This is a genomic window from Marinobacter sp. F4218, assembly GCF_019443085.1.
Classification (GTDB): Bacteria; Pseudomonadota; Gammaproteobacteria; order Pseudomonadales; family Oleiphilaceae; genus Marinobacter; species Marinobacter albus.
In genome coordinates this window covers 1,017,891-1,246,739 of the sequence record NZ_JAHZIL010000003.1, presented here as the reverse complement: position 1 = coordinate 1,246,739, position 228,849 = coordinate 1,017,891, and the positions used below count along the sequence as shown (strand labels likewise).

Sequence of the window (228,849 nt, the reverse complement as noted above, 5' to 3'; positions counted from 1 at the left end):
TTTTTGTCTTTTTTACAGGATCGCCGAAAATAACAGCACGTTCTCATAATGGTGCGTGCTTGTTTCAATCAGATCAACACTTTTTGACAATCATCCATGTTGGCCATTGGTCGTAAAAAGACGGCTTCTGCATCGAAAAGGAAGCTTTCCATTGATGACAATCATTGTCGTCAACAGATGCCGCAAGCGCTATACGACGTTGGTTTCATACTAACGAAGGCGAACCGGCAGGCTCGACCCAACCGGGGTGGCCTTGCGGCGGGGGGTGGGATTGCCGGAGCTGACCTATTCCGAGGACGTGGTGACGCAGTTCCGGCCGGCGTTCTTGGAGTCGTAGAGGGCGCGATCGGCCCGTTCACAGAGGGCCTGTGACGACTCGCCCTGCCAGGCGGCGACGCCGCAGCTGAAGGTTACATTGAATTCCCGGTCACCCGCGGGCTGGTGCAGTTCGCAGAACCGCTCGCGAATCTCGTTCAGGACATTCCGGGCGTCGCTGGGGCGCGTGTTGGGCAGAATGATGGCGAATTCCTCGCCGCCGTAGCGTCCGATGTGGTCGGTCTTGCGCAGCCGCTGTTTCAGGAACATCGAGAGGCTTCTCAGTACCCGGTCGCCAATCGGGTGACCGAAGGTATCGTTCACCTTCTTGAAGTAATCGATGTCGATCATCGCGAAACTCAGCGGCTGGTCTTTCTGACGTGCCCGGACAATTTCCTGATCCAGCAGGTGCAGTGTGTGAGTGTGGTTGTAGAGCCCGGTCAGGCTGTCTCGAATCATCAGGGCCAATAGCGAGCGTGCCCGGCGCCCCCGGTTGTGGATGGTGGCCACGAGGTGCTTGGGGTCGATCGGCTTGGTCAGGAAGTCGTCGCCGCCCAGGCTCATGGCGTGCAGCTGTTTGCTCACATCCTCTTCGGCGGACAGGTAAATGATGGGCACACTGTGGAACCGATCCTGCTGGCGGATCACCCGCGCGATTTCCATGCCGGTGCAGCCGGGCATGTACATGTCGAGAATGATGATCTCGGGGGAGAACTCCTCGAGCGCGTGAATGATCTGCATGGGATCGGTGATGATGTGCGCGGTCATGCCGGCCTTTTTCAGCACCGTTTCCATGTACTTGGCCTGGGCCCGGGAATCGTCAAGCACCAGTACCTTGTAGGGTTCAACCGTGTTGCCGTGGGTGTAGGTCTCGATTTTTTCTATCAGTTGTCCCGGGTCGACGGCCGGATAGAAGAATTCCTCGCCGCCACACCGGGAAGCCCGCAGGCGGGTCTCGATGGAGCCGTCCTCGTCGCTCATGAAGATGATTGGGATCGGGGTGTCGTGACGTTCCTGCAGTTGCTCAATGGTGGCGAGGCCGGCATTTACCGCGTCGCCGAAATTTACATCCATGAGGATGGTTTCGGGTTTGTGCAGGGCGCAGGCCTCAATCAGTTCCTCGGCCGAGCTGAAGGCGGACGCCCGGAAGCCGAAGAATTCCAGTTGGCGGATCAGACGGCCCGCCATTTCCTGATTGGCCAGAGCAATGTACACCGGGGTGCGGCGGAACTGGTGCGGCGCCTCGGTGTTGTCGAGGTCGGTGCGCCGGAGGGTGCTGCGGGACAGCGCCTCAATGGCATCCTGAATCTGTCGCGCCAGTGCATCTTCCAGAGGAGTGTCCGCAGGCCAGTCGGCCAGTAATCCGAGGATTTTCTTGCCGGCATCGGCGTGGCCGGCCATTTCAAAGCGCTGTGCGTAGCGCACCAGCTTGTCGGTGGCGGCGACAAATTCGCCGTGGTGGGCGCCGGAAAGACTTTTGTCTTCATGAATTTTCTGCCAGGTATCCAGAACAACTCGGGCCTGGGTTGTTACACGTCGGGCGAAATGCTGCCTGAGTTTTTCTTTCTGGCTTTCGTCGTTCATGGTGCTCTGGCCTGTCTCTTTTCGTTATAGGTCGCCCGTCCCGATCTGGACGATTTTCCACCTCAGTTCTTTACCAGAGTCTATAGTGTTTAGTGTTGTCGGCGTAGGTTGCTCCATGTAAATGTTTGTCAACTCTGCGGTGCAAGTCACAATCCACCGACCGGCTGGCGTGCAGTCAATCGGAGAAACCTTCCATGGCACGGAAGCATACCTGCATTCATCGAACCCAGTGCGGCGCGGCCACGCTGCGCACGATTCTGCTGTTGTTCACCGGCTCCCTGCTGGTTCTTGTTCTGGTGGTCGGATTCGTGACCAGCTACGGCTACTTTCGCACTTACGTGTCAGAGCAACTGGCCGGACACGCGAGGGATGGTGCGACCGCGGTCGGATTGTCCCTGTCCAATGCCATCGATGCCCGGGATCCGGTTGCCGCGGCCTCGCTGATCGATGCCGTGTTCGACAGCGGGCGTTATTTGTCCGTGCGTTACCTCAACCATCAGGGGCGCGAGGTGGCGGGGCGTGCGATGACGTTGTCCGACAGTGGGGTGCCGTCATGGTTTCGTGCGTTTGCGGATCTTGAGCTGACGGTGGCGGAAGCGGAAGTCGTCCGGGGCTGGAGCCGGTTGGGCAAGGTGGAGGTCGTGAGTAATCCGGGTCGGGCTTACACGGACCTGTGGCGAATTACGATTGGTCTTGTTGCCAGCACAGCGATCATCGGCGGCGTTGGCCTGTTTGCGTTGTTTCTGCTGCTGAAGCGAACCCTTCGGCCCCTGCGGGCCCTGGAGCGACAGGCCCAGGCACTCGGAAACCGGGATTTCCGTCAGCGGGTGACCGTCAAGTCCACCCGTGAGGTAAACCAGGTCACGGCTGCCATGAATCAGATGGCCGACGATCTTGGCCAGCTTTTCGAGGGGCAGGCAAAGCTGATTCAGCATCTGCGTCGGGTAAATAACGAGGACCCGGTCACCGGACTGGCGAGCCGAAGTGCGTTTGATCAGCGTCTGAAAGTTGAGGTGGAATCCGAGGAAAAGGCGGCCCCTGGCGCCTTGATTCTGGTGCAGCTTTGGGACTTTTCCGCCTACAATCAGACCTACGGCCGAAGCGAGGCGGACCGGCTTTTGCTGCGGGCAGCCGTGGTGGTCAACGGGTTTGTCGCTGCCCACATGGGATCGTTTGCCGGGCGCCGCAATGGTGCCGAATTCTGTATCTATGTGCCCGGGGCGATGCCGGCGGATGCGGGCATCTGGTGCCAGGATCTGGTGGCCGAGCTGGACGGGGTCTACGCTGACCTTGCGGCGCCACTGGAAACCGCCGTTCATGCCGGCGTGGCACGTACCGGAGAAGGTCGCGGCATACGCGAGTTGCTGGCGGCGGCCGATGAAGCCCTGCGGCTGGCCCAGGCCAACGAAGAGACCGGTTGCCACCTTGCGGAAACGGAAAAGGAGGGGCATCACAACCTTGAGACCTGGCGGGTGATTATCAGCCAGGCCATCCGCGAGCAGAACCTGTCACTCTGGTTGCAGCCGATGGTCAGTGAGCACCAGTCCCAGCCGGTCTACCATCAGGTATTTTCCCGCATCGACGGACCGGAAGGCCCCCTCAAGGCAGGCGCTTTCATTCCCATGGCCGAGCGCTTTGGTCTGATCTCGGACATTGACCGGCTGTTGATGCAAAGGGTTCTGAAGCGGCTGGCCGAACGCCCGGACGAACCGCTGGCGGTGTCACTGAGCAGTGCGTCCGTAGCCAGTGAGTCTTTCCGCAAGGAGATGCTTGCCATGCTGGAGGAGGCCGGTTCGCCCGCGGAAAATCTCTGGATTGGCATATCGGAACACACCATCCACCACCACCGGACCGCGGTAGGTCTGCTGGTCAAGGCCCTGGTTCGCCTCGGGGTGCCCGTGCTGGTGGATCGCTTCGGCGTGGGTGGGGTGCCCTTCAGCTACCTGAGGAATCTGAGCGTCCAGGCATTGCGTATTGATAACTCATTCATCCACGATATAGACACTCACGATGACAACCGCTTTTATCTGGAATCCGTGGTGTCCATTGCACACAGCCGGGGGGTGAAGGTGTTCGCGACCGGTGTGGAAACGTCAGCGGAGTACTCGGTGGTCACCAAACTGGGTATTGACGGGGCCATGGGGTACCATCTTGGTCGACCATTTGCTGCTGAACACTAATCGACAGGGGAATAAGAGTCTATGCCAGGCAAACTCAGACAGTATTTCAGGGACAAGAAAGACGACGTTCAGGATTATGCCGGCGGCCGCGGTATGATTGGGAAATTCATTCTGATCGTGTTGGTGGTGTACCTGTTGGTGACCATCGTCCTTGGCATGTACTGGAGTAGCGAGCCGGAAGAATTCTCGGTAAGGGAGCATACCCGTTCGGTGGCTAAAGAGATGCAGCGGGAGCCGATCACCGGGTTTGCAACAACGGTGACCATGATCCGCATTGCCGAGACACTTCTGGACAAGCCGGGTGGCTACATTTCTAACGATATTTTTCCGCCGGGCCTGTGGTTGGACAACACGCCGAACTGGGAGTACGGCGTGCTGGTCCAGCTGCGGGATCTGTCCCGGGCCATGCGCAAGGACATTAGCCGGTCCCAGAGCCAATCCGCCGAGGATCGGGACCTCACCATTGCCGAGCCACAGTTCCATTTTGACAGCAACAGCTGGGCGATTCCGTCGACCGAAGCCGAGTACCGTCGCGGAATCCGGGGGCTCAAGCGCTATCTCAACCGCCTGTCGGATCCGGAGCAGCCTGATGCCCAGTTTTTTGCCCGTGCCGATAACCTGAGCAACTGGCTGGCTGACCTGGAGACCCGTCTGGGCAGTCTGTCCCGGACTCTCGGGGAAAGCGTTGGTAAAGCGTCGGTATCCGATGCGGTCGCCAACGTTAACCAGGACGATCCGCTGGACGAGGAAACCGGTTCCATTGATGTGAAAACGCCCTGGACACGGATCGACGACGTGTTTTACGAGGCTCGCGGCAGTTCCTGGGCCCTGCTGCACATCTTCCGCGCCATTGAAGTTGATTTTCGCAAGGTGCTGCAGGACAAGAATGCCATGGCCAGCGTGAAGCAGGTCATTATCGAACTCGAAGGGGCGCAGGGTTCGATGTGGAGCCCGGTGGTGCTCAACGGCAATGGTTTCGGGGTGCTGGCCAATCACTCCCTCACCATGGCGGCCTATCTGTCCCGGGCCAACGCAGCGATCAGCGACATGCGGGATCTGCTCTCCCGTGGCTAGTTAAGGGGGCCACGAAAACAAAAAAACCGGGCTTCTGCCCGGTTTTTTGTGCGTCAAAAGCGGGTTGATCAGCCCTTGTAGGCCTTGATCGACTCTTCGATGGCTTTCTTGGCGGCAGCGGCGTTATCCCAACCCTGTACCTTGACCCACTTGCCGGGTTCGAGCGTCTTGTAGTTCTCGAAGAAGTGCTTGATCTGGTCGCGCAGCAGCTCGGGCAGGTCGTCGATTTCCTTGACGCCATGGTACGTGGTGGTCAGTTTGTCGTGGGGTACCGCCACCAGCTTGGCGTCACCGCCGGCTTCGTCTTCCATGTTCAGCACACCCACCGGGCGGCAGCGGATAACCGAACCGGCCTGGACCGGGTACGGGGTCACGACCAGTACGTCCAGTGGATCGCCGTCGTCGGCCAGAGTGTGCGGGATGAACCCGTAGTTGGCCGGGTAGAACATTGGCGTCGCCATGAAACGGTCGACCAGCAGGGCACCCATGTCCTTGTCCAGTTCGTACTTGACCGGTGAGCTGTTGGCCGGGATTTCGATGGCAACGTAGATGTCTTCAGGCGGATTCTTGCCTGAGGGAATGTTCGAGAATTGCATAGTCGATCCTTCCAGGGTGCGTTTAGATAGTGTGTTTAACTGCGGCTAAAAAGTGGGCGCAATTATACGGAAGTATCCTGCAGTTCGAAACTAAACGTTGGTCTTGCCCGGCGAACTAGAATTTGAGCTGTTTGCTGATCAGCTCCTTCATGATCTCGGTGGTGCCGCCGCCGATGGACAGGATCTTGCCGTCACGGTACAGACGTTCGACCACCGACTCCCGCATGTAGCCCATGCCCCCGAAGATCTGCACCGCCTCCCGGGTGACCTTTTCGCACACATCCACCGAAAAGTTTTTCGCCATGGCGACCTTTTTCACCGGGTTCTTGCCGGCCTGCATCAGATCGGCACAGCGGTAGGTGTATTCCCGGGCAACGTCGATCTGGGTAGCCATGTCCACCAGTTTATGGCGGGTAACCTGAAAGCCGGTGAGGTTGCGACCGAAGGCCTCGCGCTGGTTGGCATACTCCAGGGCAGCTTCGTACGCCAGTTGGGCGGTCATGTACGCCATGATCGACAGGCTCAGCCGTTCTGCCAAGAAATTACTCATGATGGCGATGAAACCGGCGTTCTCGGCGCCGATCAGGCGGTCGGCGGGCACCCGACAATCCTCGAAAAACAGCTCCGCGGTGTCGCTTGCCCACCAGCCCATCTTGCGCAGCTTCCTGCCGGTCGAAAAGCCTGGCATGTCCCGGTCGACCAGCAGCAGGCTGATGCCGCTGTGACCCTCGCCGCCGGTGCGCACCGCCACCGTGTAGTGATCGGCGCGCAGCCCGCTCGTAATGAAGGTCTTGCTGCCGTTGACGATGTAATGGTCGCCGTCCCGGACCGCACGGGTTTTCAGGTGAGCGACGTCGGAGCCGCCCCCGGGCTCGGTGACCGCCAGGGCGGCAATTTTTTCGCCCCGCAGGACCGGTGGCACGATCTGTTCCCGGATTTCCGGGCGCGCCCACTTGGCCACTGGGGGCAGGCCGATGTCGAGAGAGCCGAGGCTGGCCACTAGGCCGCCGGAGGTGGATCGCATAAGCTCTTCCGAAACGGCCACGCGCAGGAAAATGTCGCCTTCGCCGGTGCCGCCGAGTTCCTCCGGGAAGCCGATGCCCAGTAGGCCCGCGTCGCCCGCCAGCCGGTACAGCTCCCGCGGGAATTCGCCGGCTTCTTCCCAGTCGTCGATATGGGGCAGGACGTGGGCACTGATGAATTTCCGGGCGCTCAGGCGCGCCTGTTCATGGACGTCGTCGAAGTAATCGGACACGGTAAGGCTCCCTGTGATCTGGAATCATGGGATGCAGTGTTGCGCACTTTCGGCTACCAAGCAAGCGCTTGGTTATGGTTGATCGGGACAATAAAAAAGCTGGCCCGGAGGCCAGCTTCAGCTCGAATTCGCGCGCGTTGCCGGTCAGGTACCCGGGCGGGAAATGCTGTTCACCCCGGTGCTTGTGCCCAGCAGGAGGAGATCCGCAGGGCGGCGGGCAAACAGCCCGTTGGTTACCACACCAACGATGTTGTTCAGTTTTTCTTCCACGTCGATCGGGCGCGAGATGTCGAGGTTGTGGACGTCAATAATGATGTTGCCGTTGTCGGTGACCACGCCCTCCCGGTAAACCGGATCACCACCCAGTTTCACGATTTCGCGGCCCACATGGCTGCGCGCCATCGGAATGACCTCCACTGGCAACGGGAAGCCACCCAGCACGCCCACCATCTTCGATTCGTCGGCAATGCAGACAAAGGTCTCCGCGACCGCGGCCACAATCTTCTCGCGGGTTAACGCAGCGCCCCCGCCTTTGATCAGCTCCAGACGCTCGTTGGCTTCATCGGCGCCGTCAACATAGAATTCCAGCGAGCCGGCACTGTTCAGATCATACACCGGAATGCCGTGGCTTTTCAGACGTTCGGCAGTCGCCTCGGAGCTGGCAACGGCACCGTCAAACTCGTTTTTCAGATCTGCCAGCATGTCGATGAAGAAGTTGGCGGTGCTTCCAGTCCCCACGCCAATGATGCTGTCGCTGTCGAGGCGAGGTGCGATGTAGTCGACGGCGGCTTTTGCCACGGCTTTTTTGAGTTCGTCCTGGGTCATGGAGGGGCTCCGGGTGCAATTCTGGATGAGTTTCGCATCATTATAGCGCTTCCGGGCGGTCTGCTTATAGACGGCTGCCGTGCAAACTTTCTACACTGTTGGTTTTTCCCAGCCAACCACCAACGACCGGAACCGCTATGCCGCAACGCTACATCAAGAAGATTCTCGATGCGCGCGTCTATGACGTGGCCATCGAAACACCTCTGACTGAAGCCCGCAGTCTGTCCAAGCGTTTTGGCAATAACATTCTGCTCAAGCGCGAAGACCTTCAGCCGGTGTTTTCTTTCAAGATTCGCGGTGCGTACAACCGGATTGCGCAACTGTCGGAAGAACAGAAGGCCAAAGGTGTGATTTGTGCCTCGGCCGGCAACCATGCCCAGGGCGTGGCGCTGGCGGCCAAAAAACTGGGGATCAAGGCGGTGATCGTCATGCCGCAGACCACGCCGGAGATCAAGGTGCGCTCGGTGCGGGACCATGGCGCCCGGGTGGTGCTCAGGGGCGACGCCTTTGACGAAGCCGCGGCCCATGCGCAGGAACTGATCCAGAAGCATGGCTACACCTACATTCCCCCGTTTGACGATCCTGACGTGATCGCGGGGCAGGGCACCGTGGCCATGGAAATCATGTGGCAGTTCAGTCAGCCCATCCACGCCATCTTCATCTGTGTTGGCGGCGGTGGCCTTATTGCCGGCATGGCGGCCTACATCAAGTACCTGCGCCCCGAGATCAAGGTCATTGGAGTCGAGCCCGAAGACTCCAACTGCCTGCAGGCTGCCATGAAGGCGGGCAAGCGGGTGGTTCTGGATGAGGTGGGCATTTTTGCCGACGGCGTGGCGGTCAAGCAGATTGGCAAATACCCCTGGGAAATCTGCAAGGATCATGTTGACGAGGTGATCACCGTATCCACAGACGAAATCTGCGCCGCCATCAAGGATGTGTTCGAGGATACCCGGTCGATTGCTGAGCCTGCGGGGGCGCTGGGTGTTGCCGGCATCAAGAAATACATCCAGCGAGAGCAGATCGAAGGCGAAAACATGGTGGCCACCCTGAGTGGTGCCAACATGAACTTCGACCGGCTGCGTTACGTGTCTGAGCGCACGGAAATCGGTGAGCAGCGAGAAGCGATTCTCGCCGTGACCATTCCGGAGAAACCCGGGGCGTTCAAGACGTTTATCAACGCCCTGCACAAACGCAGTATCACGGAATTCAACTACCGTTTCGCCGATCGCGAAGAGGCGACGATTTTCGTTGGTATCCAGATTCAGGCCGGTGGCCACGGCCGTGAGGACTTGGTGCAGGACCTCCGGGAGTCCGGCTACGGTGTGATTGACCTGACCGACAGCGACCTCGCCAAGCAGCATATCCGCCACATGGTCGGCGGCCATGCGCCGAGCATCACCAATGAAAAGGTCTTCCAGTTCGAGTTTCCCGAGCGTCCGGGTGCGCTCCTGAAATTCCTGATGTCCCTCGGTACCCGCTGGAATATTTCAATGTTCCATTACCGCAACCACGGTGCGGCCTACAGCCGGGTTCTGCTGGGAGCCCAAGTGGATGACGGGGAAGTAAAAGACTTCGAGAAGATGCTCGACAAAGTCGGTTTCCGGTATGAGAACATGACCGACAACGAGGCGTACCAGCTGTTCCTTGGCGCCGGCAACAGTCAGGGCGGGTAGCCCAGGCCACGGTCCGACCGGTCAGAGGCGGGCCGGTTGTTGTATTCCGGAAATATTACAAAACAGTAACCTGTCAAAAATTGTAAAAAGCGGGATGCATGTTAATCTTTCGATTAATTCTTGGAAACAGAAATAGCTACCTGATTTCAAACATTTTAATAACCAACTTTGAAGGAAGCGAAAACCATGGGCGGCAAGCCTGACATTATCAAAGCCGTTGTGCTGATATTTGCTGTCGGCCTTGTCATCACCGGGTTCACGTCGATTCACGCTTCCGAAGATCAACCCCGCATCGAGGCTGGTGTCACCGTTGGAGCGCTTCAGGTCGCTGAAGGTCGCCTGAACCGGTAACACCTCCGGTCGGTTACCACACCGTGCAGCGGTACGTCCCACGGCTCAGTGGGTAACTGTCGCACCCTCTGGAAATCGTGGGCAAGCCCGATCAATTTGGGGGCCAGCCTCGGCCGAAGCCGGCAGAAGGCGAAGGTCCGGTCATAAAATCCTCCCCCCATGCCCAGTCGTCCCCCGTCTTCATCAAATCCCACCAGCGGAAACAGTACCGCATCCAATGCCCAGGCCGGGCGCCTGAGTCCGTCGCTGAATGCAGGCTCCGGTATGCCAAAGCGGTTGGGGCGTAACTCGACGTCGTCGGAGTAAGGGCTGAAGGCCAGTCTTCCCGGATGAATCGGGTGGAGAACCGGCAGATAGAACCGGATACCTTTGCGTCGACCCAGATCCATATACAGTCGTGGGTCAATCTCGCCGTCATTCGGCAAGTAGATGGCAATGTGTCGGGCCCGGTGCAGATCGGGGTTATTCAGCAGATTCAGGGCGAGGTGTTCGGATGCCTGTTGCTGTTGTTCGTACGACAGGGAGCGGCGCTGCTGGCGCAAGTGCTTGCGGAGTTCGCTGCGCGAAAACGTATCGGACTGGGAATCGAAAGGTTGGGGATCGATAAACTGGCTCAAAATAAAGCTTCCCGGGCTGCCGTTATCGGATGTTGCCCTTGAACCCAAAGTTCAAGGTCGGTGGCCGCTGTGACATATTAGGCTTTCCCCTGTCGGGGACGTGCTCACAATGCCCTGAAGTAGCCACCTGGGTAATGCGCATCGGCTCGAGGACGTATCCGACTATCGCGAACAGCCCAGGAAGTTGACTTCATTATACGGGCACAGCCGGGGCCGATTGCAACACCGATTCTGTAACCCTTGCCGAGAGTTAAGAATGCCTACTGGCCGGAGGGCTCGCCCAGGGCGTTGTCCAGCTTGCTTCCCATGGCCTGCAGAAGTGAGCTGGTGGCATCAGACATGGTGTCCCGTTCCAGCAGTTCATGTGTGATGTTGAGGGCGGCCATGACCGCTATACGCTCGGTGCCGAATACCTTGCCGCTGGAGCGGATTTCACGCATCTTGTCGTCCAGATGCCGGGCCGCGCGCAACAGGGCTTCGCGTTCCTCCTCCGGGCAGGCGACCAGGTATTCCTTGTCGAGAATCTTCACCTCTACGGTGGTGGATTGCTGAGACATCAGTGGTGCTCCAGCGCCCTCAGGCGGCCAATCATGGCTTCGATCTTGTTTTTGGCAAGATCATTCTTGTGCATCAACTGGGCCCGCTCACGGTTCCAGTCATCCTGCAGGTCCCGCAAGGTAGCGTTATCCCGCTCCAGTTTTTCACAGTGCTCGATCAGCTTATCCAGCTTGTCCGCTAATGCCTGTACTTCGGACTGTTCCATCACGTGCCCAACATCGGTTGTTGTGGTTGCAATCAACTATAAGTCTGGACGCTAAGTTGGTCAATTTACAGGGTTGTCATTACGGTGCCCGCGTGACGCCTGTCACTCCTCGCCACTGTCGCCCAGTCCCAGGGCACGACTCTTGCGCCAGGCGCTGGCCGCGGGCAGCAGTGCAACCAGGAGAGCGGCCAGTGGCACGGCCCCAAGCAGGCTCCATTCAACGGTATTGAGGGGCCGCAGGCGGGTTTGCAGGCCGTAGGCTTCCTGAAGCCATGGACTGAGAGCAGAAACCGCGACAGCACCGAGGGCCACCGCCAGGAGGCAGGCCACCAGGGCCAAGGCCACACATTCGATCAGGTACAGGGCGGCTATCAGGCCGGGAGACGCGCCGGTAGCCCGAAGGATCGAAATTTCGTGGGTGCGTTGGGCCTGCAGGGTCAGCAGAACCGCAATCAGACCGATCAGGCTGGTAACGACCACAAATCCCGTGATGCCCAGCAGGGCGCGTTCAAACTGGCTCATGAGACGCCACAGTTCGCTGAGGGCGACACCGGGCAGAATGGCCGAAAGGGGCTCCCCGGCGTACTGATTTAGTTCGCGCTGGACCCGGAAGGTCAAAAGCTTGCGCTTGAGGCCGGCGAAGGCGGCGGTGATGGCGTCCGGGGTGAAGTCCCGACCCTCGGCCTGTTCGGGCGTCAGTGTCCGGCCGGGAATGGCGACCCCGGATTCCCAGCCGACGTGCATCGCTTCAATGCCTGCCAAGCTGATATAGACCGCCCGGTCAACCGGGGTGCCGGTGTTTGCGAGGACCCCCGTAACGCGAAAGGGCGTGTCGTCATGATTGGAGAAACTGGTGCGGCCGCCGCCGTGGGACAGCACGATACTGTCACCCACACCGTGTCCCTGTTCGCGGGCGACACCGGCGCCGAGGACGACGTCAAACACCTTATCGAACCAGCGGCCATCGGCCAGTTCCAGGGGCTGACCCTGGCCAAAGCGGAAATGCTCCAGAAAGGCGTCGTCGGTGCCTACAACCCGAAAGCCCCGATAGCTGTCCCCCAGCGAAATCGGTATCAGCCAGTCAATGCGAGCGTCCTTGCGCAGCTCCTGAAAGGTCGACCAGCGGATGTTGTTGGTGGCATCGCCCATGTGGAACACCGTGTAGAGCAGGAGGTTCAGCTGGCCACTCCGGGCGCCAATGATGAGGTCGGTGTCGCTGATGGTGCTGGTGAACGAGTGTTTGACCTCGGTACGGAAATACTGGATGCCAAGCAACAGGGTAACGCTGAGGGTCAGGGTCAGGCAGACCAGTCCGAGGACCCGCCGTCGATACCAGAGGCTGGCGGCGGCGAGGGAGAATGCCAGCTGCGCTCTCATAGCTCCGGCTCCGTCAGTCGGACCTGGTGGGTGAAGTGCTGTGCCAGGCTGCGATCGTGGCTGACAAACAGTACGGATGTGTTTCGTTCTTCGGCCAGGGTAAGCAGGAGATCGAGGAAACGGTCGCGGTTGTCGCTGTCCAGCGCAGACGTGGGCTCGTCCGCCAGAATGATTTCCGGGCCGCCGATCAGGGCCCTGGCGGCGGCAATACGTTGTTGCTGGCCAATGCTCAGGCGGGTGACGCTGCGTGGCCAGCAGTCCTTCGGAATCGCGAGCGCTGTCAGTAACCGGTGTGCTTCCCGGGTCGGATCCGGGTCGGTGGCGTCACGCCTTGACGCCGATAGCCGGCATGGCAAGGTGACGTTAGCCTCGGCGCTCAGGTAGGGCACCAGATTGAACTGCTGGAAAATGACGCCGATGTGGTCTGCTCTGAATCGGTCCCGGTCACCGGCATTGAGCTGATGTATCGGGGTGCCAAGGATCCCGATGCCACCAGTCGAGGGTGATAGCATCCCGGACAGCAGGCTCAGGAACGTACTCTTGCCACTGCCGCTGGGGCCATGGAGAAACAGGTGCTCACCGGCAGGTAGGGTCAGGTCCGGAAAGGTAATCGGTGAGTGCTCGCTGTCCCAGCAATGGCTCAGGCCAGTAGTTTCGATCGCAGGGGCGGGGCCCGGGGCGCGGTGAGGCGCAGATTCTGTCGTGGGGGTCATGTTGATTGCTATTTGTCCGGTGTATGATTGCCGAAAATCAGATTCCTCGATCCAATGGAGAACCCGTGCTGATGTCCCATTCTGTTTTTGGCCTGCAAGTGCCATGGCTCCTGTCGGCTTTGCTGACGCTCACGCTGGGGCATTCGCTGTCGGCCTATGCCGAACCCCGGGAAATCGACTGGCTGGAACTTATGCCGGCTGAAGATCTGGCACTGTTGGAAAATATGCCAGAAGTTGTGCACGAGGGCGATGGTGCGCCCCTGCTGCCTGACGAAATCATGACCGGCCGAGTGGTGTCGGACATGGGCAATGTCCAAGGCCGGATTCCCGGCTTCGTAGTCCCCCTGAAAACCACTCAGGACATGCGGATTCTGGAGTTCTTTCTGGTGCCATACTACGGCGCCTGTATCCACGTGCCTCCACCACCGCCCAACCAGATTATCCACGTGAAATACCGCGAAGGGTTCAAGCTGGAAGCGCTCTACGATCCGGTCTGGATCGAGGGGACGCTGATTATCGAACGGACCGAAAGCGATCTCGGCACATCCTCCTACTCCATGGTTGCGGACGCCGTGTCGCCTTATCAGGAGTAGATTCAGGGCCGAAGACTGAATCGGTTGCCGTCCCCCTCAAGTACGACGGCGCCCTGGCCATCCGGCCCGGTCCAGGCAACGTCGAGGTGTTCCAGTCCGGGGAAGCGTTCGGTCAGCGGTGTGGTCAACGCTTCCGCACTTTGGAGGTCGGGGCAATCCAGCAGCTGGCTGATCTCGAAATCGGCGTGCTGGCCGTGTTCGGGCTTGCTGGTGTTACCGGCAAATTCGGATTCAATGGCGACGCTTTCGAGAATGCAAGTGATTGAGGAGGTGTTAATCAGCGGCGTCTCGCTGAGCCATTCGACCACCGAATCGATCGTTTCCTGCTGGTCCGGGGTGTGGGCTCGGTGCTCGAATCCGAGCAGGTTCTGAGCCGGCGACTGGAAGTGCAGGTCTACCTTCTGCCCGGAAATGGCCAGTTGCAGTTCTGCGTGACCGTGCTGGTGAGAGCCAGGGTTATCGGCTGCGACAGTGACCCCCGTGATGACCAATGGGGCAACCAGAAGGGGCAGGCATCGGCCTGAAATCATGATCAAGTCCCGAGATTGAAAGTGATATGTTATAACATTTTCCGGTTTTGCTGCCTGAAAAGCAACCGGGTCGTGTCTTGAAAGCGCCTGAATGCTAGGATAGAAGCTCCATTCAATAACACAGGAATGTCCTGGTTCATGTCCGAGACCGACACAACCGGAGCTGCCCGAGCCGCTGAATTCGAGCGCTGGGCCAACGTTTTTACTGCCCACAAGGCGTTTAGCCACCCCTCCGAATTGCACGGAGTTCTTTGTGGTCGATTGGCCGCCGGCTCCCGTATTGAAGAGCCGGAATGGCTGGATATGGTCTGTGAGCACATGGGATTGCCCGAAAGTGCGGCCGAGGAGTCCGGCGATCTGGCGCCGTTCATGAATAAGGCGTATGAACAGACCCTGGCGCTCTTGAAATCGGCCGACATGAGTTTCCATCCTTTATTGCCGGATGATGACTATGCCATCGAGCAGCGTCTGGAGGCCCTGGTGGCCTGGGTGCGCGGCTTTCTCGAAGGCATGGCGCTGTCGGCCGGTGAATCGCTCGGGCAGGCGCCCGATGAGATCCGCGAACTGATCGAAGACCTGGTGGCAATCAGTCAGCTTTCGGCCGATGAAGAAGCCGATGACGAGAGCGAGCAGCAGTTACTGGAAATCACCGAATACGTCCGGCTGGGGGCACTGGCGGTCTTTACCGAGTTTAACGCCCCGGAGAAGCCGGCTTCTCAATCCCCGACCCTGCACTGAGCAAGGTCGACACTGCGGGAGAGTTTATGTCGTCCATGATACCCGTTAAGGAATTCGCCGAGCGCCGTCGAAAGCTGATGGAGCGCATGGCGCCCGACAGCATTGCCATTATCCCGGCGGCGCCGGAACGCGTGCGCAACCGTGACGTGCTGCACCCGTTCCGTCAGGACAGCGATTTTCAGTACCTGAGTGGTTTTGGTGAGCCCGAGGCGGTGCTGGCACTGATTCCGGGCCGCGAACACGGCGAATCCGTGCTGTTCTGCAAGGAACGCAATCCTGAAAAAGAACTCTGGGACGGTTTCCTGGTCGGGCCTGAAGGCGCCATTGAACGCTTCGGTCTCGACGACGCTTTCCCGATCTCCGACATCGACGACATCCTGCCCGGCATGATCGAGGGCCGCAGTCGGGTGTACTACCCCCTGGGCAAGGATCAGCAGTTCGACAGCAAGGTGATGGGCTGGGTCAAGACCATCCGCAGCAAGGTGCGGACCGGCGCTCACCCCCCCGGAGAATTTGTCTCGCTGGAGCACTTCCTGCACGACCTGCGTCTGTTCAAGAGTGCCAACGAGATCAAGGTCATGGCGAAGGCGGGCGAGATCAGCGCCGAGGCCCATTGTCGGGCCATGAAGCGCGCGCGCAAGGGTGGCAGCGAATACAACCTGGAGGCCGAACTGATCCACACCTTCATGGATCACGGTGCCCGGTCGACGGCCTATCCATCGATCGTGGGTGGTGGTGCCAATGGCTGCATCCTGCATTACATCGAGAACAGTGCGCCGTTGAAAGACGGCGACCTGGTCCTGATCGACGCCGGCTGCGAATACGAATGTTACGCGTCGGATATCACCCGGACCTTCCCGGTGAGCGGCAAATTCAGCCCTGAGCAGCGGGCGCTCTATGAGGTTGTGCTGTCGGCCCAATACGCGGCCATTGATGCGGTGCGGCCGGGCAACCATTGGAACCACCCCCACGAGGCGGCGCTGCGGGTGCTTACACAGGGTCTGATTGATCTCGGCCTGCTGTCGGGAACCGTGGAGGACGCCATCGCCAACGAAGCCTACAAGCCCTTCTTCATGCACCGGACCGGCCACTGGCTGGGCCTGGATGTCCATGACGTCGGCGACTACAAGGTCGGCGATGCTTGGCGCCTGCTGGAGCCGGGCATGGCGCTGACCGTGGAACCGGGCCTGTACATTGCCCTCGACAATACCAGCGTCGATGAAAAGTGGCGCGGTATCGGTATCCGCATCGAGGACGATGTGGTCGTGACCAAAGAGGGGTGCCGGGTACTGACCGATGGTGTGCCCAAGACCATCCCAGACATCGAAGCGTTGATGGCGGACTGACCCCGTGAACCGCTTCGATACCGATCTGATCATTGCCGGTGGCGGCCTGGCAGGAGCCACGCTGGCGCTGGCCCTCGCCCGCGTGGTGCCTTCCCTGCGGGTCACGGTGGTCGAGACCTTCCCCCTGTCGGCGGATGCCCTCCCGGAACACTACCAGCCCAGTTATGACGCCCGCTCGACCGCGCTGGCCTGGGGCTCGCGGCTGATTTTTGAGGAGCTGGGGTTGTGGCCAAGATTGTCGGAACACGCCACGCCGATCCGCCAGATTCACGTATCGGATCGGGGGCATTTCGGCGCCACTCGTCTGAACGCCGGGGACCATGGTCAAGAGGCCCTTGGTTACGTGGCAGACAACCGCTGGATGGGTCTCTGCCTGATGCGGGAACTGCTGGAAACCGGGGTGCAGTGGCAGGCGCCGGCGGAGGTCGTCGATATGACCCCCGAGACCGAAGGCGTCCGCGTCGCCCTGAAACGCGGAACCGAAACCTGGAGCCTGAGCGCCCAGTGTCTGGTTGTTGCTGACGGTGGCCGGTCCGGACTGCGGGAGGCACTCGGATTCCAGACCCGCAACCACAGCTACGGTCAGAACGCGCTGATCGCGAATGTCTCGACCGGCGAGAGCCACCGATTCACAGCGTTTGAACGGTTCACTGACGCCGGCCCCATGGCCCTTCTTCCCCACGGCACGACAACCCGGGCCGGTCATCAATCGGCGCTGGTCTGGACCTTGACCGACGAGGCCCTCGACGAGGTGCTTGCGTTATCCGACCCACAGAAGTGCCAGCGTCTGCAGGAGCGGTTTGGCTGGCGGCTCGGTCGCTTCACGCGTATTGGCGAATGCAGTCACTACCCGCTGAAACTGACCACCGTGGATGAGGCCGTTCGGCCGGGCGTGGCATTGGTCGGCAACGCTGCCCATGCCCTGCACCCGGTGGCTGGCCAGGGTTTCAACCTGGCACTGCGGGGGCTGATGACTCTGGTGGAACAGCTCCGGCAGGCGGTCGAGCAGGGGCAGTCGCTGGGTGATCTTCAGGTTCTGGGCCGTTATCAACGTCTGCATCGCCAGGACTGGCAGCAGACCGTGCAGTTCTCCGACTCCCTGATCCGCATATTCGGCGATGCTCCGGCACCCGTAGCGGCGGCCCGCGATGCCGGACTGGTCGGGCTGGATTTGCTGCCCGGGGCAAAACGCTGGTTTGCCCGCAAAGCCATGGGCCTTGGCGGGCGCCGGGCGGTCATCAGCAAGCCAGGGGTTGCACGCAGGGAGCCGGCAGGGCATGAGTAAGATCGGGACGTTCGATGTTCTGGTGGTAGGCGGTGGCATGATCGGGGCCGCCCTTGCTCTGGGGCTGTCCCGGCAGGGCTGGCGGGTCGGTCTGGTTGAGGGCAGTGATCGTGCGCCACTGGTCAGTCGAATGCCCCCGGCCGACGGAGTGGCGGATTTTGAACCACGGGTCAGTGCCATCTCCGTCGCCAGCCAGCAGTTGCTGCAGGAGCTGGGCGTCTGGCAGGAGGTGGTTGCCGGCCGCCATTGCCCCTACCAGAAAATGACCGTCTGGGATGGGGATGGCACCGGTCGCATTCACTTTGACGCCGCCGAGCTGCAGGCAGGGGCCTTAGGTACGATCGTGGAAAACCGTGCAATAGTCCGGGCCCTGTTTGAGGCGCTGGAAGTCAGTGAGGTCGAGCTGATTGACGGAGTCAAAGTGACGGGCTGGTGGCAGGATGGCGACCAACAAGGCATTGAACTGGCGGATGGCCACAGCCTGGGTGCCCGACTGGTCGTGGCCGCCGATGGTGCGAACTCGCGCCTGCGTCAGTGGGTGGGCCTGCCGACCCGGGAATGGGATTACGATCAGCAGGCGATTGTCTGCACCGTACAGACTGCCCAGAGTCACCGATTTACGGCCTGGCAGCGGTTTTCACTGACTGGCCCACTGGCGTTTCTTCCGCTGCTCTCGGAATCGGGCGACGAGCATTTCTGTTCCATTGTCTGGTCCCAGGACACTGAAGAGGCCAGGCGCCTGATGGCGCTGGATGAAGCCCGATTTGTCGCCGAACTGGAGGCGGCCATCGAACGGGAAATGGGCGCCGTGGTGTCCGTCTCCCGCCGCTTTGCCTTCCCGCTGCGCCAGCGCCATGCCAAGGACTATGTTGCGCGCGGTTTTGCGCTGGTGGGGGACGCGGCACACACGATACACCCGTTGGCGGGCCAGGGCGCGAACCTCGGTTATGGGGATGTCCGGGCCTTACTGGATGAACTGTCCCGGGCCCGAGGCGCAGGCCTGAGCCCGGCCGAGCCGCTGGTTCTGGCCCGTTACCAGCGCCGCCGAAAGGCCGAGAATCTGGCCATGATGGCGGCAATGGAGGGGTTCAAACAGCTGTTCGCGCGGGATGAATTGCCGCTGCGATGGTTGAGAAATACCGGCATGAGATGGCTCGATGGCCTCGGCCCGGTCAAGCATCGGCTTGCCGCTGAAGCCATGGGTCTGAACCGCTGAAGGCCGATGCTCCCATTCACACATTAAGGAAACCAGACCATGGCTGGAAGTAGCCTGCTCGCCCTCATCGATGACATCGCCACCATTCTCGACGATGTCTCGCTGATGACGAAAACCGCCACCAAGAAAACCGCAGGCGTACTGGGAGACGATCTTGCCCTCAACGCCCAGCAGGTCACCGGGGTAAAGCCTGCCCGGGAACTTCCGGTGGTGTGGGCGGTGGCCAAGGGGTCACTGCTGAACAAGGCGATTCTGGTTCCGGCTGCCCTGGCCATCAGTTTCTTCGTGCCCTGGCTGGTCACCCCGCTGCTCATGCTGGGCGGTGCCTTTCTGTGTTTCGAGGGCTTTGAGAAGCTGGTTCACAAGTTCCTGCACCGGCAGGAGGATGAGGCCCACAAGAGCGAACTGCACGAGGCTCTGAAGAATCCCGACGTCGATATGAAGGCGCTGGAGAAGGAAAAGATCAAGGGCGCCATTCGGACCGACTTTATCCTGTCGGCGGAGATCATCGCCATTACCCTGGGCACCGTGACCGACCAGAGCATTGGAATGCAGTTCCTGGTGCTCACCGTGGTGGCGATCATGATTACCGTGGGTGTTTATGGCCTCGTTGCCGGCATTGTAAAACTGGACGACGGTGGCCTGTACCTGAGCCAGAGGGACAGCGAGGTGTCACAGAAGATCGGGCGGGGGATACTCTGGCTCGCGCCCTACATGATGAAAACCCTGTCAATTCTCGGCACCATCGCCATGTTCCTGGTTGGCGGTGGCATTCTTACCCACGGCCTGCCCCCGATCTATGATGCCATTCATCACTTTGCCGAGGGCTTCGGTGGTGTTGGCCTCGCCGAGGCGCTTATCCCGACCCTGGCGAACGGATTGTTTGGCGTGGTGGCTGGAGCTGTCCTGGTCGCGGTCATCACACCCTTGCAGAAGCTCTGGGCGGCGCGCTCGGCCTGACTCAGAGGCAGGCGTCAAAGAGACGGCTGACCAGAACCGGGACGGCCGTCTCCACTCGCAGGATACGTGCCCCCAGGTGCACGGCGCCGCAGCCGGCTTCTTCAAGCTTGCCAACCTCATACGGGGTAAACCCTCCCTCGGGTCCGATACACAGGGCAGTGGGTTGGTTCAGGTGCGTGGGGCAGGGGGTGTCGGTACCGGGGTGGGCCACCAGGGCTCGCTTGCCCGCCAGCAGGGCCGGCAGCTCATCTTCCACAAACGGCTTGAACAGCTTGCGGATATGGACCCTCGGCATCACCGTGTCCCGGGCCTGTTCCAACCCCAGGGTCAGGTTTTCCCGCAGACTTTCCTCAGACAGCCAAGGCGTTTGCCAGAAGCTCTTCTCGACCTTGTAGCTGTTGATCAGCCAGATGTCCTTGACACCCAGCGTCGCGCAGGTTTGCAGTACCCGGCGGAGCATCTTGGGCCGGGGCATCGCGAGTATCAGGGTCAGTGGCAGAGCGGCAGGTGGTGGCAGGTGGAACGACACGCGCAATTCGGCTTCGGTATCGGTCAGGTGCAGTACCTCAGCGGTGCCTATATCGCCGTCGACGCGGCCGACGGGGATGCGATCGCCAGTGCTGACCCGGATCACCGAGTGGAGGTGGGCCAGGCGTCGACCGGTCAGTCGCACCCGGTCGCCACCGATAAAGTCTTCCTCGAACAGGAGCGCCAGATTCATTCGCCGGCAGACTCGTCGGCGTCCGGTTCGGCGGTTTCCCGCTTGGCGAGGCGCCCGAAGATGATCCCGAACTCAAACAGGATCCACATGGGCACGGCCAGCAGTGTCTGGGAAATGATGTCCGGAGGTGTCAGCAGCATGCCAATGATGAAGCAGGCGACCACCACATAGGGGCGTTTGGCTGCCAGATCCTGCGGGGTGGTGGCACCGGTAAGGATCAGCAGCACCGTGGCAATGGGAATCTCGAAGGCCACGCCAAAGGCAAAGAACATTTTCAGCACGAAATTCAGGTAGCTGCTGATGTCCGGCAGCTCCACGATGCCTTCCGGCCCGATGGCGGTGAAGAAGCCAAACACCAGCGGGAAGACCACGTAGTAGGCAAAGGCGGCACCGGCGTAGAACAGCAGGACCGAGGTGAACAGCAGGGGAAACGCCAGCCGTTTTTCATGGGTATAGAGGCCGGGTGCGACAAAGCTCCAGAGCTGGTACAGGATCACCGGTATGGCCACGAACACGGAGAGTACGAGGGCCAGCTTCAGGGGCGCAAAGAAGGGCGACGTGACGTCGGTGGCGATCATGGTCTGTCCGACCGGCAGCAGTGAACGGATTGGCTCGGACAGCCACAGGTACAGCTCATTGGCAAACGGATAGATGGCGGCGAAGCAGATGACTACGGCCAGAACCATCTTCAACAGACGGTTGCGCAGTTCCAGCAAATGCTCAATCAGGGGCATTTCCTGCTGATCCGGGGGAATGTGGTTGCCGTCTGGCTTTGAAGTCATGAACGGTTATCCGACGGGCCTTGCTCTGAGCCGGGCTGTCCCTTGCCTGCGGACTCGGTGCTGTTCGTTGATTCGGGCGCCGGGTCAGCGGGCTCCGGGGGTGCATCAGGGCTGCTGTTCGTTGAGTCGCCGGTGTCCTGGCCCGCGACACGGCGGGTTGCGGGCGCGGGGCGTGAACGGCGGTCGGCGCTGTCGGGCAGGATCATGTGCTCATAGCGCTTGGCTTCATCCAGCGCCCCGCGCACGGTCTTCTGGACGTCATCAAGCCCGACGTCGCCGGCCTTGCGCAGTTCTTCCCGGAGCTCTTCGGCCTTGAGCTGGCGGTCCAGTTCCGACGTGAACTGGCCCACCATGCGCCGGGCACCACCAATCCAACGCCCGGCAGCGCGGGCGGCAGTAGGGAGGCGCTCGGGGCCGAGCACCAGCAATGCAATGACGCCGCAGATCAGCAGCTCAAGAAAGCCAATATCGAACATTCAGCCAGCTCTCAGCTGTGGGACTTGTCCCGTGGCTTTTCTTCGGTTTCGGCCTGTTGGCTCTGCGCGTCGTTTTTTTCCTGCAGAGACTCCTGATCGGCGGCCTTGCTGTCTTCATCGCTCATGGACTTCTTGAAGCCACGAATGGCGCCGCCCAGATCGCTGCCGATGTTGCGCAGTTTCTTGGTTCCGAATAACAGAATCACAATGCCGAGTACGATTAGGAGTTGCCAGATACTTATACCCATCACGGGATCCTCGTTTTAATGTTGTTGCTTTGTTGTAGTGTACGTTAACCAACGGGCCGGGCGGTAATCCTCCAACGGGGTAGGTGCCGGCTATTTGTTCCGCGAAGCTTTTTCTTCCAGTCCGGACAGGTCAAATCGACGCGCCAGCTCATCAATCACTTCGCCCGGGCCAAGGCCCAGTCGGGATAACATGACCATGCTGTGAAACCAGAGGTCGGCGGTCTCGTAAATCACATCCCGGGTGTCGCCCGAGTGTTCCGCATCCTTGGCGGCCAGCAGGGTTTCGGTGCACTCCTCGCCGACCTTCTCGAGAATCTTGTTCAGACCTTTGGCATGCAGGCTGGCAACATAGGAGCTGTCCGGATCGGCCTGTTTGCGCTCTTCCAGTACCTGTGCCAGCTGGTTCAGTACGTCACTCACCTTGGGTACTCCTCAGTTCGCCATAGATGGCATCGGGGTCCTTGAGGACCGGTTCCACGCTGGCCCACTGACCGTCTTTCAGGGTCCGGTAGAAGCAGCTGCGCCGGCCGGTGTGGCAGGCGATGCCACCTTTCTGCTCAACCTTCAGCAGGATCACATCTTCGTCGCAATCCAGGCGGATGTCTTTCACCACCTGTTGGTGTCCGGAGGTTTCACCTTTACGCCAGAGTGTGCCTCGGGAGCGGGACCAATACACTGCGTGGCCCTCTTCGGCCGTCAGGCGCAGCGACTCCCGGTTCATCCAGGCCATCATCAGGATGTCACCGGTAGCGGCATCCTGGGCAATGGCGGGAACCAGACCGTCGGCGGTCCAGCGGATGGCGTCCAGCCAGTCAGGGTTGTCGACGTTATCGGATGAGTCTTTCATTTCTGTGAATCCTGAATTCGTAATCGGTTACCGGCTGCCGCGCAGCACCAGACCGCCGGCTGCAGCCAGCAGTGCCCAGCTCCAGGCGGGCACGTTTTCGAGCCAGGCCTGGGCCTCGGGTCGGGTGCCGATAACGGCTGCCGCAACCAGAATGATGACCACCAGCCCACGCCGCCAGCGACGATCCGAGCGAACCTGCTGTTCCCGCAGCAGCTCCAGTGTAGCCTGATTCTGTTGCTCGGTGGGACCGGCCTCGCGCAGTTGCATGAGTGCGTCATGCACCAGCTGCGGCATTTCGGGCGATTGCTCCAGCCAGGAGGGCAGGTGGGTCTGCAGCGATTTTAACAGGCCCGAAGGGCCAATGCGTCTGCGCATCCAGCTTTCCAGGAATGGCTGGGCTGTGCTCCAAAGGTCCAGCTCCGGGTACAGCTGGCGCCCGAGGCCTTCGACGTTCAGCAGGGTTTTCTGCAGCAGTACCAGTTGCGGCTGCACCTCCATGTTGAAACGGCGGGCGGTCTGAAACAGGCGTAATAGGAAGTGGCCGAAGGAGATGTCCTTCAGCGGTTTCTCGAAGATGGGCTCACAGACGGTACGGATTGCAGCCTCGAATTCGTTCACCCGGGTATCCGGCGGGACCCAGCCTGACTGAATGTGCAGCTGGGCGACCTGCCGGTAATCCCGGCGGAAGAACGCCAGCAGGTTGCGGGCCAGATAGCTCTGGTCGTCCGGGGCCAGGGTGCCGACGATACCGAAATCGATGGCAATGTACTTCGGATCGGCCGGGTTGGAGACATCGACAAAAATATTGCCCGGATGCATGTCGGCGTGGAAAAAGCTGTCCCGGAACACCTGGGTGAAGAAGATCTCCACCCCCTTTTCGGCCAGCACCTTCATATTGACGCCGGCGGCCTGCAGGGCGGGTACATCGGCAATGGGAATGCCGTGAATGCGCTCCATGACCAGTACCGACTTGCGGGTGTAGTCCCAATCGATAAAGGGGATGTAGATCAGTGACGAGTTCTCGAAATTGCGGCGCAGCTGACTGGCGTTGGCGGCCTCCCGCTGCAGGTCCAGCTCGTCGTGGATGGTGGAGTCGTAGTCTGCCACCACCTCGACCGGGTGCAGGCGCTTGCCCTCGGACCAGTACCTTTCCAGCAGTCCTGCCATCAGGTACATCAGCGAAAGATCCTGCCGGATGACCCGTTCGATCCCGGGGCGCAACACTTTTACCACCACCTGCTGACCGTTGCGCAGGGTGGCCGCATGCACCTGGGCAACCGATGCCGAGGCCATGGGGTCCGGTGTGAACTCCTTGAACAACTCGGCCACCGGCGCGCCCAGGGAAGATTCAATGATCTCCCGGGCCAGATGGCTGGAAAAGGGCGGTACCCGGTCCTGGAGGTTTTTCAGGGACTCGGCCATATCGTCCGGTAACAGGTCGCGACGGGTCGACAGGATCTGGCCAAACTTGACGAATACCGGCCCCAGCTCTTCCAGGGCCAGCCTCAGCCGATCCCCCCGGCTCAGCTTGGGTTTCGGGAACAGGTGCCAGGGGGCCAGCAGGAAGAACACCTTGAGAGGCGCAGGCAGTTCCGCCAGGGGCAAAAACGTGTCCAGCCGGTAACGGCAGAATACCCAGGCAATTCGGAACAGGCGTTGTAGGCGGGTCACGGATTCTCCCGTTCGTCAGGTGTGGCCTGGTTATCCAGACGGGCTATACGCGCTTCCAGGCGTTCGGTCCGGAGGCTGACGTCGTCGATGTCCTCAAAGGTTGCTTCCAGTTCCCGGCGCCCGGGAAGGGTTCGGCTTTCCTCGTGCACATACTCTTCGACGTTGGCGTTCAGGGAATGGAAGGCCTGGCGGCTCCACTTTACGGCGCCGCGGATGCGTTGGCCCAGGAAGTGGGCGGGCACGTCGCCGATGTGGCGGGCCATGGCAGCTTCCCAGTCCGGGTCAAGCTGATTCAGCGCCCGTTGCAGCTGGTGGGCGAGGGCGGTGTCGCCCGCGACCGTCAGCCTGCCGTCGCTGAATACCCGGTCATCACCGGTGGCCAGAGCGGCAAAGGCCACGGGTTTGCCGCTGATTTCAAGGGCAGGGCCGTCCGCAGGCTGGCTACTGACCCGGACCCGGTCACCGGCGCCATGCAGCGAGTAGGTGAGCGGCAGCGGCGCGATCAGGCTGATCTGTACCGGGCCCTCCAATGCTTCCATCAGGGCCCGCCGGCCCGCCGGATCCAACTCGAGGGCGTGGTTCAGCGCACCCTCGATGATGGCGGTAACGGCAGCAAGCAGCGTCGGACCCGGGAACATCAGGGCTTGATTCCCACGTGCAGGGCGACGATGCCGCCGGTCATGTTGTAGTACTTGCAGTTCACCAGGCCGGCGTTTTCCATCATTGCCTTCAGGGTGTCCTGATCCGGGTGCATGCGAATGGACTCGGCCAGGTATTTGTAGCTTTCGCTGTCGCCGGCGATCAGTTGTCCCATCAGCGGCAGCGCGGTAAACGAGTAGGTGTCGTAGGCCTTGCTGAGCAGAGGGTTGGTGGGCTTGGAGAACTCCAGCACCATCAACTTGCCGCCGGGCTTGAGGGTCCGGGTCATGTCACGCAGGGCCTGGTCCTTGTCGGTGACATTGCGCAGGCCAAAGGCGATTGAAACGGCATTGAAGTTGTTGTCCGGGAACGGCAGGTGTTCGGCGTCGGCCTGAACGTACTCGATATTGCCGGCATAGCCACGGTCAATCAGGCGTCCGCGACCGACCTGCAGCATGGAGGCGTTGATATCGGCCAGGACCACCTTGCCCGACGGCCCGACCAGGTCAGAGAACTTCATGGTGAGGTCGCCGGTGCCGCCGGCGATGTCGAGCACCTGATGGCCCGGGCGCACTCCCGACAGTTCAATGGTGAACCGTTTCCACAGGCGGTGGATGCCCATGGACATCAGATCGTTCATGAGGTCGTATTTGCCGGCCACGCTGTGGAACACCTCGGCCACCTGGCTCGCCTTCTGGCTCTTGGGCACGTCGCGAAAGCCGAAATGGGTGACGTCATCCGGGCCCTGGCTGGTCTGGGCCTGATTGGCCGACGGTTGCTGCTCGCTCATGAGAGAAATCCTGTCTGAATCTGAACCCCGTATTCTAACGGCTGGCGGGGTTGCTACAAGGGTGGCGACAAGTTTAATACCACCCTAAACTATAAAACGGTCATTTTTTGAGAGAAAGCTGATATATGTCTGTCATTGACGTACACCGTCCGCACAGTCTGGACAAAGAGCACGCCCGCGAAGCCGCCGAAATCCTGGCGAAAGACCTGTCACAGCAGTTCGACGTGAACTATCAATGGGAAGGGGATGTGCTCCGCTTCAAGCGCAGCGGTGTCAAAGGCCAGCTGAACCTCAGTCATGCCGACCTGCACATTCACCTGGAGCTGGGCATGATGCTCCGGCCTTTCAAATCCCGAATCGAGCAGGAAATCCATTCCCAGCTGGATCAGATCATCAAGGCCTGATCCGGTCCGCCCAGGGGGTCAAAGATCGCCCGGGAGCCGAAACGGCTCCGGGTGTCCGCGCACAATGTTTTCCATGACCTGGCGTTCCCGGGTGACCAGCCGGTCAATCAGGAGTTCGACGTCATCCATCTTTCGAAAGGCACTGAACCCCCGGTGCAGGAAGCTGTGAAGATCGGTCAGACCGGCCATTTCCGCCGGTGTTCGGGTCATGGATAACAGCCAGCCCAGGGTGCGGTTACGTACGTACCGGTCCAGTTGCAGGCCAACCTCGGCCACCAGGCCAATCTGACGCTCCCGCAACGCCAGCTGTTCGCTTTCGCGAAACGCCAGACAATAGTCGTCCACCGTCAGTGCGTCCGCCGCGACCTGATAGCGGTGGATCCGCTCGGTCAGTTCCAGATCGAGTCGCTGGGTGATCAGGTTCAGCTCCACCAGACCGGCAAGGGTGCCCAGCAGGTGGTCCGGGAGCCATTTCACCATTTTCGGAAAGACCCGGTCGATGTTGTCGTCCCGGTGCGTCATGGCCGTCGGCGCATACAGGTCAGTTAACAGGAATTCGAGGCCGGTGTGGTAACCGGGATGGTCATACAGGTCCCGGTGAGTGGCTTTCAGCCGCTCGGCCTGCCAGTCGGCGACCCGGAAAGTGTCGTCTAGCAGCGGGTGCGCGGCCTTGTGCTGTCGGAAATCGTGGTACTCCAGCAGCAAACGCTTAAGCCGGCGGGCACTGTCGGACGAGACCTCGGTGGCGACAAGGCGCTCACGGTACATGATGATTGGCTCCGTTAAACCTGTGGGGCAGGGCCCGTTGAGAGACCCGGTAGTTTAACGGAGGTTGGCTGGCAGAACACTAGCCTTGGGCGGCGGCCGGCAGGGTTTCAAAGCCGGGTACCCATTCCTTGCTGTCGAGGGTGATGAAGTGGCTGGGTGCCTCGGTTTCGACAATGCGCATGGTGGTCGGGCTCTGGCGGGCGCTGGCCAGCATGGCGGTCCGGTCGAGAATGCGGTCCACCGCCGGGATCAGGAAGGTGCCGTGGCGGATGTTGTTGTACACGCTGGTATCCGTGCGTGCCATCCAGTCCATGATGTTCTCGATGTTACGGACGATGGTCAGGTGGTCCTTGGTGGCCGAGAACAGTTTGCTGAGCAGCTGTTTCTTGCGCGGATTCATCTTGCCAAAGAAGGTCTGGCCATAAGCCGAGGACGGGGCGGTGTTGATCAGGCGAATCAGCCAGGGCCACATGCCGTGACTGACCGGCTCCAGCAGCGTTGTCACCAGGGCGTGGAGTTTCGCCTGGGGCAGTACCGGAGCTTCCAGCACCACTTCCACGTCCTCGTAGAGTTCCGGCCACTGTTGCATCGCTTCCAGGATCACTGCACCACCGCGGGAGTGGCCATGAACCCGGATGTTCCGGGTGCTGGGCAGGTTCGACAGTGCCTGGTTCAGGATACAGGCGTCGTACTCGATGGTGCCTTCCAGATGCTTGATCGGCACCTCCCAGTACGGTGTTTCGGGGGTCACACCGTTGACCGGAATGTGGTAGTTGCTGCAGGTGAGCAGGATCAGTTCGGTGGTTGGTCCTTCGTAGGCCTGGGTAAAGTAGCAGTGGTTTTCCAGAAAGCCATGCACGCCCACAACGGTCTGCTCCGCCTCGCCGCTGTGATTTCGAACCGAAACGGCACCTTTGCCGACACGGTATACCCGACCGGAGAACATCTCCGAGTAGGCATTCTCGATGGGCTTGATCAGTTTGCGAACGTGGCTCGCTTTCATTTTGGCTCTCCTAACCAGCGCTGCAATGGCCTGTTGTTGAAGTTGGAACCTGCTGGTAACCCTTTTCTACCCCAAACCGGTCAGAAAGTTATTGGCGCTGACATCTTTATTTACGCTGAATCAGGGCCAATCGATGACAGTTCAAGGGCCGTGCTAACCATTGCATCAAGGCTTACTGGGAGTATAGATCTGAACAGTTGTTCACAAGTAACTTTTTGTAATGCTGTGCACAGGCACCTTATATGGAGACCATGCGGGTTGTCTGGCACAATGCGGAGTTCGGTTTTTACGTATCTTCACCATCCACCCGGGGACGTTCAGGTTTGAGTCACGAGCAATCGCATCTCCTGCTGCCTGCGGATTCAGCCTGGCTGGCCCTGGAAAGACCCGAAAACCCGATGACCATCACGGTCATGCTGCGGGTTGAGGGGCTGACTGCGCCCCGCTTCCGGGAGTTTCTGCGAGTGTACTGGATGGCCTGGGAACGCTTCCGGTTCCTGCCAGTGAAGCGGGCCCCGGCCTGGTGGTGGGAACCGGACCCGGTGTTTGATCTCAAGCACCATCTGGATGTGGTGATCGACCGTTTCACTCCGGATGAGCTGCAGGAGTGGGTTTCGGCCCGCCTGAATCAGCCCCTTGCCCTTTACCGCCCGCGCTGGAAATTCTGGCTGGCGCCCAATGCCGAGGGCGGTGCGGCACTGCTACTGCGAATGCACCACTGCTACGCGGACGGTCTGTCCCTGCTCGGCATCTTCGAACGGCTCTGTCCACCCTCGCCGCAGCAGCATCCTGCCATCTACGGTGCGGCGGAGACCGCCGAACTGTCGCGCTGGACCGACGCGGCCAGGGTCTGGCTGGAACAGCTGGTTTCGACTGAGATGGCACGGGAAGGTTCGGTCGGGGAAGCCGGTCCGGGGCCTGCCGGCCAGGGCCAGTCGACGGGCTGGTGGCTGGAGCGGGCGGCCCAGAACAGTCTCAGGCTGGTTCATGAAGTCAGCGAGTTTCTGGTCGAGCCGGAAGACAGCCCCTCCAACCTGACACGTCCGCTGCTGGGGCGGCGGCAATGTCGCTGGTCCCGGCCGGTGGCACTGGACCTTTTCCGGTCGGTCGCAAAGGCTACCAACGTCACCATCAATGACGTCTTGCTCAGTTGTGTCGCCGCCGCCGTGCGTTCCCGGCTCGGGATGGTTGGCGATGCGTTGGAGGATGCGGTGTTGCATGCGGCTGTGCCCGTGGACATCCGCGCCCGGCTCCCGGACGAACTCCAGCCGGAGCCCGGAACCCTGGGCAACTACTTCGGGACGGTGTTCGTGCCCCTGCCGGTTGACGGTGAAAGCCCGCTCGAGCGCCTGTATCGCATCAAGCATGAAACCCGGCGCCTGAAAAAGAGCTGGCAGCCGGGCATTGCCTGGGGGCTGGCGGCGACCGCCTCGGCCATTCCCGAACCCTGGCGGCAGCCGGTGGCCGATGTGTTCTACCGCAAGGCCAGTGCCGTGGTTTCAAACGTGCCGGGTACGCCCGAGGCCCGATACATCGCCGGATGCCGGATCACCGAGCAGATGTTCTGGGTACCCCAGGCCGGAGACATTGGTCTGGGCGTCAGTATCGTCAGCTATGCCGGCCAGATTCAGTTCGGCGTGGTGGCGGATGAGGCCATCATGGTCGACCCGGCGGATTTTCTTGCTGACTGCCTGCAGGAACTGCAACGCTTCCCGGGCTGGTCGTAATCCCAAAGTTCTGTTTCTGATGCCTCCCAATTGAGCAGGAAACCTGCTCCCTTGGCGCATTTCCCCGCACTTTCCCTTAACCGACCATGGAATTCAGGCGACAGACCACGCCTGGGGCTGCCGGATATCCCGGTACCCCGATCCCAGATTTCCAAAAACAACCGGGGGAAGTATGAACAACAACAATTTCAGAAAGTCAGGCCTCGCGATTGCGATGGCCGCGACCATGGGGGCCAGCGCTGGAGCCCACGCGGCGGTTGAAGTCTACAACCAGGACGGCACGTCCTTTTCCGTGGACGGCTACTTCAACGCCTTCTATGTGAATCGTGATGACAAGCTGGCCGATACCCGCAACTCCGACGTCAAAATGGGGTTCCTGCCCAACACCATCGGCTTTAACTTCAGCAAGGAAATCGGCGATCTGACCATGGGCGGCCGTTCCTCGTTCTGGTCGACCATCAACGACAGCCTGCAATCGCCCACCGACACCGCGATCGATGTTCGTCAGCTCTACGCCACGGTTGACGGCTCCTTCGGTCAGGTATTGATCGGTAAGGATTTCGGCCTGTACGCCCGCTCCAACATCTTCCTGGATGAGATCCTGATGGGCTTTGGCTCTCCGGGTGCGCCGACGGGGGTTTCCTTCGGGAACATCCGCACGGGCTACCCCTACCCGAACCCTTCCGCACAGATCACCTACCGGACGCCGGATATGGGTGGCCTGAAGGTCGCGGCAGGTATCTTCGAGCCTGCCAACACAACCCCTGGCGCCCAGTCCGAACAGTCTGCGCCGCGGCTCGAGGCCGAGGTAACCTACAGTGCCGACCTGAGTGGCGTGGCGCTGACCGGTTGGGTCAATGGTCGTTCCCAGAAGTCCGAGAACGCAACCACCTCGGTCGATTCGACCGGACTTGGCTACGGTGTCCGTGCCGCCATCGCCGGTTTCTCCCTGACCGCCTCCGGCTTCACGTCTGAAGGCGATGTGCCGGTGCTGATCAGTGACACGGCCGCGCCGCTGGCGGAAGAGGATGCCGACGGCTATCTGGTTCAGGGCTCGTACACACTGGGCGCCAACCGGTTCGTGCTGTCCTACGGCGAAACGGATTCCGACCAGGCGGACTTCGAGACCGAAAACACCTCCGTGGCGGTGTTCCATGACGTCAACAGCAACTTCAAGCTGGTCGCGGAATACAACATGTTCGAGCAGACCACCAAGTCAACCGGCGCTGATGCGGCCGAGATCGACACCATTGCACTGGGTGCCGTCGTCACTTTCTGAACCGGAGCGTGACGACGATCGGATGCCGATGCCGGGGCTCTTCTGCCCGGCATCGCAACCCCTGACTAGGACTAAAGTGCCGGTTTGCCGGAAAGAAAACCTGTAGCGCCACCCTGCATTGATTCGGGAGGTATTTAAATCAATGGCTTACGATCACTTTGGCGCGCCAATTAAAAGCACTGAAGTCGCATTGGCTGCTTTCACGGATGCCGTAGAATCGAAAAGGATTCATTCATTTCCGAAGCCGGCCTTTATGAAACCAGTGACGACACTGCCCGCGGCGCGGGTGGCCAGTTCCAGCGTACGGGATCCGATGCTGGCAGCCACCAACCTCGCCAGCCAGCTCAGACACGAGCACCTGGGTTGTGTGCTTTTCTTCTGTTCTGCGGAGTACGATCTCGGTCGCCTGGGTATTGCCCTTGAGCACGAGTTTCGTCACGTTCGCGTGTGTGGCTGTACCTCGGCCGGGGAGATTACCCCGGAGGGCTATGGCCGTGGCTGTATTACCGCTATCGGTTTCGACCGTCGCTATTTTGCCATCGACTGCGCCCTGATTCGGGAGTTGGATCAATTCACGCTGCAGGATGCGCAGGGAGTGATCGACGGACTTCTGGCCACCTGCCGGGATGCGCGGCTGGCGCCGATCAAGGGCAACACCTTCGCCATCACGTTGCTTGACGGTCTGTCCGCTCGGGAAGAACTGGTCCTGGCAACCCTTAACGCGGCGCTGGGTACGATACCGCAGTTCGGTGGTTCTGCCGGCGACGATGAACGGCTGGCCAATACCCACGTGTTCTTTGATGGCCAGTTCCACACCGGTGCGGCCACCGTGTTGCTGGTCAACACCCCGCTGGATTTCCGCGTGTTCTCGACCCATCACATGGTTGAACGCAACCAGAAGCTGGTGGTAACCGACGCCTGTGCCGAGAGCCGCACGGTGTTTGAGCTGAATGCCGAGCCCGCGGCCGAGGCCTATGCCCGGGCAGTTGGCGTCGAGGTGGATGATCTCGATCGCAAGGTGTTTGCGCTTCGGCCCATGGGCGTGAAGATTGGTGGGCACTACTTCGTGCGATCCGTCCAGCGCGTAAACCCCGACAGGAGTCTGACGTTCTACTGTGCCGTTGAAACCGGCATCGTGATGACTGCGATGGAGCCCGAGTCGCTGCTGGACAGTGTTCGTACCCAGATCGAGGCGTCCGAACGGGTGGTGGGGCCGCCGTTGGTGACCATTGGCTGCGACTGTTTCCTGCGTCGCCTGGAGGCAGAGCTGACCGGAGAGGTGGATGCCGTCTCGGAATTCCTGCGCCACCACAAGGTGATCGGCTTCAACACCTATGGCGAACAGTTTGACGGCATGCACATCAACCAGACCTTCACGGGGGTTGTCATTGGCGCACCTGATGTCCATTCCGAACCACGCTGAGCCCCTCTCCGACGCGCGCCGGGACGACCGCATCGCGGCGCTGGAAGCGGAGAACGAGCGCCTGCGAAAGATCCGGGATGCCCTGATCGAGCGGGTGGAGTCGGGCTCGGCCCACAAACCCGAGCCCTACGCCGCGTTTGAGCACTCGGTGGTGCTGGCGGAACAGGTGCGCGAGCGCACCGACGCCCTGAACCAGGCGATGGAGGAGCTCAAGGGCAGCAACAAGGCGCTCAATCGGGCACGGGAGGAGGCGGAAACCACCCGTCAGCGCCTGAGTGATGCCATTGAAAGCATTGCCGACGGCTTTGTGCTGTTTGACCATCAGCATCGGCTCATCCAGAGCAACAGCCGGTTCCGCAGCTATTGGCGCCAGGCCGGCCTGGCGCCGCCCGTTGCCGGGACTTCGATCGTCGATGTGAAGGCCCAGGCCCTGACCTCGGGACTGATCCAGGAGGAACATAGCCACCCGGATTCCGAGGGCGTGGTGTTTCTGTTGGCCAACGACCGCTGGGTCCAGATGACCGAACGGCCAACCCGGGAAGGCGGGCTGGTGGTGCTCTACTCCGACATTACCGACGTCAAGAACAGCGAAATGGCACGCCGGATCAAGGCGCTTGAGGAAAGCGAACGCTGGATTCGAGTGGTTACCGACCATGTCCCGGCATTGATAGCCTATGTTGGCGCCGATATGACGGTGCAGTTCTGCAACAAGGTCTACGAGTCCTGGTACGGCCGTAACGGGGAATCGCCGTTAGGCAAGCGGCTGGACGAGGTCCATGCCCCGGACCTGTACCAGCGCCTGCTGCCACAGGTCCGGCAGGCCCTGGACGGCAAAAGCATCACCTTCGAGTTCGAGGAAACCGGTGAGCAGGGGGACGTCCGGTACATGCTGCGCTCCTACGTGCCCAATCATGACGCCGACAACGTCATTACCGGCTTTTTCGTGCTGATTCGCGATATTACCGACCGACGCAAGACCGCCTTGGCACTGGAGCAGGCCTACGATCACCTGGAGCGGCGAGTCAAGGAACGGACGGCGGCGTTGACAGGCCTGAACAACCAGTTGCGCCAGGAAATAGACGAGCGCGCGGCGGTGGAGGCGCGGTTGCGGGATGCCAAACTGGAGGCGGAGCGGGCGAACCTGTCCAAGACCAAGTTCCTGGCGGCGGTCAGTCACGACCTGCTGCAACCGCTGAACGCCGCACGGCTGTTCACCAGTGCGCTGCTGGAGCAGTCCTTCGGACCCAAGGCGGAAAGCCTGGTGCGCTCGGTCAGCACCTCGCTTGATGACGTCGAGAACCTGCTCGGCACCCTGGTGGACATTTCCAAACTGGATGCCGGTGTGATCAAGCCGGATGTCACCGCCTTCGACCTGCGGGATTTGCTCAATAACATTGCCCGGGAGTTCCGCCAGATGGCGGTCGCCGAAGGCCTGGAACTGGACTTCGTGCCGTCATCGGCGGTGGTGGAGTCGGATTCCCAGCTGCTGGCCCGGATTCTGCGTAACTTCCTGACCAACGCCATTCGATACACCGGCTCCGGGCGCATCCTTCTGGGCTGCCGTCGCCGTGGTGATCATGTTCTGTTGCAGGTCTGGGATACCGGCCCCGGGATTCCCGAAGACAAGCTCACGGAGATCTTCCAGGAGTTCAAGCGCATTCGTCCATCCGGGTCCCAGGCGGATAAGGGGCTGGGGCTCGGGCTGGCGATTGTCGATAAAATCTCCCGGATGCTGGGCCATGAGGTTCGGGTATCGTCGGTTGAGGGGCGGGGATCGGTGTTCAGCGTCCGGGTTCCGCTGGGCCGGCTACTGCCACGGCGACCGTCCGGCGATGACAGCCTTATCGCCGTGCCGGACACCGGTCTGGGCGGCGCCCGTATCTGGGTGATCGACAACGATCATGCAATTTGCGAGGGCATGCAGACCCTGCTTGAAAATTGGGATTGCCAGGTCATCACGGCGGTGTCGCTGGTGGATCTTGAGCGCCAGCTCGACCCGGCCACCAGTCCCGTGGATCTGATCCTGGCGGATTATCACCTGGATAATGAGGAGACGGGGGTCGATGTGGTGGCGAGTATCAACGGGCGTCGGGCCCGCCCTGCGCCGGTGGTCATGATCACAGCCAACTACACCAACGAGCTGAAACAGCACATTCGCGGGCTGGGTCACCTACTCATGAACAAACCGGTGAAGCCGCTCAAGCTCCGCAGCACCCTCAATCATCTCATCAGCGCTTCAGGTACTGGCTGAAGTCCACATCGCTGGCGGACAGGATGGCCTGAACCCGGTTGTGCACGCCCAGTTTCCGGAGTATCGCCGAGACATGGGCTTTGACCGTGGTTTCGGCAATGTTGAGGTTGTACGCAATCTGCTTGTTGGATTCGCCCTTGGACATGCGTTCCAACACCAGAAGTTGGCGTCGCGTCAGGGAATTCAGCAGCTCCGGTGATATCGGGTTGTCGTCGTTGCGGTGACGGCGGCTACTGCTTTCCTTGCCGGTCCGGATGATGTCCGACGGCAGGTACACATTGCCGTTGAGAATCTGCTGGATGGCCTCGGTCATCTGGGCCCGGGGCGATGATTTGGTGATGAAACCCACCGCGCCATAGGTAATGGCCTGCAACACCACCTGTTTGTCTTCCTCCGCCGAGACGATGACCACCGGAATGGTGGGCGCTTCGTTGCGCAGCGTGATCAGGCCGTTCAGGCCGTGCATGCCCGGCATGTTCAGGTCCAGCAGGATCAGGTCCAGGTCATCGTTCTCCCGGGTGATGGCCAGGGCGCTGTCGAGATCATCGGTCTCGACGATCTCACTGCCTGCGAATCCGGACGCAATGACACTGCTGATGGCTTCGCGAAATAGAGGGTGGTCGTCGGCAATCAGGATCTTGTAAGCCGGATCCATAACTACATCTACCTGTTTGTTGTCATTATCGAGGTGTGTTTCCGACTCATGATAGCGGGTTTCGGATGAGAGTGCGGCATCGGGCTCGTTCAGCATGGCGGCCTCCAGTGCGTAAGGGACGGCGTGGTCTCGCCTGACCTCTGGTTATTTTTGTGATGGTTTCATTACACGCGATACCGGCCGCCGGGTGAATGCGACCATCGCACCAAAAAACAGGCACCAAAGTACTATTCTTGCCCGGCGACGGGGTTCGTATCGTGGAGGGATGAACCGATACCAACAAAAATACGGGTTGTGCAGGCTCTCGATTGACACCCTGCTGATTCTGTTCCTGTCGTGGCAACCGTTGGTCGTTGCCGATCAGGGCGACGGCTTGCCAACGGTGTCTGTGAGCGTGCTGCAGTTTGGCACCGCGCACTGGGAGCTGAACCACATTGTCGATCGACAACTGGATCGCCGGCACGGGTACACGCTGGCGCTCAGGCCGGTGGCGAACCTGCCGGCGTCGCACCTCGCCGTGACCAGTGGCACGGTCAACGGTGCGGTCGCGGATCTGCTCTGGGCGCAGTCGCGGTATCAGGCGGGCAGCGCCTTCCTGTACGTGCCCTTCTCGTCCAGTATCGGCGACATTGTTGTGGCCGAGGAGTCGCCGGTCAGAACGGTCAGCGACCTTGAGGGATTGCGCATCGGGGTGGCCGGCGGCCCCGACAGCAAGGGCTGGATCCTGTTGCAGAAAGTGGCGGCACAACAGGGTATCAATCTGATCAAGGTCGCCGAGGTGCAATACGCTGCGCCACCGTTGCTCAGCCAGGCGCTCAGGCGTGGGCAGATCGATGCCATCGTCACCTATTGGCATTTCGCCGCCCGACTCAAGGGCGAGGGCGGCTGGCGTTCGGCGTTTGGAATGGCGGACCTGCTCACTGACATGGAACTGGCCAGCGACCTGCCCGTCCTCGGCTACGTCTTCCCGGAACCCTGGGTCCGGGATAATCCGCAGTTGCTTGAAAGCTTCGCGAGGTCTGTTGCCGAGGCGAAAGCCGAACTAGCGGAACAGCCCGTTTATTGGCGACGTTTGCGGCCGTTGATGCGGACGGCGGACAAGGGTGTGTTTGAAGCACTGCGGGCCGGGTTTATCGCCGGTAATCCCCAACCCCTGACCGACCAGCGCATCGCCGATCTGCGGGAGCTGCTGGTGCTGACCGGGGTGGAGTCGAATACGCTGATGCCGGACACCCTGTTTTACCGGGGCCAGCCATGACGCCCGGGACCGGACCCCTGCGCCGCAGCCGGCCTCCGGTCTGGAGCTATTGGGTGGTTTTGCCGGCGATTATGGTGTTGTGGGCCGTGGTAGCCGGGCTGATCCAGTCGCCCCTGTTGCCCGCTCCAGCCGAGGTGCTCGACACCCTTGTTCGGGAGGCGGGCTCCGGAGAGCTGTGGCACCATCTAGGCGCCACCCTGCGGCGGGTCGTGTTGGCGTTTGCGCTGGCCATGACGTTGGGCGCCCTGATCGGTATCGCCATGGGCCGTTCTGCCCTGACCAACGCACTGTTCGACCCCTTGCTGGTGCTGCTCCTCAATCTGCCAGCGTTGGTCACCATCATCCTGATGTACGTCTGGTTCGGACTGGTGGAAGTGGCTGCGGTAATGGCCGTGGTTATCAACAAGGTCCCCAACGTTGCGGTTACCGTGCGTGAAGGTGCCCGGAGTCTGGATTTCAGGCTTGAACAGATGGCCACCGTGTACCGGTTCTCCCGCTGGCAGCGGTTCCGGGAGGTTTGGGTGCCCCAGCTGTTCCCCTACCTGATGGCGGCGACCCGCGGGGGGCTGGCCCTGATCTGGAAGATTGTTCTGGTGGTGGAGTTGCTGGGCCGCTCAAGCGGCGTCGGTTTCCAGTTGCACATGGCGTTTCAGGTTTTCGACGTGGCCGCCATCCTCGCTTACAGTCTGGCGTTTATCGCTGTGGTCCAGCTCATCGAGCTGGGCATCCTGCAGCCATTGGAACGGCGCTCCAGCCGTTGGCGCCAGCCGGAGGCGGCCCATGCTTGAACTCCGGATTGCAGGCCGCGATTTCGGTCAGCCGGTGCTCGGCGAAATCTTCGCCACGGTAGAGCGCGGTGACCGGATCTGTCTGCTGGGTCCGTCCGGTATCGGCAAGACAACCCTGTTGAATGCGATCTCAGGGATCGATCAATCCGTTCCCAAAGAGGCCGTCCTCGGACGTGACAAGGTGCGGGTGGGTTACCTGTTCCAGGAGCACCGCCTGTTGCCCTGGCGGACCCTGAGCGCCAATCTCCGGCTGGTTGGCGCCAGCAGTCAGCAGGCCGACGACCTGCTGGGCCAGGTTGGCCTGACCGGGTACGGTCACTACCTTCCTGACCAGCTTTCCCTGGGCATGGCCAGACGGGCGGCCCTGGCAAGGTGCCTGGCCGTCGAGCCGAATCTGCTGTTACTGGATGAGCCGTTTGCCTCGCTGGACCCGGTGATGGCGGGGGAACTGAAAAAACGGATAGTGGGGATTCTGGATGCCCACCCCGACATGGCGATGATTTGTGTGACCCACGACGGTGCTGATGCGGAGATCCTGGCCAATCGGCTGTGGTACCTGGCTGGCTCGCCGGCACGACTGCAATGGGACGACGCCGTGGGCGAGCCCAGATCGATAAAAGAATTACTGGGCAAACTACGCAATCTGGATTTAGCGGGTTCCTAACGGCTACCCCATCGCCCACTTGCTCCGTTCACGCGGGCTTGGTCCCAAGAATCCTGGTTCGCTGGGGCCGGAACCCGGCCGTCGCCAACAAGGTCAGCACCACGGTGATCGCAGCGGTGATGCCGTAGGCCATCGGATTCCATTCCAGGTAAAGGGAAAAGCGGATTGCCTCCACCGCATGGGTGAATGGGTTGAACTGGCAGATCCAGTACAGCCAGGGGCTGGCCTCGTTCATCCGCCACAGTGGGTACAGCGCCGAAGACATGAAAAACATCGGGAAGATGACGAAGTTCATCACCCCGGCAAAGTTCTCCAACTGCTTGATCCAGGTGGCAATCAGCAATCCCAGGGCTCCGAGCATCAGGCTGGTCAGTACCAGCGCGGGCAGGACCGCCAGGTAGCCCCAGAGTGGTGGTTCCACGTCCACCAACAGGGCCAGGACCAGGAACACATACACCTGGCCCACCGACACCACGCCCATGGCCAGCAGCTTGGTCACCAGCAGGAAGGGCCGGGGCAGGGGGCTCATCAGCAGCACGCGCATGCTGCCCAGCTCGCGGTCGTACACCATCGAGAGTGCCCCCTGCATGCTGTTGAACAGGATGATCATGCCGCACAGCCCGGGGGCGATGTAGGTTTCGTAGGTAATGTAGGTGTCGTAGGGCGGAATGATGGAGATACCCAGCACCGCCCGGAAGCCGGCGGCAAAGACTACCAGCCACAACAGCGGACGCACCAGGGCACTGGCAAAGCGGGTGCGCTGTTGCCAGAAACGCAGCCATTCCCGGGTCTGGATGCCGACAAAACAATGCCAGTACTGGGCCGGGCTCATGGTGCTGCTCCTGTCAGTGCTTCGAAGGTTTCGGCCAGGTCCCGGGCGCCCTCGGCCTCGCAGATCGCACGGCCGGAACCATTGGCCAGCAACTGGCCCTGATGCAGGATCAGCACGTGGTCATCCGGTCGCACTTCTTCTATCAGATGGGTTGCCCAGAGCACGGTCAGGCCGTCTTCCTCGCACAGCGTTCGGACATGGTCATTAAGGGCCCGCCGGCTGGCGACGTCCAGGCCAACGGTGGGTTCGTCCAGCAGGAGCAGAGACGGCTGGTGGAGTAGGGCGCGGGCAATTTCCACCCGGCGCCGGTGGCCGCCGTTGAGCTTGCGCACCGGGTCATCCGCCCGGTCCAGCAAGCCGAAACGTTCCAGCTCGCGGTCACCACGGGCACGGGCCAGCTTTCGGGACAGGCCGTGCAGGGCGCCGTGGTACATCAGGTTTTGCCGTACTGTCAGGTCCAGATCCAGGGCATTCTGCTGGAACACCACGCCGATCTTGCGCATGGCCTCCGATGGTTGCCGTTTCAGGGACTGCCCGGCCATCAGGACGTCTCCCTGCTGCAGCGCCAGCAGCCGGGTCAGCAAACCAAACAGCGTCGACTTGCCCGCGCCGTTGGGGCCCAGCAGGGCATGGAAGTGACCGGGGGTCAGGGCAAAGCTGACCTCCTTGAGGACCGGCTCGTCGCCGTAGCGGAAGCTGAGGTTGCGGGCTTCTATGGTCATGTCGTCGGATCGATTACCACACCCCAGGGGTAGCGGCCTACCTTGATGGATTTGATGACTTTCAAGTCGTCCACGTCGATGATCGAGACATCGCCGGAGACCCCATTAGTGGTATAGAGGTGTTTCTCGTCTTTATCCAGATCCAGTTGCCAGACCCGGGCGCCGACCAGCAGGTAGTCCAGCACCTCATAGGTTTTGGCATCGACCACCGCCACGTGATTGGAGGGGCCCAGGGCCACGAACGCGTATTTGCCATCGGAGGTCAGCTCGATACCCACCGGTTGCACCCGGTCCTGGTTGACCCCGGGCACCTTGAAGGTCATCTCGTGGATCTGTTCCAGCTTGTCGACATCGATGATGTGCACGGTGCCGCCAATTTCGGCGGAGGCCCAGGCGATCTTGCTGTCCTTGCTGAATTCCACGTGCCGAGGGCGCTGGCCCACCACAATGTTTTTCTCGATCCTGAAAGTTTCGGTATTGATCCAGTGCAGCATGCTGGTGGTTTCGCTGGTGTTGACGGCCCATCTGCCGTCGGGGCTGACCGCCATGCCTTCAGGCTCGATGCCCACGTCGATTTGCGCCAGCACCTCCTTGCTGCTGACGTCCACCACGGTCACGATGGCGTCGTCCTCGTTGGAGATGTACAGGTGCTTGTTGTTGGGGTGCAGTGCGAACTGCTCCGGGTCTTCGCCAGAAGGCAGGGTGTCGATAATCGTGCGCGTGGCCAGGTCCAGCACCTGTACGGTGTCGTCGTCACTGGCACAGATATACAGCCGGGTGTGATCCTTTGAGAGCAGTATGCCCCGCGGGCGTGCCCCGACATCAATGGTCTCCACCACCTCCCGGGTTTCGGTGTCAATGATGGAAATGGTGTCGTCTTTTTCGTTCGAGACATAGGCCAGGCTTGCCAGCGACGGTGCCGACAGACCGATCAAAGCGGCCAGTGCGGTGTGTTTGAGCAGTGCTTTCATTGGGGCTCCTTGGTCTCGGGACTCGGTATGAAGGTCAGTTGTTGATGCGGCATTTGCTCTCGGGTTTGTCGAAGCCGAGGGTGTCCATGTCCGTATTGGGGTGCAGGTAACCCTCGAACGGCGCCCGAGCGACCAGCCCGCGGGGGTGAACCAGCGGGATGGGCTGGCGCAGTTGGCCATTCCAGTCGCGATAGGTCAGCTTCCGGCCCTTGAAGGCGGCGAGCTGGAACCGGTCGCTAAAGAGAAATTCCCGGATGGCTCGGGGGTCCGCTGTCCCGAGCTCGGTGACGGAGGTGCCAATGGAGCGAACGGCGGCCCACGCCGCGTAGTCAGCTCCGTTCATCTGGCGCTTGGCCAGGTCCCGGAACCGGTTCTGCAACTGGGCCGCACCCCAGCTCTCCACGACCCGGTGCCAGGCCACGGGTGACATGCCCTGGGTGCCCACCACCGGGCGCGGAAGCCAGGTGTTGAATGGTACGTATTCGCCAAAATCCCCGCGGACGTCGGCGACCACCACCGCGTCATAGTCATCCGCCTGGGTAAACAGCGGCAGCTCCTTCGAGGCGGTACGCCGGAGGTCGGCGTCGAAGGTCCATGGCTTGTCTTCCACGATGTCCAGACCAAAACGCCGGGCGGACCGGCGGAACGCGCTGGCCCAGGCAATATCGGCCTCAGTCGGGCCGGTGATCAGGAACAGCTTGTTCCAGCGCCGCTGGTTCAGCCATTGGCCAAGGGCATCGGTGAGCATGGCATGGCTGGGGATGGTGTGAACGAGGTTGGCCGGACAGTCTGCCGTCCGCAGTGGATCGTCTTCGGCACCGGCGTTGAACACCAGGGTCTGTGCGCCGGCCCTGGCCATGAATGTCCGGATCGTGCTCGCCGGCACGTTCACCACAAACAGTTCAATGCCACTTTGCTGCAGGCTGTCGAACGCCGCGACTGCAGCCTCTTCCGAGTCGGTTACCTGGCTCGTCAGGGCGTAGGTGTGGCCCAGAAACCTGCCAGTGGTGCTGTTGTCCTCCAACGCCAGTTCGGCCCCCCTGAGCCCCCCATCGTCGGGTTCCGGGGTCACGTTGGACAGAACGGGGCCCTGATCCGGAATCCACTGGACGTAGCCGATGGAGACGTCAACGGGCTGCGCGGCCAGTGACGCGGCGGACAGGGCGATAAAGGCCCCCACGGCGAAACTCCGCAAATACCTGCGGTACATAGGCGCTCCTGATTCTTGTTGTCTTTCCCACGAGCTTAGAGAACCCGGACGGGGGCGGATATATTCAGAAAGTCGCAATCCGGCAGTACTAAAGGATGAGAAAGCTCACCACAGACCTCCCATCTACTACCAAGGAACTACGCCAAATCCTCCAAAGTGGCATTCGGATTGGCGAGCGGGATTCCTAGACTAAAGGTCAGAAAGCTGGCAACTGACAAATCCAACAGCCAGTGCACGGGGAATCAACACAGAGGTAGCAGCAATGGCAATGTCCTTTTCACTCAAAACCCTGATCACGACGGCCCTGCTCGGAGCGGCCGGACTGGTAGTGGCCCATGGCAATGTCACTCCCCAAGAGGTTGACACCGGAAACCTTCCGACGCTGGGTGAGGAAGTCCTGGCCCAGAACCCGTTCCGCGAAGGCAATCAGCACGGCGATATGAACGGCCAGGCGGTGGAGATCGGAGAGAGCGCCTACGCCGGTAACTGCGCCGGTTGTCACGGTATCCGTGCCATGTCCGGCGGCCTGACTCCGGACCTGCGGGAGCTGACGGAGTGGGACGACGAGTATTACATCACCCGGGTGCGTAACGGCACCGACCGGGGTATGCCGTCCTGGAAGAAGACGCTGGACCAGAACGCCATGTGGGCCATCAAGACCTACGTGGAGTCTCTGCCCAAGCCTGAGTGAACGGTCGGCTCAGGTGATCTGAAGGTCTGTTTCCGGGCCGGCCATGTGCCGGTCTGAAGGCGTTGAGGAAAAACAATGAAAGCACTGTCTGGCGTTATCATCCTGCTTCTGGTCTTCCAGTTGGCCTTCGCCCGGGAAGTGGACGACGGGGACCCTCTGCTCAACCGTCCGGCCGACCGGACCTACGACATTATCATTGAATCCGGCTACCTCAAGGTCGGCGTCTACGAAAATTTCCCTCCCTATTCCTATCAGGTCAACGGCGAACCTCGAGGGATCGACGTTGAAATCGGCAAGCGCATTGCCCGTGAACTGGGTGTGGAATTCAGGGTCCACTGGATCGTGCCGGACGAGAATCTGGGTGACGACCTGCGCAACAACGTTTGGAAAGGCCACTACCTGGCCAAGCGCCGGCTCGCCGACGTGATGATGCGCGTACCCTATGACAAGGAATACGCCTACATGCAGGACTCCACCGGTGAGTACATCAATGAGCAGGTGGTGCTGTTCGGACCCTACCAGCAGGAAACCTGGCAGATTGCCTTTGATCCGGAAAAGCTGGACTCGGTGGCGACGGTCGCGGTTTTCCAGTATCACCCCATCGGTGTCGAGATCGACACCCTCCCGGACTTTTACCTGACCTCCGGTCTGCAGGGGCGCATGCGGGAGAAGGTGCGCCATTACCCCAATGTGACATCCGCCTTCGAAGCGATGCGGGCAGGGGAGGTCAGTGCCGTCATGGGCATGCGGGCGGAGATCGACCATGAACTGGCCAAACCCGAGAACGCTGCGTTCGAGCCTGCCAGTAACGGCTTTCCCGGTATCGGCAAGCAGGTGTGGGATGTGGGCATGGCCATCAAGCATACCCATCGCCAGCTGGGTTACGCCCTGGAGGAAATCATCGGCAACCTGGTGAAGACCGGCGAGCTGGATACAGTGTTCGCCAACCTCGATCTGCAGTTCAGCGTGCCCCAGTACTACCGGGAGTTTCTCAGTGAGGAGGCGATCGCGAGGGCGGAGGGTAAGCTCCAGGGTCCCCAGTGACCGCCCGGAACAACATCGTGTATCGAAGCCCGCGCCCCGTCGCGGGCTTTCTTTTGGGAAGTAGTACTACCAAGTGATGAGAAAACCAGTGCCGGCGAGTAATTGTTGGTTTTTCGTTCAAAGCCAAGAATCAGTACAGAGGCGGGAAACTTTCCCGGTTCACCGAAAAACCGAAAACAAGAGAATTGGAGAGCGCAACCATGAGATCGAACAAGTTCGGGATTCGCATTGCTGCCAGCGCACTGGCACTGGCAGTGTCGTACGGGGCCCAGGCGGTTACCGACGAAGACATCATGAACGATGCCAACACCCCTGAAGACATTGTCAGCTATGGCATGGGCACCCAGGGTCAGCGGTTCAGCACCATCGATGACCTGAACGCCAGCAACATCAAGTACCTGCAACCGGTATGGGCCTTCTCATTCGGCAGCGAGAAGATGCGCGGCCAGGAGTCCCAGCCGATGATCAAGGATGGCGTGATGTATGTGACCGCCTCCTATTCCCGGGTGTACGCCATTGATGCCAGGACCGGTGAGGAAATCTGGCAGTACGACGCCCGTCTGCCCGACGGCATCATGCCGTGCTGTGACGTGGTCAACCGGGGTGTGGCGCTGTACGACGACAAGGTGATTTTCGGTACCCTGGACGCCAAGCTGGTGGCCCTGAACAAGGACACCGGCAAGCCGATGTGGATCAAGAAAGTGGCCGATTACCAGGCCGGTTACGCCATTACCGCCGCACCGCTGGTGGTCAAGGGCAAGCTGATCACCGGCGTCTCCGGTGGTGAGTTCGGTATCGTCGGCAAGGTGGAAGCCTACGACCCCAACACCGGCGAAAAGCTCTGGACCCGCCCGACTGTCGAGGGCCACATGGGTTACGTCTACAAAGACGGCAAGGCCATCGAGAACGGCATTTCCGGCGGCAAGGCCGGCGTCACCTGGCCGGGTGACATGTGGAAGAACGGCGGCGCGGCGACCTGGCTGGGCGGCACCTACGATCCGGATACCGATTCCCTGTTCTTCGGCACCGGTAACCCGGCACCCTGGAACTCGCATCTGCGTCCCGGGGACAACCTGTTCTCATCCTCCCGTGTGGCCATCGATCCCGAGGATGGCAGCATCAAGTGGCACTTCCAGACCACGCCCCACGACGGCTGGGACTACGATGGCGTCAACGAGCTGATTTCGTTCGATTACAAGGAGAACGGCAAGACCGTCAAGGCGGCCGCCACGGCCGACCGTAACGGCTTCATGTACGTCCTGAACCGTGAGAACGGCGATTTCATCCGCGGCTTCCCGTTTGTGGACAAGATCACCTGGGCCAAGGGGCTCGACCCCAAGACCGGTCGTCCGATCTTTACAGAAGATGGCCGTCCGGGTGACCCCAATGCCACCAACGGCACCAAGGGTAATCCGGTCGTGGCCCAACCGGCCTTCCTGGGCGGCAAGAACTGGATGCCCATGGCCTACAGCCAGAACACCGGCCTCTTCTACGTGCCGTCCAACGAGTGGTCCATGGACATCTGGAACGAGCCGGTTTCCTACAAGAAGGGTGCTGCCTTCCTGGGCGCCGGATTCACCATCAAGCCGGCCAATGACGATTACATCGGCGTGCTGCGGGCGATGGATCCGAAAACCGGCAAGGAAGTCTGGCGTTACGAGAACACCGCGCCTCTGTGGGGTGGTGTCATGACTACCGCGGGAGACCTGGTGTTCACCGGTACGCCCGAAGGCTACCTGAAAGCCTTTGATGCCAAGACCGGCGAGGAGCTGTACAAGTTCAACACCGGTTCCGGGGTCGTGGGCACGCCGGTTACCTGGGAAATGGACGGCGAGCAGTATGTCTCCGTAGCTTCTGGCTGGGGCGGTGCCGTACCACTCTGGGGTGGCGAAGTCGCCAAGGTGGTGAAGGACTTCAACCAGGGCGGTATGGTCTGGACCTTCAAGCTGCCGAAGGATCGGGTTGCCAGCAACTGATCCAGCCATCACATCACTGTGATGTTTATTGCAAAGAGGGCAGTCTTCGGACTGCCCTCTTTTTGTTTCGAAGCGCCATCGGTTTCAATGCAGCACCCCCTAGACCATGGCCTTGTTCTCGTTCCGGTTAGACCACCACACCAGTGCCAGCACTGGTGTGATCAAGACCGCGCTGACCATCGTCAGTTGCAGGTTGCTGAGGGGAACCGGGCCACCTCCCGGGATCGCCAACAGCATCCCGCCAGCGATCAACGACAAGCGGATGGGCCACTGGAGCCTTGGATAAAGTGACAGGTTGCCGATACCCAGCAGGTAACCTTGCATCCCGCCAGCGATCAACGCGACACCCAGGATGGCCTGGGTCAGCACGACCAGAATTTCTTCCCAGGCCCCCTGAAGGATCAGCGCCGGATTCAGCACGAACAGGAATGGAATAAAATAAATCACGCTGCCCAGTTTCATGGCCTGGAATCCGGTTTCCATGGCCCGCGCACCCGCGACTGACGCAGCGGCAAAAGCGCCCAGGGCGACTGGCGGAGTAATGAAGCTCAGCATCCCCCAGTACAGGATGAACAGGTGAACAGCCAACGGGTCCATGCCGCCGCCGTTGATCAGCGCCGGGGCCAGTGCCACAGCCAGGAAAATGTAGGCCGCCGTAACGGTCATGCCAATGCCCAGAATGAAACTGGTCGCCGCTCCCATGAGCAACAGCACCAGGGTATTGCCGCCGGCCAGGAAGATGAGGTCGTTGGCGATGGTGCCTGACATTCCGGTAACCGACAGCGCCCCCACCAGCAAACCGACGCCAGCCAGAATCGCTATGAGCTCTGCGAACAGCTTGCCGGCACTGGAGAAGAAGTCTTTCACTTCCTTCCAGTGCCACCGATGGTAGGGCAGGACCTGATTGATTGCCAACAGCAGGGCCGTGGCATAGAACGGTGCGGTCGCCTCCCGTCGAAGGAAGAACAGTAGCCAGATCAACAGCACGAACACGAAGATAAAGTACCAGCCTTCCTTCAAAGTCTGACGAAGGGTTGGCAGCTCGATTGCCGGCAAACCTTTGAGGTCATGACGTGCCGCGTAGGCGTCAATCTGGATAAACAGTCCCAGGAAGTACAGGATGGATGGCACGACGGCCGCCAGCGCAATCGTACCGTAAGGAATATTCAGGAAGCTGGCCATGATAAAAGCGGTCGCGCCCATAACCGGCGGCATCAAAACACCACCGGTAGACGCGCAGGCCTCGACGCCAGCTGCATATGAGCGCCCGAAACCTACTCTTCGCATAGCCGGAATGGACAACACACCGGTGGTGAGCACGTTGGTGATCACACTGCCGCTCATGGATCCCATCAGGCCGCTTGAGAATATCGCAACCTTGGCCGGGCCACCCCGGACATGGCCCAGCAGGGCAAACGCCAGGTTGATAAAGAACTTGCCGCCACCGGTTTGCTGCAATGCCACGCCGAACAGCAAAAACCCGATGACCAGATTGGCAAATGCCTGCAACGGGATCCCCATGACGCTCTCACGGCTCATGGCGTGGTAGATGGCAGTTTGGGCGGGTGAGGATGGGAACCCCTGAATCGGCCCCGGCACCACATCCGCGAATATCGGATAAAGGCTCGCAATCCCGACGATGATACCGATTGGCCAGCCGCCGGCTCGTCGCGCTGCTTCAAGGATCACGCCCCACATCAAGAAGCTCATCACAATGGCGTAGCCTGGTGCGTCGTACTCCCACCCGCTGTCCAGAATCCGTTCCGCGTTAACCACGAAAAAGCAGCACACCGCGGTCGCAAACAGGAAAAGCAAAACGTCGTACCAGGGCACTGTTGACCGTGAAGCTCTGCCTGCGGCTGGCCAGAGCAGAAAAACCAGAGGCAGCATCAGCGCCACCACCGTATAGAAGAACTGGCTTTCAACCGATGTCACGATGGTGAACATGCCAAGATTGAACAGGTAATCGATAGCCAGCAGTGCCAACGCCATGGTTGCCACACGGGGCACCCAGAGCCAGAATCCCTCCAGCCTGCGGATACCGGAGATTTCACCCGCATTGACGGGCTGTTGCTGAGGCGAGCTCATAGGGTCAGAGCCTTCGGTGCGATAAAGAAAAAAATGGGAAACGCCGGAGCACCGCTGCAATCTCGGCAACGGAACTCCGGCTCAGTGGGGCAGGCTTTAACGGAAAACCGGAGCCATACCCTCTGCCTGAAGTGCTTCGGCACGGACTTTCATCCAACTGCTGCGGAACGCATCTTCGTCTTCTGGCGGGTTGGAATCCAGGAACGATTTCCAGGTGGTCTGCAGGATTTCCTGACGTTTGATCAGCTTATCCTGATGCGCTTGCATGGCATCGGTCCAGTGCCCGATTTCTTTATAATACTCGACGACTGCATCGTGGTAGGGAATCACCCACTGCATATTCTGATTCTCAAGAGCGTAACCCGCATTACCGGGGGCGGCGTCCTTGTACTTGTCATGATCCTCGATGAGTACACGGATAAGACTGCTGGCGGTTTTGTCATCCAGGCTTTTGTTACCGACGAGAATCGGATATGGATAGCTGGCGCCGATCCAGGGGCTGTCTTTGCCATAGGCCTCACCGGCGGCGGACGTGGCCTTGTGGGGCTGGAAATACGGCGCTACGTTCTGGAGTCGCTTCCAGCCCTCTTTATCGGCAGGGTCCAGCTCCGGCCATACGATTCCCCTGGGGCTGGCAGCCAGTTGTTGCGCTGGCGGAGCCACACTCATGGTAAACGCAGCGTCGACTTGGTTGGCTACAATGCCTTCGAAGGCGCGGCCATAACCCGGAAATTCCACCCGTTCGACGTCATCCCAGGTCAGGCCTCCAAAGGCCAGGAAGGCTTCAGTTCCGACATTCAGGGCATCGTCACCACGGATGTAGGCCACCCGCTTTCCTTTCAGGTCCGCTGGTGTTTTTACGTTGGTATCACCGGCGACGGCAACACCCAGGCCAAAGCTGGCCGTGGATGTGCTGATCAGGCGAATGGGCTGTGGGCCCCAGTCGGGGTCTGCGAACAGCAATACGCCTTCCGATCCATAGTAACTGGCAATACCGCAGGCGCAGAGTGGAACCCGGCCCATGCGTAGCGGTGTCATCCGGGATACGTCATTTTCGCCCGGGAGAATGCGGACCGAGGTGTCATATTCGTTTTTTAGCAGGTTGCCGATGGAGACCATCTGGGTGTAACCCGCTGAGCCAGTCCCATACGCGGTCATGGCAAGAGTTCCAGGCAGTTCTACGTTTTCTGCACTGTGGGCGAATAGTGGTGCGGCACTCAGTACACCGACGAGCAGGCTTTTGTTGATTTTATGCATCGTTCTTTGTCCTGTGTTTTTGTCCGGCCGCGCCCCTTGTCTGCCAGGGAAGCAGAGTAAGGTGGCGGCCGGCGGAAAACCGACAACACTCCGCAAAGCGCGGGTGATGGATGACACTACAAAAATGAAGATGAGTTGTTTGGCAAACGCCGAGATCACTCAATCAAGTTTCGCATTGCGGTACTGAGATATATTGATGTTCCGCAATGCAATACCTATTTTTGTAATTTCAATATAGAGAATGTCCGATCTCACAGCAACCCTCCAGAAACGTAATTCTGGCTAACGTCCGACGGCCGGTATTTTGTTAGGGCTTCCGTGAATTACCCACGGCGAGAGCCCGCTTTCCCGGACGGAAAGTGGGCCTTGGTGGTTCTCTGGCAGGGGGCGGGCGTTCAGGCCGCCTGATGCCTTGCCGTTTCGGCGACTGACTGGTTGATGTCGTCCAGCAGCTTGCGGTCGGTCCGGCCGATGGGCAGGTCGTAGGTGATGGTGGCACCGAATGCCTGCGGGTCGTGGGGGTCGTTACGGACCTTGTCGAAGACCAGCAGCCGGGTACCGAGGTAGAAGCCTTCCTGGAGATCGTGGGTCACCATGAAAATGGTGGTGCCGGTCTCCTGCCAGAGCTTCAGCAGCAGGTCGTGCATGTCACCGCGAATCCCGGGATCGAGGGCGCCAAAGGGTTCGTCCAGCAGCAGCACCCGGGGCCGCATGATCAGGGACTGGGCAATGGCCAGCCGCTGCTGCATGCCGCCGGACAGTTCGTGGGGCCATTTGTGGGCGGACGGGGTCAGCCCCACCGACTCCAGCATGGCGTCCACATTTTCCAGCGCCTCCCGGCGAGCGGCACCGAACAGTTTGCCGAGCCAGGGTTTCTGTTCCAGCTCCAGGCCCATCAGCACATTCTGGCGCACGGTGAGATGCGGAAACACCGAGTAGCGCTGGAACACGATGCCCCGGTTGCGGTCCGGCTCGCCCGGAAAGGCCTCGCCGTCCAGCAGCAGTTCGCCACGGCTGGCAATCTCCTGGCCCAGCAGCATCTTCAGGAAGGTGGACTTGCCGCAACCGGAGGCGCCGACCAGCGTGCAGAATTCCCCCTGTTTGACGGCCAGGTTCAGATTTTCCAGAACCACCTGGTCACCGTATTCTTTCCAAAGCTTGTTGACGGTAATGAAGCTCATCAGTGGCCTCCTGCGTTGTACCACGGGAACAACCTGCGGTTGGCGAGGCGCAGGCACTGGTCGATGACGATGGCGAGAATGGTTATCCAGATGACGTAGGGCAGGATCACATCCATGGCCAGGTAACGGCGGACCAGGAAGATCCGGTAACCGAGGCCTTCGGTGGAGGCGATGGCCTCGGCGGCAATCAGGAACAGCCAGGCCGGCCCCAGGCTCAGACGTACGGCATCGATCAGCCGGGGCAGCACCTGGGGCAGGGCCATCCGGGTGATGACCTGCCAGGAATTCGCCCCCAGGGTCTGGATCTTGATCAGCTGTTCGCCGGGCAGCTCGCGCACCCGCTGGGCGACATCGCGCATCATGATCGGAGCGGTGCCGATGACGATCAGCATCACCTTTGACAGTTCACCCAAGCCGAATACGATGAACAGAATCGGCAAGATCGCGAGCGGCGGCACCATGGACAGGGCCGAGACCAAGGGGGCCAGGTTGGCCCGAACCAGCGGCAGTACGCCATTGAGAAGGCCGACGAACAGCGCCAGCAGGGCGGCAATGCCAACCCCCATGCCCAGACGGGCAAGGCTGGCGGTGGTGTCCTGCCACATCAGGATATCGCCGCTGCGACGGTCCTCCTGGAACGCCATACGGTCGACCGCGGCGTTCATCTGTTCCAGGCCGGGCAGCAGTTTGTCGTTCGGGTTGTCTGCCAGTCGCTCCTGGGAGGCGAGGCTGTAGACCAGCATGATGAGCAGGAAGGGGAGCAGGCCCAAGAGGGTGGCCGAGATCCGCCCGGGGCGGCGGTTGATCAATCGCATGTGTTCTCTCCTCTGGTCACACAACACGGCGTGGTCATCGCAGATAAAGCAAGTGCGTGCGATTCTGTCTCCCGGGCTTTTGTCCCGCCGTGTAACCTCCCAGAGGTCGGTAACTCTCGGACCAGCCACCCCGGCTGGAGATGTATCCCTGCCCGGATCGGAACCCTAGTCACCCATTGTGTCCGTTGTCTTGGCCGCACCGTCTGCGGTGTTCTGTGAATGGCTGCTGTGCACGGATAAGGGTTTGGTAAACCGTCACTGCTTTCACTGCAGACTGCGTGCCAAGCCTCCACGAACCGCATCATCCGGAGCCCTTCGCAAAACGGGCCGATCCAAACAGGGCACCAATACGGGGCGCTGAGAGTGGCTGTGCACCGTTACCGCTCCCGCCGGGCCAGCAGTGCGGCGGCCGCCGACAGGATCTGGCGGTGACTTGCCGCTTCCCGGCCGGCGCCACCGGCGATGTGGCCCCAGTCGGTCTGCAACGTCTGCACCTGCGCTCCGGGCATGTTCCGGGCATCGCCCCGGGCGTCCTCTTCGGTGAAATAGAGGTCAGTCGCCGAAGGCATCAGGCAGGCGGGCATGGTGATGGCCGACAGCGCCTCCCCGTAGTTGCCCGCAAAGACCGGGTTGTCGGCAAGGTTGCCCTGTTGCCAGGTGTCCAGAACCGTGAGCAGGTTGTTGGCGTCCTGGGTCAGGTGGTCCTGTTCCCAGCATTGCAGCAGGTGCTCAATGGATTCAAAGCCGACCCCTCGCCAATGTTCGTGACGAAAGAACGCCTGCGAGTACGCCCAGCCGGCATACACCCGGGCAAAGGCCCGGAGCCCCCGAACCGGCGGTGTCCGGTAGTGACCGTCCTGGAAGTCCCGGTCACAGGTCAGGGCCGCTTTCACGCCTTCCAGGAAGACGCGGTTGTGGGGATGGCATCGGGCCGTGCAGCAGGTGGCGAGGACCGCCCCGACCTGGTCCGGGAACAGGCTGCCCCACTGCAGTGCCTGCATGCCGCCCATGGACCAGCCCATCACCAGGGCCAGGCGGGCGCCGCCGAATACCTCGTCAACCAGCCGTTTCTGAAGCTGTACGTTGTCGAACAGGCTGACCCGGGGAAACCGGTGTCCACCCTGTGCCCCGAAGGTATTGGAGGGGGACGAGGATTCGCCGGCCCCGAGCAGCGACGGAATGACGATGCAGTACTGGTCCGGATCCAGGGGGCTGTCGGCGCCGACCCAGGGATGATTGCCGGCGGCCGCACCACCGTAGTACGTGGGCAACAGGATCAGGTTGTCTTTTGGTGCGTTCAGTTCACCGATCAGGTGGTAGTGCAGTTGTGCCGAGAACAGCGTCTCGCCGCTCGAAAGGGCAAGGTCACCTGCTTCGAAATCCTCGATAATCCATTGTTTTTCTGTCATTTGTTCCTAGTTCCCGGACCCTGGTGTGGGATGCCCTGGTCTCCTTTCAGGTCTAATTTACATACATGGTGGCATGTAAGTTGAATGGGGAATCCTTAGAAAGAAACGTGCCAGAAATCCATTGATCGGCCCGAAATGCCGGAGCCACACGAGGAATACCATGACTGACCTGACCGACACCAAAGCCCTGCAACAGTCGCTGGCCGACGCGGGCGTGAAGTACGCCATTGCCAGCTACGTGGACATCCATGGCGTGACCAAGGGCAAGTTTGTGCCCATTGCCCACCTTGGACAGATGATGGAAGGCTCCGAGCTCTACACGGGCGCAGCGCTGGACGGCGTGCCCCAGGACATCTCCGACGATGAGGTGGCGTCCATGCCGGATGCCAGTGGCGTCGCGGTCTGCCCCTGGAATCGCCAACTGGCCTGGTTCCCGGGCAACCTGTACCTGAATGGCGCACCGTTCGAGGCTTGCTCCCGCAACGTCTTCCGGCGTCAGCTGAGTGCCGCCGAGGACATGGGCTATCGGTTCAACCTGGGCATCGAGACCGAGTTCTTCCTGTTCCGGGACACCGAAGACGGCGGCTTTGCGCCGCTCAGTGACCGCGACAACCTGGGCAAACCCTGTTACGACCCGCGCACCCTGATGGACAATCTGCCGATCATGGACGAACTGGTGGATGCCATGAATGAGCTGGGATGGGACGTCTATTCGTTCGACCACGAGGACGCCAACGGCCAGTTCGAAACCGACTTCAAGTACGCCGACGGCCTGACCATGGCCGACCGCCTGGTGTTCTTCCGGATGATGGCCAACGAAATTGCCCGCAAGCACGGCGCCTTTGCCAGCTTCATGCCCAAGCCCTTCGCCGACCGGACCGGAAGCGGGGCGCACTACAACATGTCCCTGGCTGACCTCAAAACCGGAGAAAACCTGTTTGAGCCCCAGGGCGACGATCTGCACAACTGCGGCATCAGCAAGATCGCCTACCACTTCATTGCCGGAGTCCTCAAACACGGCGCCGCCATCAGTGCGGTGATTGCCCCGACCGTGAACAGCTACAAGCGTCTGGTACGCCAGGGCAGCATGTCCGGCTCCACCTGGGCGCCGGTGTTCATGTGCTACGGCTCCAACAACCGCACCAACATGATCCGGATTCCGGGCATGGGCGGGCGGATCGAATGTCGGGCAGCGGATATCGCCTGCAACCCCTACCTGGGCGGCGCCCTGATTCTGGCCGCCGGCCTGGAGGGCATTCGCGAGGGACTGGATGCGGGCGAGCCTCATCACGAGAATATGTACAACTACAGCGATGCGGATATTGCCGAGCAGGGCATCGAGTACCTGCCGCGCAACCTGGGAGAAGCGGTCGAGGCTTTCGAGGCGGACCCGTTGGCCAAAGAAGTGTTTGGCGAGACGCTGTTCAACAGCTTCATCGAGTACAAGCAGGCCGAGTGGGAAAGCTACCAGAACCACGTGTCTTCCTGGGAGCTCGAGCGCTACCTGAAAATGTTCTGATCCTTCCTCTCTACTATCCACTGGGGCGACTGTCGTCGCCCCAGCAGAATTCCGCCTTAAAGACTGTCAAATCGTTTACATTCTGTGCCCCGTCTTTCGACTAGAGTGCTGGGTTTTCGCCGCTGGGCATGATAAACATCAAGTCGCGATTTCGTTGCTTACCGGGCTCAGGCCCGGTTCCAAAACACAACAATAACGAGGAGTTCCCAACGTGGAGTCGAGTCCGCTGATCTCGATTGGTCTGCCAATCTCTCTGTTTATCATCATGGTTGGCATCGGTCTGACCCTGACGCTCCGCGATTTTGGCCAGGTCACCCGCAATCCTCGCAGCATTGTGGTGGGCACCATTGCCCAGATCCTGCTGATGCCCCTGGTGGCCTTCGCGATCGCCGGCACGCTGGGGCTGGCGCCGGCGCTCGCGGTTGGCCTGGTGATCATTGCCGCCTGCCCCGGTGGCACCACCTCCAATCTCTTTGTGCTGCTGGCCCGGGGCCACATTGCCCTGTCCATCCTGCTGACCGTTTCGGCCAGCCTGATAACAATCGTGACCTTGCCCTTTTTCACCAACTACGCGTTGCAGATGTACTTCGGTGAGGCTGCCAACATTTCCCTGCCGGTGGGCAAGACCATCGCCATGCTGGTCGTGATTGTCCTGCTTCCGGTCTCCATCGGCATGATCATCCGAACCCGGGCGCCGGCAACGGCACAAAAAGCCGAAGGCATTGTCAGCATTTTCGGCGGCATTGTGCTGCTGTTGCTGATCATCGCCCTGCTGTGGGGTTCCCGGGAGCGGTTGCCCGAGCTGCTCTCCCAGGCGGGGCCGGCGGCCTTCCTGCTCAACCTGATCGGTGTGGCCATTGGGCTGGGGGTCAGTCGCCTGGCGGGCCTGTCCCAGCGGGAATCCCTGGCGATCGCCGTGGAGTTGGGTATCAAGAACGGCACCATTGCGCTGATGGTGGCTCTGACCCTGCTAGAGTCCAGCGAAATGTCGATCCCGGCCGTGGTCTACAGCGTGTTGATGTATGGTTTTGGCTGCATCCTGATCGCCATGGGGCGCAGGTTAGTGCCCGCTCCCCAGTAACCGCCAGAACTGGCGCTGGAAGAACGGCGCCTGATGCTTCAGTGAGAACAGCCGGGGGGAGAACAGCCAGGTCTGGGTGATGCCCATAAGATAGGTGTAGCCCAGCAGCCCGAGGTCTTCCGGCGCTTCCTCCGATGTTATCCGCCCGTCCCTCTGGGCCCGCTCCACCAGAGCCTGAAACAGGGCAATGATCGATCGGGTCAACTGCCGTTCCCGTTTCAGGGTCCGGTTCATGGCCTCCGTCAGTTCGGTCTTGTTCAGCAGTATCTCGAACGACTGCCGGTACTTCCGGTCATTCGCGAGCAAGCCCAGCCAGCGTTCAATGAAGTGATTCAAGCCATCGATCGGGGTGTCGTTCATGGCCCGGCATTCGGCGACCAGAGCCTCCAGCGGTTCCTGGGAGTAGGCCAGCACCGCCTCGTACAGATCGTCCTTGGTCTGGAAGTGCCAGTAGATTGGCCCCCGACTGCAGCCGGCTTCCTTCGCAATTCGGCTTAGCGTGGTCAGCGAATACCCGTCCCGACTGAACAGCGTCAGCGCGGCGTCCAGCACTGTCTGGCGGGTTTTTTCGGCGTCTTCCTTGGTACGGCGCATCGGTAGTGTCTTTCTCCAGTTATCTGTGCAGCCTGCAGGTTGGTGTGGGGAGGTCCTGCCAAAACTGTGCGGAGCCATGGATGGCGAAGCTCAAGCGCCACATGGATGTGCCGCAAGGAGCGTGTTTTGGCAGGACCTCGCCACACCACCCCCCTCCGAAAGCCACAAAAAAGGGCACGAGTATCGTGCCCTTCGGTCTTCAATCAGGCAAGCATCGGCAACTCAAAGCTCGCCGTCCGCCGCCATCTCCATGTAGTCATCGTTGAAGCGCAACTTCACGTTGCCCTCGTCACCCATGACCGAACCGTCCGGGAACTCGATGCCGACGAAGTCGGGGCTCATGGCACCCTGGCCCAGCAGGCCCTTCTCGAAGGAGAACTGACGAACGCTGTCCATCGCCTCGTGGGCTTCCTTGCTGTTGATGAAGTCTACCGACATCTTCGGCTCCCAGAACATCTTCATGCCAGCCAGCTGGGCTTCGTACCCGGCCTGGTCGGTACCGGACAGCTCGCCCAGGAACGCGCGGGCTTCCTGGCCTTCCTCGCTGTCGGACGACAGGATGCTCATGGTTTCATACCAGGCACCGACCAGCGCTTTGCCCAGCTTCGGGTTGTCCGCCAGGGTCTCGGTGTTCACCAGGGTCAGGTCCTTGATGTGGCCCGGGATCTCGCTGGAATCGAACAGCTTGGTCGCACCGGGGTAGGCTTCCACTTCTGCCAGCAGCGGGTTCCAGGTCGCCACGTGGCGAACGTCGTCGGTCTGGAACGCCGACACCAGATCGGCATCGGAAATGTTCACCACGCTGATGTCGCGCTCTTCCAGGCCAACGGTGTTCAAGGCCCGGACCAGCAGGTAGTGGGATACGGACAGCTCCACCAGGTGCACGGTTTCGCCTTCCAGCTCGGCAATGGACGTGGCGTCCTTGGACACCAGACCGTCGTTGCCGTTGGAGTAGTCGCCCACGATCAGCGCAGTGGTGTCGACACCCGAGGCGGCGGGAATGGAGAGCCCGTCCATGCTGGTGGCCACCACGCCGTCAAACTGGCCGGCGGTGAACTGGTTGATGGATTCGATGTAGTCGTTGACCTGCACGATGTCGACGTCGATGTCGTACTTGTCGGCCCACTTTTTCATGATTCCGTAGTCCTCGGCGTACTGCCAGGGCACCCAGCCGGCGTAGATGGTCCAGGCGATGCTGAAGGACTCTTTTTCCTGGGCGAGTGCGCCCAGGGACAGGGAGGCCGTTACCAGACCGGCCGCAAGACGCTTGCTGAAGTCACGTTTTTTCATGGTGTCTCTCCTCGGGCCTTGCCCGTTTTTCCAGGGTTGGTGTTCCAGGGTTGTTGTCATTGGTTGCTGGGGTTGTCGGCATGTCATTCGCTGGCCTCTTCCACGATCACCACCGGGGTGCCCGGTGAAACCGCCTGACCCGCTTCCCGGCGGACATCGACCACGCGACCGCTAACGGGGCTCAGCAGTTCGATTTCCATTTTCATGGACTCGATGATCGCCACGGGCCGCTGGGCTTCGATGGTGTCGCCGGCCTGCACCAGGCACTCCCACAGGTTGCCGGCCACGTGGCTTTCCACCGCGTGTTGGCCCTTCGGGAGGTTGGCGATGTCATCCTCGCCGGTGTCTTCCAGCGGCGCTTCGGAACTGAAGTTGATCTGGCCGGACCTGATCCAGCGTTGCAGTTCCTCATCGAAGGCCTGTTGGCGCCGGCTGGTGAAGTCACGGACGTCGTCGTGGTTGTCTGCGAGGAACTGTTCATAGTCCCTGAGGTTGAAGCGGGTCTCCTCGACCCGGATCGGATAATCGCCGTTGGGAAAGTCGCGCCGGATCCGTTGAAGCTCGGCGGCGCTGACTTCGTAAAAACGCACTTGGTCGAAGAACCGGAGCAGCCATGGCTTGCCCTCTTCGAAGAATTCGGTGGTGCGATAGCGGTTCCACATCTGCAGGGTGCGCCCCACGAACTGGTAGCCGCCGGGGCCCTCCATCCCGTAGATGCACAGGTAGGCGCCGCCGATGCCGACAGAGTTCTCCGCGGTCCAGGTCCGGGCCGGGTTGTACTTGGTGGTGACCAGCCGATGTCGGGGATCCAGTGGCGTCGCCACCGGTGCGCCGAGGTAGACGTCGCCCAGTCCCATCACCAGGTAACTGGCTTCAAACAGGGTTTTCTTGACCTGTTCGATGCTCTCCAGGCCATTGATGCGCCGGATGAATTCCAGGTTGCTGGGGCACCAGGGGGCGTCCTTGCGCACCGACTGCATGTATTTGGCGATGGCGGTGTGGCAGGCCTCGTCGTCCCAGGACAGGGGCAGGTGCACAATGCGGGCGGGAACATCCCATTCCGGCTGTTGCTCCAGTTCCTTTTCGGCGCCGATCAGCAGGTCCAGCAATGTGTGCTGGTCCAGCTTGCGGCTGTCGTAATGTACCTGCAGGGAGCGAATGCCCGGCGTCAGCTCCAGAATGGCCGGGTGATTGCGGTCCCGGAGCCAGAGCATCAGCGCGTGGGCCCGGAAGCGCAGGCGGATATCCAGTTCCATGGGGCCGTATTCCACCAGCACGTAGTTGTCGCCAGCGGCGCGATAGACCACGCCGGTTTCGTGCTGGTCGGTGCTCAGTGCCGCCAAAACCGGCGTCTCTGGCCGGGTGGGCGTAATGTCCAGGGTGACTTCGGAGACTGCGGAGAGTCCGGCCACGGATTCGTCCTGGGCACGGCGCAGGTCCACCGCCTGGTCCTGGCTAACCGGCACAAACCGGACCTTGTCGCCGGCCTTGAGCTGACCCAGTTTCCAGAGATCCGCGCTGATGACCGTGACCGGGCAGACGAATCCGCCGAGGCTGGGCCCGTCCGGGCCCAGGATCACCGGCATGTCCCCGGTGAAATCCACCGTGCCCACCGCGTAGGCGTTGTCGTGGATGTTGGACGGGTGCATGCCGGCTTCGCCACCGTCGCTGCGGGCCCATTCGGGTTTCGGTCCGATCAGGCGCACGCCGGTGCGGCTGGAGTTGTAGTGAATCTCCCAGTCGCTGTCGAAAAAAGTATCGATGTCCTGCTCGGTGAAATAGTCCGGCGCGCCGTGAGGACCGTAGGTCACGTGCAATTGCCAGGTCTTGCCGATTGCCGGTTTCAGGTGCGTCGGCAAGGTGGCCGCGGCGACCGGTTCGGCGTCCGGCAGGGTGAGTACATCGCCGGCGCGCAGGGCCCGACCGCAATGGCCGCCGAACTGGCCCAGGGTGAAGGTACTGCAGGAGGTCAGATATTCCGGGCAGGTCAGACCGCCCCGGAACAGGACATAGGCCCGGGCGCCGTCCGCGGTGGTGGCACCCAGTTTCAGGGTGGCGCCTGCAGGCACATCGACGACCTGCCAGAAACCAACCGGTTCATCGTCCAGGCTGGCGCCGAGTTCGGCGCCGGTCAGGACAATCTGGGTCGGTCGGTTAAAGACCAGGGTCGGGCCCTTCAGGGTGATTTCCAGACCGGGGACGCCCTCATCGTTACCCAGCAACCGGTTGCCGAGGCGGAACGAGTAGCTGTCGAACGGCCCCGAGGGTGGCACGCCGACTTCCCAGTAACCGATCCGGCCGGGGTAATCCTGAACGGTCGTCAGGGTCCCGCCGTTGACGACGTCGACGGTGGTTGGGCGGTAATCGAACTCATTGAGCGTGCGGGTGAACAGGCGGCCCTCGATGAAGCGCGGGTCGTCCAGGACCTGACGCACGTAGTTGAGGTTGGTTTCGATGCCGTAAAGCTGGCTGTCGTCCAGTGCGCTGATCAGGTGCTGGCGGGCGGTTTCGCGATCCCGGTCATGGACAATCACCTTGGCCAGCATCGGGTCGAACAGGGGCGATACTTCGGTACCCGGTTGTATCCAGTGGTCGATCCGCAGGCTGTCGTCTTCAGGCCAGCGGACGTTGGTCAGCAGGCCGGCGCTGGGCTGGAAGTCCTTGTTGGGGGCCTCGGCGTAGAGTCGCACCTGTATGGCGTGGCCATCCGGTGTCAGCTTGCTGGCCAGTTTCGACAGGTCGGGCAGGGTGCCCATACCCAGTTGCACCATCCAGCGCACGATATCGACCCCATAGACCTGTTCCGTGACCCCGTGTTCCACCTGTAAGCGGGTGTTCACTTCGAGGAAGTAGAACTCGGCAGTGTCCGGATCGTAGATGAATTCCACGGTGCCGGCGCTGCGATAGGCGATACGCTCGCCAAGCTGGCGGGCGGTGGTGTGCATGCGCTCACGGACGGTATCGGTCAGCCCCGGCGCCGGGGCTTCTTCAATCACCTTCTGGTTGCGGCGCTGGGCCGAGCAATCGCGCTCGCCCAGGGCGACGACCTGGCCCTGGCCATCACCGAACAGTTGCACCTCGATGTGGCGGGCGTGTTCGACGAATTTCTCCAGGAACACGCCGCTGTTGCTGAAGTTGTTCTGGCTCAGGCGCTGGACCGACTCGAAGCTGTTGCGCAGATCGTCCGCCCCGTAGCAGCGGGACATGCCGATACCGCCACCACCGGCGGTGCTCTTGAGCATCACCGGGTAGCCAATCTGCTCGGCAGCGGCCAGGGCGGCGTCCAGGTTCGAGAGCAAGTCGGTACCGGGCAACAGCGGCACACAAGCCGCTTCGGCCAGGGCACGGGCGGTGTGTTTCAGGCCGAATTGCTCCATCTGTTCGGGGGTGGGCCCCAGGAACACCACGCCCCCGGCCTCACAGCGGCGGGCGAACTCGGCGTTTTCACTGAGAAAGCCATAACCCGGATGGATGGCGCCGGCACCGCTCGCCGCCAGGACCTCAAACAGTTTGTCCTGATCCAGGTAGGTGGCTACCGCCGACCCTTCCCCCAGTGGCCAGGCCTCATCGGCCTGACGCACATGAAGCGAGTCGGCATCGGCCTCGGCGTACACCGCAACCGAGGTCATGCCCATCTCGCGCAGGGTCCGGATGATCCGGCAGGCAATGGCGCCCCGGTTGGCAATCAGCACCTTGTCGACCTGTCGGTTCAGCTCCATACCAGCACCTCGATCGGTGTCGGGTTGTAGGCGTTGCAGGGGTTGTTCAACTGCGGGCAGTTGGAAATCATCACCAGCACATCCATCTCAGCCCGCAGCTCGACGTATTTGCCGGCGTCGGAAATGCCGTCGGCAAAGGTCAGCCCGCCGTCGGCGGTGACCGGCACGTTCATGAAGAAGTTGATGTTGTGGGTGATGTCCCGCTTGGTCATGCCCAGCTCCTCGTGCTCGGTGACCGCCACCAGCCAGCTGTCGCGGCAGGCATGCATGCATTTCTTCTCCAGGGCATAGCGGGTGGTATTGCTTTCGGCGGCACAGGCGCCGCCGAGGGTGTCGTGACGGCCGCAGGTGTCGGCCGTGATTTCCAGCATCACGTTGTTTTCCGAAGATATCAGCTTCGAGCCCGCGGTCAGGTAGACATTGCCCTGCTCGCGGATGGTGTCCACCGCACTGTAGCGTTCGGTCGGGTTGTGGGCGTTGTAGAACAGGGTGTCGGCAGCCTGGTTGCCTTCCAGGTCCAGGATGCGGACGGTTTCCCCGGCCTTGACCACTTTCAGGAAGTACTCACCCGCCGGTACGGTCTTGCGGGAATTGGCATTCTCGGGATGCAGTTCGCTCTCTTTAATCATGTCCGGCCTCCTCGCGATCAGGGCTGCATCAGGTGATACAGGGCGGTGTTGGCGAAGGCGCGGGTGGCCTCCGGCGACGAAATCTTGCAGGGATCGGCATCGGTCACCGGGGCGGCCCTGAAGAGCTGGTAACGCAGGGGATGGCTGGGGTACTCGGCGGCGGTGTTGAGCGGATGCGGGCAGGTGTGCAGCACCACAATGGTGTCCATCTCGAACCGCAGGTCCACGGTAGCGCCGGCGTGGGAATGATCGCTGACGTACGCCATGTTGCCGTCGTCGTCGGTTTTGACCTTGCTGAACCAGTTCAGGTTGGCGGTGAGGTCCTTCTTGCCCAGACCGTATTTGGCCAGTTCGTTCAGGAAGCTGGAAAACCCGTTGCGGTGGTAGTGGTTGTGGGCGTCCTGATAGGTTTTCCGGCCCCAGCGCTGCGCCACCAGGTCGGCGTTGCAGGTACCGCTGACGGTATCGTGCCAGCCCAGATCGTCACGAATGATGGAGGCAAAAACCCGGCCCATGTCGGATAACAGGACATGGCCCCGGGTCAGCAGGAAGGTGTGCTGGTTCTTCAGGGTGTCCGGCATGTTGTACCGCTCGAGCGGGTTCTCGGGGTTGTACATCAACATGCCGACATTGGCACCGCCGGTTTCGTCGATCAGGCGCAGCACGTGGCCGCGGCGCATGATGAAGGACCAGTGGGATCCGCCGGGAATCAGATCGTCGTAGAGGGGGGCTGCTGTCTGCAACATGGCCTTTTCCTCCTGGCTAGGGCGTTTAAAAAAACGAGAGGCGTCAGTAACTGAACGATCCTCCCGGGCTTTTGTCCCGCCGTGTAGCCTTGGAAAAGGCCGTCAACTCTCGGACCAGTCGCCTGCGATTCCCGTTTGGGAAAGGGCAGGCCGGAACCCTAGTTGACCATTTGTCAGATTGTCGCGCTTTGATTGTGGTTTCAGTAACCGACTTCTCGCTGCGTAGAGGGGCCTTTGCAGTGTCTGTGCCAATCTCCCAGGTTGCTGTTTTCAAGCCCTTTCAGGGTATTTGCTCGAGGGAATGTGCATTTTGTCGGGGCGTCCGCACCCTTACGGTGCACGCGTGGGAAGGCGGTTTGGGGTGGCAATGGAGGGGGCCGGTCGGGCATCAATCCCGGCAACTACTACCAAGGGATGAGTTTTTCGCCCCCATCGAATCATTCACCTTATCCCGGTTGGGGTCTACATTGAATGAGTAAGCGCGACAGGCCGCGTTGCCAGCGACAAACACAACAAGAGGTCGAGACCATGATCTACGCACAACCAGGAAAGGATGGCTCCGTCGTTTCTTTCAAATCCCGTTACGAAAACTACATCGGTGGCGAGTGGGTTGCCCCGGTAAAAGGTCAGTATTTCGAGAACATCACCCCGGTGACCGGTGATGTGATCTGCGAGATTCCCCGTTCCACCGCCGAAGACATTGAAGTGGCGCTGGACGCTGCCCACAAGGCCGCGCCGGCCTGGGGTAAAACCTCTGTCCAGGAGCGTTCCAACATTCTCCTGAAGATCGCCGATCGCATCGAGGCGAATGTGGAGAAACTGGCGGTCGCGGAAACCTGGGACAACGGCAAGGCGGTCCGCGAGACCCTGAATGCGGACATTCCCCTGGCGGCCGATCACTTCCGCTACTTTGCCGGCTGCCTGCGTGCGCAGGAAGGCCATCTGGGTGAAATCGACGCCAACACCGTGGCATACCATTTCCACGAGCCCCTGGGCGTGGTGGGCCAGATCATTCCCTGGAACTTCCCGCTGCTGATGGCGGCGTGGAAGCTGGGCCCCTGCCTGGCGGCCGGTAACTGCACCATACTCAAACCCGCGGAACAAACACCGGCCAGCATCCTGGTGCTGATGGAGATCATCGGTGACCTGCTGCCGCCGGGCGTGCTCAACATCGTCAACGGCTACGGCATCGAGGCCGGTCAGGCCCTTGCCAGCAGCAAGCGCATCGCCAAGATTGCGTTCACCGGCTCCACCCCGGTTGGCTCGCATATCCTCAAGTGCGCGGCCGAGAACATCATTCCCTCCACCGTGGAGCTGGGGGGCAAGTCGCCCAACATCTACTTTTCCGATGTGATGAAGGGCGAGCCCGAGTTCATCGACAAGTGTGTGGAAGGCCTGGTGCTGGCGTTCTTCAACCAGGGCGAAGTCTGCACCTGTCCGTCCCGGGCCCTGGTGCAGGAAGACATGTTTGAAGAGTTCATGCAGAAAGTGGTTGAACGTACCAAGTCGATCAAACGCGGTAACCCCCTGGATACTGATGTGCAGGTGGGCGCTCAGGCCAGCAAGGAGCAGTTCGACAAGATCATGTCCTACCTGGCCATTGGTAAGGAAGAGGGCGCCGTGGTGCTGACCGGGGGTGATCGCGAGGAGATGGGCGAGGAGTTCAACAACGGCTTCTACATCCAGCCGACCCTGTTCAAGGGCGACAACAAGATGCGCGTTTTCCAGGAAGAAATCTTCGGGCCGGTGGTGGGTGTAACCACCTTCAAGACCGAGGAAGAAGCCCTGGCCATCGCCAACGACACCGAGTTCGGACTGGGTGCCGGCTTGTGGACCCGCGATACCAATCGTGCCTATCGGATGGGCCGCGCCATTCAGGCCGGTCGGGTCTGGATGAACTGCTACCACGCCTATCCGGCCCACGCCGCCTTCGGCGGCTACAAGAAGTCCGGTGTCGGCCGTGAAACCCATAAGATGGCGCTTGAGCACTACCAGCAGACCAAGAACATGCTGGTGAGCTACGACACCAATCCGCTGGGTTTCTTCTGATCGATCACTGCGGTAAACGGGCCCTTCCACACGGGCCCGTGGGTGAGTCAGCACAGCGGATGTGCACCTTCCTGCTCCCGGCGTCTGGCCAGGAGCGCTTCTGCGGAAGTTTTGGGTTTTCTGTCACTTTCTTTTGGCCCTTCCCAGGGCCTTTTTTTGTGCCCGGGGCTGGTCATCGGTGCGGTGGAAAATGCGCCTTTTGAACCCCGAAAAACAGTGCCAAAGTAGCATATGGGGGCCGGTTTGCCGCCGCTACGATGGTAAGTGAGTTATCGGCTAGACTGATAATCCAGCATCAACGCCTAACAACGACGACAAGACAAGAGGTGAGCATTATGTGGACCAAACCAGCTTACGAAGATCTGCGCATCGGTTTCGAAGTCACCATGTACTTCGCCAATCGCTGAAACGAGACGACGGCCAGCCCTCACACGCTGGCCGTTTTCGTTCCGGAGTTCCGTTCATGCAGATTCATGTCCTCGGCTCCGCCGCCGGCGGTGGCTTCCCCCAGTGGAATTGCAATTGCGCCAACTGCGACGGCTTCCGCAACGGCAAGCTTAACGCTCGTGCCCGTACCCAGTCCTCCATCGCCGTGAGTGAAGATGGTGAGTACTGGATCCTGTTCAATGCCTCCCCGGACATACGTGCCCAACTGGCCTCGTTTGCGGCCATGCAGCCGGCACGAGCCCTGCGCGATACCGGCATTGAAGCCATCCTGCTGATGGACAGTCAGGTTGATCACACCACCGGATTGCTGTCTCTGCGCGAGGGTCTGCCCATGGATGTCTGGTGCACCGAGCAGGTACACGAGGACCTGAGTGGTGGCTTTCCGCTGTTTCGCATGCTGGAACACTGGAACGGTGGCCTGAACTGGCGACCGGTCAAGGCCTCGGAGCAGGAGACGTTTACCATTCCTTGCGCCCCGTCCATTCGGTTGACGGCCATCCCCTTGCTCAGCAACGCACCACCCTATTCGCCACGCCGGGATAAGCCGCATCCCGGCGATAACATCGGGATCTTTCTGGAAGACACCCGCACCGGCAAAACGGTGCTCTATGCCCCCGGCCTGGGCGAGCCGGACCAGCGCATCCTGGACTGGATGGACAAAGCGGATGTGCTGCTGGTTGACGGGACCGTGTGGCACGACGATGAGATGATTCGCCAGGAGGTGGGCACCAAGACCGGACAGGCCATGGGGCATCTTGCCCAGAGTGGTCCGGGCGGGATGATCGAGGTGCTGGATACAATGCCGGCCCGACGCAAGATTCTCATTCACATCAACAACACCAACCCGATCCTGAACGAAGACTCGCTTGAGCGTGCCGAACTGGCGCAACACGGTATCGAAGTCGCCTGGGACGGGATGCACATCGATCTGTCGGGGAAGCCATGAACGCCATCGCCACCACCGCCATGAACCGCCAGGATTTCGAGCATGCCCTGCGGGACAAGGGACGCTTCTACCACATCCATCATCCCTACCACAAAGCTATGTACGGCGGTCAGTGCACACCGGAACAGATCCGTGGCTGGGTCGCCAACCGCTACTATTACCAGATCAACATTCCCCGGAAAGATGCCGCGATCATGGCCAATTGTCCGGATGCCGGTGTGCGGCGGATGTGGCTGCAACGGATCCTGGATCACGACGGCCACGACGGTGACGAGGGGGGAATCGAAGCCTGGCTGTGTCTGGCGGAAGCGGTGGGGCTCACCCGCGACGAGGTCATTGACCAGCGCCATGTCTTGCCCGGTGTCCGGTTTGCCGTCGACGCCTATCTGAATTTTGCCCGGCGCGCGACCTGGCAGGAAGCGGCCTGTTCCTCACTGACTGAGCTGTTCGCTCCGGAAATCCACCAGTCACGCCTGGACAGCTGGCCCCAGCATTATCCCTGGATCGAGGAAACCGGCTACAGCTATTTCCGCAAGCGTCTGTCCGAGGCCCGGCGCGATGTGGAACACGGGCTCACGATCACGCTGGATCATTTCACGTCGCAGGCCGATCAGGCCCGGGCCCTCGACATACTTCAATTCAAGCTGGATATCTTATGGTCTATGTTGGATGCGCTGACTATGGCTTACATGCATCAGACGCCGCCGTACCACAGCGTCACCGATCAGCAGGTATGGCACCGGGGGCTGTGATGGATGACGTGATGGCCCGGACCCCGAAATTTCGCCGGGGCTTCCGCTTCCAGTGGGAGCCGGCCCAGGAGTCCTATGTGCTGCTGTATCCGGAGGGCATGGTCAAACTCAATGGCAGCGCCGGCGCCATCCTCAATGAGGTCGACGGCGAGCGCAGCGTGGCCGAGATCGTGGCGTCACTGGAACGACAGTTCCCGGACGCCGGCAGCCTCGGTAAGGACGTCACCGAATTCCTGCAGGATGCCAAGCAAAAACACTGGATAGAACTGACATGATGGCCGTTAAAACTGCTCAGGGTTCGCCCTCTGTGGGCCCGCCACTCTGGCTGCTGGCGGAGTTGACCTATCGCTGTCCGCTTCAGTGTCCCTACTGTTCCAATCCGCTCGACTTTGCCCAGACCGAGCAGGAGCTGAGCACCGAGCAGTGGGTCAGTGTGCTGCGTCAGGGGCGCGCCATGGGCGCGGCCCAGCTTGGCTTTTCCGGTGGTGAACCGCTGGTGCGACCGGATTTGCCCGAGTTGATCGCCGAGGCCCGGCACCTTGGGTACTACACCAATCTGATCACCTCCGGACTGGGCCTGAATGAGGCCAAGGTGGCGGCATTTGCCGACGCCGGACTGGATCATATCCAGGTCAGTTTCCAGGCCTCCGATCCGGAGCTGAACAACGCGGTTGCCGGCTCGCGCAAGGCGTTCGACCAGAAGCTGGCGATGGCGCGGGCGGTGAAGGAAGCCGGTTACCCGATGGTGCTGAACTTCGTGATTCACCGCCACAACATTCACCAGATGACCGACATTATCGATCTGTGTGACCGGCTGGGCGCGGACTATGTCGAGCTGGCCACCTGCCAGTATTACGGCTGGGCGTTCGAGAACCGGGAGGGCCTGATGCCGTCCAGGGCCCAGCTGGAGAAGGCTGAGGCGGAAGTGAACGCTTACCGTCGCCGGCTGGAGGCGGATGGGTCGGCCATGAAACTGATCTTCGTGACGCCCGACTATTACGAAGAACGCCCCAAAGCCTGCATGAACGGCTGGGGCAGCCTGTTCCTGACGGTAGCCCCGGATGGCACCGCACTGCCGTGCCACAGCGCCCGGTTGCTGCCCATCGAATTCCCCAACGTGCGGGACACGGAATTGCGAACCATCTGGTACGACAGCCCCGGTTTCAATCACTACCGAGGCGACAGCTGGATGCCGGAGCCCTGCCGCTCCTGCGACGAGAAAGGCAAAGACTTCGGCGGTTGCCGCTGCCAGGCCTACCTGCTGACCGGAAACGCCGACAACGCCGACCCGGTCTGTAGCAAGTCATCCCATCACGATCGGATTCTTGCGGCCAGGAGAGCCGCGGATCACGCCACGGCCGGCATCGAGGAGTTAACCTTCCGAAATGCGAACAATTCACGGCTTTTCTTTCGGGGCTGAATGCGCCGAATCCGATAACGCCTTCGCGAGTGCGAATAACACTCGACCGCCCCTCAGTGCCTGGCAAGCCGCCGCTGCGCTCACACAGCGGGGCGACCTGGCGGTCTCCGACTCGGGCGTTTTCTGGCTGGAGTTCGATCCGGCCCTCGGTGGTGCCGTGATTGTGGGCCTGTCGGACCGAGGCATCACCAGGCCCGCCGGCTCCCTGCAGGTACGCAGCCGGGTCAATGGCTATGGTGGCGGCGCCCTGTGTGCCGGTGCCGGTTGCCTGTACGCGGTATCGGAACAGCAGCAGGTGGTGCGCGTTGGTCTCGATGACTGCAGTCAACGGGTCCTGTTGACGACTGAATCCGGAGCCTTTGGCGGTCTGGTGGCCGATACCGGTCGCTCGCGGGTGCTGGCGGTGCGGGAGGGGAATGCCTGCCAGCAGTTGGTCGCCATGGACGACGCGGGGCACCTGTCGATTCTTCACCAGGGGCAGGATTTCTACAGCGCTCCGGCGCTGTCACCGGATGGCCGCAAATTGGCCTGGGTCAGCTGGCAACTGCCGGACATGCCCTGGATTCAGTCGACACTCTGGACCGCGGAGATCAACGACGACGGCTCCCTCTACAACACCCGGGCCTGGGCACCACCGGTCGAGGCCAGCGTTCAACAGCCGGTGTTTTACGGCGAGGATTTATGGTTGTTCTCGGATCATGAGGGCTGGTGGCAGCCCTACCGGTTCCTGAACCAGGACAGAGTGGGCGTCTGGTCGCCCACGGATGCGCCGACCCTGGATCATGCCAACGCCCCCTGGCAGCTGGGTGAACGGCACCATTGCGGTTTGCCCGGGGGAGGCTGGGCGCGGGTCCGTTATCGGCAGGGCGTCGCCGAGCTGTGGCTGCAGCGGCTGGCAACGGGAGCTCCGGAGCGGCGAGCCTGTCATTTCACCGATTTTCGCTGCATTCAAAGTGTTGGCGACCACGTTTATTGCGTTGCCCGATCCGATGTCACGCTGGATGCCGTGCTGAAAATTTCCGCAACGACCGGAGAGCTCCAGGTTTTGGCCGGAGGCGAGGTGCCCTGGGAGACCTGGCCGGTGGTGCGCCCGCAGAATGTCTTCGTTCCGGCGGATAGCGGTGGGAGACTGCCCGTTCAGGGATTCCTGTACCGCCCCGAGCCGATGGCCGATGAGCTGCCGCCGCTTATCCTGATCGCCCACGGTGGGCCGACATCGGCCGCTTATCCGGTGTTCAATCCCCAGATTCAGTTCTGGTGTCAGCGGGGTTTTGCGGTGGCGGAAATCAACTACCGGGGCAGTACCGGGTTTGGCCGCGCCTTCCGGATGGCCCTCGCCGGTCGCTGGGGGGAGGCCGATGTCGAGGATATGGGGCGTGCAGCCAACCATCTGGCGCATCTCGGTCTGGTAGACGGTGATCGGGTCTTCATTCAGGGCCGCAGTTCCGGCGGCTACACCGCGCTCATGGCGCTGGTGCTCAGCGACCGGTTCGCCGGCGGTGCGAGCCTGTACGGGGTGACCGACCCGTTGCGGCTGCGGGCCGCGACCCACCGGTTCGAATCCGGTTACCTGGACTGGTTGCTGGGCCCGCCCGAGGCTTTCCCGGAGCGCTGGCAGGATCGCACCCCCCTGAACCGCGCCGCCAGCATCAACGCTCCGGTGGTGTTCTTCCAGGGCGGACTGGACCAGGTGGTGGTGCCCGAACAGACCCGCGCCATGGTCGGAGCGATCCGGGCGACGGGCGGAGCGCCGGAGCTGCACTGGTTTGACGGCGAGGGACACGGCTTTCGCCAGCAGAGCAGCCAGGCCGGCGCCATGGAATGGCTCTGCAGTTTTTACCGGAAACATGGCAGAAATGCCGATGTCCGGGCCGATAACTTGAGTTAAACTCTCGGGTATTCCTATAACAACAAACTGTCGAGAGCGCCCGATGAGTCACGACATATCTGCTCTGCGCAAGTTCGTTTCCCCGGAAATCGTTTTTGGTGCCGGGTCACGAAAATCCGTTGCCAACTTCGCCAGCAACTTTGGCGCCAGGCACGTGTTGCTGGTGTCCGATCCCGGGGTGGCGGCCGCCGGTTGGGTCCAGGAAATTGTCACCCTGCTGACCGACGCCGGCATCCGCACCACTGTGTTTACCGGCGTGTCACCCAACCCCAAGGTCGCCGAGGTGATGGAGGGGGCCGAACTCTACAAGTCCAGTGAGTGCGACGTGATTGTCGCCATTGGCGGCGGCAGCCCGATGGATTGCGCCAAGGGGATTGGCATTGTTGCCACCCACGGCCGAAATATCCTGGAGTTCGAGGGAGTGGACACCATCTCGAACCCGTCCCCGCCGCTGATCCTGATTCCGACCACCGCCGGTACCTCCGCCGATGTGTCCCAGTTTGCGATCATTTCCGACCCGGATCGCCGGTTCAAGTTTTCGATCATCAGCAAGGCGGTTGTCCCGGATGTGTCCCTGATTGATCCGGAAGTCACGGAAACCATGGATACCTACCTCACCGCCTGCACCGGTGTTGATGCCCTGGTGCATGCGATCGAGGCGTTTGTGTCGACCGGCAGCGGGCCGTTGACGGACACCCACGCCCTTGAGGCGATTCGCCTGATCAACCGCAACCTGGAACCGCTGATCAGCAACACGTCCGATCCGTTCCTGCGGGAACAGATCATGCTCGCTTCCATGCAGGCAGGACTGGCCTTCTCCAACGCCATTCTCGGTGCGGTGCATGCCATGTCACACAGTCTCGGCGGCTATCTGGATCTGCCCCACGGTCTCTGCAACGCGCTCTTGCTGGAGCACGTGGTGGCGTATAACTACAGTTCTGCCGAAGACCGGTTCCGCAGGGTCGCGGAGGCCATGGATATCGATACCCGGGGCATGGGCCGGGCGCAAATCAAGCTGCGCCTGATGCAGCGCATCATTGAGCTGAAGAAGCGGGTGGGGCTCGAAACGAGCCTGGCGAAACTCGGCGTCTCGGTCTCGGACATACCCTACCTGTCGGGCTTCGCCCTGCAGGATCCCTGCATTCTTACCAATCCCCGCAAATCGTCGTTGCGGGATGTTCAGGTTGTCTATGAAGAAGCCCTCTGACGACCAGGATAGTGGCTACGGAATTGGCGATCTGCTCGGGCTGGGAAGCCAGTCCGTGCGCAAGAACTATTACCCGGCGCTCCAGGACCGGATCGACGAGCTGGAGCAGGAGCGAAACCGATACAAGTGGCTGTTTGAGAACGCCCTGCACGGCATCTTCCGGGCCAACCTCCGCGGTGGTTTCCTCGACTGTAACCCGGCCATGGCCCGCATCTGCGGGTACCCGAACGCCGACGAGCTGAAGCAGCGGGTGATCCGGCTGCGGGAACAGCTGTTCTGCAGCTCCGCGGAGTTTGATGCCGTTCGCCAGGAACTGCTCGATGAGGGGCGTCTCAGTGCCAGGGAAACCCGGTTGCGGAGGGCGGATCAGACCCCGGTGCATGTGGCGCTGACCCTGTTGCGCCGGCCCGACCTGGGGCCGGAAGTGGTCGAGGCCTTCGTCGCAGATATTACCGAACGGGTCCAGGCGCGGCAGAAGCTGGAGCAGCTGAATCTCGATCTTGAACGGCGGGTCGAGGAGCGCACGGAGGCCCTGCAGAACGCCAATGTGGGCCTGCGGTACCAGATCGAGGAACGGGAAAAGGTCGAACGCGAACTGGTGCTCGCCATGGAGGCAGCCCGAGAGGCCAACCGCAGCAAAGACAAATACCTGGCCGCGGCCAGTCATGACTTGCTGCAGCCGCTGAATGCCGCCCGGTTGATGATCTCCGCTTTGCAGGATAGCCGACTGCCGCAGCAGGAAAGCCGGATGGTGCACCAGGTGCATCGGGCCCTGGAAGGCGCCGAGGACCTGCTGGCGGACCTGCTGGACATATCCAAGCTGGACCAGCAGGCGATGCAGCCGGACCTCGTGATCACCGATCTGGGGGCCCTGCTCAAGGGGTTGGGCGAGGAGTTCGATGCGGTCGCCACCAACGCTGGCCTGGATTTCCGGGTCCATACCCGGGCGGCGCTGGTCAGAACCGATCAGCGCATGCTTACTCGCATTGTGCGTAACCTGTTGAGCAATGCCTTTCGCTACACCCGCAGCGGTGGTGTCCTGTTGGGACTCCGCCGCCGTGGCGATCAGTTCCGGATTGAAATCTGGGACACCGGCGTTGGTATCGAGACCGGTAAACTGCGGGATATCTTCACCGAGTTCCATCAGTTGTTGCCGCAGGGTACCGGCGGTCGTCAGGGCGTCGGGCTGGGGTTGGCCATCGTCGAACGGATGGTTCGGGTTCTGGGCTACGACATCGACGTGGCGTCACGACCGGGAAAAGGCTCCCGGTTTATGGTCAGCCTGCCGGTGGAACACACCCTTCAACGCCAGTCGGTAGCGCAACCCCAAAGCCTTCAGGCCTTCGACAGCGGTTTTAACGGCGCCCGGATCCTGGTGATCGACAACGAGCCGGCCGTGCTTGAGAGCATGCGTTTATTACTGGAACAGTGGAACTGTGCGGTGTTGGCGGCCCCCGGTGAAGCCGGTGCGCTGGCGCTCCTGGAGCGGCTTGGAACGGACGCCGCGCCCGCGGTGATTCTGGCCGACTATCACCTCGATGATGAGTTGACCGGTTGTGAAGCGATCCATGCAGTGCGCCGCAAATTGGGGCGCGACATTCCCGCGGCCGTGATTACCGCCGACCGCAGTGACGACACCCGGCGCCTGATGCGTGCCCAGAATCTGCCTATCCTGAACAAGCCGGTCAAGCCGAACCGGCTGCGCGCACTGCTGACGAGTCTGCTCTCAACCACTTGAAACGGTGGGGCGGGGAACGACTACACTCATGTAAGGATGATCCGTTGTTCAACTACAGGGGGAGCAACCATGAGTGCCCAGGAATCCGGACTGACTAACCATGAAGTGACCATCTGCCTCGCTGGCGGTGCTGTTCTCGGGCCGTTCAATGCAACCTGGACAAAGAACGAGGGCGGAGACGTAAGGGAACTTGTGCGGGAATACGATGCCTTTCTTCAGGGCGAAAAGCAGCACCGGTTCAAGTTTCACCTTCACGACACCTACACCAACACGGTGCATACCCTGATTGTGAATTTTGAGCAGGTGACGGGCATTTGTGATCATGTCCGGCTCCGATCGAATTCCGGCTGATACAAAATAGCCGGAGTGCCGTAGACGCTGACAATCCCGTGTGTAAATGGATAGACAGGAGGGAATATGAGCGAGTATCGAACCGAACGGGACAGCCTTGGTGAAGTCCATGTGCCCGCCGAAGCGCTTTGGGGAGCCCAGACCCAGCGGGCGGTGGAGAACTTTCCGGTCAGTGGCCAGCCACTGCCTCCGGCCTTTATTGCGGCCGTTGCTTACATCAAGTGGGCCGCAGCAGAGGCGAACGCCAGCCTGGGGCTGCTGGAGAACGACCTCCGGGACGCCATCGTTTCCGCCTGCGAGGCACTGGTGCAGGGTGAGTTTTCGGATCAGTTTCCGGTCGACCGCTATCAGACCGGCTCTGGCACCAGTACCAACATGAACGCCAATGAAGTGATTGCGGCAATTGCCGGAAAACAGGGGGTGGAAGTGCATCCCAACGATCACGTCAACATGAGCCAGAGCTCCAACGACGTGATTCCGACGGCGATTCATGTCAGCGCCGTCATGGCGGTGAAGCAGAAGCTGATTCCGGCATTGACTCATCTGCGCGGGATGATTTACGAACGCGAGGCAGAGTTTTCGGAGCAGGTCAAAACCGGGCGTACGCATCTGATGGATGCCATGCCCGTCACGTTGGGGCAGGAGCTTCGGACCTGGCGGGAGCAGTTGCTGGCCACTGAAAAGCGGGTTGAGGCTGCCGCGGACGAGCTTTTGTCGGTACCCCAGGGCGGCACGGCTGTCGGCACCGGGGTCAATGCGGCGCCGGAATTCGCCGAGCAGTTCATCAAGTTCCTGAAAGCCAACACCAGCCACGGTTTCCGCTCCCTGGACCACAAGTTCCTGGGACAGAGTGCGGTCGATGCGCCGGTTGCGCTGTCTTCCCAGCTGCGGGGCACTGCCATCGTACTGACCAAGATCGCCAACGACCTGCGCTGGATGAACAGTGGTCCGATTCATGGCCTCTCCGAGATCAGCCTGCCGGCCCTGCAGCCCGGCAGCAGCATCATGCCTGGCAAGGTGAACCCGGTTATCCCGGAGTCGGTCGCCATGGTCGGTGCCCAGGTGATGGGGCTCGACAGCGCTGTCGCCATTGCCGGTCAGTCCGGGAACTTCCAGTTGAACGTGATGCTGCCACTGGTCGCAGGGAATCTGCTGGATATGCTGGACCTGCTCAGCAACTCGGCCAACATGCTGGCTGACAAGGCTATCCGGGACTTCAGCGTCAATGCCGAGAACCTGGATGCCGGTGTGGGGCGCAACCCGGTTCTGGTGACTGCGCTGAACCCGGAGATTGGTTACAGCCTGGCCGCTGACATTGCCAAAGAGGCGTATCGAACCGGGCGCCCGGTGATCGATGTGGCGGAGGAGCGCAGCGGGCTCAGTCGCACGCGACTGGAGCAGTTGATGGATCCATTGAAGCTGACGCGCGGCGGCATCGCCTGAATCTGCGGCACCGCTGATGGATTGGTGAGGATCAGGCCGAGAAGGAGTTCGAGTACTTGCTGATATCACTGGAGTTGTTTGTGATGCTGGTGCTCGCCAATGGCGTACCGGTGGTTGTGGCCCGTGTCCTCAAGCGGCACTGGGCGGCACCAATTGATGGCGGCCGGCGGTGGCGGGACGGTCGCCCGATCCTGGGTACCAGCAAAACCTGGCGCGGCCTGATCTCCGGTTCCCTTAGTTGCGCCCTGTTTTCCCTGTGGGCCGGCCTTGGTTTTGCCTTTGGTCTGCTGTTCGGTCTGCTGGGGCTGATGGGCGATCTTGTCAGCAGCTTCACCAAGCGCCGGCTCGGGCTGGACTCGAGCGCAAGGGCCCTGGGTCTGGATCAGATTCCGGAATCGGCGCTGCCAATGGCATTGGCGGCGATCTGGCTGCCAGTTAGCTGGTGGAGCGCGTTGTTGATCGTGGCCCTGTTCACCGCCTCAAACATACTGTTTTCGCCACTGCTATACCGGCTGGGCATCCGTCGCCACCCCCACTGACCTTTAGCTGGTCACTGGGGACCTCGGGTGAGGGTATGGACCGTCACCTCCGGGGGACAGTTCAGCCGGACATTGACGACCGAAGTGCCCGAGCCCGGAGACGTATAGCCCTGCATGCCATTGGCCTGCCAGTACCCTCGGCCGAGGTGGCGCGGGCAGTCCGAATCCAGTGTCACCGGTATGCCGCCCGGCAGGCAGATCTGACCGCCGTGGGTGTGACCGCAGAGGAATACGTCGTAGCCGGCGTGCGCGGCTTCCCGCCAGATTTCCGGGGTGTGGCTCAGCAGGATGCTGGTGCCGTTAAGGGGAATGTCGTCCCCCGCCCGATGCAGGTTGTGCACCTTGTAGAAATGGGCGTCGTCCACGCCAGCAAGATAGATCTGCGCGCCGTTGTGCTCGATGGGCAGCATTTCGTTCATCAACAGTGAATAGCCCATGTCCTCAAGGCCAGGCACCATGCGGACGCTGTCGTGATTGCCCAGCACGGCATAGGCCTTGCCGCGAATGGCATCACGCAGCTGCAACATACCCTCCAGGGCCTCGTCCACCGGGCCCCAGGTCAGGCGTCGATAGTCGCCCGTGAGTACGCAGAGATCATAGTCCAGGGGCTCAATCTGGCGAATCACGGCCTTCAGATTGGCCTCGTCCATGTCCACATGCAGGTCGGTCAGATGAAGGATGCGGAAGCCCTCGAAGGCTGCCGGAAGATCAGGCAGGCGAAAACGGTTGTAGACGGTGTCGATGCGTCGGCTGTTATCCTGTCCGCGACCGAAGAGACCGACCAGTTTCAGGCAGAAACGTATGAAGCCAGGCGCGTTGGCGACGTTTTCCAGGTGGAAGGAGGATCCCCGGCGGCCGAACACGAGGGCCTCGGCTTCCCGTTCGATGTTGAGTCTCTGGCGCGCGTGGACCGGTCCCAGCCTGAGGCTGAGGCGATACTCCAGCAACTCATCCTGATTTTGAGGTGTGCGAGCCCTTGCCGTCATCTTTCTGTCCTTGATGTGCCGAACGGGCGATTGTCAGATCGCATAGTGGCAAACCCTGCCTGTCAGTATGGTTGGCACTCCGGGGTATGCAACCAAACGAACGCAATGTTCATGTTCGGACGCCCCGACTGAGCCATTGGTAAAATTACACCGTAACAGCCACAATCTTGAACATTGAACGCCCCCAATCAACCGCATTTGAGAATCGAGGACATCATGGTGACATCGTGCGATATTCCAGGGCTGAATGTGCCCCGAAGCCGTTTCCCCGACCCGGAGCAGGATCTGCCGCAGACTGACACTGAAGCCCGTCTTGTCCTGGGTGGCGGCTGCTTCTGGTGCGTTGAAGCGGTATTTCTCGCCATGGACGGTGTCAACAAAGTGGAATCAGGCTATGCCGGAGGCAGCGCCGAAACCGCCAATTATGAAGCCGTCTGCACCGGAACAACCGGCCACGCCGAAGTCGTGGATATCCACTATGACCCGTCGAAAGTCAGTTTCGGGGCGCTGCTTAAGGTATTCTTCTCCGTGGCGCACGACCCGACCCAACTGAACCGCCAGGGTAACGACCGGGGTACCCAGTACCGCTCGGCGGTATTCTACGAAACGCCGGACCAGAAACAGATTGCCGAAGCCTACATCCAACAACTGGATGCAGCCGGCGTTTATCCGGCGCCCATAGTAACAACGCTCGAGCCGCTGGAAGCGTTCCATCCGGCTGAGGCCTACCATCAGAATTTTGCGGCGCGCAATCCCTATCAGCCGTATATCATGGCGGTGGCTGCCCCGAAAATGGAAAAACTGGTGGACAACTACGGCGATCGCCTGAAACCGGAGTTCGTCGATAACGACTCTGACAACAACACGGCCTGAAGAGGTAAACGATGAGTGTTTCTGCTACGGGTTACGACCTGACACCGCTGACCAAAGCGCAAATCGATGAGAGGGCAGCCGACCTGACGCCGGAAGAGCGCCAGGTGCTGCTTGATCACGGCACTGAGCACCCGTTCTGCGGCACCCTGCTGGACAACAAGAAGAGCGGAGCCTATCACTGCCGACTGTGTGATCTGCCATTGTTCAGTTCGGATTCCAAATTCGATTCCGGCACCGGCTGGCCCAGCTTTTTTCAGCCTTACGATCCGGAGCACATCCGGTATCTGGAAGATACCAGTCTGGGTATGGCGCGTACTGAGATTCGCTGCCCGCGGTGCGATAGCCACCTGGGGCACGTCTTCCCTGACGGTCCGCCGCCGACCGGTCAGCGTTACTGCCTGAACTCCGTTGCCATGGTGTTCAAGGAAAACGGGTAACAGGAAACGGGGCGAAAGCCCCGTTTTTTTATGGGCTGTTCCCCGCCACCGAGGCCACGTAGTGGGCGACCGCACGGATCTGCTCCTCCGAGAGCGAATCACTGAATGCCGGCATGAGGCCCACTCCGCCTTTCACAGCATTCTGGACCTGGGTCTCCGAGGGGGCCAGTTCATCGAGGTTCGGACCGATTTCACCCGCAGAGCCGGCATCCGAGAGAGTGTGGCAGATGGTGCAGGACGGCTGGGCCAGTTCCATAAAGACTTTCTTGCCCTGTTCGACCAGTTCGTCCGCGATGGCGTTGGTGGCCAATAAAACCCAGGCAAGGCTCAGTGCTGAATGCTTGATCATGGCTTCGATCCAGAAAGGCGACGACAGGGGCGGCCCAGGCTGCGCACCGCCCCCCATTTGGCTTTAACTGACGGCAACGGTCACGCCATGGTCGCTCCAGCCGTTGTGGCCATAACCTCGCTCATTGTCGATCCGCCCCTCCGGCTGGCTATTGCCCTCGACATCGGTCGCCTTGCTGACGATCCGATATTCGCCCGGCGACAGGTCGGTGGCCATCACGAATGGCCGCCAGGCGAAGGGGCCCAGGTCCGGCCCGAGAAAACGTGCGGCCTTCCAGGACTTGCCGCCATCGATCGAGACCTCGACTTTGTCCAGGGGAACTGTGCCACCCAGCGCCACGCCGTAAATCATGTTGCGTCCGCTGGTCCCGGTTTCGAGGGGGGAAGTGACCCAGGACTTCACGTTCATCTCCCACATGGACGGCTGGTCCGGCGATCCCTTCTCGCCAACATCGCGGATGCGGTAGCTGGAGGCCTGGATCTTCACGTCGGTCTGGTTCTCGGTAAAGGCGACCTGTTTGACGTATTTGACGTTATTGACGCCGTAGAATCCCGGCACCACCATCCGCAGCGGGCCGCCGTGAGTCAGGGGCAGAGGTTCGTCGTTCATCTCCCAGGCCAGCAGGGCGTTTTCCAGGGCCCGGGTCGGCACCGAACGCTCCACTGTCACCTGTTTCGGATCCAGCCCATCCGGCAGCTCCTCGCCGCCGGTACTGGTGATGTATTCCATACCGTCGGCCATGCCACCAAGGGCTGCCACTACATCCTTCAGGGGGACACCGGTCCACATCACGCAGCCGGCCGCACCAACCGACCACTGGGTTCCTCCGGCGCCATGTGGAAAGAAGGCGCGGCCATTCCCTGAGCACTGCAGCACCGACGCTGTGGTTGTGACGCCGATGTCCTTGAGCTCGCCGATGGTCATCGTTTTCGGGTTCTTCACGCCCTCAATCCGGACCTCCCAGGCGTCCCTGTCGGCGACGATGGACTCGGGAGGGGTCGGCAGGTTGTTGCGGACGAACAGCCGGTCGCTCGGTGTGACGACACCCTGGCCAATGGCATCCCGTCGGGTTTCCATGGTGTTGGTGCTGTGGACGATGAGCGCGTTCCGTTCCTTCCAGGCGGCGTAGTCAGGCAGGGTCTTGGGTTCTTCCGCTTTCGCCAGTGGCGCGAATCCCAGCAGGCTAACGGCGGCCATGGCGCCGGCGCTGCCCAAAAGAATCTGGCGTCGCCCCTGGTTGATAAGCCCGGGGTCATTTGCACCCCGCTGAATGCTGGTTCCCTGTTTCATGATCCGTCTCCCTCGGTCTTGTTATTTGACGGTTGACTCTTCGCTGAGGCGCTACCTGAAGCAAAGAATATCTTTATTACTTATAGTGCCTGATCACTTAATGATCAATCCGAGGGGTGGTTATTCAGAGCCGCCGCGAGTCGCTATAATCCGCGGCGGACGCGAAGGACCCGGGGATATCTGGAACGGTGGTGTGCTGATGATTCGACTGAAAATGAACCCGCTGACGGAGTCTGCCACGCTGCTCCGGCGCGCCGGGGTGGTGCTGGGCTCGGTGGGCTTAACGGCCCTGTATTCGCTGCTGATCCTGCTGAGGGCGCTGTTTGGCAGACTGAACCGACCGATTGTGGATCAGTATTGCCGGGAATGGTCGGCGGCGCTGTTGCGACTGGTGCGGGCGAGTCTGGCGGTGCGGGGGGCGGTGCCGGATTTCGGGGACGGCCGCCGCTACATCATCATGTGCACCCACGCCAGCCACTACGACATTCCGGTGACCTTCGTCTCGTTCCCCGGCTCCATCAGGATGTTGGCGAAGAAAGAACTGTTCAGCATTCCTCTGCTAGGTCACGCCATGCGGGCGGGAGAATTTCCCTCCGTGGATCGGTCCAACCGCCAGCGTGCCGTGGAAGACCTCAACCGCGCCCGCGCCATGATGGAAAGCGGCATTGTGTTATGGGCGTCGCCGGAAGGCACGCGTTCGCCAGACGGCAAACTGCTGCCCTTCAAGAAAGGCTGTTTCCATCTCGCCCTGGATACCGAAGCCGTGATCGTACCCGTCGCCATCCGCGGGATTCATCGTGTGCTGCCGGCGCGGACCTGGCAGATCAATCTGGGTCAGCCGGTCGATGTTCGTGTTGGCACCCCCCTGGACACGGCCGGCAAGACCAAGGCGGATCTCGAGGAGGTCATGACCGACGTGCGGGGCAGGCTTGAAGAGTTACTGGGCAACGGCGAGGCAGAGTAACTGACCGCCGTTGCGGGGGGGTCACGCCGTGGACGCGGATACCACCGTGGAAAACAGGTAGCCGGTGTAGGCCACGTAGACGATAAGGAGGACGGCGCCGTCCGCGCGACTCACGAGTCGTCGCCAGCCCGTGAGGCCAGAGCCCATCAGCAGCAGTCCTACCGTCAGGGCCAGCATAAGGGTCCAGTCCCGATACAGGACTTCCGGGTCGACCCTCAATGGTTCAATGGCTGCGGCCAGGCCTACGACCGCCAGGGTGTTGAAGATTCCGGAGCCGAGAATGTTGCCCAGGATCAGGTCGTGTTCGTTCTTCTTGACGGCGGCGAGGGCCGAGGCCAGTTCCGGCAGCGAGGTACCGATGGCGACGATGGTCAGACCAATAATCAGATCACTCACGCCGAGCGCCTGGGCAATGGTCACCGCGCCCCAGACCAGAAGCCGTGAACTCACGATCAGCAGAATCAGCCCGACCACCAGCCAGACAATGGCCGTTTTCAGAGGCATGGGGTGAGCGATCACTTGCGCCTCCGCCTCGCCAGCGAGAGTATCGTCCTTCCCGCGCAGGCCCTGGAAAATGGACCAGCCCATGACGGCCGCAAACACCGCGAGCAGTACCCAGCCATCAAGGCGCGAGAGCTCACCGTCTATCAGTTGGGCGCCGGCAATCAGCGTCAGTACCACCAGCAAGGGCAGTTCTTTGCGGATCACCTGGGAGTGCACGGCGATGGGGGCGATGATCGCAGTCAGGCCAACGATCAGGGCGATGTTGGTGATGTTCGAACCGTAGCCGTTACCCAGGGCCAGGCCGGGGTTGCCGTCGGCCGCTGCCATCGCGGATACCGCAAGTTCCGGGGCGGAGGTGCCGAAGCCGATGATCACCATGCCAATCAGCAGCGAGGGCATGCCCAGGTGCTTGGCGGTCGCGGCAGCACCCTCGACGAATTTATCGGCACTCCAGACCAGCAAAATCAGTCCGGCAATGATTGCGCCCACAGCCATTAGCATAGAAAAACCTCAGTTGATGAAACGTCCGAGCATGAACACCCCGGCATAGCCCAGCGTGTAGGCCACCAGAAGGTGGGCAAGATACCGCATGTAGGCACCAAAGGTCAGCCCCGGGATTTTGCTCATTGCCACGATGCCGGCGGCGGAGCCGATGAGGAGCAGTGAACCTCCGACGCCGACCGCGTAGGTCAGCCCCATCCACTCGCCCGGGCTCATGGTAATGCCGGCTTTGAGCAGGGCCGCGGTCAACGGCACGTTATCGATCACTGCCGAGAAAATGCCCATCAGGTAATTGGCGTACAGCGGCGGCAATACATCGTAAATGGCAACTAAAGAATCGAGCGCATGGATTTCCTTGAGCATGCCAACCAGAAGCAGGATGCCAAGGAAGAACAGCAACGTCTCGAACTCAATGATACGAATGTATTCGAGGATCGGGTCCAGGTCGGAATCATCGCTCATGAATCGGGATACCAGGAACATGACCGAAAGTCCGAACAGGAAGGTCAGTACCGGCGGTACGCCAAACAGAGCGTTGCCGCTGATTGTGCCCAGGATTGTTAACAAAAACAGTCCGCTGATGACGGCATCGACCGGTCGGATTTCATTGCGCGTGGAACGCAGGGTGACGATACCGGTCAGACCCCGTGACAGGAAAACTGCGAGCACAAATACGGTGATGGACGCGGGGATGGCAAGGGTGAGCAATGTCAGTATTTCCACCTTGTCCGCGAGGAATATCATCAGCGTGGTGACGTCGCCGGTAATCAGTGAGACGCCTCCGGAATTCACCGCGAAGACCACCAGGGTGACAAACTGAAGGCGTTTTTTCAGGTCCAGATCCAGCGACAGGATCAGTGAGCATGAGACTAACGTAGCGGTGATATTGTCTGCCAAAGACGAGAAAATGAAACAGAAAAGTCCGGTCAGAAACAGCAGCTTTCGTTCGCTTACCTGCTTCGGCATGATCAGGTAAATCAGGTTCTCGATCATCCCTTTCTTGTTCAGGTAAGCAACGAAGGTCATAGCTGCGACCAGGAACAACCAAAGACCCGCTATCTCGGCAATGCTTTCAGACAGGCCGGTCGAGATAGCAGCGGTTTCGCCCTCACTTCCGCTGGCAAGAAACAGAAGAATCCAGCTCAGGGTGCCAAAGAACAGCGTCACCTTGGCTTTGTTGATGTGAATGACTTCCTCGAAAATGACGCCAAGCAGCGCCAGAACAGCAAGAGCGATCAGAACAGCTTCTAGGGCAGACATTGGGGAACCCCGTCCAGATTGCAGTTGGAGGGCCGTTTCAGGGGCCCGGAAAAGTTAATGGGGCGGGATTTTAGACCTTTGACCTGAAGCAAACCACTGTTCGTAGTTGACCCATGTGGTGGCAAATGTTGGCTAAGAGTCATGCGCAATGCGAATCGATTGACAATCGCAATTTATTATTTCGGCGAAAATCGGGATAATTGCGCCCACATTCAGACCGGAAGCGAACGGCAGCGCCCTTTACCTTGCGCTTGACCGGCTTTCGACAGGCTCCCCTGCTGATCGTGGGGGAGTACACAGGCTTAATACTAGCTAGGGTATAGACCAATGGCCGTTAGACAGGCAGACGTAGTGCTGGTCGGCGGTGGCGTCATGAGCGCCACCCTCGGCATGATGCTCAGGCAGCTCGATCCGTCCCTGGACATCGTCATGGTGGAACGTCTCGACCACGTTGCCCATGAAAGCACCGACGGATGGAACAACGCAGGTACCGGCCACGCCGGATACTGTGAACTCAATTACACGCCGGAGACCGAGGATGGTGACGTAGCCATCGATCGGGCACTCCAGATCAATGCCCAGTTCGAAGTGTCACTCCAGTTCTGGTCCTACCTGGTGGAGCAGGGCAAGTTGCCCGACCCCAAGACCTTCATCAATCGCACGCCCCACCAGAGTTTTGTCTGGGGCGAAAAGGACGTGGCCTTCCTGAAGCGCCGTTTCGAGCGTCTGAGTGCCCATCACCTGTTCCGGGAAATGGAATACACCGAATCCCCGGAGGATCTGGAAGAGTGGATGCCGCTGGTGGTCAAGGATCGTGACCCGATGCAGAGAGTGGCCGCCACCCGGATCAAACACGGCGCCGACGTGGATTTCGGCTCGCTGACCCGCAGCATGGTGAAATACCTCGAAAGCCAGCCCAATTTCGAGCTGATGCTGAGCAGCCCCGTGCACTACATCGACCAGCGCGACAACGGGCGCTGGAAAGTCCGGGTCCGGAACCAGAAGACTGGCGAGCTCACCAAGCTGGAGACGGGCTTTGTATTCCTGGGTGCTGGTGGCGGCGCCTTGCCGATGTTGCAGAAGTCCGGTATTGAAGAGGCGAAGGGCTATGGCGGTTTTCCGGTCAGTGGTCAGTGGCTGGTGTGTCGCAAGCCTGAGATTGTCGAGCAGCACCATTCCAAGGTTTACGGGAAGGCTCCGATTGGGGCGCCCCCGATGTCCGTGCCGCATCTGGACACGCGGATCATCAATGGCGAGCCGGCCCTGCTGTTCGGGCCGTTTGCGGGCTTCACCACCCGATTCCTGAAGCAGGGGTCGATCTTTGATCTGTTCGGGTCGGTCAAGCCCACTAACCTGCGGCCGATGCTGTCCGTGAGCAAGAGCAACATGGACCTGACCCGCTACCTCATTGGTGAGGTATTCCAGTCCCACAGCGACCGGGTCGCATCCCTGCGCAACTTCTTCCCGGATGCCCGCGAGGAAGACTGGGAGCTGAAGATGGCCGGTCAGCGGGTACAGATCATCAAGCAACTGGACGGCGGTGGCGGGAAACTCGAGTTCGGTACCGAAATCGTGGCCGCCAAGGATGGAACGCTGGCAGCCCTGTTGGGCGCGTCACCGGGAGCCTCGACAGCCGCCAATGCCATGCTTGATGTCCTGGAGCGCTGTTTCCCGGAAAGCCTCAAGAACGCTGAATGGCAGGAACGCCTGAAACACCTGGTTCCTTCCTACGGCCAATCGCTGGTTGAGGACGAGGCATTACTTACAAAAGTGCGTGAAAGAACGCTCTCAACGCTCAAGTTGGGCTGATATTCCAAATCGGTATATGTGGCTCTGAAGCACTGTAAGTGCAGGTTTTAAAAACCCGCACTTACAGTGCTTTTTTTGTTTTGGGGCCAGTCAGATTTGCGATTTCTCAAGTAACGCGTAGGGTTAATAGACACCCCACGCAAAGGAGAGAGCCTATGAGCGAGCATAAGTACAATCCGGACAAGGGGTACATTGCACTCCTTGGTTGGAGCTTGAACGCTATAGAAGCCGCAGACAAATTCGACCGTCGTTATGTGGTGGTCGCTCCGGACTGGGCAGAAGCCTACTGCAAAGAGCACGACATTCCCTACGTGCCCTGGAACTTCGAACGCCTCAACGACCGATCCGTCGAAATCGCCCAGACCCTCAAAGATATGGGCGTGGATGTGGCCATTCCGCTGTTTGAGGAAACCGTGGAGTGGGCAGGGGCTATTAACTCGGTCCTGATGGACAAGCCGCGCCTGTTTGGTCAGGCCATGCTGCTGCGCGACAAGGCATTGATGAAGCGTCGTGCCCAGCTCGGTGGTATTCGGGTCGGGATCTTCGAGGAGGCGCACGATAAGGGCGACGTCATCCGTTTCCTGAAACGCGTCAACCAGACACTGCTGAAACTGGACGGTGACCCGAATGATCCGATTCACCTGAAAGCCTTCGACAAGGCCGGGTGCCTGGGCCACCGGGTGATCCGTACGCCCGATGAAGTCGATACCATCCCGGAAGAAGAGTTTCCCGTGCTCATGGAGTCCCACCTTGATGGTTGGGAGTTCGCGGTGGAGGCCTGGATCCATAATGGCAAGATCGCGTTCCTCAATATCTCCGAGTACGTGACCCTGGGCTATTCCGTGTTCGTGCCCGCGACGCCGGACCTTGAAAAGTATCGAGACCAGATCCGGGGCGAGATCGAAAAGCTGATCAAGACCTTCGACATCGATTTCGGCTTTATTCATCCGGAATACTTCGTGACCAGCGACAGCACCATGTACTTTGGCGAGGTGGCTTACCGTCCACCGGGATTCAAGGTATTCGAGCTGCTGGAGCGTGCCTATGGTTTCAACGCCTATCAGGGCATGATCCTGACCTTCGATCCCAAGACTACCGCCGAGGAAGTGAAAAACTTCTTCCCGAAAGAGGTAGTGGATGCCAAGGGTTACGCCGGATGCTTCGGTGTCTATCCGCGTCGCCGGGTGGTCAGCAAGCTTGAGATTCCGGAGGAGACCGAGAACCACGAGTATTTCGAGTCTCACGAACTGACCCCGCCGCTGGAGGAAACCGTGACCAAACGGACCGCCTTCGGTACGCATTGGGGACTGATCTATTTCTTCGGCGACGATCCGTACGTCATGCGGGATCTCCTGAAACATCAGGAAGAACTCGATTTCTATGTATAATCAGGAGAAGCTTTAATAACAGACGGGTTTGGTGCAGGCCCTGAGGATAATCGTTTGAACGATCACCAACCGGGCAGCGCAGTACCGGCAGTCAATTTCGACAAGCTGGTGCAACGACTGGATGAGTCAATCCAGGTTTTGGAGGAAAGCCGGCCATTTGCCAAGGCCGGCAAGCTTCCGCGCGTGTTCGACATTGCCCGACGGGTCCTGCAGCAACCGGAGGGATGCCGGGTCATAGAGGAGCGCGCCGAGCGGCTTGAGCTCGCCGGCGTGTATATCGGCACTGATTGGGCCGATCCCGGCATTCTTCTGCCCGCTCTCACCACCCACTCCCTGCAGAGCAAGAACGCAGACACGGTGGTAATCGAAGCCTTCAGTGAGCTCCGCCTTCTGGCGGTGGCTCGCGGATTCTACCTGCATCCGTCGGTTTCGGCGGAGCAGGCTCATCACTACCTGACCCAGGTGCTTGCCATTAATCTCGGCCTGCTGTTCGGCATGACCGGCGAGGCGGAGCGTGAGCAGGGCAGGTTAGCCAACATCAGCCAGGCCGTGGTTCAGTATATCGCTGAACACATTGGCTACGAACACGTCATCGACAGCCTCATCGAGGAAATCTGGCGGATACTTCAGCAGCGGCCGATTCAGGTCACCGACGTGCGTCGGATGATTACCCAGATTGCCCTTTGCCGCGCCGATCCCCAAGCGGACCTCGGTGGTGCCGGCCGTGGCGCCGACCGTCTGATTTCCAGCCTGTACGGGCCCACCCGAGCCTGCAGTGAGGATCCCGGGGCCGTGGTCTACGAACAGCGTCTGGAGTCCATGGACGCCCAGGCCCTGCAGAACGAAGCCACTGGTTTCGCCCGCTCCATGCACGACACGGGGCTGGTGTCGCCCTATCACGCCTGTTTTGTTCGGTTTATCCTGGAGGATCAGGACGCGCTCCTGAGCGAAGCTCTGGGGTTGTCGAGCACCGGGCGCGATTGCCTGCTGTGTTATCGCGAGCTGGTCTGTACCCTGATTCAGGAAGGCGTGTATCCCGAAACTGCCCAGGGCATTTATGGCCTGGCGCTGATGCTGGAGCGGGGCATCCTCTACCAGCCGCCGGTCGCGCCGGCTCTCTGGCGCCAGGCGCGCCTGTCCCTGAGTCCGTGCGCCCGTGAACGCCTGCAACTGGCCTATGGATACCAGCCTCAACCCGGAGCCTGGTTGATTCAGGGTGTGCTCAGTATGCTGGGGCAGCCACTTGGCGTGGGGCAGGGCAACAACCCCACATGCCAGTCTGCCCGGGCCCTGTCCATGTGGGCCTACAACGATCCGGACTACCTCCTGCAGATGGTAGCCTGGGCGGCCCGTGACAACGAAATCATCATGCATTTTGAGGGTAAGCCGGTGTCGTCGGCCCGCAGCGTGGGCGGTGTGGCTTCGGAAGTGACCCTTGACCTCGACCCGGTGTCGCTGGTGGTCGTGCCTCACCTGGACCGCATTTACGCCGAAATGGGCCGGCTTGTAGCCGGTCGGAAGGGCGACCCGCACCAGTGGGTGAACCCGGAATTTCACGGCTGGTCTGCCGGTCGTGGCTTTGCCATCAACGTGGACGTTGCCACCGGAAAGCTCGACGATCTGGAGGGCTTTATCCGCCATTTCTATGCCAGTTACCACCCGTACTATAACGGCAACCAGCCGCTGATCCATCCCCAGCCTGCGGGCGTGGCCGTCACTGACAGCGCTGCCCGATTTATCGGCTGGCACGCGATTACGGTGCTGCGGGTGGCGCTGGATCCCGAGGGCGAGATGCGGGTGTACTTCTTCAACCCCAACAACGACAGTGGCCAGAACTGGGGTGACGACGTGCGTGTAAGTACTTCCGGCAACGGTGAGCGGTTTGGCGAATCCTCGCTTCCGTTTGAGCAGTTCACGTCCCGACTGTACATTTTCCATTTCGATCCGCTTGAACGCGGCGAACCTGCCGATGTCGGCGAGGATGAGCTGAAACGCGTGGTTGATGGTGTATACCGGAGTTGGGGTGAAGGCCGTGTGCCAGCCGAAGCCCTGCAGGCAGAACCGCCGGTCTCCAGCTGACGCCTGACCAGCCTGATCTGTTTGCCGATTTCCCCCTTCTTTGACATCCGATGCCCTGACTCAACGTAAAGCTAGTCAGGGAGAGGAGTCATGGCTGAAGAATGCTATGCTCGGACACACATCCAGCTGCACAGGGGACAATCATGGCAAGTGAACTACCCGCCAGGGCCCAGACCGGGGCCGAGCTGTTCGTCAAAGCCCTCGAGAATGAAGGGGTGAGGTACATCTTCGCCGTGCCGGGCGAAGAGAATCTGGATCTGTTGGAGGCCCTGCGCACGTCCAGCATCCAGCTGGTGCTGAATCGACACGAACAGGCCGCCGGTTTTATGGCCGCGACCTATGGCCGCTTGACCGGGCGGGTGGGGGTTTGCCTGTCAACATTGGGGCCGGGCGCGACCAATCTGGTGACCGCAGCCGCCTACGCCCAGCTTGGTGGTATGCCGATGATGATGATTTCCGGGCAGAAGCCGATTAAATCCTCAAAGCAGGGGCTGTTCCAGATTCTGGATGTGGTCGACCTGATGCGTCCCCTCACCAAATACACGCGTCAGATCAGTAACGCCAACACGATTCCCGCGAAGGTGCGTGAAGCCTTCCGTCTGGCGTCGGAGGAACGTCCCGGTGCCGTGCACCTGGAGCTGCCGGAAGACATAGCGTCAGAGCACCCGGAACCGGATACTCATATCTTTGAACCCAGCGATGCGCGGCGCCCGTCCGCCAGTGAGAAAAGCCTGGAGATGGCGTGCGACATGCTACGCAAGGCCCGGCATCCGCTGATCATGATCGGTGCGGGTGCGAACCGAAAACGCGTGTCCCAGGCCCTGATCCATCTGGTCAACGTCACCGGTATTCCTTTTTTCACCACCCAGATGGGCAAGGGCGTGGTTGACGAGCGTCACCCACGGTATCTGGGCAATGCAGCCCTGTCGGCAGGAGATTTTGTCCACTGCGCCATCGACCACGCCGACCTGGTTATCAATGTGGGTCACGACGTGGTCGAGAAACCTCCGTTTTTCATGAAGGCCGGCGGCAAGCAGGTCATCCATGTGAATTTCAGTGGTGCCGACGTCGATCCGGTTTACTTCCCTCAACACGAGGTGGTGGGGGACATAGCCAACAGCGTGGAGTACATGGCGGAGCACTGCGGCCATTGCGCCAGCCACGATTTCTCCTGGTTCATGGACGTCAAGGCAGCAGTGGACCGGCATCTGAAGGACCGGTCGGACGACGACCGTTTCCCGGTGATTCCCCAGCGCATCGTCAGCGATGTACGCCGGGTGATGCCGGAGGACGGCATCATTGCCCTGGACAACGGCATGTACAAACTCTGGTTTGCCCGCAATTACCCGGCCTACGACAACAACACCGTGCTGCTGGACAATGCCCTTGCTTCCATGGGGGCAGGCCTGCCCAGCGCCATGATGTCAGCGATGCTGTACCCGCATCTGAAAGTGATGGCGGTGTGCGGTGATGGCGGGTTCATGATGAACAGTCAGGAAATGGAAACTGCCGTGCGCCTGAACCTCAACCTGGTGGTGCTGGTCATCGACGACAGCGCCTATGGCATGATCAAGTGGAAACAGAGGCAGGAGGGCTTCGAAGACTTTGGGCTGGACTACCGGAATCCGGATTTCGTGAAGTACGCTGAGTCCTATGGCGCGACCGGCCACCGGATAGCGCGCACCGAAGACCTGCGTCCAACCCTGGAGCGGGCGCTGGCCGAAGGCGGGGTTCATCTGGTGGACATCCCGGTGGATTACAGCGAAAACCGCCGGGTGTTCGATGAAGAGCTGGCGGACCTGACCTGCCGGCTCTAGGCGGTGTATGATGCCTACCCCGATTTTGAAATAGAGGAACCCCTGGCATGATCCGTTCGCAGTTGCGAGGCCTCGCCGCCGCATTAATGCTCGCGCTCCTGGCGGGCTGTAGTAATCCTGAAACGCCCCAGGAAGTCGCCGAGGCTTTCTGGCAGTCGGTCGTCGAGAACGACGCCGATGACGTTGCCGAATTCTCGACGCTGGCCGATGCCGCGCAATTCGACGGGTTTGGAATGGATTGGCAGGGGGTTTCCATTGGCTGGGGCAGGGTGGTCATCGATGGTTCCAGCGCAACCGTGGAAACACGCTTTCTCAGCGCCGGTGATGGCGAGGAAGCGGGTCGCAAAGTCCTGACGTTTCTCGAGCGCAGGGACGACGAATGGCGAGTCGACTATGAGCGCACGCACCGGGTGGTCACCGAACGCTCAATGTTCGACGGTGTTATTGGAACGCTTAATGACCTGAGGGACCGCCTGAGCGATAGCATTAACAGGTCGTCGGACAGCATGGGTGACCGTCTGGACGAGATGGCCAGGGAGCTGGAAGCGCTGTCGGCGGAAGCGGAAAAACGCTCACGGGAAGCGCTTGAGGGGTACGGTGAAAAACTCCAGAAGCACATTGAGGAACTGACGGAGTCCATCGAAGAGGCATTGAAGGACAGGCCTGATGCCAGCCCCCGGGACCGTGAGCTGCTGGAGGCTTCCCGGCAGGACCTGAGCACGCAGGGTGAGCGTCTGGATGAACCGGACCTTCGGGCTTTCGCCGAGAGCAGTCGGGCGGTTACCCAGACCCGGTTCCGGCTGGCAGAAGTAGATCAGGCGCGTTTCGAGGACTATCAGGATGATTGGCAGGACTGGATCGAGGAGATCGAAGAGGATCTCTCCGACCTGATGGAAGAGATGACTGCCGGGCAGGGTTAACGGCCCGGCAGTCATTCCTGGGCCACGCCATCAGAAGAACAGCGTAAAGCCGGAAGACAGCTCGATGTTGTGGGTCAGCTGTGACTCGCGAATGAGATCGCTGGTGAACATGTGATCCCGGAAATCCACGTGAACCGTCAGCCAGTCCAGCAAGACCACCCGGAACCCGGTGCCCAGAGTGGTGGTGAAATTGCTCTCACCGCCAAACTCGGTATTGCCGACACCGCCGACCACGTAGAAGGCGGAGTTGAAGGTCAGCGAGTCACTGAAAAACACTTCGCCCGGGAAAATGTTATAGCCGACAAGGAAGTCGTAGTAGCTGTAGTCCCGATCGGAATCGCTCAGTAGCCTTACGTTATCGCCACTGAGTTCCTCGAACGACGTCAGACCCGCCTCGGTAAACCCGTAATTAAACTGCAGGAAGAAGTCCTCGGTGGCATGGAATGCCGCACTGACACCCAGCAACGGTTCGCTGCTGAAGTTGTCGATCGTCATCATGCCGGCGAAGGCGCCAATCTCGAAAAACTCCGCATCGATATCCGCCTCCTGGATACTGCGGGGTTTGACCTCAGGTGCGATCACTTGCACCGGCGCCGGTTTTTCACTGTCCCCCGTTTCCTGTGCAGTCGCCCATTGTGGAATGGCCAGCGAGCACGCCAGTAGCAGTGCCTTGCCGGTCCCGTAGTCAGAGAATCCTGACCTCAGAAGAAGGTGTTCAGACCGATTTTCCATTCACTTAAACCTGTGCTGTCTGAATTGGAGGAAACCGAATACACGCGGTACTCGGCACGAACAAGAAAATTGCGACCGATGTAATAACTCAGGCCGCCGCCGACGTTGAACGCGTCCGCATCGCCAAGGTCGCTCAACAGAACCTTCTGGCGGGCGTCGAACGAAAAGCGGGAAACCCCGGCCAGGGCATAGGGGGTCAGGTCCCAGCGGTGGAAAGGCTCGATGATCAGGTTGGCGCTGTAATAGTCACTGGTGACCGAGCGGTTGTAGATCTTGCCCGCCTCCAGTTCCGCGCCCAGCCAGGTGAGGGGCCGGTAACCGACCGCCAGGCTGAAGCTGGTGGACTGTTCAAACAGGCCGGTGGTGAAGCCCACGCGCCAGCTGGAGGCCAGGTATTCGCCATGCCCCACCTCGGGCAGGTCGGCCGGAAGCCCGGTCGGCAGCAGGGTGCGCCCGAGCTGGGCGGCCTTGGTCCACCCTTCCTCGCCAGAGGCAGAGCGTACCTTGTACCAGTTGGTCTTGCGCTTCAGCAATTCAACCTGTTCCCCTTTCTCGATCACATGGAACACCGGATAACCCCGGCCCGGTGCCGTGTGCAGTTCAATAAACGGATCCACCACCTCAAGCACGGCGCTTTCATCGTCAAAGGCCGTCTGTGCGTCGGCATCTGCCATCGGCACGGTCAACAAAAGCAGTGACAGGAAAACGTTCCGGCAGAGATTACCGGGGAACGGAGACGGCAAGCTTGTGATGGTGTCTGTGATCGCGTTCATAAGTTCGATGCCGATGCCCAACAAGTTTGTTAAATAATGTGAACTAATGTAAAGAACTGTTTTTATTGAAAAAAAATGGATATGTGATGGAACTCTGACGAGCGTTCGGGCGTTCAGCAATAGTCCATGCGTCGTTTCGCGAAGGGAATCACAGAAACTTAATCGAAAGGCAAATGATTAAGTTTTATTTGGAAAACCTGTGCTAGCTTATTTAACGGAATTTAACGAATGAAGCATGTCCCAAGAAAACTGACCGTCCGGTCAACCAAGAGCCACCAAAAAAGAGCTTCCCGGACAGAGTCGGTCAACTCAAAAGTCAGTCCCCTGATTGTTCACGGTGAATTGTCAGCGCCAAGCCGGCGATCTGGCACAGGAGCAGGATGGTGACGTCTCAAAAACCGTGGTCTGGTAACGGACCGGCAACAAAGAAATCAGTCTGGGCGCGGGTCGGGCTTCTCTCCCTGATGCTTTCTGCGGGTAGCCACGCTGTGGCAAGCGAAGACACGGCTCCGCAGAATCAGGACAGTGCTGGAGTCGGTGCACCCGCGGCTGCGCTCGACCAGATCATTGAAACGCCGATGTCGGTTCGCAAAAGTCGCGAGCGGGCGCAGCGTGCAGTCAATGAATTGTCCCGCGACATCCAGGACCTCAAACAGTCCGTGGTGGTCCTGAACAAGGATCTCCGGGTGCTGGAGGAAGACCTGCTGTTCCCGGCGAACACCCGTTTTCACGTGTTCCTGTCGTTGAACGTGGGGGAGTTCTTCCACCTCGAAGGGGTTGAGTTGCGGCTGGATAACGAAACCATTGCCTCCTACCTGTACAGCGAAGAGGAGCGCGTGGCGCTGGCCAAGGGCGGCATGCATCGCCTGCATCTGGGTAACGTCAGTGCCGGCGAGCATACCCTGTCGGCCTTCTTTATCGGGCAGGGGCCCAATGGCCGGGAATACAAGCGTGGCAGCAGCCTTCGCTTCACCAAGGCGCAGGGACCCAAGTATGTCGAGCTGAGCATTGCCGACTCCGAAGCGCGGCAACAGCCTGAATTTACCGTTCGGGAGTGGTAAGCCATGATGCTCGCGCGCGCTGCCCATCGAACGCTCAGAGGCGCCCTGGCCGGGCTGGCCCTGGGGACCCTGTGTCTGCCAGCCGGCGCCGCTCGGCCGATGTCCGAGGTTCACGATCTTAAATACGGTGCGATCCTGTTCGAGTTTTACCAGCAGAATTATTTTGAAGCGCTGGTGGAGTATGCCTGGGCCGAGGATAAGGGGGGTGTGCAGAACCACGGCACCTACCCGGAGCTGTTGAAGGGCGGTATCAGCCTGTCCTACGGCCTGGATACCCAGGCCGAGGATATCTTTACCCGCGTTGCCCAGGCCAACCTGACCGAGGAAGTGCGTAACCGGGCCTGGTTCTACCTGGGCAAGATGCAGTACCTGCGGGGCGACACCAGCGTTGCCGCCCGCAATCTGAGCAATATCCAGGGCCCACTGCCGGAAGCGGTGGATGCCGAGTACCGTTACCTGGCCGCTCTGGTGAACGTGAAGCTGGGCTACTTCTCCGCCGGTGAGGCCGTTGCCGACAGCATTGACGATGACAGCCCGTTTGCTCCGTATTTCTACTTCAACCTGGCCATCGCCTATGGCGCCCAGGAGAATTCCGGCCGCGCGATCGCGGCGCTGGAAAAGGTCATTGATCTGGACGACGGCAGTGAGGAGCTTCGCCGTCTGGCCGACCGCGCCCGTATGGCGCTTTCCTTCCTCTACGCCGGCCGGGACGATCAGGCCAATGCGGCACTGCAGCTGTCCCGGATCAGCAGTACCGGCGCCTATTCCAATCGCGGCCTTCTGGGCGCCAGCTGGATGGCCATTAACGAAGGCGCTTTCCGCGATGCCCTCGGCCCGCTGGATGTGCTGACCACTCGTTCCATTGCGCTGCCGGAAGTCCAGGAAGCGATTCTTCTCCAGCCCCATGTCTATGAGCAAATGGGGCTGAACGGTCGGGCGGCCCAAGGCTTTATCGACGCTGATCACAAGTTCCGGGACGCCCTGGACTGGCTCCAGAAGGCCAGGCAGTCACTGGAGCACGCGGATGTGATGGAGCTGTTTGTCCAGAACCTTGATCAGGTCCTGGGGGAAAGCGACTGGTTCGGTGCTGCGCCGTCGGTCTCCGTCAACCATCTCTCGCCGTTCCTGGTCGAGTTGATGTCGGATCACAGCTTCCAGTCCGTGCTCAAGGATCTGAGAGACCTCTATGCGATTCGCAACAACCTCGAAAACTGGCAGGCGCGACGGGATGATTTCGACGTCATTCTGGCCGCCCGCGCCGGCAGCATTGACGGTGAAAGCCATCGCCAGGGCCTGTCCCGGCTTGCTCGCCAGGTGAGCGAGAGTCGCCAACGCTATCAGGCGTTGGCCGGCCGGATGGACAGCCTCGCGCCGGATGCGCAGGAACGTCTGAAGTGGCAGCTCGAGGACCTCGCCTTTGATATTACCCGGAGCGAGAACATGCTCGAGGCGCTCAGCGGTGCCCACACCATTTCCGGGGGAGGTCAGTTCAGTCAGGCGGTGGTCCGGATGATGGCGCAGGTCGATGACCAGATGGTGCGCACGGAAGGTCTGATCACTCGTCTTGAAGACGTCATGCGCACCCTGGTGGCGACCGAACTGGATATTCACGAACAGCGCCTGCAGCAGTACCAGGTCGAGGCTCAGCTGGCGAAGGTCCGGATCCTGGACCGTTCGCTGAAGGATCTGGAAGTCATCGAAGAGGACGGACAGTCGCCGGAGTCCGCTGCGGCCCCCGCAGAACAGGCGGAAGGAGGCGATCATGCGATCTAGGATTCTGCTGCTGACCCTGTTTATTGGCGGCTGCGCCAACTTCGATGGCGGCCCCACCATTGGCCGGATTCAGGAAAACCATCAGCCGTTGGCGGATATTCCCCTGCCGCGGGTGATGCATGAAGACGTTCGCCGCGAGTACCGGGAACTGCTGAAAACCATTGAGGACCGGAAGCTCAAGGAACAGATCGAGCGCCGTATTGCCAGTGTTTACATGCTGGAAGGAGACTACAACCAGTTGCGTGGTGTGCTGCCGGGCGACAACGGCTATTTCCCCGACGCCATCGATGCCTACCAGGAACTGCTGCAGAAGTACCCGGATTCCGAGGAGAACGCCGAGGCCATGTATCAGCTCGCCAAGGCCTACGACCTGGATGGTCGGGACCAGGACGCGCGAACCGTACTGAAGCAGTTCATCCAGGACCATCCGCACTCCGGGCGACTGGCCGAGGTCTATTTCCGCAAGGGCGATATCCATTTCCGGCATGAGGAGTACGAGCAGGCGGAACAGGCGTACAAGGCGGTAATCGCCCTGGGCGGGGATTCGGCCTTCCTGAACAACTCCTATTACCTGTTGGGCTGGTCCCAGTACAAGCTGTCGGATTATGACAACAGCCTGATGGCCTTCTCCCAGGTTCTGGACCGGCTGGTACCGGAAGACGGCAAGGTCGAGAAGCTGGATAACGTCAACCGCTCCCTGGTCGATGACACCTTGCGTATCATGAGTGTCGGCCTGGCCTACGCCGGCGGCGCCTCGAAAATCGACAGCATGTTCGCCAATCGGCCGGAGAGCGCCAAGTACACCTGGATTCTCTATTCCAGCCTCGGCAAGCATTACCTTGAGAAGGAACGGTACGAGGATTCGGCCTCATCCTTCCGGGCCTTCGTCATGCAGAACCCGGACTCCGACCGCGCGCCGGAAATGCACGCTGACATGATCCGCGCCTATGTGGATGGCGAATTTTCCCAGCAGGTGCTGCCGGAAAAAGAAAGCTACGTTCGCAACTACGGTATCCGGTCTGAATTCTGGAAAACCAAGTCCGCGGACATCAAGGCCAAGGTTATTTCCAACCTCAAGACTTACATCGACGAGCTGGCGCGGCATTACCACGCCACCGGTCAGCGCCTGAAGCGTGAGCTGGCGGAGGGCACCGTGGCCGCTGCCGCCAAGGTAGCCAGTGTCTCGGAACAGCGCACCAGTTTCCTGAAGGCGGCCGAGTTCTACGGCGAATACGAGCAGACCTTCCCGAACGATCCCCGTATCCCGGAAATGGTGTACATGCGCGCCGAAGCAGCCTTCGACGGTGGCGATTACCCGACTGCCATCACCCATTACGAGCGCAGCGCCTACGAATTCAAACATCCGAAGTATGGTCCGGACGCCGGCTATGCCGCGATCATTGCCTACCAGAAAGAACTGGAACGCCTGATCGATGCCGGTGGCAAGGGGGCGGAGAAGGTCACCGCCTGGCGCAGCAAGGGCGTCGACAGCCAGCTGCGGTTTGTCCAGGCCTACCGGGATGACGAGCGTTCCGGTTCGGTACTCGCCAAGACCTCCGAGGAACTGTTCGCCCTGGGTCGCTATGAACGCGCCCTGGAAGTGGCCACCAGCATTGTCAGCCGCGAAGGGGATGTCGACCGGGAGTTGAACCGCACGGCCTGGGGTGTCATCGCCCACAGCCAGTATGAGCTGGGCCGGTTCCCGGAAGCCGAAGCCGGTTATCGCAGCCAGCTGCGCTACATCGATGGCAGCGACCCGCAGTTCGCCGAAGTCACCGAGCGCATGGCCGTCACCATCTACAAGCAGGGTGAGCTTGCTCTCGAGGCGGATGACCTGGCCGGTGCCGTGGATCAGTTCCTGCGCATCAAGGTGGTGGCGCCAAGAACCGACGTGCGGGTGATCGCTCAGTTTGACGCCGCCACCCACCTGATGACCCTGGAAAACTGGGACCCGGCCCTGGCGGAAATGAACGAGCTGCGCCGGCTCTTCCCCAACCACAAGCTGGCCGCGGACCTGCCCCAGAAGATTGCCTGGGCCTACGAGCAGGACGAGCAGTGGCTGAAGGCCGCACGCGAGTATGAAGACATCTACCGCAGCAACGCCAAGGCCGACGTGCGCCGGGATGCGCTGTTCCTGTCCGCCGAGCTGTATGAAAAGGCGGGCGAGGACCAGCAGGCGCTCACGTACTTCAAGAAGTGGGCCTTCGATTACGAAGAACCCTTCGACACCCGCATGGAAGCGCGCTACCACGTGGCCTACCTGTACAAGCGGATGGATGACCTGAACCGCCATCTTTACTGGTTGCGCCGGGTGATCGACGGCCACAACAAGGCTCCGGCCAACTGGCAGAGTGACCGGTCGGCGTGGCTGGCGGCCTGGGCCAACAACGAATACGGCGACTACTGGCGCATCGAGTTTGACCGGGTCCGGCTCCGTCATCCTCTGAACAAGAGCATTCCCCGCAAGAACGAGAAGCTCAAGAACGCCCTGGACCGGTACCAGAAAGCGGTTGGCTACGAGATGGCCGGGCAGACCACCCGGGCCACGTTCAATATTGCCGATCTCTACGGCCAGTTCGCCCGCGAGCTGATGGACGCCCCGCGACCGAGTGGCCTCAGCCAGCTTGAAGCCATGCAATACGAACTGGTGCTCGAAGAACAGGCGATTCCGTTCGAAGACCTCGCGATTGAGGTACACCAGGCCAACATCGAACGGTCCTGGGGCGGCATGTTCAACCCCTGGATCGCAAAGAGCTTCGACGCAATGGCGAAGCTGAACCCGGCTCGATTCGACAAACAGGAAGTACAGGTGGCGTATGGCGATGGTATCCGTTAAGCCCTGGCGCGCGGGCGCATTCATGACCGCGGTTCTGCTCTCCGGTTGCGCCGGACTGGGCACTGTCGGTGGTGTGGATAACGCCCCGGAAGCCCCGGAAGCCCCGGCCAAAAAAGTGGTGGAGAGCAAGCCGGCGAAGCCGAAGGACGATGCGGCCAGCCAGCGCTACCTGCCCAAACAGGCGTACGATGCGCAGGGCAAGAAGGTGGCGTACGTGCCGGCCCCGAACCCCTATACCAGTGCCTCGGCCCCGGTGCCGCCCGAGGCCGTCACCCGGTTCCGTACCGCAAACGGCCTGATGGCCGACGAACAATACCGGGATGCCCGAAAGGCGTTCGAAGCCATTACCCGGGACTATCCGGATCTGTCCGGGCCCTGGCTCAAGCTGGGTGAACTGGCGGAAATCGGTGAGCGCATGGAGCGGGCGGAGAAATCCTACCGGAAGGCGCTGGCGGTCAATCCGGAGAATGTAAACGCCTACCTCGCCCTGGCCATGTTCCAGCGGCGCAGTGGCGATTTTGAAGCCGCCCGCGACACCTATGTTTCAGCGCTGGAACTCTGGAAGGACTTTCCCGAGGCCCACCTGAACCTGGCGATCCTGTACGACCTGTACATGAACCAGCCGGCGTTGGCTCAGCCGCATTTCGAGGCCTACGACTTCCTGACGAACGGCGACAACCCGCAGGTGGCCGACTGGCTGATCGAGATCCGGCGCCGCACCGGCATCGAGACCAGCTTTATCGACAATCCGCCGCCGAAGAAGCCGGAGGAAACCGTTTCCGCGGAGCCCATGGCGGCGGAGAAGAGCCCGGAAGCCGAAAACACTGAAGAGAAAGGCTAGGAGATCGCCATGCTGAAAACCAGAGCGCACCTCGCCGTTATCGCCGCCCTCGCGTCACTGACCCTGGCGCCAGGCGCCTCGGGGCAGGACAAGATTGACCTGGAAAGCACCTTTGTCGGTGACAAGGAGCAGCCCTCGGTCAGTTACTTCATTCCCTGGAAACCACCGGAAGGGCCCGATCAGCTTTACCGGTCAATCACCTCTGTGTCCGGCAAGGTGTTTGAAGTGGTGGACCGGGATATTCACTCAAGAACCATGCAGTTCTACGACGAACTTTCTCTGGAAGCGCCCGCGGGCACGTCCGAGTAAAGCAACAACCAAAACCGATCTATTCGATTAGCGACGTGTGGAGTACCCATCATGAACTTTTACTCAAGCATTGTTTCATTCTTCCAGGAAGGCGGCGCCTTCATGTTCCCGATTGCGCTGGTGCTGATGGTCGGCCTGGCTATTGCCGTTGAGCGCTGGCTGTTCCTGAAGCGTGCCTTCCATTCCAACAAGCACGCCTACGGTGAGCTGCTGCCTCTGATGAATGAAAACAAGTTCGACGAGGCCGAGAAAGTGGCCCAGGACAACGGCTCTGCCATTGGTCGTCTGGTCGCCGTGGCGCTGGACACCATGCGCGCTTCGCCGCGTCGTGACGACATCCACGCCGCCATGCAGGAAGGTGTGATGGAAAGCATTCCACGCCTGTCCAAGCGCACCAACTACCTGTCCATTCTGGCCAACGTCTCCACCCTGCTGGGCCTGCTGGGCACCATCATCGGTCTGATCGCGGCGTTTACCGCAGTGGCCAACGCCGACCCGGCGGACAAGGCCACCCTGCTGTCGCAGTCCATCTCTGTTGCCATGAACACCACCGCATTCGGTCTGATCGCGGCGATCCCGTTGCTGCTGATCCATTCCCTGCTCCAGAACAAGACGCTGGAAATCGTCGAGAGCATCGAGATGGCCGGTGTTAAGGCCCTGAATACCATCGTTCGCAGCAACCGTCGGTCTGTTAATACGCGTGAATCCGACGCCTGATCGCAGCAGGTAATTCGTTATGTTTGTAAAACGCAGAGAACCTGAAGAAGCAGACATTGATATCACCGCGTTCATGAATCTCATGATCGTTCTGGTGCCGGTGCTGCTGATGAGCATGGTGTTCAACCACATCTCAATTCTCGAGCTCAACCTGCCCGATCTGACCGGTTCCCAGACCGCCAGTGCCGAGGAAAACCGGCAGCTTGAGGTGGTGGTGCGGGAGTCCGCGATCGAGGTCTACTACCCCAGCGGCAACCTGGTGAAGACCATTGACCGGGTCGAGGCCACGGACGATGGCAAGGAGGCGCATCACGATTTCCGCGCCCTGTCAGATGTCCTGCAGGAGATCAAGCGCCGGCTGGCGGCGAAGAACATCGCCAAGAAAGATGCCCTGTTGCTGTCGGAGCCGGGGGTGACCTATCAGTCGCTGGTCTCGACCATGGATACGCTGCGCTCGGCCAAGACCGTTGTGGTTGCCGAAGCCGTGGATGTGGAGCTGTTCCCGGACATCTCCCTGGGTGATGCACCGACGAAGAAAGGAGGGAAGTCATGAATGAAAAACTGACTTCCTTCGGCCTCCAGGGCAGCGCCAAGGCATTCATGAAGCCGGCCAAGCTGAACCTGGTGTCCCTGATGGACATCTTCACCATTCTGGTCTTCTTCCTGCTGCTCAACTCCGGCAGCAATGAAATCCTCAAGGTCAACGATGTTGTCCTTCCGGATTCCACTGCGGAAGAGCGCCCCAAGGAGACCACCGTGGTGACCATCACCGAGGAGGACATCCTCGTGGACGGCCGCCCCGTTGCCACCATCAACGAAGTGATCACGTCCAATGGCCTGATTGACGGGCTGATGGAGGAGCTTCGGTTCCAGGCCACCAAGCGCACGGAGCTGACCGAGCGCGAGAAAACCCTGGGACGGGCGGTAACCATTCTGGGTGACCAGGAAATTCCCTACGAACTCCTGAAGCGGGTGATGTTGACCTGTGCCAAGGCGGATTATCGGGATCTTTCCATGGCCGTTTCCCGCGTTTCCAGCAACAGCGGCGCCTAACGGAGGGAATCGATGACTGCAATGACAACAACACCCTACGAATTCGCTCTGCCCTGGGACGCCAGTGGTGACGAAGACAGCCGCTTCAAACGCATTCTGAAACGACTGTTGCTGTTGCTGCTGTTGCTGGCCGTGGTCTTTCCCTGGCTGCCACTACCGGAAATCGAGCGGGAGGAAAAGGAGCGGGTGCCACCCAGCCTGGCCAAGGTTCTGATCGAACAGCGCAAAATAGCACCGCCGCCACCCCCGCCGGAGCCGGTCAAACAGGAAGAGAAGACTGAAACGGTCGAGAAGAAAGCCGCTCCGGAACCGGCGCCGGCCAAGGAAGTGAAGAAGGCCCGGGAAAAGGTCTCCAAGATGGGTGTGGCTGCCTTTTCCAAGGAGCTGTCTTCACTGCGCAGTTCTCTGGACGTGGCGAAGCTCCAGGCCCGGAACACCAACGTGAAAACCGGTGCTGCGGCCAAGGCCGCCCGCTCGGTACTGGGCGCGACCTCCGCGACCAAGACCAGTGGCGGCGTGAACAGTTCGGTGATGAACGATTCCGGCAGCGGAACACAGCTGGCGGCGCACTCGTCCACTTCGGTTGATAGCCCGATTGGCAGTGGCACCGGAGGTGGCGGCAGTGGCAGCAGCGGCGGCGGTTCCCATCGCTCAAGCGTTGACGGTGGTCGTGACATGGAATCCATCCGCCGGGTTTTCGAACAGCACAAGGGCGCTATCTACGCCTTGTATAACCGGGCGCTGCGAAGCGATCCGGGGCTCAAGGGCAAGTTTGTGTTCCATATCGTGATCGAGCCGGATGGCAGCATCTCCAGCATCAATCTGGTGGACAGTCAGCTGGAGGATCAGAAGCTGGAACTCAAGCTTCTGGCCCGGATTCAGATGATTTCCTTCGGACCGGAGGATGTCGCAGCCACACCGGTCAATTACAAGTTCGATTTTATGCCTGGTTAAAGGTCAAGGGGCTCCGGCCATTCCCGGTCGGAGTCTGATTGTCCTCGGATGTTCAGGCAGGGGAGTAGGATCATGCATACATTTCAAAGGAAGGCCCGCGGCCTCATGCTGGCTGGTCTGGCCGCAGTCGGGCTGAGCGGTTGCTTTGAGGGGGAACTGAGCGAAAACGATCAGAACATCCTCTCTGACCAGCCCTTTGCTTACGTGGTCCGGGATTATCCGGATATGGGGGATACGTCGTCACTCAATATTCGACCGCCCCTGGATCCACGTGCGCCCTATGCGTTCAGGCCGGGGGCGAAGCTGATGGTGCGTGATCGAATAGCCCTGAGTTCCAGCGAACGCAGCATCCTTGATGACTACTTCGGTAGTACCGGATACGACGTCAAGGATCTGGACGTCTCGCCGGACGGCGAACGCATGGTCTTTGCGGCTCATGGTCCTGCGGGCAATGGCTCCCACAACACCTGGAACATCTACGAATACACCTTCGCGACCGGCAAGATTCGCCGTGTCCTGGCGGAGGACGATCTGGCCAACGCCGGTGAGGACACCAACCCGACCTACACCAACGAAGGCAAGATTATCTTCTCGTCGTCGCGGCAGCATGGTCGCGGTGACTGGCGACTGCTGGATCTGCGCGAGTATCTGGAAGACTTCAATGAGCCGGCATCGCTCCTGCATTCGGTGAACCCGGACGGAACCGAGCTTGCCCAGATTACCTTCGGCCAGTTCCACGACATCGAGCCGAGCACCATGAACGACGGCCAGGTCGTCTTCATTCGCTTTGGCCGCCTTTATGAAACGCTCCAGGACTGCACCCTGGAAAACATTGATAACCCCAACTTCAACCAGCAGCCCCATGGCGGTGGGTACGGTCAGGGTAACGGCAGCAAATTCCCGTCCGGCCTCGAAGAACCCAAGGAATGGACCGTTGAAGACAAGTGCGGCGCCTCGCTGGCCGGCCAGGTGGAAGGCGAGCGCGTGTTCGTCGAGGACGTGCTCAGCATGTACCGCATCACGCCCAGTGGCGGCAACGTACACCGCTACTTCGGCAGCCTCAGTGAGGAATTCTCCGACGCCTCCTTCATCCACTACATGGATCCGATCCCGCTCGATGATGGCAACCTGTTGACCATCATGCGCCACGTCTACAACCCGGTTTACGGTGGCGATGTGGTCATGGTCAACAGCCAGAACTTCTTCGCCGTGGGCAAGCCCGTGGACGAGAGCGTCATTGGTGAGGCGGAAGAATCCATGACGCCGGGGCTGGTGAACTTCTACCCCAACCAGGTGTCGCCCGCGGGCTGGTACAGCGCCGTTGCTCCCTATGGCGACGGGTCCGGCCGACTGCTGGCCAGTTGGGCCCAGTGCCTGACCTCGGAGGCGGAAATCACGGGGGTTTGTGAAGGCTCCTCGACCGTCGACAATCTGAGCGATCCCCAGTACGGCATCTGGATGGTGGACCCGCAGCAGAATACGCGGCTGCCCGTGGTTCAGGGCCACAAGCGTGCGCTCTATACCGACATCGTCATCGCCGATGCCAACGAGCTGGCCCAGCCCTACACCGGCGATCAGCACACCCTGAACCTGGAAGAAAACACCGCCCTGTTCCACATTCGCAGCGTCTACGACATGGACGGGGCCGACATGGCGGAATTGTACGACGGCGGTATCGAAACCCGTCGCGATCCCTCGCTTACGCGCCCGGACGACCGGTCTGAACGGTTTATCCGCGTGCTGGGCAAGCGCGACATCCCGCCGGAGCTTGAGCAGGCCATCCTGACCGATCCAGTTCTCAACCCCGCTGATGGACCGCAGCCTCCGCTGGGCCTGACGCCGCTGGTGGGCTCCGGTAACCGGGCGCTCTACGATGTACTGTCCTACGCGATGGTGGAGCCGGACGGTTCCGCGATGGTGAAAGTACCGGCCGACACCAGCTTTACGTTCGAGGTGGTGAACAAATACGGCAAACGGGTCGATTTGATTGCCGCTGAGGATTACAACTACAACTACCTGACCCAGCACCCGCAGTCGCTGCTGCTGGAGGATGGGCAGTTGCTGAAGTGTTACGGCTGCCACGATCCGGAAGTGGACATTCCCCACGCCCGCACGGACATCGAGCTTGCCTCGGCCAACCCCGGCGCACCGGGCGATGCCATGCCATTCCCGAACGCGAATCCTACGATCATTGCCTCGAACTGGAAAGACACCATGGCCGAGGCCCTGCTGAACTCGCTGGGTCAGTTGACCACTACCTGGGCGGACACCGTTCGCTACGAGGACTACTGGAGCAATCCGCCGGACGATTCCCTGGCCTTCGAGATTCCCTACGCCGACCTGAACACGCCTGCGCCGGTTACCGACGTGTCCTGCCTGACCAACTGGACCAGCGACTGCAAGGCCACCATCAATTATAAGGAACATATCCAGCCGATCTGGAACAGCTGTCGGGTCGACCCGAACACCGATTCCGTTACATCGTGTCAGAACTGTCACCGGGCGGCGGAGAACAAATCCTGTGCCGAGGGCGGCGGTGGCGGCGGTGCCAGCACCAACCTGTTGCTGGGCAACGGCAATGCCTCCTGGGATGGCCGCCAGCTTGAATCCTATGTCGAGCTGTTCGAGCCGGATTACTATCTGAAGCAGGAGAACGGCGAGTGGGTTGAAGTGGATCCAACAGTCGATGGTGCCTGCCCTGAAGGGGTTCAGGGTGACCTGACCGTGTTGCCGGACCCGGGGGTCTGCTTTGCACGGCGGTTGATGAGTGCGCGCGGCGCGATCGCCAGCGCCCGCTTCTTCAGCCTGTTCGATGACGACCCCGATGATGACCTGTACCAGGTGGAAACCACGGGGACCGCGGCCATCAGGCAATCCCACATGGGCATGCTCACCGACGCGGAGCTTCGCCTGATTGCCGAGTGGCTCGACAGTGGTGCCCACCTGTACAACGACCCGGAAAAATTTGAGTTCCCGACACCATAAGAAGGATAAGAAACGTGACAGTTGCAGTAAGCCAGAGCGACATCATAGACCTGGACAACTGGGCCGCCCCGAATCTTGAGTTACAACGCCCGGGGTGGGAACTTCCACCCCGGGAGTCGTGGCAGGTAAACAGCAAATTCCGCCAGACCAACGTGCGTGCCAAAACCAGCACACTGTTCAAGCGGTTTAATCAGCACTATTTGTCGATTACCACCCACCGCCGTAAGAAGGAGTTGCCGGAGCAGGTGCTGGACCTGACCTTTGTTGACCCAGCGCCGAGGGAAGTGAAGGACAACCGGTACAAACTCTGGTTCGTGGCGATTTGCCTGCTGACCGTGCCAGCGGCCATCTATTCGTTTCTGCCGGCTGCGCCACTTTGGCTCCTGGCGCCGGCAGTTGTGGCGCTGGGGCTGATGGCGCTGGCCCTGCGCCTGCGCAGGCACTGCTACGAATTTGTGGCGTTAAACAGTGATGTGGTGCTGTTTCGTTTGGATGCCATGGTGTCCGACGAAGCCCGCCTGACCAGCTTTATCGAGGGGGTTCGTGCCGGAATTGCCCGGGGCCAGGCCCAATTACCGCCAGGCAAGCGACGCATTCCCCTGGCGGTAGCGGAAATGCGCCGGTTATCCGAGGAGGGAATGATCTCCAGAGAGGAATACGAAACCATCAAGCAAAACTGGTTCGGGTTCTAGCCGGATTCCCTGGCGCCCCGCAACATAGCCTGCAACAGCTCTTCGGCATCGAACTTGGTCAGCGCCTCATTGGCGCCGACCTGGTTCGCGTAACTCAGGCTCATCTCGCTGTTCAGTGAGGTGTGAAGAATCACGTAGGGCGGTTTCAGGGCCGGGTTGTCTCGTACGTTGAACGTGAGTTCGTAGCCGTCCAGCCCGGGCATCTCAATGTCGCTGACCAGGATGTCGATGGGCCTGCCCAGTTCGTTGTTCTTCAGCAGAATCTGCAGCGCCTCGTCACCGTTGGAGGTGACCTGATAGGAAATGTCCTTGCTGTCCAGAACGTCCGACAACTGTTTGCGGGCCACCTGGGAGTCGTCCACCAGCAGAATGTTCAGGGCCTTCAGGGTTTCGCTCTCAACGTCGGTGAGCGTTACATCCCGGGTCACCAGTGATTCCGGGTACACCTTGGCCAGCAACAGCTCGACATCCAGCAACTGGATGATGTCCCCATCCACGTCCAGTAGGCCGGTGATGAACGCCCGGTCCCCCAGTGCCTTGGGGGGCGGCATCACATGCTTCCAGTCCGCTTCGATGATCTCGTGCACACCCCGCACCAGGAAGCCGATCTCCTGACGCTGAATGTCGGTGATGATGATCGACGCTTTCTGCTGCTCCTCCGCAGTGAGCGGAGGATTGCCCACCGCCGCGGCCATATCAATCACCGGCACGGCGGAGCCCCGGAAGGTGGCCGTGCCAATCACCGCAGGGTGGCTGTGGGGCAGCTTGCTCAGCCGCATGAACGGAAGAATTTCGCGAATTTTCAGTGTGCCGATCCCGAACAGGCGGGCACCGGACAGCCGAAACAGCAGGAGTTTCTGGGCCTGTTTCGTTTTGCTGGACATACGGCTGGATCCTTTCAAAAACAAAGCCCCCGGGCTCGGGGGCCTGCTGGCATAACGATTAAGGATAGCCCGGAGAAACGAAAGTAAGCCGACGTGCCTCAGGTGTGTCGCCATAGTAGCAGCCATGTCCTGAAGCAATATTCAACAGCTTTGTTTCAAATGGTGACCGGGCCTTTCAGAGGTTATCGACCGGAACCGGGAAGTCATTAGGCCGGATAGGTCACCCACTGGCCCATAATTGGCTACGCTTTAGGAATCACGATCCCTTCGATGCGATGCGCCTTGGCCTGGCCCGCAAGCGTCGCCAAAACGAATCTGGAGGTCTCTATGAAACCTCGCCAAGGGCGCAACCATTCCCGTTCTGTGCCGCATTTTACAGACCTGCAGGGGGTCTGGCGTTCGCAAGGTTACGGCAAAATACTGGCCATAGAGGGTGATCGGTACACCTTGTTTGAGGAAACGGCCATCAGCTGCCTACCGCTTTACAGGGGCACTCTTGAAGAACTCGGACATCATTACGAGGATCTGGCAGTGTCTCCGGCCGGTCAGGCGTTCAGTGCCCACCGGGTGAGTGGTGTGGCGCGCATTGGCTTTCGCCGCCTGGCCGCCTTACCCGCCCACGCCGATGACACCCCGAAACAGGACCCGGCGGACCCGGAGTACAATTTCGAAATCTTTTGGCGGACCTTCGACGAGCAGTACGCGCTGTTTGAACTGAAAGGCGTGGCGTGGGACCAGGCATACCACACCTATCGCCGGCAAATTCATTCCGGCAGCTCACGGGAAACGCTGTTTGCCACCATGGCTGCCATGCTGAGGCCGCTCAAGGACGGACATATCCGATTGCACACGCCCTCGGGCCATTACAATGCCGGCGCCCACCCCGCACTTTATCAGCGGCTGACACGGGAACTGGAAGACGCCAGTGATGACCGTGAACTCACCAGCTACCTGGGTGATCTGAAAGAATGGCTCCACGGCCTCATCCATGAGGATTATCTCGTCAACGGAGTTAATCACGGCGGCAACCGCCTGGTGGAGTGGGGCCGCCTCAGTGATGGTATCGGCTATCTGAATATCCGTGCCATGGCTGGCCAGAGTGGTAAGACCGGCGAACCCGCAGCTGATCTGAATGCTATTGACGGCGTGATGAAGGCGGTACTCGCCGATGTCGGCGAACTCCCCAATCTGGTTGTCGATCTCCGCAATAACGGCGGGGGCTACGATGGCGTTGCCCTGCGGTTTGCCGCCTACCTGATGGATCGAAAACGGCTCGCTTTCACCAAGTCAGCCCGCCATGGCAACGGTTTTACCGGCAAACAGGCCATCTATGTTAACCCTGCCTCGGAAACCTACAGTGGCAACCTGTTTGTGCTGACCAGCGAGCTGACGGCCAGTGCCGCGGAAATCTTCGTACTCTCTTTGCTTCAGCACCCCCGCCTCACCCTGATTGGTGAGCCTACTCACGGCATCCTTTCTGACACCCTGGAGCGCCATTTGCCAAACGGCTGGCACCTGACCTTATCCAACGAAATCTACCGGGCCTCCGATGGCCAGGTTTACGAAGACGTGGGAATTCCTCCCCATATCCGTCTGCACTACCTTGGCCGAAAGGGGCGCGAGGAGGGCAGGGATCCGATGCTGGAGAGGGTGTTGAAGCTGGTCGGGGGGTGATGGTTGCGGTTTGCATGCTGACTTTATGGGGGCGTAAACGGAAAAGGCCCTGAAATCAGGGGCTTTTCTATGGGTGTTTGGTGGAGACGGCGTCTACTTAAGTTCCGATTTAAGTGCTTAAAAATAAGGAAACTTTTTTATTTTTATTCTATTAGTACCCCCAAAAATACCCCCCCTTCTATTTGGATTGATCTGGGGGTCACTTTTGAAAAGCAATGGAAAACCTTCCTTTCCCGTGTTGTCCTCTGTGATAGTTCATTTGGCCGAGAACCGAGTGGCCCCAGTGGTAGAAGTCACGTGATTTAAAAACATTCTGCGGAAAAGCGTACGCTAACCAGTAACTGGAATTAGATAACTGCTGTTCCCGAAACAGGACTACTTGGATTCCTCCCGTATCGTATCCAGCAGATATTGGCTTGTTTACTTTGAGTTTCCGGACGGAAACTTAAGTCTAGTCGACCCTACGCACCTAATCCGTTGATAACCTCTCGATGAGTTTGTACGGATCGCAAAGAGGACTCTTAAGGCAAGCATCGAGGTACATACCCTCCAGTTTCTTCCTGTCCTCTTCTAATCGTGATGTTGGGGTAGGGCATTCGGGCAGGTTTCCGGGATCCGTGAGATAGATGGTTTTTTCTTCGACGAAGTTTGGTCCATCAGTTGGGTTTTTGATGGATATTGCCAACTGAATTTTGGCGTTACTCCTCTCAGATTGGATTGCTTCTGCCTCGCTCATGCTTGTCATAGTAATGCTTGGGCTCGAAAGGCCGATAATGTCCGGGTGACGTGATGGGCTCGGCTTCGGAAAACGGCAAAAATCGACGACAAAATATCCAGTTGATAGGGCGTTAATGTGAATGGGGAATTCGTCGTTAACTTCGGTGCTGACCTCTACGTTGTCGCTGGATGTGAGCATTATTCTACCAAATGGTAAACGTTTGCCCCAAGTTGAAGTGCCGATGGAAAAGGGAATGCCACTTGAGGGGATTTCTTCTCCAGTTTCGTAGTAGCCCGTCAAATTAAGATCAACCCAACGAATATCCATTGGAAAATTGTTTTGATTGGTGATTTCGATATGGAGTTCGGCGGTTGAATCGGTCCGTTTCTTATCGTATTCGATAAGTGGCTCCACCCAACCGCGCATCACTTTGGGCTAGGTGCAGTAATCCATTCTTGGCGGAGTTTGATCGATTTAACCATAACCTCAAAGAGCTGGTCTCTCTGGGCTTGGGTCAACTCGGGGCGCTCGTAGAAGGCAAGAGTGGTACAGAAGGTATCCTGGAAAGCCGATTTCACTTTGGCCTCTTCGCCAGTCACAATGGATTTGTAGACGGCTGTGCCTGTGACGTTGTTCTTGGTGCTTCTGGTTGTGCCAGCTCCGATCTCTGCGGATGCGTCGATCTTCTTGAGCTCTTCTGTGCCTGCTGCCAAGGCAGCGTTCAGTTCGCTGCTTTTCTCCACTGTCTGATCGTACGTCAAGTTCACAGTCTGATCCCTGTACCTGTCAAACGGTACGCCCTTGCACTCCTTCTTGAAAACAATGCTTTCTTCTGGCGGGGTGGCTCCAGGTTGTGTGTTGTTCGAAGCGCAGGCGGTCAGGAAGATAGGAAATAGAATGCAGAGGTAGGGTTTCATAGCCACGGTTCCTTATGGCGAGTTATTTGTTGGTAGGGAACTGCCGTGTTACTACCCGGTGAATACAATCATCCTATATAAATATATGCTAATCGCAAACACTGTCGTATTTTCGCAGGTGGTTTCCGGCCGGAGACGTTGGACTGATCGATGGATCTTGGCGGTCCCTCTGGGTATGGTTTCAAAAGAGAAGGGTGAAATCAGGGGCCTGTCTGTTGCACTTCGTTCAGAGGGTTTAGTGAGAAGCGAAAACGCCATGATTCGATTTTATGGGGCAGAGATTTACCATCGCGGATTTGTGGTGGCCTTTGCCGCGGGCGACAAACTTATAAAGCGCTACTTGTACACCAAGTAAGTGCCAGACAAGATTTGCGCGCTTTAAATCAGAAGCATCTTTGCTAGAGGTCCGTCAATCAGACCTCGGTGAGAACCATGCCGGCCCCGGGGTGGGCTTGAAGAACCTGCAGGGCTTGGTTTCATTAATCCTGTTGTTCCTATCGGCCCCCTGGGCCCGCGCAACCGTTTAAGGAGCTGGTCGGCAGGAGATGGCGTAGTGCTGGCCGAAATTTCGACAATGAATATAAGAAAATAGAGAAACGAATGAGCGACGAGAAAATCCTTGAGGGGCGTGAGTTGCAAAAACTGGTCTTGGGCGCCTTTACGGGCGGTGATGGCTGGATGATTTTCCAACAGGTAATGGTGAGCCATTCCGGGACCGGAGTTGCAAAGTTCTCGACCCAAGACCTTGGGGTCATTCGAGAAGCCAACAAGGATAACGTTCTGCGGTTTTCTAACCTGGATTTTCGAGAGTGCCGGGTAGACTTCTCCAATTGTGATTTTGGCGACGGCGATGTGGATTTTTCAGGCTGCGAATTTGGTGGTCCCGTGTCGTTCGAAGACGCTCATTTTGGAAATGGGGTTGTAGCATTCAAAGGTTCGAAGTTTGTTATTTACACCTCATTTAATAATGCGAACTTTGGTCACGGCAAAGTGGATTTCACCGGCACCCAATTTGTCGGAGAGGCAAAGTTTGACGACGCCGGATTTGGTGAAGGGACGGTCTGTTTCGATCGGGCCAAATTCGAGCGCGGAGTGAGTTTCAATAGCACTCGCTTTCAAGTTGGTTCGACGGTGAGTTTTAAAAAAGCGCGCTTCCAGACCCGGACTGAAATAACGGTTGGTAGTCGCGCCACGATAAATGAGGAGGGCAGGACCGACGAGGCAAGCCTGGACCTGAACTTTGATGAAGCTCAATTCGATGGCGGCCTTTTCTTGTTTGAAGTCCTTACTCCGGATCTAACGAAACTGAGTTTCCGGGGTGTCAATTTCAGGGTTTCAGAAATCCGGATGGACTTTCGGGATGCACCGCATCTCAAGCTAGTTAATTTCAACGAGAGCTCTTGGAAGGGAAAGACAGCATGTATAGAGCGGCTGATCATTGCCGACCATGGTTCGCTGCTTTTTGCTCGAACAAACATGCAGGAGCTGAAGGCTTTTTTGATGATGGGCTGCCGGGTACTGGACGGGTTCATCAGTTTCAGAGATGCGATCTTCCCGAAGAAGGGATATGCAAATCTTGTTTTCGATGATCTTGAGGCTGGTCAGCTTCAATTTGATGGTATTACCGCAGACGGGCAGCTTCGCATCGCTCAGGAAATAGATTCCGAAGGTGTTGGCGAGTTCAGTTTTAAAGGAGCTACCTTGCGTGGCTCTATGAACGTTGACCAGCTCCGATTTGGGCCAGTCCCGGATTTTACGGGAACAGAGTTCAGTAAACATCTAGGCCTGAGCAATCTCAGCTATCGTTTTGATCGCTGCCTTTTTCGCAAAAATCGTGATCCGAATGCGTCGGCAAAACTCCAACGACTCAAAGAGTTGGCTGAGAACAACCAGGATCATCGAACAGCCCTGCGTTGCCATGCGGATGAAATGCGAGCGCGTCGGTGGCAGACGCCTGGCTTCAAGGCCAGTGCGGCGGATAGTCTGGACTGGTTGTTCGACGCTTTCAGCAGGTATGGCCAATCCATTGCAGTGCCGTTTTTTGCATTACTTGCGTCCTGGATCGTGTTCGCAAAATGTTATTCGATTTGGGCGATTGAAGAGACTTGGAAGTGGGGGTTTTCCGCGGCGATGACTATCCCTTTTTTACCCTGGGCCGGATTAGTTCGTGAGAAGACGTTCGAACGGTTATTTGGGGATCCGAAAACTGCCGATTTGTCGGGTGTGTTTCTGACGATGGGCGCCCAAGGGGTTTGGTCGTTTGTGTTTTTGTTCCTGCTGGGCCTGGGCCTGCGCAACCGTTTTCGGATCTGATTGGTAGGGGGAGCGTGATGCCTGAGATTTACTCCTGGATGTTTCCAGCCGCCGACAACCTGGGCGTACCCTGCTAGGCATTTTTGGTGTAGTGTTCCCGGTGGTACCGAATAAACCTTCGCCCAATGTTATGTCTTGCAACGGCTTTCAGTTTTCCTGGGATACCAATTAGGCTCAAGTCGTCGTCAATCGTGAATCCACCGTTATCGAACATTACGTGATGGTTAGGGCAAAGGCAGAGCATGTTTTCTTCGATATCAGGCCCACCGTGTGGTGCACCTAGCGGCTGAATGTGGGCAGCCTCAGCGTATAATCCCGCTGAAGTACTAATCGCTAAGCCGCAGATTTGACACTGAGATGCGTGCCACGATTTGACGTTAAGTGCGCGCTGATAGTCCCGTACAATTCTGTTTACTGAAGACTGCTTTCTTTTTGGGGCGGCAGATTCTGATGGAGGCTCACCGATGAGATAGCTCGTGGCGCTTTTTTCGTCGGCAATGAGCCGGTAACGCCAAACATAGAAACCTGACTTTCCTTTCTCACACCAAAAGTCATCGACGAAGAAAAGGCCGCAATACCGATACCCGGACTTCGGGCTAAGTTCGTTCCGGTGTTTGAAACCTCGAGTTACCCTGATAGGAAGGCCCTCAATTTTGCTCCGAGCGAGAGCACGATTTCGACCTTTCAGTGCTTGGTCAGCCACTTGTTTTCCGTTTTTCTGACCACCAGACCCGGTGTAGATGATCACATCGCCGAAGTCCTCGTCATCCTCATAGCCCCCGGATAAAACTATTGAATCAGCGCCTTCGTGTTGAGAACCACTGATTCCCGCAACGGTGGGAGGATGTACGCCTGCTTCCGCTAACGCCTCCCGGGATTCGAATTCGTCACCCGGCTCCAAATCCGGAATATCACCAAAAACCCGCATCTATCTCCCTCTTGATAACGTCAAAAAAAGCGAAGTTGGTGGCGCCTTGTGGTCATCGGCGATAACCGCGAGCCTCTGGTCGGCAGCTCGTGCCACGTGGTCTTCTTAGCCACCGATTGATTGAGGAATCGCGGCTCGGTGAGTGATACCTAAAATTGGCCACCGCTAAGTAGCCATTTATTTTCGAATAGCACCCAAATCAGTACCCCGGGTTCGTTTTAGGCGTTCCCCGAACGTTGACTCCAGCAGAGTCTGGGTGACAATACAGTGCTGCGGTTAGAGGGTCCATCAGCAAGAATTTAACTCCTTGATACATGGGGTATTCATTGTCCTCATCTTCGAACCTCCATGTGACATTGTCGCGGAGATTATCCTCAAACTTGCTAAAGAGAAAGGTTTGGCCGGCACCATTATTTTCTTTCAGGAATTTGCCTGCGAGTTGCTCCAGGCGAGCTTGATAGAATCCCCGACATTATGACATCAGGTCACACCTGCAGATTTCCAGTATTCGGAGAGAAGATTGATAAATCGTTCTTTACTGCTTATTCCGTTTTGTTTCCGGTTCCACCATGGACAGGCCGGGTGATGAACACCGACGAAATCACGGCTTAGACGCTTACCGACGCTTCTTCTCGCCTTTGTTGATATAAAAACAACATGATCTGGCTGCAGCGCGTCAATTACCTCATTGATGGTAGCCACAGCAATATCGAAATCTTGCTTTGTAATCTTGATCGATGCACCTTGCTTCGCAGGCCTCTGGAAGGCGTTCACGAATGCCACTTGACGGAAAACACTGTCGCGCGCTGGCAGTCCTGCCTTGAGTAGGGCTGACTCAAGGTGCCGATAGATGGCGTGTCCAGGTTCTTTCCAGCCTCCCAGGGGTTTGTCGAGAATGTCTCTGGTGCATATCCACTTTTGCTCTTTGGGGCTGAGGTTAGTCTCCGTGCCTGAGTACCACGTATTTGCATCACCGTGTACGATGCTTTCCCTTGGGAGATAGTGGCTTTCTGCTATCAGCAATACTTTGGGTGTGCCGAGACCATAGTTCGTGCCGACAAAGGGTTTGAGTGATGGATAACGCTGATAGATACTGATCGTATCCAGTTTGTTGTCATATGTTTCCGTGTGGTACTTCATTCATCCAGTCCAGTGATTGGATAACGCCTCGGCCTGCTCCATGACCAGCTCAATCGCCTCTGGCGCTTGATCCGGCGGGTACTTGTAACGTTGCAACGTCCGCCGGACCAGAATTCGTAGCTTGGCCCGCACGCTCTCGCGCACCTGCCAATCCACGGTGGTGGATTGGCGCAGCTTGTTGGTAATCTCCACAGCAATTTTCTTCAGGATTTCGTCACCGAGCTCCCTTACGGCGCTTTCGTTGCTGGCCAAGGCATCGTAGAAAGCCACTTCGTCCTGGGTCAGGCCGAGGGCTGCGTCCCGCTCTATCTCGGCCTGGAACTGCTTTGCCATGGCGATCAGCTCTTCAATAACCTGTGCGGTTTCAATGCCCCGGTTGTTGTACTTGCGCAGCGTCTCCTGCAGGCGGTCTGCGTATCTCTTTTCCTGTACCACGTTGTTGCGTGTCTTGGCCTTGATGTCATCTTTCAGTAGCTTCTCCAGAAGCTCCACCGCGAAGTTCTTGTAGGGCATCTGCCGAACGTCTTCCAGAAACTCGTCAGAGAGCAGGCCGATGTTGGGGTTGTCCAAGCCGCACATTGCGAAAACATCGGTTACGCCACCGCCAACCAGCGCGTTGTCCAGAATCTGCTTCAGGGCGGTGTTCTTTTCTTCCTGGGTCAGTTTTTTGTCCACGCTGGTGAACTTGGTGATCGCGGTTTTCACCTGGGACAGGAACGCCACTTCTTTCTGCAGTGCCTGGGCTTCGTCCAACGTGGCGCACAGGGAGAAGGCTTTGTTCATGGCCAGCACGGTATCCAGGAAGCGCTTCTTGCCGTCTTCCAGGCCGAGAATGTAGTTCGCGGTGGGCACCAGAAGTCTGTGGGGCTCATTTTCGAAGCCACTGTAGTCAAAGCCCTTGCCTTGCCTACCGGGAGCAAACATACCGTGAATGATATCCAGCTTCTCCAACAGGATGGCGTAGGCTTCCTCGGCGCTATGGGTGGGTGAGCCCTTGCCCTTGGCGTCGGTGTAAGTTTTCAAGGCTTGCTTAAGCTCGTTGGCGATGCCGATGTAATCCACCACCAGCCCACCGGGTTTATCCTTGAACACGCGGTTTACCCGGGCAATGGCCTGCATGAGATTGTGGCCCTTCATGGGCTTGTCCACATACATGGTGTGGCAGCAGGGCGCATCGAACCCTGTCAGCCACATATCCCGCACGATAACCAATTTGAGCGGGTCGTCGGTGTCCTTGAAGCGCTTCTCGAACCGTTTCTTGGTTTGCTTGTTGTAAATGTGCGGTTGCAGCAGTGCCCGGTCAGAGGCCGAACCGGTCATGACAATCTTGATCGCGCCTTTGTCGGGGTCGTCGTTGTGCCACTCCGGGCGCAACGCGACAATTTCGTTATACAAGTGCACCGCAATTTCCCGGCTCATGGCCACGATCATAGCCTTGCCGCTGATGGTGCTGGAGCGGGTTTCATAGTGGTTAACCAGATCTTCTGCTACCTGTTTCAAACGCGGGCCCGCGCCCACCAGCTTCTCCAGCCGGCTCCATTCGCCCTTGGTTTTTTCTCGGGTGCCAACGTCTTCTTCGTCTTCAACCACTTCTTCGACCTGATCCGACAGTTCCTCGATCAAATCTTGGTTGATGTCCAGCTTGGCCAGTCGGGATTCATAGAAAATCGGAACGGTCGCGCCGTCGTTTACCGCATCCTGGATATCGTAGATGGAGACGTAATCGCCGAATACCGCCCGGGTGTCCTTGTCCTCGCTCTCGATGGGCGTGCCGGTAAAGCCAATGAACGAGGCATTGGGCAGGGCATCACGCATGTGGCGAGCGAAGCCAAACTTGTAGGTGCCGTCTTTTTTGAGAGTGGCTTTCAGGCCGTACTGGCTGCGGTGGGCTTCGTCTGAAATTACCACGATGTTGTGGCGGTCGTTCAGAACCGGGTGGCCGGATTCTTCGTTCAGCAGGGCGAACTTCTGCACCGTGGTGAATATTATTCCGCCGGACTCCCTTTCAGAAAGAAGCCGGCGCAAAGTATCTCGATCATCGGCCTGCACAGGTTCCTGTTTCAGCAGCTCCTGTGCGGCGCTGAACGTGGCAAATAGCTGGCCGTCCAGGTCGTTCCGGTCGGTGACCACAAGCAGGGTCGGGTTGTTCATCTCCGGCTGTTGCAGCAGCTTGCCAGCGTAGCAGCACATTGAAATGCTTTTGCCGGAGCCCTGGGTGTGCCAGACCACCCCGGCTTTTTTGCTTCCTGGCACCGCCTCATCGCCGTATGTGGCCACCTTGCCGTTTACGTCCGTTTGCTCCACATACTGTGAAGCTATCACGGTGGCTTTGACTGCCTCCCGAACCGCATGGAACTGATGATAGCCGGCGATCTTTTTGATCAGCTTGTCGGAATCCGTCTCGAAGATTACAAAGTAACGGATGTAATCCAGGAACAACTCCCGGTCGAAAAAGCCCCGTACCAGGGTTTCCAGCTGCCATTCCAGTAGGGGCTTGTCGTCCTCATGCTTGATGGTGCGCCAAGGCATGTAGCGTTCCTCGCTGGCAGTGAGAGAGCCCACCCGGGCCAGATAGCCATCACTGATAATGGCAGCCTCGTTATAGGCGAACAGGTCGGTCACTTCGTCTTTGTAGGTCTGGATCTGGTTGTAGGCATCCCAGATGTTCACGTTCTCGGCGCCCGGGCTTTTGAGTTCGAGCACGGCCAGTGGCAGGCCGTTGATAAAGCAGATTACATCCGGTCGGCGCAGTTGCTTGGAGCCTTCGAGCGTAAACTGGTTGATCGCACGGAACCGGTTGGCGGTCAGGTCGCTGAAATCCAGCAGAAAGGCTTGGTCGTGAACTACCTCGTCGTCGCGCTTGTATTCAACAGGTACCCCGTCAAGCAACAGGCGGTGGAAAGCCCTGTTGCTGATCACCACATCCAGGCTTTCCGGTTTGCGTACCATCGTCATGGCCTGTTCAACGGCGCTTTGGGGCAGGTGCGGGTTGATGAGGCGAATGGCCGCTTCAAGATCCGCCAGCAACAACACCTGCCGGTAATCGGCCCGCTCCGGGGCCTCGCCGTCCGGTGCCAAGTCCGGTCCGTGGGCGATTTCCCATCCGCCTTCGACGAACCACTCCAGGCATTGTTGTTCCAGTTGATCTTCCGTCATTGCTATGTCCTTGTCGCCGAGTAACCTGCTCAAGCCCAGCCGTTTTTGTTTTATCCTTCCTGCTCGGCCTGTTATTTCACGATGTTCGCGGTTTTAAGCTCATGTTTGATCTTTTCCAATGGCCCGCTCAGGGCTTTTTCAAGCCGGGCCATGTGCTCAACCAGCCACGCAATCATTTCTGGCCAGTTGGCTTCGTCGTAGCCATCCACAGGCTTGTTGAACTGAATCCGGCATGCTTTTTGGTCGGAAAGTCGTTTCCATATCAATGCATTACAAAAGTCCGCTTCGATCTTCTCTTTTTTGGCCTCTAAGCGGTCGAACACGAACTTGTTTGCCTCGGCCTGGGAGCGTTGCATGGAAAATTCCACGCGTACCTCGTTCTTCCCGAAGATGAGACTGAACACCATGCCCGAGAGGCCAGAACCGGCGGATAGCCAGTGATCTTTGCCGGGGCTGACATTGTTGTAGAGGTTGCAGCTGCTCTGGCTGAATGCCTCCAGTGCCTGCTCCCAAAATTCTAGCCGCAGCCTGTGGCTTTGCCTCTGCTCGTTACTCGCGCTTTTTTCCTCGGCTTCTTTCGCCATCATGCCGATCATAAAGTCCGAGGCTTCAGGGGTAGGGATGATCTGTTCCACGTTCAGGAACAGCTCGGTACCGGTCTGGTAGGGCGTGACCTTAAAACACTGGCAGTTCACGCCGAACTGGCTCAGCCATAGCACGGTGTTGGTTACTTCCTTGCGGTATTGGGCGGCCACCAGAATCAGGCGCTGGCTTTTCAGGGAGTTGAGCTGTATGGATTGCAGATCATCTGCCTGGAGGAACTCGAGCAGCACGCTTTCTGCATCGGCTGGCTCGGCACCTTCGTTCTGGGCCTTCTGGTTTAGGTATCGCTGGAAGATTTCCACCACCTGCTGTTTCTTCAGGTTGGCGCAGTAGCTGGCGTACTTGAGGGCCTGCCACACCACATCCCGGCCGCTGTCATCGAGTTTATTCTCGATGATGACCAGGTTGCCATCCTGGTCGATGGCCAGCAGATCGAGCCGCTCGCGGGTGTCATCGAAGCCGTCGAATTCCTTCTGGATGATCAGCAGCTCCTCGCCGTCGCCCTGGGCCAACGCCTGAGGGTAGTTCTCCAGCCATTCCTGCAGGTGCTTGCGCTCGGTGAAGCCCAGGTCGCTGAAGCGCTTGACCTCCAGAGGGTTGATGCGGTTGGAGGTTGGGTCGATCTTAAACATCGGCTGCTTCCTTGGCCTCCGTTATTTGATCCTCAGAATCTGTGATGGTGAGTTCGCCGGACAGTAGTTTTGGGAGAAGAGTGTCGCGGGCAGCCGTCAGGGATTCCGCCTCCTCGCTATTCACTCTGATAAGCTCATCTATCCCGCCCACAGCTCTTTTGAAGGCTGATAACGCTTCGCGTGTGGGGGCAACAACCGGAATGGCCTTCAAATTCTTCTGGTTGATAGAACCAAACACGGTACCTTCCGAATCAAATGACGATAGTTCGTGGCCGAGTTGAATAACTGAATAGTAGGTGAACGATGAACACCCCGACTTATGCCGGAGTGCGGCTAACCCTCGCCCGATACAGCAGTCAGTCAATGCTACGTTAGTGTCCCCAACGGGTGCCCGTACACTCAGAAGTGTATCTGCTTCATTTGCCAATCGTTTTGGCGCTGTGCAGTACACGCGATTACTGGGGAACCTTTCGCCGAAGTCCCTGCGACCCTGGAAAAACGGTGCTCCATCGCCTGCTTCGTTATAGGTATCGCCGGGTGGAGACTGGCCCATAGTCACATCAAATTCTTGGCCGACTGTTGATGGTTTCCACCCCTCCGGGATTTCTCCCGACTCACCATCCTGCATAGCCGACGGAAACAGCTCGGCGGTGGCGCGGAGTTCGGTGTAGTACTCGGGCTGTTCAGTATGGAGGTGGGCTAGCTGGGCTTCTTCTTTGCCAGAAATGGCCTGCATCGCGGCAAGCAGGGCATCGTCATCGCTGCCACCGGCTTCCAGTGCAGCGATCTTGGCTATGACCGGCTCGAAATCGACAAACCAGCTTTTGAAGATGGCCTGGGCGATCTGTTCGAGGGTTTGGTTGATTTGGTGGTTTAGCTGGATTTTGTCATCGAGGTCTTTAACCACCTTGACTATCCTTTCCTGCTCATTTCGATCAGGAATGATTATTGAAAGTTTCTTGGCGGCACCAACGTTGAAGTGCTGTTGAACTGCGCCTACCAGTTGTGAATTGATCTGGTGGTTGGCAACAGAGTTGAGGTAATAGCTCAGAAAATAGGCTGACAGAAGTTGTGGGTTAACCCGCATTATGACTAAGTCTGAACAGTTGGCCTCATCGATATAATCGGGAATCACGCAGGCTGTGCCGGGTTTCCCCGTGCGAACAACAGCAACGTCTCCCGGTCGTAACGTAGATTTTTTGAGCTTTTCGTGGAAGCTCTGGGATATGTATTTAACATCGTCCCAATCAATACGATACTCACGAATATTCTTGGACCGAAAAAACGGAATTCCGCTATCTCGATACTCATTTGTCATCGAGCCGACGTGGCCGACCGTGATCTCCGCGCAAAGATCCCCCAAAGAATATTCCACCCATTTAGCAGGCATAACCCAGCCCCTCAAGATTCCGCTTGATCTCTGCCTCCAACCGGTCACTCTCAGCAAACTGCTCCCGCAACTGCCCAGTCAATCGCGCCATCTTCTCAGCAAACGGCTCTCCGTCGTCTTCTTGCTCCTGCGCACCCACGTAGCGCCCCGGCGTCAGGACAAAATCATGCTTTTTGATCTCGTCCAGGCTGGCAGATTTGCAGAAGCCGGCGACATCCTGGTAGTTCTCCCCGCGCTGCCAGGCATGGAAGGTATCGGCGATCCTGGCGATGTCCTCATTGGTAAAGTCTCGCAGTACCCGATCCCGCATAAAGCCCAGGTTGCGGGCATCGATGAACAGGAACTCGGCCCGGCGGTCGCGTTTCTTCTCGTTGCGCACCATGCCGTTTGCTTTGTCCCGGGTCAGGAACCAGATACAGGCGGGAATCTGGGTATTGGTGAACAGCTGGCCGGGCAGGGCGACCATGCATTCCACCAGGTCTTCTTCCACCAGGCGCTTTCGTATGTCGCCTTCGGTGTTGGTGTTGGAGCTCATGGAACCATTGGCCAGCAGCAGGGCCATACTGCCAGTAGGCGCCAAGTGGTAGAGCATGTGCTGCATCCACGCGAAGTTTGCGTTGCCCTTGGGCGGGGTGCCGTATTTCCAACGGCTGTCTTCGGCCAGGGATTCGCTCCACCAATCCTTCATGTTGAAAGGCGGGTTGGCCATCACGAAGTCGGCGCGCAGGTCCGGGTGTTGATCGTCCAAGAAAGTGTCGGCGTTTTTCTTGCCAAAGTTGAAGTCGATGCCCCGGATGGCCATGTTCATGGCGGCCAAACGCCAGGTGGTGGGGTTGGACTCCTGGCCATATACGGAGATGTGCTTCTTCTGCTCGCTGGCGTCGTAGTGCTGCTCTTTGGCGTGTTTTTCGATGAACTTGTCGCTGGAGACGAAGAAACCGCCGGAGCCCATGGCCGGGTCGTAGACGCGGCCGGAGTAAGGTTCGAGCATTTCCACGATCAGGGTGACGATGCTCTTTGGGGTGTAATACTGGCCACCCTGCTTGCCTTCGGCTAGGGCGAACTGGCCCAGGAAGTATTCGTACACGTGGCCGAGGACGTCCTTGCTGTGCAGGCTCAGCTTCTCGCCGTCGAACACAGGCTTGGTGAAGGAGGTGTCCGAAAAGGTGTTGATCAGACCCAGCAGCTTGTCGTTCTCCAGTAGGTACTGGCTGATGCGGTTAAGAATGCCCTTGAGCTTGGCGTTGTTCTTCTCGATCTCTTCCAGGGCGTTGTCGATCAGCCAAGAGACGGACCGTAACTTTACGTCGTTACCGGCATGGTCTTGCCAGAGCACGGTGCCTACTGGCAGCACGGCCTTTTCTTTCAGGGTGCTCCAGCGGGCGGGTTTGGGTACCCAGAACACGTTGGCTTCGCGGTAGTAATCCAGCACTTCCAGTTCTTCTGCCAGCGCTTGCTGGTATTCTTCGTCGCTGTCGAAGTCGTCCCGGGGCAGGTAGTAGATGTTGCCGTCGCTGTCAGTTTTGAAAAGCTCCAGCAGTTCTTCCTGGCGTTCCTCGAACGCATCGGACACGTACTTCAGGAAGATCAGGCCCAACACCACATGCTTGTAGTTGGCGGCGTCCAGATTCGCGCGCAGCTTGTCAGCGGCTTTCCATAGTTTGTCGTCCAGGGCTTTGAGGAATTGCTGTTCCGTGTTGTTCATTCGTAGGTCGTTCCCGTATGAGACGTTGCTGCTTTTTTCTCTCTTAAAGAATAAAGGCACAGTCCGATATGGTGTGTCGGTCCGTGCCTTTAGTTGTTCCGAGGTGCTTCGGGCAATACCTGGAGTGTATTGCTTGCTACCACTCATGATGAGTTTGTTTTACGTCACTTGTTGGGCCAAGGCAAGCCAGCGGCTAGGTTTTGAATTTCCAGAGACTGTTCGTAAGCGCTGTGATAATCCTGACGCAACCGCTGTCCTTCTGGACAATATCTGCACCTCGGGGCATAACATCGCTGACAGGCCATCAGATGATTGATAAGTGCATCATGAGTGAGTTTTCGTGCCTGAATCCGTTTGACGTGCTTAGGGTGGCTATCTGGAGGCTTGGTGGGCGTAGGTTGATCATCCGTCAAACGTTTGCCGTCTGACCGCATAAGCTTGAAGTAGGCTGTCAGGTCAGCTTGGCTGTACTCGCCGAGGGATATGGCTTCCATGTCGTCTGTGTCCAGAAGGGCGCCCAGGCAGGCGGGACTGGCGTGGAGAGTTTGAGCTATGTCCAACAGAACCGTGTCAGGATCGAGCGGCTCGGGTTTCCGGTTTATTCGCTCCAATTTTTTCCGGGAACATAGTGAACGTAGGGAACATGATTGTTCTGTAACAGTATTTTTCGTTCCCTCTGCCGTTTTTGTCCAGGGAACAGGGGAACCATTCCTTATGCCCAGGGTAAGGAGGAGGCTGGTAATACTCATTCGTCCGCCCCCGCTTTTGGTCTAACCCAGTACAGGCCAACGGTGTCATTCCCTATGCGGGTTTTTTTCGATTTCTTCCCGGTGTCGTGGTCAACGATCCACCCGGCGCGCTCGAGCGCGGCCAGAATCCTTTTGAGATCGAAGCCGCTGGCGGCCTCTTTCAATGCATGACTGAAGAATAGGTAGACCCGCCCTAGAGCTTGGTCGACGCGGAATCCGGCCCTGTCTCTCATGACTTGGCCCACCTCTGGTGTGTCTTTTGGCACGAAGCGGGCGCTGCCGTGTTTGGCGATAAACTCTCGTATGCCGGCGAGTATCTGTTCGTCTTCGTTCTGGCTCGATCCTCGGTTTTCTCGCCAGGTTTCGAACATTTCCAAGGAGACCGAGATAGCATCCCCGGATACCCAGCCTGTCAGCCCATAGTGAGTGGCCAACTCCCCGGCCATGGCAATCAGGGCAAAGGTGGCCGCGGCCCGCGACTCAAGACCATCGCGACCAGTGAACTCCTCGGCCTTCATGAGCTGAGCATACTGGTCCTTCAAGTCCCTCGTATCGTCAAGCAGCTCCGCCACAAAGGCAGGGCCCGTATGTCCGTGATTCTGGTTCGCGGCCTGCTTTAAGTAGTCCGCCAGCGCACGGGGCGATTCGTGGTTGTGCAGGTGGTCGAATAAGCCGTATTGGCGAGAGGTGGCCGGAATGTCCAGTAGCCGAGCCCCTTGGCCGGCCTTCACTTTTTGGTTGGCTTCACCCATGTGCGCGTTCAGAGTCCGCTCTCCGCTGGATAGGAGCATAATTCGCCAGTGCTGTGACTCTCTGGCCCCACCAGTTCGTTGAGCGCGCTGTTTTCCCTGGCCATTCGCCAGGGCATACACCATCTTCCCGATTTCGTTAGGGTTGCTCTCACTAATTTCGTCCAGGGGCAGCAGCGTGTCGTTGCGGGCGGCGGCAGTGGCTTCGAGGCCATTGCCGGTTCCACGCCACGTCATTACATAGCCCGGGCTCCCCCAAACGCTGGCAGCGACTTGAAGTGCCGTTGTTTTGCCCTTTGATGAATCGCCTACAAGGTGCAGTCCCGCGCCTCCGGTCTCCTTCTGGGCAACCACCTTCAGCAGTGGCGCAGATAATGCGCAAGACACCGCCAGGATCAGCAGAGGGTTGTCTTTGCAGAGTACGCTCACGTTTTCCCGCCAGCCTTCCAAGGTGCCCCGCTCCAGGTAGGCATCGTGGGCGGCGTGTTCAGACTGGAAGCGGTAGCTGTCTTCCCCGATGGTCCGGCCTGGCAGTACAAAAGCTGTGTTGTCACGGTTCCAGCCGGTTCGAGTCGCCGCGATGACCCGAGTGGGCGGGTACTGCTCCATCATCCATTCACAGAGCAGTCGTTGTGCCTTCGGGTTGATCCTGGCGCCGTTGTCTAGCAGTTCGCCGCGAAGTTCTTCGCCGCTTCCTTTTAGCATGTGCAGCGGTGCAGCCCATTCTTTAACCCCACCTTGTGAGTCCCAAAAGCGAAGCATCAACCCGTAGCCGCGACCGATCTCGTCCCGGGTTTCTGCCACCGCTTCAAGTGGGGTACTTATCCACGTATCCACCGGCTCTGCTTCATTGTTCCCCCTGGAAGTGGTTTTGCCATGCCAATAGAGTCCAGGCTTGAAATGCGTTCCGTTGAGGATGAACTCGTTGAGGTGGTTCTCGAAAGATGGGCGACTGATGTCGAGCTCTGTAAGTTGCTCGGGTTGCTGCTCTTCGAAATATCGGGGGGGCGGCTGGGCATCTACAGGTGAGCTGCTCGTTCCCTCAGTTCTCCCTGTCTGGCTGGACGGGAGAACGCTGGAGTCGGAATTTTTATGGGTTGTTCCCTCTGTTCCCTCTGTTCGCTGGGCATCATGCGCGTCCTGTTTCATTGCCGCCCCCTCATCCAGTTTTGCAGGTCGTTGAAATCGGAAAGATCAAGCGGAGCATTTGGTGGCCACTCAGGTAGTGCAAGCCTGGCTCTGGCTGCCAGCGCTGCCGCCCGAGCGGCTGTCGCGCCTGGGTTGCCTAATGTCAGGCGATCATCGTCTCCGCAAACAATCAGGTCGGCATTAGGCCAGCGGTTACGGGCACCGGTGGCTACTGTTTTGAGGTTGAAGCAATCTATGGCGGCCAGTACCAGGGCGGTTGGGTCAAGTTCCGCCAAGGTGCAGCCAGTCGAAAAGCCTTCGCATATCAAAACGCGGGTTGGGTAGTACGGGCCGCTCACCACAATGAAATGTCCGGTTTTCTGTCCGCCGGCCATAAGGCGCTTGTTACCAGCCGCGTCGATGGTTTGAAGGCTCCACGCCTTACCGGTGAAATCGGTCAGCAGTAGCACGAGGTTTCCGGCCTGCTCGCGGGCGCTGAAAGGCTTTATATTTTTGCCCAATAGGTAGGGGTGGTTGGGCTCAGCCGGGGTACAGGAGTGCCAGATACGGGCAGCTGCGGCGGCTGTGCGCTCCCATTGGCAGGCCCGTTCTGACTCTCTCGCCTGGCGAGCTTCCTTCAGCCGCCGTTGAAGTTTTCGTTGCTCAGCTTGGCTTAGGCTGTCTGCGGTACCGGCGACCCACTTTGTTTCGGCTCCGGTGCTCCAGTCACCCGCCAGCAAAACAAATGGCAGGCCACGATCATGGTAGGCGATTATCCAGCCGTTTCTGTGGTGAGGTTTACCGGCTGTGGCGAAGCGGAACACCCGATCCTTTGCGCTGCTCAAGTATGACCCGAGGGCGTCAGGGTGGGCGAGTTCTATCCCTGCCGCCAGTAAGGTCGTGCGGATGTCTTCAATCCGTTCAGCGTAGCTGTCGAGTGTGCTGTGGCACTTATGATCTCCTCTGTGTTCGTAGGACTGAGCTTTGGTATGCTGGCGCTGGGCTTGGCGCTTTGCTGCTTCGGTGGCAGGCGCTTTTTTCATGCCTGCCCCCCTTCCATGCGGTCTGCAATCCATTGACGGATGACCGACTCCGGCCACGCTACGGCTCGGGCTCCGATTCTTACTGGCCTAGGGAATGTTCCATTGGCTATACCTTCATAGATTGCACTGCGACTTCGGCCGGTAATGGACTCGACTTCAGGTCGGCGAAGCATGCGGTCGATGTGTGACTGGGTGGTTTCTGGAGATTGCGAAAGTCCGGTCATTTAGGATTACCCCTTTGTTCCCGTTAGGTGGGGGTTAATCCTCTGATGACCGAAGAGTCGGAAATAGCTGAATGGTTTAAGTCAAAATGTGAAAGGTCGGCCAAAAGCCCCGTGATTACTGGCCCGAAATGGTTAAAGCATTCTTCAGCTCAATTGGGCCTGCGGCCTGAAGGGGCCCAATCGGGACGGATCATTGTTGCGATGGCGTCGGCTAAGTTTTTTGAGGGACCCACGGGGTGCTCCACGAGCCAGAGTGACACTTCGGCGTTTGATGGGTATTGATGGCCATCGTTGAGGCGCCGGCCCCTCCAGAATTTCCGCCAAGCGAGACCTGCCAGGTCAAAATAGGGTAGTTCCGCCAAGCTGTCGTAAAGTGCGCGGAAATCACTGGGTAGGGTTTTCAGCTGGTTGGCGGGTTCATCCTCAGTAGTTTCTGGTTCGCTCAATGAATCGGCAAAGCGTTGAAGTTCTTCACGACGAATGACCAGTTGCTCACGTTCCGGGAGGTGTATATTTGGCAAGTACCTGGTGTCGTCCGGTTCTGCATCGGCAGGAACGCTGAAAAGAGCATACGTTCCATCTGAGGTTGATGGGCCTTCACATGGCTTGCACAGATGGGCCCATTGATTGGTTGATGGCTGTTTGAGCATGATCCCGTAGCATCGCACTGAAGGAAAAAAGACAGTGCCGTCGCCTAGGAGCATGTTCTTTATTTCTATACGCTCCGTGCCCAGCATAGAAAGATCCCACAGGCCGCTGATGCGTCGAGGGGGGGCGGATTCATACTCCAGAACCCCGCTGTAGCCCGGCAGGACGTCTTCTTTAAATCCGACCGTGTAGTCGATCGGCGCATTGCCCGCCGTCTGACGCGCCACTTGGTTTAAGATGAAAGCAGTTTGTTCGGCGGTATCGTCGGTCGCGTGATCAATTTGCTGCACTCTCTCCGTAAAGGCTGTGAGGAAGGCCTGTTTTTCACTGCCCTGCATTTCTTCCAATTCGGGGTCAGATCCCGTCGCTGGTGCTCGTATTTTTAGAAGCGTCGCGTCATGTAATGGGCGTTTAACCCCAACGAAGGCAAGACACCTGTTCTCAAGCTTCATCGACAGGATGAGGAGGCCCTTCAATGAAAGCTCCAGAAGGTCTCTGGTTGTGACCTCTTCGTTGAGCAGTATGGACAGGCACTTGGCTGCTTCCTCCAGGGCTAAACTCTCTTTTAGTTTCCAAAGCTTGGGTGACATTGCATCTCCTACTGCAGCGTAAAAGGATTGAGGTCAGTCGGGTAGGATGACCGTTGCCGTGTGGGCCGGTACGGGGCCGGTCTAAATTGTTTCGGGCCTGGGCGCTTGGTAAGTTGCTGATGCGTTCTCATCTTGCTTTTTCAGATCATCAAGGTAGTCGGCCCAGGACTGCATCATGGTCCGGCGTTCCGGCAGCCACGTGGTGCGGTTATAGGCTCTGCCGTGAACGTCTCTTACGCGATGAGCCAGCTGCATTTCGATGATTTCAGTTTTGAATCCCAGGCGTTCGGCCAGCACGGTTCTGGCCATTGCACGAAACCCGTGCGGGGTCATGACGTCGCGCTGCTCCAAGCGTTTCAGCGCGGAGTTCACGGCATTGTCACTCATGGGTCGCTTCCGGCTATGGCCGTTCGGAAACACCCATTCGGACCTGCCGTTGATCTGCTGGAGCTGTCGTAGCAGTTCAATGACCTGACGGGCCAGGGGGACGATGAAGGCTTCGCCGTTTTTCGTTTTTTCTCGTGCCCATATGGCGTCTTCCCAATCAATCTCGTCCCAGCGCATGGTGCGAAGATCGCCGGGGCGCAGAAACACGTAGGGCGAAATTTTCAGGGCCAGGTACACCGTCGGCGTGCCCCAGTAGCTGTCGAACAGGATTAAGAGCTTGGCTATTTCCTCGGGGGTGACGATGGCGGCGTGATGCTTCGGCTTCGGCGGGGGGAGGATGCCACGAAGGTCGGCGGTGACGTCGCGCTTGGCCCGACCTGTGCTGACGGCGTAGCGAAACACTTGGCCGATGAGGGTCTTCACCCGGTGGGCGCTGTCCAGGTGCCCCGTCTTTTCGATGTCCCGCAGGACCGTTAGGACGTCGGGTGGCTCAATCTCGGATACCGGTACGCGGCCCAGCTTGGGGTAGGCGTACATCTCCAGGCGACGTTCGTTTCTGCCGGATGTAGACTCGCCGACCGATTTCTTGTGCACGTGCTCCAGCCATTCCAGCGCCACGGTTTTGAAGGTGTTGGCCGCGGCCTCGACTCGCTGTCTTCGGTTGGTGTTTCGGAAGGTAATTGGGTCGATCCCTTCCGCCAACAGGCGCTTGGCCTCATCACGTCTGGTGCGGGCCTGCTTCAGGGGGACGTCCGGGTATACGCCCAACGCCAGCAATTTCTCTTTGCCGCCAAAGCGGTATTTCATCCGCCAATACCGACCGGCCTGCTGAACATCCAGGTACAATCCGCCGCCATCGGCCAACTTGGTCCGTTTGCCATACTTGTCGAAGCGAGCGTGCTTGACGGTGTTTTCGGTCAGCTTGTTCACGGTTCTGCCCACGGCCCAATCTCCACGCTGGAGGTGTGGCTTGGGGGTATCTGATTCCCTGATCCCCAAAGTACCCCCAAAGATACCCCGAAGTGATTCGGGATTCTAGCGGAAGAGTCGAGAACTGTGAGGAAGGGGGCATACGAAAAAAGCCCCGTAAAACGGGGCTTTTCGAGGGTTTTTGAATTCCGGGGTGGTCCCGGGAATTCTGAAGTTGGTGGAGACGGCGGGAATTGAACCCGATGTTTCAGGGTTTCAAAGCAACACAGAAAACCACAATTACCTTTGGAACAGCTACTTATAAAAATCCATTCCCACTGATAACCACACATCAGCACAACCCCGTTGACACTTTGTTGACACCTGACAGAAGCGGATGGCGGAACGGGAGAACTGTAGGCTGCTATCTATTTACCCATAAGAAGTTGCTGAGATTCAGGTCAGTATAGATGAGCTCACACTGCTATTCGACAGTATCGACCAAGGGAGTAGTTGAACAAACTTTGTTTAGCGTTATCAGTTTTCAAAGGCGCGGAGTTCGAGGGGAAAATTTGTGGAGTCGTCGGTGTTCCTTTTACCTACTTCCTTTATTATTGATCGACGTGACGGTACGCTCTCGGTTCAAAGCTGGATTAAAGCTTAGTGAATTTCTCTTGGCACCCCCTCGGGAGCTTTTGGCGTGGCTAATTTGCCTTGCTCTCTCGATTTATCCTTTCAGTAGAATCCTCCCAGTTCGGAGACCAAATGATCCGAGAGTATTCAAAATAGTCTAAGTTAGGAAAACCGTATCGTGCACCGAACGCAAAAAACTCAGCTCGTTCCTTATATCCAGGGGTTGAGAGGGGTTGCCATAATCGCCGTTGTTTTAGCTCATGCCGGATTTGAGTTTTTTGAGGCGGGCTTTATTGGTGTCGACATTTTCTTTGTCCTATCCGGCTACTTGATAACTGGTCTTCTGGTCAGGGAAATAGACAAAACAGGATCTATAGATTTTCTCGGATTTTACGCGAGAAGGCTGAAGCGTTTATTTCCTGCGCTAGCCCTCATGATTTTAGTCGTCAGTGCATTCCTTTTGACTTTCATGAGCCCTTTGTATCAAGCCGAGCAGCATGGTGCCGCCCTCAGCGCTATTGCCTGGGTCAGCAATCTATACTTCGCGTTTTCTTCAAGTAATTATTTTTCACCGAATCAAGAAGAAAATGTCTTCCTTCACACCTGGTCACTGGGCGTGGAGGAACAGTTTTATTTGTTTTGGCCTTTTTGGGTTATGTTCGCTATTGGCGGATTCTGGGCGGGGAAGGAGGGTAATAGAAGCAAGAGACGCCTATTTATCGTTTTGCTACTGACAGCTATTTTTGGGTTTTGCTTCTCCGCTGTTGTCACTTTTCTTCATTCAGAATGGGGTTTTTACCTTCCTATTTCTCGTGTGTGGCAGTTTGCGGCGGGCGGTGTGGCCTTCGTTGGAGTCGCCAATGGGCAGCGGTATTTCCCGCACGAAATGAGAGCTCAAAAACGATTACTCCTTAGTAGCGTGGCGTGGTGTGGTTTCTTTCTACTAATCTGCAGCTTCGGAGTAATCGATCAGAGTAAAACTTATCCAGGTTGGTGGGCGTTGTTCCCAACTCTTGGATCGGCCTTTCTTCTTTTCTCATTGGCACTCTTAAAGAGTCATCCTATTGATTGCTGGTTGCGATATCGCCCCGTCCAATTTGTGGGAGACATTTCTTATTCTCTCTATCTCTGGCACTGGCCTGTTCTTGTTATCGGTAAACTGATTTTTCCTGGTGGGGGTGCCGCTTACCTTTTAGCATTATTGCTTTTGGCTGGGTTGTTAGCCTTAGCCTCACATTTTCTGGTGGAAAACCCTATTAGATACCATGAGCGCTTGTCTTCCAAAAATCGCGAGGTGCTAGCCGGCAGTACTGTATTCCTTCTGGCCTTTTTGACGCTTGGAGGAGTGTGGGGAGTTGTGATTTCTGAGTGGCGCGACTCCGGAACCATAGTTGAATTCGAAAAGTCGCTTGGCGATTTACCCAAAATTTATGCGATGGAGTGCGATCCTCCGGTTCAATCAGATGAAGTTGAAGTTTGCAGTTTCGGAACTCAGCAAGCTGAAAAAACGGCTGTTTTGTTGGGAGATAGTGTTGCCGCTCAATGGTTTCCAACGTTTGAATCAATCTTCACCGACGCTGGCTGGCGTTTCCTTGTCATTACTAAATCCGCCTGTCCGATGGTTGATCAGAACCATGTTTATTATCGAATAAAACGTGAGTATACCGAGTGTGCATCTTGGAGGCGTAAGGCATTGAAATATTTGAAGGGGGTGTCACCGGATCTTGTGTTGACTTCCTCTAGCCGAACTTACCCTTTTAGTAAAGATGACTGGAGAGATGCTGGCGGGCGAATCCAACAAGAACTGTCGGAAACTTCTACAAATCTAGTGGTAATTGCTCCCACCCCGGTATTAGGGTCGTCTGGTCCACGCTGTTTGGCTCGCTACTCTGCTTTGTCAGAGGCTTTTGCCAATGATTGTTCGGTCTCACTGTCTTCCCAAAACCCAATTGATGAAGTGCTCAAGGACTCAATTGAAGACATCCCCAATGCCTATTTCATGGATTTCAATTCGGTGATCTGCCCGAACGGTCTATGCAAGCCCCTTCAAGGAACAAACATCGTCTACAGGGATCACTTACACCTGACAGCCTCATACGCCCGTTTTTTGCAGACAGAGGCGCGTCAATTCTTATCCTCACTGGCAATTGAAGGGTTGAGTGATGTCATTCGAACTCAGTGAAGCCAATTATTCAAGGTGCGGATATTGAACCCGATGCCGCAGCGCTTCAACGCAACACTGAAAACCACAGTTCCTGAAAATCCAGAGAGTTCCGTTAATTGAGGCCCACATAGAACCGCACAACAACACAGCGCCGTGGACAATTTAGCAAACTACAGCACAGCGCGATCTCGCTGCGACGATTTGGATGTCACCAGTAAGCTTCCGACCGGTGTTTCAATAGAGCGAACGCTTGGTCCGTTACATCTGTGGACATTGTGTGGACTGGTCCTTGTCTGATCAGGATGTATAAACAAAAAAAGCCCCTGAAATCAGGGGCTTTTTTCTGGGTAGTTGGTGGAGACGGCGGGAATTGAACCCGCGTCCGCCAGTACTCAACCTTGAGGATCTACATGCTTAGCGTCCTTCTATTGATTTAACTTCAAGCGACCCGAAGGTCAGGGTGCAAGAAGCGATCTCTTTAAATCTTAGCCGTTAGTCAGTGAGCTCTGGCTAACGGAGCATCCCGTAAGCGATGACGTCCTGAGATGTTGCTCTGGGCTACGGGCGACCCAGTCAGGACGACTAGCAGCTTACGCTGCTAGTGCGTAGTTTTCGTCGTTTGCGACTATTGCGTTGCAGCTTTGGATTAACGAGATTCGCTGCCATCTCGACATGCACTCAAGGGTTCGCCACCAGCGTCGAAGCCATGTCGTCCCCTTATGCTCAGTATATGTGTCCGGTTTGCCGGACTTCAAGGCTTGTTTCTGTTTTACGGCCAATCAGGCCTGCTACTTGTACCTACCCCGGCTATCCCGCCTTGCGCTCCAGTTCGCTCTGTCGGCCGGCCAGAGCCACGTGGCTCAGGGCCTGGAAGCTTTCCTGGAAGTACCCTATGAGGGCATTCGGGTCGGCCTGGATATTTTTGTCCATGGTAATGCCGAACTGCACGGTGCCGGCGTAACTGAAAATACTCATGCCAATGCCAATGGATCCGCTCTGGGGTACCCAGAACATCGGCTGGGTGACCTTTGCGCCGGCGAGATATAGCGGCTCTTTGGGGCCCGGCACGTTGGTCAGGACGGCCGAAGCCTTGTTGCTCAGCAGGCTCAGTGCCCGCCGTTCCAGAATGTCGGGGCCACGTCCGAACAAATCAAGGAGGCTGTAGGTAACCTGGGCCTGGTAGGAACGTTTCAGCCGGTTCATGTTCTCCTGGACCTGGCGGAAGCACATTACCGGATCCTGCACTTCCACGGGAAGCGGCACCAGGACCAGGCCAAACCGGTTGCCGAGGGTCTCGATGGGTTGGTCCAGCGGGCGCAGGTTGAAGGGCACGGCGACGCGCAGGCCGCACTCCGGAATGGCTTCCTTGTTTGCGGCAAAGTGTCGTTGCAGGGCGCCGGTGGCAGTGCACATCAGGATATCGTTCACCGTGCCGCCCAGTGCCTTGGCGCAGGCTTTCACTTCGGCCAGGTCCAGCGGTTCTGCCCAGGCCACCTGTTTGCGACCGCTCAGGGGCTGTCTCAGTCCGGTCTTGGGTTCAAAGGGGGCCAGCCCGAGTTTGAGCAGGTCCAGGGCTACCTCTCCCGCCGTGGAGGCCAGCTTGACCGGGTAATTCGGTTCTTCGCGAACCGATTGGATAAACAGCCGGGTCTGGTAGTTCGCCATCTGCACATTGTCCACGGCCCGGCTGAGAGCGCTCTGGAGCCACGATTGTTTCCGGGCGGGCACGGGTGAGGCAGATGCCACTTTTTTCAGCTTCGGCTCCGGCGTCCGGTCGGTGAGTGAGAGCATCACCCGAACCAGGGATATGCCGTCAGCGATGCAGTGGTGAATGCGGATCAGTAAGGCGCTGCCGCCCTGGTAATTGTCGATGTAGTGCATTTGCCAGAGGGGGCGGCGGAAATCGAGGGCGGTACTGTTCAGGTCGCCGACCAGTTGCTGGAGTTGGGCCTTATCGGCATTACCGGGGAGGGCTACCTGGTGCAGGTGATTGTCCAGATCGAACAAGGGGTCTTCCTGCCAGTAGGCGCGGTCACCTTTATCCACCACCCGTTGGCGAAACCGCCGGAAACGAAGGAAACGCTCTTCCAGAATGCGCCGCAGATGACTGACCGAAATCTGTCGATCCAGCGCCAGCACACCGCAGATCATCATCGGATTTTCTGGTGTGTCCATGCGCAACCATGCGCGATCTACTGCAGACATCGGAGTACGAGTTGGTGACATATGCATTCCCTTTGCAAGCAATCAGGACACCCGAGTATAGGCTTGATGAAATTTTGCGCAAAGAGGATGAGTATGCGACACATTTGGCTGTGTCGCACTTGACGAAAGTCAGGTTTCAGTAGGGTAGAGAGAAAGAATCTCAGGCGTTGGCTTCGCGCATGATGCGCTGCTTCTGGCGGTTCCAGTCGCGTTCTTTTTCGGTCGCCCGCTTGTCGTATTCCTTCTTGCCTTTCACCAGGGCGATCTCACACTTTACCTTGTTCTTCTTCCAGTACAGGGCAAGGGGGATGCAGGTGTGGCCTGCCTGGTGCACTTTCCCCATGATCTTGGCTATTTCCTTGGCGTGAAGCAGCAGTTTCCGGGTGCGGGTGGGGTCTGCAATCACGTGCGTGGAGGCCGTGTTCAGAGGTGTGATGTGGGAACCAAGCAGCCAGGCCTCACCGTCTTTCAGCAACACATAGGCATCCACCAGCTGGGCCTTGCCGGCACGCAGGGACTTTACCTCCCACCCTAACAGGGCAAGGCCCGCCTCGAAGCGTTCCTCGATGTGATACTCGTGTTTCGCCTTCTTGTTGAGGGCGATGGTACTGCTCGGCGTTCCGGGCTTTTTCTTGCTCATGAATCAGGTAATCCGGGTTCGGACGAATGAACGAGTCTGCCGGAGCTTCACCGGCAAAACGCGCATTGTAGCTCAGGAGTGCCAGACCGGTCACGAAATCGCCGTTATCCGGGCCGTGCGCTCGTGCGTCTGCGAGTCCATCGGCTACAATATGTGGCCAGAACCTATCAGGGACGCGAATGCCTACGCCGTATCAGACACCTATCGGGTCCTTCACCCGCCCAACCACGTTTTTCTGGGCTGCCGTCGGCGCGACGGTCGGCCTTGCGAATCTGTGGCAGTTCCCCTACCTCGCCAGCCTGCACGGCGGAGGGCTGTTTATCCTGCTCTACCTTGCGTGTCTGTTGTTGGTGACGCTGCCGTTAATGGTGACCGAAGCGACTCTGGGGCGATATTCGCGTCATGGCATCGTATTGGCGATGGACGGCTTCATCCGGAGCGCCAAGGTCTCCCGTTGGTGGATGCTGGCGGGACGTCTGGGAATTCTGGCGGCGTTTCTGGTGCTCTCCTTTACGGTGGTGTTCGGTGCCATTGCCCTGGCCTACGTGTTCTTCGGTGCCATGGGGAAGTTTTCGGGGGTAGACCAGCGCGGGGCTACGGAAATTCTCTCCGGGTTGGTGTCGGACCCACGGGAGTATCGCCTGTTCATGGGGTGGCATGCCCTGTTTCTGATACTGGTGATCTGGGTGTCCATCCAGGGCGTGGTCAAAGGTCTTGAGCGCACGCTGAGAGTGGTGGTGCCGGGGACCTTGTTATTGATGCTGGGGCTTTTCGCGCTGGCAGCGTGGCACGGTCGGATTGACGGTGCGGTCAGTCACCTCCTTGAAATGCACCCTGAGGACGTGACTCTGGGGAGCGTCAAAGCAGCCCTGTTTCATGCTTTCTTTACTCTTGGTCTTGGCATGGGGGTGTGGGCTATTTTCGGGGCGTATACGGCACCCGGCACGCGATTGAAACGCTCCATTCTTGCCGTGGTGCTGATGGACACATTGGTGGCCATGGTCGCGGGTCTGATGATTTTCGCGGTGGCCACCGATGGCAGCAGTTTTGACGGCGAACGCGGCTTCGGCCTGTTGTTCGTATCCCTGCCTGTTACCCTCGGGCAGTTGCCGGCCAGCCAGTTTGTGGTTGCGGCGGTGTTCCTGATGGTGGTGATGATCGTCTGGACCACCTCGCTGGCCCTGATGGAGCCGGTCGTCGGTTGGTTTCGGGAATGGATGGGTGCGCCCCGTGGCTGGTCCGCATTGATTGTTGGGTTGGGAGTCTGGCTCGCGGGTCTGGCTTCTCTGCTCTCTTTTAACCTCTGGGCCGACGACCGCTTTGCGGGAGCGACGGTGTTCCGCTGGCTGGAGCTCATCACTGGCGGGCTGCTGATTCCGGCCGCCGCCATTCTGATTTCCGTCTTCACTGGCTGGCGGCTCACCCGGAGCCTGTCACACCGTATCCTGGGGCAGGCACCGGCTTTCTTCGCCGGGATCTGGTTCTGGGTGATGCGATTGGTGTTGCCGGTGGTGGTTGCCTACATCGGTGTCCAGTACACCGCGTTTTCCCTGACCAATCTATGCGATTCCGGTAGTGATGGTATCTGGTGCGGCCAGCCGGCAACCGTCATGTCCGAAATGGGCGATGACGCAGTGGCGGTGGAAGGTCCAGCCACCCAAACGCCATCGAAGCAGGGCGATGGTCAATCCGAGGCGCCAGCGGAAACCCCGCCGGTAAGCAAAGAGCCGGCCGGGGAGTCGGCACCGGGTGAAAATGCCCCCAAAGACGGTGATATCCTTTATCATAGCGTCTGATCAAGCGTGTCTTTGCACGCACCTCTTTGTTTTGTACAGCGCGTTCATTAGCAGGTCGACCGGTTCCGATGCCCCATCAGATTGATAAAACAGCCCTTGTCATGCACTCCGCGGAGCGGATGTTTCACTTGGTGAATGATGTCGCCCGCTACCCGGAATTTCTGCCGTGGTGCGCCAACACCGAGATCCATGAGCAGAATGACGGGGAGCTCACCGCTTCCATGGAAATTGCCAAGGGTGGAGTAACGCACACCCTGACGACCCGCAACCAACTGCAGATGCCGGAGGCCATCGAGATGAGTCTGGTGGATGGCCCGTTCCGGAACCTCCGGGGCCGCTGGCACTTCAAGTCCCTGGATCACAATGCGTGCAAGGTGATTCTGACGCTGGAGTTCGAATTTGCCGGCTCGCTCTCGCGCATGGCGTTCGGCACCGTGTTCAGTCAGGCCGCCAACACCATGGTGGATGCGTTTTGTAAGCGCGCGGATGAACTCTATTCGGGAGGTCTGTGATGCCACATGTGGAGGTTGCTTACGCCCGACCGGACAAGCAGGAAATCGTGCCGGTGACAGTGCCAGAGGGCACCACCGCGCTGGAGGCGGTCAAGCTCTCGGGTATCGTTGGAATCTTCCCGGAGGTTGATCCGGACGCCATCGACATGGGTATCTTCGGTAAGGTGATCAAGGATCCCGCTGCCCATGAGCTGCGCGAAGGCGATCGGGTGGAGCTCTATCGGCCACTCAAGATTGACCCGAAACAGGCGCGCCTGAACCGGGCCAGGAAGAAGGGGTAGATCGCGGTCAGTAGGCCGGCGTTTCTTCCAGCAGCTGGGCTTCGTAATGGGAGAAACGGTCGTTGTCGTAGTAGACGATGATGCGTTGTTCCCGGATGTCCCCGCCACCGCGCTGGAAGGTGTAGATATAGTATTCCCGGGAGGCGTCAACCGGGTTCAGCATCATGGGTGTCCCCATCACTGCGTGCACCTGGCTACGGGGCATTCCCTCGGTGAGTGCGGTCAGCTCTTGATCGGTCACGATGTTGCCTTGCTGGACGTTGATCTTGTACACGCCCGGGAAGCCACATCCGGTCAGAATGAGAGTGAGAATCAGAGCTGTGAGCTTTTGCATCGCCGGGGGAAATCCTCTATCTTGAAATCGCCTGCCTGAGGCAGGTGTGGCACGGGGTAACCGTTTAATGGCGGCTTCATCATACCGGAAGCCGTGAAGCACACCAAAGAGCGAATAGTAACATGTCATCTGAAAACGCCGAATTACGAAAAGTCGGTCTTAAAGTTACTCTGCCGAGAGTCAAGATCTTCAATATTCTTGAGAATGCCGACGAGCACCATTTGAGTGCCGAAGACGTTTACAAGAAGTTGTTGGAGCAGGGGGATGACGTGGGGCTGGCGACTGTGTACCGGGTGCTGACCCAGTTCGAAGCGGCTGGGCTGGTCCTGCGCCACAACTTCGAGGGTGGCCATGCGGTCTTTGAGATGGCTGGCGATGATCATCACGATCACATGGTCTGCACGCAGACCGGCGAGGTAATCGAGTTCGTTGACGAAGTCATCGAAGAACGGCAGAAAAAGATTGCTGAGGAGCGCGGCTACGAGATCGTCGATCACAGCCTGATCCTCTATGTGAAGCCGGTGAAATCGTAAGGCAAAAAAAAGGGCGGGTGAATCACCCGCCCAACAGCTCTCAGGATCGAGAGGGGTAGAGGTTCAGGGGCAGCCTCAGTGATGGGTGGCCTGTCCCTTGGAAAACATTTCCTGAGCGTGTGCAATGGTGTGCTCAGTCATGTCAACGCCGCCCAACATGCGTGCCACTTCGCTGATCCGTCCCTGATCGTCCAATGTTTCAATCTTCGAGAACGTTGCATCGCTTTCGGTGAACTTGCTGACAAACAGGTGCTGGTGGCATTGCGCCGCCACTTGCGGCAGATGAGTCACGCACAGCACCTGACCGTTCCCGCCCAGGGTTCGTAGCAGGCGTCCGACCACTTCTGCGGTACCGCCGCCAATACCCACATCCACTTCGTCAAAGACCAGGGTCGGTGTGGTTGACGTCTGGGCAACCACGACCTGGATGGCGAGGCTGATCCGGGAAAGTTCACCGCCAGAAGCGACCTTGGCCAGGGGGCGAGCCGGCTGGCCCGGGTTGGCGCTAACCAGGAACTCAATGTCCTGCTCGCCGTGGGGGGCGGGTTCATCCTTGGCGTTGCGGCTCAGGTGTGTCACGAATTGCATCGCAGGCATGCTCAGCTGGGCCAGTTCTTCGGCAATGCGCTGGTCGAGCTCCACGGCCGCCTGTTCCCGGGCTTCCGTCAGCTGGCTGGCGAGTTGGTCGAATGCCGCTCGCTGTTTTTCCAGTTCCGCTTCCAGTTGTTCCAGACTGCCGGCACCGCCATCGAGTTCGGCCAGTTCCGCGGACAGTCGCTGATGTAGTTCCGGCAGTTCCTCTGGTGTAATCCGGTGCTTGCGAGCCATCTGATAAATGGCGCTGAGTCGTTCTTCCACTTCCGCCAGTCGTTCCGGGTCCGCTTCGTAGTCATCCACAAAACGTCGCAGGTTGTCGCCGGCCTCAGTGATCTGAATCTGGGCTTCGTTCAGCATCTGGATGGTGTCTGCGAGCGCGGGAACCTCTACGGGAAGTTGCTCCAGTTGCTGAAGCGCCTGGCGGACCATGTCTGCGGCACTGGTTTCCTCTTCGGTACAGAGCAGTGCGGCCTGATGGCTGCTGTGCAGTACCGAATCGGCCTGACTCAGTTGCGCCTGTTCCTGTTCCAGCTGTTCCTGCTCGCCATCTTCCAGATTCAGCCGATCCAGCTCTTCCACCTGGTAGCGCATCAGTTGCAGCTTGGCTTCGGTTTCGTCGGCATTCTGCTGGCGCTCGGTCAGGCGCTGGCGGGTCTGGTGCCAGGTCTTCCAGGCGGCATGGGTGTCGGCGGCCAGGGTCTCGACGCCGGCAAACTCGTCCAGCAGTTTGCGGTGGGTTTCCTTGCGCAGCAGTGACTGGTGCTGGTGCTGGCTGTGAATGTCCATCAGCAGGCCACCCAGGTCTTTCAGGTGGGCCAGCGGACAGGGTTGGCCGTTGATGTAGGCTCGGGAGCGGCCATCCTTGCTGATCACGCGGCGCAGGATGCAGTCGCTGTCGTCATCCAGTTCGTGATTTTCCAGCCACTGGCCGGCCTCGGGAATGTCGGATACATCGAAGGTGGCGGTAATGTCTGCGCGCTTGGCGCCATGGCGAACGGCACCGGCGTCGGCTCGGCCGCCCATGGCCAGACCAAGGGCATCCAGGACAATGGATTTGCCGGCACCGGTTTCACCGGTGAGAGCCGTCATGCCTTTGTTGAACTGGAGTTCCACCCGTTCGGCAATGGCGTAGTTGGAAACCGTAAGCTGTGTGAGCATGCAGAAAACCTCCGCGTCCTTCGAAATGCAGCGCTGACCGTCCCGGTCCGGGATCTGGCCGAATACTGTGATTTCATACAGTGACTGTGAATATATACAGGCTTTTTGTGGTTTGCAAATTCCCGGGCGTGAATTTGTGCCGGATTAATGGCTGGGGTGGTTGAAACCTGCAAGCTGGGCCCCATATCCGTTCGCAACTACAGTTTTCCGGCTCGCCGCGGTCGGAAGTCACGTTGAATCGGCCGTACAGACATCGGCCGCCGGATAGTTAGCAGGAGTGGTCATGAGCACTGACGAAAACCGCAACGAACAGGTAGAAGACGAGTTGAAAGAAGCAACCGAAGCGGCCGCCGAGGAAGCCCAGGCGGACGATGAGGTGGTTGAGAGCGAAGACTCCGAGGTTGAGGCGCTGCGGGCTCAGGTCAAGGAAGCCCAGGAGCAGATGTTGCGCTCCCAGGCCGAAATGCAGAATGTCCGTCGGCGCGCCGAGATTGACGTCGAAAAAGCGCACAAGTTCGCCCTTGAGAAGTTCGTCAAGGAATTGCTGCCCGTTGCGGACAGCCTGGAGAAGGCTGTCGAAAGTACTGAAGCCAACGAGAACACCGGTGAACTGGTCGCTTCCATTCGCGAGGGTGTGGAAATGACTCTCAGTCTGTTCATGAACAGCCTCGAGAAGTTCAACGTTGAGCAGCTCAACCCGGTGGGTGAGCCGTTCGATCCGCAGCAGCACGAAGCCATGTCCATGGTGCCGGCGCCCGATGCCGAGCCGAACAGCGTTGTGGCTGTGGTGCAAAAGGGCTACCTACTGAATGGTCGTGTTGTGCGTCCGGCCATGGTGGTTGTCGCCAAGGCAGAGGAATCGCCAAAAATTGATGAGCAGGCTTGAAAAGTCGATTAAAGCGCCAATATAGCCAGTAAATGGCGAGAGCCGGGGCAATTTTCTCCGGGAAAGCATTCAGAAGAATTGGAGTGACTCAATGAGCAAGATTATCGGTATCGACCTGGGAACCACAAACTCCTGTGTTGCCATCATGGATGGTGACAAGGTTAAGGTTATTGAAAACGCCGAGGGTGATCGTACTACGCCGTCGATCATCGCGTACACGGACGACGGTGAAACCCTGGTAGGTCAGTCTGCAAAGCGTCAGGCCGTGACCAACCCGAACAACACCCTGTACGCCATCAAGCGTCTGATCGGTCGCCGCTTCGAGGACGACGTGGTCCAGAAAGACATCAAGATGGTGCCCTACAAAATCACCAAGGCGGACAATGGTGATGCCTGGGTTGAGGTGAAGGGCGAGAAGATGGCTCCGCCGCAGGTGTCTGCAGAAGTTCTGAAGAAGATGAAGAAGACTGCAGAAGACTACCTGGGCGAGAAGGTAACCGAGGCGGTTATTACCGTACCGGCCTACTTCAACGACAGCCAGCGTCAGGCCACCAAGGACGCAGGCAAGATCGCCGGTCTGGAAGTGAAGCGCATCATCAACGAGCCGACTGCGGCGGCCCTGGCCTACGGCCTGGACAAGAAGAGCGGTGATCGCACCGTGGCGGTTTATGACCTCGGTGGTGGTACCTTTGACCTGTCCATCATTGAAATTGCCGATGTCGATGGCGAGCACCAGTTCGAAGTACTGGCCACCAACGGTGACACCTTCCTGGGTGGTGAAGACTTCGACCTGAAGATCATCGAGTTCCTGGCCGACCAGTTCAAGAAAGACAGCGGCATTGACCTGCGCGGTGACTCCCTGGCGATGCAGCGTCTGAAGGAAGCGGGCGAGAAGGCGAAGATTGAGCTTTCCAGCAGCCAGCAGACCGATGTGAATCTGCCGTACATCACGGCCGATGCCAGCGGTCCGAAGCACATGAACGTCAAGCTGACCCGTGCCAAGCTTGAGTCGCTGGTCGAAGACCTGGTCCAGCGCAGCCTGGAGCCGTGTAAGGTTGCCTTGCAGGATGCGGGCATGAAGGCAGGTGAAATCGACGAAGTTATCCTGGTCGGTGGGCAGACCCGTATGCCGCTGGTGCAGGAAAAAGTTAAAGATTTCTTCGGCAAAGAAGCCCGTAAGGACGTGAACCCCGATGAGGCGGTCGCTATGGGTGCCGCGATTCAGGCAGCCGTTCTGTCTGGCGACGTGAAAGACGTGTTGCTGTTGGACGTAACACCGCTGACCCTGGGTATCGAAACCATGGGTGGCGTGGCGACTCCGCTGATCGACAAGAACACCACGATTCCGACCAAGAAGTCGCAGACGTTCTCCACAGCGGATGACAACCAGACCGCGGTCACCATCCACGTGGTTCAGGGTGAGCGTAAGCAGGCCGCCCAGAACAAGTCGCTTGGCCGTTTCGACCTGGCTGATATCCCGCCGGCGGCGCGAGGGGTTCCGCAGATCGAAGTGACCTTTGACATCGACGCGAACGGTATCCTGAACGTGTCTGCAAAAGACAAGGCGACCGGCAAAGAGCAGTCCATCGTGATCAAGGCCTCTTCCGGCCTGAACGACGACGAAATCGAGAAGATGGTGCGGGACGCCGAGGCGAACGCCGAGGAAGATCGCAAGTTCGAGGAGCTGGTTCAGGTCCGCAACCAGGGTGATGCGATGGTTCACGCCGTTCGCAAAACTCTGACTGAAGCTGGCGACAAGGTCAGTGACAGTGAGAAAGAGTCTATCGAGGCTTCCATCAAGGAGCTCGAGACCGCTCTGGAAGGATCGGACAAGGACGATATTGAAGCCAAGACCCAGAAGCTGACAGAAGTCTCTTCGGAGCTGGCTCAGAAGATGTATGCAGAAGAGGGTGCGCAGGCCCAGCAGGCTGGTGGGCAGGAAGACGCCCAGGCCCAGCAGGCTGACGACGCCGTTGACGCCGAGTTTGAGGAAGTCAAAGACGACGACAAGCGGTAATTCTGACGTACATCAGGTAGTTGGAAAACGCGGGGAGTTCCCCGCGTTTTCCGCGTTTAAAAACAGGGTTTTAAAGCATGGCCAAGCGCGATTATTACGACATTCTCGGGATTTCCCGGGATGCGGACGAGAAGGAAGTCAAGCGAGCCTACCGCAAGCTTGCAATGAAGTATCACCCCGACCGTAACCCGGACGACACCGACGCCGAGAACAAGTTTAAGGAGGCCAGCGAAGCCTACGAGATTCTGGCGGACGACTCCAAGCGGGCCGCCTATGACCAGTTCGGTCACGCCGGCGTTGATGGTCAGGCCGGTGGTGGCTTCGGAGGTGGCGGCGCCAGCTTCTCCGACATCTTCGGCGATGTCTTTGGTGACATCTTTGGTGGCGGTGGCGGACGAGGCCGCAATACCCGTGGTGCGGATTTGCGCTACACCCTGGAGCTGGATCTCGAAGAGGCGGTGAAGGGCAAGAACGTTCAGATCAAGATTCCCGGTCATCGGGAGTGCGAAGTCTGTGATGGCAGCGGTGCGGAGAAAGGTTCGACACCGGAAACCTGTGGTACCTGTAAGGGTATGGGTCAGGTGCGGATGCAGCAGGGTTTCTTCACCGTGCAGCAGGCGTGTCCGACGTGCCGTGGTTCTGGTCAGATCATCAAGAACCCATGTAAGGCCTGCCATGGTCAGGGCCGGGTTCAGGAAGAGAAGACGCTGTCGGTGAAAGTGCCGCCGGGCGTGGATACCGGTGATCGTATCCGTCTCTCCGGCGAAGGTGAAATGGGCGTCGATGGCGGGCCGCCGGGCGACCTGTACGTACAAATCGCCGTGCGTGAGCATTCCCTCTTCACCCGGGACGGCCGCAATCTGTATTGCGAAGTCCCCATCAGTATTGTTGATGCCGCCCTCGGTGGTGAGCTGGAAGTGCCGACCCTCGATGGGCGGGTGAAGTTGAAAATCCCGCCCGAGACCCAGACCGGCAAGCTGTTCCGCCTGCGTAACAAGGGTGTGAGCCCGGTGCGTGGTGGTCCGGCCGGTGACCTGCTGTGCCGTGTGATTGTTGAAACGCCGGTCAACCTGACCAAGCGCCAGAAGGAACTGCTGGATGAATTTCAGCAAACTCTGGACGGCGGCAACGGTACCGAGCATGCTCCGAAGAAGACCTCCTGGTTCGAGGGTGTGAAAAGCTTCTTCGATGAAATGAAATTCTGAGCGGCCGATTAAAGGGAAGTGCGAATATGAGGGTAGCAATCATCGGCGCCGCCGGGCGCATGGGCAAGGTGTTGATTGAGGCGGTTGACGGTACCGAAGGTCTGGAGCTGGGCGCGGCCGTCGTCGAGCCGGGCAGCAGCCTGGTCGGGGCCGACGCCGGGGAAATGACCGGCATCGGCAAAACCGGTATCAAGATGGCCGGTGGTCTGGATGCGGTGAAAGATGATTTTGACGTACTCATCGATTTCACCTTTCCGGACCTCACCCTGGCGAACGCGGAATTCTGCAAGGCCAACGGCAAAATGCTGGTAATCGGAACCACGGGAATGTCCGAAGCCGAGAAAGAGCAGCTCGCCCTGGCGGCGGAGTCCACGCCGGTGGTGTTTGCGCCCAACATGAGTGTGGGGGTCAACGTGGTGCTCAATCTGTTGCGTACCGCCGCCCAGGCTCTCGGCGACGACTACGACGTTGAGATCATTGAGGCCCATCACCGCCACAAGAAAGACGCGCCCTCCGGCACTGCGCTGCGCATGGGTGAAGTGGTTGCCGACGCGCTGGGTCGCGATTTGAAAGAGTGCGCGGTCTATGGCCGCGAGGGCTTTACTGGCGAGCGAACTCGTAAGGAAATCGGTTTTGAAACCATTCGTGCCGGCGATGTCGTGGGCGATCATACGGTGTTGTTTGCCGCCGAGGGTGAGCGGATTGAAGTCACCCACAAGGCGAGCAGTCGCATGACCTTTGCCAAGGGCGCCATGCGCGCGGCCCTGTGGCTCAAGGACAAGCCGGCCGGGCTGTACGACATGCAGGACGTATTGTCGCTGAAATAGAGCTTCGCGGGTGATTATACATGGACAGAAAGCCGCTTATTTTTTACAATAAGGCGGTTTAACTGCACCAAGCGTAGCTTTGAAAACGCCCAGGGAACCAATAGGGTTCCCGGACAACAAAAAGCGGGACGGAGTTTTGACTCCCTCTCGCTTTTTTGCGACCTGAATTTGCGCTTGCGTTCCTGTTCGTGACGAACCGATACGCCACTCGATGAGGATACAAGCCTTGAGCACACCTGCAATCCTTGCACTCGCAGACGGAAGCCTGTTCTACGGCACCGCCATTGGCGCTGACGGAGAAACCAGTGGTGAGGTGGTGTTCAACACCGCCATGACCGGCTACCAGGAAATTCTCACCGATCCGTCCTACTCCCGCCAGATTGTCACCCTGACTTATCCCCACATCGGTAATACCGGTGTTAACGAAGAGGATGTCGAGTCGGATCGCATCCAGGCTGCTGGCCTGATCATCCGCGATCTGCCGCTGACAGCCAGCAACTGGCGCAGCACGGGCACGCTGGACGAGTACCTGCGAAGCAACAACATTGTTGGTATTGCCGATATCGACACCCGTCGCCTGACGCGCATTCTGCGCGACAAGGGCTCCCAGAACGGAGCCGTTGTTGCCGGCGCCGACGCCACGGCTGAGCGTGCCCTGGAGTTGGCCAAGGCGTTCCCTGGCCTGAAAGGCATGGATCTGGCGAAGGAAGTGACCTCGGAAAAGGTCTGGAGCTGGACCCAGAGCGAGTGGACCCTGAACGACGGCTACGGCGAGCGCGGCGAGGCCCGGTTCAAGGTGGTGGCCTGGGATTACGGGGTCAAGTTCAACATCCTGCGGATGCTGGCTTCCCGCGGTTGTGACATCACCGTGGTGCCGGCCCAGACTCCGGCTGCGGACGTTCTGGCCATGAATCCGGATGGTGTGTTCCTGTCCAACGGTCCTGGCGATCCCGAACCGTGTGATTACGCGATCAAGGCGATCCGGGAAGTGCTGGAAACCGAGATCCCGGTCTTCGGTATCTGTCTTGGGCATCAGCTGCTGGCCCTCGCCAGCGGTGCAAAATCCATGAAGATGGGCCACGGTCACCACGGCGCCAATCACCCGGTGCAGAACATCGCTGACGGCACGGTGATGATTACCAGCCAGAACCACGGCTTCGCAGTGGACGAGACTTCCCTGCCAGGCACGTTGGAGGCGACGCACAAGTCGCTGTTCGATGGCACCTTGCAGGGTATCCGGCGCACCGACAAGCCGGCGTTCAGCTTCCAGGGGCACCCGGAAGCCAGTCCGGGCCCCCACGACGTGGCGCCACTGTTCGACGAATTTATCCGGCTGATGAAAGCCCGGTCTGCCTGAGGGCAGTGCTTCCGGGCTGACGTCCGGAAGCGATACGCGCCGCGTTTTGCGCTGCAAGAATTTTAACGTTGCTGACAGGTTTACCACGACATGCCAAAACGTACTGACATCCAAAGCATCCTGATCCTGGGCGCGGGCCCCATCGTGATCGGGCAGGCGTGCGAGTTTGACTACTCCGGAGCCCAGGCCTGCAAGGCCCTGCGAGAGGAGGGTTACCGGGTCATTCTGGTCAACTCCAACCCGGCGACTATCATGACCGATCCGGTGATGGCCGATGCCACCTACATTGAGCCGATCACCTGGAAAACCGTCGCCAAGATCATTGAAAAGGAAAAGCCGGATGCCCTGCTGCCGACCATGGGCGGGCAAACCGCGCTGAACTGTGCCCTGGATCTGGAAAAGCACGGTGTGCTGCAGGAGCACGGCGTTGAAATGATCGGTGCCAATGCGGACACCATCGACAAGGCGGAAGACCGGGATCGCTTCGACAAGGCCATGAAGAAGATCGGTCTCGAGTGCCCCCGTGCCACCATCGCCCATACCATGGAAGAGGCCTGGAAAGTCGCCGACGATATCGGCTTTCCATGCATTATCCGCCCCTCGTTTACCATGGGTGGCTCTGGTGGGGGGATTGCCTACAACCGGGACGAATTCGAAGAGATCTGTACCCGTGGCCTGGACCTGTCGCCGACCAATGAACTGTTGATCGACGAATCGCTGATCGGCTGGAAGGAATACGAGATGGAAGTGGTCCGCGACAAGGCGGACAACTGCATCATCGTCTGCGCCATCGAGAACTTCGACGCCATGGGCGTGCACACCGGTGACTCGATTACCGTGGCCCCGGCCCAGACGCTGACGGACAAGGAATACCAGATCATGCGGAACGCCTCCCTGGCGGTCCTGCGTGAGATCGGTGTGGAAACCGGCGGCTCCAATGTACAGTTCGGCATCAATCCCGAGACCGGCCGGATGGTGGTCATCGAGATGAACCCGAGGGTGTCCCGTTCGTCCGCGCTGGCATCCAAGGCCACGGGGTTCCCGATTGCCAAGGTCGCGGCCAAGTTGGCGGTGGGTTACACCCTGGATGAGCTCCGCAACGAGATCACCGGTGGTGTCACTCCGGCCTCGTTCGAGCCCAGCATCGACTACGTAGTCACCAAGATTCCGCGGTTTACCTTTGAGAAATTCCCGCAGGCTGACGCCCGACTGACCACCCAGATGAAGTCTGTGGGTGAGGTGATGGCGATCGGTCGCACGTTCCAGGAGTCCCTCCAGAAGGCCCTGCGAGGCTTGGAAGTCGGCTCCGAAGGGTTTGATGAGAAGCTGGAGCGCCTCAGCTCCGAGGATTCCCAGGAAACTCTGATCAGCGAGCTCAACGTGCCCGGGGCGGAGCGCGTCTGGTACATCGGCGATGCCTTCCGTGCTGGCATGAGCGTCGACGATGTGTTCCAGCATACCCACGTGGACCCCTGGTACCTGGTGCAGATTGAAGATCTGATCCGGGAAGAGCAGGCCCTGAAATCCGCCGGCAAGGCCGACATTGATCAGGCCACGCTGTTCCGCCTGAAGCGAAAGGGCTTCTCGGATGCGCGTCTGGCCAAGCTGCTGGGCATCTCGGAAGTGAGCCTGCGCAAACTGCGTCACGATCTGGGTATCCGTCCGGTCTACAAGCGGGTCGACACCTGCGCCGCAGAGTTTGCCTCCGATACCGCCTACATGTACTCCACCTATGAGGAAGAGTGCGAGGCCGACGCCAGCGATCGCGAGAAGATCGTGGTGATCGGAGGTGGTCCGAACCGAATTGGCCAGGGTATCGAGTTCGACTACTGCTGTGTACACGCGGCATTGGCCATGCGTGAAGACGGTTACGAAACCATCATGATCAACTGCAACCCGGAGACTGTGTCCACCGACTATGACACCTCCGACCGGTTGTATTTCGAGCCGATCACCCTTGAGGATGTGCTGGAAATCATCCACGTCGAGAAGCCCAAGGGCGTGATTGTCCAGTACGGCGGTCAGACTCCGCTGAAACTGGCGCGTGGCCTGGAAGCCGCCGGCGTACCCATCATCGGGACCAGCCCGGACGCCATCGACCGGGCTGAAGACCGTGAGCGGTTCCAGCAGATGATTACCCGTCTGGGGCTGAAGCAGCCTGAAAATGCCACCGTGCGCAGTCACGAGGAAGGCATTCTGGCGGCCCGGGAGATTGGCTACCCCTTGGTGGTTCGTCCCTCCTATGTTCTGGGTGGGCGCGCCATGGAGATCGTCTACGATGAAGACGAGCTGGTGCGGTACATGCGGAACGCCGTGCTGGTATCCAATGACAGTCCGGTCCTGCTCGACCACTTCCTGAATGCCGCCATCGAGGTGGACATTGACGCCATCTGTGACGGCAAGGACGTGGTGATTGGCGGTATCATGCAGCACATTGAGCAGGCCGGCGTGCATTCCGGTGACTCCGCCTGTTCGTTGCCGCCCTACACCCTGTCCCAGCAGGTTCAGGATGAGATGCGCGACGCCGTGAAAAAGATGGCAATCGAGCTGGATGTGGTCGGCCTGATGAACGTGCAGCTGGCGTGGCAGGATGACGAGATCTACGTCATCGAGGTTAACCCGCGTGCGTCCCGTACGGTACCGTTCGTGTCCAAGGCCATCGGGGTCTCCCTGGCCAAGGTTGCGGCACGTGCCATGGCAGGTGTGTCACTGGCCGATCAGGGCTTCACTAAGGAAATTATCCCGACCTATTACGCGGTGAAGGAATCGGTGTTCCCGTTCAACAAGTTCCCGGCGGTGGATCCAATCCTCGGGCCGGAGATGAAATCGACCGGTGAGGTCATGGGGTTGGGCGACAGCTTCGACGAAGCCTTTGCCAAGGCCGCACTGGCGGTTGGTGAAAGCCTGCCGGTCAAGGGTACCGCCTTTATGTCGGTCCGGGATGTGGACAAAGCGGGTGCTGCCAAGGTAGCGCGGGATCTGGTGGACGCCGGGTTCAAGCTGATTGCCACCACCGGAACCGCCAAGGCCCTGAAAGAGACTGGTATCGAGGTGGAGCGGGTGAACAAGGTCCGCGAGGGGCGTCCGCACATTGTGGATGCCATCAAGAATGGTCAGGTTCAGCTGATTATCAACACCACTGAAGGTCGCAAGGCGATTTCGGATTCGGCGCAGATTCGCCAGTCCGCCCTGCAGGCCAAGGTGACTTACACAACGACTCTGGCAGGTGGCGAAGCCTTCTGTCGGGCCATCAAATTCGGCCCGGAGCGCACTGTACGTCGCCTCCAGGATCTTCACGCAGGAAAGTGAGACTATGGCTGACAGAGTACCGATGACTAAGGGAGGCGAGAGCAGCCTCCGCGCTGAGCTTCAAAAGCTGAAGTCCGAAGATCGCCCACGAGTGATTGCAGCTATTTCCGATGCCCGTGAGCACGGCGATCTTAAAGAAAATGCCGAATACCATGCGGCCCGTGAACAGCAGAGTTTTATTGAGGGTCGTATTCAGGAAATCGAAGGCAAGTTGTCCGCGGCCCAGGTGATTGACGTCACCACCATGGACAACCACGGCAAGGTGATTTTCGGCACTACGGTTCATCTTCTGAACATGGATACGGACGAGCAGGTGGTCTACCAGATCGTGGGAGAGGACGAGGCCGACATCAAGGCTGGCAAGATTTCCATCTCTTCGCCCATTGCGCGTGCTCTCGTAGGCAAAAACGAAGGGGATGTGGTGGCTATTCGGGTGCCCTCTGGCACGGTCGAATACGAAATCGAAGAGGTTGAGTACGTCTGACACGGAAGTGCGGCCACAAAAAAGCCGGCTCGGGATTCCCCCAGCCGGCTTTTTTATGCCTGATCGGCGCCCGGTTTCAGTTCTTGTGGCGCAGCAGGTTGGACAGTTTCGGGTTGGGCTTCTTGGCTCGACGCAGGATGACGGCGATCTTGCCGATGGACTGGACCAGCTCTGCCCCGGATGCCTCACACAGGGCATTTACCGCTTCCTGGCGGGCGTCCCGATCCTGGCTGGCAACCTTTACCTTGATGAGTTCGTGGTCGTTCAGGGCGCGCTCCAGTTCTTCCTGAAGTCCTTCGGACAGGCCTTTGTCACCAACAATGATGACTGGCTTCAGATTGTGGGCGATAGCCCGGTATTCCCGGCGCTGTTCCGGTGAAAGACTCATGATGTAATCTCTTTATGGGTGCAATTAACAAAACGTCAGCGGTGCATGCGCTGGCAACATCGTATAATCCGCGGATTGTAACAGATCACTTCCCGGTAGAAATGGCCGTTAACACTTACGGTGGGGAATGGCCGATTGCCGGAACATTTCAGGGGTGGCTGGGTCAAATGAGTCGTCCGGGCGTTGTAATTTCAGATTTGGCGCCCAATATGTGGGTTATGGCCGCAATTTTTCAGGATTGCATGGGCTGTCAGGGCCGACCCGAGGGTCGCCCGTCTGTGGTCGATACGGATAGGCCGTTTCTGGTGGACGGGCGTACAATTGGTGTAAGGTGTCAGAAAAGGGCGGTTCCCGCGAGGACAGCTCTTCAATTCACAGGTGATGATCCTTGAACGATATGGCAAAAAATCTGGTTCTCTGGCTAATAATAGCCGCCGTACTGCTGATGGTGTTTCAGAATTTCTCTCCCACCCCCAGCGGTCAGCAAGTCAATTACTCCCAATTTGTTGAAATGGTCCAGCAGGGCCAGGTCAGCAAGGTGACGATCGATGGCCTGGAAATCCAGGGTACCCGTGGTGACGGGTCCCAGTTCCAGACCATCCGGCCGCAGGTTTCCGACAACAAACTGATGGATGACCTGCTGGCCAACAGCGTTGAAGTTATCGGTAAGGAGCCCGAGAGCCAGAGCCTGTGGACGCAGTTGCTGGTGGCCGCGTTCCCGATATTGATCATTATCGCGTTGTTCGTGTTCTTTATGCGACAGATGCAAGGCGGTGGTGGCGGCAAAGGCCCGATGTCGTTCGGCAAGAGCAAAGCGCGTCTGATGAGTGAAGATCAGATCAAGACGACGTTTGGCGACGTCGCTGGTGTGGACGAAGCCAAGGAAGACGTGAAGGAGCTTGTGGATTTCCTTCGGGATCCCAGCAAATTCCAGCGTCTTGGTGGCAGCATCCCCAAAGGTGTCTTGATGGTCGGTCAGCCGGGTACCGGTAAGACCCTGCTTGCCAAGGCGATCGCCGGCGAGGCGAAGGTGCCGTTCTTCTCCATTTCCGGCTCGGATTTCGTCGAAATGTTCGTGGGTGTCGGTGCCTCCCGGGTACGTGACATGTTCGAGCAGGCCAAGAAACAGAGCCCGTGCATCATCTTCATTGATGAGATTGATGCGGTCGGTCGCCATCGTGGCGCTGGCATGGGTGGCGGTCACGACGAGCGCGAGCAGACCCTGAACCAGTTGCTGGTTGAAATGGACGGCTTTGAAGGCAACGAGGGTGTCATCGTCATCGCCGCCACCAACCGCCCTGACGTACTCGATCCGGCGCTCCTGCGTCCGGGACGTTTCGACCGCCAGGTTGTGGTTGGTTTGCCGGACATCATCGGGCGTGAACAGATCCTCAAGGTGCACATGAAGAAAGTGCCCCTGGCGGATGGCGTTGAGCCGGTCCTGATTGCCCGCGGTACCCCCGGATTCTCCGGTGCGGACCTCGCCAACCTGGTGAACGAAGCGGCCCTGTTTGCGGCCCGCCGTAACCAGCGACTGGTGTCCATGGAGGAGTTCGAACTCGCCAAGGACAAGATCATGATGGGCGCGGAACGCAAGTCCATGGTGATGAGTGAGAAGGAAAAGCGGAACACGGCGTACCACGAGTCCGGTCACGCTATTGTTGGTCGTCTGATGCCCGAACACGATCCGGTCTACAAGGTCAGCATCATCCCCCGGGGCCGTGCCCTGGGTGTCACGATGTTCCTTCCGGAGGAAGACAAGTACAGTCACAGCAAGCGGTTCCTGATCAGTTCCATCTGCAGCCTGTTTGGCGGACGTATCGCGGAAGAACTGACCCTCGGTTTCGATGGTGTTACCACCGGTGCCTCCAACGACATCGAGCGGGCCACGAGTCTGGCCCGCAATATGGTGACGCGCTGGGGACTGTCCGAAAAACTGGGTCCGCTGCAGTACGACACCGACAGCGAAGAGCCGTTCCTGGGGCGTTCTGCCGGTCAGGCGCAGACGGTCTATTCTCCGGAAACCGCGCAGCGCATTGATGAAGAAGTTCGCAACATCATTGATGAATGCTACGAGAAGGCGCGTCAGCTGTTGATCGACAATCGCGACAAGCTCGATCTGATGGCGGATGCGTTGATGAAGTACGAAACCATCGACCGCTTCCAGATCGACGACATCATGGAAGGCCGGGTTCCACGCCCACCAAAAGGTTGGGGCGACAGTGGTCCGACCGGTGGTGCCAAGGTTGATGAGCCCGAACCGGCGCCCGAGTCCAAGGGCTCCGATGACGGTCGTCAGCCCGGTGTCGGTCGGCCTGCCGGCGAGCACTGACACCACCAGCGACCTGTAGGTGATACCTCTGCGCCGCCCGGAATCCGGGCGGCGTTTGTTTTTGTTCTTCAGAAAAAAAGGTTTGCTATGGAAATGAATTTTGCCGGGCGGGCGTTGGATATGTCCCGTTGTCATGTAATGGGCATCCTGAATGTCACGCCTGACTCTTTTTCCGATGGTGGTCAATTCAATCGCCCGGAGGCGGCGATGGCGAGAGTCCGGCAAATGGTCGCAGATGGCGCAGCATTTATTGACGTTGGTGGCGAATCCACCAGGCCTGGCGCCACGCCAGTCTCGGTCCAGGAAGAGCTTGATCGGGTCTGCCCGGTAATCGAGGCGATTGTCGGGGAGCTGGACGTGGTGGTGTCGGTGGATACCAGCGCGCCGGAAGTGATGGCCGAGACCGCGCGCCTGGGTGCCGGGCTCATCAATGATGTCCGGGCGCTGCAGCGTGAGGGGGCCCCTGAGGCTGCGGCAAAGGCCAATGTGCCTGTCTGCATCATGCATATTCAGGGTGAGCCGGACACCATGCAGGATCGTCCGGAGTACCGGAATGTCTGTCGGGACGTCAGTTCCTTTCTGACGGAGCGAATGCGGGTGGCGGAACTGGCAGGCGTGCGGCCCGAAAACATCATCCTGGACCCGGGGTTCGGGTTCGGGAAAACGGTAGAGCACAATTTCCGGCTGCTCGCCGCACTGGAGCAGTTGCACGTGCTGGGTCACCCTCTGCTCGTGGGTATGTCCCGAAAGTCCATGCTGGGTGCAATTACTGGGCGGGATGTAAATGAACGGTTGCCCGCAAGCCTCGCCGCCGCGACAATATCAGCCATGAAAGGGGCCAGCATCGTCCGGGTGCATGATGTCCGCGAAACAGTGGATGCCGTCAAGGTAGTGGCGGCCATGAAGGAGGGGCGTTAATGTCCGATAGAAAGTATTTCGGCACCGACGGGATTCGGGGTCGGGTCGGCGAATCACCTATTACACCGGAATTCATGCTGCGCCTGGGCTGGGCCGCCGGCCAGGCTTTCAAGCGTGATGGTCAGCGCAATAGCGTGTTGATCGGCAAGGACACCCGCATCTCGGGTTACATGTTTGAATCAGCACTGGAAGCGGGCCTCGCGGCTGCAGGCGTCGACGTCAAGCTGCTCGGGCCAATGCCAACCCCCGCCATTGCCTACCTGACTCGGACGTTCCGGGCGTCCGCGGGCATTGTGATCAGTGCCTCCCACAATCCGCACCATGACAATGGCATCAAGTTTTTCTCGCCCGCCGGGACCAAGCTCGACGATGCTCTGGAAGAAGAAATTGAGCGTTGGCTCGATAAGCCCCTGGAAGTGTGCGCTTCCGAAGAGCTGGGTAAGGCCTCCCGCGTGGATGACGCCCCGGGCCGGTATGTGGAATTCTGCAAGAGTACGGTGCCCAACGAGTTCGCCCTCGACGACATGAAGATCGTCCTCGATTGTGCTCATGGCGCAACTTATCACGTGGCACCGAAGGTGTTCCGTGAGCTGGGGGCAACAGTGTCGGTGATCGGCGGCGAGCCGGATGGCCTCAACATCAACCTCAATGTCGGGTCCACCTACCTCGACGGACTCAAGCGGGCGGTGGTTGAGCAAGGGGCGGATCTCGGCATTGCCTTTGATGGGGACGGCGATCGGGTATTGATGGTCGACCGGGATGGCTCTGAAGTGGACGGTGACGAGTTGTTGTATGTCATTGCGTCCCAGCGTTTTGCGGAGGGCCGTCTCAAGGGTGGTGTGGTCGGTACGCTGATGACCAACCTGGGTGTCGAGCTTGCCTTGCGGGAGCAGGGTATTGAATTCGAACGGGCCAAGGTCGGTGACCGGTACGTGATGGAGCGGCTGGTGGCCAACAACTGGATGCTCGGAGGTGAGGGGTCGGGGCACATGGTGATCCGGGACTGCACCAGCACGGGTGATGGCATTGTCTCGGCGCTCCAGGTCTTGCTCGCGATCAGCAAATCCGGAAAGACGCTGGCCGAGTTGCGCCAGGGAATGAGCAAGCTGCCCCAGACGATGGTGAATGTCAGGGTTGCGAAGCGTTTCGATCCCCTTGCACGGGACGACATTGCCGCCGCTGTCAGAAAGGCTGAATCCAAACTTGGCGAGGCCGGTCGGGTGCTGCTGCGGGCCTCCGGCACTGAGCCGCTCATCCGTGTGATGACCGAGGGGCAGGATGCTGCGGAGATTGACCGTATAGCCCAGGAGCTGGCTGCGGTGGTGAAGAGTTCTACCGCATAATTTTGTATTTTCAGGCGGTTGTCTGTCGGGAGGGACTGCTGTATAGTTCGCCCTCCCTCGAATTTGGGAACTGTTATGCGTCGCAAGATTGTAGCCGGAAACTGGAAAATGAATGGGTCGAAAGACCTTGCCAAGAAGCTTGTTGGCCATGTCCAGTCAGAGGTCGGTTCTCTTGATAATGGCGTGGAGGTTGTTATTATCCCTCCCGCGATTTATGTCAATGATGTCGCAAAGCAGTCCGGCGGTGATTTGGCTGTCGGGATCCAGAACGTCGGCCAGTGGCAGTCGGGAGCCTACACCGGAGAGATATCTGCGGACATGGCGAAGGATCAGGGGTGTCGCTACGCCCTGGTTGGTCATTCGGAGCGGCGCCAGTTGTTTGGCGAAAGCGACGAAGTGGTGGCCGCCAAAGTTGAGCGATTGACGTCCTGTGGTCTTACGGCAGTGGTTTGTGTCGGTGAAACCCTCGACGAACGTGAGGCCGGCCAGGCAGAAGCTGTCGTAGCCAGGCAGGTCAAGGAAGGGTTGGCCAATGTGGCAGCCGACCAATGGGACAGAATTGTTGTGGCGTACGAGCCGGTCTGGGCGATCGGTACGGGTAAGACCGCCACTGCAGAAGATGCCCAGGCAATGCACGCTTCAATCCGCGGGGTGCTTTCAGAGATCGGGGCGCCAGCCGAAAGCATTTCCCTGCTTTACGGCGGCAGTGTAAAAGCGGATAATGCAGCGGCGCTTTTTGCCGAGCCGGATATTGACGGCGGTTTGATCGGCGGGGCGTCTCTGGTAGCAGAAGATTTTGTGAGTATTTGCCGGTCTGTTCCGGCAGGTACCAAAAGTTAAAGGTTCGCGAGAGTCGATATGGATTGGATGGAAACACTGGTAGTCGTTGTGCACGTGGTGATCGCGGTGGCACTGGTGGGTCTTGTTCTGATCCAGCAGGGCAAGGGCGCAGATGCCGGCGCCGCTTTTGGTGGCGGTGCGTCCCAGACGGTATTCGGCAGTCAGGGTAGCGGAAGCTTTCTGACCCGCCTGACCACGATTCTTGCAATCGTCTTTTTTGTGACAAGTTTTTCGCTGGCGGTCTTCGCCAAGCAGCGTGCCGAAGTGGCGGGTGAAGCTGGTATTCCGGTTGTTGAGGAATCCAAGGAAGCGGCACCGGCTGAGCAGGCTGCGGAAGGTGATGCAGCGCCGGACAGCGGAGCCGAGAACGGGGAGTCTGATCTCCCTGAGCTCGAGTAAGAGTGTTGCCCGGGTGGTGGAACTGGTAGACACGCTATCTTGAGGGGGTAGTGGCGAAAGCCGTGCCGGTTCGAGTCCGGCCCCGGGCACCATATTAGAAGAAAAACGGCTTGGAATCTCCAGGCCGTTTTTTTTGGTCAGTCCTTGACCAGTTCCTCCGGCGTCTCTATACTCCGGCGGATATTGGAGCCAGCGGGCGTAAGCGCGCAGGTTTCTGGCAGGCCAGGTGTCTGTCAGCAGGAAGCGGTTCACCGGTTTGCTTCCTGTGAGTTCTTGCAACAAAGGGCCCCATTTTCAGGGGCTTTTTGATTAAGGGGCCTGGCGCATCAGGTCCTGGTGCATAAAAAGGGCTGATCAACAGCCCTTTTTTTGTTTTTGGGGCCGGTAAATTTGAGAACGGAGACGGCATAACTTGTCAGCCAAGCTTAAGCAACTGGAAGACATCCTTCGGCCGGTGGTCGAAGGCCTGGGCTATGAGTTCTGGGGGATTGAATATCGCTCGCAGGGGCACCATTCGAAGCTGCGGGTGTTTATCGATGATGCCGAGAATGGCATTTCGGTTGAAGACTGCGAAAAAGTCAGTCGCCAGATCAGCGGTGTGATGGACGTGGAAGATCCCATCCAGTCGGAATATACGTTGGAGGTTTCCTCGCCCGGAATGGATCGGCCGCTGTTTCGTCTGGAACAGTATGAAGCCTTTGCAGGCCATCAGGTCCAGATCCGGTTGCGGATGGCGTTTGAAGGCCGTCGCAAGTTCCAGGGTCTGATCAAAGGCATTGAGGGTGATGATGTGATTGTGGTGGTTGATGACCACGAATATCTGTTGCCGTTCGACAGCATCGAGCGGGCCAACATCATCCCGGTGTTTGAATGAACACATCTGAACAAATGTCAGTGGACGCACAGTTTATCTTGAGGGCAGGGCAATCGAATGAGTAAAGAGATCTTGCTGGTGGTTGAATCCGTCTCGAACGAGAAGGGAGTCGAGAAGGATGTGATTTTTGAGGCGATCGAGCTTGCGCTCGCCACCGCTGCCAAAAAACGGTACGAGGACGAAGAGGCCGATATCCGGGTTTCCATCGATCGTCGCACCGGTGAATATGAAACGTTCCGTCGCTGGCTGGTCGTGGACAACGATGCGGTCCCGGCCCTGGGAACCGAGCTGACCTTGCAGGAAGCAGAAGAGATCGACGGCAATCTGAAGCCTGGGGATATCTACGAGGAGAAAACCGAATCCGTGGCCTTTGGCCGGATTGGTGCTCAGGCGGCCAAGCAGATCATTTTCCAGAAGGTTCGGGAAGCCGAGCGCACCAAGATTGTCGACAGTTACCGGGATCGTGTCGGTGAGCTGGTCTCCGGCACCGTCAAGAAGGTTACCCGCGACAACGTGATTGTCGATCTGGGCGCAAACGCCGAGGCGCTGTTGCCCCGGGAAAATCTCATTCCCCGGGAAACCTTCCGGATGGGGGATCGGGTTCGCTCACTCCTGTTGGAGATTCGCACCGATCATCGCGGCCCTCAGTTGATTCTGAGCCGGACCGCCCCGCAGATGCTGATCGAGCTGTTCCGCATCGAAGTGCCGGAGATCGCCGAGGATCTGATCGAGATTCGCGGTGCCGCCCGTGATCCGGGCTCCCGCGCCAAGATTGCAGTAAAAACCAATGACCGCCGGATCGATCCGGTGGGCGCCTGCGTCGGTATGCGCGGTTCGCGTGTGCAGGCGGTGTCCAACGAGCTGGGCGGTGAGCGTGTTGATATCGTGCTTTGGGATGATAACCCCGCTCAGTTGGTGATCAACGCCATGGCGCCGGCGGAAGTTGCTTCCATTGTTATGGACGAAGACCGTCATACCATGGAGGTCGCGGTCGGGGAAGATAACCTGGCGCAGGCGATCGGTCGTAACGGACAGAACGTCCGGTTGGCCACAGAGTTGACGGGCTGGACCCTGAACGTGATGACCGAAGAAGAGGCCGGTGAACGTCAGGAACAGGAGTACAATCGTCTGGTGGATCACTTTACGAGCAATCTGGATGTGGACGATGAATTCGCCGGTATCCTGATTGATGAAGGTTTTACATCCATCGAAGAAGTGGCCTATGTGCCGATGGAAGAGATGCTGGCGATCGACGGCTTTGACGAAGACACCGTCACTGAGCTCCGTCGCCGCGCCAAGGACGTTCTGCTGAACCAGGCCTTGGCAAGCGAGGAAGCACTCGAGGGTGCCGAACCGGCAGAAGATCTTCTGGCGATGGAAGGCATGGACCGCAGCCTGGCGTTCAAGCTGGCTGGTATGGGCGTGCGCACTATGGAAGATCTCGCGGAGCAGTCGGTAGGTGATCTGCTCGAGATTGAAGGTATGGATGAAGAGCGTGCCGGTCAGCTGATCATGACTGCACGTGCCCCCTGGTTTGAAGACCAGGCTTAATTCGGGAGGAGGACCAGTATGGCTGAAGTAACGGTAAAACAACTGGCCGATGACGTAGGCGCTCCCGTGGATCGTTTGCTGAAGCAGATCGTGGAAGCGGGCCTGAAAGCCCGTTCTGAAAATGATTCTGTGTCCAGCGATGAGAAGCAGCAGTTGCTGGCCTATTTGAGAAAAAACCACGGTGAGGCGGATTCAGAACCCCGCAAGATCACCTTGAAACGCAAAACCACAACCACGCTCAAGGCCGGCAAGGCCAAGACCGTCAACGTGGAAGTTCGTAAGCGCCGTACCTATATCAAGCGCGCCGAACTGCAACCGGAGGCCGAAGCGCCGCAGCCGGAAGTGGTAGAAGAGGAGCGTAAGCAGGAGCCCGCACCGGTGGCGGAAACGCCGAGCGCGGCCGCAGAGCCGGCACCGAAGGCCGAGGCTGAAGCTGCTGCGAAACCGAGTGATGAGCCTGCTCCGGAAGCGTCCGAGCCGGTTGCCGAGGAGAAGCCCAAGAAGGCGGCCGAACCCGAGCCGATTCCTGCGCCGGAAGATATGCCGATTCCGCCGCCTGAAGGTGAAGGGAAAGACAGAAAGCCGAAGAAGAAAAAGGAAAAAGCTCGAGAGCGCGGCGATGAGATTGAAGAAGGCAAGCCGAAGAAGAAATCGGCGGGCCATCGTGGTCCGCGCAGCCGACCGGTGGACGAGCCTCTGGTGATTTCCGAGGACGAAGAAGATACCACCCTGCGGAAACCGCTGCGTGCGAAAAAGAAACCCAAAGAGAAGCGTCATGGCTTCGAGAGGCCGACCAAACCAATGGTCAGAGAAGTAGAGATTCCCGAAACGATCACCGTAGGTGACCTTGCCCAGCGTATGGCGGTCAAGGCCGCAGACGTGATCAAAACCCTGATGGGCATGGGCGTGATGACCACCATCAACCAGGCACTTGATCAGGAAACCGCTGTTCTGGTGACCGAAGAGTTGGGTCACAAGGCGAAGACCGTCAGCGAAGACGCGTTCGAAGAGGAAGTGCTGAGCGAGTTCTCCTTTGAAGGTGGCGAGAAGACCAAGCGTGCCCCGGTTGTGAGTGTTATGGGTCACGTTGACCACGGTAAGACGTCATTGCTGGATTACATCCGCCGTACCAAGGTTGCCTCGGGCGAGTCCGGTGGCATTACCCAGCACATCGGTGCTTACCACGTCGAAACCGACCACGGCATGGTGTCTTTCCTGGATACCCCGGGTCACGCGGCGTTCACCGCCATGCGTGCTCGCGGCGCCCAGTGCACCGACATCGTTATCCTGGTTGTTGCAGCGGATGACGGCGTCATGCCGCAGACCAAAGAAGCCGTACAGCATGCGCGCTCTGCAGGCGTCCCGATTGTCGTAGCCATCAACAAGATGGACAAGGAAGGCGCTGATCCGGATCGGATCAAGAGTGAGCTGGCGGCCCTGGAAGTTGTTCCGGAAGACTGGGGCGGCGATGTTCAGTTCGTCCCCGTTTCCGCACACACGGGTGATGGTATCGAGGCACTGCTGGAAGCGGTCTTGCTGCAGTCGGAAATTCTTGAGCTGGAAGCCTCTCCGGATGCCCCGGCCAAGGGTGTTGTGGTCGAGTCCAGTCTCGAGCGCGGCCGTGGTTCTGTAGCTACCGTTCTCGTCCAGAACGGTACCTTGCGTCAGGGCGACATGGTCGTAGCCGGTTCTTACTTCGGTAAGGTCCGGGCGATGACCGATGAAGCCGGCAAGCAAACCAAGGAAGCAGGACCCTCCATTCCGGTAGAGATCCTGGGTCTCAACGGTACCCCGGATGCCGGTGACGAGTTCTTCGCCGTAGCCGACGAGAAGAAGGCGAAGGAACTGGCCGAATTCCGTCAGACCCGTGAGCGCGAGCAGCGTCTCCAGCGTCAACAGGCGGCCAAGCTTGAGAACCTGTTCGAGAATATGGGCAAGGACGAGGTCAAAACCCTCAATGTAGTGCTCAAGACAGACGTGCGAGGTTCTCTCGAAGCCATTACCAAGGCGCTGCAAGATCTGGGCAACGACGAAGTTCAGGTCAAGATCGTGTCTTCGGGCGTAGGCGGTATTGCCGAGACCGACATCAGCCTGGCGATGGCGACCAACGCGGTTATCTTCGGTTTCAACGTACGTGCCGATGCGGCGTCCAAGCGCCTGGTCGAGCAGGAAGGCCTGGATCTGCGCTACTACAGCATCATCTATAACCTGATCGATGACGTGAAAGCGGCTCTGACCGGCATGCTGGCACCGGAGTTCCGCGAGGACATCGTCGGTATTGCCGATGTGCGCGACGTGTTCCGTTCGCCGAAGTTTGGCCAGGTTGCGGGTTGCATGGTGACCGAAGGTACTGTTTACCGTAACAAGCCGATCCGCGTCCTGCGGGATAACGTGGTGATCTTTGAAGGCGAACTGGAATCCCTGCGTCGTTTCAAGGACGACGTGCCCGAGGTCCGCAATGGCATGGAATGTGGTATCGGTGTTAAGGGCTACGACGTGAAGGTTGGTGACCAGATCGAAGTCTTCGACCGCGTTCGGGTTGAGCGCAAGCTCGAATCCACGGGGGCCTGATGCCAAGAGAGTTCAGTCGTATTGATCGCATCGGCGACCAGATGCAGCGTGAACTGGCCCAGCTGATCCAGCGGGAGGTTAAGGATCCGCGGGTCGGTCTGGTGTCGGTCAACGCCGTGAAAGTGAGTCGTGACCTCGGTTACGCCGATGTCTACGTGTCGCTGTTGTCCACCGAGGAACTGACCGAGGACTCGGCCGAGGTGCAGGACTCCCTCAAGGTACTGGCCAAGGCGTCAGGGTTTCTGCGAGGGCAGGTCGGTCGGGCCATGAAACTGCGGGTTGTGCCCCAGCTTCGCTTCCACTTCGACACCCTGCAGGGCTACAGCCGTAAGATGGACAGCCTCATTCGGAAGGCCGTTGGCGATAAGCCGGCGGTCGACCGCGATGAGGACGACCGCCAGGATGATCCGGAGCAGAACGCTTGAGCCGCAGACGCAAGGGTCGTGAGGTTAACGGCATTCTGGTGATCGACAAGCCTCAGGGGGTGACCTCCAACGGCATTCTGCAGCAGGTCAAGCGCCTGTATGGGGCCGCCAAGGCCGGCCATACCGGCGCGCTCGATCCGCTGGCAACCGGTGTGCTGCCGCTGTGTTTCGGAGAGGCCACCAAGTTCTCCCAGATGATGCTGGACAGCGACAAGGCCTACATCGCAACCGCCCGCCTGGGCGTCCGGACCGAAACCGGCGACAGCGAAGGGGCGGTTGTGGAGGAGAAGCCGGTGGAGGTGGATCTGTCGGCCGATCACCTGGAATCCGTCTTGGACGGTTTTCGCGGCAACATCCAGCAGGTTCCTTCCATGTACTCCGCCCTCAAGCACAAGGGGCGTCCTCTCTATGAATACGCCCGTGAGGGCATTGAGGTTGAGCGTCCTGCCCGGCCGGTGACGATTTATGAGCTGACCCTGCTGGCGGTTCGGGACAACGAACTCGACATTGCCGTCAGCTGCACCAAGGGTACGTATATTCGCTCACTGGTGGAGGACATCGGGGCTGTCCTGGGTTGTGGTGCCCATGTCACGGCATTGCGCCGGACCATGGCGTCCGGCTTTACCCTGGACAGTGCCCATAAGGTTCCGGAACTTGAGGCCATGCGAGAGCGCGGCGAGAGCCTGGATGGACTTCTGGTTGCTCCGGACGCGGCCTTGTCGATGTTCCCGGAAGTGAAGCTGGCGGGGCCATCGCTGGTATCGATATTGAACGGACAACCGGTTAGAATAACCGGTCAATCCCAACAAGGTTTCGTGCGCGTCTATGGCAACGAGGGCTTCGTGGGGTTGGCGGAAGCAATCACCGAAGGCGAGGGGGTCAAACTGGTCCCGCGCCGATTGGTGAAGAACAGCGATCAACGCTAGACGTGTCGCTGGTTAGCCGGGCTGTAGAGATGCGCGGTTCGGCCGTATTCGAGAGCATCGCAAACAATGAGGTGAAATATGGCACTTTCTGCCAGTGAGAAGTCACAGATCGTTAAGGATTTTCAGCAAGGTGATGGCGATACCGGTTCTCCTGAAGTTCAGGTTGCACTGCTGAGCGCCAACATCAACAAGCTGCAGGATCACTTCAAGACCAACAAGCAGGATCATCATTCCCGCCGTGGTCTGATCCGGATGGTAAACCAGCGTCGTAAGCTGCTGGACTACCTGAAGCGCAAGAACGCCGACCGTTACCTGGAACTGATCCAGCGTCTTGGCCTGCGTCGCTAATCCGGTCTTTTCGACCTGAAGGCTGCTTCCGGCATGGCCGGAGCACGCCGGCAACCGGTGGAACCGTTTCGGGTTCTGCCGGTTGTGCTTTTCTCACCAGCAATACCGCAGTGGAAGTGTCGGTGATATCGAAGGATTCCCTGTCGTAATGGAAAGCCGAAATCGATAGCAGGTTGTTGAAAAGCCCGGGCGGACTTCCTCTTGGTCGTCCACCGTCTTACCGGGGTTTTGCAACAGCCTGTTAGCTTTCAGACGGGTTGCCTTTCGGATCACATGACCAACACTGGCGGCCAACGATCGCACGCATGGGTGTGTCGATTGAATCAATCTGGAATAGAGTTATCAGGAGTTTTTTGTGGATCTGAAACCTGTCAAAAAGACATTTGAGCTTGGCGGCAAGACCGTCACTCTGGAAACCGGTCGCATCGCCCGTCAGGCTACCGGGGCCGTTCTCGTGACCATCGATGACGTATCCGTACTGGGTACGGTAGTTGGTGCCAAGGAGCCGAAGCCGGGTCAGGGCTTTTTCCCGCTGACCGTTAACTACACCGAAAAAACCTACGCCGTCGGCAAGATCCCGGGTGGCTTCTTCAAGCGCGAAGGTCGTCCTTCCGAGAAGGAAACCCTGACCTCCCGCCTGATCGACCGTCCGATTCGTCCGTTGTTTCCGAATGGCTACATGAACGAAGTTCAGGTTGTGCTGACCGTGATGTCGGCCAACAAGACCCAGGATCCGGACATTGCCGCCATGCTGGCCGCGTCTGCCGCCCTGTCCATCTCCGGTATTCCGTTTGATGGCCCCATCGGCGCCTCCCGGGTGGCCTTCACCAATGAGCGTGGTTACTTCCTGAACCCGACCTTTGAAGAGCTGGAAACCTCCTTGCTGGACATGGTGGTTGCCGGTACCGAAGACGCGGTGCTGATGGTTGAATCCGAAGCCAAGGGCCTGACCGAAGACCAGATGCTGGGCGGCGTACTGTTCGCGCACCAGGAAATGCAGGTTGCGGTCAGCGCCATCAAGGAATTTGCCGCTGAAATCGGCAAGCCGCGCTGGGAATGGCAGCCAGAGATCGAGAATACCGAGCTTCTGAACGCCATCAAGGGCGAGTTCACCTCGTCCATCGAAGAAGCCTACAGTATCCGTGACAAGATGGAGCGCTATGCCCGTCTGGGTGAGATCAAGACGGCTGCGGTCGAGAAGTTTGCCGGCGAAGAGGAAGGTCAGCCGACCTCGGAAGTGGTCAAGAAGTACTTTGGCAAGATTGAGAAGACCGTGGTTCGCCAGCAGGTTATCGATGGCAAGCCGCGCATCGACGGCCGTGATAACAAGACCGTTCGTCCGATTGAGATCGAAGTGGGCGTTCTGCCAAGCACTCACGGTTCTGCACTGTTTACCCGTGGTGAAACCCAGGCCATCGTGACTGCGACGCTGGGTACCGCCCGCGACATGCAGATCATTGATGCCCTCGAAGGTGAGCGCAAGGATCCGTTCCTGTTCCACTACAACTTCCCTCCGTACTCCGTAGGCGAAGCAGGCCGTATGGGCAGCCCGGGTCGTCGTGAGATCGGTCACGGCCGTCTGGCCAAGCGTGGTGTTGCCGCGGTCATGCCGACTATTGAAGAGTTCCCGTACACCATCCGTGCGGTTTCCGAGATCACCGAGTCCAACGGTTCCAGCTCCATGGCCTCCGTATGTGGCTCCAGCCTGGCCCTGATGGACGCGGGTGTTCCGCTCAAGGCCCCGGTCGCCGGTATCGCCATGGGTCTGGTCAAGGAAGGCGACAAGTTCGCGGTCCTGACCGACATTCTGGGTGACGAGGATCACCTGGGTGACATGGACTTCAAGGTTGCCGGTACCAAAGACGGTGTCACTGCCCTGCAGATGGACATCAAGATCAACGGCATCACCGACGAGATCATGGAGCTGGCCCTGGAGCAGGCTCACGAAGCACGTCTGCACATCCTCGGCGAGATGAACAAGGTTATTGCGGAGTCGCGTCCCGAGCTGTCTGCGCGCGCGCCGAGCATCACCACCATCAAGATCAACCCGGACAAGATCCGCGACGTCATTGGTAAGGGCGGTGCCACCATTCGCTCGATCTGTGACGAGACCGGAGCGTCTATTGATCTGGACGACGATGGCAACGTGAAGATTTACGCGGACAACCAGGAAGCGGCCCAGGCTGCGGTCAACCGGGTTAAGGAAATCACCGCGGAAATCGAAGTGGGCGCAATCTACAAGGGGCGTGTCGAGCGTATTGTCGACTTTGGCGCCTTCGTCAATATCCTGCCCGGCAAGGACGGTCTGGTGCACATCTCCCAGATTTCCGAGCGCCGTATCGAGAACGTGACTGACGAGCTGAGCGAAGGTCAGGAAGTTCTGGTCAAGGTACTGGATGTGGATAACCGTGGCCGCGTTAAGCTGTCCATGAAGGAAGTTCAGGAAGGCGAGCAGCCGACCGACTTCTCCGCCTGATAGCTAACCGCTAGACGGTCTATGGAAACCCGCCTCTCCTTCAGATTGGCGGGTTTTTCTCGTTTGGGGGGCTTGTTTCGGGCCGTCCCCAGTCCTCAACAGATTCTTAAAACCGGCCAGTGGCCCTGGAGAGGAAATCCAGAACAATTTGCTTGTAGGCCGGGATCACGAACGTTGAAGCGTGCGGGGTGTCGGTTTGCAGAAATTCTTTCGGTTCTTCCGCTGCCGCGTAAAGTTTCTTGCCGTGGTGGAAGGGGATGATGCCATCGCGGACACTGTGGATAACCAGCGTGGGCACAGGGCTGATGCCGTCGATGCGATCGACGCCCTCGTACTCGGCCGGAATGGCCCAGCTCAGGGGTATCTGGAACAACCAGGTCAGCCAGAAGCTGTCCAGTTTTTCCCTGGCAATGCCGCGAAAGCCTGAGAAGGTGCCATCCAGTACCACGCCCTGGATTTCAGGCTCCTCGGCCCGCTTCACCCATTCGCTGGCCAGCGGGATGCCGAGTGCCCCGCCCAGGCTTTGGCCCAGGAGAAATACCGGGGTGTCCTGAGTCTCCGGTTTTGCTGCCAGCCAGCGCATGCCCGTTTCCACATCATGGAGGGCGCCTTCGATGTCCGGTGCCCCGGTGGACTTACCATAACCGCGGTAGTCGATGGCGAAGACGTTGTAACCTTCACCCGGTAGCCAGGCCACGTTGAGGATGTGGCTGCTGACGTTCTGGGCGTTACCATGGAGGAAATAGACGGTGCCCTTCGTATCATCCTTGTCGGTCGCGGCCGGGAGCCACCAGCCATGCAGGGTCTCACCGTCGGCGGTGTCGAGGTAGATGTCCTCGTACGCCAGGTTCAGGCGGTCCGGAGTGATGTAGGTCACCTTGTCCGGAAAAAAGAATACGCTGCTGCAGCCGCTCTGCAGCAGGGTGGCCGTTAACAGTCCCAGCACAAGAGCGCCGGACTTGATTCTTGTTGCCGTTAAAAGTACGCGTGCAGTCCGGCTTGCCATGTGCTCTGGTACCTGTCGTAGTGGTCTTCCCGGGTGAATTCTGCAAACACGCTGAAGTCCCGGCCGAGGTGCCAGTTGCCGCGGGCGTAAACCTGATCCTGTCGATGCTGGCTGCTGGCAATCCAGGCCTTGGTCCTGGCGCCGGCAATCAGGCTGAACCGGTTGTTCTGGTGCAGCAGTCCGAGGTCGGCACCCGGAGCGGCGTCGTAGCCGCGATCAAGGTCGTCGTCGATCTCAAGGTCGGCCGTGGCAATGGCAAAAACCTGGATCTGTTTGCCAAGCATCCAACTGCCGCCGGCGCCGCCTTCGAGATAAGGCGTCAGAACCCGCTTATTCCCCGTGTCGGTGCGCCGGCCGCCAAAGCCGACCTGCCAGGACAGTGGCGAGAAGAACTGGTCTCTGGGGCTCAGGGACCGGATCTCCACGCCGATCAGCTGCTCCAGTTGCAGTTCGTCGTTATCCGTGTAATAGCGCGCATCGAGCCGCAGGAACTGGAGTTGCGCTCCGGCACGGTAACCGGCCGGCGGGTCCAGAACGTCGTGATAGGCGGGTCGGAGGGTCAACTGGGTGAACTCCCGGTGAGCCAGCTGCCCAGCCCCGATACTGGCCCGGAACGTGTCATGTCCCTGGTCGTCCCGGATGTCAGGCTCGGGAGGTGGTGCCGGCGCCGCGGCGTTGTCGATTTTGCTGCGCTCCGTCAGAAGCTCGTGGGACAGCGGCGCGGCGAATTCACGAGGCCAGCTCTCCGCCTCGCTCTGATAGCGAACATAGTCGTAGGTGGCATCCAGCACATGGGCCCGCTCCTCGGGGCTGAGCGCTCGGACTTCTTCCGCTCCCGGGGCGAGGTAGCCGTTGGCTACTGCAGCAGCCAGGGTCTGCTGATCGTCCGGCAGGGTCTCAAGGCTGTAGGCCACCGAGGTGGCCGCGGATGGGCGGTAATAAACCCCGGCGACCAGGTCCTTGTCGACAACCCAGCGAACGGTATCCGAGGGAATGGCGTGGGTGCTCACCTCATCCAGGAGGTCGGTGCCCGGTCGCGCCACATCAATCAGTGCCAGCAGGCGGTAGGCGCAGTTCTCGTCAAAGAAATAGTAATCGAAGTTATGGTCCCGGATTTCCCAGGCATGCGCCAGCATCAGGTCGACTTCGGGCTGTGTCAGGTTGAGCTTGTACTCCCAGAGATCCCGATGTTCGATGTCCGAATAAAGACGGATCTTTTCGTAATAGGGCTGCACCGTGGTAATGCCGGGGTAACCCCCGAAGATGCCCTTGTAGGCAAACAGTATTTCGCTGTCGTGTGCAGCAGCATCCGCTGCATAGGAAATGGTGTTGGCCAGAAGCAGGTTGGTTTCCGCGTCTTCCTGAGGCGGATCGAGTCTCAGGAAGGTATGTCCAAACATGGAAGACGGGCTGTTCAGGTACGAGGCGGCAAACACCAACGTGACGGTCTCGGTATTGAGGGTCTCGGTCCATTCCTCGTAGGCAGGACAGTTCACGTCGGGTAACGAGAGTTCAAGTTTCTTCCGGAGCCAAGTCGTTCGCGCTGGGAAACGGCACTGGGCATGCCCGTCCCCATCGCCGGGGCGCTGGATCGAGGCGAGCGTCGCCTCCAGTTCGGATTGGGGGGAGTGTTTGCCGTTGTCGCTCAGGAAAAAATCGGGATCATCGGCCTGACTGGTAAAGCCGGTGCCGAGGGTGTCCGTTTGGTAATGGCCCAGTGTCAGCCAGGCCGGATCCTGAGAGAGAGTCTGGGTGTTTCGGGGTGTGTCTGCCTGCACAGGCGCGGTGAGGGCCAGCCAGAGCAAGGCTGGTCCGAGGCGAAGCAAATAGCCCATGGGTGTTTGAAGCGTCCGGATCTGAGAGCGAATGGGTCAGGATAGCGCACCGTCCCTGGCGCATGAGCATCCCTGTACGAGGCAGGTTTTAGGCTGCGACGTATTTGCTCAGAGAGTCGTTCTGCTCCAGGAGGGCAACGATGGCGTCGACCGCTTCGCCAGAGGTGGTATCAGAGCTCGGGAAGATGGTGGCAAAGTTATCCTGCAGCACCTTGCGGAAGGCGTCACGGTCAGCTGAATCAACGCCCAGCAAAACCGCCAGGGTGTCGAGGTTTTCGCCAGTGCCGCGCGACATGTCACGGGCCACCTTGTCAATGTTGCTATCCATGTACATGGCCATGGACTGGACCGCCTGGTTGGTTTGGCAACCCAGGGTACCGGTGGTCATACCGAAGGTCTGGTTACCAAAGGTGCCGTTGGTTGTGGCGGCGAGGACGTGAGGGGCAATACCGGACTGCCCCTTCCAGACCATTGCGCCAATGCCACAGCCAGGCTGTGCGAAGGCCAAGGAAGAAGCACCGAGAAGAATTGCACCTGCGATCAGTTTTTTCATTATCCACTCCTTTGTGTGGTTTAGCTGTCGTCGCATACCGCACCACCAGCTGGGTGAACTGGCGGCAATGCGGGAACGGCCCTGACTGGTTTCTGTGGAGACAGGATGACCGTTCCACTGAGTATAGTGCAAATCCTGAAATCGCAAGCGTAAAGTTATGTGAGTAATTGATTTAGCCGTGAAATTTCTCAAAATGCGAAACCGCGCAGGGCCTGGATATAAAAAAAGCCGGCACTGGAGGTACCGGTGCCGGCTCTGTTTGCCTTCTTGCGTTTGGCGCGTCAGCCGCCGAGGTAGGCGTTCTGCACGTCCGGATTGGCCAGCAGGTTCTTGCCGGTGTCCTGGAGGCGGATTTTGCCCGTCTCCAGCACGTAGCCCCGGTCTGCCAGGTTCAGCGCCTGGTGGGCGTTCTGTTCAACCAAGAACACGGTAATGCCTTCCTCCCGGAGGTGCCCGATGATCTCAAAGATCTGTTTGATCACCAGCGGTGCCAGGCCCAATGAAGGCTCGTCCAGGATGATCATATTGGGCTTGCTCATGAGGGCGCGGCCGATGGCGAGCATCTGCTGCTCGCCGCCCGACATGGTACCGGCACGCTGGTTCTCACGCTCTTTTAGCCGGGGGAAGAGTTCGTAGACGTGTTCCTGGCTTTTGCGGATCTCGCCTTTGGTATTGAAGAACCCGCCCATGTGCAGGTTCTCTTCCACCGTCAGGCCAGAAAAGATCCTGCGCCCTTCCGGAACAATGGCAATGCCGGAGCGCATGATTTGCGCCGTCGGCTCCCGGGTAATGTCGCGGCCCTCAAGGATAACGCGTCCGGAACTGGCCTGTGGGTTGCCACAAACCGTCATCAGCAGCGTCGTCTTGCCTGCGCCGTTGGCGCCGATCAGGGACACGATTTCGCCTTTCTTGACCTCGACAGAGACACCGTGCAGTGCCTCGATCTTGCCGTAATGGGTGTGGACATCTTCTAGTACAAGCATGGTTTTTCCTCAGGCCTCGCCCAGGTAGGCTTTGATCACGTCGTCGTTCTGGCGGATCTCTTCCGGTGTGCCACTGGCCAGGGGGCGTCCCTGGTTGATGACGTTGATCCGGTCTGAGATGTCCATAACCAGGCTCATGTCGTGCTCAATCAGCACCACGGAAACACAGTAATCCTCTTTCAGGCTGACAATCAGCTGATTGAGATCCTTGGTTTCCGCCGGGTTGAGGCCAGCTGCCGGTTCATCCAACATCAGCAGCTTGGGCTCGGTCACCATGCAGCGGGCAATTTCCAGGCGGCGCTGCTGGCCATACGCCAGGTTGCCGGCTTCCCGGTTGGCCAGGTCCATAAGTCCCACACGTTCCAGCCAGTAGGCAGCCCGATCCAGCGACTTCTGCTCCCGTTCACGGTAATTCGGGGTTTTCAGCAGCCCGGCCACCAGGTTGGTGTTCAGGTGCCGGTGCTGGGCGACCAGCAGGTTTTCCACCACGGTCATCTGGTTGAACAGGCGCACGTGCTGGAAGGTTCTTACCATGCCGAGCCGGGAGATTTTGTAGTCCGGCTTGCCCTGGACTTCACTCCCTTCGAAAAGGATCTTGCCACCCGTCGGCGTGTAAAAGCCGCTCATGCAGTTGAACACGGTGGTCTTACCGGCACCGTTAGGGCCGATGATGGAAACGATTTCGCGTTCCTGAACGTCCAGTGACACCTGGTCTACCGCCAGCAGGCCGCCAAAGCGCATGGACAGATTCTGTACTTCAAGCATCGTCCGTCACTCCTGCTTTTTCAGTTCAATGTGAATACGGCGCATGGGCATGAGCCCCTGCGGACGCCAGACCATCATCAATACCATGGCGGCACCGAAGATCAGCATGCGGTATTCGGAAAATTCCCGGGCAAGCTCGGGCAGGATGGTCACGGCAATCGCGGCCAACACAACGCCAATCTGCGAGCCCATGCCACCGAGTACCACGATGGCCAGGATGATGGCGGATTCCAGGAATACGAATGATTCAGGACTGATAAAGCCTTGCTTGGAGGCGAACACGGTGCCGGCGAAGCCTGCGAAGAACGCGCCGATGGTAAAGGCCGAGAGCTTCACCGCGGTCCGGCTCAGACCGAGGGAGCGGGCAGCGATCTCATCTTCCCGCAGCGCCTCCCAGGCGCGCCCCACCGGCATACGCATGAAGCGACGAATGACCAGGGCGGTGATTACCGCCAGAACCAGCGCAATAAGGTAGAGGAAGATCACCTTGTGTTCACCGCTGTAGGCGATGTTGAAGGTCTCGTGGAAGGATGTGTTGCCTTCACCTTTGACGCGGCGACCGAATTCCATCCCGAACAGGGTCGGGTCGGGAATGCCGCCGATGCCGTTCGGGCCTCCGGTCAGGCTGGTCCAGTTGTTAAGCAGGATGCGGATGATTTCACCAAAGCCAAGCGTCACGATTGCCAGATAGTCGCCCCTCAGCCTCAGCACCGGAAAACCGAGTACCAGACCGAAGGTCGCAGCCAGAAGTGCACCGATAGGCAGCGCGAACCAGAAGGATACACCCAGATACTGGGACAGCAGGGCGAAGGTGTAAGCCCCCACGGCGTAGAAGGCCACGTAACCCAGGTCGAGCAGGCCGGCAAGGCCAACCACCACGTTGAGGCCGAGGGCCAGCATGATGTAAATCAGCACTAGCGTCGCCAGGTCAACCGCACCCCTGGACATAAAAAACGGCCAGAACAGGGCGAGCACCACGATCCCGGTCAGGACCCAGGATTCAATTTTGACCCGCTTGTTCTCGGCCATTGGTTCTTTGTGCGTGCCCGAGCTAAGGCTGGACAGGTTGCCCAGTTTACCCATGATGCTGTCGCGGAACAGCTGGAAGACAAACACCACGAGCGCCGCCAGGAATACGCCCATAATCGTGGTGGCGTTGGCTCCCACAATGGTGACGTTGATGCCCTGGGCCTCAAGGTTAAACCCAAGGATGGGGTAGGAAATAATCAGGGTGATAACGGCACAGAAAAGTGCGTGTTTAATATTTTGAGCAGCCATCAGATCTTCTCAACCTCCGGTTTGCCAAGCAGGCCGGTGGGTTTGAACAGCAGAATGAGGATCAGCAGGCCGAAGGAGACCACATCCTTGTATTCTCCGCTGAGGTAGCCGGAGGTCATGCTTTCAGACACGCCCAGGATCAATCCGCCCAGCATGGCGCCCGGGATGCTGCCAATACCGCCAAGCACCGCTGCGGTAAACGCCTTGAGTCCCGCAATGAAGCCGAACAGCGGATCGACCGAACCGTAGTACATGCCCAACAGCAGCCCGGCGACGGCTGCCAGTGCGGCACCGATCACGAAGGTGGCTGAGATGATTCGGTTGGTGTCGATGCCCAGCAGGTTGGCCATGCCAAGGTCCTGGGACACGGCGCGACAGGCGCGGCCAGTGCGTGAGCGGGCGATGAACAGCGACAGCGCAGTCATGCAGATAAGTGTGGTCACGAAAATCGTGATCTGCATGTAGGACAGGGACATCTGGAAGGCGCCGTCGGATCCGAACTGGAAGCCTCCCTCAATCAGCGCCGGGAAACCGATGTTGCGGGAACCCTGGGCAAGGTGCACATAGTTCTGCAGGAAAATCGACATGCCGATTGCGGAGATCAGCGGGATCAGGCGATGCCGTCCGCGAACCGGCCGGTAGGCAACCCGCTCCACAGCCCAGCCCATTGCGCTGGAAACGATCATGGCGCAGACCAGCGCGACAATCAGAATGAGCGGCAACCAGGCAACGCCGAGGGAGGCCAGGCCGGTAATGGCAATCAGCGCCGTGTAGGCGCCAATCATATAGATTTCACCATGGGCAAAGTTGATCATGCCGATGATGCCGTAAACCATCGTATAGCCGATGGCGATCAGGGCGTAGGTGCTCCCGATCGTCAGCCCGTTAATGAGCTGCTGAGAGAAATACAGGAGATCTTGCATTAGTGGAAAACTCCGAAAGCCTGCTCCCTCCGCTGCCGCACGTCCGCCCCGGGATATCCGGAACAGGAGTGGGGGAGGTTCAACAGGAGCCTAGAAAAACACCTTCTCCCGGATCGCGGTGAGAAGGTGCTCTAAAAATTACCGTTTGTTAACGATTTTGGCTTAGTTTACCGGAGTTTTGCTTCCATCTGAATGCCATTCGTAGACAACGAACTCAAACGATTTCATATCGCCGGCCTCGTCGTATTCGACCGTACCGATCGGGGTCTGGAAAGAGCCGCTACGCAGGGCCTCTGCCACCTCGAACGGATCGGTGGAGTCGGCTTGTTTGATGCCATGGGCAACCAGCTGAACAGCTGTGTAGGAAGTCAGCACGAACGGGCCGGAGGGATCTTCGCCCTTATCCTGGAAGGCGGCGACCAGCTCCTGGTTTTCCGCTTTCTTGTCGAAGCTGGGCGGCAGCGTTACCAGGAGGCCCTCGGCCGCTTCGCCGGCAATGGTGTTGATGTCTTTGTTACCAACGCCTTCGGGACCCATAAAGGTGGCATCCAGATTAGCCTGGCGCGCCTGGCGCAGGATCAGGCCCAGTTCCGGGTGGTAGCCACCGTAGTAAACGTAGTCGACGTCAGCCTGCTTCAGCTTGGTCACCAGGGAAGAGAAGTCCTTGTCGCCGGCGGTGATGCCTTCGAACATGGCGATCTCGACGCCTTTGTTCTTCAGGGTGTCGCGAACGGCGGTGGCAATACCTTCACCGTACTGCTGCTTGTCGTGAACGATGGCAACACGCTCAGGATTCAGGCTGGCGAGGTAGTTCGCCGCGACGGGCCCCTGCATGCTGTCCAGACCGATGGTGCGGAAAACCAGCTCGTAGCCACGCTCGGTAATTTCCGGGCTGGTGGATGCCGGTGTGACCATCAGGATGCCCTCATCCTCGTAGATATCGGAGGCGGGCTGCGAAGAGCTGGAGCACAGGTGACCGATCACGTAACGGACACCATCGTTGACCAGGTTGTTGGCAACGGTGACGGCCTGCTTCGGGTCGCACACATCGTCGTATTCGACTGCCACGAGTTCCTCACCCATGACACCGCCATTGGCGTTGATCTGTTCGATGGCCATGCGGGCACCGGAAAATTGCATGTCGCCATACTGGGCGACGGGGCCCGTCATCGGGCCGGCAATGCCGATCTGGATTGCGGCGGCGGCGTGGCCGGCGCCCATCAGGGCAATGGAAGTGCTAACAGCGGTTGCGAGTTTTTTCACTGAGGTTTTCATTAGGTCTGTCCTGTTTGGTTCAGGGTTATTCTTGTGTTCTCAGAGACTCAAACAAACACCACACCCCCCTGCTTGTCAAGCAGATCGGGCATAGTTTGCTCGGGAACACAGGGCTCTGAAAGCTTGCCATCGTGAAAGCAGGTAGCTTCCGATCATGAAGCTTGCTAGCAAAGCCTGTGCCGCTCTGAGAGGCGTCACGCGTCCGTGCTGTCATCCTGGTCGGTAAACACCAGTGCGCGGAAGCTTTCGTGCTCGCGCAATTGCTCGAAACTGAGATCGACAGAGGCATCGTCCCGATAGGCCTCTGAAATGTCTATTGCTTTTTGTAACGTCGCGACCGAATCCTCCCAGCGCCCGATCTCTGCGTAGGCACAGGCCAGCTGGTAGTGGGCGTGGCCATTGTCCGGGGCCAGCTTGAGCGCGCGCTGGCAAAGGCTGATCGCCCACAGGGGTTCCTGGATCTCGAGTACGGCGTCAGCCTTGTAACTCAGTGCCTCCACATCGTCCGGACGCAGGTCCAGAATCTGATCGTAGGCGGCAATCTTGTTTTGCTGCGAGGTCTCCTGGCTTGCTTTAAGCCAGAGCGAGTGCACTTCATTAGTGCGTTCAATTTCCGCCTGGTTTTGATGGATGATGTCGGACTTCTGCTTCAGCTGTTCCTCAATGGCCTCGAGACGCTTCTCGTATTCCACCACCAGTTCGTTTACCCGTTTTTCCGCCAGACTGGTGAGCTGGTTGCGCATGTCACGGATGGAGTTCCAGCCGATCACAACAAGAATGGAGGTGGCGCCGGCGATCAGGTAGAAGAAGTAGGTCACGGTGTCCGTGGCGTATGACATGGTCTTGTCGGCCACCGACAGCTCCTTGTCGACCACCTTTTCAATCAGTTCGGCGCGGGTGTTCTGCATTTCCTTGCGCAGGGCTTTGCTTTCCTCCAGCAGGTACAGCTCAATAAACGGAGTGTACATGGGCTCTTCCAGATCAGAGAGCGCTGCTGCCACGTCATCCGAGGTGACGTCTTTGCGACCGGGGGGGGGCGAGTCTTCGCTCTGCGCCTGTGCTTGCCCGCCCAGGGCCAGGGCGAGCATCAGCATGCCCGCAATGGTTCGCAGGATGGTGGTGAGCTGGCTCCGGCGGTCGGCGCGATGACGACGGAACACGGGATTCAGGGACAAAAACCGGTCTAGGTGTCGGCTGATCATTGAACTGCTTCCGCTTTGCAAGGTTTCGGAAAGTTGCAGACCTTAGCATAGTGGCCGGGGGAAAAAATGCCCCGGGGTTCGAGACAGTCAGGTAGGAACCCCGTTAGGTAAATTTGTCGACTTGCATTTTCTGTTCTAACGACCTCTAATAGTTAGTGGTATAAATAAGTTGGTCGTTTTCATTGACTCAGACCCTTACGGGACTTCATTGGAGTGAGGCTTTAGCCGATGGCGAGTGACAAGCGCGCGTATCTGAAACCGCTCGACGCCACCGATTCAAATCAGCAGGGTATCCAGCCCCCCGATCGGAGCAGTGCTGTGAATAACTATGAGCAGGTACTTGTAGCGTTGCGGCGCGTTATCCGCGCGACGGACCTTCATTCCAAGCGCCTCAGCAAACATGCCGGGCTGACAGGCCCGCAGTTGCTCATCATGCGGACCATCCGGGACCTGGGTCAGGTCACGATCGGCACCATTGCCGACAAGGTCAGTCTCAGTCAGGCTACGGTTACCACCATTCTGGACCGGCTTGAGCATCGTAAGCTGGTGTACCGGGTCCGCAGTACCCAGGACAAGCGCAAAGTGCACGCGCACCTGACTGATGAAGGCGCCGAGATCCTGGCCCGAGCACCGAACCCCCTGCAGGAAGACTTCATCAAGAAGTTCCAGAGCCTGGATGAATGGGAGCAGACCATGATTCTGGCTTCGCTCCAGCGGGTGGCCAACATGATGGACGCGGACGATATCGACGCATCGCCGGTGCTGCACGTCGGGCCCGTGCTGCGCGAGGACGGTTGGAAGGCGGATGCTAAGTCTTGACGAGCGTTCGCCCAGGCTCAGGAGCCCGGGACGGCGTACGTGATGCGGTAAACAGCGCCGGTGAGGTCGTCAGAAACCAGTAGTGAGCCATCCTTGAGTTGGGCAACGTCGACCGGGCGGCCCAGATACTTGCCGTTTTCATCCAGCCAGCCTTCAGCAAAGGGTTCGGTGTCGCCTGCGATCCTGCCTTGCGCATCAACCGGAGTGAACATTATCCGGGCACCAATGGGCACGCTCCGGTTCCAGGAGCCATGCTGGGCCGAAAAAATCCCGCCGCGATAGTGATCCGGAAACATGTCGCCCTGATAGAACAGCATGCCAAGGTCCGCGGCGTGGGCCACGGTTTCGGAGACCGGGAACACCACCCCACCCGGAACTTCCTCATCTTTGTATTCATTGGTTCGAACATGTCCGCCACCGAACCAGGGAAAGCCAAAATGCTGGCCCATGGCGGTCTGTTGATTGATTTCCCCGGGTGGAATGTCGTCACCCATGCCATCAACCTGATTGTCGGTAAACCACAGGTCGCCGGTGGTTGGATGAAAATCCTGGCCAACCGAATTTCGAATGCCCAGAGCATAGACTTCGCGATCGGTCCCGTCTCGACTGATCCGGATAATGCCGCCGATGCCGATTTCACCGAAGGTGTTCAGGTATTCCCTTTGGGTTACGTTGTATGGCTGGCCAAGTGAAATGTAGAGCCTGTTGTCCGGGCCCACGTCGCAGACCCGAGCGGTGTGGTTGGAGCTGACAAACTTTTCAGGAATCAGCGCACCCGCCGGTATGACCTCCAAGGTTTCGGGGTTGGCGTCTTGAATTTGGATTTCCGCCCTCGGATACGCCAACACCCGGTTTTGTTCTGCGATGTAAAGTACTCCGTCCGGGGCAAAGCACGGGCCGTTAGGCACGGACTTTTCGATGAAGGGAGCAAAGTTCCTGACCTCGTCCGCGATGCCATTCCGGTCATGATCGATGATGGCCCAGACTTCAGATTTCAGGGTGCCCACGAAGGTGACCATGCCCCGTGGGCCGACGGCCATATGGCGGGCACGAGGGGCCAGTGCATAGAGTGTGATGGCAAAGCCATCGGGTAAGGAGATGTTTTTCAGGATGCCTTGGATGGCCCGCGCCTGCTCGCCCTGTTGCTCGATGATTTTAAATCCGGTTTGGGATTTCGCGAGTGCTTTTAGGGTGTCATTTGGCTGGGCAAGTGCTAAAGGGTGGAGCGCAGCAATACTCGCAGCCATGCAGAATGCAGAGGCGATTTTATTCATGGCCCCCCCTCCCTGGCCGAGCGTGGCGTGGCGAATTGGCCGGAAGACTTCGGTTCTCCGGTTTCCACGCCCGTCTCAAGGGAGTAAAGACGGCAGCCCCGTGAGCGTCAAGGCGAGCGCTCACAGGCCGCGCGCCGGTTTCTAGTGCACACGAGCTCCCGAACGGGGTTTGTTGCCGAAGCAGACCTGAAATACATCATTGTAATGCTTGGCAAAATTCACGGTAAGACCCTCTTTGAGGTAGTCCGGCAGTTCCTCGTAGTCTCCGCGGTTTGCTTCCGGAAGGATCAGGTTGCCGATTTTCTGACGGCGCGCCGCAATGACCTTCTCCCGAATACCGCCGACGGGCAGTACCTGGCCGGTGAGGGTCAGCTCCCCCGTCATGGCGATGTTCTGTTGCGGCGATTCCTTGCGGGCGATGGACAGCAGGGCCGTGGCCATGGTGACGCCGGCGCTCGGACCGTCCTTGGGCGTTGCGCCCTCCGGGACGTGCAGGTGCACGAAGGACTTGTCAAAGAAGGTTGGATCCCCCTTGAAGCGTTTCAGGTTCGAGGAAACATAACTGTAGGCGATCTCCGCCGACTCCTTCATGACGTCGCCAAGTTGGCCGGTCAACCGGAAGCCGCGCTGGCTGGTGTGAATCCGCGATGCCTCGATGCTGAGGGTTGCGCCACCCATGGCCGTCCAGGCCAAGCCGGTGACAACGCCAATGCCTTTCAGGGATTTTTCCTTGCGGAAAGCCGGTTGCCCCAGATAATCCGCGAGGTCGGAGACGCCGACCTTGACCGGGATGTCCGGGGTTTCCAGCAATTTCACGATGCCCTTGCGAATGATTTTGTGCAGCAGCTTTTCGAGATTCCGGACCCCGGCTTCCCGGGCGTACCCTTCAATGACCTGCTTGATGGCGGCATCGGTAATGTTGAGCTGCTTCTTCAGAAGACCTGCCCGCTTGAGCAGACGGGGCAGCAGATAATGCTTGGCAATGGCGAGTTTTTCCTCGGCAATGTAGCCGGACAGGCGGATCACATCCATGCGGTCCAGTAAGGGCCGGGGGATGGTGTCCAGCTGGTTGGCGGTGCAGATGAACAGCACCTTGGACAGGTCCATCCGCACGTCCAGGTAGTGGTCGAGGAATTCCCGGTTCTGTTCAGGATCCAGGGTCTCCAGAAGTGCCGAGGCCGGATCCCCCTGGAACGAGGCCCCGATCTTGTCGATTTCATCGAGCATGATCACCGGGTTGGCGACCTTTGAGTCCTTGAGCGCCTGAACGAACTTACCGGGCATGGCACCGATATAGGTGCGCCGGTGCCCCTTGATTTCAGCCTCGTCCCGCATGCCGCCGACACTGAAGCGGTAGAATTTTCGGCCAAGCGCATCGGCGACGGAATGGCCAATCGAGGTCTTGCCGACGCCCGGAGGACCGACCAGCAACAGGATGGAGCCGCTGACTTCGCCCTTGAACGTGCCTTCTGCCAGGAACTCGACAATCCGGTCTTTGACGTCGTCGAGCCCATCGTGGTCCCGATCCAGGATGCGCCGGGCCTCGGCAAGGTCAAAGTGGTCATCGGAGTGGATGCCCCAGGGTACCTGGGTCAGCCAGTCGAGGTAGTTGCGGGTAACACCGTATTCCGGAGAACCCTGTTCGAGCACCTGCAGCTTCTGGACTTCGTCCCTGAAACGTTCCTGCACGGCTTCGGGCGGATTCAGGCTGGCCATGCGTTCTTCGAAGCGTTCAACGTCCGCCGTTTTGTCGTCCTTGGCCATGCCCAGCTCGCGCTGGATGACCTTGAGCTGCTCCTTCAGGAAGAATTCACGCTGGTGTTTCTGGACCTTGGCGTTTACCTCCTCGCTGATTTCCGACTGCAGGCGGGCCACTTCCTGCTCCTTGCGCATCAGCAGCAGTACCTTCTCCATGCGCCGGAGCAGGGGAACCGTGTCGAGCACATCCTGGAGTTCGTTGCCCGGTGCGCTGGTCATGGACGCGCCAAAATCAGCCAGCGGTGAACTGTCGTCCGGCCCAAACCGGGACAGGTACTGTTTGACGTCTTCACCGTAGAGCGGGTTGGTGCGCAGCAACTCCTTGATGGTGCTGATGATGGCGAGGGTGTAAGCCTTCAGCTCGTCGGGTTCCTCTTTCGGTTCCCGTGGATATTCCACCTCAACCAGGTAGGGCGGCTTGCGTCGGAGCCACTGCACAATGCGAAAGCGCTGCAGACCCTGTGCGATAAACTGAACCTTGCCGCCTTCACTCTGGGCCTGGTGCACGCGGACCGCACAGCCCATGGTTTCCAGTTGTTCGCTGGCGGGAATGCCCTGCTCGGCATCGTGCTCCTCCACAAAGCAGATGCCGAGTACCCGGTGGTCGGTTTCGCCCACGCGCTTGAGAGTTTCCTGCCAGGGATCCTGATTGACCATGATCGGCTGGACCTGGGCCGGGAAGAAGGGCCGGTTGGAAACCGGCAGCACGTACATGCGCGTTGGCATCATCTGCTGTGGCAGCGCTAGGCTCTTGCTGTGCTCATCCTTTCCGATGTACTCAGTCAGGTCTTCTTCGAATTCCTCAAGCGACTCTGTGCGATTTTCGTCATTCATGCCGTGAAGTATCCATGGGGAAAAGTTGGGGGAATCATATCTACTAGCTTATGTAACGGCAGTTACGGCTATTTCAAGGATTTGGCCTTGTGGTGGCAGATGCTTGATTTTTGGCGCTCTGGCCCCATGTCCTCTGGCAGTTACGATGATTCTTCCGACTATGCAGGTGCAATGGATGAGCGATTCTCCGTATATTTTTGAAGCCACCATGGAAAACTTCCAGCAGCAGGTGATGGACGCTTCCGCCACTACGCCGATCCTGGTGGATGTCTGGGCCGAGTGGTGCGCGCCCTGCAAACAGCTGACGCCGGTTCTGGAAAAACTGGCGAATGACTATCAGGGTGGCTTTCTGCTCGCGAAGGTGAACGCGGACGAGCAGCAGGATCTGACCTCCAGTCTGGGCGTTCGAAGCCTGCCGACCATCATTCTGGTCAAGAACGGTCAGGCGGTGGATGGCTTTAATGGCGCCCTGCCGGAGGGTGAAATCCGCAAGGTGCTGGACAAACATGTCGAAGCGCCGGAAGAAGATCCTTATGACAAGGCCCATCGTCTTTGGGAGGGGGGTGACGTCGATGGTGCTCTGGCCATTCTGTCTGAGCTCAACCGCAAGGATCCCGAAAATCTGAAGGTGTTGATTGACCTGGCCCAGCTGAAAGCGGAAATGGGCGATCTGGAAACCGCAGAGCAAGTGCTTGAGAGCCTGCCGCCGGAAGAGAAGATGCAGCATCAGGCCAGGCAGCTGGCGGCCCGTGTGAAGTTCTTGAAGCAGTCCGCCGAGTTGCCACCGATCAAAGATCTGGAAATGGCCCTGGAGCAGGATCCGAAAGATCCGAATGCGCTGCACCAGCTGGCGTTGCACCACGTTCTCCTGGAAAACAATGCGGATGCCATGGAGTTGCTGATCCGACTCATGCAGGTCGACAGCAAGTACAAGGACGAGGCGGCCAAAACGACGTTGATCGAGCTCTTCGATAAACTGGGTAACAACAACCCGGATGTCCGTACCTACCGCCGAAAGCTCTACACCCTCATGCACTGATTGAACCAGCCACCGGGCGCCGCGGCCAGCCCGGGAGCATTGCCATGCCCGAGGGGAACCATTCGGAGTGTTTCGGTTTCAAATGATGAGGCACGACGAGCGGAGACTCATCATGGGGCATTACGGTTGGCGCTTTCTCGGGGTGGTGCTTTTGCTCGGAGCGGTCGCAGGCTGCGCTACCCACCAATATTCCGAAGCGCCCGCGGTGGCTGTTTCCGGGGAATGTAGGCAGCAGTTTCTGCGCTGGCAGGACCAGGTAGCCGTCGATGGTCGCTTCGATGCACAGGACTGGTCGCCGCCGGGCTTTCCCTATCTGCGAGTCGACCGCTTTCTCGCCAGCTTTGAGTTGGCCGAATTGTCTCCGGTGCAACGCCGGGACTGGTTGAGGCGGGCGCATGGCAAGGCTCTTACCGCATGGCGCTATGAAATGCAGGGTGGGCCGGTCGCAGCTTCCCAATGGCTGGCCGGGTTGCAGGAGTGTGCCAGTCTGGCCATTGCTACCCTTATGTCGGAGCCTGACTTATGGCCCGGGCTGGCCGACGTCGCGGAAGTGCCGGACAGTTACAGCACCACCGCCCGAGTCCTTGGCGTGTACCCGCTGGTTGCCCCGGTCGTGCGTTGGCGCGCCACCGTTACCATGACGGACCTGGCCGAACAGTTTGCCCAGTACGATGCACAAGCCCCCTGGAGGACCTATCTCCCTGTCACATTTCCGGAAGGTGATCGCAGCTGGCCAGCTTCCTACAAGCGGGACTCGCTGGGTGTGCCGGTGTTAAAGGATGAAACCCTCAGAGGGCTATTTCAGCGGCACGCGCCAGGCTGGCGGATAGAGACCCGGGATCGCAACGACGTCCCGGGCGTGCCCGGTCGAGATGAGAGTGGAGACTTGCATTTCCGGCCTGAGCCCGTGGTGTATACGCACCTCAATTATGTCTATCAGGACGGGGTTATCCTGCCGCAACTGGTTTATGTTCTCTGGTTTGCAGCCCGGCCAGCGGAGGACGGGCTGGATATCTACGCCGGTGCGCTGGACGGGTTTGTCTGGCGGGTAACCGTCGGTGAAGACGGCCAACCACTGGTGTACGACACCATCCACCCCTGTGGCTGCTATCATCAGTGGCTGCTGGTTGACGGTGGCCTGGTGCTGAAGGAGGGCGTTGATTTTGAGGCCGCGCGACTGTGGCTACTCGGCTCGGTGTCGAGCGATGACAAAGCGCCACTTCTGTCATTATCGGCGAGCGAACACCAGCTGGTGAACGTCGCCGCGGGTGGGGTGGCCACCGAAGGGGCAGTGAGGTCTTACCGCCTGGAGCCCCTGGATGGGCTCAGGGGGCGGTCTCTTCAAGGGGGGCGCCTGTACGGTGGGGATGGGCTTATCGACGGAACCGAGCGACCGGAACGCGTTCTGTTATGGCCAACGGGGGTCCCGTCCGCCGGGGGAATGCGACAGTGGGGACACCACGCGGTATTATTTGTCGGACGTAGGCATTTTGATGATCCTTACCTGCTTGAGCGGTACTTCCGGTCGCTCCGTTAACGCATGATCCAAACGGGTTGATTGCCTGTCTTGCTATTCGGCAATTGGTTGGGCTGTCTCCCTGAGGCCGCCGAAACGTTTGTAAAAGGCCTCATTCGGACGGGGCAGAGGGCCAGAGGCGTTCTCAAGATGTTCATCCAGCCATTGCTCGGCGCGGGCATAGATTTTCCGGTACAGGTTCCGGCACAGTTGCTTAGCGCTTCGGCCCTCCCAGTCTCCGGGAAGCAGCTCATCGGGCAGCTGCGGATCTCTCAGAAGAATTTTCCGGTACTCATGAATCAGCAGAATCCTGGCGAGCAGGCATTCCTGGGGTGTCAGGTTGTCATTTGACTGCAATTCCCGCCAAAGCGGTCTGAATTGTTCGAGAAAGTGGCGATAGCGGTATGCCAGCTCGTCCAGATTCCAACTCTCCCGGACTTGCAGTCTGAGGGCTCTGGGGCTTTTCTGTTCCAGAGGCTGGGTCTGCATGACAATAGTGTCGTCCAGTGCTCCCCACTCCTGCAGCATCGGAATCAGTTGGTGGCGGGTATAGCGGGGATGCTCCATGACGCCGGGTGCAATGTTTCCAAAGCTGAGCCACTTCAGCTCATCCCGGACTTTCTGCTTCGTCTCAGAATCCAGCTGGTTCAGGAAGACCAGGCACCAGCTCCCGCTCCATTCCTCATTGGTAATGCTGTAGACATGTTGAAAAGCCTGTTGGAATCGACGGAGTCCGGGGCCCGTCAGGCTGTAGTAACTGCATCGCCCGATCCGCTCGGTCTGGAGCCAGGTTTCCTGAACCAAGCGATAGACCGACGTTCTGATCAGTCGTTGGCTGATGCCTATGGGTTCCAGCAGCTTCATAAGGCTGCCCAGCCACACTGTGCCACCTCTCGGCGCAATCGCGTCACCGTAAACGGTAATGATGAGTGAGCCCGCTCTGAGAGGGCGCTTTTTCTGAAAATCTTTTACAAGGTTTTCTAGCTGAGTCTTGGCTGACATGATTTTGGTATCGAATTCATAAAATTAAGAAACTTTGTCGTGTCGCTATTATGCGGTTCTTGCCGTTGAGGTAAAGCGCACCCTTCACCCGCGCCCAGACTGGCGGCTTTGCCGAAGGTCGACTTTACTCTCAACAGTGCTTCCGGATGAAACCAAAACCGGTTGACACTGGAATTATGATACAATAACTTCGTTTGATATTCGTCAACGGTATCGAGTTTTTTGCCGGTGGTGAAGGTTCTGAGTCTTTCTGGTCTGGTTCTGTGAGGCAAGGGCCGGTTTGAAGCGGGGTGGTGGTCCGTGATTCGTGACACGAAAGTGGAGCGAAAATGTCAGGCCACCGTCTTATTTCTGAGATACGAGAGCGGGGTGGCTCAGCCCCCACACAATTCGGGAGAACAAAAACAATGCTTAGCACAATGATGCGTCGCGCGGGTAAATGCGCAGCAGTCGCTGCCGCTGGTCTCATGATGATGAGCGCCCAGGCAGCCGAACCAATCAAAATCGGGTCCTTCCTCTCAGTGACAGGGCCAGCCTCCTTTCTCGGTGACCCCGAGCTGAAAACGCTTGAGATGTACGTCGAGAAGATCAACGAAGATGGTGGTGTCCTGGGGCGTCAACTCGAACTGATTCATTACGATGACGTAGGTAATGCCTCCTCAGCCCGTAACTTTGCGAGCCGTCTGCTTCGCTCTGACCGGGTTGATATTATCGTAGGCGGGAGTACCACCGGTGCCACAATGGCCGCTGTTCCTCTGGTGGAACAAGCGGGTGTTCCTTTCATTTCACTCGCTGGCGCAGTGGTTATTACAACACCGGTGAAGAAATGGGTTTTCAAGACGCCGCAAACTGACCGTATGGCCGCCGAGCGTGTTCTGGGTGATATGAAAGAGCGTGGCCTGACGAAAGTGGGTCTGATTTCCGGAACCGGCGGTTTTGGTAGCTCTGGCCGTGCCCAGACGCTCGAAGTCGCCGAGATGATGGGTGTCGAAATTGTGGCCGACGAGACCTACAGTGGATCCGATACCGACATGACCGCGCAGCTGACCAACATCCGGAATACCGACGGTGTTCAAGCTGTATTGAACTTCGGTTTCGGGCAGGGCCCGGCCATTGTTACTCGTAACTACAACCAACTGGGCATCGAACTTCCGTTCTACCAGTCTCACGGTGTGGCATCCGATAGCTTCCTCGAGCTTGCCGGTGATGCAGCCGAGGGTCTTCGTCTTCCCGCCTCACCTCTTCTGGTGCCGGATTCCCTGCCGGAATCTGATCCCCAGAAAGAGGTGGTTCAGAACTACAAGTCGGAATACGAAGCGCGCTGGGATTCCAAGGTATCGACCTTCGGTGCCTACGCATACGACGGCCTGATGCTGGCTGTCCGCGCGATCGAAGAGGCAGGAAGCACTGATCCGGAAGCCGTTCGCGACGCTCTGGAAAGCATCAGTGGCTACGTTGGTGTGACTGGCGAGTTCAATATGTCTCCTGAGGATCACAACGGTCTTGATGCCGATTCGTTCCGGATTCTGGAAGTCCAGAATGGCGACTGGAAGCTGATCGACTGATCCTATCTGTAACTTGTCTTTCCGCTGACTGATGACTGCCCGTTCCCGAGAGGGTGCGGGCAGTCAGTCAGCCGGTGTTCGACCGGAATCTAGGCTATGTTCTCGGAATTCTTACAGTATCTCTTTACCGGGGTTACTATCGGTGCAACCTATGCATTGATCGCCCTTGGCTTTACCCTCATCTATAACGCCAGCCACGTGATCAACTTCGCCCAGGGCGAGTTCCTGATGATCGGCGGTATGGCGACCGTGTCCCTCACCGCCATGGGCGTGCCCATGATCCTTGCGGTGGTTCTTGCCGTTGTACTGGCCGGAATTCTGGGTATTCTTTTGCAGCGGTTTGCCATTGCTCCGGCAAAGCAGGCAGACGTGGTAACTCTCATTATCATCACCATCGGCGCCTCGATCTTTATCCGCGGTATTGCCCAGATTGTATGGGGTAAGGAATACCACGTGATGCAGAATTTCACGAGTGACGAGCCGATTCAGGTGTTTGGCGCTGTCCTGAACAGTCAGAGCCTATGGGTTTTGGGCATTGGCGCCGTGCTCGTCGTGGCGCTCGTACTGTTCTTCACCAGGACGCTGATCGGTAAAGCGATCCTGGCCACGTCCATGAACAAGGAAGCGGCGCGCCTGGTGGGCATCCGGACACAGATGGTGCTGATGCTGGCGTTCATGGTATCTGCGCTGCTTGGCTCGGTCGCCGGCATTGTGGTGGCCCCGATTACGTTCACCTCTTATGACATTGGCATCATCCTCGGCCTGAAGGGCTTCGTTGCTGCGGCGATTGGCGGTCTGGGCAGTGGTCTGGGTGCGGTTGTCGGCGGGCTTCTGCTCGGCGTGGTCGAGGCAATGTCGGCTGGTTACCTGTCCTCCGACTACAAGGATGCCGTTGCATTCTCCATGATCCTGCTGGTGCTGTTCTTCCTCCCCCGCGGATTGTTTGGTGCCAAAGTAGTGGAGCGTGTCTGATGTTGAATCGTCTTATGCAGTCACGCCTCCGGGGAGTAATGGTCCTCGCGCTGATTCTGATTATTCTTCCTGCCTTTCTCGGTAACCCGTTTCACTATGAGCTGGTTACCCAGATGGCAATTATTGCGGCCACCGTGGTGGGCCTGAACCTTCTGGTAGGCTACGCCGGTCAGATCAGTCTGGGTCACGCCGGTTTCTTTGGCCTCGGGGCCTATTTCACCGGTATCGCAACCGGGACCTACGGATGGCCGTCAGTGCCGGCGCTGCTGGTTGGTGCCGTTGTTGTGGGTATCATTGCCTGGGTGGTCGGGCGACCGATCCTGAGGCTGAAGGGGCATTATCTGTCCATGGCGACCCTCGCCGTCGGTTTTATCATTGCCATTATCCTGAACAACGAGCGTGCTCTTACTGGCGGCCCAGACGGTATGCCGGTTCCGGCGTTTGAGGTGTTCGGCTGGGAATTGAGCACGTTTGGCCAGTACTCCCTGTTTGGTCTTCAGATTGAAGGCTTCCAGGCCTGGTACATCTTCGCCAGTGTGGTCCTGCTGGTGGCTGTCTGGTTCGCGCTGAACCTGATTGAATCGCCGATTGGCCGTGCCTTGCGCTCGGTACACGGGTCGGAAGTTGCTGCCCGCGTCGTGGGTGTGAATACCGCCAAATACAAAAGCCTGGTGTTTGTCATTTCTGCCGTTTACGCCAGCCTGATGGGTAGTCTCTATGCCCACTTTCAGGGCTTCATCACGCCGGCAGTCGCAAGCTTCGAGTTCTCCATTCTGTTCATCACCATGGTCGTGCTGGGCGGCATGGGGTCGACGTTCGGTGTCATTCTGGGCGCCGTCGTGTTGAAGCTCTTGCCTCAGGTTCTGGCCGATTTCCAGGAGCTGGAGACCGTGATGTTTGGTCTGATTCTCATGCTGACCATGATTTTCATGCCGAAAGGCCTTCTGCCTACCTTGACCGCAGTCGTTTCCACGAAACTGGGTAAGAAAAAAGCCGGAGGTGCCGCATGAGTGCACTGGTTGAAGTAAAGGGGCTGGACAAGGCCTTCGGTGGCGTTCATGCGGTTGAGGATGTCAGCTTTGCGGTAGAAGCCGGGCAGGTCTTTTCGGTGATTGGTCCGAATGGCGCTGGCAAGACCACCCTGTTCAATCTGATCACTGGACTGTATACGCCGACGGGCGGCGAAATTCGGTTGAATGGCGAGAGCACGACTGATCTCGAGCCCAACGAGCTCGCCGAGCGGGGCATGTGCCGGACATTCCAGCAGATGCAGATCTGTATGAACATGACCGCCATTGAAAACGTCATGCTCGGTCGTCATCTGAAGCTCAAGAGTAACCTGTTCACCACGTTGTTCCGTCTGCCGGCATTGCGCCGGGATGAGGCGGCCGCGCGTGCGCGGGCTGCGGAGCTTATGGAATATGTAGGCTGCGGGGAGTATCTCGAGACCGAGGCGTCGGCCATGTCCTACGGTGCGCTCAAACGCCTCGAGATTGCCCGGGCACTGGCCGCCGAGCCGCGGATCATTCTCCTTGACGAGCCGGCGGCCGGCCTGAATGCAACCGAGACGGCGGCGCTGGAACAGCTGATCCGGAAGATTGCCGACGAGGGTACGACGGTGATGCTGGTTGAACACGACATGAAACTGGTGATGGGTATTTCCGACCGGCTTCTGGTTCTCAACTATGGCCGCGTATTGGCCGAAGGTACCCCGGCAGAAATCCGCCAGAATCCGGATGTTATCGCTGCCTATCTGGGTGGCTGAGTAAGGAGGCAATTCGAATGACACAGCAAAACACGGGAATTGCGCCTGCCCAGTCACGTGGTGAGCAGGCGATTGGGACCATTGTGCGGGAGCACCAGGCGCTCTGGCGCACGCTTGATCTTCTTGATCAGCTTCTGCACGACATGAACATCAATCAACAGCGTCCGGACGAAAAGCTGTTGACCACCATTTTCGATTACATTCAGCACTTTGCCCGTCGGGTGCACAGTCAGCCCACTGAGATTGTGCTGTACCGGCTGCTCGGAGAAAAGTCTCCGGAGTCCGTGCCGCTTCTGGAAAAGCTCTCCAAAGGCTATGAGATTGGCGATGTGAAAGTGAATGAGCTGCGTCAGCTGCTCAAGGCCTGCATGGAAAAGTGGCCGGAGGGGCGTGAACAGTTCAGTCATGCGCTGGCCCGCTTTAGTGAAGCCCTGCGCAAACACATCCGCAAGGAAGAGGGCGTGGTGATCCCCAGAGCTCGCGATCTGTTCAGCGAGGGGGACTGGGAACAAATCATTGAAGCCCGGGACGTGGAGAACGATCCCCTGTTCGGCGAACGGGTCCGTGATGAGTTCCGGGAGCTTCGCCACCAGATTGTCAGCTATACGCCTGAGCGTTTCGGTGGTCTTGGCCTGAAGCACGAAGAGCGTATGACGGCCCCCCACGAGAAGGAGGAACTGCTGTCCGTCAAAGGCCTGGTGACCTCCTATGGCCAGATCGAAGTCCTCCATGACGTCGATATCAAGATCAACAGTGGCGAGATCGTGTCGCTGGTCGGGGCCAATGGTGCCGGCAAATCAACCTTGTTGATGACCATTTCCGGTCTGCAACCGGTCGATCGTGGCAGTGTGCTGTTTGAGGGCAAGGATCTGGGCAAGGTAGGTACCGATCAGAGGGTCAGTCAGGGCATCGTTCAGGTGCCGGAAGGACGCCAGGTATTCAAGGATTTGAGTGTCCATGACAACCTGTTATTGGGGGCCTACACCCGTGGCCGGACCCCGGAAGTCGCCGAGGATCTCGAGCGAATGTACGGCAAGTTTCCGATTCTCCGGCAGAAGCGTCACAACCTGGCCGGGGAGCTTTCCGGCGGTCAGCAACAGATGCTGGCCATGGGGCGCGCACTGATGGCCCGCCCCCGGCTGTTGCTGCTTGATGAACCAAGCATGGGCCTGGCGCCGCTGATCATCGAAGAGATCTTCAACATCGTCAAGGAGCTGAAAAAGGAAGGTATCACCATCTTCCTGGTTGAGCAGAATGCCTCCCAGGCGCTGGCTCTGGCCGATAGGGGCTACGTCCTCGAAACCGGCCGCGTGGTGATTGAGGGCACCGGCAAGGAACTGCTGAGCAACGAGAAAGTCCGTGAGGCCTACCTGGGCATGTAACGCCAGCTCGTTTTTGAAGCACAAATAAAAGGGGGACAGGTCGCTAAACCTGTCCCCCTTTTATTTGCCTGTGACTTTCTCCCTGGGGTCCAAGACAGGGAGAAAATCTGGCAGCCCGGTTTTACTCGGGCTTCTTGGCAACCAGTGTCAGGATATCGTAGCTCGCAACCATTTCGTCGTTCTGGTTGTGAACCTGTACATCCCAGACCACGACACCCTGTGGGTGCCCGTCCGGCGATGTCCGACCCTGATCGATTTTGCGCTTGCAGGTCAGCCGTGCCCGGATGGTGTCTCCCGGTGCAACCGGCTCGATAAAGCGGAGGGTGTCCAGGCCGTAGTTCGCCAGAACCGGGCCTTCGCCGGGAGAAACGAACAGGCCGGCCGCCGCGGACAGCACAAAGTAACCGTGGGCGATGCGCTTGCCGAACTGGGATTCCCGTGCGGCCAGTTCATCAAAGTGCATGTAGAAATGATCACCGGACAGGCAGCCGAAGTTGACGATGTCCGCTTCGGTGACAGTGCGGCGGTGGGTCAGCAGGGATTCGTTGATCTGCAGATCCTCGAAGTGCCGACGGAACGGGTGAACGTCGTATTCAATCAGTTCGGCACCACGAACGTATTCGCCGGTCACGGCGGCCAGCATCGTGGGCGAGCCCTGGATCGAGGTGCGCTGCAGGTAATGGTGAACTGCACGGATACCACCCAGCTCCTCACCACCACCGGCTCGGCCCGGCCCGCCATGCTTGAGCATGGGCAGTGGCGAACCATGGCCGGTGGATTCCTTGGCAGCTTCCGCGTTCAACAGGTGCAGGCGTCCGTGGTAGGCCGCCAAGGCTGGAACGATCTTGCCAGCGATGGCCGGATCACGAGTGGTCAGCGTGGTGACCAGGGAGCCACGGCCCTTGGCAGAAAGCGCCAGAGCATCCTCAATGGTGTCGTAGGGGATAACCGTGGCGACCGGGCCAAACGCTTCGATATCGTGGGCGCCACAGCCGTTTTCGGGATTGCGGCACAACAGCAGGTGCGGCTCGATGAATGCGCCGTTTTCGGTGCCTTCGCCAGTTGGCTTGAAGTTGTCATCGCCACCAACTACCAGCTCGCTGGTCTTCAGCAGTTCCTGGATATTGGCTTTGACATCCTCCAGCTGGTCGATGGAGGCCAGTGCCCCCATCCGAACGCCCTCTACGGAGGGATCGCCCACAGTCACCTTGGACAGGCGCTCCTTGAGCTTGTCACAGACCGCCTCAACCTGATCGCGGGGCACCATGACACGACGAATCGCCGTACACTTCTGACCGGCTTTGGCGGTCATTTCACGGCCGACTTCCTTCACGAAAATGTCGAATTCCTCGTGCTCTGGGGTGACGTCCGGAGCCAGAATGGCGCTGTTCAGGGAATCCGCTTCGGCATTGAAGGGGATGGAGCGATTGATGATATTCGGGTGATTGCGCAACTTGCGTGCGGTGGCTGCGGAACCGGTAAAGGTCACTACGTCCTGCTCTTCCAGGTGCTCGAACAGGTCGCCGGTGCTGCCGATGATTAACTGCAGGCTGCCTTCGGGCAGGGCGCCGGATTCCTGCATCAGGCGAACCGCCAGTTCGGTGACGTAGCAGGTAGACGTGGCCGGCTTCACGATGGACGGCATGCCTGCCAGGAACGTGGGTGCGAATTTCTCCAGCATGCCCCAGACCGGGAAGTTGTAGGCATCAATGTGTACGGCAACACCACCGCGGGGCACCATGATGTGGGTGCCGGCAAAGTGGTTGTTCTTGCCCAGTGGCACCACCGGTCCCTCGTGGAGGACGTTGCCTGAGGGTAGCTCGCGTCGGCCCATGCTGGCGTAGGAAAACAGGGTACCGAAGCCACCATCAATATCGATACCGTTGTCGCCCTTGCTGGCGCCAGTGTGCATCGACAGTGCGTACAGCTCCTTCTTGTGCTCCTGCAGGTACATGGCCATAGCCTTCAGGGCCAGGGCACGCTCCTGGAAATCCATCGCCATCAGGTTCTTGCCGCCAACCTTACGGCCATATTCAACGGCATCTTTGAAATCAAGGGTATCGTCGTGGGTGTGGGCCACGATCTCGCCATTCACGGCGCTGGGCAGAGCCTTGGCGGCCTGCTCGCCGACCCACTGGCCGGCGATGAAACTTTTCAGGACTGACATTGGAAACTCCGTTCATTTCTGAAAACGTGAAGGCAAGTCCTGTCATACAGGACTTGCCTTTGTCGGGTCTGGATGGGCAGTTGTCGAAAAACGACTTACATTTCGTCGTAGTCGAGAACAACCTTGTCGGAGACCGGGTAGCATTGGCAGGAGAGTACGTAGCCTGCTTCGACCTCGTAATCCTCCAGTGCGAAGTTCTGGTCCATTTCCACTTCGCCTTCCACCACCTTGGCGCGGCAGGTTGAGCAAACGCCGGCTTTGCAGGAGAAGGGCAGGTCTGCGCCTTCCTCGTTGCCGGCGTCGAGAATGCTCTTGGTGTCGCGCACCAGCGGGAAGGTCAGTGACCGGCCGTCGGCGATCACGGTGACTTCACTGATGGACTGTGGATCGACCTTGATGTCTGCACGGTCCTTGCGAGCCTGGGGCGCCCCACCAGCCGGGGTAAACAGCTCGAAATGGACCTTGCTCTTGTCCATGCCATGGCGGAGCAGAGAGTCGCGCACTGTCTCGGTCATCAGCTGGGGGCCGCAAATGAACGCCGCGGTCAGGTCCTTGGCATTGATCCAGTGGTCGAACAGCGCATCACACTTCTCGTGGTCGATGCGGCCGTTGTACAGGTCGATGTCCTGCTCTTCGCGGGTGAAGATATAGACCAGGTTGAAGCGCGCCATGTACTCGTTCTTCAGGTCCTGAAGCTCGTCCCGGAACATAGTACTGCTGGTCGCCTTGTTGCCGTAGAAGAGAGTGACTTCACTCTTGGGCTCGGTCTCAAGGGTGGTCTTGATGATGGACAGGATGGGCGTGATGCCACTACCGGCTGCAACCGCGAGATAGTTGCCTTCACGCTCGGGGTCCAGATCCACAGAAAAATGACCCTGTGGCGGCATGACTTCCAGGGTTTCTCCGGGCTTGAGCTGCTCATTGGCAAACGTGGAAAACACGCCACCGGGAACCTTTTTGATGGCAATCCGGAGATTCTGATCATTAACGCTGGTGCAGATAGAGTATGAGCGGCGGACTTCCTCGCCGTTCATTTTTGTTCTGACCACCAGATGCTGGCCTTGCTTGTAGGCAAACTTGTCTGCCAGGTCATTTGGCAGATCGAAAGACAGTGATACGGCGTTTCTTGTTTCAGGTCTGACCTCTTTGAGGGTCAGTGGGTAGAATTTATTCATGATCGTATCGGCTCTAGATGCATTTGAAATAGTCGAAGGGTTCGAGACATTCCCTGCAACGATAAAGCGCCTTGCAGGCGGTCGATCCAAATTCGCTCACCCGCTCGGTCTCGTGGCTGCCGCAACGGGGGCAGGTGATGACCTCGGGTTCGCCGAGCAGGCTCATTTTGCTGGAGCTGCCCTGGGGCGGTGCGATTCCGAACGCTCTTAGCTTCTCTTTGCCTTCGTCTGTGATCCAGTCGGTGGTCCAGGCGGGGGTCAGCACTTGATTGATCCTCGGATTCCGGAACCCCGCCGCGCGCAGGGCCTCCGAAATCAGTTCTTCAATCAGCTCAGTGGCCGGGCAGCCGGAATAGGTTGGCGTGACATCGACGGACAGTTCTTTCCCGTCCCATCGAACCGCCCGGACAATACCGAGTTCCACGACGCTTACCGCCGGCACCTCGGGGTCCTTAACCTCTTCCAGAAGAGCCCAGATATCTTTCTCGGTCAGCAGATCGGGGCGAGCGTTGGCCGGTACCCGGTCGCTGGCGATCAGGATATCTACCGCTGACCTTGCGTCGGAATCACCATGTTTTGGCATCGGGATAGGCCCTCTGCAGAAACTGCATTTCTGCCAGAATGAAACCAAGATGTTCGGTGTGTTCGCCGTGTTTTCCGCCCATATACATCCAGGCATCTTCGGCGCCGGGAGTCAGGGTGGCCTGAGCGAGCACTTCACTGACCAGACCATGCCAGTCGTTCTTAAGCTGCTCAGGGTCCGGGCCAATGCCGGCCTTCGCCATCAGCTCATCGGTTTCGTCCGGGGTGATCAACTCGCCTGTGAAGCGCCACAGGATATCGATCGCATCCTGCATGCGGCGATGGCTTTCTTCGGTGCCATCACCCAGGCGTTTCACCCACTCGGATGACCGACGGAGGTGGTAGGTGGCTTCCTTGAGCGCCTTGGCTGCAACGCCGGCAATCCGCTCGTCATTGGCTTCGCTCAGGCTCTTGAGGGTGAAGTAGTGCCAGACATCGAAAAAGAATTGCCGGCCCATGGTGACCGCATAGTCTTCGTTCGGCTGCTCGGTCAGGAGCAAGTTGCGATAGTCATGGGCATCCCGGCGGAAGGCCAGCTTGTCGGCATCCCGGCCATCGTCAATCAGCTCAGCGGCATACTCGTACCAGTTGCGGGCCTGGCCGACGAGGTCGAGTGCAACGTTCATCAGTGCCATCTCTTCCTCGAGCGCGGGCGCCTTGCCACACAGCTCGCTAAGGCGCTGGCCAAGAATCATGTCGGAGTCTGCCAGGCGAAGCAGGTATTCTTTGAGTGCTTCAGATTGTGTCATGCCAACGCTCCTTACATGTGTCCGACTTCGTCAGGCAGCTCGTAGAAAGAGGCGTGCCTGTAGATTTTGTCTTCAGAGGGATCGAAAAGGACCTCTTTTTCGTCGGACGCAGACGCGGTGATCGTTTCGGAAGGCACAACCCAGATGCTCACACCCTCACTACGGCGTGTGTAGAGATCGCGGGCATTTTCCATGGCCATTTCTGCATCGGAAGCGTGCACGCTGCCAACGTGCTTGTGATTGAGACCATGCTTGCTGCGAACAAAGACTTCGTATAGGCGCCATTCAGACATAATAGATTCCTCCGATATCAAGCGGCTTCTGCGCGCTGCTTTTGTTTTTTGGCATAGGCGACGGCGGCTTCGCGAACCCAGGCGCCTTCGTCGATTGCTTTCTTGCGAGTGCTGATACGCTCGCGGTTGCACGGGCCGTTACCCTTCAGAACGTCGTAGAATTCCTGCCAGTTGATTTCACCGAAATCGTAGTGGCCGGTTTCTTCGTTCCATTTCAGGTCCGGGTCAGGCGCGGTGCATCCCAGGAACTCAAGCTGCGGCACGGTCTGGTCGATGAACATCTGGCGCAGTTCGTCGTTGCTCTTACGCTTGATTTTCCAGGCCATGGACTGCTGCGAGTTGGGGGATTCGTCGTCATGCGGGCCAAACATCATCAGTGCCGGCCACCACAGACGGTTAATCGCGTCCTGAACCATGGCTTTCTGTTCTTCGGTGCCTTCGCGCATCATGTCCAGCAGGATCTGGTAGCCCTGACGCTGGTGGAAACTCTCTTCCTTACAGATGCGAATCATGGCGCGGGAGTAGGGGCCATAAGAGGTGCGCTGCAGCACCACCTGGTTAACGATGGCGGCGCCGTCGACCAGCCAGCCAACCGCACCCATATCGGCCCAGTTCAGGGTCGGGTAGTTGAAGATGCTGGAGTACTTGGCCTTGCCCTGGTGCAGTTTCTCGATTTCTTCGTCGCGGTCAGCGCCCAGAGTCTCCATGGCGCTGTAAAGGTACAGGCCATGTCCGGCTTCATCCTGGATCTTGGCCATCAGCTGAAGCTTGCGCTTGAGAGTGGGAGCCCGGGTTACCCAGTTGCCTTCCGGCAGCATGCCGACCACTTCCGAGTGGGCGTGCTGGGAAATCTGGCGGATCAGGGTCTTACGGTACCCTTCCGGCATCCAGTTTTTCGGTTCAATTTTCGTTTCCGCATCGACCTTTTCCTGGAACGCGCGCTCTTCGGGCGACATCTCTTCCAAGGTTTTAAGGCGCTTGCTGCCGGTTTCAACGAGCTGGGCGTACATACATTACCTCCGAATCGGGCTTTTTGTTCTGTTGCTCCGTGAACAGTCCTATCCCTGTGAATACTGTGGAACCTTAGCCTAATATTATATGATACTGAATAAATATCAAGAAATGTTTTTGTGTGTCATATCGGCTTTGGCGTGACGCTTTAAGGTCCGTATAATTTTGAAAGAAAAGAATAATCTGTTTTTGTCGAGTGATTTTTAAAGTTGCTGGAAATAAGGAAGTCAAAAAATAAAACTAATTGGTTAGAGCTGGGAAGGCTGGCTCGGCCGGGGCGTCACCCGGCCGAGCGCTGGAGAGGTGGGCCGTTATGATTTACGGCGGTCGTGGACCCGTTTTGCCTTGCCTTCAGAGCGGGCAAGACGGTTGGCTTCAACGATCTCGATCCGGGTGCTGATGCCGATGTAGGACTTGATGTGGTGAGCCAGTTCTTTGGCTGCACCCGCGCGGGTCTCCTCACTGTCGGAGGCGTTCGGTTTCAGTTCTGCGCGGATGTCGACACAGTCCAGATTCCCGTCTTTGTAAACCTCGATCTCGTAGTGAGGCGCCAGCGCTTCACACTTGAGAACCTGCTCCTCGATCTGGCTCGGGAACACATTGACCCCGCGGATGATCAGCATGTCATCGCTGCGGCCGGTGATTTTGTCGATACGGCGCATCGGGCGAGCTGTTCCCGGAAGCAGGCGGGTCAGATCACGGGTGCGATAGCGCAGGATCGGCAGGGCCACCTTGGTCAGGGAGGTGAATACCAGTTCACCGTATTCCCCGTCGGGCAGAACTTCGCCGGTTTCCGGGTTGATGATTTCTGGATAGAAATGGTCTTCCCAGATGGTGGGGCCGTCTTTGGTCTCAATGCATTCCATGCCGACGCCGGGGCCCATCACTTCGGACAGCCCATAGATGTCCAGTGCCTGGATGCCGAGCCGTTCCTCGATTTCGGTGCGCATGGCATTGGTCCACGGCTCGGCGCCGAAGATTCCAAGGCGCAGTGGCAGCTTGTGGGGATCGATGCCCTGGCGTTCCATTTCGTCCGCAATATTGAGCATGTAGGACGGGGTCACCATGATGATGTCAGGCTGGAAATCGGTAATCAGCTGAACCTGTTTCTCGGTCTGGCCACCTGACATGGGGATCACCGTGCAGCCAAGGCGTTCGGCGCCGTAGTGAGCCCCAAGACCGCCGGTGAACAGGCCGTAGCCGTAGGACACGTGAACCTTGTCGCCCCGGGAGCCGCCGCCAGCCCGAATGGAGCGGGCAACGACGTCGGCCCAGGTACTGATATCACCCTGGGTATAACCCACCACGGTCGGCTTGCCGGTTGTGCCGCTGGAGGCGTGAACACGGACAACCTGGTCCATCGGAGTGGCAAACATGCCGAACGGATAGTTATCCCGCAGGTCGGCTTTGGTGGTGAATGGAATCTTGGCCAGATCGTCCAGCGAGTTGATGTCCATCGGCTTCAGGCCGATTTCATCAAATGCGTTTCGATAGAAAGGCACGTTGGTGTAGGCATGGACGACGCTCCAGCGCAGACGCTGAAGCTGTTCGTGGCGGAGCTCGTCGATGCTGGCGGTCTCCATGCGGTCAAGTTTGCCAAGTTTTTGTGATGGTAAGCTCATAAGTCTGTCCTGCTTGTTTTTGTGCTTAACGGGAGCGTTGCATCCGAGGGATCAGCCAACGCTGTCGACCCGTTCAATAATCAATGCGATACCCTGCCCGACACCAATGCACATGGTGCAAAGTGCGTAACGTGCCTTCAGGCCTTCTTTGTGGCGGCGCTCGAGTTCATTCAGAGCCGTGGTCACCAGACGAGCGCCGCTCATGCCAAGAGGATGCCCCAGGGCGATAGCGCCGCCGTTCGGGTTAACGTGTTCTGCGTCGTCCGGCAGGCCGAGGTCCCGAGTGACAGCCAGCGCCTGGGCGGCAAACGCTTCGTTCAGTTCGATGACGTCCATATCGGCCAGTTCCAGGCCAGCGGTTTTTAGTACCTTGCGAGTAGCCGGCGCTGGACCGAAGCCCATAATGCGTGGCTCAACCCCGACGGTCGCCATGGCGACCACGCGGGCCCGCGGTTTCAGATTGTACTGCTGCATCGCATCGCTATTGGCCAACAGCAGGGCGCAGGCGCCGTCATTGACGCCGGAAGCATTGCCGGCGGTCACTGTGCCATCGTCGCGGAACGGGGTTGGCAGGGAGGCCAGTTTCTCAAGACTGGTTTTCCGGGGATGCTCGTCGGTGTCAACAATCAGTGGATCCTGTTTGCGTCGGGGCACACTGACGGGTGTGATCTCATTCGTCAGGCGGCCTGCAGCCTGAGCAGCGGCTGTCCGCTGTTGGCTGCGCAGGGCAAACGCGTCCTGATCTTCCCGGGAGATGCCAAAATCAGCGGCAACGTTCTCGGCGGTTTCGGGCATGGAATCGATGCCGTACTGCTTTTTCAGTACCGGGTTGACGAAGCGCCAGCCGATGGTGGTATCGAAAATTTCTGCCTTACGGCTAAACGGAGTATCTGACTTGCCCATGACGAACGGCGCCCGGGACATGGACTCCACACCCCCTGCAAGCATCAGGCTAGCTTCGCCGGTACGGATGGCGCGCGCTGCGCTTCCGACTGCGTCCATGCCAGAGCCGCACAGGCGGTTGATCGTGCTCCCGGGAACGTCGACCGGAAAGCCAGCAAGCAGCAATGACATGCGGGCAACATCGCGATTGTCTTCGCCAGCCTGGTTGGCACAGCCATACAGGACATCATCAATCTTTGACCAGTCCACGCCCGGGTTCCGTTCCATCAGGGCTTTCATCGGAATGGCTCCGAGGTCATCGGCCCGAACGGACGCCAGGGCACCACCATAGCGGCCGACCGGGGTGCGAATGGCATCAACGATGTAGGCGTCTTGCAAGCGAGTATCTGCGCTCATGAGTTTTCCTCCGAATTAATAACAGGGCCGCGGACCTGGTAGGATTTTCCCCGGAACAGGGCGACAGTACGGCCGTCCTGATTGGTTACGGTGATGTCGTAGACGCCTGTTCGGCCACCGCGGGATTGTTCTTCGGCTGTTGCAGTCAATACGTCGCCGACCTTGGCGCCATACATGTAGTCGATGCTGCATCCGGAGGCGACGGTGGCCTTGTCATAGGTGTTGCAGCTAAAGGCAAAGGCGGAATCGGCGAGGGTGAACAGGTAGCCCCCGTGGCAGGAGCCATGTCCCTGAATCATGTCGTCGGTCACGGTCATGCTCAGAACGGCCCGGCCGGGGGCGATGGATTCGATTTTCATGCCCAGGTTCTGACTTGCCCGATCCCGGGCAAACATGGCTTCCGCACAGCGTTCGGCCAGTTGTTGCGGGTTGGTATCGGTCATGCGTAAAACCCCTTGTCAGCATGATGGTTTTTCCGGAGCAGCAAGGCCGGCCGATAGCGGTCTTCGCCGTAGCTGTTCTGGATGTTGGTGAGAACCTGAAATACCCGGCCGTTGCCAAGCCGGTCGCTCCAGCTCAGCGGTCCTTCCGGATAGTTCAGTCCGGCTTTCATGGCCAGGTCGATATCCTCTTTGGTTGCCACCCCGTGCAGCTCTGCATCGGCTGCCTCGTTCGCCAGCATGGCCACCGTGCGCATGACCACAAGGCCTGGGCGATCTTCGATCACGCTCACGGAGATGCCCGCTTTTTGAAGCAGGGCACAGGCATCGGCTCGGGCCTTGTCTGTGGCCTGGTCAGCGACACTAACGGCCAGCCTGGTGGCCTTGCCGAAGTCAAACGCCAGGTCGAACAGCGTCAGGTTGGGCGTGCCTTCCAGTCGGGCGCGCTCGGTCGCCATGCGGCCGTCGGTAAGAGCCAGTACCGCTTCTCCGAACCGGAGTTGCCCGGGCCCGTCCCGCTCAACAATTTCGAGGCCGGCCTCACGGAAGCGCTCAACCAGTTGGGCGGCAGGTCCCGTCTCGCCCTCAACGATCAGTCGTGTGTCATCGCTCTGGCAAGCGGGCTCGGTGCCAGGTTCCGGGCGCTCACTGTCTTCAGTGTAGCGGTAGAAACCCTGGCCGCTCTTGCGGCCGAGACGACCCGCCTCAACCAGTTCCTTCTGAATCAGTGAGGGAAGAAAACGGGTGTCCTGGTAATAGGAGTTGAAGACCGAATTGGTCACGGCATAGTTGACGTCGTGTCCAATCAGATCGGTCAACTCAAACGGCCCCATCCGGAAATTGCCCGCTTCCCGAAGGATGGCGTCCAGGGTCGCCGGGTCCGCCGCCCCTTCCTGGAGCAGTCGAAGGCTCTCAGCGTAGAACGGGCGGGCAACCCGGTTAACGATAAAGCCGGGTGTAGAAGTGGCGAACACCGGTTTCTTGCCCCAGTTTGTCGCGGTGGCGTGGACAATCTCTGCCACGGCATTATCCGTCGCCAGGCCTTTTACCACTTCCACCAGTGCCATCAGCGGTGCTGGATTGAAAAAGTGCATACCTACCAGGCGCTCCGGGTGGCGGAGTTTGGCGCCAAGTGCGGTGACCGAGATGGAGGAGGTGTTGGTGGCAAGGATGGTTTCTTCGTTGCACAGCTCTTCGAGGTCCGCCAGAAGCGTGCGTTTGATCTCGAGATCTTCGACGATGGCTTCAATGACCAGCCCGCTGTCGGCGATTTCCGACAGCGCACTGACCGGATGAATGCGGCCTACAATGGCGTCGAAGGTTTGCTGCTCCAACTTGCCCTTGTCCACCCGGCGCTGCAGTTGTTTTGCGACGCCCGCCCGGCCGGCTTCGGCAGCGCCCTCGCGCTGATCGTGAAGGTAGACCTTGTGACCTGCCTGGGCGGCAACCTGGGCAATGCCAGAGCCCATGGCGCCGGCACCGATGACGGCGATCGCGGTCTGGGTATCAAGTGCCTGAGTCATTTACTTCCCCTTGAAGGTCGGCGTGCGTTTCTCCATGAAGGCGGCAACGCCTTCACGGTAATCCTCGGACCGGCCAGCCATTCGCTGGAGATCTCGCTCAAGGTTGAGCTGCTCTTCAAACGTGTTGCTGGCACTGGCGTGCAGAGCGCGCTTGATCAGGGCCAGACCCTTGGTGGGCTGGGTGGCAAAGTGCCTTGCCAGTTTCATGGTCTCTTCCATCAGCGCCTCGTTATCAACACAGCGCCAGATCATGCCCCAGCTCTCGGCCTGTTCGGCGCCGATCTTGTCGCCCAGCAGGGCCATGCCCTTGGCTCGTGCCATGCCAGCGACCCGGGGTAAGGTCCAGGTGCCGCCCGAATCGGGGACCAGGCCGAGCTTGCAGAATGCCTGTACGAAACTGGCGGAGCGCGACGCGAGCGTTATGTCACAGGCGAGCGCAATGTTCGCGCCGGCGCCGGCAGCAACGCCATTTACCGCGCACAGGACCGGCATGGGCAAGTCTCTCAGGCTGCGCAGGAGCGGGTTGTAATATTTTTCGAGGGACTCGCCGAGGTCGGGAGCTTCCTGGCCCGGGGCAACACTCCGATCAGACAGATCCTGACCGGCACAGAAACCGCGGCCGGCGCCAGTAATCACCAGTACGCGAACTGAGCTGTCCTTGCGTACCTTGCTGACAGCGTCCCGCATCTGCTCGTGCATCTCGACGTTAAAGCTGTTCAGGTTGTCGGGGCGGTTGAGGGTAAGCAGGGCCACACCCTGATCGATTTCGAGAAGAATGCTCGGCTGAGTCATGGCGTTGTCCTATCAATATAGTAAAGGGTGACTTTCGGGGGCACGGTTTAGCGGCCCGTAAAGCGGGGTTTACGTTTTTCCCGGAAGGCGTCGAGGCCCTCCTGCCGGTCTTCCGTGCCAGCGAGTACCGTGAAGGCATGGCGTTCAAAACGCAGGCCTTCGGCAAGATTCATATCATTGGCCTTGCGCACAGATTCCTTGGTGAGGCGAACGGCAATGGGGGCTTTCCGGGCAATGGACTGTCCGATCTGGACGGCCCTCTCCAAGGTTAGTTCGGGTTGGCAGATTTCACTGACCAGGCCGGCCTGAAGGGCACGAGTTGCGCTGATGGGCTCGCCGGTAAGTGCCATGTGCATGGCCAGGGATTCGCCTACTTTGCGCACAAGCCGCTGGGTGCCACCCGCACCCGGCATAATGCCGAGATTGATTTCCGGCTGGCCGAAGCGGGCATTTTCGCCGGCAATGAGAATGTCGGCATGCATGGCCAATTCGCAGCCCCCGCCAAGCGCAAAGCCATTGACGGCCGCGATGATCGGTTTGGAGAAGCGGTCTATGCGCTGCCAGTGCGCGACTCTGGGATCTTCCAGGATGCCGACGAGGTCTCGTGCGGCCATTTCATTGATATCGGCGCCGGCCGCGAATGCCTTTTGGCTTCCGGTAATCACCACGGCCCGAGTGTCAGGGTCGGCCTCGGCGTCATCCAGCGCCCTGGACAAGTTGCCCAGAAGTTCAGTATTGAGGGCATTGAGCGCATCGGGACGATTCAGGGTGAAGACGCGAACCCCGTCCGCGGGTCCGTCGACGAGCAGGTTGTTTGGCATAAGCAATCCGGTGTGGCTTTGTTTTTGTTGGCAGCAGATCTGAGCTACTCGGAATCAGAGTTGCCACCAGGCGATGTTCGATTGACGAAGTGGCCGATTGGGAAAATAAGTATATCTTTTAATTGATACTCGTCAAGAATGCATGGGTCTAACTTTTGTATCACATTGGAAGGAGGGCTGCGTGGTTTTGTTAGTGTCTGATAAATCGATGAAAAATACGTTTTGAGCCAGGTTTAAGGGCGAATTGACCTAACTAAAAGCGGCTTCATGAATCCTGGTTCTGTGAAAAATGCCGCGAAAAACTATAAAGTTATCCAGAAAGTGAATCAGGAATTGTGATTGATTTGCTCGCCACAGCCAGAAAGAGGGAGGGGAAATGCCCAGTTTCAGTATAGAAGGTGTAAAGCCTGTTGTTCATCCGTCCGCTTACGTCCACCCGACAGCGATTCTTATTGGCGATGTCTGGGTGGGCCCGAACTGCTATGTGGGTCCGGCCGCCTCTCTACGGGGTGATTTTGGGCGTATCGTCTTAAAGGAAGGAGCGAACATTCAGGATACTTGCGTAACTCATGCCTTTCCCGGCAAGGATGTGGTTGTCGAGGTAAACGGTCATGTGGGGCATGGCGCCATCCTTCACGGATGCACGGTTGGCGAGGATGCCATGGTAGGGATGAATGCTGTGGTGATGGATGAGGCGGTTATTGCACCCCGATCCATCGTCGGTGCGTGTGCTTTTGTGAAGGCTGGATTTTCATGCGATCCCGGTTCCCTGATTGTGGGCTCTCCAGCCAAGGTGCTGCGGACCCTGAGTGACAAAGAGATTGCCTGGAAGCGGAAAGGGACCGAGGAGTACCAAAGGCTTACGACGCGCTGCCTCGAGACTGTCGAAGAGTGCGCGCCCCTTGCTGAAGCCGACCCGGAAAGGCCAAGGCTCGAAATGAGCGATTATCAGCCCAAACACGAGCAACCTTGAATTCGGTAACCGAACAGGCTTCGTGTCCAGATTTCGCAGTTACTAAAAAAGCCGGGCTTCGCCCGGCTTTTCAGGTTAAGACGGGGCAGGGTTAGCCGTTCCCTTTCTTCATCTCCTCATACTCTTCCTCAAAGAAAAACTTCTCTTCCCCGAACGCCGGCTCCAGCTCGTGCAGCCAGGTGGCGGTTTCGCTGTACTTGGCGAAGAACGGGCGTTGCACCCAGTCGGGGTTTCGGCCCTGAAGGAAGCGCAGGACGAAGACCTTCTCGCCGGCGATTTCCGCGATGCCCTGGATCTCAACCTTGCCCGGGCCTGCGCTCATGGACGGCCCGCGGGCGGTGCGTGCCAGACCGCTGACGCTCTTCATGGCCTCGCGGTAGATCTGGAACGCCTCGGCCAGAGGCACTTCGAAGTAGTTCTTGGCGCCGGTATCCCGCTCCACAAACATGTAGTAGGGAATGATGCCGAGCTGGACTTCCTTCTTCCACAGCTTGGCCCATGCCTCGGCATCGTCATTGACGTGCTTGATCAGCGGGCCCTGGGCACGGATTTCAGCACCGGTCGCGCGAATGCGGCGTATCGCCTCTTCGGCAATGTCGGTGGTGATTTCCTGCCAGTGGTTGTAATGGGCCATGATGGCGACGTGCTTGCCCGCATCCACGAGTTTGGCAAACAGATCGATCAGCTCGTCTGCATCCTTGTCGGTCACGAAGCGATAGGGCCAGAAGGTCAGCGCCTTGGTGCCGATGCGGATGGTCTGGATGTGGTCGAATTCCGGTTCAAGCAGGGGTTCGAGGTACTGGACCAGGTTCTTGGTCTTCATCACCATCGGATCGCCACCGGTGACCAGCAGATCCGTCACTTCGGTGTGTTCCTGCAGGTAGCCGTGCAGCTTTTCGGCTTCGGTGCTGGCCATCTTCAGGTCTTTATCGCCGACGAACTGCGCCCAGCGGAAGCAGAAGGTGCAGTAGGAGTGGCAAGTCTGGCCCTGGGCCGGGAAGAACAGGACGGTTTCCCGGTACTTGTGCTGAACGCCGTCCAGTACTTCGCCATCAAGCTCCGGCATGTTCATTTCCATCTGCCCGGCCGGATGCGGGTTCAGTTCGTCGCGGATTTCCTTGGCCACCGCCTGGATGTCCTTCTTGTCGGCACCGCTCCGGTGCATCTCGGCCATTCGCTCGTAATGCTCGTCTTTCAGCATGCCTTTCTGCGGAAAGACCAGTTGGTAAATCGGGTCGTTGGGAACCTTGTCCCAGTTGATCAGCTCGTTGATCACGTACTCATTTACCCGGAAGGGCAGCACGCTGGCCACGACCTTCATTTCGAACAGGGTTTCTTCGGGGAGGTTCTGGATGATCTCGATCTTGTCGAGCTGTCGGTCGGTGTAGACCTTGAAGCGCCGTTCTTCGAATTCGGTTGTGGGAATCCGATTCGGAAAGGTGACGATGGAATTCATAGATCGCCCTCTGAGTTGAGTGCCAATAGACAGGAGCGTGGGATTACCATCACTCCGCTGGTTAAAAAACGGGCAGGGGAGTATACATAAGTTGGTCTTTCTTTTCAGGTCTAATTAAAAAACCGTGTGCGACTCGAGGGTTATCGGCATCTTGTAAGCGAAAAAGTGCAGAAAATCGGCTAAATATCGCTAAAAGTCGTGATAGGTGCGGGTGAGCAATTTTTAGTGTGTGAACTAAATGCTCTTTGGTAGGAATACTACGACCTTGGTCTGAATATGGTTGTTTGATGGTCTAAATACAGTCATTATTCCGTAAGTAATCGCAAGTTATTTCATTTCAAGGGATTGGAATGCCTGTTCAGTTGAGCGTGCTAACGATAATGTAGTAAAAATACTACGTAAAGGCGGGGATCCCTCAGTTCCGGACGAGACCGGGTGCCCAGGGCCAAAAGCCGTTAACTTACAGGGTGATCGGGCGTGAATCGGACAGGAAAAGTGGGAAAGCTGTTCTATGCTTGATGGAGGTTCTGCGCGCTGTCTTGCGGCGCCACTGTCACGCGGATACACCCATAACAATACTCTGCAATCTATCGCAGCTAATCGACACCGCACGCGCCTGGCTGCTGATCGTGGCCCGCGCTGCACTCTTTGATGCCAAGGGGAGGGTTTGATGTACCAGGACGATGATCCCATTGAAACCAGTGAATGGCTGGACGCGCTCGAGTCTCTGATCGAGCAGGAAGGCGTTGACCGGGCCAAGTATATTCTCGAGAGGCTGTCCGAGCGGGCAAGCCGAGATGGCACCGAGCTGCCTTACTCCATTACCACGCCGTTCCGTAACAGCATTCCGGTGACTCAGGAAGCGAGGATGCCGGGCGACCTGTTTATGGAGCGTCGTATCCGGTCGCTCATTCGCTGGAATGCCATGGCGATGGTGCTTCGAGCCAATCAGCGTCCTGGCGAACTGGGCGGGCACGTCTCCTCCTTCTCCTCTGCGGCCACGCTCTACGACGTCGGCTTCAACTATTTCTTCCACGGCGGTGACGAAAAGCGGGAATCGGATCTGGTCTATTTCCAGGGCCACTCTTCCCCCGGCATCTACGCCCGGTCCTATCTGGAGGGCCGGTTTGAAGAGGAGCAGCTGGATAAATACCGGGAAGAGGTGGACGGCACAGGCCTTTCCTCGTACCCGCATCCGTGGCTGATGCCGGACTACTGGCAGTTCCCGACCGTTTCCATGGGCCTCGGCCCCATTCAGGCCATTTACCAGGCCCACGTCATGAAGTACCTGCACAGCCGCGAGCTGATTGACATGGGCGAGCGCAAGGTGTGGTGCTTTGTCGGTGATGGTGAATGCGATGAGCCGGAAACCCTGGGCTCCATTTCCATGGCGGGCCGGGAAAACCTGAGCAACCTGATCTTTGTTGTTAACTGCAATCTGCAGCGGCTGGACGGCCCGGTACGGGGCAATGGCAAGATTATCCAGGAGTTGGAGGGTATCTTCCGGGGTGCCGGTTGGAACGTGCTCAAGGTTGTCTGGGGCCGGATGTGGGATCCGCTGTTCGAGAAAGACAAAGACGGACTGATGCAGCGCGTGATGGACGAAGCCGTCGACGGCGATCTGCAGAACTTCAAGAGCAACGGCCCGGCGTATACCCGCAAGAACTTCTTCGGCAAGTACCCTGAGCTGTCCAAGCTGGTGGAGAATCTGTCGGACGAAGACATCAACAAACTCAACCGCGGCGGGCACGACCCGTACAAGATCTACGCGGCCTATCACAAGGCCGTGCACGATCACGGTAACCGGCCGACCGTTATCCTGGCCCATACCATCAAGGGGTACGGTTTCGGTACCGCCGGTGAGGCCCAGAACACTGCGCACTCCCTGAAGAAACTGGATCTGGATCAGCTCAAAGCGTTCCGTGACCGGTTCGGGGTGCCGTTGAAGGATGAGGAACTCGAGGAAGTTCCGTATTACCGTCCTGCCCCGGACAGCCCGGAAATGGTATACATGAAAAAGCGCCGGCAGGAACTGGGGGGCTTCTACCCGAAGCGTCGCAAGGATTGCCAGCGCCTGGAAACGCCGCCCCAGGACACCTTCAAGGCCCTGCTGGAAGGCTCCGGTGAGCGTGAGATTTCGACCACGATGGCCTTCGTTCGCATGTTGACGGCACTGACCAAGGACAAGCGGATTGGCAAGCGCGTCGTTCCGATTGTGCCCGATGAGGCGCGAACCTTTGGTATGGAGGGGATGTTCCGTCAGTTGGGGATCTACACCTCCGAAGGCCAGAAGTATGTGCCGGAAGACCGTGACCAGATCATGTACTACAAGGAAGATAAAAAGGGCCAGATCCTCGAGGAGGGGATCAACGAGGATGGCTCCATGGCGGCCTGGATGGCAGCGGCCACGTCCTACAGCACTAACAATTTCCCGCTGGTGCCGTTTTACATCTTCTACTCCATGTTCGGTTTCCAGCGGGTCGGTGACCTGGCTTGGGCCTCCGGTGACATCCAGGCGCGTGGCTTCCTGATCGGCGGCACAGCCGGTCGTACCACGCTCAACGGTGAGGGCTTGCAGCACCAGGATGGTCACAGCCATATCCTGGCCCAGACCATCCCCAGTTGTAAGGCCTACGATCCCGCGTACGGCTATGAGATGGCGATAGTGGTGCAGCATGGCATCAAGGAAATGTTTGAAGACAACCAGAACGTCTTCTACTACTTGACCATCGAAAACGAAAACTACCAGCAGCCGGCGATGCCCAAGGGCAAGAAAGTTGAGGACGGTATCATCAAGGGCATGTACCTGCTGGACTCGATCGAAACCAAGGGTCGCAAGAAGACGCCGCGGGTCCAGTTGCTGGGTTCCGGTGCCATTCTGAACGAGGTCCGGGCTGCAGCGGAGCTGCTGCAAGAGGACTTCGGTGTTGCCAGCGACGTCTGGAGCGTCACCAGCTTCAATGAACTGGCCCGTGATGGCCTGCACGTTGAGCGCTGGAATCGACTGCACCCGGATGATTCGCCGAAGAAGGCCTACATCACAGAGTGCCTGGAGAAGCAGCAGGGGCCGGTGGTGTCCTCCACCGACTACATCAAGCTGTTGTCCGAGCAGGTGCGCGCCTACATTCCCAAGACCTACCTGACCCTGGGCACCGACGGTTTCGGCCGGAGTGATACCCGTGAGAAGCTGCGCAGCCACTTTGAGGTGGACCGCTATCATGTGGCGGTCACCGCACTGACCGCTCTGGCACGGGATGGAGAGGTCAAGAATGACGTGGTTCTCGAAGCCATGCGGAAGTACGGAATCGATCGCAATAAAACGAACCCGGTGCTGAGCTAAGGAGACCGCCATGAGTGAGCAGGAAATCAAGGTTCCGGATCTCGGCGGTGCGGACGAGGTCGAGGTTATCGAGATCATCGTCAGCAAGGGGGATTCGGTTGAGGAAGAGGATCCCATCCTGACGGTAGAGTCCGACAAGGCGTCGGTCGAACTGCCGTCCCCGGGCGCCGGCAAAATCACCAGCATTACGGTGAAGGTTGGCGACAAGGTTAAGGAAGGCGATGTCGTCGGGACCATGGAGGCCGACAGCGGTGACTCGGGCTCGGACGAAGAGGCCGAAGACAAGCCCGACGAGAAGTCCGAGGAAGCGCCTGAGGCCAAGTCCGAGGACGAGTCTGAAAAAAGCAAACCGGCACCGAAAAAGTCCGGTGGGTCCCGGAAGGAAACCGTCAAGGTTCCGGCGCTCGACGGGTTCGATAACGTGCCGGTTATCGAGATCAATGTCGCCGAGGGTGATTCCATTGATGCCGACGATCCGCTGGTGACTGTCGAGTCCGACAAGGCGACCATGGAGATCCCTTCGCCCTTTGCCGGCAAGGTTGGCAAGATCCTGGTGTCCGACGGCGACAAGCTCTCCGAGGGCGATGATCTGATTGAGATGACCGTCGAGGATGAGGGAGGAGAGTCCGAAGGCGAGGTCGAATCAGAGGCGGAGCAGCCAGCGTCCAAAGACCAGGGCAAGTCTGAGGACAAGCCCAGGAAGCAGGAGGAGGCGCCGCAGCCCCAGGGCGCGACCTATGAACCGCCGGCGCCGGGCACGAAGGTTCACGCCGGCCCGGCCGTCCGTAAACTGGCCCGAGAGCTGGGTGCGGATCTGACCCGCGTCAAGGGCTCAGGGCCCAAGAGCCGGATCCTCAAGGACGACGTTCAGGCCTACGTGAAAAGCCAGTTGCGGCAGGCTCAGCAGGGCGGTGCGGTAGGCGCCGGTTCTGGAATTCCGGGCGTGAAGCTGCCTGATTTCAGCCAGTTCGGCGATATCGAGAAGGAAGCGATGTCCCGCATGATGGCGGCGACAGCCACCAACATGCAGCGAAGCTGGCTGAACGTGCCTCACGTTACCCAGTTCGAAGATGCGGATATCACCGACATGGAGGATTTCCGCAAGGCGCAGAAGGCGGCCGGCGAGAAAAAAGGCGTGAAGATGACGCCCCTTCCTTTCCTGCTGAAAGCCTGCGCTACCGCGCTGGCGGCGTTGCCACAGTTCAATGTCTCCCTGGACATGGACAGGAAGGAAGTGATCCGCAAGAAGTACATCCACATTGGCATTGCCGTGGACACGCCTAACGGGCTGATGGTTCCGGTAATTCGTGATGTGGACAAGAAAGGGCTCTGGGAGCTCGCGGCGGAGAGTGCCGATCTGGCTCAAAAAGCCCGTGACAAGCAGCTCAAACCTGCGGAAATGCAGGGTGCCTGTTTCACAATCACCAGTCTCGGTGGTATTGGTGGCACCGCGTTCACACCGATCGTAAATACGCCGGAAGTGGCGATCCTGGGCGTTTCCAAGGCGGCCATGAAGCCGGTTTGGGATGGCAAGGCCTTCCAGCCCCGGTTGATGCTGCCGTTGTCGCTGTCCTACGATCACCGTGCGGTGAACGGGGCGGACGCGGCGCGTTTCACGACGTTGCTGAGCCAGTTGCTGGGGGATATCCGGTCCCTGTTACTGTAACAGGCGATGGGCTCCGGCATTTTCCGGAAGTGAAAAAGCCGGGAGGGCATGACGCCCTCCCGGCTTTTTTTGTGTGGTCGGAATTCAGTTGGCGAAGAACATCCAGTCAAAGTAATCGTGCAGGTCCTGCATGGTTGCCGCTTCGTAAGGCTGGGTCAGTTCAAACAGCAGGTTCTGGTCTTTGGCTTTTTTCATCGTGTCACCTCATTGGTTAATAAGCTGAACAGGGCGGAGTGTCTCCGTCGCATTCCTTGCAAGGTATTTAAAGCATCAGCCATGCCAAAAAGGTCCAGCTGCTAAGTTTCTGAATTTATTAGGATGAAGTTTGGCGTAGCGTAGGGTGCGAGGGTGGTATGGTTCAAGACGGTGCCGTTTGCACCGGGATGGAACGAAAAAGCCCCGGCAAATGCCGGGGCCTTCCCTGAGTTAACTTCTAAAGGAGCTTAGAAGTTGTACTGCGCGGCAAACAGGATGCGGCTCGCATCGCCGTCGGTGCCATCAACGTTTTCACGGTCCAGCAGTGCGTATTCGACACCCATCATGACGTTCTTGACTGGTGTCCACTGGTAGTTGGCCATGATCGCAGAGTTGGTTTCACTCTGGTCAGCGACTGCAACGCCATCGGCTTCCGCGTCGTCCCAGTCAACGGTGACCATGCCGTAGCCGACGTTGATGCTGCGACCGCCGCCCAGGCTGATGCCGGTGCCAATGGTGCCGCCGTAGCCGGTGATGGTTTCGACATCACCAGAGGCTGGGTCAACATAGGCGCTGGCGGCACCGAAGTTCTCACCAGAGCGGTACAGGTAGCTGTTCGCGCCGTCAGTGTAGGACAGGCTGCCCTGGATGGTGAACATATCGGTCAGCGCGATCTTACCTGCGACGAAGGTCGCGAAACCGAAGGACGATTCATCGTTGGTGCCGTCGTCATAGCCCACCTGATGTGCCAGGACGGCTGCGGAGTACGACAGGCCGCCGGCGGAATCTTCCAGGCGAGCCGTCAGCGACGGCATGGACTGCTTCTGAATGCCGTTGGCTGCATCTGTTACGAAGCTGGAGCGCGGATCCTCAAGGGAGAGTGACAGCGGACCAGTGGTGTAACGAACCTGGGGGATGCGGCTCTGGTAGCCTGCTACGCCCGGAAGCGAGTCGAAGTCGAGGGTTGAGGTGTTGCCGACGAAACTGGTGTAGTTCGACCAGGTCTGACCGGCCAGAACGTTCATGTAGGAGCCGTAAGCGTGACGCAGACGGAGGCTGCCGCCGCCACCACCACGGAAGTCACCTTCCACGTTAACCATTACGCCTTCGGGGCTGGTGGCCTTAACGCCGATCCGGCTCTGGAAAGCGTCAGCGCCGAAGTGACCTTCGGCCGCGTTGTCGTTACCTGCGAGACCAGCGTAGGAGCCCGAACGGGTACTGAGCGCCTGGTTACTGTCGATATCGTAACTGGCGTTCAGGCGCGCGTAACCATAAACGGCCATGTCGTAATCGCCAGCGGTGAAGCTGACGGCGCCGGCTTGTCCAGCCACGCCCAATACTGCTGCTGCTGCCGTCGCACGAATTGCCGTTCTTAATTTGTTGCTTTGCATCGTTGTTGTCTCCACACATTATTGTTGTTGGACCCAGAAACAAGGTAGTTACGAATTTGTGACAATTCAAATGAATTCACACATTATTTAGACGAATGTCTATAGCCGCTTTTCCTTGTTTGACAGACATCTGCGGTTGATTAATTGGCGTACAATCGTTCCATGACCTCCGAAAGTACATATCTGCAAGACACCACTTTCGCGTTTCTCGACATCGAAACGACGGGAGGCAACTCTTCGCGTGACCGGATTACCGAGATTGGTATTCGTTTCTGGCGTGCCGGAGAAGCGGTTGGGGAGTGGCAGACCCTGTTGAATCCCGAGACTCGTATCTCCCGGTTTATAGAGAACTTTACGGGCATTTCCAATGAGATGGTATCGGACGCCCCGTTGTTCGCAGATGTTGCCGACGACCTGGAGGCGCAACTCGAGGGCACGGTGTTCGTTGCTCACAACGCCCGTTTTGACTACGGCTTTATCAAATCCGAGTTTCGCAGGCTGGGGCGCGTATTCTCCGCCAGGGTGCTGTGCACGGTAAAGTTGTCCCGCCGGCTTTACCCGGAATTTCACCGGCACAACATGGATGCCCTGATTGAGCGCCATGGGCTGGCCCGGGTGCAGCGTCACCGGGCCATGGGGGATGTCGAGGCGATGCTGTCGTTTTTCCTCCATGCCCGGATGGACAAAGGCGATGGGCGACTGGAGCAGGCAATCGGGGACCTGCTCCAGCGCCCAAGCATTCCCTCGCACCTGCCCCTGGATACGCTTAAGGACCTGCCGGTGGGGCCCGGTGTGTACCGGTTTTACGGTGAGAATGATGTGCTGCTCTATGTTGGCAAAAGCACCAGCATCGCCCAGCGGGTCGCTTCCCATTTTTCCGGAGATCACAACACCAGTCGCGGTGTACGGATGTCCGAGAGCCTCCGCAGGGTGGACTGGACCGAAACCGCCGGAGAATTGGGCGCGCTGCTGTTGGAGCTCAAACAGATCAAGACTTTGAAGCCGATGTTCAACCGTCGGTCCCGCGCTGCCAAAAACCTGGTGAGTATCGAGTTGAGCGAAAACGACGAAGGTTTCCTACAGGCGCGTCTGGTTCGGGAGATCGAGCCGCACCGGTTGGGTGACTATTTCGGTTTGTTCCGAAGCAAACGTGACGCCGAACGTGCGCTAAGCGGCATCGCCACGAAAAATGACTTGTGCAACCGCCTGCTGGGGCTGGAGCCTGATCATGCTGGCGCCTGTTTCCAGCGGGCACTCGGGCGCTGCAAGGGGGCCTGTGAAGGGCAGGAGGATGTGACCCGTTATAATCTTCGAACCCAGATCGCGTTCCACAGTTTGCGTTTGCAGACCTGGCCATGGAAAGGGCCGGTAGGCGTGGTCGAGCGCGACCGGTTGGCCGGGCGAACCGACATCCTGGTGGTCTATAACTGGATGCATGTCGCAACGGTGCATGAGGAGAGTGATGCCCATGAACTGTCCCTGCGAGGCCAGGCGGTCACGTTTGACCTGGATTCCTACAAGCTTCTCATCAAGGCGTTGATGGGGCGGGATGGCAGGGATCGGAAAATTATTGAATTGCCGGCGGTCGGTGAACCGGATGTTCTTATGCCCTGAGTGGCGTATCATAAAAGATGCATCCGCATACGTACTTACTTGCCCGGTGCGGTAACTTTACTATCGTAGTGCGTCCAACCGCGATTCCCGAGAGAGATTTATGAACAGAGAGCCCGTCACTCGCGAACTTTTCAATGAAGTCATGGTCCCCAATTACGCCCCCGGTTCAATCATTCCGGTTCGAGGCGAAGGCTCCCGCATCTGGGATCAGGAGGGTCGGGAATTCGTCGATCTCCAGGGCGGCATCGCGGTAACCTGTCTTGGGCATACCCATCCGGGTCTTCTCGGGGCATTGCAGGACCAGGCAGAAAAACTCTGGCACCTGTCCAATGTTATGACTAACGAGCCGGCGCTGCGTCTTGCCAAGACGCTGTGCGACCTCACCTTCGCCGAGCGTGTGTTCTTTGCAAACTCGGGCGGCGAAGCCAACGAGGCGGCATTCAAGCTGGCCCGTCGCTATGCCTGGGAGCATTACGGGCCCGAAAAGAACGAGATTATTTCCTTCAAGAATGCTTTCCACGGTCGCACCCTGTTCACCGTCAGTGTCGGTGGGCAGCCCAAGTATCTCGAAGGTTTCGAGCCGGCACCCGGTGGCATTCACCACGCTGATTTCAATGATCTGGAATCGGTGAAGAAGCTGATCTCTAAAGAGAAGACCTGTGCTGTGGTGGTCGAGCCGATTCAGGGTGAGGGCGGAGTCATGCCCGCGGATCCGGAATTCCTGAAGGGGCTGCGCCGACTGTGTGACGATAACAACGCCCTCCTGGTTTTCGATGAAGTCCAGTCCGGTGTGGGCCGGACCGGGCATCTGTACGCCTACGAAATGTATGGCGTGGTCCCCGATATCCTGTCCAGTGCCAAAGGATTGGGCGGTGGCTTCCCGGTTGCTGCCATGTTGACCACCGCCAAGGTGGCGGCCAGCCTCGGTGTGGGCACCCACGGCAGCACTTATGGCGGCAACGCGTTGGCCTGTGCCGTCGCGCAGAAAGTCGTCGACACGGTCAGTCAGCCAGATATTCTGAAGGGCGTGAAGGCCCGGTCGGATCGCCTGCGCAAGGGCATGATGGACATCGGGGAACGCTATGGCGTGTTCAGCGAGGTTCGTGGTGCGGGCCTGCTGCTGGGTTGTGTGCTGACCGAAGCGTGGAAGGGCAAGGCCAAGGATTTCCTCAACGCGGGTCTTGATGAAGGGGTGATGGTACTGGTGGCTGGCCCGAACGTTGTCCGTCTGGCGCCTTCGCTGATCATTCCGGAATCCGACATTGAAGATGCGCTTGAGCGATTTGAAACGGCGGTGAAGAAGCTGACGGCGTAAGGAGTCAATATGTGGCTTGTACGTCCGGCGCAACCGGCTGATTTGGAACAGATACTCGAGATCGCGGGCACCCAGGGTGCCCGCCTTTCCTCGACCCTGCCCAAACAGTCGGAGGCCCTTGCGCAGAAAATAGAGCACTCCCTGGCGTCGTTTGCCGGCAAGGTTCCGGCCAGCGAGGCGCCGAGATTTCTTTTCGTTCTCGAGAATACGGTCACCGGGTCCGTGGACGGCACGGCTGGCATTGATGCCCGTGCAGGCAACGGCCAGCCGTTCTACAACTATCGGCGCGATGCCCTGATTCACGCTTCCCACGAGCTGGGTGTGTCGCGCCGTGTTGAGGTGCTGTATCCTTCCCACTCCCTGACCGATCAGACCCTGCTCTGCTCCTTCTCCATCCGCCCGGAACTTCGCAACACCGACGCATTCGAGCTGTTGTCACGTGCCCGGATACTGTTCATTGCCGAGCATCGGGACTGGTTTTCATCGCGGGTGGTCGTTGAGATTCAGGGTGTGCAGGCAGACGATGGCAGTGTGCCATTCTGGGACAGCCTCGCCCGGCACTTCTTCAACATGGATTTTGAGACCGCGGATCAGTACTCGGCCGTGTTGAGCAAGACCTTTATTGCCGAACTGATGCCGCCCAATCCGATCTACGTAACCTTACTGACCGAAGAGGCCCAGTCGGCTCTGGGGCAGGCCCATACTTTGACGGCGCCGAATTTCGAGTTGTTGCAGCGCGAGGGCTTTCATGCCGGTTGCTACCTCGATATTTTCGACGCCGGGCCGGTGCTGGAGGCCCGTACGGATTCGCTTCGCACCCTGGTGACCAGCCATCGCAAAACCCTGCATGGCCGGCATGACGAAGCCGGAGACCTCTGTCTCATTGCCGCCGGCGAAGCTTCAGACTTCCGGTGCGCATTAACGCACGTGGAAGAAACCCTGGACGACGAACTCAAGGTGTCAGTGAAAACCTGGACGTTGCTGGGCAAGACTGCCGGCGACGCGGTAAGGATTGCGCCTTTATGACGACACCAACCCGGAAGGAGGGCGTTACATGCTGGTGATTCGCCCGCTCCAGGAAAACGATCTTGATGATCTTTACACCATGGCGCAGAACGCCGGGAAGGGGCTGACGACCCTGCCAGCAGATCGCGAACTGCTGCAGAAAAAGATTGCCCATGCCCGGGAAACGTTCAATCAGCGCTGTGCGCCGGAAGCCGGCCTGTACCTGTTTGCGCTGGAAGATACCGAGAAGAAGAAAGCCGTGGGTATCAGCGGTATTCAGGCGAGGGTCGGGCTGGACGAGGTGTTCTATAATTACCGGCTGAGCGTAACGGTGAACGCCTCCAGAGAATTGGGGGTTCACGTGCGGACGCCCACTCTGCATCTTTCCAACGACATGACCGATACCAGCGAAATCTGCTCGCTGCTGTTGTCCGATGAATACAAGGGCGGAGGCTGCGGTCTTCTGCTGTCGCGTTGCCGGTTCATGTACCTGGACGAGTTCCGCAAGCATTTCTCCGAGAAGGTGTTTGCCGAGATGCGTGGGGTATCCGACCAGCATGGCCGCAGTCCCCTGTGGGATGCCTTGGGCAGCAAGTTCTTTGACATGGAGTTCAGCGAGGCCGATATGCTCTCGGGGCTTGGTAATAAGGCCTTCATCGCAGAACTCATGCCCAAGTACCCAATCTACCTGCCGATGCTGCCGGACTCTGCCCGCGCCGTGGTTGGTCGCGTGCATGAGAATACCGCACCGGCGCTCAGGATGCTCCAGGCGGAAGGTTTCAACTTCAACGGGATGGTGGATATCTTCGATGGTGGGCCGGTGGTCGAGGCGTTCGTGCATAACGTCCGGACGGTAAGGGATTCCGTGAACCGGTACGCGATGATCACACAAAACCCCGTTGACCTGGATGTGCCTGCCCGTGAGCGGGTGATGGTGTCCAACCGCTCGTTCAGGGATTTTCGTGTGACCACGATACCGGCCAGCTGCATTGGCCCCGATACCGTCAAGATGCCTCCGGCGGTGGCCGAGGCGCTGCAAGTGGAGTCCGGTGATCCGGTCCGACTGGCACCGTTGAAAGACAATGGTCCTCTGCCCATTAACACTTACAGAGGGCAAGACAAAGCGGACGACAGGGTTCGGGAACATCGCAGCCGTTCCTCGAAGAGCTGAGGCGCAGCTCGTCGCCGCATTTCCAATCTACAGAATTCCAGTACCGGGAGGTGCTTTGATATGGCAAACCTGACAGGCGAACTTTTCATAGATGGATTATGGCTTCAGGGTCATGGTGCCTCGTTTGAGTCGATTCAGCCCGTTACCGGAGAAACCGTATGGGATGGCAATGGTGCCAACCTGGAGGATGTTGATGCCGCTGTCCGTGAGGCCAGGAACGCGTTTCTGAAATGGCGGCGGAAAAGCTTTGCGGAACGCCAGGCGGTGGTCGAGGCGTTCGGTGCCCAGCTTGAGGCCCACAAGGAGGAACTGGCACATCAGATCGGTCTGGAGACCGGTAAGCCGCTTTGGGAATCCCGTACGGAAGTTGCCGCCATGATCGGCAAGATCGCCATATCCGTGAAGGCCTACAATGATCGCACCGGGCATTCCGAATCCGAGGTGGCCGGCGGCCAGGCCGTTTTGCGCCACCGTCCTCACGGTGTGGTCGCGGTGTTCGGCCCCTACAACTTCCCCGGGCACCTGCCGAACGGACACATTGTGCCTGCCTTGCTGGCGGGCAACACCGTGGTCTTCAAACCCAGCGAGCTGACGCCCGGCGTCGCGGAAATGACGGTCAAGCTGTGGGAAAAGGCCGGTATACCCGATGGTGTGGTTAACCTCGTGCAGGGGGCGTCGGATACCGGGAAATCCCTGGCCGGCCATCCCATGATCGACGGTCTGTTCTTCACCGGCAGTTCCACCGTCGGGCACCTGCTGCACGAACAGTTTGGCGGCCAGCCGGAAAAAATCCTGGCGCTGGAAATGGGTGGCAATAACCCTCTCATCGTTCAGGACGTTTCGGACATCGACGGGGCGGCGCACCACGCGCTGCAATCGGCGTTTCTCTCTGCTGGCCAGCGGTGCACCTGTGCCCGCCGCCTGTTGGTACCGAAAGGGAAGAAGGGAGACGAATTCCTGAACCGACTGGCGGAGTTGTGTGGCCGGATCCAGGTTGGTGAATTTGACGCTGATCCTCAGCCGTTCATGGGCTCGGTCATTTCCCCTGAGGCCGCGGAGAAACTTCTGGCGGCCCAGGCCAGCATGCTGGAGAAGGGCGCGAAATCCCTGCTGGAAATGAAACAGGTCAAGCCGGATACCGGGCTGCTGACGCCGGGTATCGTGGATGCGACCGGCCTGGACCTGAGCGATGATGAATTTTTCGGACCGTTGCTGACGGTCTATCGTTACAAGAGTTTCGATGGGGCCCTGGAGCTGGCCAACGACACCCGTTACGGGCTGTCTGCCGGTATCCTGACTGACGATCGGAAACTGTATGAACGGCTCGCGGAAGAGGTGCGCGCTGGCATCGTGAACTGGAACCGGCCGTTGACCGGTGCCAGCAGTGCCGCGCCGTTCGGTGGCGTGGGTGCCAGCGGTAACCATCGCCCCAGTGCTTATTACGCGGCGGACTACTGCGCGTGGCCAATGGCCTCGCTGGAAGCTCGCAAGAGTGAGGTGCCGGACAGTCTTGCGCCCGGCCTCAATTTCGACAAATAAGAACGGAACCGACAGCGATGGTGAAGCACGCGGTAGAAGCAAATTTCGACGGTCTGGTCGGCCCCACCCACAACTACGCGGGGCTTTCCTGGGGTAACGTTGCCTCAAAATCGAATGTGCGAGCAGAGTCCAATCCGAAAGAGGCAGCGCTCCAGGGCCTGGCAAAAATGAAGCGCCTGGCAGATCGGGGTTATGTGCAGGGAGTTCTGCCTCCACACGAGCGCCCGCACATTCCGACTCTCAGGAAGCTTGGCTTCGAAGGCACCGACAGCCAAATCCTTGAAAGCGTGGCCAAGGCCAGTCCATCAATTCTGGCCGCGGTTTCGTCCGCCTCGACCATGTGGACCGCCAACGCCGCGACGGTTTCTCCGAGTGCTGATACCCGCGACCATCGGGTTCATTTTACCCCGGCAAACCTGAGCGCGAAGTTTCACCGTTCTATTGAACATGTGGTCACCGGGCGGTCGCTGAAGTCAATCTTCGCGGACGAAGGCTATTTCGCACATCATCCGGCGCTGCCGTCAGTCGGGCAGTTTGGGGATGAAGGGGCGGCCAACCATACCCGGCTGTGCGGTCGTTACGGAGAGCCCGGGGTTGAACTCTTCGTTTACGGCCAGATCGCCTTCAATGAACAGGCGCCGGCGCCAAAGAAATTTCCCGCCCGCCAGACCCTGGAAGCCTCGCAAGCCATTGCCCGACTGCATGGGCTTAAGGATCAGAATGTTGTTTTTGGCCAGCAGAACCCGGAAGCCATCGACGCCGGCGTGTTCCACAACGACGTGATTGCCGTGGGCAATGGCAACACGTTGTTCTACCACGAGATGGCTTTTCTCGAGGAAGAGCAGGTGCTCGCGGGTATTCGTTCCCGGCTGACCGGGACCGAGCTGGAAGCCGTTCGGGTCACCAGTGCCGAGGTGCCCATTGAGGATGCGGTGGCCTCCTACCTGTTCAACAGCCAGTTGTTGAATACTCAGGATGGCATGTTACTGGCGGTGCCGGGGGAATGTCGGGAAGTGACGTCGGTCAGTCGGTACCTGGACGAGCTGGTTAACTCCGGCGGCCCGATTACCTCGGTGGAAGTGTTTGATGTGAAACAGTCCATGCGTAATGGAGGCGGACCGGCCTGCCTGCGATTGCGGGTGGTGCTGTCCGATGATGAGCTGCAGGCCATGCATCGCGGGGTTCTGCTGACCGATGCCTTGTATGAGCGCCTGACGACCTGGGTGAAAGCCCACTATCGGGACCGGCTCTCACAGGAAGACCTGGCGGATCCGATGCTGCTCCAGGAAGTGCGCAAGGCCCTCGACGAGTTGACCGGTATCCTCGGCCTCGGATCGATCTACGATTTTCAGCTCTAGGCCGCGATCGAAGACGTCAGCATGTCCATGGTGTGGCGAATCAGGGCATCGGCGGAGAAGGTTTCGCTGTCTCTCAGCTCCGACTGGCACAGCAGTATGACCCCGTGCAGGGCCCCGCGCAGGTAGAGTGCCGTCTGCACCGGGTCCGTGATCCTCTCCCGGCTCATGGTGCCATCCTCAAGTCCCTGGCGGATGGCGCCAATCATCAGTTCCATCAGCTCGGCCTTCGAGCAATACATTTCCTCGGCCTGACTTTCGTCGGCTTCCGCCATAGCCGTTGACGCCTGGGTCAGTGCGGAAAAGTAATCCGGCTCCTCCTGATAAAACCGGTAATACGCCTCGCCCATGGCTGAAATCTGCTCCAGACCGGTATCGGCGGTTGCTTTCGCGTCCTGAAAGTGCGCAGTCAGGCTTTGGCCCGCCCGCAGCATGATGCCTCGTTGAATGGCCGCCTTGTCCTTGAAGTACACATACAGCAGCGCCCGGCTGAGGCTGGCGGTGCGGGCGATGTCGTCCATTGAGGTTCGCTCGTAGCCTTTCTCTGAAAATACCAGTTCGGCGGCATCAAGAATGGCATCGTATCGGGCCTGTTTCTCCCGTTCTCGACGGGTCTTAAGCGGTTCACTCATGGCGTCTTCCATTTGTCTGCGACTGCAGGGGCATCATACCTGAAAGTGGATAAAAGCTGATTATTGACAAAATGTCAAAGAATGACATTATGTCCATATGCATCTTTTGGGTTTCCGACGGAGCGGGTACCTACCACCAACATGAATATGGACGAAAGGACTGATCATGAAGCCATTTACCCAGTCATTTGCCGCTGTTTCCCTCGTTGTATTTTCAATGGTGCTGGCCGGATGCAAGGCCGGTGATGTGTCATCCGAGACCAAGGAACCAAAGGTATCGGTGCGTGTCGCCGAGGTGACTGGGGGCCAGGTGGAGGGTGTTCCCCTGCGTTTTTCCGGGATTGTTCGGGCGACACAGCGGGCAACACTGACGTTTCAGGTGAGCGGTACCCTGAAGGAGCGTGCGGTGGAGCTGGGCCAGCGGGTGGCTGCGGGTGATTTGCTGGCCCGCGTCTACAATCCCGCGCTGGCGCCGGCACGGGATTCGGCCCGGGCCAAGCTGGAGGAACTGAATACCCGGTATGAGCAGGCCCGGCGCGAATGGGATCGTTCGAGCCGGCTGCATGAACGCGGGGTGGTGTCCGAGCAGAGTCTGGAACAGATTGCAGCCAGAAGGGATTCGCTCCGGGCCAGCGTGGCCACCGCTAAGGCCGCCCTTGCCGAAGCCACGCAACTCCTGAACGAGAGCACATTGCGTGCGCCTTTTGCCGGACGGGTTGAGGCCCTGCTGGTCGAACCGGACGAATTTGTTGCTGCCGGCCAGCCGGTGATGCGTCTGTCCTCGCCACAGGGGCGGGAAGTGGAGGTCCGTGTTCCCGCATACCTGCTGGATCATGTGGCACTGGAGCAGGAGTTGCCGGTCTGGTCGGTGCAGGACCGAAGCCGTCCCCAGCAGACTGGATCGGTGGTCGAAATCGCACAGGCGGGGGCGGTGCGCGGCGAACTGCATCCGGTCCTGGTCAGCGTGCCGGTGAATACCCTGGAGCCGGGTGAACCGGTCGAGGTCGGGATTACGCCGGTAAGAACCTCGGCAACCACGGTGCCGCTGCTGTCGGTGATCCGGATGGCCGAGGGTACCGGTGTGTTCCGGGTGCGTGGCGGGGAAGCGAGGCGTATCCCGGTGACCGTTGAGCGGGTGATCGGTGAGCGTGTCGTGGTCCGTTCCGACGCACTCGCTCCCGGAGACCAGGTGGTGTACGCGGGTATGACGCGCCTGACCGACGGCGATGCAGTGGAGGTGCGCTGATGACTCGCCGGCTACTGAACTGCCAACGCCTGCTCGGCATGGTGGTCACCATGTTGTGTCTGCTGGGTATAGCGGCTTATAGCACCATGCCGCGCCAGGAAGACCCCTCGTTTCCCTACCGTGCCGGGATGATCAACGTCAATTACCCCGGCGCCAGTGCTGACGCCGTCGAACGGCTTGTGCTCCGGCCTCTGGTCGATGAACTGCGCCAGGTTGAGGAAGTGGAGTTTACCCAGGGTACGGCGCGAACCGGCGTTGCGTTGGTGAAACTGCGGCTGAATGACACCATTTATGACACGGATCCCGCCTGGGATCGGGTCCGGCTTGCCATGGAACGGGCCCGGAAGGATTTTCCGGATGACGTCGGACAAATGGCGCTTGATGACCGGTTGATAGATATACCGGCGATCGTTCTGGCGGTTTCCGGTGGCCCTTCGGTAACCAGCCTGACAGACGTCGCCGAACGTCTGAAACAGAATCTTTCGGACATCAACGGGGTGTCGCGTATTGACCTGGAGGGCGATGCCGATGAGCAGATTACCCTGGCTCTTGATGATGCCGCGCTGTACCGGCTGGGTATTTCCCCGGCTCGGGTCATGGACACGCTGGCCCGCCGCAACCAAACCATTCCCGGTGGTTTTGTGGTGGTAAACGGGCGGCGCCTGTCGGTACTGCCAAATAGCGAATTTGCGGACATTGATGCTATCCGGGCGACGCCGATTGAGCTGCCGGACGGTTCTCAGGTCCCTCTTGCGGCGGCCGCCGATGTCTGGCGAGGGCCGGTTGAGCCGAGGCAGCCGGAAACCTGGTTTGACGGCGAACGGGTTGTGCTGGTTTCCATCATTATGGAGGAGGGCACAACCGACGCGATCCGTTTCGGCCAACGGGTGCGGGAGCGGGTGAACGAGATCCGGACAGAATTCGAGCCCTACGAGATCCGGGAAATGTTTTTCCAGCCCGACAAGGTGGAGGACCGGCTGGATAACCTGGCCTGGAGTCTGGTGTTGTCGGTCCTGATCATAGTTGCCGTCGTGTTCACCGGTATGGGTATCCGCATGGGCCTGCTGGTGGCCTCGATCCTGCCCATGGTGGCGCTGATCAGTGTCGGCCTCTATGACCTCGGAGGTGGCGTGCTGCACCAGATTGCCGTCATCGGCATGGTCATTTCCCTGGGCATTCTGATCGACAACGCCATTGTAATCGTGGAAAACATCCAGGGGCTTCTTGATGAGGGCATGCGGCGCCTTGATGCATTACGTAAGGCCGTTGCCGAGTTGGCGGGTCCTCTGGGCGCCTCTACGGGAACGACGCTGGCGGCATTCGCTCCGCTGTTGCTATCCAAGGGTGGCGCCGCCGATTTTACCCGCGGCGTACCGGTGATGATCATGCTCACCCTGTCGGTAAGTTACCTGCTGGCGATTTCGGCTGTGCCGCTGCTGGCCGCCAGATTCCTGAAGCCCCGGCGCAACCTTGGCAAGGACCGGCTGTCGGGGCTCGCCCGGTTTTTGGGTGACCTGGTGTTTCGTTTCCCCGGCCGTCTTATTGCCGCCGGCAGCCTGCTGGTGGCCCTCAGTGTGGCGATGACGCCGTTCATGGCCCAGCAGTTTTTCCCGAATGCCGACCGGCCCCGGGTGATCGTCGAGCTGTACATGCCCGAAGGCACCGATCAGGCGCGTACTGCGCAAGCTGCAGCGGACCTGGAACAGATGATCCGTACCCGGCCCGATGCCCTGGAAATTCACCGGTTTGTCGGCTTTACCGGCCCAAGCTTCTATTACAACCTGCAACGGGCTCCGCAGGCACCCAATCGGGCCCGGCTGGTGATTCGCACGCCGACCCTGGCCGATACCACCGAGATGATTCACTGGGTGCGGGCCCATGTGAGCGAAACGATGCCGGAGCTGGATGTCACCGTTGGTATTCTCGGGCAGGGGCCGCCCAGGGCGGCACCGGTGGAAGTCCGGGTCTATCATGCCAATGATGAAACCCGCACAGAGGCCGTGGAGCAGATCTTTGGCGTTCTTCGGGGTATCGAGGGCACCGTCGATGTTCGCCATGACCTCGACATTGGCGTTCCCAGCATCGCCATCAATGTCGACGATGCCACTGCTGCACGATACGGGCTGACCCGGGCAGATGTGGCCCAGAGTCTCTATGGCCAGAGTTTCGGCGTGGTGGCCGAACGCTATCGCCAGGAGGAGGACCCGATTCCCCTGGTTCTGAGATCCCGGGAGGGCACGTCTCTGCCGCTGTCCCGACTGCTGTCCGTCAACATCTATAACAATCAGGGCGACGCCATACCGCTATCGGCGGTCGCCAGTGTTGAAACCAGCTGGGAGCCGGCTGTGCGCTATCTCCGGGACGGTGTGAGGATGAACACGGTTACCGCAAACCTGCTCCCCGGGTATGGGTTCAGCAAGGCCCTGGATGGCATGTATCGTGCGCTTGAAGCCAACCCCCTGCCGGCCGGAACCCGCATCGAAATGGGCGGTGATGCGGAAGGATCGGGTGATGCCAACGGCGCATTACTGACCGCGGCGCCCATCGGCGTGTTGCTGCTGCTGTTTTTCCTGTTGCTGCAGTTCAACTCGTTCCGTCGCGTGGGCATTATCCTGTTGACGGTTCCTCTGGCTACGGTGGGGATCTTTCCCGGTCTGGTGCTATCGAATTCCCCGTTTGGCTTTCAGTCGCTGCTGGGGGTAATTGCTCTGGTGGGCATTGTGGTGAACAACGCAATTGTGTTGCTGGATGTCATGGACCGGCGGTTGGAGGCGGGTGAGAGCATCCGTGACGCCGTGCGCCAGGCGGTCGAGAAACGCACCCGTCCGATTCTGTTGACCACGGCCACCACCGTGGCTGGGCTGTTGCCCCTGGCTTTCTCAAGCTCAACGCTCTGGCCGCCAATGGCCTGGGCAATAATCTCCGGCCTGCTGGCGTCCACGGTCCTGACCCTGCTGGTGATTCCGGCCGTCTGCACGCAGCTGATCAAAACCCCGGTGCCCGAACCAGAGAATGCCCCGGCCTGACTCCCGGACCGGTCAGGCTCCGGTGCGATGCCGGGCCCTGATCAGCAAACCGACGCGCTGGCCCACCGGCACATCCCGGTTCGGGAACACGATGGATTCCGGGATGCTGCCTACCCGGTAACAGGTGCTCTCGTCCTCCCAGATCACCGTGCCGGGCTCGTATTCGGTAAAGTTGGCCACATCATCGGGCACATGAAACTCGAAGCTGGGCCCGGTGTTCAGGATCTCGTGAACCACTTCAAACACCGTCAACCCGGCTGACGAGCCCCGCGCCATTCCGGGGGCAGGGGCGCCGCGAAACCGTCGGCGCAAGGCATCCCGGATGCCTCTGAACCGGCTCAGATCGTTTTGCCCGAATGGTCGCACCTTCCCCAATTCCACCGTAAAGCTTTCGGCGCCCAGCTGCGACGATGAAAAGGAGGAGAAGGTCGTTCCCGACTTATGCTGAAGCAGCAGGGTCTCCACGTCGGCCTCCAGCAGGAAATCACACTGATCAGCCGGCACCTGTCGACCTTCCACGAACGGATACAGGGCAAATTTCTCCCGCCGCGACGGCCGGATCGCCGTGTGCAGATCGTAGTGGGAAAGCGCGACCGCATCGTGGGTCTCCGAGAATTGCAGGCAGAGCCTCTCGATCAGCCGTGCTCTCGATGCCTCGGGCAGATCACTGTACTCGGGCTTGTTGTGGGCACCGTGGAACAGACGGTTCATGTTCACGTCCAGAAACCGTTCACCGGCCACCATGGCAGGCGGGTTGCCCAGAATCAGCAACAGCGGGCAGGCCAATTGCCAATCACCGCCCAGCAGTTCGCCGACCAGGCCATTCAAAACCTCAATGGGCGCGGTTTCATTCCCGTGGACACCGGCGGAGATAATCAGGGCTTCGTTGTTGGGATTTGAACGCTCAGCGGGAGGCGTCAGTTCGAGAATTCCCACTGCTCTTCGGACTACGCGAGTGCCGTCAGCCAGCATCGCTTCGGAGGCGGGTAGATCCGAGGAGGCATTGGTCAGCGTGTGGGTAAGCCAGTCTGCGGAACCGGAAAACAGGTTAAGGTGTGCCGTCATTCGAATCCCCGAATAAGTCTTGGGGGCTGGCAGGGTGTTGCCTCCCGGGAGTGTGTGAAGCCATGGACGGCTTCACTCAAGCGCCCATGGACGGGCGTGTGCGTCTCCCGGGAGGCAACACCCTGCCAGCCCGGGCATCAATGTTCGAAAGCGGGGAACCTCAGTTGCTGATAGGCCGCTGATGCCGCAAAAGATGATTCTCAAGCTTGCGGAAAGCGAACACCAGAATAAAGGTCAACATCATGTAGATCAGCGCCACAAAGATGAACGCATCGAACGGCGCATAGAACCGGGAGTAAATGTTCCGGGCCGCGCCGGTCAGATCCACAATGGTCACCACGCTGGCGATCGCACTGGAATGCAGCATGAAGATGACTTCGTTGGAATAGGCTTGCACCGCACGACGGGCCGCACTGGGCAATACGATGCGCCGGATGCGCATGAACCAGTTCATGCCGTAGGCCTTGGCGGCTTCAATCTCGCCGTGGGGCGTTGCGACAATCGCGCCCCGGATAATCTCGGTGGTATAGGCCGCGGTATTGAGGGCAAAGGCCAATAGTGCCGGGTAGAACGGTTCCCGGAAGACTTCCCACCAGAAGGTTTCCTGAATACCCGGAATCTGGGCAATACCGTAGTAGATGATGTACAGCTGGATCAGCAGGGGCGTACCCCGGAACAGGTATGTGTAGAGCCATACCGGGCCGGAAACGAACGGATTCCTGCTGGTTCGCATGATCGCCAGGGGAACGGCACAGACCAGGCCGATGACGAGAGAGAGGAAAACCAGTTGAACGGTGTTCACCAGACCATTCCAGTATTCCAGGATGGTCATGGCGGTAAAGATTTCGTTCTGGTTCAGCCACTGGGTGATAAAGTCTGGCATCGTTTATCCCCCCTGAACCACGCCAACATTGGCGCGTTTGTCGAGCCACTTGATGAACAGCTCGGAGCCGGCGGTCAGTGCCAGATACACGAACGCTACCGGTATGAAGAAGTGAAATGGCATCCGCTCGGCCTTGGCGGCCTCCTCGGCAACCCGGACCATGTCCGTCAGGCCGATGATGGAAACCAGCGCCGTGGTCTTGAGCAGAACCTGCCAGTTGTTGCCGATGCCGGGAAGCGCGTGGCGAAGCATTTGCGGGAAAATAATCCGGCGGAACGTGTGCCAGCGGGTAAATCCGTAGGCCCGGGCAGCTTCAATCTGCCCCGTTTCGACCGCCAGGAAGGCGCCGCGAAAGGTTTCGGTCATGTAGGCGCCAAAGATCAGTCCGATGGTGACGACACCAGAAATGAACGGGTCGAACTGGAAGAAAAAGTCGATTTCGTAAGCCTCCCACAGCAGATCGGAGAGGTTATTCACGGCCACCTGGCCACCGTAGTAGAACAGCAGCATCATAACCAGGTCCGGGACCCCGCGAATCAGCGTGGTATAGGCTGTCGCGACACCTCTGGCCAGACGGTTGCTGGATAGTTTGGAGGAGGCGCCAATCAGTCCGAGAGTGACGGACACGGCCAGAGAGAGGAAGGCCAGTTCAATGGTTATGACTGCCCCGTCGAGTAGTTCCGGGCCATAGCCTTTCAGATCGAGCATGAAAAAGTCCGGTGGTCAGGGGTGGCCGGTGTGGCCACCCCTGCGGTTTTACATCTTGATGTCGTAGTTGAAGTACTTCTGCATGATGGTGTCGTAGGTGCCATCATTCTTCAGTTTCTTCAGAGCCGCATTGACTTTGCCGGCGAGATCCTTGTCACGCTGACGCATGGCAACGCCTACACCCTGGCCCAGTTTCACTTGCTCGCCCACTTCCTGGAAACCTTCTTTGCTCAGGATGGTCTGCTCGCCCACCGGGTAGTCTACGAAGGCAACATCCAGGCGCTGACCCTCGAGGTCCAGAACCATGTCGTCAGCGGTGGTGTAGCGCTTGATGGTGACAATGCCGCCCATGTTCTCGGTGACGTAAGTGTCCATGGTGGTGCCGCGCTGAACGCCGACAACCTTGCCTTCCATCGCCTTCATGTCGGTCACGTCGGTGTCGAAACCTTCACGAGCGAACCAGCCGCCGGGTGTGTTGTAGTACGGCTCGGAGAACAGGACGCGTTCGGCCCGCTCCGGGGTGATGGACATGGAGGACATGATGGCGTCGAACTTTCGAGCCAGCAGGCCCGGAATCATGCCGTCCCATGCCTGGATAACGAATTCGCAGTCCGCTTTCATTTGTTCGCACATGGCTTCGGCCAGCTCGACTTCGAAACCGGTCAGTTCACCATTTTCGTCCTTGTATTCGAACGGCTCGTAAGGCACGTCGAATGCGATACGGATTTCTTTCCAGTCTTTGGCCTGGACCGTGCCGGCCGCCAGGGCCAGGGCACAACTCGCTGCAACAATAAGTTTCTTCATGTGTCACTTCTCCAGTGGTTTGCCTTTTCGGCTTATTTTTTATGGAAGCTTTGCATCCAGTACGAACTCAAGATAGCACCGAGTGTCAGAAGTTGGGAGCCAGGAACTGTTTCATGCGTTCCGATTCCGGATGATCAAACACTTTTTCGGGGGTACCTTGCTCTTCGATCACGCCCTGATGCAAAAACAGGACCTGAGTTGACACATCCCTTGCAAAAGCCATCTCGTGAGTCACCACGATCATGGTCCGGCCTTCCTCGGCCAAACTCTGCATGACCTTTAAAACCTCGCCAACGAGCTCCGGATCCAGGGCCGACGTCGGCTCATCGAACAGCATGACTTCCGGCTCCATAGCGAGCGCTCGGGCAATCGCGGCCCGTTGTTGCTGGCCGCCGGACATCTGGGCCGGGTAGTAATCCTTGCGCTCGTAGATACCGACTTTCTGCAGGTAGGCCTCGGCGCGTTCGATGGCCTCCTTCTTGGGCACCTTCAATACGTTTACCGGCGCTTCAATGATGTTTTCCAGCACGGTCATGTGGGACCAGAGATTGAAGCTCTGGAACACCATGGACAGCTTGGCCCGGATCAGTTCGACCTGCTTGTTATCGGCCGGAATTCGTTCACCCTTGCGGTTGGTTGTGAACCGGATTGGGTCACCGTGCACGATAATGTCGCCGGATGTGGGGGTTTCAAGCAGGTTGATGCAGCGCAGGAAAGTACTTTTGCCAGAGCCGGAACTGCCGATCAGGGAAACAACATCGCCTTTGCGAGTTTCCAGGGAAATGCCCTTGAGCACTTCCAGTTTGTCGAAGGTCTTGTGAATATCCCTGCAGATCAAAGGCGCTTGGTCCGCCATCTGTCGCTCCCGAGGCTGTCAGTCAAAGGCGCATGTTTTACGGACTGTGGCTGCGGAAATCAATACCCATTACTTAGGGTTTTGCCGCTCTTCCCCACAATACGTTGCATGTCGCTGTGTATCAAAGTATCTGAAATGCCGTGGCAGTCTGCCGGCATCACAGTCTTGTTTGCGAATGTCGTGCCGGCGACTCCGGTGGGACCGGCATCCGGATCACTTCACTGCCTTCTTTCTCCAAATCCCGCATGGCATCGCTGACGAATCGAACATGGGCGGTGGCGGCTTTTTGGGCGGCGCCGGGTTTGCCCGAGGTCACGGCATCGTAGAGCTGGCGGTGCTGCCGGACGATTTTTTTTCGCATTTCCTGCCGTGGGTTCAGGTTGGCGACGGAGGCCTGCACCGTCATCAGCATCATATTCTTCAGGCTATTCAGGACATGGACCAGAACCGGATTGTGGGAGGCTTCCACGATGGCGAGGTGAAAGCTGTGGTCCGCGCGTGCGTTGCTCAACGGGTCTGTCTCTTCCAAGGCCCGGAAGGCCTTGGTGATGCGGTGCCGGTCCAGGCTGGTTGCCCGTTGGGCAGCGAGGAATGCCGCCTGACCCTCCAGTTGTTCGCGGACTTCCAGGAGATCGTACAGTGTGCGGGGGTGGCCCTCGAACAGGTGCATGAGCGGGCTCTGGTCATCGATCCTGTTGGAGCCGGGCACCATGCTGGCGACAAAGGAACCCTTGCCGTGCCGGGTCTCGATGACACCGCGGCCCTGAAGCTCATGCAGTGCCTCACGGATGATTGCCCGGGACACGCCAAGGCGGGCGGCCAGCTGGCGTTCCGACGGAATTTTTTGTTCCGGCGCCAGCCCACCATCAAGAATAAGTCGCTCGAGTCGGTACGAAATTTCCTGGGATATAGCCATGCAGATGCCTGTTTGTGCCCGCTGGTCTGACCAGTGACTGTTGTAATTGTAAGTGATTAGTCCTTCAACCAGTATGCTCCCAAGCCCTGTAAATATGGACGATTCCGTCCAGTTCGTCCATTTGTAATGCAGGAAAAACTGGTCTGACCAGTGTCAGGATGGCTGGACTAAACACCGATTGGCTACGAATATCTTTCTAATGCCGGTCGTTGTACTGCATCGTACCGGCGTTGATCAGACGCTGAGAAAAACAACGCTAACGGAGATGTGTCGATGAACTCGAACAAAAACATCCGTATTCACGGTGACACGGCCGAGGCTCCACCTCGGAGAAGTTTTCTGAAAACGGCCGCGGTGGGCGCGGCCTTCGCAGGCGCGATGCTGATGGGCGCAGGCCAGGCCCAGGCCGCAACGACCTGGAAAATCCAGTCAGTCTGGGACGCCGGCACGGTCGGCTATGACCTGTTCGAAGACTGGTGTAATGGAATGGAAGAGAAATCCGGCGGTGAACTGATTTTCAAGTGTTTCCCTGCCAAGGCCGTCGCCGCCGATAGCAACTCACTGTTCGATTCGGTTCGCAGTGGTGTTCTTCAGGGCATGAACCCATTCACTCTGTACTGGTCCGGCAAGATTCCCGCTTCGGTTTTCCTGTCGTCCTATCCAGGTGGCCCCGATCAGCCTCACCAGTGGGACACCATGTTCTACTCACTGGGGATGCTGGAGAAAACCCGGGAAATCTACAAGAAGTTCGGGCTGTTCTACGTGGGCCCGATCCAGCACGACGCAAACATCATCCACTCCAAGAATCCGGTAAACAGCCTCGAAGACTTTAAAGGCATGAAGCTCCGGGTTCCCGGCGGTATGGTCGCCGAGGTATTTCAGGCGTTCGGGGCTTCGACTGTGAGCCTTCCTGGTTCTGATATTTTCCCGGCCCTGGAAAAAGGCACCATCGATGCGGCCGATTACGTGGGCCCGGCGGTGAACTGGGAACTGGGCTTTTCCCAGGTGACTGATTACATCCTGTTCGGACCTCCAGGCGTTATGTCGATCTACCAGCCGGTAGACCTGATGGATCTGACCGTCAACCTGCGCGCCTGGAACGCTCTGGATCCGAAACTGCAGGAACTGGTTGAGGACGAAGTGCGCATCTACTCCCAGAAGCACTACCTGACCATTCAGAAGCGCAACGTTGAGGCCATGAAGAAGTTCAAGGATGCGGGTGACACCGTGAGCCGTCTGAGCCAGGATGACGTGGATGAGTGGCGCCGCAAAGCCATCCCGATCTGGTACAAGTGGGCGAACAAGGACGAGAGTGCCCGTGAGATCTTCGATATGCAGATCGAGTATATGATGAACGATACCGTCGGCTATATCGATGAGGCTGATCTTGAAGGCGTACCGGGCCGGTAACACCTTCCTGGACTAACAAATAAGAAACAAGGGGAAGGTCAGGGACGACTCCGAATGAGGAGTTCCGCCTTCCCCGTTTTGTGGCTGAGGAAGTAACAACATGTCTGATCTCGAAGGTTTCGGATTCGTAATGCCGCACTGGTTCTACTGGGGCTGGCTTGCGGTCATGCCGCTGATCATGATGGCCTGGGACAAATGGAGCACTGGTCACGGAGGCGGTAGTGCTGAGCCGGAATTGACACCAGGTGAATTACAGGCGGAAGAGGATGATCCGCTTATTTATCTCCAGTTCGAAGGGAACTGGTTTACCAAGGTAGTGGACTGGGTCTGCGACAAATCCGGTCTGTTCGTTTCGTTCTGGACGATCAATGCCGTTGTGTTCTATTTCTTTGGCGTGATCATGCG

At 58.9% G+C, this 228,849-nt stretch carries 197 protein-coding genes, 1 tRNA gene, 2 other RNA genes, 1 pseudogene and 2 riboswitches (1 of these 203 cut by a window edge); of the genes and pseudogenes, 103 read left to right on the top strand and 98 right to left on the bottom strand.

The features are described 5' to 3' along the window. Window positions 1–285: 285 nt before the first annotated feature. A complete protein-coding gene (locus tag K0B93_RS09730; protein ID WP_219867024.1) occupies window positions 286–1,899 on the bottom strand; it encodes a diguanylate cyclase in 1,614 nt (537 codons plus the stop codon). Window positions 1,900–2,093: 194 nt separating this feature from the next. Between K0B93_RS09730 and K0B93_RS09725 the strand changes: the two genes are divergently transcribed. Both K0B93_RS09725 and K0B93_RS09720 read left to right on the top strand, forming a co-directional pair. Further along, entirely contained in the window at window positions 2,094–4,079 is a 1,986-nt protein-coding gene (locus K0B93_RS09725; protein WP_219867023.1) for an EAL domain-containing protein, read from the top strand. A gap of 21 nt (window positions 4,080–4,100) precedes the next feature. Next, entirely contained in the window at window positions 4,101–5,153 is a 1,053-nt protein-coding gene (locus K0B93_RS09720) for a DUF2333 family protein (RefSeq protein WP_219867022.1), read from the top strand. 68 nt (window positions 5,154–5,221) lie between these two features. Here K0B93_RS09720 and ppa read toward each other — a convergent pair whose 3' ends face one another. From ppa to rpiA, 3 genes are all read right to left on the bottom strand, one after another. Next, a complete protein-coding gene (ppa, locus tag K0B93_RS09715; RefSeq protein ID WP_219867021.1) occupies window positions 5,222–5,749 on the bottom strand; it encodes an inorganic diphosphatase in 528 nt (175 codons plus the stop codon). A 115-nt stretch (window positions 5,750–5,864) separates the two neighbouring features. Further along, window positions 5,865–7,004 carry an acyl-CoA dehydrogenase family protein gene (locus K0B93_RS09710; protein ID WP_219867020.1) on the bottom strand — a complete coding sequence of 380 codons (1,140 nt, stop codon included), beginning with the start codon at window positions 7,002–7,004 and terminating at the stop codon, window positions 5,865–5,867. Window positions 7,005–7,148: 144 nt separating this feature from the next. Next, on the bottom strand, window positions 7,149–7,829 hold the full coding sequence (gene rpiA / locus K0B93_RS09705; RefSeq protein WP_219867019.1) for a ribose-5-phosphate isomerase RpiA: 681 nt from the start codon (window positions 7,827–7,829) through the stop codon (window positions 7,149–7,151). Between the two features lie 137 nt (window positions 7,830–7,966). Between rpiA and ilvA the strand changes: the two genes are divergently transcribed. Then, window positions 7,967–9,502: a threonine ammonia-lyase, biosynthetic gene (ilvA, locus tag K0B93_RS09700; RefSeq protein WP_219867018.1), complete on the top strand. Its 1,536-nt coding sequence runs from the start codon at window positions 7,967–7,969 to the stop codon at window positions 9,500–9,502. A 186-nt stretch (window positions 9,503–9,688) separates the two neighbouring features. Beyond that, window positions 9,689–9,853, top strand: coding sequence for a hypothetical protein (locus K0B93_RS09695; RefSeq protein WP_219867017.1), 165 nt, complete (start codon window positions 9,689–9,691; stop codon window positions 9,851–9,853). Here K0B93_RS09695 and K0B93_RS09690 read toward each other — a convergent pair. From K0B93_RS09690 to K0B93_RS09665, 6 genes are all read right to left on the bottom strand, one after another. Then, the gene (locus K0B93_RS09690) at window positions 9,823–10,470 is read right to left on the bottom strand and encodes a 5-formyltetrahydrofolate cyclo-ligase (protein ID WP_219867016.1); all 648 of its coding nucleotides are present in this window, start codon (window positions 10,468–10,470) and stop codon (window positions 9,823–9,825) included. The two genes, K0B93_RS09695 and K0B93_RS09690, sit on opposite strands and share 31 nt — an antisense overlap. Window positions 10,471–10,474: 4 nt before the next feature. Beyond that, a non-coding RNA gene (ssrS, locus tag K0B93_RS09685) (6S RNA) lies at window positions 10,475–10,656 on the bottom strand. A gap of 74 nt (window positions 10,657–10,730) precedes the next feature. Then, on the bottom strand, window positions 10,731–11,027 hold the full coding sequence (locus K0B93_RS09680; RefSeq protein ID WP_219867015.1) for a cell division protein ZapA: 297 nt from the start codon (window positions 11,025–11,027) through the stop codon (window positions 10,731–10,733). Beyond that, a complete protein-coding gene (locus tag K0B93_RS09675) occupies window positions 11,027–11,233 on the bottom strand; it encodes a TIGR02449 family protein (protein ID WP_219867014.1) in 207 nt (68 codons plus the stop codon). The genes K0B93_RS09680 and K0B93_RS09675 overlap by 1 nt, the downstream gene beginning before the upstream one ends. Before the next feature lie 102 nt (window positions 11,234–11,335). After that, window positions 11,336–12,610 (bottom strand): ABC transporter permease, encoded by a 1,275-nt coding sequence (locus tag K0B93_RS09670; RefSeq protein WP_219867013.1) that lies wholly within the window; start codon window positions 12,608–12,610, stop codon window positions 11,336–11,338. After that, entirely contained in the window at window positions 12,607–13,323 is a 717-nt protein-coding gene (locus K0B93_RS09665) for an ABC transporter ATP-binding protein (RefSeq protein WP_219867012.1), read from the bottom strand. Before K0B93_RS09665 ends, K0B93_RS09670 begins: the two co-directional genes overlap by 4 nt. Before the next feature lie 71 nt (window positions 13,324–13,394). Here K0B93_RS09665 and K0B93_RS09660 point away from each other — a divergent pair, with 71 nt between their 5' ends. Next, window positions 13,395–13,916: a DUF3299 domain-containing protein gene (locus K0B93_RS09660; RefSeq protein ID WP_219867011.1), complete on the top strand. Its 522-nt coding sequence runs from the start codon at window positions 13,395–13,397 to the stop codon at window positions 13,914–13,916. Window positions 13,917–13,918: 2 nt separating this feature from the next. On the opposite strand, the gene K0B93_RS09655 is transcribed toward K0B93_RS09660, so the two are convergent. Continuing rightward, window positions 13,919–14,446 (bottom strand): ZrgA family zinc uptake protein, encoded by a 528-nt coding sequence (locus tag K0B93_RS09655; protein ID WP_219867010.1) that lies wholly within the window; start codon window positions 14,444–14,446, stop codon window positions 13,919–13,921. 138 nt (window positions 14,447–14,584) lie between these two features. On the opposite strand from K0B93_RS09655, the gene K0B93_RS09650 reads away from it, so the two are divergent. From K0B93_RS09650 to K0B93_RS09630, 5 genes are read left to right on the top strand one after another with little or no spacing between them, the layout of a single operon-like run. After that, entirely contained in the window at window positions 14,585–15,184 is a 600-nt protein-coding gene (locus K0B93_RS09650) for a UPF0149 family protein (protein ID WP_219867009.1), read from the top strand. Window positions 15,185–15,210: 26 nt separating this feature from the next. Next, a complete protein-coding gene (gene pepP / locus K0B93_RS09645) occupies window positions 15,211–16,530 on the top strand; it encodes a Xaa-Pro aminopeptidase (protein ID WP_219867008.1) in 1,320 nt (439 codons plus the stop codon). A gap of 4 nt (window positions 16,531–16,534) precedes the next feature. Beyond that, a complete protein-coding gene (gene ubiH / locus K0B93_RS09640) occupies window positions 16,535–17,815 on the top strand; it encodes a 2-octaprenyl-6-methoxyphenyl hydroxylase (protein ID WP_219867007.1) in 1,281 nt (426 codons plus the stop codon). Beyond that, on the top strand, window positions 17,808–19,031 hold the full coding sequence (locus K0B93_RS09635) for an FAD-dependent monooxygenase (protein WP_219867006.1): 1,224 nt from the start codon (window positions 17,808–17,810) through the stop codon (window positions 19,029–19,031). Before ubiH ends, K0B93_RS09635 begins: the two co-directional genes overlap by 8 nt. Window positions 19,032–19,070: 39 nt before the next feature. Next, window positions 19,071–19,991 carry a DUF808 domain-containing protein gene (locus K0B93_RS09630; RefSeq protein WP_219867005.1) on the top strand — a complete coding sequence of 307 codons (921 nt, stop codon included), beginning with the start codon at window positions 19,071–19,073 and terminating at the stop codon, window positions 19,989–19,991. A 1-nt stretch (window position 19,992) separates the two neighbouring features. Here the strand turns inward: K0B93_RS09630 and K0B93_RS09625 are convergent, their stop codons facing one another. The 9 genes from K0B93_RS09625 to ubiE all read right to left on the bottom strand — a co-directional run bounded on the left by K0B93_RS09625 (window position 19,993) and on the right by ubiE (window position 26,165). After that, window positions 19,993–20,712 carry a 16S rRNA (uracil(1498)-N(3))-methyltransferase gene (locus tag K0B93_RS09625; RefSeq protein ID WP_219867004.1) on the bottom strand — a complete coding sequence of 240 codons (720 nt, stop codon included), beginning with the start codon at window positions 20,710–20,712 and terminating at the stop codon, window positions 19,993–19,995. After that, window positions 20,709–21,494, bottom strand: coding sequence for a twin-arginine translocase subunit TatC (gene tatC / locus K0B93_RS09620; RefSeq protein WP_219867003.1), 786 nt, complete (start codon window positions 21,492–21,494; stop codon window positions 20,709–20,711). The genes K0B93_RS09625 and tatC overlap by 4 nt, the downstream gene beginning before the upstream one ends. Then, a complete protein-coding gene (gene tatB / locus K0B93_RS09615; protein WP_228743337.1) occupies window positions 21,491–21,970 on the bottom strand; it encodes a Sec-independent protein translocase protein TatB in 480 nt (159 codons plus the stop codon). The genes tatC and tatB overlap by 4 nt, the downstream gene beginning before the upstream one ends. An 11-nt stretch (window positions 21,971–21,981) precedes the next feature. After that, a complete protein-coding gene (gene tatA, locus K0B93_RS09610; RefSeq protein WP_219867002.1) occupies window positions 21,982–22,218 on the bottom strand; it encodes a Sec-independent protein translocase subunit TatA in 237 nt (78 codons plus the stop codon). 90 nt (window positions 22,219–22,308) lie between these two features. Beyond that, on the bottom strand, window positions 22,309–22,638 hold the full coding sequence (locus K0B93_RS09605; protein WP_219867001.1) for a phosphoribosyl-ATP diphosphatase: 330 nt from the start codon (window positions 22,636–22,638) through the stop codon (window positions 22,309–22,311). Then, window positions 22,631–23,065, bottom strand: a complete 435-nt coding sequence (gene hisI, locus K0B93_RS09600) for a phosphoribosyl-AMP cyclohydrolase (RefSeq protein ID WP_219867000.1) — start codon at window positions 23,063–23,065, stop codon at window positions 22,631–22,633. The genes K0B93_RS09605 and hisI overlap by 8 nt, the downstream gene beginning before the upstream one ends. Window positions 23,066–23,092: 27 nt before the next feature. Beyond that, window positions 23,093–24,736, bottom strand: a complete 1,644-nt coding sequence (gene ubiB, locus K0B93_RS09595) for a ubiquinone biosynthesis regulatory protein kinase UbiB (RefSeq protein ID WP_219866999.1) — start codon at window positions 24,734–24,736, stop codon at window positions 23,093–23,095. Then, complete coding sequence (locus K0B93_RS09590; RefSeq protein ID WP_219866998.1) at window positions 24,733–25,374, bottom strand: ubiquinone biosynthesis accessory factor UbiJ; 642 nt, start codon at window positions 25,372–25,374, stop codon at window positions 24,733–24,735. Before K0B93_RS09590 ends, ubiB begins: the two co-directional genes overlap by 4 nt. Beyond that, on the bottom strand, window positions 25,374–26,165 hold the full coding sequence (gene ubiE / locus K0B93_RS09585) for a bifunctional demethylmenaquinone methyltransferase/2-methoxy-6-polyprenyl-1,4-benzoquinol methylase UbiE (RefSeq protein WP_219866997.1): 792 nt from the start codon (window positions 26,163–26,165) through the stop codon (window positions 25,374–25,376). The genes K0B93_RS09590 and ubiE overlap by 1 nt, the downstream gene beginning before the upstream one ends. Window positions 26,166–26,290: 125 nt before the next feature. Between ubiE and K0B93_RS09580 the strand changes: the two genes are divergently transcribed. Beyond that, complete coding sequence (locus tag K0B93_RS09580) at window positions 26,291–26,569, top strand: polyhydroxyalkanoic acid system family protein (protein WP_219866996.1); 279 nt, start codon at window positions 26,291–26,293, stop codon at window positions 26,567–26,569. A gap of 18 nt (window positions 26,570–26,587) precedes the next feature. On the opposite strand, the gene K0B93_RS09575 is transcribed toward K0B93_RS09580, so the two are convergent. Together K0B93_RS09575 and K0B93_RS09570 are read right to left on the bottom strand one after the other, a co-directional pair. Beyond that, window positions 26,588–27,337 carry an FFLEELY motif protein gene (locus K0B93_RS09575; RefSeq protein WP_219866995.1) on the bottom strand — a complete coding sequence of 250 codons (750 nt, stop codon included), beginning with the start codon at window positions 27,335–27,337 and terminating at the stop codon, window positions 26,588–26,590. 79 nt (window positions 27,338–27,416) lie between these two features. After that, a complete protein-coding gene (locus K0B93_RS09570) occupies window positions 27,417–28,340 on the bottom strand; it encodes an alpha/beta hydrolase (protein ID WP_219866994.1) in 924 nt (307 codons plus the stop codon). A gap of 323 nt (window positions 28,341–28,663) precedes the next feature. Between K0B93_RS09570 and K0B93_RS09565 the strand changes: the two genes are divergently transcribed. The 4 genes from K0B93_RS09565 (at window position 28,664) to K0B93_RS09550 (ending at window position 35,020) form a co-directional block, all read left to right on the top strand. Continuing rightward, window positions 28,664–30,067, top strand: a complete 1,404-nt coding sequence (locus K0B93_RS09565) for a WS/DGAT domain-containing protein (protein WP_228743336.1) — start codon at window positions 28,664–28,666, stop codon at window positions 30,065–30,067. A 172-nt stretch (window positions 30,068–30,239) separates the two neighbouring features. After that, entirely contained in the window at window positions 30,240–31,346 is a 1,107-nt protein-coding gene (locus tag K0B93_RS09560) for a porin (RefSeq protein WP_219866992.1), read from the top strand. A 253-nt stretch (window positions 31,347–31,599) separates the two neighbouring features. Further along, complete coding sequence (gene nosP, locus K0B93_RS09555) at window positions 31,600–32,769, top strand: nitric oxide-sensing protein NosP (RefSeq protein ID WP_228743335.1); 1,170 nt, start codon at window positions 31,600–31,602, stop codon at window positions 32,767–32,769. Further along, on the top strand, window positions 32,747–35,020 hold the full coding sequence (locus K0B93_RS09550) for a NahK/ErcS family hybrid sensor histidine kinase/response regulator (protein ID WP_219866990.1): 2,274 nt from the start codon (window positions 32,747–32,749) through the stop codon (window positions 35,018–35,020). The genes nosP and K0B93_RS09550 overlap by 23 nt, the downstream gene beginning before the upstream one ends. Here K0B93_RS09550 and K0B93_RS09545 read toward each other — a convergent pair. Continuing rightward, complete coding sequence (locus tag K0B93_RS09545) at window positions 34,998–35,675, bottom strand: response regulator transcription factor (RefSeq protein WP_228739507.1); 678 nt, start codon at window positions 35,673–35,675, stop codon at window positions 34,998–35,000. The two genes, K0B93_RS09550 and K0B93_RS09545, sit on opposite strands and share 23 nt — an antisense overlap. A 265-nt stretch (window positions 35,676–35,940) precedes the next feature. On the opposite strand from K0B93_RS09545, the gene K0B93_RS09540 reads away from it, so the two are divergent. The 3 genes from K0B93_RS09540 to K0B93_RS09530 are packed head-to-tail and all read left to right on the top strand — an operon-like array spanning window position 35,941 to window position 38,385. Beyond that, window positions 35,941–36,933: an ABC transporter substrate-binding protein gene (locus tag K0B93_RS09540; RefSeq protein ID WP_219866989.1), complete on the top strand. Its 993-nt coding sequence runs from the start codon at window positions 35,941–35,943 to the stop codon at window positions 36,931–36,933. Next, entirely contained in the window at window positions 36,930–37,721 is a 792-nt protein-coding gene (locus K0B93_RS09535) for an ABC transporter permease (protein ID WP_219866988.1), read from the top strand. The genes K0B93_RS09540 and K0B93_RS09535 overlap by 4 nt, the downstream gene beginning before the upstream one ends. Then, window positions 37,714–38,385 carry an ATP-binding cassette domain-containing protein gene (locus K0B93_RS09530; RefSeq protein ID WP_219866987.1) on the top strand — a complete coding sequence of 224 codons (672 nt, stop codon included), beginning with the start codon at window positions 37,714–37,716 and terminating at the stop codon, window positions 38,383–38,385. The genes K0B93_RS09535 and K0B93_RS09530 overlap by 8 nt, the downstream gene beginning before the upstream one ends. 28 nt (window positions 38,386–38,413) lie before the next feature. Here K0B93_RS09530 and K0B93_RS09525 read toward each other — a convergent pair whose 3' ends face one another. The 4 genes from K0B93_RS09525 to K0B93_RS09510 are packed head-to-tail and all read right to left on the bottom strand — an operon-like array spanning window position 38,414 to window position 42,120. Next, window positions 38,414–39,217 carry an ABC transporter permease gene (locus K0B93_RS09525; RefSeq protein ID WP_219866986.1) on the bottom strand — a complete coding sequence of 268 codons (804 nt, stop codon included), beginning with the start codon at window positions 39,215–39,217 and terminating at the stop codon, window positions 38,414–38,416. Continuing rightward, entirely contained in the window at window positions 39,214–39,939 is a 726-nt protein-coding gene (locus K0B93_RS09520; protein WP_219866985.1) for an ABC transporter ATP-binding protein, read from the bottom strand. Before K0B93_RS09520 ends, K0B93_RS09525 begins: the two co-directional genes overlap by 4 nt. Beyond that, on the bottom strand, window positions 39,936–40,910 hold the full coding sequence (locus K0B93_RS09515) for a YVTN family beta-propeller repeat protein (RefSeq protein ID WP_219866984.1): 975 nt from the start codon (window positions 40,908–40,910) through the stop codon (window positions 39,936–39,938). The genes K0B93_RS09520 and K0B93_RS09515 overlap by 4 nt, the downstream gene beginning before the upstream one ends. A gap of 34 nt (window positions 40,911–40,944) precedes the next feature. After that, the gene (locus K0B93_RS09510; RefSeq protein WP_219866983.1) at window positions 40,945–42,120 is read right to left on the bottom strand and encodes an ABC transporter substrate-binding protein; all 1,176 of its coding nucleotides are present in this window, start codon (window positions 42,118–42,120) and stop codon (window positions 40,945–40,947) included. 262 nt (window positions 42,121–42,382) lie between these two features. Between K0B93_RS09510 and pedF the strand changes: the two genes are divergently transcribed. The 3 genes from pedF to K0B93_RS09495 all read left to right on the top strand — a co-directional run bounded on the left by pedF (window position 42,383) and on the right by K0B93_RS09495 (window position 45,831). Continuing rightward, the gene (gene pedF, locus K0B93_RS09505) at window positions 42,383–42,811 is read left to right on the top strand and encodes a cytochrome c-550 PedF (protein WP_219866982.1); all 429 of its coding nucleotides are present in this window, start codon (window positions 42,383–42,385) and stop codon (window positions 42,809–42,811) included. Between the two features lie 75 nt (window positions 42,812–42,886). Beyond that, window positions 42,887–43,855: a substrate-binding periplasmic protein gene (locus tag K0B93_RS09500; RefSeq protein ID WP_219866981.1), complete on the top strand. Its 969-nt coding sequence runs from the start codon at window positions 42,887–42,889 to the stop codon at window positions 43,853–43,855. Between the two features lie 200 nt (window positions 43,856–44,055). Then, window positions 44,056–45,831: a PQQ-dependent methanol/ethanol family dehydrogenase gene (locus K0B93_RS09495; protein ID WP_219866980.1), complete on the top strand. Its 1,776-nt coding sequence runs from the start codon at window positions 44,056–44,058 to the stop codon at window positions 45,829–45,831. A 99-nt stretch (window positions 45,832–45,930) separates the two neighbouring features. Here K0B93_RS09495 and K0B93_RS09490 read toward each other — a convergent pair whose 3' ends face one another. The 5 genes from K0B93_RS09490 to K0B93_RS09470 all read right to left on the bottom strand — a co-directional run bounded on the left by K0B93_RS09490 (window position 45,931) and on the right by K0B93_RS09470 (window position 52,581). Continuing rightward, window positions 45,931–47,919 carry a TRAP transporter permease gene (locus K0B93_RS09490; protein ID WP_219866979.1) on the bottom strand — a complete coding sequence of 663 codons (1,989 nt, stop codon included), beginning with the start codon at window positions 47,917–47,919 and terminating at the stop codon, window positions 45,931–45,933. A 96-nt stretch (window positions 47,920–48,015) separates the two neighbouring features. Further along, window positions 48,016–49,176 (bottom strand): TAXI family TRAP transporter solute-binding subunit, encoded by a 1,161-nt coding sequence (locus tag K0B93_RS09485; RefSeq protein WP_219866978.1) that lies wholly within the window; start codon window positions 49,174–49,176, stop codon window positions 48,016–48,018. 395 nt (window positions 49,177–49,571) lie between these two features. Next, window positions 49,572–50,357 carry an ABC transporter ATP-binding protein gene (locus K0B93_RS09480; RefSeq protein ID WP_219866977.1) on the bottom strand — a complete coding sequence of 262 codons (786 nt, stop codon included), beginning with the start codon at window positions 50,355–50,357 and terminating at the stop codon, window positions 49,572–49,574. Beyond that, window positions 50,357–51,172 carry an ABC transporter permease gene (locus K0B93_RS09475; protein WP_219866976.1) on the bottom strand — a complete coding sequence of 272 codons (816 nt, stop codon included), beginning with the start codon at window positions 51,170–51,172 and terminating at the stop codon, window positions 50,357–50,359. Before K0B93_RS09475 ends, K0B93_RS09480 begins: the two co-directional genes overlap by 1 nt. A 66-nt stretch (window positions 51,173–51,238) precedes the next feature. After that, a riboswitch (guanidine-I (ykkC/yxkD leader) is annotated at window positions 51,239–51,352 on the bottom strand. 197 nt (window positions 51,353–51,549) lie between these two features. Next, entirely contained in the window at window positions 51,550–52,581 is a 1,032-nt protein-coding gene (locus tag K0B93_RS09470; RefSeq protein WP_219866975.1) for an alpha/beta fold hydrolase, read from the bottom strand. A gap of 160 nt (window positions 52,582–52,741) precedes the next feature. On the opposite strand from K0B93_RS09470, the gene glnT reads away from it, so the two are divergent. Together glnT and K0B93_RS09460 are read left to right on the top strand one after the other, a co-directional pair. Beyond that, window positions 52,742–54,100, top strand: coding sequence for a type III glutamate--ammonia ligase (glnT, locus tag K0B93_RS09465; protein ID WP_219866974.1), 1,359 nt, complete (start codon window positions 52,742–52,744; stop codon window positions 54,098–54,100). 211 nt (window positions 54,101–54,311) lie between these two features. Continuing rightward, complete coding sequence (locus K0B93_RS09460; RefSeq protein ID WP_219866973.1) at window positions 54,312–55,181, top strand: bile acid:sodium symporter family protein; 870 nt, start codon at window positions 54,312–54,314, stop codon at window positions 55,179–55,181. Here the strand turns inward: K0B93_RS09460 and K0B93_RS09455 are convergent. The 5 genes from K0B93_RS09455 to K0B93_RS09435 form a co-directional block, all read right to left on the bottom strand. After that, window positions 55,161–55,775 carry a TetR family transcriptional regulator gene (locus tag K0B93_RS09455; protein ID WP_219866972.1) on the bottom strand — a complete coding sequence of 205 codons (615 nt, stop codon included), beginning with the start codon at window positions 55,773–55,775 and terminating at the stop codon, window positions 55,161–55,163. The genes K0B93_RS09460 and K0B93_RS09455 overlap by 21 nt on opposite strands. Window positions 55,776–55,997: 222 nt before the next feature. Further along, window positions 55,998–57,065, bottom strand: a complete 1,068-nt coding sequence (locus K0B93_RS09450; RefSeq protein ID WP_219866971.1) for a putative urea ABC transporter substrate-binding protein — start codon at window positions 57,063–57,065, stop codon at window positions 55,998–56,000. A gap of 83 nt (window positions 57,066–57,148) precedes the next feature. After that, window positions 57,149–60,784 (bottom strand): urea carboxylase, encoded by a 3,636-nt coding sequence (gene uca, locus K0B93_RS09445; protein ID WP_219866970.1) that lies wholly within the window; start codon window positions 60,782–60,784, stop codon window positions 57,149–57,151. Further along, window positions 60,775–61,413, bottom strand: coding sequence for an urea amidolyase associated protein UAAP2 (locus K0B93_RS09440; protein ID WP_219866969.1), 639 nt, complete (start codon window positions 61,411–61,413; stop codon window positions 60,775–60,777). The genes uca and K0B93_RS09440 overlap by 10 nt, the downstream gene beginning before the upstream one ends. A gap of 17 nt (window positions 61,414–61,430) precedes the next feature. After that, window positions 61,431–62,159, bottom strand: coding sequence for an urea amidolyase associated protein UAAP1 (locus K0B93_RS09435; RefSeq protein ID WP_219866968.1), 729 nt, complete (start codon window positions 62,157–62,159; stop codon window positions 61,431–61,433). 58 nt (window positions 62,160–62,217) lie between these two features. Further along, window positions 62,218–62,332, bottom strand: a riboswitch (guanidine-I (ykkC/yxkD leader). 355 nt (window positions 62,333–62,687) lie between these two features. On the opposite strand from K0B93_RS09435, the gene K0B93_RS09430 reads away from it, so the two are divergent. The 12 genes from K0B93_RS09430 (at window position 62,688) to K0B93_RS09375 (ending at window position 74,939) form a co-directional block, all read left to right on the top strand. Further along, window positions 62,688–64,208, top strand: coding sequence for an aldehyde dehydrogenase family protein (locus tag K0B93_RS09430; RefSeq protein ID WP_219866967.1), 1,521 nt, complete (start codon window positions 62,688–62,690; stop codon window positions 64,206–64,208). 335 nt (window positions 64,209–64,543) lie between these two features. Next, window positions 64,544–64,615: a pyrroloquinoline quinone precursor peptide PqqA gene (pqqA, locus tag K0B93_RS09425; protein WP_007153157.1), complete on the top strand. Its 72-nt coding sequence runs from the start codon at window positions 64,544–64,546 to the stop codon at window positions 64,613–64,615. Window positions 64,616–64,671: 56 nt separating this feature from the next. Then, on the top strand, window positions 64,672–65,601 hold the full coding sequence (gene pqqB, locus K0B93_RS09420) for a pyrroloquinoline quinone biosynthesis protein PqqB (RefSeq protein ID WP_219866966.1): 930 nt from the start codon (window positions 64,672–64,674) through the stop codon (window positions 65,599–65,601). Continuing rightward, window positions 65,598–66,353, top strand: a complete 756-nt coding sequence (gene pqqC, locus K0B93_RS09415; RefSeq protein ID WP_219866965.1) for a pyrroloquinoline-quinone synthase PqqC — start codon at window positions 65,598–65,600, stop codon at window positions 66,351–66,353. The genes pqqB and pqqC overlap by 4 nt, the downstream gene beginning before the upstream one ends. Next, window positions 66,353–66,628 (top strand): pyrroloquinoline quinone biosynthesis peptide chaperone PqqD, encoded by a 276-nt coding sequence (pqqD, locus tag K0B93_RS09410; protein ID WP_219866964.1) that lies wholly within the window; start codon window positions 66,353–66,355, stop codon window positions 66,626–66,628. The genes pqqC and pqqD overlap by 1 nt, the downstream gene beginning before the upstream one ends. Continuing rightward, entirely contained in the window at window positions 66,625–67,773 is a 1,149-nt protein-coding gene (gene pqqE, locus K0B93_RS09405) for a pyrroloquinoline quinone biosynthesis protein PqqE (RefSeq protein WP_219866963.1), read from the top strand. The genes pqqD and pqqE overlap by 4 nt, the downstream gene beginning before the upstream one ends. Beyond that, on the top strand, window positions 67,739–69,661 hold the full coding sequence (locus K0B93_RS09400) for an alpha/beta hydrolase family protein (RefSeq protein ID WP_219866962.1): 1,923 nt from the start codon (window positions 67,739–67,741) through the stop codon (window positions 69,659–69,661). Before pqqE ends, K0B93_RS09400 begins: the two co-directional genes overlap by 35 nt. A 43-nt stretch (window positions 69,662–69,704) precedes the next feature. Beyond that, window positions 69,705–70,868: an alcohol dehydrogenase-like regulatory protein ErcA gene (ercA, locus tag K0B93_RS09395; protein WP_219866961.1), complete on the top strand. Its 1,164-nt coding sequence runs from the start codon at window positions 69,705–69,707 to the stop codon at window positions 70,866–70,868. Further along, window positions 70,852–72,606 (top strand): NahK/ErcS family hybrid sensor histidine kinase/response regulator, encoded by a 1,755-nt coding sequence (locus tag K0B93_RS09390; protein ID WP_219866960.1) that lies wholly within the window; start codon window positions 70,852–70,854, stop codon window positions 72,604–72,606. The genes ercA and K0B93_RS09390 overlap by 17 nt, the downstream gene beginning before the upstream one ends. 69 nt (window positions 72,607–72,675) lie before the next feature. Then, window positions 72,676–72,957 (top strand): hypothetical protein, encoded by a 282-nt coding sequence (locus K0B93_RS09385; protein ID WP_218635610.1) that lies wholly within the window; start codon window positions 72,676–72,678, stop codon window positions 72,955–72,957. Window positions 72,958–73,023: 66 nt separating this feature from the next. Next, window positions 73,024–74,400, top strand: coding sequence for a class II fumarate hydratase (locus tag K0B93_RS09380; protein WP_219866959.1), 1,377 nt, complete (start codon window positions 73,024–73,026; stop codon window positions 74,398–74,400). 56 nt (window positions 74,401–74,456) lie between these two features. Next, a complete protein-coding gene (locus K0B93_RS09375; RefSeq protein ID WP_219866958.1) occupies window positions 74,457–74,939 on the top strand; it encodes a CDP-archaeol synthase in 483 nt (160 codons plus the stop codon). Between the two features lie 11 nt (window positions 74,940–74,950). On the opposite strand, the gene K0B93_RS09370 is transcribed toward K0B93_RS09375, so the two are convergent. Then, window positions 74,951–75,925: a metallophosphoesterase gene (locus K0B93_RS09370; protein WP_219866957.1), complete on the bottom strand. Its 975-nt coding sequence runs from the start codon at window positions 75,923–75,925 to the stop codon at window positions 74,951–74,953. A 216-nt stretch (window positions 75,926–76,141) separates the two neighbouring features. Here K0B93_RS09370 and msrA point away from each other — a divergent pair, with 216 nt between their 5' ends. Then, window positions 76,142–76,798: a peptide-methionine (S)-S-oxide reductase MsrA gene (msrA, locus tag K0B93_RS09365; RefSeq protein WP_219866956.1), complete on the top strand. Its 657-nt coding sequence runs from the start codon at window positions 76,142–76,144 to the stop codon at window positions 76,796–76,798. A gap of 11 nt (window positions 76,799–76,809) precedes the next feature. Further along, window positions 76,810–77,235, top strand: a complete 426-nt coding sequence (msrB, locus tag K0B93_RS09360; RefSeq protein WP_219866955.1) for a peptide-methionine (R)-S-oxide reductase MsrB — start codon at window positions 76,810–76,812, stop codon at window positions 77,233–77,235. A gap of 28 nt (window positions 77,236–77,263) precedes the next feature. Here the strand turns inward: msrB and K0B93_RS09355 are convergent, their stop codons facing one another. Both K0B93_RS09355 and K0B93_RS09350 read right to left on the bottom strand, forming a co-directional pair. Continuing rightward, a complete protein-coding gene (locus K0B93_RS09355; RefSeq protein ID WP_219866954.1) occupies window positions 77,264–77,584 on the bottom strand; it encodes a c-type cytochrome in 321 nt (106 codons plus the stop codon). A gap of 63 nt (window positions 77,585–77,647) precedes the next feature. Further along, the gene (locus tag K0B93_RS09350; protein ID WP_219866953.1) at window positions 77,648–78,874 is read right to left on the bottom strand and encodes a sulfite oxidase; all 1,227 of its coding nucleotides are present in this window, start codon (window positions 78,872–78,874) and stop codon (window positions 77,648–77,650) included. 199 nt (window positions 78,875–79,073) lie between these two features. Between K0B93_RS09350 and K0B93_RS09345 the strand changes: the two genes are divergently transcribed. Beyond that, the gene (locus K0B93_RS09345; RefSeq protein ID WP_219866952.1) at window positions 79,074–79,838 is read left to right on the top strand and encodes a lysophospholipid acyltransferase family protein; all 765 of its coding nucleotides are present in this window, start codon (window positions 79,074–79,076) and stop codon (window positions 79,836–79,838) included. A gap of 21 nt (window positions 79,839–79,859) precedes the next feature. Here the strand turns inward: K0B93_RS09345 and K0B93_RS09340 are convergent, their stop codons facing one another. Further along, on the bottom strand, window positions 79,860–80,843 hold the full coding sequence (locus K0B93_RS09340; RefSeq protein WP_219866951.1) for a calcium/sodium antiporter: 984 nt from the start codon (window positions 80,841–80,843) through the stop codon (window positions 79,860–79,862). A 9-nt stretch (window positions 80,844–80,852) separates the two neighbouring features. Then, window positions 80,853–82,103: a sodium:proton antiporter NhaD gene (gene nhaD, locus K0B93_RS09335; RefSeq protein WP_219866950.1), complete on the bottom strand. Its 1,251-nt coding sequence runs from the start codon at window positions 82,101–82,103 to the stop codon at window positions 80,853–80,855. A 327-nt stretch (window positions 82,104–82,430) separates the two neighbouring features. Here nhaD and mqo point away from each other — a divergent pair, with 327 nt between their 5' ends. From mqo to K0B93_RS09310, 5 genes are all read left to right on the top strand, one after another. Next, entirely contained in the window at window positions 82,431–83,912 is a 1,482-nt protein-coding gene (gene mqo / locus K0B93_RS09330; RefSeq protein ID WP_219866949.1) for a malate dehydrogenase (quinone), read from the top strand. A 155-nt stretch (window positions 83,913–84,067) separates the two neighbouring features. After that, window positions 84,068–85,300, top strand: coding sequence for an ATP-grasp domain-containing protein (locus tag K0B93_RS09325; RefSeq protein ID WP_219866948.1), 1,233 nt, complete (start codon window positions 84,068–84,070; stop codon window positions 85,298–85,300). 54 nt (window positions 85,301–85,354) lie between these two features. Next, entirely contained in the window at window positions 85,355–87,379 is a 2,025-nt protein-coding gene (locus tag K0B93_RS09320) for a hypothetical protein (protein WP_219866947.1), read from the top strand. Window positions 87,380–87,522: 143 nt separating this feature from the next. Continuing rightward, on the top strand, window positions 87,523–89,196 hold the full coding sequence (locus K0B93_RS09315) for an acetolactate synthase large subunit (RefSeq protein ID WP_219866946.1): 1,674 nt from the start codon (window positions 87,523–87,525) through the stop codon (window positions 89,194–89,196). A gap of 47 nt (window positions 89,197–89,243) precedes the next feature. After that, entirely contained in the window at window positions 89,244–90,116 is an 873-nt protein-coding gene (locus tag K0B93_RS09310) for a hypothetical protein (RefSeq protein ID WP_219866945.1), read from the top strand. A gap of 30 nt (window positions 90,117–90,146) precedes the next feature. Here K0B93_RS09310 and K0B93_RS09305 read toward each other — a convergent pair whose 3' ends face one another. Both K0B93_RS09305 and K0B93_RS09300 read right to left on the bottom strand, forming a co-directional pair. Beyond that, window positions 90,147–90,848 (bottom strand): outer membrane beta-barrel domain-containing protein, encoded by a 702-nt coding sequence (locus tag K0B93_RS09305; RefSeq protein WP_228743334.1) that lies wholly within the window; start codon window positions 90,846–90,848, stop codon window positions 90,147–90,149. Beyond that, a complete protein-coding gene (locus K0B93_RS09300) occupies window positions 90,818–91,621 on the bottom strand; it encodes an SH3 domain-containing protein (RefSeq protein WP_219866944.1) in 804 nt (267 codons plus the stop codon). Before K0B93_RS09300 ends, K0B93_RS09305 begins: the two co-directional genes overlap by 31 nt. 380 nt (window positions 91,622–92,001) lie before the next feature. Between K0B93_RS09300 and K0B93_RS09295 the strand changes: the two genes are divergently transcribed. The 11 genes from K0B93_RS09295 to K0B93_RS09245 all read left to right on the top strand — a co-directional run bounded on the left by K0B93_RS09295 (window position 92,002) and on the right by K0B93_RS09245 (window position 104,842). Beyond that, a complete protein-coding gene (locus tag K0B93_RS09295) occupies window positions 92,002–92,682 on the top strand; it encodes a hypothetical protein (protein ID WP_219866943.1) in 681 nt (226 codons plus the stop codon). A gap of 3 nt (window positions 92,683–92,685) precedes the next feature. Continuing rightward, window positions 92,686–94,455 (top strand): tetratricopeptide repeat protein, encoded by a 1,770-nt coding sequence (locus K0B93_RS09290; RefSeq protein WP_219866942.1) that lies wholly within the window; start codon window positions 92,686–92,688, stop codon window positions 94,453–94,455. Beyond that, window positions 94,445–97,291, top strand: a complete 2,847-nt coding sequence (locus tag K0B93_RS09285) for a tetratricopeptide repeat protein (RefSeq protein ID WP_219866941.1) — start codon at window positions 94,445–94,447, stop codon at window positions 97,289–97,291. The genes K0B93_RS09290 and K0B93_RS09285 overlap by 11 nt, the downstream gene beginning before the upstream one ends. Next, window positions 97,272–98,132, top strand: coding sequence for a tetratricopeptide repeat protein (locus K0B93_RS09280; protein WP_219866940.1), 861 nt, complete (start codon window positions 97,272–97,274; stop codon window positions 98,130–98,132). The genes K0B93_RS09285 and K0B93_RS09280 overlap by 20 nt, the downstream gene beginning before the upstream one ends. Before the next feature lie 9 nt (window positions 98,133–98,141). Next, on the top strand, window positions 98,142–98,441 hold the full coding sequence (locus K0B93_RS09275; protein WP_219475177.1) for a hypothetical protein: 300 nt from the start codon (window positions 98,142–98,144) through the stop codon (window positions 98,439–98,441). 51 nt (window positions 98,442–98,492) lie between these two features. Further along, entirely contained in the window at window positions 98,493–99,158 is a 666-nt protein-coding gene (locus K0B93_RS09270) for a MotA/TolQ/ExbB proton channel family protein (RefSeq protein WP_219475174.1), read from the top strand. A gap of 19 nt (window positions 99,159–99,177) precedes the next feature. After that, entirely contained in the window at window positions 99,178–99,711 is a 534-nt protein-coding gene (locus tag K0B93_RS09265) for an ExbD/TolR family protein (RefSeq protein ID WP_219866939.1), read from the top strand. Continuing rightward, a complete protein-coding gene (locus K0B93_RS09260) occupies window positions 99,708–100,211 on the top strand; it encodes an ExbD/TolR family protein (RefSeq protein ID WP_219866938.1) in 504 nt (167 codons plus the stop codon). Before K0B93_RS09265 ends, K0B93_RS09260 begins: the two co-directional genes overlap by 4 nt. Before the next feature lie 12 nt (window positions 100,212–100,223). Beyond that, entirely contained in the window at window positions 100,224–101,165 is a 942-nt protein-coding gene (locus tag K0B93_RS09255) for an AgmX/PglI C-terminal domain-containing protein (protein ID WP_219866937.1), read from the top strand. Between the two features lie 72 nt (window positions 101,166–101,237). Then, window positions 101,238–104,150, top strand: coding sequence for a hypothetical protein (locus K0B93_RS09250; protein WP_219866936.1), 2,913 nt, complete (start codon window positions 101,238–101,240; stop codon window positions 104,148–104,150). 14 nt (window positions 104,151–104,164) lie between these two features. Beyond that, on the top strand, window positions 104,165–104,842 hold the full coding sequence (locus K0B93_RS09245; protein WP_219866935.1) for a hypothetical protein: 678 nt from the start codon (window positions 104,165–104,167) through the stop codon (window positions 104,840–104,842). On the opposite strand, the gene K0B93_RS09240 is transcribed toward K0B93_RS09245, so the two are convergent. Then, window positions 104,839–105,726 carry a chemotaxis protein gene (locus tag K0B93_RS09240; protein ID WP_219866934.1) on the bottom strand — a complete coding sequence of 296 codons (888 nt, stop codon included), beginning with the start codon at window positions 105,724–105,726 and terminating at the stop codon, window positions 104,839–104,841. The two genes, K0B93_RS09245 and K0B93_RS09240, sit on opposite strands and share 4 nt — an antisense overlap. Window positions 105,727–106,053: 327 nt before the next feature. Between K0B93_RS09240 and K0B93_RS09235 the strand changes: the two genes are divergently transcribed. Next, a complete protein-coding gene (locus K0B93_RS09235; RefSeq protein ID WP_219866933.1) occupies window positions 106,054–107,400 on the top strand; it encodes a S41 family peptidase in 1,347 nt (448 codons plus the stop codon). A gap of 469 nt (window positions 107,401–107,869) precedes the next feature. Here K0B93_RS09235 and K0B93_RS09230 read toward each other — a convergent pair whose 3' ends face one another. Continuing rightward, window positions 107,870–108,532 carry a hypothetical protein gene (locus K0B93_RS09230; RefSeq protein ID WP_219866932.1) on the bottom strand — a complete coding sequence of 221 codons (663 nt, stop codon included), beginning with the start codon at window positions 108,530–108,532 and terminating at the stop codon, window positions 107,870–107,872. A gap of 11 nt (window positions 108,533–108,543) precedes the next feature. Further along, window positions 108,544–109,035 (bottom strand): hypothetical protein, encoded by a 492-nt coding sequence (locus tag K0B93_RS09225; protein WP_219866931.1) that lies wholly within the window; start codon window positions 109,033–109,035, stop codon window positions 108,544–108,546. Window positions 109,036–109,635: 600 nt separating this feature from the next. Here K0B93_RS09225 and K0B93_RS09220 point away from each other — a divergent pair. Beyond that, window positions 109,636–111,348, top strand: a complete 1,713-nt coding sequence (locus K0B93_RS09220) for a pentapeptide repeat-containing protein (RefSeq protein WP_219866930.1) — start codon at window positions 109,636–109,638, stop codon at window positions 111,346–111,348. 73 nt (window positions 111,349–111,421) lie between these two features. Here K0B93_RS09220 and K0B93_RS09215 read toward each other — a convergent pair whose 3' ends face one another. The 12 genes from K0B93_RS09215 to K0B93_RS09160 all read right to left on the bottom strand — a co-directional run bounded on the left by K0B93_RS09215 (window position 111,422) and on the right by K0B93_RS09160 (window position 127,362). Next, window positions 111,422–112,276 (bottom strand): YDG/SRA domain-containing protein, encoded by an 855-nt coding sequence (locus tag K0B93_RS09215; RefSeq protein ID WP_219866929.1) that lies wholly within the window; start codon window positions 112,274–112,276, stop codon window positions 111,422–111,424. A 480-nt stretch (window positions 112,277–112,756) separates the two neighbouring features. Then, window positions 112,757–113,416 (bottom strand): hypothetical protein, encoded by a 660-nt coding sequence (locus tag K0B93_RS09210; RefSeq protein ID WP_219866928.1) that lies wholly within the window; start codon window positions 113,414–113,416, stop codon window positions 112,757–112,759. Further along, window positions 113,417–116,572: a type I restriction endonuclease subunit R gene (locus K0B93_RS09205; protein WP_219866927.1), complete on the bottom strand. Its 3,156-nt coding sequence runs from the start codon at window positions 116,570–116,572 to the stop codon at window positions 113,417–113,419. It abuts the gene before it with no gap. Window positions 116,573–116,643: 71 nt separating this feature from the next. Continuing rightward, a complete protein-coding gene (locus K0B93_RS09200; RefSeq protein WP_219866926.1) occupies window positions 116,644–117,807 on the bottom strand; it encodes a DUF4268 domain-containing protein in 1,164 nt (387 codons plus the stop codon). Beyond that, the gene (locus tag K0B93_RS09195; RefSeq protein WP_219866925.1) at window positions 117,800–119,197 is read right to left on the bottom strand and encodes a restriction endonuclease subunit S; all 1,398 of its coding nucleotides are present in this window, start codon (window positions 119,195–119,197) and stop codon (window positions 117,800–117,802) included. Before K0B93_RS09195 ends, K0B93_RS09200 begins: the two co-directional genes overlap by 8 nt. Further along, entirely contained in the window at window positions 119,187–120,902 is a 1,716-nt protein-coding gene (locus tag K0B93_RS09190) for a type I restriction-modification system subunit M (protein ID WP_219866924.1), read from the bottom strand. The genes K0B93_RS09195 and K0B93_RS09190 overlap by 11 nt, the downstream gene beginning before the upstream one ends. 164 nt (window positions 120,903–121,066) lie before the next feature. Further along, a complete protein-coding gene (locus K0B93_RS09185; RefSeq protein WP_219866923.1) occupies window positions 121,067–121,396 on the bottom strand; it encodes a hypothetical protein in 330 nt (109 codons plus the stop codon). A 251-nt stretch (window positions 121,397–121,647) separates the two neighbouring features. Continuing rightward, on the bottom strand, window positions 121,648–123,549 hold the full coding sequence (locus tag K0B93_RS09180; protein ID WP_219866922.1) for a DUF927 domain-containing protein: 1,902 nt from the start codon (window positions 123,547–123,549) through the stop codon (window positions 121,648–121,650). After that, window positions 123,546–124,571 carry a toprim domain-containing protein gene (locus K0B93_RS09175; protein WP_219866921.1) on the bottom strand — a complete coding sequence of 342 codons (1,026 nt, stop codon included), beginning with the start codon at window positions 124,569–124,571 and terminating at the stop codon, window positions 123,546–123,548. Before K0B93_RS09175 ends, K0B93_RS09180 begins: the two co-directional genes overlap by 4 nt. Beyond that, entirely contained in the window at window positions 124,568–124,744 is a 177-nt protein-coding gene (locus tag K0B93_RS09170; protein WP_416383206.1) for a helix-turn-helix transcriptional regulator, read from the bottom strand. Before K0B93_RS09170 ends, K0B93_RS09175 begins: the two co-directional genes overlap by 4 nt. Window positions 124,745–124,944: 200 nt before the next feature. After that, the gene (locus K0B93_RS09165; RefSeq protein ID WP_219866919.1) at window positions 124,945–126,033 is read right to left on the bottom strand and encodes a hypothetical protein; all 1,089 of its coding nucleotides are present in this window, start codon (window positions 126,031–126,033) and stop codon (window positions 124,945–124,947) included. Window positions 126,034–126,114: 81 nt separating this feature from the next. After that, on the bottom strand, window positions 126,115–127,362 hold the full coding sequence (locus K0B93_RS09160) for a tyrosine-type recombinase/integrase (protein ID WP_219866918.1): 1,248 nt from the start codon (window positions 127,360–127,362) through the stop codon (window positions 126,115–126,117). A gap of 778 nt (window positions 127,363–128,140) precedes the next feature. Between K0B93_RS09160 and K0B93_RS19410 the strand changes: the two genes are divergently transcribed. After that, complete coding sequence (locus tag K0B93_RS19410) at window positions 128,141–130,144, top strand: acyltransferase family protein (RefSeq protein ID WP_219866917.1); 2,004 nt, start codon at window positions 128,141–128,143, stop codon at window positions 130,142–130,144. A gap of 334 nt (window positions 130,145–130,478) precedes the next feature. Here the strand turns inward: K0B93_RS19410 and ssrA are convergent. The 3 genes from ssrA to smpB form a co-directional block, all read right to left on the bottom strand. Continuing rightward, window positions 130,479–130,843: a transfer-messenger RNA gene (gene ssrA / locus K0B93_RS09150) on the bottom strand. Window positions 130,844–130,933: 90 nt separating this feature from the next. Next, a complete protein-coding gene (locus K0B93_RS09145; RefSeq protein ID WP_219866916.1) occupies window positions 130,934–132,352 on the bottom strand; it encodes a wax ester/triacylglycerol synthase family O-acyltransferase in 1,419 nt (472 codons plus the stop codon). A 139-nt stretch (window positions 132,353–132,491) separates the two neighbouring features. Beyond that, window positions 132,492–132,971, bottom strand: a complete 480-nt coding sequence (gene smpB / locus K0B93_RS09140; RefSeq protein WP_219866915.1) for an SsrA-binding protein SmpB — start codon at window positions 132,969–132,971, stop codon at window positions 132,492–132,494. A gap of 179 nt (window positions 132,972–133,150) precedes the next feature. On the opposite strand from smpB, the gene K0B93_RS09135 reads away from it, so the two are divergent. From K0B93_RS09135 to K0B93_RS09125, 3 genes are all read left to right on the top strand, one after another. Further along, entirely contained in the window at window positions 133,151–134,767 is a 1,617-nt protein-coding gene (locus K0B93_RS09135) for a sodium-dependent transporter (protein WP_219866914.1), read from the top strand. Between the two features lie 68 nt (window positions 134,768–134,835). Continuing rightward, window positions 134,836–135,279: a type II toxin-antitoxin system RatA family toxin gene (locus tag K0B93_RS09130; RefSeq protein ID WP_219866913.1), complete on the top strand. Its 444-nt coding sequence runs from the start codon at window positions 134,836–134,838 to the stop codon at window positions 135,277–135,279. After that, window positions 135,279–135,560 (top strand): RnfH family protein, encoded by a 282-nt coding sequence (locus tag K0B93_RS09125; protein ID WP_219866912.1) that lies wholly within the window; start codon window positions 135,279–135,281, stop codon window positions 135,558–135,560. The genes K0B93_RS09130 and K0B93_RS09125 overlap by 1 nt, the downstream gene beginning before the upstream one ends. Window positions 135,561–135,567: 7 nt before the next feature. Here K0B93_RS09125 and K0B93_RS09120 read toward each other — a convergent pair whose 3' ends face one another. Continuing rightward, complete coding sequence (locus K0B93_RS09120; RefSeq protein WP_219866911.1) at window positions 135,568–135,894, bottom strand: outer membrane protein assembly factor BamE; 327 nt, start codon at window positions 135,892–135,894, stop codon at window positions 135,568–135,570. Window positions 135,895–136,016: 122 nt separating this feature from the next. Here K0B93_RS09120 and fur point away from each other — a divergent pair, with 122 nt between their 5' ends. Beyond that, the gene (gene fur, locus K0B93_RS09115; protein WP_219866910.1) at window positions 136,017–136,427 is read left to right on the top strand and encodes a ferric iron uptake transcriptional regulator; all 411 of its coding nucleotides are present in this window, start codon (window positions 136,017–136,019) and stop codon (window positions 136,425–136,427) included. A gap of 75 nt (window positions 136,428–136,502) precedes the next feature. Here the strand turns inward: fur and recN are convergent, their stop codons facing one another. Beyond that, window positions 136,503–138,182 (bottom strand): DNA repair protein RecN, encoded by a 1,680-nt coding sequence (recN, locus tag K0B93_RS09110; protein WP_219866909.1) that lies wholly within the window; start codon window positions 138,180–138,182, stop codon window positions 136,503–136,505. 283 nt (window positions 138,183–138,465) lie between these two features. Here recN and grpE point away from each other — a divergent pair, with 283 nt between their 5' ends. The 7 genes from grpE to greA all read left to right on the top strand — a co-directional run bounded on the left by grpE (window position 138,466) and on the right by greA (window position 148,267). Beyond that, on the top strand, window positions 138,466–139,068 hold the full coding sequence (grpE, locus tag K0B93_RS09105) for a nucleotide exchange factor GrpE (protein WP_219866908.1): 603 nt from the start codon (window positions 138,466–138,468) through the stop codon (window positions 139,066–139,068). Window positions 139,069–139,159: 91 nt separating this feature from the next. Continuing rightward, entirely contained in the window at window positions 139,160–141,085 is a 1,926-nt protein-coding gene (dnaK, locus tag K0B93_RS09100) for a molecular chaperone DnaK (RefSeq protein ID WP_219866907.1), read from the top strand. A 77-nt stretch (window positions 141,086–141,162) separates the two neighbouring features. Then, complete coding sequence (dnaJ, locus tag K0B93_RS09095; protein WP_219866906.1) at window positions 141,163–142,290, top strand: molecular chaperone DnaJ; 1,128 nt, start codon at window positions 141,163–141,165, stop codon at window positions 142,288–142,290. Between the two features lie 26 nt (window positions 142,291–142,316). Beyond that, window positions 142,317–143,117, top strand: coding sequence for a 4-hydroxy-tetrahydrodipicolinate reductase (gene dapB, locus K0B93_RS09090; protein WP_219866905.1), 801 nt, complete (start codon window positions 142,317–142,319; stop codon window positions 143,115–143,117). A 226-nt stretch (window positions 143,118–143,343) separates the two neighbouring features. Beyond that, window positions 143,344–144,474 carry a glutamine-hydrolyzing carbamoyl-phosphate synthase small subunit gene (gene carA / locus K0B93_RS09085; RefSeq protein ID WP_219866904.1) on the top strand — a complete coding sequence of 377 codons (1,131 nt, stop codon included), beginning with the start codon at window positions 143,344–143,346 and terminating at the stop codon, window positions 144,472–144,474. A gap of 90 nt (window positions 144,475–144,564) precedes the next feature. Further along, the gene (gene carB / locus K0B93_RS09080; protein WP_219866903.1) at window positions 144,565–147,783 is read left to right on the top strand and encodes a carbamoyl-phosphate synthase large subunit; all 3,219 of its coding nucleotides are present in this window, start codon (window positions 144,565–144,567) and stop codon (window positions 147,781–147,783) included. A gap of 4 nt (window positions 147,784–147,787) precedes the next feature. Continuing rightward, on the top strand, window positions 147,788–148,267 hold the full coding sequence (gene greA, locus K0B93_RS09075) for a transcription elongation factor GreA (RefSeq protein ID WP_219866902.1): 480 nt from the start codon (window positions 147,788–147,790) through the stop codon (window positions 148,265–148,267). Window positions 148,268–148,343: 76 nt separating this feature from the next. Here the strand turns inward: greA and yhbY are convergent, their stop codons facing one another. Beyond that, complete coding sequence (yhbY, locus tag K0B93_RS09070; protein ID WP_219866901.1) at window positions 148,344–148,655, bottom strand: ribosome assembly RNA-binding protein YhbY; 312 nt, start codon at window positions 148,653–148,655, stop codon at window positions 148,344–148,346. 388 nt (window positions 148,656–149,043) lie between these two features. Here yhbY and ftsH point away from each other — a divergent pair, with 388 nt between their 5' ends. The 13 genes from ftsH (at window position 149,044) to pnp (ending at window position 163,658) form a co-directional block, all read left to right on the top strand. After that, the gene (gene ftsH, locus K0B93_RS09065; RefSeq protein ID WP_219866900.1) at window positions 149,044–150,987 is read left to right on the top strand and encodes an ATP-dependent zinc metalloprotease FtsH; all 1,944 of its coding nucleotides are present in this window, start codon (window positions 149,044–149,046) and stop codon (window positions 150,985–150,987) included. Window positions 150,988–151,074: 87 nt separating this feature from the next. After that, the gene (folP, locus tag K0B93_RS09060) at window positions 151,075–151,905 is read left to right on the top strand and encodes a dihydropteroate synthase (RefSeq protein WP_219866899.1); all 831 of its coding nucleotides are present in this window, start codon (window positions 151,075–151,077) and stop codon (window positions 151,903–151,905) included. Continuing rightward, window positions 151,905–153,248, top strand: a complete 1,344-nt coding sequence (gene glmM, locus K0B93_RS09055) for a phosphoglucosamine mutase (protein ID WP_219866898.1) — start codon at window positions 151,905–151,907, stop codon at window positions 153,246–153,248. The genes folP and glmM overlap by 1 nt, the downstream gene beginning before the upstream one ends. A gap of 75 nt (window positions 153,249–153,323) precedes the next feature. Continuing rightward, window positions 153,324–154,088, top strand: coding sequence for a triose-phosphate isomerase (gene tpiA, locus K0B93_RS09050; RefSeq protein WP_219866897.1), 765 nt, complete (start codon window positions 153,324–153,326; stop codon window positions 154,086–154,088). Between the two features lie 18 nt (window positions 154,089–154,106). Then, window positions 154,107–154,487, top strand: a complete 381-nt coding sequence (gene secG / locus K0B93_RS09045) for a preprotein translocase subunit SecG (RefSeq protein ID WP_219866896.1) — start codon at window positions 154,107–154,109, stop codon at window positions 154,485–154,487. Between the two features lie 7 nt (window positions 154,488–154,494). Continuing rightward, window positions 154,495–154,579, top strand: a tRNA-Leu gene (locus tag K0B93_RS09040). Between the two features lie 320 nt (window positions 154,580–154,899). Further along, the gene (rimP, locus tag K0B93_RS09035) at window positions 154,900–155,361 is read left to right on the top strand and encodes a ribosome maturation factor RimP (RefSeq protein WP_219866895.1); all 462 of its coding nucleotides are present in this window, start codon (window positions 154,900–154,902) and stop codon (window positions 155,359–155,361) included. A gap of 57 nt (window positions 155,362–155,418) precedes the next feature. Then, the gene (gene nusA, locus K0B93_RS09030; protein WP_219866894.1) at window positions 155,419–156,912 is read left to right on the top strand and encodes a transcription termination factor NusA; all 1,494 of its coding nucleotides are present in this window, start codon (window positions 155,419–155,421) and stop codon (window positions 156,910–156,912) included. Between the two features lie 18 nt (window positions 156,913–156,930). Beyond that, complete coding sequence (infB, locus tag K0B93_RS09025; protein ID WP_219866893.1) at window positions 156,931–159,483, top strand: translation initiation factor IF-2; 2,553 nt, start codon at window positions 156,931–156,933, stop codon at window positions 159,481–159,483. Beyond that, window positions 159,483–159,908, top strand: coding sequence for a 30S ribosome-binding factor RbfA (gene rbfA, locus K0B93_RS09020; protein ID WP_219866892.1), 426 nt, complete (start codon window positions 159,483–159,485; stop codon window positions 159,906–159,908). The genes infB and rbfA overlap by 1 nt, the downstream gene beginning before the upstream one ends. Then, the gene (gene truB / locus K0B93_RS09015; protein ID WP_219866891.1) at window positions 159,905–160,834 is read left to right on the top strand and encodes a tRNA pseudouridine(55) synthase TruB; all 930 of its coding nucleotides are present in this window, start codon (window positions 159,905–159,907) and stop codon (window positions 160,832–160,834) included. Before rbfA ends, truB begins: the two co-directional genes overlap by 4 nt. A 78-nt stretch (window positions 160,835–160,912) precedes the next feature. Next, window positions 160,913–161,182, top strand: a complete 270-nt coding sequence (gene rpsO / locus K0B93_RS09010) for a 30S ribosomal protein S15 (RefSeq protein WP_219475037.1) — start codon at window positions 160,913–160,915, stop codon at window positions 161,180–161,182. A gap of 361 nt (window positions 161,183–161,543) precedes the next feature. Then, complete coding sequence (gene pnp / locus K0B93_RS09005) at window positions 161,544–163,658, top strand: polyribonucleotide nucleotidyltransferase (RefSeq protein WP_228743449.1); 2,115 nt, start codon at window positions 161,544–161,546, stop codon at window positions 163,656–163,658. A gap of 106 nt (window positions 163,659–163,764) precedes the next feature. On the opposite strand, the gene K0B93_RS09000 is transcribed toward pnp, so the two are convergent. The 9 genes from K0B93_RS09000 to K0B93_RS08960 form a co-directional block, all read right to left on the bottom strand. Then, window positions 163,765–164,664: an alpha/beta hydrolase gene (locus K0B93_RS09000; protein ID WP_219866889.1), complete on the bottom strand. Its 900-nt coding sequence runs from the start codon at window positions 164,662–164,664 to the stop codon at window positions 163,765–163,767. Continuing rightward, entirely contained in the window at window positions 164,634–166,499 is a 1,866-nt protein-coding gene (locus K0B93_RS08995) for a DUF4105 domain-containing protein (RefSeq protein ID WP_219866888.1), read from the bottom strand. Before K0B93_RS08995 ends, K0B93_RS09000 begins: the two co-directional genes overlap by 31 nt. Before the next feature lie 88 nt (window positions 166,500–166,587). After that, a complete protein-coding gene (locus K0B93_RS08990; protein WP_219866887.1) occupies window positions 166,588–167,052 on the bottom strand; it encodes a DUF3015 domain-containing protein in 465 nt (154 codons plus the stop codon). Between the two features lie 281 nt (window positions 167,053–167,333). After that, window positions 167,334–168,035, bottom strand: coding sequence for an ABC transporter ATP-binding protein (locus tag K0B93_RS08985; RefSeq protein WP_219866886.1), 702 nt, complete (start codon window positions 168,033–168,035; stop codon window positions 167,334–167,336). Window positions 168,036–168,044: 9 nt separating this feature from the next. Beyond that, a complete protein-coding gene (livG, locus tag K0B93_RS08980; RefSeq protein WP_219866885.1) occupies window positions 168,045–168,800 on the bottom strand; it encodes a high-affinity branched-chain amino acid ABC transporter ATP-binding protein LivG in 756 nt (251 codons plus the stop codon). Window positions 168,801–168,806: 6 nt separating this feature from the next. After that, the gene (locus K0B93_RS08975; protein ID WP_219866884.1) at window positions 168,807–170,078 is read right to left on the bottom strand and encodes a high-affinity branched-chain amino acid ABC transporter permease LivM; all 1,272 of its coding nucleotides are present in this window, start codon (window positions 170,076–170,078) and stop codon (window positions 168,807–168,809) included. Continuing rightward, window positions 170,078–171,001 (bottom strand): high-affinity branched-chain amino acid ABC transporter permease LivH, encoded by a 924-nt coding sequence (livH, locus tag K0B93_RS08970; RefSeq protein WP_219866883.1) that lies wholly within the window; start codon window positions 170,999–171,001, stop codon window positions 170,078–170,080. Before livH ends, K0B93_RS08975 begins: the two co-directional genes overlap by 1 nt. Window positions 171,002–171,163: 162 nt before the next feature. After that, window positions 171,164–172,276, bottom strand: coding sequence for a branched-chain amino acid ABC transporter substrate-binding protein (locus K0B93_RS08965; protein ID WP_219866882.1), 1,113 nt, complete (start codon window positions 172,274–172,276; stop codon window positions 171,164–171,166). Between the two features lie 194 nt (window positions 172,277–172,470). Further along, window positions 172,471–173,478, bottom strand: coding sequence for a TPR end-of-group domain-containing protein (locus tag K0B93_RS08960; RefSeq protein ID WP_416383199.1), 1,008 nt, complete (start codon window positions 173,476–173,478; stop codon window positions 172,471–172,473). 318 nt (window positions 173,479–173,796) lie between these two features. On the opposite strand from K0B93_RS08960, the gene K0B93_RS08955 reads away from it, so the two are divergent. Continuing rightward, the gene (locus tag K0B93_RS08955) at window positions 173,797–174,297 is read left to right on the top strand and encodes a MarR family winged helix-turn-helix transcriptional regulator (RefSeq protein WP_219868075.1); all 501 of its coding nucleotides are present in this window, start codon (window positions 173,797–173,799) and stop codon (window positions 174,295–174,297) included. A 17-nt stretch (window positions 174,298–174,314) separates the two neighbouring features. Here the strand turns inward: K0B93_RS08955 and K0B93_RS08950 are convergent, their stop codons facing one another. Then, entirely contained in the window at window positions 174,315–175,571 is a 1,257-nt protein-coding gene (locus tag K0B93_RS08950; RefSeq protein ID WP_219866881.1) for a PQQ-dependent sugar dehydrogenase, read from the bottom strand. A gap of 141 nt (window positions 175,572–175,712) precedes the next feature. Further along, complete coding sequence (gene lon / locus K0B93_RS08945) at window positions 175,713–178,163, bottom strand: endopeptidase La (protein ID WP_219866880.1); 2,451 nt, start codon at window positions 178,161–178,163, stop codon at window positions 175,713–175,715. A 175-nt stretch (window positions 178,164–178,338) separates the two neighbouring features. Here lon and trxA point away from each other — a divergent pair, with 175 nt between their 5' ends. Both trxA and K0B93_RS08935 read left to right on the top strand, forming a co-directional pair. After that, entirely contained in the window at window positions 178,339–179,202 is an 864-nt protein-coding gene (gene trxA / locus K0B93_RS08940) for a thioredoxin (protein ID WP_219866879.1), read from the top strand. A 112-nt stretch (window positions 179,203–179,314) separates the two neighbouring features. Then, window positions 179,315–180,739 carry a hypothetical protein gene (locus K0B93_RS08935; protein WP_219866878.1) on the top strand — a complete coding sequence of 475 codons (1,425 nt, stop codon included), beginning with the start codon at window positions 179,315–179,317 and terminating at the stop codon, window positions 180,737–180,739. Window positions 180,740–180,772: 33 nt separating this feature from the next. Here K0B93_RS08935 and paaX read toward each other — a convergent pair whose 3' ends face one another. Continuing rightward, window positions 180,773–181,720, bottom strand: a complete 948-nt coding sequence (gene paaX / locus K0B93_RS08930; RefSeq protein WP_219866877.1) for a phenylacetic acid degradation operon negative regulatory protein PaaX — start codon at window positions 181,718–181,720, stop codon at window positions 180,773–180,775. Window positions 181,721–182,127: 407 nt separating this feature from the next. Here paaX and K0B93_RS08925 point away from each other — a divergent pair, with 407 nt between their 5' ends. From K0B93_RS08925 to K0B93_RS19265, 6 genes and pseudogenes are all read left to right on the top strand, one after another. After that, the gene (locus K0B93_RS08925; protein WP_219866876.1) at window positions 182,128–183,285 is read left to right on the top strand and encodes an ABC transporter substrate-binding protein; all 1,158 of its coding nucleotides are present in this window, start codon (window positions 182,128–182,130) and stop codon (window positions 183,283–183,285) included. A 96-nt stretch (window positions 183,286–183,381) separates the two neighbouring features. Further along, window positions 183,382–184,257: a branched-chain amino acid ABC transporter permease gene (locus K0B93_RS08920; protein ID WP_219866875.1), complete on the top strand. Its 876-nt coding sequence runs from the start codon at window positions 183,382–183,384 to the stop codon at window positions 184,255–184,257. Beyond that, on the top strand, window positions 184,257–185,267 hold the full coding sequence (locus tag K0B93_RS08915; RefSeq protein ID WP_219866874.1) for a branched-chain amino acid ABC transporter permease: 1,011 nt from the start codon (window positions 184,257–184,259) through the stop codon (window positions 185,265–185,267). The genes K0B93_RS08920 and K0B93_RS08915 overlap by 1 nt, the downstream gene beginning before the upstream one ends. Further along, window positions 185,264–186,022 (top strand): ABC transporter ATP-binding protein, encoded by a 759-nt coding sequence (locus K0B93_RS08910; RefSeq protein ID WP_219866873.1) that lies wholly within the window; start codon window positions 185,264–185,266, stop codon window positions 186,020–186,022. Before K0B93_RS08915 ends, K0B93_RS08910 begins: the two co-directional genes overlap by 4 nt. 17 nt (window positions 186,023–186,039) lie before the next feature. Then, window positions 186,040–186,489: pseudogene (locus K0B93_RS19270) on the top strand (hemerythrin domain-containing protein); the annotation flags it as partial. A 210-nt stretch (window positions 186,490–186,699) separates the two neighbouring features. Further along, window positions 186,700–187,404 (top strand): ABC transporter ATP-binding protein, encoded by a 705-nt coding sequence (locus tag K0B93_RS19265; protein ID WP_324125400.1) that lies wholly within the window; start codon window positions 186,700–186,702, stop codon window positions 187,402–187,404. Between the two features lie 121 nt (window positions 187,405–187,525). Here the strand turns inward: K0B93_RS19265 and paaZ are convergent, their stop codons facing one another. The 12 genes from paaZ to paaF form a co-directional block, all read right to left on the bottom strand. Beyond that, the gene (paaZ, locus tag K0B93_RS08900) at window positions 187,526–189,571 is read right to left on the bottom strand and encodes a phenylacetic acid degradation bifunctional protein PaaZ (protein ID WP_219866871.1); all 2,046 of its coding nucleotides are present in this window, start codon (window positions 189,569–189,571) and stop codon (window positions 187,526–187,528) included. Window positions 189,572–189,666: 95 nt separating this feature from the next. Continuing rightward, on the bottom strand, window positions 189,667–190,746 hold the full coding sequence (gene paaE, locus K0B93_RS08895) for a 1,2-phenylacetyl-CoA epoxidase subunit PaaE (RefSeq protein ID WP_219866870.1): 1,080 nt from the start codon (window positions 190,744–190,746) through the stop codon (window positions 189,667–189,669). A gap of 13 nt (window positions 190,747–190,759) precedes the next feature. Further along, window positions 190,760–191,329, bottom strand: coding sequence for a 1,2-phenylacetyl-CoA epoxidase subunit PaaD (gene paaD / locus K0B93_RS08890; protein ID WP_219866869.1), 570 nt, complete (start codon window positions 191,327–191,329; stop codon window positions 190,760–190,762). Next, entirely contained in the window at window positions 191,313–192,077 is a 765-nt protein-coding gene (paaC, locus tag K0B93_RS08885; RefSeq protein ID WP_219866868.1) for a 1,2-phenylacetyl-CoA epoxidase subunit PaaC, read from the bottom strand. Before paaC ends, paaD begins: the two co-directional genes overlap by 17 nt. Before the next feature lie 11 nt (window positions 192,078–192,088). Next, on the bottom strand, window positions 192,089–192,370 hold the full coding sequence (gene paaB, locus K0B93_RS08880; RefSeq protein WP_219866867.1) for a 1,2-phenylacetyl-CoA epoxidase subunit PaaB: 282 nt from the start codon (window positions 192,368–192,370) through the stop codon (window positions 192,089–192,091). A gap of 17 nt (window positions 192,371–192,387) precedes the next feature. Beyond that, window positions 192,388–193,380 carry a 1,2-phenylacetyl-CoA epoxidase subunit PaaA gene (gene paaA / locus K0B93_RS08875; RefSeq protein ID WP_219866866.1) on the bottom strand — a complete coding sequence of 331 codons (993 nt, stop codon included), beginning with the start codon at window positions 193,378–193,380 and terminating at the stop codon, window positions 192,388–192,390. Between the two features lie 312 nt (window positions 193,381–193,692). Beyond that, on the bottom strand, window positions 193,693–195,003 hold the full coding sequence (paaK, locus tag K0B93_RS08870; RefSeq protein ID WP_219866865.1) for a phenylacetate--CoA ligase PaaK: 1,311 nt from the start codon (window positions 195,001–195,003) through the stop codon (window positions 193,693–193,695). A gap of 51 nt (window positions 195,004–195,054) precedes the next feature. After that, window positions 195,055–196,302: a 3-oxoadipyl-CoA thiolase gene (gene pcaF / locus K0B93_RS08865; RefSeq protein ID WP_285367197.1), complete on the bottom strand. Its 1,248-nt coding sequence runs from the start codon at window positions 196,300–196,302 to the stop codon at window positions 195,055–195,057. After that, the gene (gene paaI, locus K0B93_RS08860; protein WP_219866864.1) at window positions 196,299–196,745 is read right to left on the bottom strand and encodes a hydroxyphenylacetyl-CoA thioesterase PaaI; all 447 of its coding nucleotides are present in this window, start codon (window positions 196,743–196,745) and stop codon (window positions 196,299–196,301) included. The genes pcaF and paaI overlap by 4 nt, the downstream gene beginning before the upstream one ends. Beyond that, window positions 196,742–198,265: a 3-hydroxyacyl-CoA dehydrogenase PaaH gene (paaH, locus tag K0B93_RS08855; RefSeq protein ID WP_219866863.1), complete on the bottom strand. Its 1,524-nt coding sequence runs from the start codon at window positions 198,263–198,265 to the stop codon at window positions 196,742–196,744. The genes paaI and paaH overlap by 4 nt, the downstream gene beginning before the upstream one ends. Then, window positions 198,266–199,057 carry a 2-(1,2-epoxy-1,2-dihydrophenyl)acetyl-CoA isomerase PaaG gene (paaG, locus tag K0B93_RS08850; protein WP_219866862.1) on the bottom strand — a complete coding sequence of 264 codons (792 nt, stop codon included), beginning with the start codon at window positions 199,055–199,057 and terminating at the stop codon, window positions 198,266–198,268. Between the two features lie 47 nt (window positions 199,058–199,104). After that, window positions 199,105–199,878 carry a 2,3-dehydroadipyl-CoA hydratase PaaF gene (paaF, locus tag K0B93_RS08845; protein WP_219866861.1) on the bottom strand — a complete coding sequence of 258 codons (774 nt, stop codon included), beginning with the start codon at window positions 199,876–199,878 and terminating at the stop codon, window positions 199,105–199,107. A 376-nt stretch (window positions 199,879–200,254) separates the two neighbouring features. Here paaF and paaY point away from each other — a divergent pair, with 376 nt between their 5' ends. Further along, on the top strand, window positions 200,255–200,851 hold the full coding sequence (gene paaY / locus K0B93_RS08840) for a phenylacetic acid degradation protein PaaY (protein ID WP_219866860.1): 597 nt from the start codon (window positions 200,255–200,257) through the stop codon (window positions 200,849–200,851). Between the two features lie 91 nt (window positions 200,852–200,942). On the opposite strand, the gene K0B93_RS08835 is transcribed toward paaY, so the two are convergent. Next, complete coding sequence (locus K0B93_RS08835; RefSeq protein ID WP_219866859.1) at window positions 200,943–202,307, bottom strand: KamA family radical SAM protein; 1,365 nt, start codon at window positions 202,305–202,307, stop codon at window positions 200,943–200,945. A gap of 670 nt (window positions 202,308–202,977) precedes the next feature. Between K0B93_RS08835 and aceE the strand changes: the two genes are divergently transcribed. Both aceE and aceF read left to right on the top strand, forming a co-directional pair. After that, entirely contained in the window at window positions 202,978–205,647 is a 2,670-nt protein-coding gene (gene aceE / locus K0B93_RS08830) for a pyruvate dehydrogenase (acetyl-transferring), homodimeric type (protein WP_219866858.1), read from the top strand. Window positions 205,648–205,657: 10 nt separating this feature from the next. Then, window positions 205,658–207,313, top strand: coding sequence for a dihydrolipoyllysine-residue acetyltransferase (gene aceF / locus K0B93_RS08825; RefSeq protein ID WP_219866857.1), 1,656 nt, complete (start codon window positions 205,658–205,660; stop codon window positions 207,311–207,313). Window positions 207,314–207,756: 443 nt separating this feature from the next. On the opposite strand, the gene K0B93_RS08820 is transcribed toward aceF, so the two are convergent. Beyond that, window positions 207,757–208,899: a DcaP family trimeric outer membrane transporter gene (locus K0B93_RS08820; protein ID WP_219866856.1), complete on the bottom strand. Its 1,143-nt coding sequence runs from the start codon at window positions 208,897–208,899 to the stop codon at window positions 207,757–207,759. Between the two features lie 162 nt (window positions 208,900–209,061). Between K0B93_RS08820 and K0B93_RS08815 the strand changes: the two genes are divergently transcribed. The 6 genes from K0B93_RS08815 to astB all read left to right on the top strand — a co-directional run bounded on the left by K0B93_RS08815 (window position 209,062) and on the right by astB (window position 216,901). Continuing rightward, window positions 209,062–210,513: an exonuclease domain-containing protein gene (locus K0B93_RS08815; protein WP_219866855.1), complete on the top strand. Its 1,452-nt coding sequence runs from the start codon at window positions 209,062–209,064 to the stop codon at window positions 210,511–210,513. 100 nt (window positions 210,514–210,613) lie between these two features. Further along, window positions 210,614–211,828: an aspartate aminotransferase family protein gene (locus K0B93_RS08810; RefSeq protein WP_219866854.1), complete on the top strand. Its 1,215-nt coding sequence runs from the start codon at window positions 210,614–210,616 to the stop codon at window positions 211,826–211,828. Window positions 211,829–211,837: 9 nt separating this feature from the next. Next, window positions 211,838–212,854, top strand: coding sequence for an arginine N-succinyltransferase (locus K0B93_RS08805; RefSeq protein WP_219866853.1), 1,017 nt, complete (start codon window positions 211,838–211,840; stop codon window positions 212,852–212,854). Between the two features lie 28 nt (window positions 212,855–212,882). Further along, entirely contained in the window at window positions 212,883–214,004 is a 1,122-nt protein-coding gene (astA, locus tag K0B93_RS08800) for an arginine N-succinyltransferase (protein WP_219866852.1), read from the top strand. A gap of 60 nt (window positions 214,005–214,064) precedes the next feature. After that, window positions 214,065–215,543, top strand: coding sequence for a succinylglutamate-semialdehyde dehydrogenase (gene astD / locus K0B93_RS08795; protein ID WP_219866851.1), 1,479 nt, complete (start codon window positions 214,065–214,067; stop codon window positions 215,541–215,543). A gap of 17 nt (window positions 215,544–215,560) precedes the next feature. Continuing rightward, a complete protein-coding gene (gene astB / locus K0B93_RS08790; protein ID WP_219866850.1) occupies window positions 215,561–216,901 on the top strand; it encodes an N-succinylarginine dihydrolase in 1,341 nt (446 codons plus the stop codon). Here the strand turns inward: astB and K0B93_RS08785 are convergent. Continuing rightward, the gene (locus K0B93_RS08785) at window positions 216,898–217,530 is read right to left on the bottom strand and encodes a TetR/AcrR family transcriptional regulator (protein WP_219866849.1); all 633 of its coding nucleotides are present in this window, start codon (window positions 217,528–217,530) and stop codon (window positions 216,898–216,900) included. The two genes, astB and K0B93_RS08785, sit on opposite strands and share 4 nt — an antisense overlap. Before the next feature lie 166 nt (window positions 217,531–217,696). Between K0B93_RS08785 and K0B93_RS08780 the strand changes: the two genes are divergently transcribed. Together K0B93_RS08780 and K0B93_RS08775 are read left to right on the top strand one after the other, a co-directional pair. Then, window positions 217,697–218,776 (top strand): efflux RND transporter periplasmic adaptor subunit, encoded by a 1,080-nt coding sequence (locus K0B93_RS08780; RefSeq protein ID WP_219866848.1) that lies wholly within the window; start codon window positions 217,697–217,699, stop codon window positions 218,774–218,776. Further along, on the top strand, window positions 218,776–221,802 hold the full coding sequence (locus K0B93_RS08775) for an efflux RND transporter permease subunit (RefSeq protein WP_219866847.1): 3,027 nt from the start codon (window positions 218,776–218,778) through the stop codon (window positions 221,800–221,802). The genes K0B93_RS08780 and K0B93_RS08775 overlap by 1 nt, the downstream gene beginning before the upstream one ends. A gap of 12 nt (window positions 221,803–221,814) precedes the next feature. On the opposite strand, the gene K0B93_RS08770 is transcribed toward K0B93_RS08775, so the two are convergent. From K0B93_RS08770 to K0B93_RS08745, 6 genes are all read right to left on the bottom strand, one after another. Further along, window positions 221,815–222,867 (bottom strand): succinylglutamate desuccinylase, encoded by a 1,053-nt coding sequence (locus K0B93_RS08770; RefSeq protein WP_219866846.1) that lies wholly within the window; start codon window positions 222,865–222,867, stop codon window positions 221,815–221,817. A 160-nt stretch (window positions 222,868–223,027) separates the two neighbouring features. Next, the gene (locus K0B93_RS08765) at window positions 223,028–223,750 is read right to left on the bottom strand and encodes an ABC transporter permease (RefSeq protein ID WP_219866845.1); all 723 of its coding nucleotides are present in this window, start codon (window positions 223,748–223,750) and stop codon (window positions 223,028–223,030) included. 3 nt (window positions 223,751–223,753) lie between these two features. Next, window positions 223,754–224,458 carry an ABC transporter permease gene (locus tag K0B93_RS08760; protein WP_219866844.1) on the bottom strand — a complete coding sequence of 235 codons (705 nt, stop codon included), beginning with the start codon at window positions 224,456–224,458 and terminating at the stop codon, window positions 223,754–223,756. A gap of 48 nt (window positions 224,459–224,506) precedes the next feature. Then, entirely contained in the window at window positions 224,507–225,262 is a 756-nt protein-coding gene (locus K0B93_RS08755; protein ID WP_219866843.1) for a transporter substrate-binding domain-containing protein, read from the bottom strand. A gap of 85 nt (window positions 225,263–225,347) precedes the next feature. Next, entirely contained in the window at window positions 225,348–226,118 is a 771-nt protein-coding gene (locus tag K0B93_RS08750; RefSeq protein ID WP_219866842.1) for an ABC transporter ATP-binding protein, read from the bottom strand. A gap of 157 nt (window positions 226,119–226,275) precedes the next feature. Next, window positions 226,276–227,034 carry an FCD domain-containing protein gene (locus tag K0B93_RS08745; protein ID WP_219866841.1) on the bottom strand — a complete coding sequence of 253 codons (759 nt, stop codon included), beginning with the start codon at window positions 227,032–227,034 and terminating at the stop codon, window positions 226,276–226,278. Between the two features lie 273 nt (window positions 227,035–227,307). On the opposite strand from K0B93_RS08745, the gene dctP reads away from it, so the two are divergent. Both dctP and K0B93_RS08735 read left to right on the top strand, forming a co-directional pair. Then, a complete protein-coding gene (gene dctP / locus K0B93_RS08740; protein WP_219866840.1) occupies window positions 227,308–228,444 on the top strand; it encodes a TRAP transporter substrate-binding protein DctP in 1,137 nt (378 codons plus the stop codon). Between the two features lie 100 nt (window positions 228,445–228,544). Then, a protein-coding gene (locus K0B93_RS08735) for a TRAP transporter small permease subunit (RefSeq protein WP_219866839.1) crosses the window boundary here: on the top strand, window positions 228,545–228,849 show its 5' end (the start). 400 nt of this gene lie beyond the right edge of the window; only the first 305 of its 705 coding nucleotides appear in the window; its start codon is at window positions 228,545–228,547; its stop codon lies beyond the right edge, outside the window.

What these genes read in the sequence shown, in the direction of transcription:
- K0B93_RS09730 (WP_219867024.1), bottom strand. Translation starts at nt 1,899, where the DNA reads ATGAACGACGAAAGCCAGAAAGAAAAACTCAGGCAGCATTTCGCCCGA.
- K0B93_RS09725 (WP_219867023.1), top strand. Translation starts at nt 2,094, where the DNA reads ATGGCACGGAAGCATACCTGCATTCATCGAACCCAGTGCGGCGCGGCC.
- K0B93_RS09720 (WP_219867022.1), top strand. Translation starts at nt 4,101, where the DNA reads ATGCCAGGCAAACTCAGACAGTATTTCAGGGACAAGAAAGACGACGTT.
- ppa (WP_219867021.1), bottom strand. Translation starts at nt 5,749, where the DNA reads ATGCAATTCTCGAACATTCCCTCAGGCAAGAATCCGCCTGAAGACATC.
- rpiA (WP_219867019.1), bottom strand. Translation starts at nt 7,829, where the DNA reads ATGACCCAGGACGAACTCAAAAAAGCCGTGGCAAAAGCCGCCGTCGAC.
- ilvA (WP_219867018.1), top strand. Translation starts at nt 7,967, where the DNA reads ATGCCGCAACGCTACATCAAGAAGATTCTCGATGCGCGCGTCTATGAC.
- K0B93_RS09695 (WP_219867017.1), top strand. Translation starts at nt 9,689, where the DNA reads ATGGGCGGCAAGCCTGACATTATCAAAGCCGTTGTGCTGATATTTGCT.
- K0B93_RS09680 (WP_219867015.1), bottom strand. Translation starts at nt 11,027, where the DNA reads ATGTCTCAGCAATCCACCACCGTAGAGGTGAAGATTCTCGACAAGGAA.
- K0B93_RS09675 (WP_219867014.1), bottom strand. Translation starts at nt 11,233, where the DNA reads ATGGAACAGTCCGAAGTACAGGCATTAGCGGACAAGCTGGATAAGCTG.
- K0B93_RS09670 (WP_219867013.1), bottom strand. Translation starts at nt 12,610, where the DNA reads ATGAGAGCGCAGCTGGCATTCTCCCTCGCCGCCGCCAGCCTCTGGTAT.
- K0B93_RS09665 (WP_219867012.1), bottom strand. Translation starts at nt 13,323, where the DNA reads ATGACCCCCACGACAGAATCTGCGCCTCACCGCGCCCCGGGCCCCGCC.
- K0B93_RS09660 (WP_219867011.1), top strand. Translation starts at nt 13,395, where the DNA reads ATGTCCCATTCTGTTTTTGGCCTGCAAGTGCCATGGCTCCTGTCGGCT.
- K0B93_RS09655 (WP_219867010.1), bottom strand. Translation starts at nt 14,446, where the DNA reads ATGATTTCAGGCCGATGCCTGCCCCTTCTGGTTGCCCCATTGGTCATC.
- K0B93_RS09650 (WP_219867009.1), top strand. Translation starts at nt 14,585, where the DNA reads ATGTCCGAGACCGACACAACCGGAGCTGCCCGAGCCGCTGAATTCGAG.
- pepP (WP_219867008.1), top strand. Translation starts at nt 15,211, where the DNA reads ATGTCGTCCATGATACCCGTTAAGGAATTCGCCGAGCGCCGTCGAAAG.
- K0B93_RS09635 (WP_219867006.1), top strand. Translation starts at nt 17,808, where the DNA reads ATGAGTAAGATCGGGACGTTCGATGTTCTGGTGGTAGGCGGTGGCATG.
- K0B93_RS09630 (WP_219867005.1), top strand. Translation starts at nt 19,071, where the DNA reads ATGGCTGGAAGTAGCCTGCTCGCCCTCATCGATGACATCGCCACCATT.
- K0B93_RS09625 (WP_219867004.1), bottom strand. Translation starts at nt 20,712, where the DNA reads ATGAATCTGGCGCTCCTGTTCGAGGAAGACTTTATCGGTGGCGACCGG.
- tatC (WP_219867003.1), bottom strand. Translation starts at nt 21,494, where the DNA reads ATGACTTCAAAGCCAGACGGCAACCACATTCCCCCGGATCAGCAGGAA.
- tatB (WP_228743337.1), bottom strand. Translation starts at nt 21,970, where the DNA reads ATGTTCGATATTGGCTTTCTTGAGCTGCTGATCTGCGGCGTCATTGCA.
- tatA (WP_219867002.1), bottom strand. Translation starts at nt 22,218, where the DNA reads ATGGGTATAAGTATCTGGCAACTCCTAATCGTACTCGGCATTGTGATT.
- hisI (WP_219867000.1), bottom strand. Translation starts at nt 23,065, where the DNA reads ATGAAAGACTCATCCGATAACGTCGACAACCCTGACTGGCTGGACGCC.
- K0B93_RS09590 (WP_219866998.1), bottom strand. Translation starts at nt 25,374, where the DNA reads ATGTTCCCGGGTCCGACGCTGCTTGCTGCCGTTACCGCCATCATCGAG.
- ubiE (WP_219866997.1), bottom strand. Translation starts at nt 26,165, where the DNA reads ATGAGCGAGCAGCAACCGTCGGCCAATCAGGCCCAGACCAGCCAGGGC.
- K0B93_RS09580 (WP_219866996.1), top strand. Translation starts at nt 26,291, where the DNA reads ATGTCTGTCATTGACGTACACCGTCCGCACAGTCTGGACAAAGAGCAC.
- K0B93_RS09575 (WP_219866995.1), bottom strand. Translation starts at nt 27,337, where the DNA reads ATGTACCGTGAGCGCCTTGTCGCCACCGAGGTCTCGTCCGACAGTGCC.
- K0B93_RS09570 (WP_219866994.1), bottom strand. Translation starts at nt 28,340, where the DNA reads ATGAAAGCGAGCCACGTTCGCAAACTGATCAAGCCCATCGAGAATGCC.
- K0B93_RS09560 (WP_219866992.1), top strand. Translation starts at nt 30,240, where the DNA reads ATGAACAACAACAATTTCAGAAAGTCAGGCCTCGCGATTGCGATGGCC.
- nosP (WP_228743335.1), top strand. Translation starts at nt 31,600, where the DNA reads ATGAAACCAGTGACGACACTGCCCGCGGCGCGGGTGGCCAGTTCCAGC.
- K0B93_RS09550 (WP_219866990.1), top strand. Translation starts at nt 32,747, where the DNA reads ATGTCCATTCCGAACCACGCTGAGCCCCTCTCCGACGCGCGCCGGGAC.
- K0B93_RS09545 (WP_228739507.1), bottom strand. Translation starts at nt 35,675, where the DNA reads ATGGATCCGGCTTACAAGATCCTGATTGCCGACGACCACCCTCTATTT.
- K0B93_RS09540 (WP_219866989.1), top strand. Translation starts at nt 35,941, where the DNA reads ATGAACCGATACCAACAAAAATACGGGTTGTGCAGGCTCTCGATTGAC.
- K0B93_RS09535 (WP_219866988.1), top strand. Translation starts at nt 36,930, where the DNA reads ATGACGCCCGGGACCGGACCCCTGCGCCGCAGCCGGCCTCCGGTCTGG.
- K0B93_RS09530 (WP_219866987.1), top strand. Translation starts at nt 37,714, where the DNA reads ATGCTTGAACTCCGGATTGCAGGCCGCGATTTCGGTCAGCCGGTGCTC.
- K0B93_RS09525 (WP_219866986.1), bottom strand. Translation starts at nt 39,217, where the DNA reads ATGAGCCCGGCCCAGTACTGGCATTGTTTTGTCGGCATCCAGACCCGG.
- K0B93_RS09520 (WP_219866985.1), bottom strand. Translation starts at nt 39,939, where the DNA reads ATGACCATAGAAGCCCGCAACCTCAGCTTCCGCTACGGCGACGAGCCG.
- K0B93_RS09515 (WP_219866984.1), bottom strand. Translation starts at nt 40,910, where the DNA reads ATGAAAGCACTGCTCAAACACACCGCACTGGCCGCTTTGATCGGTCTG.
- K0B93_RS09510 (WP_219866983.1), bottom strand. Translation starts at nt 42,120, where the DNA reads ATGTACCGCAGGTATTTGCGGAGTTTCGCCGTGGGGGCCTTTATCGCC.
- pedF (WP_219866982.1), top strand. Translation starts at nt 42,383, where the DNA reads ATGGCAATGTCCTTTTCACTCAAAACCCTGATCACGACGGCCCTGCTC.
- K0B93_RS09500 (WP_219866981.1), top strand. Translation starts at nt 42,887, where the DNA reads ATGAAAGCACTGTCTGGCGTTATCATCCTGCTTCTGGTCTTCCAGTTG.
- K0B93_RS09495 (WP_219866980.1), top strand. Translation starts at nt 44,056, where the DNA reads ATGAGATCGAACAAGTTCGGGATTCGCATTGCTGCCAGCGCACTGGCA.
- K0B93_RS09490 (WP_219866979.1), bottom strand. Translation starts at nt 47,919, where the DNA reads ATGAGCTCGCCTCAGCAACAGCCCGTCAATGCGGGTGAAATCTCCGGT.
- K0B93_RS09485 (WP_219866978.1), bottom strand. Translation starts at nt 49,176, where the DNA reads ATGCATAAAATCAACAAAAGCCTGCTCGTCGGTGTACTGAGTGCCGCA.
- K0B93_RS09480 (WP_219866977.1), bottom strand. Translation starts at nt 50,357, where the DNA reads ATGAGCTTCATTACCGTCAACAAGCTTTGGAAAGAATACGGTGACCAG.
- K0B93_RS09475 (WP_219866976.1), bottom strand. Translation starts at nt 51,172, where the DNA reads ATGCGATTGATCAACCGCCGCCCCGGGCGGATCTCGGCCACCCTCTTG.
- K0B93_RS09470 (WP_219866975.1), bottom strand. Translation starts at nt 52,581, where the DNA reads ATGACAGAAAAACAATGGATTATCGAGGATTTCGAAGCAGGTGACCTT.
- glnT (WP_219866974.1), top strand. Translation starts at nt 52,742, where the DNA reads ATGACTGACCTGACCGACACCAAAGCCCTGCAACAGTCGCTGGCCGAC.
- K0B93_RS09455 (WP_219866972.1), bottom strand. Translation starts at nt 55,775, where the DNA reads ATGCGCCGTACCAAGGAAGACGCCGAAAAAACCCGCCAGACAGTGCTG.
- K0B93_RS09450 (WP_219866971.1), bottom strand. Translation starts at nt 57,065, where the DNA reads ATGAAAAAACGTGACTTCAGCAAGCGTCTTGCGGCCGGTCTGGTAACG.
- uca (WP_219866970.1), bottom strand. Translation starts at nt 60,784, where the DNA reads ATGGAGCTGAACCGACAGGTCGACAAGGTGCTGATTGCCAACCGGGGC.
- K0B93_RS09440 (WP_219866969.1), bottom strand. Translation starts at nt 61,413, where the DNA reads ATGATTAAAGAGAGCGAACTGCATCCCGAGAATGCCAATTCCCGCAAG.
- K0B93_RS09435 (WP_219866968.1), bottom strand. Translation starts at nt 62,159, where the DNA reads ATGTTGCAGACAGCAGCCCCCCTCTACGACGATCTGATTCCCGGCGGA.
- K0B93_RS09430 (WP_219866967.1), top strand. Translation starts at nt 62,688, where the DNA reads ATGATCTACGCACAACCAGGAAAGGATGGCTCCGTCGTTTCTTTCAAA.
- pqqB (WP_219866966.1), top strand. Translation starts at nt 64,672, where the DNA reads ATGCAGATTCATGTCCTCGGCTCCGCCGCCGGCGGTGGCTTCCCCCAG.
- pqqC (WP_219866965.1), top strand. Translation starts at nt 65,598, where the DNA reads ATGAACGCCATCGCCACCACCGCCATGAACCGCCAGGATTTCGAGCAT.
- pqqD (WP_219866964.1), top strand. Translation starts at nt 66,353, where the DNA reads ATGGATGACGTGATGGCCCGGACCCCGAAATTTCGCCGGGGCTTCCGC.
- pqqE (WP_219866963.1), top strand. Translation starts at nt 66,625, where the DNA reads ATGATGGCCGTTAAAACTGCTCAGGGTTCGCCCTCTGTGGGCCCGCCA.
- K0B93_RS09400 (WP_219866962.1), top strand. Translation starts at nt 67,739, where the DNA reads ATGCGAACAATTCACGGCTTTTCTTTCGGGGCTGAATGCGCCGAATCC.
- ercA (WP_219866961.1), top strand. Translation starts at nt 69,705, where the DNA reads ATGAGTCACGACATATCTGCTCTGCGCAAGTTCGTTTCCCCGGAAATC.
- K0B93_RS09390 (WP_219866960.1), top strand. Translation starts at nt 70,852, where the DNA reads ATGAAGAAGCCCTCTGACGACCAGGATAGTGGCTACGGAATTGGCGAT.
- K0B93_RS09385 (WP_218635610.1), top strand. Translation starts at nt 72,676, where the DNA reads ATGAGTGCCCAGGAATCCGGACTGACTAACCATGAAGTGACCATCTGC.
- K0B93_RS09380 (WP_219866959.1), top strand. Translation starts at nt 73,024, where the DNA reads ATGAGCGAGTATCGAACCGAACGGGACAGCCTTGGTGAAGTCCATGTG.
- K0B93_RS09370 (WP_219866957.1), bottom strand. Translation starts at nt 75,925, where the DNA reads ATGACGGCAAGGGCTCGCACACCTCAAAATCAGGATGAGTTGCTGGAG.
- msrA (WP_219866956.1), top strand. Translation starts at nt 76,142, where the DNA reads ATGGTGACATCGTGCGATATTCCAGGGCTGAATGTGCCCCGAAGCCGT.
- msrB (WP_219866955.1), top strand. Translation starts at nt 76,810, where the DNA reads ATGAGTGTTTCTGCTACGGGTTACGACCTGACACCGCTGACCAAAGCG.
- K0B93_RS09355 (WP_219866954.1), bottom strand. Translation starts at nt 77,584, where the DNA reads ATGATCAAGCATTCAGCACTGAGCCTTGCCTGGGTTTTATTGGCCACC.
- K0B93_RS09350 (WP_219866953.1), bottom strand. Translation starts at nt 78,874, where the DNA reads ATGAAACAGGGAACCAGCATTCAGCGGGGTGCAAATGACCCCGGGCTT.
- K0B93_RS09345 (WP_219866952.1), top strand. Translation starts at nt 79,074, where the DNA reads ATGATTCGACTGAAAATGAACCCGCTGACGGAGTCTGCCACGCTGCTC.
- K0B93_RS09340 (WP_219866951.1), bottom strand. Translation starts at nt 80,843, where the DNA reads ATGCTAATGGCTGTGGGCGCAATCATTGCCGGACTGATTTTGCTGGTC.
- nhaD (WP_219866950.1), bottom strand. Translation starts at nt 82,103, where the DNA reads ATGTCTGCCCTAGAAGCTGTTCTGATCGCTCTTGCTGTTCTGGCGCTG.
- mqo (WP_219866949.1), top strand. Translation starts at nt 82,431, where the DNA reads ATGGCCGTTAGACAGGCAGACGTAGTGCTGGTCGGCGGTGGCGTCATG.
- K0B93_RS09325 (WP_219866948.1), top strand. Translation starts at nt 84,068, where the DNA reads ATGAGCGAGCATAAGTACAATCCGGACAAGGGGTACATTGCACTCCTT.
- K0B93_RS09315 (WP_219866946.1), top strand. Translation starts at nt 87,523, where the DNA reads ATGGCAAGTGAACTACCCGCCAGGGCCCAGACCGGGGCCGAGCTGTTC.
- K0B93_RS09310 (WP_219866945.1), top strand. Translation starts at nt 89,244, where the DNA reads ATGATCCGTTCGCAGTTGCGAGGCCTCGCCGCCGCATTAATGCTCGCG.
- K0B93_RS09305 (WP_228743334.1), bottom strand. Translation starts at nt 90,848, where the DNA reads ATGGAAAATCGGTCTGAACACCTTCTTCTGAGGTCAGGATTCTCTGAC.
- K0B93_RS09300 (WP_219866944.1), bottom strand. Translation starts at nt 91,621, where the DNA reads ATGAACGCGATCACAGACACCATCACAAGCTTGCCGTCTCCGTTCCCC.
- K0B93_RS09295 (WP_219866943.1), top strand. Translation starts at nt 92,002, where the DNA reads ATGGTGACGTCTCAAAAACCGTGGTCTGGTAACGGACCGGCAACAAAG.
- K0B93_RS09290 (WP_219866942.1), top strand. Translation starts at nt 92,686, where the DNA reads ATGATGCTCGCGCGCGCTGCCCATCGAACGCTCAGAGGCGCCCTGGCC.
- K0B93_RS09285 (WP_219866941.1), top strand. Translation starts at nt 94,445, where the DNA reads ATGCGATCTAGGATTCTGCTGCTGACCCTGTTTATTGGCGGCTGCGCC.
- K0B93_RS09280 (WP_219866940.1), top strand. Translation starts at nt 97,272, where the DNA reads ATGGCGATGGTATCCGTTAAGCCCTGGCGCGCGGGCGCATTCATGACC.
- K0B93_RS09275 (WP_219475177.1), top strand. Translation starts at nt 98,142, where the DNA reads ATGCTGAAAACCAGAGCGCACCTCGCCGTTATCGCCGCCCTCGCGTCA.
- K0B93_RS09270 (WP_219475174.1), top strand. Translation starts at nt 98,493, where the DNA reads ATGAACTTTTACTCAAGCATTGTTTCATTCTTCCAGGAAGGCGGCGCC.
- K0B93_RS09265 (WP_219866939.1), top strand. Translation starts at nt 99,178, where the DNA reads ATGTTTGTAAAACGCAGAGAACCTGAAGAAGCAGACATTGATATCACC.
- K0B93_RS09260 (WP_219866938.1), top strand. Translation starts at nt 99,708, where the DNA reads ATGAATGAAAAACTGACTTCCTTCGGCCTCCAGGGCAGCGCCAAGGCA.
- K0B93_RS09255 (WP_219866937.1), top strand. Translation starts at nt 100,224, where the DNA reads ATGACTGCAATGACAACAACACCCTACGAATTCGCTCTGCCCTGGGAC.
- K0B93_RS09250 (WP_219866936.1), top strand. Translation starts at nt 101,238, where the DNA reads ATGCATACATTTCAAAGGAAGGCCCGCGGCCTCATGCTGGCTGGTCTG.
- K0B93_RS09240 (WP_219866934.1), bottom strand. Translation starts at nt 105,726, where the DNA reads ATGTCCAGCAAAACGAAACAGGCCCAGAAACTCCTGCTGTTTCGGCTG.
- K0B93_RS09235 (WP_219866933.1), top strand. Translation starts at nt 106,054, where the DNA reads ATGAAACCTCGCCAAGGGCGCAACCATTCCCGTTCTGTGCCGCATTTT.
- K0B93_RS09225 (WP_219866931.1), bottom strand. Translation starts at nt 109,035, where the DNA reads ATGAAACCCTACCTCTGCATTCTATTTCCTATCTTCCTGACCGCCTGC.
- K0B93_RS09220 (WP_219866930.1), top strand. Translation starts at nt 109,636, where the DNA reads ATGAGCGACGAGAAAATCCTTGAGGGGCGTGAGTTGCAAAAACTGGTC.
- K0B93_RS09215 (WP_219866929.1), bottom strand. Translation starts at nt 112,276, where the DNA reads ATGCGGGTTTTTGGTGATATTCCGGATTTGGAGCCGGGTGACGAATTC.
- K0B93_RS09210 (WP_219866928.1), bottom strand. Translation starts at nt 113,416, where the DNA reads ATGAAGTACCACACGGAAACATATGACAACAAACTGGATACGATCAGT.
- K0B93_RS09205 (WP_219866927.1), bottom strand. Translation starts at nt 116,572, where the DNA reads ATGACGGAAGATCAACTGGAACAACAATGCCTGGAGTGGTTCGTCGAA.
- K0B93_RS09200 (WP_219866926.1), bottom strand. Translation starts at nt 117,807, where the DNA reads ATGTTTAAGATCGACCCAACCTCCAACCGCATCAACCCTCTGGAGGTC.
- K0B93_RS09195 (WP_219866925.1), bottom strand. Translation starts at nt 119,197, where the DNA reads ATGCCTGCTAAATGGGTGGAATATTCTTTGGGGGATCTTTGCGCGGAG.
- K0B93_RS09190 (WP_219866924.1), bottom strand. Translation starts at nt 120,902, where the DNA reads ATGAACAACACGGAACAGCAATTCCTCAAAGCCCTGGACGACAAACTA.
- K0B93_RS09185 (WP_219866923.1), bottom strand. Translation starts at nt 121,396, where the DNA reads ATGGAAGCCATATCCCTCGGCGAGTACAGCCAAGCTGACCTGACAGCC.
- K0B93_RS09180 (WP_219866922.1), bottom strand. Translation starts at nt 123,549, where the DNA reads ATGAAACAGGACGCGCATGATGCCCAGCGAACAGAGGGAACAGAGGGA.
- K0B93_RS09175 (WP_219866921.1), bottom strand. Translation starts at nt 124,571, where the DNA reads ATGAAAAAAGCGCCTGCCACCGAAGCAGCAAAGCGCCAAGCCCAGCGC.
- K0B93_RS09170 (WP_416383206.1), bottom strand. Translation starts at nt 124,744, where the DNA reads ATGCTTCGCCGACCTGAAGTCGAGTCCATTACCGGCCGAAGTCGCAGT.
- K0B93_RS09165 (WP_219866919.1), bottom strand. Translation starts at nt 126,033, where the DNA reads ATGTCACCCAAGCTTTGGAAACTAAAAGAGAGTTTAGCCCTGGAGGAA.
- K0B93_RS09145 (WP_219866916.1), bottom strand. Translation starts at nt 132,352, where the DNA reads ATGTCACCAACTCGTACTCCGATGTCTGCAGTAGATCGCGCATGGTTG.
- smpB (WP_219866915.1), bottom strand. Translation starts at nt 132,971, where the DNA reads ATGAGCAAGAAAAAGCCCGGAACGCCGAGCAGTACCATCGCCCTCAAC.
- K0B93_RS09135 (WP_219866914.1), top strand. Translation starts at nt 133,151, where the DNA reads ATGCCTACGCCGTATCAGACACCTATCGGGTCCTTCACCCGCCCAACC.
- K0B93_RS09130 (WP_219866913.1), top strand. Translation starts at nt 134,836, where the DNA reads ATGCCCCATCAGATTGATAAAACAGCCCTTGTCATGCACTCCGCGGAG.
- K0B93_RS09125 (WP_219866912.1), top strand. Translation starts at nt 135,279, where the DNA reads ATGCCACATGTGGAGGTTGCTTACGCCCGACCGGACAAGCAGGAAATC.
- K0B93_RS09120 (WP_219866911.1), bottom strand. Translation starts at nt 135,894, where the DNA reads ATGCAAAAGCTCACAGCTCTGATTCTCACTCTCATTCTGACCGGATGT.
- fur (WP_219866910.1), top strand. Translation starts at nt 136,017, where the DNA reads ATGTCATCTGAAAACGCCGAATTACGAAAAGTCGGTCTTAAAGTTACT.
- recN (WP_219866909.1), bottom strand. Translation starts at nt 138,182, where the DNA reads ATGCTCACACAGCTTACGGTTTCCAACTACGCCATTGCCGAACGGGTG.
- grpE (WP_219866908.1), top strand. Translation starts at nt 138,466, where the DNA reads ATGAGCACTGACGAAAACCGCAACGAACAGGTAGAAGACGAGTTGAAA.
- dnaK (WP_219866907.1), top strand. Translation starts at nt 139,160, where the DNA reads ATGAGCAAGATTATCGGTATCGACCTGGGAACCACAAACTCCTGTGTT.
- dnaJ (WP_219866906.1), top strand. Translation starts at nt 141,163, where the DNA reads ATGGCCAAGCGCGATTATTACGACATTCTCGGGATTTCCCGGGATGCG.
- dapB (WP_219866905.1), top strand. Translation starts at nt 142,317, where the DNA reads ATGAGGGTAGCAATCATCGGCGCCGCCGGGCGCATGGGCAAGGTGTTG.
- carB (WP_219866903.1), top strand. Translation starts at nt 144,565, where the DNA reads ATGCCAAAACGTACTGACATCCAAAGCATCCTGATCCTGGGCGCGGGC.
- greA (WP_219866902.1), top strand. Translation starts at nt 147,788, where the DNA reads ATGGCTGACAGAGTACCGATGACTAAGGGAGGCGAGAGCAGCCTCCGC.
- yhbY (WP_219866901.1), bottom strand. Translation starts at nt 148,655, where the DNA reads ATGAGTCTTTCACCGGAACAGCGCCGGGAATACCGGGCTATCGCCCAC.
- folP (WP_219866899.1), top strand. Translation starts at nt 151,075, where the DNA reads ATGGAAATGAATTTTGCCGGGCGGGCGTTGGATATGTCCCGTTGTCAT.
- glmM (WP_219866898.1), top strand. Translation starts at nt 151,905, where the DNA reads ATGTCCGATAGAAAGTATTTCGGCACCGACGGGATTCGGGGTCGGGTC.
- tpiA (WP_219866897.1), top strand. Translation starts at nt 153,324, where the DNA reads ATGCGTCGCAAGATTGTAGCCGGAAACTGGAAAATGAATGGGTCGAAA.
- secG (WP_219866896.1), top strand. Translation starts at nt 154,107, where the DNA reads ATGGATTGGATGGAAACACTGGTAGTCGTTGTGCACGTGGTGATCGCG.
- nusA (WP_219866894.1), top strand. Translation starts at nt 155,419, where the DNA reads ATGAGTAAAGAGATCTTGCTGGTGGTTGAATCCGTCTCGAACGAGAAG.
- infB (WP_219866893.1), top strand. Translation starts at nt 156,931, where the DNA reads ATGGCTGAAGTAACGGTAAAACAACTGGCCGATGACGTAGGCGCTCCC.
- rbfA (WP_219866892.1), top strand. Translation starts at nt 159,483, where the DNA reads ATGCCAAGAGAGTTCAGTCGTATTGATCGCATCGGCGACCAGATGCAG.
- rpsO (WP_219475037.1), top strand. Translation starts at nt 160,913, where the DNA reads ATGGCACTTTCTGCCAGTGAGAAGTCACAGATCGTTAAGGATTTTCAG.
- K0B93_RS09000 (WP_219866889.1), bottom strand. Translation starts at nt 164,664, where the DNA reads ATGGCAAGCCGGACTGCACGCGTACTTTTAACGGCAACAAGAATCAAG.
- K0B93_RS08995 (WP_219866888.1), bottom strand. Translation starts at nt 166,499, where the DNA reads ATGGGCTATTTGCTTCGCCTCGGACCAGCCTTGCTCTGGCTGGCCCTC.
- K0B93_RS08990 (WP_219866887.1), bottom strand. Translation starts at nt 167,052, where the DNA reads ATGAAAAAACTGATCGCAGGTGCAATTCTTCTCGGTGCTTCTTCCTTG.
- K0B93_RS08985 (WP_219866886.1), bottom strand. Translation starts at nt 168,035, where the DNA reads ATGCTTGTACTAGAAGATGTCCACACCCATTACGGCAAGATCGAGGCA.
- livG (WP_219866885.1), bottom strand. Translation starts at nt 168,800, where the DNA reads ATGCTTGAAGTACAGAATCTGTCCATGCGCTTTGGCGGCCTGCTGGCG.
- K0B93_RS08975 (WP_219866884.1), bottom strand. Translation starts at nt 170,078, where the DNA reads ATGGCTGCTCAAAATATTAAACACGCACTTTTCTGTGCCGTTATCACC.
- livH (WP_219866883.1), bottom strand. Translation starts at nt 171,001, where the DNA reads ATGCAAGATCTCCTGTATTTCTCTCAGCAGCTCATTAACGGGCTGACG.
- K0B93_RS08965 (WP_219866882.1), bottom strand. Translation starts at nt 172,276, where the DNA reads ATGAAAACCTCAGTGAAAAAACTCGCAACCGCTGTTAGCACTTCCATT.
- K0B93_RS08960 (WP_416383199.1), bottom strand. Translation starts at nt 173,478, where the DNA reads ATGATCAGCCGACACCTAGACCGGTTTTTGTCCCTGAATCCCGTGTTC.
- K0B93_RS08950 (WP_219866881.1), bottom strand. Translation starts at nt 175,571, where the DNA reads ATGAATAAAATCGCCTCTGCATTCTGCATGGCTGCGAGTATTGCTGCG.
- lon (WP_219866880.1), bottom strand. Translation starts at nt 178,163, where the DNA reads ATGAATGACGAAAATCGCACAGAGTCGCTTGAGGAATTCGAAGAAGAC.
- trxA (WP_219866879.1), top strand. Translation starts at nt 178,339, where the DNA reads ATGAGCGATTCTCCGTATATTTTTGAAGCCACCATGGAAAACTTCCAG.
- K0B93_RS08935 (WP_219866878.1), top strand. Translation starts at nt 179,315, where the DNA reads ATGGGGCATTACGGTTGGCGCTTTCTCGGGGTGGTGCTTTTGCTCGGA.
- paaX (WP_219866877.1), bottom strand. Translation starts at nt 181,720, where the DNA reads ATGTCAGCCAAGACTCAGCTAGAAAACCTTGTAAAAGATTTTCAGAAA.
- K0B93_RS08925 (WP_219866876.1), top strand. Translation starts at nt 182,128, where the DNA reads ATGCTTAGCACAATGATGCGTCGCGCGGGTAAATGCGCAGCAGTCGCT.
- K0B93_RS08920 (WP_219866875.1), top strand. Translation starts at nt 183,382, where the DNA reads ATGTTCTCGGAATTCTTACAGTATCTCTTTACCGGGGTTACTATCGGT.
- K0B93_RS08915 (WP_219866874.1), top strand. Translation starts at nt 184,257, where the DNA reads ATGTTGAATCGTCTTATGCAGTCACGCCTCCGGGGAGTAATGGTCCTC.
- K0B93_RS08910 (WP_219866873.1), top strand. Translation starts at nt 185,264, where the DNA reads ATGAGTGCACTGGTTGAAGTAAAGGGGCTGGACAAGGCCTTCGGTGGC.
- paaZ (WP_219866871.1), bottom strand. Translation starts at nt 189,571, where the DNA reads ATGTCAGTCCTGAAAAGTTTCATCGCCGGCCAGTGGGTCGGCGAGCAG.
- paaE (WP_219866870.1), bottom strand. Translation starts at nt 190,746, where the DNA reads ATGAATAAATTCTACCCACTGACCCTCAAAGAGGTCAGACCTGAAACA.
- paaD (WP_219866869.1), bottom strand. Translation starts at nt 191,329, where the DNA reads ATGCCAAAACATGGTGATTCCGACGCAAGGTCAGCGGTAGATATCCTG.
- paaC (WP_219866868.1), bottom strand. Translation starts at nt 192,077, where the DNA reads ATGACACAATCTGAAGCACTCAAAGAATACCTGCTTCGCCTGGCAGAC.
- paaB (WP_219866867.1), bottom strand. Translation starts at nt 192,370, where the DNA reads ATGTCTGAATGGCGCCTATACGAAGTCTTTGTTCGCAGCAAGCATGGT.
- paaA (WP_219866866.1), bottom strand. Translation starts at nt 193,380, where the DNA reads ATGTACGCCCAGCTCGTTGAAACCGGCAGCAAGCGCCTTAAAACCTTG.
- paaK (WP_219866865.1), bottom strand. Translation starts at nt 195,003, where the DNA reads ATGAGCTTACCATCACAAAAACTTGGCAAACTTGACCGCATGGAGACC.
- pcaF (WP_285367197.1), bottom strand. Translation starts at nt 196,302, where the DNA reads ATGAGCGCAGATACTCGCTTGCAAGACGCCTACATCGTTGATGCCATT.
- paaI (WP_219866864.1), bottom strand. Translation starts at nt 196,745, where the DNA reads ATGACCGATACCAACCCGCAACAACTGGCCGAACGCTGTGCGGAAGCC.
- paaH (WP_219866863.1), bottom strand. Translation starts at nt 198,265, where the DNA reads ATGACTCAGGCACTTGATACCCAGACCGCGATCGCCGTCATCGGTGCC.
- paaG (WP_219866862.1), bottom strand. Translation starts at nt 199,057, where the DNA reads ATGACTCAGCCGAGCATTCTTCTCGAAATCGATCAGGGTGTGGCCCTG.
- paaF (WP_219866861.1), bottom strand. Translation starts at nt 199,878, where the DNA reads ATGCCAAACAACCTGCTCGTCGACGGACCCGCGGACGGGGTTCGCGTC.
- paaY (WP_219866860.1), top strand. Translation starts at nt 200,255, where the DNA reads ATGCCCAGTTTCAGTATAGAAGGTGTAAAGCCTGTTGTTCATCCGTCC.
- K0B93_RS08835 (WP_219866859.1), bottom strand. Translation starts at nt 202,307, where the DNA reads ATGAATTCCATCGTCACCTTTCCGAATCGGATTCCCACAACCGAATTC.
- aceE (WP_219866858.1), top strand. Translation starts at nt 202,978, where the DNA reads ATGTACCAGGACGATGATCCCATTGAAACCAGTGAATGGCTGGACGCG.
- aceF (WP_219866857.1), top strand. Translation starts at nt 205,658, where the DNA reads ATGAGTGAGCAGGAAATCAAGGTTCCGGATCTCGGCGGTGCGGACGAG.
- K0B93_RS08820 (WP_219866856.1), bottom strand. Translation starts at nt 208,899, where the DNA reads ATGCAAAGCAACAAATTAAGAACGGCAATTCGTGCGACGGCAGCAGCA.
- K0B93_RS08815 (WP_219866855.1), top strand. Translation starts at nt 209,062, where the DNA reads ATGACCTCCGAAAGTACATATCTGCAAGACACCACTTTCGCGTTTCTC.
- K0B93_RS08810 (WP_219866854.1), top strand. Translation starts at nt 210,614, where the DNA reads ATGAACAGAGAGCCCGTCACTCGCGAACTTTTCAATGAAGTCATGGTC.
- K0B93_RS08805 (WP_219866853.1), top strand. Translation starts at nt 211,838, where the DNA reads ATGTGGCTTGTACGTCCGGCGCAACCGGCTGATTTGGAACAGATACTC.
- astA (WP_219866852.1), top strand. Translation starts at nt 212,883, where the DNA reads ATGCTGGTGATTCGCCCGCTCCAGGAAAACGATCTTGATGATCTTTAC.
- astD (WP_219866851.1), top strand. Translation starts at nt 214,065, where the DNA reads ATGGCAAACCTGACAGGCGAACTTTTCATAGATGGATTATGGCTTCAG.
- astB (WP_219866850.1), top strand. Translation starts at nt 215,561, where the DNA reads ATGGTGAAGCACGCGGTAGAAGCAAATTTCGACGGTCTGGTCGGCCCC.
- K0B93_RS08785 (WP_219866849.1), bottom strand. Translation starts at nt 217,530, where the DNA reads ATGAGTGAACCGCTTAAGACCCGTCGAGAACGGGAGAAACAGGCCCGA.
- K0B93_RS08780 (WP_219866848.1), top strand. Translation starts at nt 217,697, where the DNA reads ATGAAGCCATTTACCCAGTCATTTGCCGCTGTTTCCCTCGTTGTATTT.
- K0B93_RS08775 (WP_219866847.1), top strand. Translation starts at nt 218,776, where the DNA reads ATGACTCGCCGGCTACTGAACTGCCAACGCCTGCTCGGCATGGTGGTC.
- K0B93_RS08770 (WP_219866846.1), bottom strand. Translation starts at nt 222,867, where the DNA reads ATGACGGCACACCTTAACCTGTTTTCCGGTTCCGCAGACTGGCTTACC.
- K0B93_RS08765 (WP_219866845.1), bottom strand. Translation starts at nt 223,750, where the DNA reads ATGCCAGACTTTATCACCCAGTGGCTGAACCAGAACGAAATCTTTACC.
- K0B93_RS08760 (WP_219866844.1), bottom strand. Translation starts at nt 224,458, where the DNA reads ATGCTCGATCTGAAAGGCTATGGCCCGGAACTACTCGACGGGGCAGTC.
- K0B93_RS08755 (WP_219866843.1), bottom strand. Translation starts at nt 225,262, where the DNA reads ATGAAGAAACTTATTGTTGCAGCGAGTTGTGCCCTGGCCCTGGCGGCC.
- K0B93_RS08750 (WP_219866842.1), bottom strand. Translation starts at nt 226,118, where the DNA reads ATGGCGGACCAAGCGCCTTTGATCTGCAGGGATATTCACAAGACCTTC.
- K0B93_RS08745 (WP_219866841.1), bottom strand. Translation starts at nt 227,034, where the DNA reads ATGGCTATATCCCAGGAAATTTCGTACCGACTCGAGCGACTTATTCTT.
- dctP (WP_219866840.1), top strand. Translation starts at nt 227,308, where the DNA reads ATGAACTCGAACAAAAACATCCGTATTCACGGTGACACGGCCGAGGCT.